The organism is Streptomyces sp. GD-15H, assembly GCF_045291515.1.
In the GTDB taxonomy this organism is placed as follows: Bacteria; Actinomycetota; Actinomycetes; order Streptomycetales; family Streptomycetaceae; genus Streptomyces.
On record NZ_CP149447.1, the window covers coordinates 1,083,645 to 1,314,330 of the forward strand.

The 230,686-nt window shown below is 70.6% G+C and carries 173 protein-coding genes and 42 pseudogenes (2 of these 215 only partly in view); 108 read left to right on the plus strand and 107 right to left on the minus strand.

Annotated features, from left to right (window positions below):
* The 11 genes and pseudogenes from hpnE to WJ438_RS05410 all read right to left on the minus strand — a co-directional run.
* Positions 1-367: pseudogene (gene hpnE, locus WJ438_RS05360) on the minus strand (hydroxysqualene dehydroxylase HpnE); its annotated part reaches 1,109 nt to the left of the window's first position; the annotation flags it as partial.
* Positions 358-498 carry a DUF6380 family protein gene (locus tag WJ438_RS05365; RefSeq protein WP_406724188.1) on the minus strand — a complete coding sequence of 47 codons (141 nt, stop codon included), beginning with the start codon at positions 496-498 and terminating at the stop codon, positions 358-360. The pseudogene hpnE and the gene WJ438_RS05365, both read right to left, overlap by 10 nt.
* Positions 498-1,448, minus strand: a complete 951-nt coding sequence (gene hpnD / locus WJ438_RS05370; protein ID WP_406724189.1) for a presqualene diphosphate synthase HpnD — start codon at positions 1,446-1,448, stop codon at positions 498-500. The genes WJ438_RS05365 and hpnD overlap by 1 nt, the downstream gene beginning before the upstream one ends.
* Positions 1,445-2,346 (minus strand): annotated as a pseudogene (hpnC, locus tag WJ438_RS05375) (squalene synthase HpnC). Before hpnC ends, hpnD begins: the two are co-directional and overlap by 4 nt.
* A 356-nt stretch (positions 2,347-2,702) precedes the next feature.
* A complete protein-coding gene (locus WJ438_RS05380) occupies positions 2,703-3,491 on the minus strand; it encodes an ABC transporter ATP-binding protein (RefSeq protein ID WP_406724190.1) in 789 nt (262 codons plus the stop codon).
* Positions 3,484-4,419, minus strand: a complete 936-nt coding sequence (locus WJ438_RS05385) for an ABC transporter permease (RefSeq protein ID WP_406724191.1) — start codon at positions 4,417-4,419, stop codon at positions 3,484-3,486. Before WJ438_RS05385 ends, WJ438_RS05380 begins: the two co-directional genes overlap by 8 nt.
* A 118-nt stretch (positions 4,420-4,537) precedes the next feature.
* Positions 4,538-5,371: pseudogene (locus WJ438_RS05390) on the minus strand (glycosyltransferase family 2 protein); the annotation flags it as partial.
* 44 nt (positions 5,372-5,415) lie between these two features.
* On the minus strand, positions 5,416-6,195 hold the full coding sequence (locus WJ438_RS05395; RefSeq protein ID WP_406724192.1) for a CDP-alcohol phosphatidyltransferase family protein: 780 nt from the start codon (positions 6,193-6,195) through the stop codon (positions 5,416-5,418).
* Complete coding sequence (locus tag WJ438_RS05400) at positions 6,173-7,234, minus strand: iron-containing alcohol dehydrogenase family protein (protein ID WP_406724193.1); 1,062 nt, start codon at positions 7,232-7,234, stop codon at positions 6,173-6,175. The genes WJ438_RS05395 and WJ438_RS05400 overlap by 23 nt, the downstream gene beginning before the upstream one ends.
* The gene (locus WJ438_RS05405; RefSeq protein ID WP_406724194.1) at positions 7,222-7,974 is read right to left on the minus strand and encodes a sugar phosphate nucleotidyltransferase; all 753 of its coding nucleotides are present in this window, start codon (positions 7,972-7,974) and stop codon (positions 7,222-7,224) included. Before WJ438_RS05405 ends, WJ438_RS05400 begins: the two co-directional genes overlap by 13 nt.
* Positions 7,971-9,834: pseudogene (locus tag WJ438_RS05410) on the minus strand (DUF5941 domain-containing protein). The gene WJ438_RS05405 and the pseudogene WJ438_RS05410 overlap by 4 nt, the downstream one beginning before the upstream one ends.
* Before the next feature lie 507 nt (positions 9,835-10,341).
* Between WJ438_RS05410 and WJ438_RS05415 the strand changes: the two are divergent.
* Positions 10,342-11,280: a cation diffusion facilitator family transporter gene (locus WJ438_RS05415; protein WP_406724195.1), complete on the plus strand. Its 939-nt coding sequence runs from the start codon at positions 10,342-10,344 to the stop codon at positions 11,278-11,280.
* 285 nt (positions 11,281-11,565) lie between these two features.
* Positions 11,566-12,159: an isopentenyl-diphosphate Delta-isomerase gene (idi, locus tag WJ438_RS05420; protein WP_406724196.1), complete on the plus strand. Its 594-nt coding sequence runs from the start codon at positions 11,566-11,568 to the stop codon at positions 12,157-12,159.
* A 29-nt stretch (positions 12,160-12,188) separates the two neighbouring features.
* On the opposite strand, the gene WJ438_RS05425 is transcribed toward idi, so the two are convergent.
* Both WJ438_RS05425 and WJ438_RS05430 read right to left on the minus strand, forming a co-directional pair.
* Positions 12,189-12,692, minus strand: coding sequence for an ATP-binding protein (locus WJ438_RS05425; protein ID WP_406729599.1), 504 nt, complete (start codon positions 12,690-12,692; stop codon positions 12,189-12,191).
* Between the two features lie 192 nt (positions 12,693-12,884).
* The gene (locus tag WJ438_RS05430; protein ID WP_406724197.1) at positions 12,885-13,505 is read right to left on the minus strand and encodes an HdeD family acid-resistance protein; all 621 of its coding nucleotides are present in this window, start codon (positions 13,503-13,505) and stop codon (positions 12,885-12,887) included.
* Between the two features lie 109 nt (positions 13,506-13,614).
* On the opposite strand from WJ438_RS05430, the gene WJ438_RS05435 reads away from it, so the two are divergent.
* The 3 genes from WJ438_RS05435 to WJ438_RS05445 all read left to right on the plus strand — a co-directional run bounded on the left by WJ438_RS05435 (position 13,615) and on the right by WJ438_RS05445 (position 17,129).
* Complete coding sequence (locus WJ438_RS05435) at positions 13,615-14,391, plus strand: enoyl-CoA hydratase/isomerase family protein (RefSeq protein WP_406724198.1); 777 nt, start codon at positions 13,615-13,617, stop codon at positions 14,389-14,391.
* Between the two features lie 95 nt (positions 14,392-14,486).
* Positions 14,487-14,618 (plus strand): LPFR motif small protein, encoded by a 132-nt coding sequence (locus WJ438_RS05440; RefSeq protein ID WP_363039958.1) that lies wholly within the window; start codon positions 14,487-14,489, stop codon positions 14,616-14,618.
* A 99-nt stretch (positions 14,619-14,717) separates the two neighbouring features.
* Positions 14,718-17,129: a Tex family protein gene (locus tag WJ438_RS05445; RefSeq protein ID WP_406724199.1), complete on the plus strand. Its 2,412-nt coding sequence runs from the start codon at positions 14,718-14,720 to the stop codon at positions 17,127-17,129.
* Between the two features lie 110 nt (positions 17,130-17,239).
* On the opposite strand, the pseudogene WJ438_RS05450 reads toward WJ438_RS05445, so the two are convergent.
* Positions 17,240-18,880: pseudogene (locus WJ438_RS05450) on the minus strand (ABC-F family ATP-binding cassette domain-containing protein).
* A gap of 93 nt (positions 18,881-18,973) precedes the next feature.
* Complete coding sequence (locus WJ438_RS05455; protein ID WP_406724200.1) at positions 18,974-20,005, minus strand: oxidoreductase; 1,032 nt, start codon at positions 20,003-20,005, stop codon at positions 18,974-18,976.
* Between the two features lie 66 nt (positions 20,006-20,071).
* On the opposite strand from WJ438_RS05455, the pseudogene WJ438_RS05460 reads away from it, so the two are divergent.
* A pseudogene (locus tag WJ438_RS05460) lies at positions 20,072-20,648 on the plus strand (hypothetical protein).
* 111 nt (positions 20,649-20,759) lie between these two features.
* On the opposite strand, the gene WJ438_RS05465 reads toward WJ438_RS05460, so the two are convergent.
* Both WJ438_RS05465 and WJ438_RS05470 read right to left on the minus strand, forming a co-directional pair.
* Complete coding sequence (locus WJ438_RS05465) at positions 20,760-22,466, minus strand: BCCT family transporter (RefSeq protein ID WP_406729600.1); 1,707 nt, start codon at positions 22,464-22,466, stop codon at positions 20,760-20,762.
* Positions 22,467-22,657: 191 nt separating this feature from the next.
* Positions 22,658-22,781 (minus strand): annotated as a pseudogene (locus WJ438_RS05470) (Appr-1-p processing protein); the annotation flags it as partial.
* A 156-nt stretch (positions 22,782-22,937) separates the two neighbouring features.
* Between WJ438_RS05470 and WJ438_RS05475 the strand changes: the two are divergent.
* Positions 22,938-23,636: a MerR family transcriptional regulator gene (locus WJ438_RS05475; protein WP_406724201.1), complete on the plus strand. Its 699-nt coding sequence runs from the start codon at positions 22,938-22,940 to the stop codon at positions 23,634-23,636.
* Between the two features lie 76 nt (positions 23,637-23,712).
* Here WJ438_RS05475 and WJ438_RS05480 read toward each other — a convergent pair whose 3' ends face one another.
* The 4 genes and pseudogenes from WJ438_RS05480 to WJ438_RS05495 form a co-directional block, all read right to left on the minus strand.
* Entirely contained in the window at positions 23,713-25,920 is a 2,208-nt protein-coding gene (locus WJ438_RS05480) for a 3-hydroxyacyl-CoA dehydrogenase NAD-binding domain-containing protein (RefSeq protein ID WP_406724202.1), read from the minus strand.
* 41 nt (positions 25,921-25,961) lie between these two features.
* The gene (locus tag WJ438_RS05485) at positions 25,962-27,176 is read right to left on the minus strand and encodes an acetyl-CoA C-acetyltransferase (RefSeq protein WP_406724203.1); all 1,215 of its coding nucleotides are present in this window, start codon (positions 27,174-27,176) and stop codon (positions 25,962-25,964) included.
* Positions 27,177-27,187: 11 nt separating this feature from the next.
* Complete coding sequence (locus WJ438_RS05490) at positions 27,188-28,387, minus strand: CaiB/BaiF CoA transferase family protein (protein ID WP_406724204.1); 1,200 nt, start codon at positions 28,385-28,387, stop codon at positions 27,188-27,190.
* 85 nt (positions 28,388-28,472) lie between these two features.
* Positions 28,473-28,918 (minus strand): annotated as a pseudogene (locus WJ438_RS05495) (MmcQ/YjbR family DNA-binding protein).
* A 122-nt stretch (positions 28,919-29,040) separates the two neighbouring features.
* Here WJ438_RS05495 and WJ438_RS05500 point away from each other — a divergent pair.
* Together WJ438_RS05500 and WJ438_RS05505 are read left to right on the plus strand one after the other, a co-directional pair.
* A pseudogene (locus WJ438_RS05500) lies at positions 29,041-30,236 on the plus strand (saccharopine dehydrogenase family protein).
* Between the two features lie 116 nt (positions 30,237-30,352).
* Positions 30,353-30,577, plus strand: coding sequence for a hypothetical protein (locus WJ438_RS05505; RefSeq protein ID WP_406724205.1), 225 nt, complete (start codon positions 30,353-30,355; stop codon positions 30,575-30,577).
* On the opposite strand, the gene WJ438_RS05510 is transcribed toward WJ438_RS05505, so the two are convergent.
* On the minus strand, positions 30,574-31,281 hold the full coding sequence (locus tag WJ438_RS05510) for an endonuclease V (RefSeq protein WP_406724206.1): 708 nt from the start codon (positions 31,279-31,281) through the stop codon (positions 30,574-30,576). The two genes, WJ438_RS05505 and WJ438_RS05510, sit on opposite strands and share 4 nt — an antisense overlap.
* 222 nt (positions 31,282-31,503) lie before the next feature.
* On the opposite strand from WJ438_RS05510, the gene WJ438_RS05515 reads away from it, so the two are divergent.
* The 5 genes from WJ438_RS05515 (at position 31,504) to WJ438_RS05535 (ending at position 37,292) form a co-directional block, all read left to right on the plus strand.
* A complete protein-coding gene (locus WJ438_RS05515; protein WP_406724207.1) occupies positions 31,504-31,920 on the plus strand; it encodes an SsgA family sporulation/cell division regulator in 417 nt (138 codons plus the stop codon).
* A gap of 79 nt (positions 31,921-31,999) precedes the next feature.
* Positions 32,000-33,214, plus strand: a complete 1,215-nt coding sequence (locus tag WJ438_RS05520) for a GDSL-type esterase/lipase family protein (protein ID WP_406724208.1) — start codon at positions 32,000-32,002, stop codon at positions 33,212-33,214.
* Between the two features lie 318 nt (positions 33,215-33,532).
* Positions 33,533-35,149, plus strand: coding sequence for an ABC-F family ATP-binding cassette domain-containing protein (locus WJ438_RS05525; RefSeq protein ID WP_406724209.1), 1,617 nt, complete (start codon positions 33,533-33,535; stop codon positions 35,147-35,149).
* Positions 35,150-35,361: 212 nt separating this feature from the next.
* The gene (gene ddaH / locus WJ438_RS05530) at positions 35,362-36,138 is read left to right on the plus strand and encodes a dimethylargininase (RefSeq protein ID WP_406724210.1); all 777 of its coding nucleotides are present in this window, start codon (positions 35,362-35,364) and stop codon (positions 36,136-36,138) included.
* 179 nt (positions 36,139-36,317) lie between these two features.
* The gene (locus WJ438_RS05535) at positions 36,318-37,292 is read left to right on the plus strand and encodes an acyl-ACP desaturase (protein WP_406724211.1); all 975 of its coding nucleotides are present in this window, start codon (positions 36,318-36,320) and stop codon (positions 37,290-37,292) included.
* Between the two features lie 91 nt (positions 37,293-37,383).
* Here WJ438_RS05535 and WJ438_RS05540 read toward each other — a convergent pair whose 3' ends face one another.
* The 3 genes and pseudogenes from WJ438_RS05540 to WJ438_RS05550 all read right to left on the minus strand — a co-directional run.
* Positions 37,384-37,629 (minus strand): WhiB family transcriptional regulator, encoded by a 246-nt coding sequence (locus WJ438_RS05540; protein ID WP_406724212.1) that lies wholly within the window; start codon positions 37,627-37,629, stop codon positions 37,384-37,386.
* A gap of 170 nt (positions 37,630-37,799) precedes the next feature.
* Positions 37,800-38,840, minus strand: a complete 1,041-nt coding sequence (locus WJ438_RS05545) for a LacI family DNA-binding transcriptional regulator (protein ID WP_406724213.1) — start codon at positions 38,838-38,840, stop codon at positions 37,800-37,802.
* A gap of 29 nt (positions 38,841-38,869) precedes the next feature.
* A pseudogene (locus WJ438_RS05550) lies at positions 38,870-39,055 on the minus strand (hypothetical protein); the annotation flags it as partial.
* Position 39,056: 1 nt separating this feature from the next.
* On the opposite strand from WJ438_RS05550, the pseudogene WJ438_RS05555 reads away from it, so the two are divergent.
* Positions 39,057-40,181, plus strand: a pseudogene (locus WJ438_RS05555) (OmpL47-type beta-barrel domain-containing protein); the annotation flags it as partial.
* Between the two features lie 79 nt (positions 40,182-40,260).
* Here the strand turns inward: WJ438_RS05555 and WJ438_RS05560 are convergent.
* On the minus strand, positions 40,261-41,451 hold the full coding sequence (locus tag WJ438_RS05560; protein WP_406724214.1) for a zinc-dependent alcohol dehydrogenase: 1,191 nt from the start codon (positions 41,449-41,451) through the stop codon (positions 40,261-40,263).
* Between the two features lie 223 nt (positions 41,452-41,674).
* Here WJ438_RS05560 and WJ438_RS05565 point away from each other — a divergent pair, with 223 nt between their 5' ends.
* Complete coding sequence (locus tag WJ438_RS05565; protein ID WP_406729601.1) at positions 41,675-42,685, plus strand: DUF3048 domain-containing protein; 1,011 nt, start codon at positions 41,675-41,677, stop codon at positions 42,683-42,685.
* 53 nt (positions 42,686-42,738) lie between these two features.
* On the opposite strand, the gene WJ438_RS05570 is transcribed toward WJ438_RS05565, so the two are convergent.
* Entirely contained in the window at positions 42,739-43,197 is a 459-nt protein-coding gene (locus tag WJ438_RS05570; RefSeq protein WP_406724215.1) for a MarR family winged helix-turn-helix transcriptional regulator, read from the minus strand.
* 347 nt (positions 43,198-43,544) lie between these two features.
* Between WJ438_RS05570 and pcaH the strand changes: the two genes are divergently transcribed.
* Genes pcaH through pcaD form a run of 4 tightly spaced genes read left to right on the plus strand, consistent with a single transcriptional unit; the run spans position 43,545 to position 47,417 of the window.
* Positions 43,545-44,324: a protocatechuate 3,4-dioxygenase subunit beta gene (gene pcaH, locus WJ438_RS05575; RefSeq protein WP_406724216.1), complete on the plus strand. Its 780-nt coding sequence runs from the start codon at positions 43,545-43,547 to the stop codon at positions 44,322-44,324.
* A gap of 5 nt (positions 44,325-44,329) precedes the next feature.
* On the plus strand, positions 44,330-44,935 hold the full coding sequence (gene pcaG, locus WJ438_RS05580) for a protocatechuate 3,4-dioxygenase subunit alpha (RefSeq protein WP_406724217.1): 606 nt from the start codon (positions 44,330-44,332) through the stop codon (positions 44,933-44,935).
* Positions 44,932-46,293, plus strand: coding sequence for a 3-carboxy-cis,cis-muconate cycloisomerase (pcaB, locus tag WJ438_RS05585; protein ID WP_406724218.1), 1,362 nt, complete (start codon positions 44,932-44,934; stop codon positions 46,291-46,293). The genes pcaG and pcaB overlap by 4 nt, the downstream gene beginning before the upstream one ends.
* Positions 46,290-47,417, plus strand: a complete 1,128-nt coding sequence (gene pcaD / locus WJ438_RS05590; protein WP_406724219.1) for a 3-oxoadipate enol-lactonase — start codon at positions 46,290-46,292, stop codon at positions 47,415-47,417. Before pcaB ends, pcaD begins: the two co-directional genes overlap by 4 nt.
* Before the next feature lie 81 nt (positions 47,418-47,498).
* On the opposite strand, the gene WJ438_RS05595 is transcribed toward pcaD, so the two are convergent.
* Positions 47,499-50,252, minus strand: a complete 2,754-nt coding sequence (locus WJ438_RS05595) for an ATP-binding protein (protein WP_406724220.1) — start codon at positions 50,250-50,252, stop codon at positions 47,499-47,501.
* 392 nt (positions 50,253-50,644) lie between these two features.
* On the opposite strand from WJ438_RS05595, the gene WJ438_RS05600 reads away from it, so the two are divergent.
* Positions 50,645-51,670: a DUF2510 domain-containing protein gene (locus WJ438_RS05600; protein WP_406724221.1), complete on the plus strand. Its 1,026-nt coding sequence runs from the start codon at positions 50,645-50,647 to the stop codon at positions 51,668-51,670.
* Between the two features lie 198 nt (positions 51,671-51,868).
* Here the strand turns inward: WJ438_RS05600 and WJ438_RS05605 are convergent, their stop codons facing one another.
* From WJ438_RS05605 to WJ438_RS05620, 4 genes are all read right to left on the minus strand, one after another.
* Positions 51,869-52,297 (minus strand): hypothetical protein, encoded by a 429-nt coding sequence (locus WJ438_RS05605; protein WP_406724222.1) that lies wholly within the window; start codon positions 52,295-52,297, stop codon positions 51,869-51,871.
* 18 nt (positions 52,298-52,315) lie between these two features.
* Positions 52,316-52,999 carry a helix-turn-helix transcriptional regulator gene (locus WJ438_RS05610; RefSeq protein ID WP_406724223.1) on the minus strand — a complete coding sequence of 228 codons (684 nt, stop codon included), beginning with the start codon at positions 52,997-52,999 and terminating at the stop codon, positions 52,316-52,318.
* Entirely contained in the window at positions 52,996-53,322 is a 327-nt protein-coding gene (fdxA, locus tag WJ438_RS05615) for a ferredoxin (protein WP_406724224.1), read from the minus strand. The genes WJ438_RS05610 and fdxA overlap by 4 nt, the downstream gene beginning before the upstream one ends.
* Before the next feature lie 162 nt (positions 53,323-53,484).
* Entirely contained in the window at positions 53,485-53,910 is a 426-nt protein-coding gene (locus tag WJ438_RS05620) for a hypothetical protein (RefSeq protein WP_406724225.1), read from the minus strand.
* A gap of 229 nt (positions 53,911-54,139) precedes the next feature.
* On the opposite strand from WJ438_RS05620, the gene WJ438_RS05625 reads away from it, so the two are divergent.
* The 3 genes and pseudogenes from WJ438_RS05625 to WJ438_RS05635 form a co-directional block, all read left to right on the plus strand.
* The gene (locus tag WJ438_RS05625; RefSeq protein WP_406724226.1) at positions 54,140-55,084 is read left to right on the plus strand and encodes a DUF5996 family protein; all 945 of its coding nucleotides are present in this window, start codon (positions 54,140-54,142) and stop codon (positions 55,082-55,084) included.
* Between the two features lie 106 nt (positions 55,085-55,190).
* A pseudogene (locus tag WJ438_RS05630) lies at positions 55,191-55,624 on the plus strand (Rieske 2Fe-2S domain-containing protein); the annotation flags it as partial.
* A pseudogene (locus WJ438_RS05635) lies at positions 55,615-56,253 on the plus strand (ABC transporter ATP-binding protein); the annotation flags it as partial. The pseudogenes WJ438_RS05630 and WJ438_RS05635, both read left to right, overlap by 10 nt.
* 121 nt (positions 56,254-56,374) lie before the next feature.
* Here the strand turns inward: WJ438_RS05635 and WJ438_RS05640 are convergent.
* Positions 56,375-57,037 carry a hypothetical protein gene (locus tag WJ438_RS05640; protein ID WP_406724227.1) on the minus strand — a complete coding sequence of 221 codons (663 nt, stop codon included), beginning with the start codon at positions 57,035-57,037 and terminating at the stop codon, positions 56,375-56,377.
* A gap of 222 nt (positions 57,038-57,259) precedes the next feature.
* Between WJ438_RS05640 and WJ438_RS05645 the strand changes: the two genes are divergently transcribed.
* Together WJ438_RS05645 and WJ438_RS05650 are read left to right on the plus strand one after the other, a co-directional pair.
* Complete coding sequence (locus WJ438_RS05645) at positions 57,260-57,916, plus strand: helix-turn-helix domain-containing protein (protein WP_406724228.1); 657 nt, start codon at positions 57,260-57,262, stop codon at positions 57,914-57,916.
* 149 nt (positions 57,917-58,065) lie between these two features.
* Entirely contained in the window at positions 58,066-58,302 is a 237-nt protein-coding gene (locus tag WJ438_RS05650; protein ID WP_406724229.1) for a hypothetical protein, read from the plus strand.
* A gap of 69 nt (positions 58,303-58,371) precedes the next feature.
* On the opposite strand, the gene WJ438_RS05655 is transcribed toward WJ438_RS05650, so the two are convergent.
* Complete coding sequence (locus WJ438_RS05655) at positions 58,372-59,049, minus strand: 4'-phosphopantetheinyl transferase (RefSeq protein ID WP_406724230.1); 678 nt, start codon at positions 59,047-59,049, stop codon at positions 58,372-58,374.
* Complete coding sequence (locus WJ438_RS05660) at positions 59,046-59,936, minus strand: metallophosphoesterase family protein (RefSeq protein WP_406724231.1); 891 nt, start codon at positions 59,934-59,936, stop codon at positions 59,046-59,048. Before WJ438_RS05660 ends, WJ438_RS05655 begins: the two co-directional genes overlap by 4 nt.
* A gap of 950 nt (positions 59,937-60,886) precedes the next feature.
* Between WJ438_RS05660 and WJ438_RS05665 the strand changes: the two are divergent.
* A pseudogene (locus WJ438_RS05665) lies at positions 60,887-61,437 on the plus strand (ATP-grasp domain-containing protein).
* Between the two features lie 238 nt (positions 61,438-61,675).
* On the opposite strand, the pseudogene WJ438_RS05670 reads toward WJ438_RS05665, so the two are convergent.
* Together WJ438_RS05670 and WJ438_RS05675 are read right to left on the minus strand one after the other, a co-directional pair.
* Positions 61,676-62,379: pseudogene (locus WJ438_RS05670) on the minus strand (glycosyl hydrolase-related protein).
* A gap of 20 nt (positions 62,380-62,399) precedes the next feature.
* Positions 62,400-63,746 carry a 6-phospho-beta-glucosidase gene (locus tag WJ438_RS05675; RefSeq protein ID WP_406724232.1) on the minus strand — a complete coding sequence of 449 codons (1,347 nt, stop codon included), beginning with the start codon at positions 63,744-63,746 and terminating at the stop codon, positions 62,400-62,402.
* A gap of 213 nt (positions 63,747-63,959) precedes the next feature.
* Between WJ438_RS05675 and WJ438_RS05680 the strand changes: the two are divergent.
* The 7 genes and pseudogenes from WJ438_RS05680 to WJ438_RS05710 form a co-directional block, all read left to right on the plus strand.
* A pseudogene (locus WJ438_RS05680) lies at positions 63,960-64,163 on the plus strand (helix-turn-helix domain-containing protein); the annotation flags it as partial.
* Positions 64,164-64,557: 394 nt separating this feature from the next.
* Positions 64,558-65,970 carry a glycoside hydrolase family 16 protein gene (locus WJ438_RS05685; RefSeq protein ID WP_406724233.1) on the plus strand — a complete coding sequence of 471 codons (1,413 nt, stop codon included), beginning with the start codon at positions 64,558-64,560 and terminating at the stop codon, positions 65,968-65,970.
* A 278-nt stretch (positions 65,971-66,248) separates the two neighbouring features.
* Positions 66,249-67,816 (plus strand): annotated as a pseudogene (gene zwf / locus WJ438_RS05690) (glucose-6-phosphate dehydrogenase).
* The gene (gene opcA, locus WJ438_RS05695; protein ID WP_406724234.1) at positions 67,813-68,748 is read left to right on the plus strand and encodes a glucose-6-phosphate dehydrogenase assembly protein OpcA; all 936 of its coding nucleotides are present in this window, start codon (positions 67,813-67,815) and stop codon (positions 68,746-68,748) included. Before zwf ends, opcA begins: the two are co-directional and overlap by 4 nt.
* 70 nt (positions 68,749-68,818) lie before the next feature.
* A complete protein-coding gene (gene gnd, locus WJ438_RS05700; protein WP_406724235.1) occupies positions 68,819-69,754 on the plus strand; it encodes a phosphogluconate dehydrogenase (NAD(+)-dependent, decarboxylating) in 936 nt (311 codons plus the stop codon).
* Positions 69,755-69,759: 5 nt separating this feature from the next.
* Positions 69,760-70,344, plus strand: a complete 585-nt coding sequence (locus WJ438_RS05705; RefSeq protein ID WP_406724236.1) for a histidine phosphatase family protein — start codon at positions 69,760-69,762, stop codon at positions 70,342-70,344.
* Positions 70,345-70,454: 110 nt separating this feature from the next.
* Positions 70,455-70,622 (plus strand): hypothetical protein, encoded by a 168-nt coding sequence (locus WJ438_RS05710; RefSeq protein WP_406729971.1) that lies wholly within the window; start codon positions 70,455-70,457, stop codon positions 70,620-70,622.
* A gap of 74 nt (positions 70,623-70,696) precedes the next feature.
* On the opposite strand, the gene WJ438_RS05715 is transcribed toward WJ438_RS05710, so the two are convergent.
* Together WJ438_RS05715 and WJ438_RS05720 are read right to left on the minus strand one after the other, a co-directional pair.
* Positions 70,697-71,107, minus strand: coding sequence for a VOC family protein (locus WJ438_RS05715; RefSeq protein WP_406724237.1), 411 nt, complete (start codon positions 71,105-71,107; stop codon positions 70,697-70,699).
* A 136-nt stretch (positions 71,108-71,243) separates the two neighbouring features.
* Positions 71,244-71,686: pseudogene (locus WJ438_RS05720) on the minus strand (TIGR03618 family F420-dependent PPOX class oxidoreductase).
* Positions 71,687-71,840: 154 nt separating this feature from the next.
* Here WJ438_RS05720 and WJ438_RS05725 point away from each other — a divergent pair.
* A pseudogene (locus tag WJ438_RS05725) lies at positions 71,841-73,069 on the plus strand (serine hydrolase domain-containing protein).
* A gap of 51 nt (positions 73,070-73,120) precedes the next feature.
* On the opposite strand, the gene ribA reads toward WJ438_RS05725, so the two are convergent.
* Entirely contained in the window at positions 73,121-73,780 is a 660-nt protein-coding gene (gene ribA, locus WJ438_RS05730; protein ID WP_406724238.1) for a GTP cyclohydrolase II, read from the minus strand.
* Positions 73,781-73,821: 41 nt separating this feature from the next.
* Between ribA and WJ438_RS05735 the strand changes: the two genes are divergently transcribed.
* Positions 73,822-74,652 (plus strand): creatininase family protein, encoded by an 831-nt coding sequence (locus WJ438_RS05735; RefSeq protein ID WP_406724239.1) that lies wholly within the window; start codon positions 73,822-73,824, stop codon positions 74,650-74,652.
* 194 nt (positions 74,653-74,846) lie between these two features.
* Here WJ438_RS05735 and WJ438_RS05740 read toward each other — a convergent pair.
* The 5 genes and pseudogenes from WJ438_RS05740 to WJ438_RS05760 form a co-directional block, all read right to left on the minus strand.
* Positions 74,847-75,821: pseudogene (locus tag WJ438_RS05740) on the minus strand (lysylphosphatidylglycerol synthase transmembrane domain-containing protein); the annotation flags it as partial.
* Positions 75,794-76,810, minus strand: a complete 1,017-nt coding sequence (locus WJ438_RS05745; RefSeq protein ID WP_406724240.1) for a class I SAM-dependent methyltransferase — start codon at positions 76,808-76,810, stop codon at positions 75,794-75,796. The gene WJ438_RS05745 and the pseudogene WJ438_RS05740, both read right to left, overlap by 28 nt.
* Complete coding sequence (locus tag WJ438_RS05750; RefSeq protein WP_406729602.1) at positions 76,807-77,988, minus strand: glycosyltransferase family 4 protein; 1,182 nt, start codon at positions 77,986-77,988, stop codon at positions 76,807-76,809. The genes WJ438_RS05745 and WJ438_RS05750 overlap by 4 nt, the downstream gene beginning before the upstream one ends.
* A 17-nt stretch (positions 77,989-78,005) precedes the next feature.
* Entirely contained in the window at positions 78,006-78,404 is a 399-nt protein-coding gene (locus WJ438_RS05755; protein ID WP_406724241.1) for a 6-pyruvoyl trahydropterin synthase family protein, read from the minus strand.
* 132 nt (positions 78,405-78,536) lie between these two features.
* Positions 78,537-79,520 carry a zinc-binding alcohol dehydrogenase gene (locus WJ438_RS05760; RefSeq protein ID WP_406724242.1) on the minus strand — a complete coding sequence of 328 codons (984 nt, stop codon included), beginning with the start codon at positions 79,518-79,520 and terminating at the stop codon, positions 78,537-78,539.
* A 108-nt stretch (positions 79,521-79,628) separates the two neighbouring features.
* On the opposite strand from WJ438_RS05760, the gene WJ438_RS05765 reads away from it, so the two are divergent.
* Positions 79,629-80,393 carry a CDP-alcohol phosphatidyltransferase family protein gene (locus tag WJ438_RS05765; RefSeq protein WP_406724243.1) on the plus strand — a complete coding sequence of 255 codons (765 nt, stop codon included), beginning with the start codon at positions 79,629-79,631 and terminating at the stop codon, positions 80,391-80,393.
* A gap of 118 nt (positions 80,394-80,511) precedes the next feature.
* Entirely contained in the window at positions 80,512-81,495 is a 984-nt protein-coding gene (locus tag WJ438_RS05770) for an ATP-binding protein (protein WP_406724244.1), read from the plus strand.
* Positions 81,496-81,511: 16 nt separating this feature from the next.
* On the opposite strand, the gene WJ438_RS05775 is transcribed toward WJ438_RS05770, so the two are convergent.
* The gene (locus tag WJ438_RS05775) at positions 81,512-82,051 is read right to left on the minus strand and encodes a hypothetical protein (protein WP_406724245.1); all 540 of its coding nucleotides are present in this window, start codon (positions 82,049-82,051) and stop codon (positions 81,512-81,514) included.
* 213 nt (positions 82,052-82,264) lie between these two features.
* On the opposite strand from WJ438_RS05775, the gene WJ438_RS05780 reads away from it, so the two are divergent.
* A complete protein-coding gene (locus WJ438_RS05780; protein ID WP_406724246.1) occupies positions 82,265-82,585 on the plus strand; it encodes a hypothetical protein in 321 nt (106 codons plus the stop codon).
* A gap of 11 nt (positions 82,586-82,596) precedes the next feature.
* Positions 82,597-82,842 (plus strand): hypothetical protein, encoded by a 246-nt coding sequence (locus WJ438_RS05785; protein WP_406724247.1) that lies wholly within the window; start codon positions 82,597-82,599, stop codon positions 82,840-82,842.
* Between the two features lie 191 nt (positions 82,843-83,033).
* On the opposite strand, the gene WJ438_RS05790 is transcribed toward WJ438_RS05785, so the two are convergent.
* The 4 genes from WJ438_RS05790 to WJ438_RS05805 form a co-directional block, all read right to left on the minus strand.
* Positions 83,034-85,184, minus strand: a complete 2,151-nt coding sequence (locus WJ438_RS05790; protein ID WP_406724248.1) for an Hsp70 family protein — start codon at positions 85,182-85,184, stop codon at positions 83,034-83,036.
* Positions 85,181-85,732 carry a hypothetical protein gene (locus tag WJ438_RS05795; RefSeq protein ID WP_406724249.1) on the minus strand — a complete coding sequence of 184 codons (552 nt, stop codon included), beginning with the start codon at positions 85,730-85,732 and terminating at the stop codon, positions 85,181-85,183. The genes WJ438_RS05790 and WJ438_RS05795 overlap by 4 nt, the downstream gene beginning before the upstream one ends.
* A 173-nt stretch (positions 85,733-85,905) precedes the next feature.
* A complete protein-coding gene (locus tag WJ438_RS05800) occupies positions 85,906-86,805 on the minus strand; it encodes a hypothetical protein (RefSeq protein WP_406724250.1) in 900 nt (299 codons plus the stop codon).
* 910 nt (positions 86,806-87,715) lie between these two features.
* Positions 87,716-88,312: a hypothetical protein gene (locus WJ438_RS05805; protein ID WP_406724251.1), complete on the minus strand. Its 597-nt coding sequence runs from the start codon at positions 88,310-88,312 to the stop codon at positions 87,716-87,718.
* Positions 88,313-88,682: 370 nt separating this feature from the next.
* Between WJ438_RS05805 and WJ438_RS05810 the strand changes: the two genes are divergently transcribed.
* The 3 genes and pseudogenes from WJ438_RS05810 to WJ438_RS05820 form a co-directional block, all read left to right on the plus strand.
* Positions 88,683-90,890, plus strand: a complete 2,208-nt coding sequence (locus WJ438_RS05810; protein ID WP_406724252.1) for an N-6 DNA methylase — start codon at positions 88,683-88,685, stop codon at positions 90,888-90,890.
* A 105-nt stretch (positions 90,891-90,995) separates the two neighbouring features.
* A pseudogene (locus tag WJ438_RS05815) lies at positions 90,996-91,552 on the plus strand (type I restriction-modification system subunit M N-terminal domain-containing protein); the annotation flags it as partial.
* A pseudogene (locus WJ438_RS05820) lies at positions 91,548-91,814 on the plus strand (hypothetical protein); the annotation flags it as partial. The pseudogenes WJ438_RS05815 and WJ438_RS05820, both read left to right, overlap by 5 nt.
* A 66-nt stretch (positions 91,815-91,880) precedes the next feature.
* Here WJ438_RS05820 and WJ438_RS05825 read toward each other — a convergent pair.
* Positions 91,881-92,114 carry a DUF397 domain-containing protein gene (locus WJ438_RS05825; protein WP_406724253.1) on the minus strand — a complete coding sequence of 78 codons (234 nt, stop codon included), beginning with the start codon at positions 92,112-92,114 and terminating at the stop codon, positions 91,881-91,883.
* A gap of 23 nt (positions 92,115-92,137) precedes the next feature.
* Complete coding sequence (locus WJ438_RS05830; RefSeq protein ID WP_406724254.1) at positions 92,138-93,037, minus strand: helix-turn-helix domain-containing protein; 900 nt, start codon at positions 93,035-93,037, stop codon at positions 92,138-92,140.
* A gap of 352 nt (positions 93,038-93,389) precedes the next feature.
* Between WJ438_RS05830 and WJ438_RS05835 the strand changes: the two are divergent.
* Positions 93,390-93,494: pseudogene (locus WJ438_RS05835) on the plus strand (putative ATP-grasp-modified RiPP); the annotation flags it as partial.
* 137 nt (positions 93,495-93,631) lie between these two features.
* Positions 93,632-94,756, plus strand: coding sequence for an ATP-grasp peptide maturase system methyltransferase (gene tgmC / locus WJ438_RS05840; protein WP_406724255.1), 1,125 nt, complete (start codon positions 93,632-93,634; stop codon positions 94,754-94,756).
* A 48-nt stretch (positions 94,757-94,804) separates the two neighbouring features.
* Here tgmC and WJ438_RS05845 read toward each other — a convergent pair whose 3' ends face one another.
* Together WJ438_RS05845 and WJ438_RS05850 are read right to left on the minus strand one after the other, a co-directional pair.
* Entirely contained in the window at positions 94,805-95,890 is a 1,086-nt protein-coding gene (locus tag WJ438_RS05845; RefSeq protein ID WP_406724256.1) for a tetratricopeptide repeat protein, read from the minus strand.
* Between the two features lie 241 nt (positions 95,891-96,131).
* On the minus strand, positions 96,132-97,679 hold the full coding sequence (locus WJ438_RS05850) for a CHAT domain-containing protein (protein WP_406724257.1): 1,548 nt from the start codon (positions 97,677-97,679) through the stop codon (positions 96,132-96,134).
* 175 nt (positions 97,680-97,854) lie between these two features.
* Between WJ438_RS05850 and WJ438_RS05855 the strand changes: the two genes are divergently transcribed.
* The 4 genes and pseudogenes from WJ438_RS05855 to WJ438_RS05870 all read left to right on the plus strand — a co-directional run.
* Positions 97,855-98,238, plus strand: coding sequence for a VOC family protein (locus WJ438_RS05855; protein WP_406724258.1), 384 nt, complete (start codon positions 97,855-97,857; stop codon positions 98,236-98,238).
* Between the two features lie 389 nt (positions 98,239-98,627).
* Positions 98,628-98,927 carry an ATP-binding protein gene (locus WJ438_RS05860; RefSeq protein WP_406729603.1) on the plus strand — a complete coding sequence of 100 codons (300 nt, stop codon included), beginning with the start codon at positions 98,628-98,630 and terminating at the stop codon, positions 98,925-98,927.
* Between the two features lie 181 nt (positions 98,928-99,108).
* Positions 99,109-100,239: pseudogene (locus tag WJ438_RS05865) on the plus strand (serine/threonine-protein kinase); the annotation flags it as partial.
* Positions 100,223-100,687 (plus strand): annotated as a pseudogene (locus WJ438_RS05870) (3'-5' exonuclease); the annotation flags it as partial. The pseudogenes WJ438_RS05865 and WJ438_RS05870, both read left to right, overlap by 17 nt.
* Before the next feature lie 252 nt (positions 100,688-100,939).
* Here WJ438_RS05870 and WJ438_RS05875 read toward each other — a convergent pair.
* Positions 100,940-101,296, minus strand: coding sequence for a hypothetical protein (locus tag WJ438_RS05875; protein WP_406724259.1), 357 nt, complete (start codon positions 101,294-101,296; stop codon positions 100,940-100,942).
* A 620-nt stretch (positions 101,297-101,916) separates the two neighbouring features.
* Here WJ438_RS05875 and WJ438_RS05880 point away from each other — a divergent pair.
* Positions 101,917-102,720 (plus strand): N-formylglutamate amidohydrolase, encoded by an 804-nt coding sequence (locus WJ438_RS05880; RefSeq protein WP_406724260.1) that lies wholly within the window; start codon positions 101,917-101,919, stop codon positions 102,718-102,720.
* Positions 102,721-103,057: 337 nt separating this feature from the next.
* Here WJ438_RS05880 and WJ438_RS05885 read toward each other — a convergent pair whose 3' ends face one another.
* Together WJ438_RS05885 and WJ438_RS05890 are read right to left on the minus strand one after the other, a co-directional pair.
* Positions 103,058-103,576: a GNAT family N-acetyltransferase gene (locus tag WJ438_RS05885; RefSeq protein ID WP_406724261.1), complete on the minus strand. Its 519-nt coding sequence runs from the start codon at positions 103,574-103,576 to the stop codon at positions 103,058-103,060.
* A pseudogene (locus WJ438_RS05890) lies at positions 103,573-103,983 on the minus strand (transposase); the annotation flags it as partial. The gene WJ438_RS05885 and the pseudogene WJ438_RS05890, both read right to left, overlap by 4 nt.
* A gap of 323 nt (positions 103,984-104,306) precedes the next feature.
* Between WJ438_RS05890 and WJ438_RS05895 the strand changes: the two are divergent.
* The 6 genes and pseudogenes from WJ438_RS05895 (at position 104,307) to WJ438_RS05920 (ending at position 112,728) form a co-directional block, all read left to right on the plus strand.
* Positions 104,307-104,924 carry a hypothetical protein gene (locus WJ438_RS05895; RefSeq protein ID WP_406724262.1) on the plus strand — a complete coding sequence of 206 codons (618 nt, stop codon included), beginning with the start codon at positions 104,307-104,309 and terminating at the stop codon, positions 104,922-104,924.
* A gap of 256 nt (positions 104,925-105,180) precedes the next feature.
* Positions 105,181-105,690: a hypothetical protein gene (locus WJ438_RS05900; RefSeq protein ID WP_406724263.1), complete on the plus strand. Its 510-nt coding sequence runs from the start codon at positions 105,181-105,183 to the stop codon at positions 105,688-105,690.
* Positions 105,691-106,117: 427 nt separating this feature from the next.
* Positions 106,118-106,540 carry a hypothetical protein gene (locus tag WJ438_RS05905; RefSeq protein ID WP_406724264.1) on the plus strand — a complete coding sequence of 141 codons (423 nt, stop codon included), beginning with the start codon at positions 106,118-106,120 and terminating at the stop codon, positions 106,538-106,540.
* The gene (locus tag WJ438_RS05910; RefSeq protein WP_406724265.1) at positions 106,530-107,195 is read left to right on the plus strand and encodes a hypothetical protein; all 666 of its coding nucleotides are present in this window, start codon (positions 106,530-106,532) and stop codon (positions 107,193-107,195) included. The genes WJ438_RS05905 and WJ438_RS05910 overlap by 11 nt, the downstream gene beginning before the upstream one ends.
* Before the next feature lie 2 nt (positions 107,196-107,197).
* Positions 107,198-111,962: pseudogene (locus tag WJ438_RS05915) on the plus strand (putative T7SS-secreted protein).
* Between the two features lie 13 nt (positions 111,963-111,975).
* Positions 111,976-112,728, plus strand: a complete 753-nt coding sequence (locus tag WJ438_RS05920; RefSeq protein ID WP_406724266.1) for a hypothetical protein — start codon at positions 111,976-111,978, stop codon at positions 112,726-112,728.
* A 402-nt stretch (positions 112,729-113,130) separates the two neighbouring features.
* Here WJ438_RS05920 and WJ438_RS05925 read toward each other — a convergent pair whose 3' ends face one another.
* Positions 113,131-114,495, minus strand: a complete 1,365-nt coding sequence (locus tag WJ438_RS05925; RefSeq protein ID WP_406724267.1) for a hypothetical protein — start codon at positions 114,493-114,495, stop codon at positions 113,131-113,133.
* A gap of 504 nt (positions 114,496-114,999) precedes the next feature.
* Positions 115,000-116,232: pseudogene (locus WJ438_RS05930) on the minus strand (glycoside hydrolase family 10 protein); the annotation flags it as partial.
* Positions 116,233-117,168: 936 nt separating this feature from the next.
* On the opposite strand from WJ438_RS05930, the gene WJ438_RS05935 reads away from it, so the two are divergent.
* The 4 genes and pseudogenes from WJ438_RS05935 to WJ438_RS05950 all read left to right on the plus strand — a co-directional run bounded on the left by WJ438_RS05935 (position 117,169) and on the right by WJ438_RS05950 (position 122,533).
* Positions 117,169-118,200: a UDP-glucuronic acid decarboxylase family protein gene (locus WJ438_RS05935; RefSeq protein ID WP_406724268.1), complete on the plus strand. Its 1,032-nt coding sequence runs from the start codon at positions 117,169-117,171 to the stop codon at positions 118,198-118,200.
* 1 nt (position 118,201) lies between these two features.
* Positions 118,202-120,055, plus strand: a complete 1,854-nt coding sequence (locus WJ438_RS05940; protein WP_406724269.1) for a glycosyltransferase family 2 protein — start codon at positions 118,202-118,204, stop codon at positions 120,053-120,055.
* A 36-nt stretch (positions 120,056-120,091) separates the two neighbouring features.
* A complete protein-coding gene (gene galE, locus WJ438_RS05945; protein ID WP_406724270.1) occupies positions 120,092-121,120 on the plus strand; it encodes a UDP-glucose 4-epimerase GalE in 1,029 nt (342 codons plus the stop codon).
* A gap of 43 nt (positions 121,121-121,163) precedes the next feature.
* Positions 121,164-122,533: pseudogene (locus tag WJ438_RS05950) on the plus strand (UDP-glucose dehydrogenase family protein).
* Here the strand turns inward: WJ438_RS05950 and WJ438_RS05955 are convergent.
* The 3 genes from WJ438_RS05955 to WJ438_RS05965 all read right to left on the minus strand — a co-directional run bounded on the left by WJ438_RS05955 (position 122,530) and on the right by WJ438_RS05965 (position 126,424).
* Positions 122,530-123,516, minus strand: a complete 987-nt coding sequence (locus tag WJ438_RS05955; protein ID WP_406724271.1) for a right-handed parallel beta-helix repeat-containing protein — start codon at positions 123,514-123,516, stop codon at positions 122,530-122,532. The pseudogene WJ438_RS05950 and the gene WJ438_RS05955 sit on opposite strands and share 4 nt — an antisense overlap.
* A 540-nt stretch (positions 123,517-124,056) precedes the next feature.
* On the minus strand, positions 124,057-124,653 hold the full coding sequence (locus WJ438_RS05960; RefSeq protein ID WP_406724272.1) for a hypothetical protein: 597 nt from the start codon (positions 124,651-124,653) through the stop codon (positions 124,057-124,059).
* Positions 124,654-124,807: 154 nt separating this feature from the next.
* Complete coding sequence (locus tag WJ438_RS05965; RefSeq protein WP_406723662.1) at positions 124,808-126,424, minus strand: IS1182 family transposase; 1,617 nt, start codon at positions 126,422-126,424, stop codon at positions 124,808-124,810.
* 338 nt (positions 126,425-126,762) lie between these two features.
* Here WJ438_RS05965 and WJ438_RS05970 point away from each other — a divergent pair.
* A pseudogene (locus WJ438_RS05970) lies at positions 126,763-127,859 on the plus strand (integrase).
* Between the two features lie 155 nt (positions 127,860-128,014).
* On the opposite strand, the gene WJ438_RS05975 reads toward WJ438_RS05970, so the two are convergent.
* Both WJ438_RS05975 and WJ438_RS05980 read right to left on the minus strand, forming a co-directional pair.
* On the minus strand, positions 128,015-128,740 hold the full coding sequence (locus tag WJ438_RS05975) for a LacI family DNA-binding transcriptional regulator (RefSeq protein ID WP_406729604.1): 726 nt from the start codon (positions 128,738-128,740) through the stop codon (positions 128,015-128,017).
* Positions 128,733-129,017, minus strand: a complete 285-nt coding sequence (locus tag WJ438_RS05980; protein WP_406724273.1) for a LacI family DNA-binding transcriptional regulator — start codon at positions 129,015-129,017, stop codon at positions 128,733-128,735. Before WJ438_RS05980 ends, WJ438_RS05975 begins: the two co-directional genes overlap by 8 nt.
* A 210-nt stretch (positions 129,018-129,227) precedes the next feature.
* Here WJ438_RS05980 and WJ438_RS05985 point away from each other — a divergent pair, with 210 nt between their 5' ends.
* From WJ438_RS05985 to add, 4 genes are read left to right on the plus strand one after another with little or no spacing between them, the layout of a single operon-like run.
* Entirely contained in the window at positions 129,228-129,770 is a 543-nt protein-coding gene (locus tag WJ438_RS05985; RefSeq protein ID WP_406724274.1) for a PfkB family carbohydrate kinase, read from the plus strand.
* 4 nt (positions 129,771-129,774) lie between these two features.
* On the plus strand, positions 129,775-129,981 hold the full coding sequence (locus WJ438_RS05990) for a PfkB family carbohydrate kinase (RefSeq protein ID WP_406729605.1): 207 nt from the start codon (positions 129,775-129,777) through the stop codon (positions 129,979-129,981).
* A gap of 40 nt (positions 129,982-130,021) precedes the next feature.
* Positions 130,022-131,008 carry a nucleoside hydrolase gene (locus WJ438_RS05995; RefSeq protein ID WP_406724275.1) on the plus strand — a complete coding sequence of 329 codons (987 nt, stop codon included), beginning with the start codon at positions 130,022-130,024 and terminating at the stop codon, positions 131,006-131,008.
* 14 nt (positions 131,009-131,022) lie between these two features.
* The gene (gene add / locus WJ438_RS06000) at positions 131,023-131,982 is read left to right on the plus strand and encodes an adenosine deaminase (RefSeq protein WP_406724276.1); all 960 of its coding nucleotides are present in this window, start codon (positions 131,023-131,025) and stop codon (positions 131,980-131,982) included.
* 18 nt (positions 131,983-132,000) lie between these two features.
* On the opposite strand, the gene WJ438_RS06005 is transcribed toward add, so the two are convergent.
* The 3 genes from WJ438_RS06005 to WJ438_RS06015 are packed head-to-tail and all read right to left on the minus strand — an operon-like array spanning position 132,001 to position 133,253.
* Complete coding sequence (locus WJ438_RS06005; RefSeq protein ID WP_406724277.1) at positions 132,001-132,300, minus strand: integrase core domain-containing protein; 300 nt, start codon at positions 132,298-132,300, stop codon at positions 132,001-132,003.
* Positions 132,228-132,881 (minus strand): IS3 family transposase, encoded by a 654-nt coding sequence (locus tag WJ438_RS06010; RefSeq protein WP_406724278.1) that lies wholly within the window; start codon positions 132,879-132,881, stop codon positions 132,228-132,230. The genes WJ438_RS06005 and WJ438_RS06010 overlap by 73 nt, the downstream gene beginning before the upstream one ends.
* Positions 132,882-132,935: 54 nt before the next feature.
* Positions 132,936-133,253: a transposase gene (locus WJ438_RS06015; protein ID WP_406724279.1), complete on the minus strand. Its 318-nt coding sequence runs from the start codon at positions 133,251-133,253 to the stop codon at positions 132,936-132,938.
* 680 nt (positions 133,254-133,933) lie between these two features.
* On the opposite strand from WJ438_RS06015, the gene WJ438_RS06020 reads away from it, so the two are divergent.
* Positions 133,934-134,974, plus strand: coding sequence for a vWA domain-containing protein (locus tag WJ438_RS06020; protein ID WP_406724280.1), 1,041 nt, complete (start codon positions 133,934-133,936; stop codon positions 134,972-134,974).
* Positions 134,975-136,173: 1,199 nt separating this feature from the next.
* On the opposite strand, the gene WJ438_RS06025 is transcribed toward WJ438_RS06020, so the two are convergent.
* The 4 genes and pseudogenes from WJ438_RS06025 to WJ438_RS06040 form a co-directional block, all read right to left on the minus strand.
* The gene (locus WJ438_RS06025) at positions 136,174-136,647 is read right to left on the minus strand and encodes an alpha/beta hydrolase (protein ID WP_406724281.1); all 474 of its coding nucleotides are present in this window, start codon (positions 136,645-136,647) and stop codon (positions 136,174-136,176) included.
* Positions 136,616-137,806 carry an alpha/beta fold hydrolase gene (locus WJ438_RS06030; RefSeq protein WP_406724282.1) on the minus strand — a complete coding sequence of 397 codons (1,191 nt, stop codon included), beginning with the start codon at positions 137,804-137,806 and terminating at the stop codon, positions 136,616-136,618. The genes WJ438_RS06025 and WJ438_RS06030 overlap by 32 nt, the downstream gene beginning before the upstream one ends.
* Before the next feature lie 436 nt (positions 137,807-138,242).
* Positions 138,243-138,727: pseudogene (locus WJ438_RS06035) on the minus strand (GNAT family N-acetyltransferase).
* A gap of 51 nt (positions 138,728-138,778) precedes the next feature.
* The gene (locus tag WJ438_RS06040) at positions 138,779-139,849 is read right to left on the minus strand and encodes an alpha/beta hydrolase (RefSeq protein WP_406724283.1); all 1,071 of its coding nucleotides are present in this window, start codon (positions 139,847-139,849) and stop codon (positions 138,779-138,781) included.
* A 215-nt stretch (positions 139,850-140,064) separates the two neighbouring features.
* On the opposite strand from WJ438_RS06040, the gene WJ438_RS06045 reads away from it, so the two are divergent.
* The 3 genes and pseudogenes from WJ438_RS06045 to WJ438_RS06055 form a co-directional block, all read left to right on the plus strand.
* Positions 140,065-141,009 (plus strand): DPP IV N-terminal domain-containing protein, encoded by a 945-nt coding sequence (locus WJ438_RS06045; protein ID WP_406724284.1) that lies wholly within the window; start codon positions 140,065-140,067, stop codon positions 141,007-141,009.
* Positions 141,010-141,346: 337 nt separating this feature from the next.
* Complete coding sequence (locus WJ438_RS06050) at positions 141,347-142,735, plus strand: IS1380 family transposase (RefSeq protein ID WP_406724285.1); 1,389 nt, start codon at positions 141,347-141,349, stop codon at positions 142,733-142,735.
* Positions 142,736-142,974: 239 nt separating this feature from the next.
* Positions 142,975-143,378, plus strand: a pseudogene (locus WJ438_RS06055) (3'-5' exonuclease); the annotation flags it as partial.
* Between the two features lie 10 nt (positions 143,379-143,388).
* On the opposite strand, the pseudogene WJ438_RS06060 reads toward WJ438_RS06055, so the two are convergent.
* The 3 genes and pseudogenes from WJ438_RS06060 to WJ438_RS06070 form a co-directional block, all read right to left on the minus strand.
* A pseudogene (locus WJ438_RS06060) lies at positions 143,389-143,701 on the minus strand (multiprotein-bridging factor 1 family protein); the annotation flags it as partial.
* A gap of 53 nt (positions 143,702-143,754) precedes the next feature.
* Complete coding sequence (locus WJ438_RS06065) at positions 143,755-144,159, minus strand: hypothetical protein (RefSeq protein ID WP_406723465.1); 405 nt, start codon at positions 144,157-144,159, stop codon at positions 143,755-143,757.
* Complete coding sequence (locus tag WJ438_RS06070) at positions 144,156-145,010, minus strand: IS5 family transposase (RefSeq protein ID WP_406723466.1); 855 nt, start codon at positions 145,008-145,010, stop codon at positions 144,156-144,158. The genes WJ438_RS06065 and WJ438_RS06070 overlap by 4 nt, the downstream gene beginning before the upstream one ends.
* Positions 145,011-145,922: 912 nt before the next feature.
* Between WJ438_RS06070 and WJ438_RS06075 the strand changes: the two genes are divergently transcribed.
* The 3 genes and pseudogenes from WJ438_RS06075 to WJ438_RS06085 all read left to right on the plus strand — a co-directional run bounded on the left by WJ438_RS06075 (position 145,923) and on the right by WJ438_RS06085 (position 148,092).
* Positions 145,923-146,417, plus strand: coding sequence for a hypothetical protein (locus WJ438_RS06075; protein WP_406724286.1), 495 nt, complete (start codon positions 145,923-145,925; stop codon positions 146,415-146,417).
* 48 nt (positions 146,418-146,465) lie between these two features.
* Positions 146,466-147,223: pseudogene (locus WJ438_RS06080) on the plus strand (DsbA family protein).
* A complete protein-coding gene (locus tag WJ438_RS06085) occupies positions 147,220-148,092 on the plus strand; it encodes a cytochrome c biogenesis CcdA family protein (RefSeq protein ID WP_406724287.1) in 873 nt (290 codons plus the stop codon). The pseudogene WJ438_RS06080 and the gene WJ438_RS06085 overlap by 4 nt, the downstream one beginning before the upstream one ends.
* Positions 148,093-148,342: 250 nt before the next feature.
* On the opposite strand, the gene WJ438_RS06090 is transcribed toward WJ438_RS06085, so the two are convergent.
* Together WJ438_RS06090 and WJ438_RS06095 are read right to left on the minus strand one after the other, a co-directional pair.
* Entirely contained in the window at positions 148,343-149,089 is a 747-nt protein-coding gene (locus tag WJ438_RS06090) for an NUDIX hydrolase (protein ID WP_406724288.1), read from the minus strand.
* A gap of 95 nt (positions 149,090-149,184) precedes the next feature.
* Positions 149,185-150,252 (minus strand): LLM class flavin-dependent oxidoreductase, encoded by a 1,068-nt coding sequence (locus tag WJ438_RS06095; RefSeq protein ID WP_406724289.1) that lies wholly within the window; start codon positions 150,250-150,252, stop codon positions 149,185-149,187.
* 96 nt (positions 150,253-150,348) lie between these two features.
* On the opposite strand from WJ438_RS06095, the pseudogene WJ438_RS06100 reads away from it, so the two are divergent.
* Positions 150,349-150,720: pseudogene (locus tag WJ438_RS06100) on the plus strand (ABATE domain-containing protein); the annotation flags it as partial.
* 113 nt (positions 150,721-150,833) lie between these two features.
* Entirely contained in the window at positions 150,834-150,938 is a 105-nt protein-coding gene (locus WJ438_RS06105) for a CGNR zinc finger domain-containing protein (protein WP_406729606.1), read from the plus strand.
* 576 nt (positions 150,939-151,514) lie between these two features.
* Here the strand turns inward: WJ438_RS06105 and WJ438_RS06110 are convergent.
* The gene (locus WJ438_RS06110; protein ID WP_406724290.1) at positions 151,515-152,522 is read right to left on the minus strand and encodes a GlxA family transcriptional regulator; all 1,008 of its coding nucleotides are present in this window, start codon (positions 152,520-152,522) and stop codon (positions 151,515-151,517) included.
* Between the two features lie 119 nt (positions 152,523-152,641).
* Here WJ438_RS06110 and WJ438_RS06115 point away from each other — a divergent pair, with 119 nt between their 5' ends.
* Positions 152,642-153,319: a cysteine hydrolase family protein gene (locus tag WJ438_RS06115; RefSeq protein WP_406724291.1), complete on the plus strand. Its 678-nt coding sequence runs from the start codon at positions 152,642-152,644 to the stop codon at positions 153,317-153,319.
* Positions 153,320-153,374: 55 nt separating this feature from the next.
* Positions 153,375-153,728 (plus strand): annotated as a pseudogene (locus tag WJ438_RS06120) (transposase family protein); the annotation flags it as partial.
* A gap of 115 nt (positions 153,729-153,843) precedes the next feature.
* On the opposite strand, the gene ltrA reads toward WJ438_RS06120, so the two are convergent.
* Positions 153,844-155,307, minus strand: a complete 1,464-nt coding sequence (gene ltrA, locus WJ438_RS06125) for a group II intron reverse transcriptase/maturase (RefSeq protein ID WP_406723623.1) — start codon at positions 155,305-155,307, stop codon at positions 153,844-153,846.
* Positions 155,308-155,759: 452 nt separating this feature from the next.
* On the opposite strand from ltrA, the pseudogene WJ438_RS06130 reads away from it, so the two are divergent.
* Positions 155,760-156,311, plus strand: a pseudogene (locus WJ438_RS06130) (transposase family protein); the annotation flags it as partial.
* Between the two features lie 112 nt (positions 156,312-156,423).
* On the opposite strand, the gene WJ438_RS06135 reads toward WJ438_RS06130, so the two are convergent.
* Both WJ438_RS06135 and WJ438_RS06140 read right to left on the minus strand, forming a co-directional pair.
* Positions 156,424-156,852, minus strand: coding sequence for a hypothetical protein (locus WJ438_RS06135; RefSeq protein WP_406724292.1), 429 nt, complete (start codon positions 156,850-156,852; stop codon positions 156,424-156,426).
* Positions 156,849-157,025: a hypothetical protein gene (locus WJ438_RS06140; RefSeq protein ID WP_406724293.1), complete on the minus strand. Its 177-nt coding sequence runs from the start codon at positions 157,023-157,025 to the stop codon at positions 156,849-156,851. The genes WJ438_RS06135 and WJ438_RS06140 overlap by 4 nt, the downstream gene beginning before the upstream one ends.
* Positions 157,026-157,306: 281 nt before the next feature.
* Here WJ438_RS06140 and WJ438_RS06145 point away from each other — a divergent pair, with 281 nt between their 5' ends.
* Complete coding sequence (locus WJ438_RS06145; protein WP_406724294.1) at positions 157,307-159,469, plus strand: recombinase family protein; 2,163 nt, start codon at positions 157,307-157,309, stop codon at positions 159,467-159,469.
* Positions 159,470-159,489: 20 nt separating this feature from the next.
* Here the strand turns inward: WJ438_RS06145 and WJ438_RS06150 are convergent.
* Positions 159,490-160,166, minus strand: a pseudogene (locus tag WJ438_RS06150) (IS5 family transposase); the annotation flags it as partial.
* A 291-nt stretch (positions 160,167-160,457) separates the two neighbouring features.
* Here WJ438_RS06150 and WJ438_RS06155 point away from each other — a divergent pair.
* Positions 160,458-162,182: an IS1182 family transposase gene (locus WJ438_RS06155; protein WP_406723496.1), complete on the plus strand. Its 1,725-nt coding sequence runs from the start codon at positions 160,458-160,460 to the stop codon at positions 162,180-162,182.
* 96 nt (positions 162,183-162,278) lie between these two features.
* Here WJ438_RS06155 and WJ438_RS06160 read toward each other — a convergent pair.
* Positions 162,279-163,564: pseudogene (locus WJ438_RS06160) on the minus strand (ATP-binding protein).
* 297 nt (positions 163,565-163,861) lie between these two features.
* Here WJ438_RS06160 and WJ438_RS06165 point away from each other — a divergent pair.
* Positions 163,862-164,383, plus strand: coding sequence for a hypothetical protein (locus tag WJ438_RS06165; RefSeq protein ID WP_406724295.1), 522 nt, complete (start codon positions 163,862-163,864; stop codon positions 164,381-164,383).
* A gap of 137 nt (positions 164,384-164,520) precedes the next feature.
* Here WJ438_RS06165 and WJ438_RS06170 read toward each other — a convergent pair.
* Together WJ438_RS06170 and WJ438_RS06175 are read right to left on the minus strand one after the other, a co-directional pair.
* Positions 164,521-164,696, minus strand: a pseudogene (locus tag WJ438_RS06170) (IS6 family transposase); the annotation flags it as partial.
* Between the two features lie 135 nt (positions 164,697-164,831).
* Positions 164,832-165,101, minus strand: a complete 270-nt coding sequence (locus WJ438_RS06175; protein ID WP_406724296.1) for an IS3 family transposase — start codon at positions 165,099-165,101, stop codon at positions 164,832-164,834.
* A gap of 77 nt (positions 165,102-165,178) precedes the next feature.
* On the opposite strand from WJ438_RS06175, the gene WJ438_RS06180 reads away from it, so the two are divergent.
* The 3 genes from WJ438_RS06180 (at position 165,179) to WJ438_RS06190 (ending at position 167,447) form a co-directional block, all read left to right on the plus strand.
* Entirely contained in the window at positions 165,179-165,700 is a 522-nt protein-coding gene (locus WJ438_RS06180) for a hypothetical protein (RefSeq protein ID WP_406724297.1), read from the plus strand.
* A 41-nt stretch (positions 165,701-165,741) separates the two neighbouring features.
* The gene (locus tag WJ438_RS06185; RefSeq protein WP_406724298.1) at positions 165,742-166,251 is read left to right on the plus strand and encodes a hypothetical protein; all 510 of its coding nucleotides are present in this window, start codon (positions 165,742-165,744) and stop codon (positions 166,249-166,251) included.
* Positions 166,252-166,418: 167 nt separating this feature from the next.
* A complete protein-coding gene (locus WJ438_RS06190; protein ID WP_406724299.1) occupies positions 166,419-167,447 on the plus strand; it encodes a hypothetical protein in 1,029 nt (342 codons plus the stop codon).
* Positions 167,448-167,574: 127 nt separating this feature from the next.
* Here the strand turns inward: WJ438_RS06190 and WJ438_RS06195 are convergent, their stop codons facing one another.
* The 4 genes and pseudogenes from WJ438_RS06195 to WJ438_RS06210 form a co-directional block, all read right to left on the minus strand.
* Complete coding sequence (locus WJ438_RS06195; RefSeq protein ID WP_406724300.1) at positions 167,575-168,963, minus strand: IS1380 family transposase; 1,389 nt, start codon at positions 168,961-168,963, stop codon at positions 167,575-167,577.
* 583 nt (positions 168,964-169,546) lie between these two features.
* Positions 169,547-171,220 carry a DUF262 domain-containing protein gene (locus tag WJ438_RS06200; RefSeq protein ID WP_406724301.1) on the minus strand — a complete coding sequence of 558 codons (1,674 nt, stop codon included), beginning with the start codon at positions 171,218-171,220 and terminating at the stop codon, positions 169,547-169,549.
* Positions 171,221-171,666: 446 nt separating this feature from the next.
* Positions 171,667-171,930, minus strand: coding sequence for a DUF397 domain-containing protein (locus WJ438_RS06205; RefSeq protein ID WP_406724302.1), 264 nt, complete (start codon positions 171,928-171,930; stop codon positions 171,667-171,669).
* Between the two features lie 5 nt (positions 171,931-171,935).
* A pseudogene (locus WJ438_RS06210) lies at positions 171,936-172,076 on the minus strand (transcriptional regulator); the annotation flags it as partial.
* Between WJ438_RS06210 and WJ438_RS06215 the strand changes: the two are divergent.
* Positions 172,053-172,607, plus strand: a complete 555-nt coding sequence (locus WJ438_RS06215) for a hypothetical protein (protein ID WP_406724303.1) — start codon at positions 172,053-172,055, stop codon at positions 172,605-172,607. The pseudogene WJ438_RS06210 and the gene WJ438_RS06215 sit on opposite strands and share 24 nt — an antisense overlap.
* Positions 172,589-172,969 carry a GNAT family N-acetyltransferase gene (locus WJ438_RS06220; protein ID WP_406724304.1) on the plus strand — a complete coding sequence of 127 codons (381 nt, stop codon included), beginning with the start codon at positions 172,589-172,591 and terminating at the stop codon, positions 172,967-172,969. The genes WJ438_RS06215 and WJ438_RS06220 overlap by 19 nt, the downstream gene beginning before the upstream one ends.
* Positions 172,970-173,340: 371 nt before the next feature.
* Here WJ438_RS06220 and WJ438_RS06225 read toward each other — a convergent pair whose 3' ends face one another.
* Positions 173,341-174,105, minus strand: a complete 765-nt coding sequence (locus WJ438_RS06225; protein ID WP_406724305.1) for a helix-turn-helix domain-containing protein — start codon at positions 174,103-174,105, stop codon at positions 173,341-173,343.
* 6 nt (positions 174,106-174,111) lie between these two features.
* On the opposite strand from WJ438_RS06225, the gene WJ438_RS06230 reads away from it, so the two are divergent.
* The 3 genes from WJ438_RS06230 (at position 174,112) to WJ438_RS06240 (ending at position 176,024) form a co-directional block, all read left to right on the plus strand.
* Positions 174,112-174,483, plus strand: a complete 372-nt coding sequence (locus tag WJ438_RS06230; protein WP_406724306.1) for a hypothetical protein — start codon at positions 174,112-174,114, stop codon at positions 174,481-174,483.
* A 38-nt stretch (positions 174,484-174,521) separates the two neighbouring features.
* Positions 174,522-174,698: a hypothetical protein gene (locus WJ438_RS06235; protein ID WP_406724307.1), complete on the plus strand. Its 177-nt coding sequence runs from the start codon at positions 174,522-174,524 to the stop codon at positions 174,696-174,698.
* A 114-nt stretch (positions 174,699-174,812) separates the two neighbouring features.
* On the plus strand, positions 174,813-176,024 hold the full coding sequence (locus WJ438_RS06240; protein WP_406724308.1) for a globin domain-containing protein: 1,212 nt from the start codon (positions 174,813-174,815) through the stop codon (positions 176,022-176,024).
* Positions 176,025-176,092: 68 nt separating this feature from the next.
* Here the strand turns inward: WJ438_RS06240 and WJ438_RS06245 are convergent, their stop codons facing one another.
* Positions 176,093-177,664 carry a phosphodiester glycosidase family protein gene (locus WJ438_RS06245; protein WP_406729607.1) on the minus strand — a complete coding sequence of 524 codons (1,572 nt, stop codon included), beginning with the start codon at positions 177,662-177,664 and terminating at the stop codon, positions 176,093-176,095.
* A gap of 318 nt (positions 177,665-177,982) precedes the next feature.
* On the opposite strand from WJ438_RS06245, the gene WJ438_RS06250 reads away from it, so the two are divergent.
* Positions 177,983-178,942 (plus strand): AAA domain-containing protein, encoded by a 960-nt coding sequence (locus WJ438_RS06250; protein WP_406724309.1) that lies wholly within the window; start codon positions 177,983-177,985, stop codon positions 178,940-178,942.
* 3 nt (positions 178,943-178,945) lie between these two features.
* On the plus strand, positions 178,946-179,503 hold the full coding sequence (locus tag WJ438_RS06255) for a DUF3320 domain-containing protein (protein WP_406724310.1): 558 nt from the start codon (positions 178,946-178,948) through the stop codon (positions 179,501-179,503).
* Between the two features lie 64 nt (positions 179,504-179,567).
* Here the strand turns inward: WJ438_RS06255 and WJ438_RS06260 are convergent, their stop codons facing one another.
* Positions 179,568-181,769 (minus strand): DEAD/DEAH box helicase, encoded by a 2,202-nt coding sequence (locus tag WJ438_RS06260; protein ID WP_406724311.1) that lies wholly within the window; start codon positions 181,767-181,769, stop codon positions 179,568-179,570.
* On the minus strand, positions 181,769-183,118 hold the full coding sequence (gene brxD, locus WJ438_RS06265; protein ID WP_406724312.1) for a BREX system ATP-binding protein BrxD: 1,350 nt from the start codon (positions 183,116-183,118) through the stop codon (positions 181,769-181,771). The genes WJ438_RS06260 and brxD overlap by 1 nt, the downstream gene beginning before the upstream one ends.
* Before the next feature lie 314 nt (positions 183,119-183,432).
* Between brxD and WJ438_RS06270 the strand changes: the two genes are divergently transcribed.
* The 3 genes from WJ438_RS06270 (at position 183,433) to WJ438_RS06280 (ending at position 187,515) form a co-directional block, all read left to right on the plus strand.
* The gene (locus tag WJ438_RS06270; RefSeq protein WP_406724313.1) at positions 183,433-184,266 is read left to right on the plus strand and encodes a DUF4839 domain-containing protein; all 834 of its coding nucleotides are present in this window, start codon (positions 183,433-183,435) and stop codon (positions 184,264-184,266) included.
* Positions 184,267-184,648: 382 nt separating this feature from the next.
* Positions 184,649-186,466 (plus strand): DUF262 domain-containing protein, encoded by a 1,818-nt coding sequence (locus WJ438_RS06275; protein ID WP_406724314.1) that lies wholly within the window; start codon positions 184,649-184,651, stop codon positions 186,464-186,466.
* Positions 186,463-187,515: a CBS domain-containing protein gene (locus WJ438_RS06280; protein WP_406724315.1), complete on the plus strand. Its 1,053-nt coding sequence runs from the start codon at positions 186,463-186,465 to the stop codon at positions 187,513-187,515. Before WJ438_RS06275 ends, WJ438_RS06280 begins: the two co-directional genes overlap by 4 nt.
* Before the next feature lie 22 nt (positions 187,516-187,537).
* On the opposite strand, the gene WJ438_RS06285 is transcribed toward WJ438_RS06280, so the two are convergent.
* The 6 genes from WJ438_RS06285 to WJ438_RS06310 all read right to left on the minus strand — a co-directional run bounded on the left by WJ438_RS06285 (position 187,538) and on the right by WJ438_RS06310 (position 197,358).
* Positions 187,538-187,882, minus strand: a complete 345-nt coding sequence (locus WJ438_RS06285) for an ATP-binding protein (protein WP_406724316.1) — start codon at positions 187,880-187,882, stop codon at positions 187,538-187,540.
* Between the two features lie 76 nt (positions 187,883-187,958).
* Positions 187,959-190,880, minus strand: a complete 2,922-nt coding sequence (gene pglZ / locus WJ438_RS06290) for a BREX-2 system phosphatase PglZ (RefSeq protein ID WP_406724317.1) — start codon at positions 190,878-190,880, stop codon at positions 187,959-187,961.
* Positions 190,877-194,764 carry a phage resistance protein gene (locus WJ438_RS06295; protein WP_406724318.1) on the minus strand — a complete coding sequence of 1,296 codons (3,888 nt, stop codon included), beginning with the start codon at positions 194,762-194,764 and terminating at the stop codon, positions 190,877-190,879. The genes pglZ and WJ438_RS06295 overlap by 4 nt, the downstream gene beginning before the upstream one ends.
* A 296-nt stretch (positions 194,765-195,060) precedes the next feature.
* Positions 195,061-196,131, minus strand: coding sequence for a tetratricopeptide repeat protein (locus tag WJ438_RS06300; RefSeq protein ID WP_406724319.1), 1,071 nt, complete (start codon positions 196,129-196,131; stop codon positions 195,061-195,063).
* Positions 196,128-196,784 (minus strand): class I SAM-dependent methyltransferase, encoded by a 657-nt coding sequence (locus WJ438_RS06305; RefSeq protein ID WP_406724320.1) that lies wholly within the window; start codon positions 196,782-196,784, stop codon positions 196,128-196,130. The genes WJ438_RS06300 and WJ438_RS06305 overlap by 4 nt, the downstream gene beginning before the upstream one ends.
* Before the next feature lie 73 nt (positions 196,785-196,857).
* Positions 196,858-197,358, minus strand: a complete 501-nt coding sequence (locus WJ438_RS06310) for a hypothetical protein (RefSeq protein ID WP_406724321.1) — start codon at positions 197,356-197,358, stop codon at positions 196,858-196,860.
* A 324-nt stretch (positions 197,359-197,682) separates the two neighbouring features.
* Between WJ438_RS06310 and WJ438_RS06315 the strand changes: the two genes are divergently transcribed.
* Positions 197,683-198,435, plus strand: coding sequence for a DUF6879 family protein (locus WJ438_RS06315; protein WP_406724322.1), 753 nt, complete (start codon positions 197,683-197,685; stop codon positions 198,433-198,435).
* A 10-nt stretch (positions 198,436-198,445) separates the two neighbouring features.
* Complete coding sequence (locus tag WJ438_RS06320; RefSeq protein ID WP_406724323.1) at positions 198,446-199,297, plus strand: helix-turn-helix domain-containing protein; 852 nt, start codon at positions 198,446-198,448, stop codon at positions 199,295-199,297.
* Between the two features lie 128 nt (positions 199,298-199,425).
* Here the strand turns inward: WJ438_RS06320 and WJ438_RS06325 are convergent, their stop codons facing one another.
* From WJ438_RS06325 to WJ438_RS06335, 3 genes are all read right to left on the minus strand, one after another.
* Positions 199,426-200,301, minus strand: a complete 876-nt coding sequence (locus tag WJ438_RS06325) for a hypothetical protein (protein WP_406724324.1) — start codon at positions 200,299-200,301, stop codon at positions 199,426-199,428.
* 310 nt (positions 200,302-200,611) lie between these two features.
* Positions 200,612-200,815 carry a DUF397 domain-containing protein gene (locus WJ438_RS06330; RefSeq protein ID WP_406724325.1) on the minus strand — a complete coding sequence of 68 codons (204 nt, stop codon included), beginning with the start codon at positions 200,813-200,815 and terminating at the stop codon, positions 200,612-200,614.
* Positions 200,812-201,642 (minus strand): helix-turn-helix domain-containing protein, encoded by an 831-nt coding sequence (locus WJ438_RS06335; protein ID WP_406724326.1) that lies wholly within the window; start codon positions 201,640-201,642, stop codon positions 200,812-200,814. The genes WJ438_RS06330 and WJ438_RS06335 overlap by 4 nt, the downstream gene beginning before the upstream one ends.
* Before the next feature lie 191 nt (positions 201,643-201,833).
* Between WJ438_RS06335 and WJ438_RS06340 the strand changes: the two genes are divergently transcribed.
* The gene (locus tag WJ438_RS06340) at positions 201,834-202,394 is read left to right on the plus strand and encodes an ATP-binding protein (RefSeq protein ID WP_406724327.1); all 561 of its coding nucleotides are present in this window, start codon (positions 201,834-201,836) and stop codon (positions 202,392-202,394) included.
* Here the strand turns inward: WJ438_RS06340 and pglX are convergent.
* Both pglX and pglW read right to left on the minus strand, forming a co-directional pair.
* Entirely contained in the window at positions 202,321-205,944 is a 3,624-nt protein-coding gene (gene pglX / locus WJ438_RS06345; RefSeq protein WP_406724328.1) for a BREX-2 system adenine-specific DNA-methyltransferase PglX, read from the minus strand. The two genes, WJ438_RS06340 and pglX, sit on opposite strands and share 74 nt — an antisense overlap.
* A pseudogene (pglW, locus tag WJ438_RS06350) lies at positions 205,941-210,613 on the minus strand (BREX system serine/threonine kinase PglW). Before pglW ends, pglX begins: the two are co-directional and overlap by 4 nt.
* A gap of 478 nt (positions 210,614-211,091) precedes the next feature.
* On the opposite strand from pglW, the gene WJ438_RS06355 reads away from it, so the two are divergent.
* Together WJ438_RS06355 and WJ438_RS06360 are read left to right on the plus strand one after the other, a co-directional pair.
* Entirely contained in the window at positions 211,092-212,381 is a 1,290-nt protein-coding gene (locus WJ438_RS06355; protein WP_406724329.1) for a PIN domain-containing protein, read from the plus strand.
* Between the two features lie 312 nt (positions 212,382-212,693).
* Positions 212,694-212,993, plus strand: a complete 300-nt coding sequence (locus tag WJ438_RS06360) for a DUF6408 family protein (RefSeq protein ID WP_406724330.1) — start codon at positions 212,694-212,696, stop codon at positions 212,991-212,993.
* A gap of 45 nt (positions 212,994-213,038) precedes the next feature.
* On the opposite strand, the gene WJ438_RS06365 is transcribed toward WJ438_RS06360, so the two are convergent.
* Positions 213,039-214,802 carry a LamG domain-containing protein gene (locus tag WJ438_RS06365; protein ID WP_406724331.1) on the minus strand — a complete coding sequence of 588 codons (1,764 nt, stop codon included), beginning with the start codon at positions 214,800-214,802 and terminating at the stop codon, positions 213,039-213,041.
* A 621-nt stretch (positions 214,803-215,423) separates the two neighbouring features.
* On the opposite strand from WJ438_RS06365, the gene WJ438_RS06370 reads away from it, so the two are divergent.
* Entirely contained in the window at positions 215,424-215,600 is a 177-nt protein-coding gene (locus WJ438_RS06370) for a hypothetical protein (protein WP_406724332.1), read from the plus strand.
* Positions 215,601-215,842: 242 nt separating this feature from the next.
* Here the strand turns inward: WJ438_RS06370 and WJ438_RS06375 are convergent, their stop codons facing one another.
* The 3 genes from WJ438_RS06375 to WJ438_RS06385 form a co-directional block, all read right to left on the minus strand.
* Positions 215,843-216,493, minus strand: coding sequence for a YceI family protein (locus WJ438_RS06375; protein ID WP_406724333.1), 651 nt, complete (start codon positions 216,491-216,493; stop codon positions 215,843-215,845).
* A gap of 283 nt (positions 216,494-216,776) precedes the next feature.
* Positions 216,777-217,685 carry a PfkB family carbohydrate kinase gene (locus WJ438_RS06380; RefSeq protein ID WP_406724334.1) on the minus strand — a complete coding sequence of 303 codons (909 nt, stop codon included), beginning with the start codon at positions 217,683-217,685 and terminating at the stop codon, positions 216,777-216,779.
* On the minus strand, positions 217,682-218,788 hold the full coding sequence (locus tag WJ438_RS06385) for a LacI family DNA-binding transcriptional regulator (protein WP_406724335.1): 1,107 nt from the start codon (positions 218,786-218,788) through the stop codon (positions 217,682-217,684). Before WJ438_RS06385 ends, WJ438_RS06380 begins: the two co-directional genes overlap by 4 nt.
* Positions 218,789-219,161: 373 nt before the next feature.
* Between WJ438_RS06385 and WJ438_RS06390 the strand changes: the two genes are divergently transcribed.
* From WJ438_RS06390 to WJ438_RS06430, 9 genes are all read left to right on the plus strand, one after another.
* Positions 219,162-220,109: a nucleoside hydrolase gene (locus tag WJ438_RS06390; protein ID WP_406724336.1), complete on the plus strand. Its 948-nt coding sequence runs from the start codon at positions 219,162-219,164 to the stop codon at positions 220,107-220,109.
* Positions 220,106-221,545, plus strand: coding sequence for an MFS transporter (locus WJ438_RS06395; RefSeq protein WP_406724337.1), 1,440 nt, complete (start codon positions 220,106-220,108; stop codon positions 221,543-221,545). The genes WJ438_RS06390 and WJ438_RS06395 overlap by 4 nt, the downstream gene beginning before the upstream one ends.
* A gap of 467 nt (positions 221,546-222,012) precedes the next feature.
* A complete protein-coding gene (locus tag WJ438_RS06400; RefSeq protein WP_406724338.1) occupies positions 222,013-223,437 on the plus strand; it encodes an MFS transporter in 1,425 nt (474 codons plus the stop codon).
* A gap of 320 nt (positions 223,438-223,757) precedes the next feature.
* Positions 223,758-223,979, plus strand: coding sequence for a hypothetical protein (locus WJ438_RS06405; RefSeq protein ID WP_406724339.1), 222 nt, complete (start codon positions 223,758-223,760; stop codon positions 223,977-223,979).
* Positions 223,980-224,156: 177 nt separating this feature from the next.
* Positions 224,157-225,587, plus strand: a complete 1,431-nt coding sequence (locus WJ438_RS06410; protein WP_406724340.1) for an MFS transporter — start codon at positions 224,157-224,159, stop codon at positions 225,585-225,587.
* A gap of 90 nt (positions 225,588-225,677) precedes the next feature.
* Positions 225,678-227,255: an FGGY family carbohydrate kinase gene (locus tag WJ438_RS06415; RefSeq protein ID WP_406724341.1), complete on the plus strand. Its 1,578-nt coding sequence runs from the start codon at positions 225,678-225,680 to the stop codon at positions 227,253-227,255.
* 36 nt (positions 227,256-227,291) lie between these two features.
* Positions 227,292-228,965 (plus strand): FAD-dependent oxidoreductase, encoded by a 1,674-nt coding sequence (locus WJ438_RS06420; RefSeq protein WP_406724342.1) that lies wholly within the window; start codon positions 227,292-227,294, stop codon positions 228,963-228,965.
* Entirely contained in the window at positions 228,962-230,515 is a 1,554-nt protein-coding gene (locus tag WJ438_RS06425; protein WP_406724343.1) for an FAD-binding oxidoreductase, read from the plus strand. Before WJ438_RS06420 ends, WJ438_RS06425 begins: the two co-directional genes overlap by 4 nt.
* 46 nt (positions 230,516-230,561) lie before the next feature.
* A protein-coding gene (locus WJ438_RS06430) for a glycerol-3-phosphate responsive antiterminator (RefSeq protein ID WP_406729608.1) crosses the window boundary here: on the plus strand, positions 230,562-230,686 show its start. Its footprint extends 535 nt past the window's final position; only the first 125 of its 660 coding nucleotides appear in the window; the start codon lies at positions 230,562-230,564; its stop codon lies off the right edge, out of view.

Genomic DNA, 230,686 nt, shown 5'->3' on the forward strand with positions numbered 1-230,686 from the left:
GGCGCAGCCGGCCGAGCCGGCGCCCCTCGGGCCGGTCGGCGTCGATCACGGGCACGTCGAGACGATTCTGCAGCGGTGCCAGGGCCGCCCCGTCGATCCGGTCGAGGAACCAGCGGTAGGCGGTGCAGCAGCGCAGGTACACGTGCTGGCCGTTGTCCACGGTCAGGTCGCCGCGCTGGAAGGAGAAGGCGAGCCCGCCGAGCCGCGGGCGGCCCTCGAGCAGGGTGACGCCCACTCCGGCGTCGGCGAGCGCGAGCGCGGCGGTGACTCCGGCGAGGCCGCCGCCGATCACGACGGCGTGCCGTCCGGCCGGTGCCCGATCGCCGGCGAGTGAGCCCTCGGGCCTGTTGACACGGGTCATGGTGCGCCCTCCCCTGCCCGGCCGCCGTACGGCCGGGACGGTGCGCGGACGGCCGTCTCAGTCTGGGACGCGGCGTCGCGGCGGAGGGTTGCCCGCCGCTTCCCGGCGGGGGCGCCGGCTGGGAGCGGTGTGTCCATCAGGCGCGCCTCCTGACGGTCCGCCGGGTCGCGTTCCGTGTGTCCAGGCCGGACAGGCCGCGCACCGCGACGTAGGCCTTCTCCCGTCCGGGCAGGGAGACCCGGCCGCGCAGCACGGCCTCGGGCTCGCGCTCGATGCGGTCGAGGAGGCGGCGGTAGATGCCGGCCATGGCGGCGACACAGGCACCACTTCGCCGGTCGAGCATGGGCAGCAGCCGGTAGCCCTCGGCGAACAGGGCGCGGGCCCTGCGTACTTCGAAGTGCACGAGGCCCGCGAAATCGGAGCCCTCCGGCGGGTTCGGCCCGTCGAACCCGGCCGCGCAGCCGAACTTGGCGAGGTCGTCGGCGGGCAGGTACGTGCGCCCGCCCTCGGCGTCCTCCCTGACGTCCCGGAGGATGTTGGTGAGCTGGAGCGCGAGCCCCAGGGTGTCGGCGTACTCGGGGGCGCGCTCGACGCCTCGCGCGCCAGGTTCCGTACCGAAGACGCCGAGGGAGACACGCCCGATGGCGCCTGCGACGCAGCGGCAGTAGACCTTCAGGTCGTCCCAGGTCTCGTAGGTCTCGCCGCGCACGTCCATCTGGACGCCGTCGAGGAGCTCGTCCAGGCCGCCGAGCGGGATCGGGAAGCGCTGTGCGGCGTGCGCGAGGGCGACGGCGACCGGGTCGGTGTCGTCCTCGTCGACCGCGCCGTCCCGGACCCGGGTGAGCAGCGCCCGGGTGTCCTCGAGCCTGGCGACCTTGACGTCGTCCGCCAGCGGGCCGTCGCCGATGTCGTCGATGCGCCGGGAGAGCGCGTACAGCGCGGACATCGCACGCCGCTTGGGCGTCGGCAGCAGCCGGATGCCGTAGGCGAAGTTGCGGGCCTGCTGTCCGGTGACGGCCTCGCAGTACCGGTATGCGGCGAGTACCGGTGCTGACGCGTGTGCTTCCGATTCCACGGTCCGGATCACCCCTTTCCTCGCAGCGTCACGCCCACCTCGCGCAACAGCCGGACCTTGCCGGGCCTGGGCGGGCCGGTGAGTACGTCGTGTTCGGCGGCGGCGATGGCGCCGAGGGCCGCCCTTCCCCCGCCACGAACCCCGCGAGCAGCAGCCGCAGCCTGCCGTGGACGCTGGCCACGAGGGGCGCGCCCTCCTCCAGGAGGTCCCGGGCACGTCGCGCCTGGAACGCGATCAGCGCGCGCACCGACGCGCCGGCGTGCGGCGCGGCGAGGTCCGCCTCCTGGACGTGAAAGCGCTTCATGTCCGTGGCGGGCAGGTAGACGCGGTCGCGGCCGAGGTCCTCGGCGACGTCCTGGAGGTGCTCGACGATCTGGAGGGCGGTGCAGACCGCGTCGGAGCGGCGGATCCGCTCGGGGGTCGCGGTCCCGGTCACGGCGAGGACGAGGTGGCCGACCGGGTTGGCCGACAGGGCGCAGTAGGCGAGCAGGTCGTCGTAGGTCTCGTAGCGGCTGACGATCTGGTCCTGGCGGTTGGCTGCGATCAGGCCGAGGAAGGGTTCGGGGGTCAGGGCGCGGCGGCGGACCGTCGGCTGGAGCCCGCGCAGCAGCGGATGGCGTGGGACCGCGTGGAACACCCGGTGCAGATCCGCCTCGACGGCATCCAGCAGCGCCGTCCGGTCACCGGCCTGTTCGGGGGCGACGCCGAGCAGTCGGGCGTCGGCTCCGCCGGGGGCCAGATCGCCGTCGCCGATGTCGTCGACGAGCCGGGCGTAGCCGTAGACCGCCATCAGGTCGTCGCGCCAGGCCCTGGGCAGGAAGAAGGGCGCCACCGGGAAGTTCTCGGCGGCGGCCTTGTCGAGGGTGGCGCGTTCGGGGGCGGCGCCGTGTGGCGTGCCGGTTCGCGTCATCGCGGTCTGCCCTGGGCGGGGACGGCACATGCTGCGTTCAGCAGGGGAGCCTCCGTAGCCATTGCCGTCACATCTCCCGTTCTACACTGCCTACCCAATGCACACTATTTCGGACACGCCGCCCGCACTTTCGGCCGACAGGACCATCGGGCGGTGTCGCGCATTATCGCCCTGATTGCCGTCTTTAGGCACCGCTACAGCTTACGTTGTGCGACGCGGCACCGACCGCCGGGGTGCCCCGCACCTCACAGCAACACACCGATTGGCGTCAAGGTTCCTACGTAGGGCAGGAGTTGACGCTTTCTTGGCAGACACCGGGGCTCGTCCGCCAGTTCCGGCGACCATGGCGCGCCGGGCTACTTCCCGGCGAACTTCTCGTACTCCTTGAGCACCTCGTCCGTCGGCCCGTCCAGGCGCAGCTCGCCGCGCTCCAGCCACAGGACGCGGTCGCAGGTGTCGCGGATCGACTTGTTGTTGTGGCTGACCAGGAACACCGTCCCGGCATGCTTGCGCAGCTCCCGGATGCGGCTCTCGGAGCGCTTCTGGAACTTGCGGTCGCCCGTGGCCAAGGCCTCGTCGATCATCAGGACGTCGTGGTCCTTGGCCGCCGCGATGGAGAAGCGCAGCCGGGCGGCCATGCCGGAGGAGTAGGTGCGCATCGGCAGGGTGATGAAGTCGCCCTTCTCGTTGATGCCGGAGAAGTCGACGATCTCCTGGTAACGCTCCCGGACCTGCTCGCGGGACATGCCCATGGCGAGCCCGCCCAGTATGACGTTGCGCTCGCCCGTCAGGTTGTTCATCAGGGCGGCGTTGACGCCGAGGAGGGAGGGCTGGCCGTCGGTGTAGACCTTGCCCTCCTCGGGAGGCAGCAGACCGGCGATGGCCCGCAGCAGGGTCGACTTGCCCGAGCCGTTGGAGCCGATGAGGCCGATGGCCTCACCCCGGTAGGCGACGAAGGAGACCCCGCGCACGGCGTGCACCGTGCGCACACCCCGCGCCGCGTCGTCCTTGCCCCGCCGTATCATGCGGCTCAGCGCCGCCGTGGCGCTGCCTTTGCCGCCCCTGGCCCCGTTGACGCGGTAGACGATGTGCAGGTCGTCCGCGATGACGGTGGGAACGCGCGGATCCGTGTTCACGTCAGCCACGGCCGTAGGTCTCCTCAGCCTTCCAGAAGTAGACGAAGCCGATCACACCGGCCAGCAGCGCCCAGCCGACCGCGCACGCCCATACGTGCGGGGGCAGGTACGAGGAGCCGTAGCCGTCGATCAGCGCGAAGCGGACCAGGTCCATGTAGACCGCGGCCGGGTTCCACTGCAGCACGTCGGTGAGCCAGCCGGGGACGTCCTTGTCGGCGAGCATCACCGGGATGCTGAACATGACGCCCGAGGCGTACATCCAGGTGCGCAGCACGAACGGCATCAGCTGGGCCAGGTCGGGCGTCCTGCTGCCCAGGCGCGCGAAGAGCAGCGCGAGTCCGGTGTTGAAGACGAACTGCAGCCCCAGCGCGGGGACCACCAGCAGCCAGGACAGGGCGGGCAGGCTGCCGAACGCCAGCACCACCACGACCAGGACCACCATCGAGAACAGCAGCTGCTGCAGCTGCTGCAGCGCGAAGGAGACGGGCAGCGCCGCCCGCGGGAAGTGCAGCGCCCGCACCAGGCCGAGGTTGCCGGAGATGGCGCGCACCCCGGCGAGCACCGAGCTCTGCGTGAAGGTGAACACGAACACGCCGGTCACCAGGAACGGGACGTAGATGTCGTGCGGGATGCCCCGGCGGGCGCCCAGCAGCAGACCGAAGATGAAGAAGTACACGGCCGCGTTCAGCAGCGGGGTGGCCACCTGCCACAGCTGGCCCAGCCTGGCCTGGCTGTACTGCGCGGTCAGCTTCGCCCGGGAGAAGGCGAGGATGAAGTGCCGGCGCGCCCAGAGCTGGCGGACGTACTCGGTGAGCGACGGCCGGGCGCCGCTGACCGTCAGTCCGTACTTGGCGGCGAGCTCGGCCGCCGTGAGGCCCTCGTCGGGCGGCACGGGAGCGCTGACCGCGACCGTGCCGTCGTGCGTTGTCTCACTCACTGGTGGAAGCTTTCCCTCTTCGAGATGCGCGGCCCCCGCGGGCCTGGCACGTGCCGGGGAGCCTGGGTGTGGCCCCATGGTTCCCGGATGGTCCCGGATACGAGCTTGTCAGATGACGGGGCCGGCCCAGCCGGGTCAGCCGCCACACCGTACGCCACTTCATGGGCCGACGGGGTCCGCACGGGGTGGTCCAGCCCTCCCGGAAGCCGCCGAACCAGGCCTTCAGGGCCGGGCGCGAGGGCCTTCGCACCAGCGTGAGCAGCATCCAGACGCCCAGATAGACGGGGACCAGGGGCGCGGGAAGATTGCGGCGGGCCAGCCAGACCCGGTTGCGGGCGACCATGCGGTGGTAGACCGCGTGCCGCGAGGGGGCGGTGGTCGGGTGGTACAGCACCATGTCGGACCGGTAGTCGATCATCCAGCCCGCGTCGAGGGCCCGCCAGGCCAGGTCGGTTTCCTCGTGGGCGTAGAAGAACGCGTCGGGCAGCCCGCCGACGTCGGCGAAGACCCGGGTGCGTACGGCGTTGGCACCGCCGAGGAAGGTCGTCACCCGGGAGGAGCGCATCGGGTCGGCGGCGCGCAGCCGGGGCACGTGGCGGCGCTGGGTGACCCCGGTGTCCGGGTCGGCGATGCGGAAGCTGATGATGCCGAGCCCCGGGTCGGCCGTGAACGCCTCGCGGCACAGCTCTGCGGTGTCGTGGCTCGCCAGGAGACCGTCGTCGTCGAGGAACAGCAGGATGTCGACGTCCCGGCCGTTCGGTCCGAAGGCCTCGATGCCGGTGTTGCGGCCACCGGGGATGCCGAGGTTCTCCGGCAGCTCGACGGTGCGCACACCCTCGGGTACGTCGGGGACGGGCGAACCGTTTCCCACCACGACCACCTGGACCGGGTCTCCGTCCTGTTTGGCGACGGAGTCGAGCAGGGCGCGCAGCTCGTCGGGGCGGTTGCCCATGGTGATGATCACCGCGCCGACCTTGAGGGAGGAGCCCACAGCGGTCACCTCAGCCTGTTGGAGGCAAGGATGGACACCAGGTGCAGGACCGTCTGCAGCAGGGCGATCCCGGCGAGTACGGCGGTGCCGAGCCGGGTGAAGAACAGGTCGCCCCGGGCGGCGTCCGCGACCGCGAGGAGCAGGATCAGCAGGGACGCCTCGATGCCGAGGATCAGCCGGTGGAACTTCAGGGCCCCGGCGGCCCGGCGGGCCAGTGCCATGCCGGAGGAGCGCGGCTCGGAGGCGGCCTCCTTGACCGGTGGCAGCCCGCCCTGGTGGCGGGCCACGCCGACCAGGTCGGTCTCGGCCTTGACCAGGATCGCGCCGAGGGCGGCCAGGGTGCCGAGGAAGGCCCAGAGCCAGTCGATGCGCCCGGGGCCCCACAGGTCGGCGGCGCGCAGGCCCAGTCCGACCAGGACGGCGGCGTCGCACAGGTAGGCGCCGACCCGGTCCAGGTAGACCCCGCCGAGCGAGAACTGCTGCTTCCAGCGGGCGACCTCACCGTCGACGCAGTCCAGCAGCAGATACAGCTGGACCATGACCACGCCGAGGACGGCCCCCGCGATCCCCGGCACCAGCAGGGCCGGGGCCGCGAGGACGCCGAAGGCGGTCATCAGGTACGTGAGCTGGTTGGGCGTGACCCTGGTGTTCACCAGGTAGCGGTCCACCCGCAGGGACACCTCACGCATGTAGAGGCGTCCCATCCAGTGCTCACCGCTGCGCCGGTCCTTCACCCCCGCGGGGTGCACGACCGGGCGGAGTTCAGCTACCGATGGCCTTGACATAGTCGGCGTAGACATCCTTGATCTGTTCGGTCTTCAGGTCGAGATGCTCGAGGATCGTGTAGCGGCCGGGCCGGGTCTCCGGGGCGAATTCGACGACCCGGACGAACTCCTCCGTCGTGAAGCCGATCTCCTGGGGCAGCACCGGCAGCCCGTGCCGGCGCAGCACCTCGGCCATGTACGCCGACTCCTCGTGCGCGCCGCGCAGGTACATCGCGAAGGCCGCGCCCAGTCCGCACTGCTCCCCGTGGGCGGCGGCCCGCTTGGGGAAGAGCAGGTCGAAGGCGTGGTTGATCTCGTGGCAGGCCCCGGAGGACGGCCGCGAGTCACCGGACACCGACATGGCGATGCCGCTGAGGACCAGCGCCTCGGCGAGCACCTGGAGGAAGTCGTTGTCGCCGATGCCCCCGGGGTGGCGCAGCACGGACTCGCCGGCCTGCCGGGCCATGGCCGCGGCGAGTCCGTCGATCCGCTCGCCCTTGACCCGGCACGCCAGTTCCCAGTCCGCGACGGCGGAGACGTTGGAGACGGCGTCGCCGATCCCGGCGCGTACGAAGCGCACCGGGGCGTCCCGGATGATGTCCAGGTCGATGACGACGGCGATCGGGTTGGGCACCCCATAGGAGCCGCGTCCCGCGTCGTTGTCGAGGGTGGCGACGGGCGAGCAGAGCCCGTCGTGCGCGAGGTTCGTCGGTACGGCGACCAGGGGGAGGCCGACACGTGCCGCGGCGAACTTGGCGCAGTCGATGATCTTGCCGCCGCCGAGTCCGACGATCGCGTCGTAGCGGCCGGCCTTTATGGCACCGGCCAGCCGGACCGCGTCGTCGAGGGTGCCGCCGCCGACCTCGTACCAGGTGGCGCCGGGCAGCGACGGGGAGAGCCGCTCGCGCAGCCCGGCGCCGGAGCCGCCGCTGACGGCGACGGCGAGGCGCCCGGACTGCGAGATGCGCTCGTCGGCGAGGACGCAGCCCAGGCTGTCGAGGGCGCCGGGGCGGATGTCGACGACGAGCGGGGAGGGGATCAGCCGGGTCAGTACTGGCATGTGATCTCCCGTCCACGGGCGAGATCGTCGTGGTTGTCGATCTCCACCCAGTCGATGTCGCCGATCGGCGCCACGTCGATCCGGAAGCCGCGGTTCACGAGCTCCTGGTAGCCGTGCTCGTAGAACTGCTGCGGGTCGGTCTCCCACACGGTCCTCAGCGCGTCGGCCAGCTCGGGGGCGGCGTCGCCCTCGATGAGGGTGACGCCGATGTACTCGCCGGTGGCCTCGGCGGGGTCCATCAGCTTGGTGATCCTCGTCATGCCCTTGCCGGGGTCGGCGACGACCTTCATCTCCTCGTCGGCGAGCTGCTTGACCGTGTCGAGGGCGAGGATGATCCGCTTGCCGTCGCCGCGGGCGGCGAGCAGCGTCTTCTCGACGGAGACGGGGTGCACGGTGTCGCCGTTGGCGAGGATCACGCCGTCCTTGAGCGCGTCACGGCCGCACCACAGGGAGTAGGCGTTGTTCCACTCCTCGGCCTTGTCGTTGTCGATGAGGGTGAGCTTGAGGCCGTACTTCCGCTCCAGGGCCGCCTTGCGCTCGTACACGGCCTCCTTCCGGTAGCCGACGATGACGGCTGCCTCGGTGAGGCCGATCTCGGCGAAGTTGCCGAGGGTGAGGTCGAGGACCGTTGGTTCGCCCTCTATGCCCGCGGGCCCCACCGGCACCAGTGCCTTGGGCAGGGTGTCGGTGTAGGGACGCAGACGCCGTCCGGCGCCGGCCGCCAGCACGAGGCCGATCATGCGGGTTCTCCTTCATCGTGTACGGCGGGCGCGCCACCCCGGTGGGCGGCCACCCAGAAGCGGATGCTCTCGACGAGCACCAGCAGGGCCACGGCCACAGCGAGCACCGTGAGTGCGACCGTGAACTGCGAGGCGGTGAGCAGGGCCGCCAGTACGGCGACGGCCAGTGTGCGGCCCTCGTGCCCCCCGATCGCCCGCACCAGCCAGGGCGGGGGCGCGCCCGCGTTGCCGCGGATGCGGTAGACCGTGTCGTAGTGATGGTAGGCGACCGCCGCCACCAGCCCGTAGGCCGCTGGTAGCGCTCCGTTCACCCCCGCGTGGGCCGCCAGCGCGAGAACCGTGCCGTACTCGGCGGCGCGGAAGAACGGCGGGACGAGCCAGTCGAGGGCGCCGCCCAGGGGGCGGGCGACGGCCAGGGCGGAGGTCAGGACGTACAGCAGGGCCGCGAGGACGGTCCACGGTCCGCCGAAGCCGGTCAGCGCGGCCGTGCCGACAACGGCGGCGCCGCCGAGCAGGGCGACGGCGGGGGCGGTGAAACCGGGCAGGCGTCGTGCGGTGTTCCTCAGCACAGCGGCGAGGCGCTCGGCGAGCGGTCCGGTGTCGGCGAGGTCGGCGAGGGCCCGGGTGGCGCGGTCGGTACTCCCCCGGGGCCGGGCGCCTGGGGGGACCCCCACGGCCTTGCCGCGGGTCAGCGAGCGCAGGACACGGCCCGCGGTGGTGTACGTCGCCGCGAAGGCGCAGCCGATCAGCAGGGCGTAGAAGGTGATGCGGGGGGTCGTGACGGCGGTGAGGACGGCGAGCATCGCCCAGCGCTCGCCGATCGGCAGGACGATCATGCGGCGCACCCAGACCGTCCAACCGACGCTGTCGAGGCGGTCGGAGAGGGCGGCGGTGGGGCTGGAGTTGGCGGTGGCGGCGGGATTCCCGGTGTTCGCCTCGTTGAAGGAGAAGTCCACCACGTGCCGACAGGTCTGCAGGACCATCGCACCCAGCGCCAGGGCCCACACCTCGTCACCGCCGCGGGCCGCGCCGAGGGCCAGGCCCGCGTAGTAGGCGTACTCCTTCGCACGGTCGAAGGTGGCGTCGAGCCAGGCGCCGAGGGTGGAGTACTGCAGGGAGTAGCGGGCGAGCTGGCCGTCGGTGCAGTCCAGGACGAAGGAGGCCAGCAGCAGGACGCTGGCGGCGACGAAGCCGCCGCGGGTTCCGGTGGCGGCGCAGCCCGCCGCTATGAGCGCGGTGAGCAGCGAGGCGGTGGTGACCTGGTTGGGGGTCAGACCGCGGCGGGCGCACCAGCGGGCGAGGTAGCGGGAGTACGGGCTGACGCAGTAGGTGGTGAAGAAGCCGTCGCGGGCCTTGACCGCCGACTTCAGTCGGACGGCCTCGTCGTCGACCGCGGCGACGGCCTGCCGGGCCTCGTTGCGGGCCTGCGGGTCGTCGGGGACGGTGGCGACGAGGCTGCCCAGTTCGGGGCGGTACACGTCGGTGCCGTCCGCGGAGTCGGCTTCGAGGACGGCGACGATGCGATCGGCGAGGCTGCCGGTGAGGGTGGTGCCGCCGGTCGCGGAGCTCTCGCGGGCCATCGCGCGGGTCAGTGCCTGGCGGCCGGCCGGTGGGCAGTGACGGCGCCGGGGATCGCGGCGAGCGGGAAACGGGGGTCGGTGAGGCCGAGGCGCAGCGCGTGCTCATGGCCCACGAACCGGGCGTCGACGACGGCGACCCTCCGTCCTGCGGGCACCTCGGCGAGCAGGGTCTCGGCCTCGGTGGTGTCGGACGCGATCCGCACGTCGAAGCCGAGGGAGCGCAGGTCCGTCTCGAGTGACGAACCGGGGCCGGCTGTCCGGTGAGGATGGCGGTCGACAACCGAATCTCACTCCCTGGAGTGTCGGCGCGTCCACGCCGGTCGTGTACTGGTGAGGGCGCCCGTGCGGGGCCTCCGGGCGGCATGTCGGCTGAGGCTATCGGATGTCCCGAACCCACGTTCACCGCGTGTTCGACGGTTGGATCGACGTGGTTCCACTCGCGTCCCTGCCGCGATCATCATCAGGGATGGCGGGGCCGACTCACAAACCACGTACCAGAAGGGGCATGGGGAGGGATACCCGGCATTACGGGCTGGAGGCGGACGCCGAGCGTGGCCCGGAGCGGCTTCACCCGATTCTCCGTCGGCGACCGCGTGCGGCGGTCCCGGTGTGGCCCTCCTCACGGAGGACGGCTGCGCCGCGGGTTCGAAGAATACCCGAACACTCCTGACCTGCGGTCGGTTTCCGCAGGTCAGGACACATGACAACGGTGTTCAATGCCGCTTTGCCTCATACCCCCCACCCGTAGTTCACTGTGCTCGGGACGAGCGACGAAGGGACGGTTCACATGGGGGCTGGGCACGATCACGGACACGCGCACCGTGCGCCCGCCGGCGGTACGGCGAGTGCGGCGTACCGCGGCAGGCTGCGGGTGGCGCTGACGATCACGCTCGGTGTCATGGTCGTCGAGATCGTCGGCGGTGTGCTGGCCGACTCGCTCGCTCTCGTCGCCGACGCCGCTCACATGGCGACCGACGCGCTGGGGCTCGGCATGGCCCTGCTGGCGATCCATTTCGCGAACCGTCCGCCGAGCGAGCGCCGCACCTTCGGGTACGCCCGCGCGGAGATCCTCGCCGCCCTGGCGAACTGTCTGCTGCTGCTCGGGGTGGGCGGCTATGTGCTGTTCGAGGCGGTCCAGCGGTTCGTCTCGCCGGCCGGCACCGAGGGCGGGCTGACCCTGGTGTTCGGCGCGATCGGCCTCGTCGCCAACCTGGTGTCGCTGACGCTGCTGATGCGCGGGCAGAAGGAGAGCCTGAACGTGCGGGGGGCGTTCCTGGAGGTGGCCGCCGACGCGCTCGGCTCGCTCGCGGTGATCGTCTCCGCTCTGGTCGTCATGGCCACCGGCTGGATGGCCGCCGACCCGATCGCCTCCCTCGTGATCGCCCTGATGATCGTGCCCCGCAGTTTCAAGCTGCTGCGCGAGACGTTGGACGTCCTGCTGGAGGCGGCGCCCAAGGGCGTGGACATGGCCCAGGTCCGCGCGCACATCCTGGCCACGGACGGCGTCGAGGACGTCCACGATCTGCACGCCTGGACGATCACCTCGGGCATGCCGGTGCTCTCCGCCCACGTGGTCGTCAGCACCGAGGTCCTCGACGCCCTCGGACACGAGAAGATGCTGCGCGAGCTCCAGGGCTGCCTGGGCGACCACTTCGACGTGGAGCACTGCACCTTCCAGTTGGAGCCGCGCGGCCACGCGGAGCACGAGGCACGGCTCTGCCACTGAGGCGGCGCCGAAGACGCGCCTGGAGCGTGGGGCCGGGGGCCGTGCGCCGGGGGAACGCGTCCCTTCGCCTCCGTTCCGGCGTCCGTTCCCCCATGCCGTCCCACTCCGGCCGGTTCTCCGGCAACCGGTCCGGGCACGCTCACTTACCGAGCCCTCTTCCGGTGACCGGCCGACGCCGCCGGCCGGTCGCGCCGTCCGCGGGACATGCGGAGGGGTCGGGGAGTGCCGGGGGTGCCGGATTCGTGCGGCAGACTTGGGGGCGCGAAGACCGAGTGAAGGATGGGTATGCCGATCACACCTGCCACCGCGACGCACAGTCCGTCGAGCGGTACCGCCGAGGCGATCTTGCTGGAGCTGGTCAACGACGAGGGCGTGACGATCGGCACCGCGGAGAAGCTGTCCGCCCATCAGCCCCCGGGGCAGCTGCACCGGGCGTTCTCGGTGTTCCTGTTCGACGAGCGCGGACGGCTGCTGATCCAGCAGCGGGCGCTGGGCAAGTACCACTCCCCCGGTGTGTGGTCCAACACCTGCTGCGGTCACCCCTACCCCGGTGAGGCGCCGTTCGCGGCGGCGGCCCGGCGGACCTTCGAGGAGCTGGGCCTGTCCCCGTCCCTGCTCGCCGAGGCGGGCACGGTCCGCTACAACCACCCGGACCCGACCTCCGGCCTGGTGGAACAGGAGTACAACCACCTGTTCGTCGGCATGGTGCAGGCATCGCTGCGGGTGGACCCGAAGGAGGTGGCGTCGACGGCGTTCGTGACCCCGGACGAGCTGGCCCGGCGGCACGCCGAGGGCACCTTCTCGGCCTGGTTCATGACCGTCCTGGACGCCGCCCGCCCGGCGGTCCGGGAGCTGACGGGACCGTCGGCGGGCTGGTGACCGTGCCGGTCATCTGCCGGTGACCGGTTTCAGAATCGCGCGGGTTTGTGCGGCAGGGCGGCCCAGATCACCTTGCCGCCGCTCGCGGTGTGCTCGACGTCGCACATGCCGCCCGCCTCGTGGGTGATCTCGCGCACCAGGAGCAGTCCACGGCCGCCGGTGCGGCCGTGGTCGGTCTCCAGGGCGGTCGGGCGGTAGGGATGGTTGTCCTCCACGGACACCCGGACCCACTCGGCACCGACGGCGACCTCGACGGCGAGCGTCGGGGAGAGCAGCGCCGCGTGCCGTACGGCGTTGGTGACCAGTTCCGAGACGATCAGCAGCAGTCCGTGGACCACCTCGTCGGCGACCGGCACCCCCTGGCGCAGCAGCAGGTCCCGTACGGCGTGGCGCGCCTGGGGGACCGAGGCGTCGACGGCGGGCGCGGTGAAGCGCCAGACGCCTTCGTACGGAAGCGGTGCCGCGGTGTCCGCCTCGACGGGTCTCTCCCCGCCTCCCGGGCGTGGGCCGGGGCCGCGCCCCTGGTCGTCCATCGTCAGGTCGCCGCCCTCACACTCGATTGTCACCACACGTCGAGTGTTGGTACCGATCCGTGCCTCTCCGAAGCGCTGAACAGAAGTCAGCAGATATCGAGTGTTCCTGATCGTTGACGTTTGCCGCCGTCAATTGCGGGATCGTTTCTGCCTGCCTGGTGCCGTGTCGGCGAACTATTCGGGTTGTACGGGCTATTCGGATCGGACGGGTTTGACGTCGGCCTCTCCCCCGTCTCCGACCAGCTGGTCGGAGACCATGTCCACGATCCTGCGCCCGCCGTAGCCGGTGGCGATCAGTCCGAGGCCGTCGAAGAGCAGGGTGAGCGAGAAGAAGGTGCCGATGACGTACTGGCTGCTGCTCGGCCAGGTGGCCAGCACCAGGATGCCGAGGAGGAGGCCGAAGGCACCCTGCAGGAGGGTCATACCGAACTGCGGCCCACGCACCACCAGGCTTCCCACCAGGCGGAACAGTCCGCCGGTGAGGAACAGCAGCGCGGCGAACATGGTCAGCGCCTCGGCCGCCGCGTCCGGTGTGCGCAGAATCACCACGCCGGCCGCGATGTTCAGCGCCGCGACGATCACGGCGAGCCAGAAGAAGTTGCTGTGCCGCGCCTGGGTCGCGTGCAGCAGACCGACCACGCCGCCGATCAGCAGCAGCCAGCCGAACAGGAGCATCGACGTCAGGGTGGCGACACCGGTGTGCACGAGGCCGACGAGGCCCGCGACGACCAGGATCACGCCGAGTGCGGCGAGCCAGGTGAAGCCGCGGTTCAGTTTGGCAGCCTCGCCCCGCGGCTTGGTGGACTTGGCCATGGCTGCCTCCTCGGATCCGTTCCTTCCCCTCCCATCGTCCGCTGTGTCGTCTCGTCGTGCACGCTCCCGCCGATCAGCGCCCCGACCGGGGCGGATAGCATCCGGCCCCATGGAGCCCCAGCTGCTGCACCGGGTCACCGACGCGGTCGCCACGGTCGTCATCCGCCATCCGGCGAAGCGCAACGCCATGACGACCGCGATGTGGCGCGCGCTGCCGCCGCTGCTCGACACGCTGGCGGGTGACCCCGGGGTACGGGCACTGGTGCTCACCGGCGAGGGCGGGACGTTCTGCGCCGGGGCCGACATCTCCACGCTCCGGGGGTCGCCGCAGGAGGCGCAGCGGCTCGCCGTGGCGGCCGAGGAGGCACTCGCCGCCTTCCCCAAGCCGACGCTGGCGGCGATCCGGGGGCACTGCGTCGGCGGCGGGGCACAACTGGCGGCGGCCTGCGATCTGCGGTTCGCCCAGGAGGGGGCGGTGTTCGGGGTGACACCGGCCAGGCTCGGGATCGTCTACCCGGCGTCCTCCACCCGGCGGCTGGTGTCGCTGGTGGGCCCGTCCGCCGCCAAGTACCTGCTGTTCTCGGGCGAGCTGATCGACACCGGGCGCGCCCTGCGCACGGGACTGGTCGACGAGGTGCTGCCCGAGGGCGAACTGGACGAGCGGGTCGCGGAGTTCACCCGGGTCCTGGCGTCCCGTTCGCAGTTGACGCAGGCCGCGGCGAAGGAGTTCGCGAACGGGCGCACCGACCGGGACGACCACTGGAGCGAGCGGGCGCACAGGAACGGTGACACCGCGGAGGGGGTCGCCGCGTTCCTGGAGCGCAGACCGCCCCGGTTCACCTGGAGCCTGTCGGGCCAACGACAGGACACCTCGGGACAGTGGTAAAGGCGCGGCGTGCATGGGGAAGCGTTGACGAGGTACACGAAGACCCACACAGTCCGTCCCGGCCGAACGTGGTCGGGAAACGAAAGGGGAAACACGTGTTCCGTGCCATCGCGGATGTCCTGCGCCAGATCGGCGGCGCCGTCGCCACCGTCGTGACGCTGCCGTTCCGGGCTCTGGCCCGCCTCTTCGGCGGCGCCTCGTCCGCCGGCCGCGGTCGGCGCGCCTGATCCGGCGCGCGCCGGGCGAGTCGCCGCCCTGATCCCCGATTGTCGGCGCCACCTGCCACAATTGCCGCGCAACCTCAGCGAAGAAGGCGGTACGGGATCGTGACGACACCCCTCACAGGGTCCATCGAAGGCAGGATCGCCGAGGAGCTCGGCGTACAGGAGCGGCAGGTCAGAGCCGCCGTGGAGCTGCTCGACGGCGGTTCGACGGTGCCCTTCATCGCCCGCTACCGCAAGGAAGCGACCGAAATGCTCGACGATGCGCAGCTGCGCACGCTCGAGGAGCGGCTGCGCTATCTGCGGGAGCTCGAGGAGCGTCGCACGGCGATCCTGGAGTCGGTGCGCGAGCAGGGCAAGCTCACCGAGGAGCTCGAGGAGCGGATCCGGGGCGCGGAGACCAAGGCGCGCCTGGAGGACGTCTACCTGCCGTACAAGCCCAAGCGGCGCACCAAGGCGCAGATCGCGCGTGAGGCGGGGCTGGAACCGCTGGCGGACGGGCTGCTCGGCGATCCGGGCGTCGAGCCCCTCGCCGCGGCCGCCGCGTTCGTGGACGCCGACAAGGGCGTCGCCGACCCGCAGGCCGCCCTGGACGGAGCGCGGGCCGTCCTCACCGAGCGGTTCTCGGAGGACGCCGACCTGATCGGCGAGCTGCGGGAGCGCATGTGGGTGCGCGGGCGGCTCGCCGCGAAGGTGCGCGACGGCAAGGAGGAGGCGGGCGCCAAGTTCGCCGACTACTTCGACTTCGCCGAGCCGTTCACCGAGCTGCCCTCGCACCGGATCCTGGCGATGCTGCGCGGGGAGAAGGAGGAGGTCCTCGACCTCGTCCTGGAGCCGGAGGAGGCGACGGACGGCCCGTCCTCGTACGAGGGCATGGTGGCCCACCGGTTCGGGATCGGCGACCGGGGGCGCCCCGGGGACAAGTGGTTGCTCGACACGGTCCGCTGGGCGTGGCGCACGCGCATTCTGGTGCATCTCGGCATCGACCTGCGGCTGAGGCTGCGTACGGCGGCCGAGGACGAGGCGGTGCGGGTGTTCGCGGCCAATCTCCGCGACCTGCTGCTCGCCGCTCCGGCCGGCACCCGCGCGACGCTCGGGCTCGACCCCGGGTTCCGTACGGGCGTGAAGGTCGCCGTGGTGGACGCGACCGGCAAGGTCGTCGCCACCGACGTGATCCACCCGCACGTCCCGGCGAATCGGTGGGACGAGGCGATCGCCAAGCTGGCCCGGCTCGCCCAGGAGCACGCGGTCGAGCTGATCGCGATCGGCAACGGCACCGCGTCCCGCGAGACCGACAAGCTCGCCGGCGACCTCATCACCCGGCACCCCGAGCTGAAGCTGACGAAGGTCATGGTGTCCGAGGCGGGCGCCTCCGTGTACTCGGCGTCCGCGTTCGCCTCGCAGGAACTGCCGGACATGGACGTGTCGCTGCGCGGCGCGGTGTCGATCGCGCGGCGGCTCCAGGACCCGCTGGCCGAGCTGGTGAAGATCGATCCGAAGTCGATCGGTGTCGGCCAGTACCAGCACGACCTGTCCGAGGTGAAGCTGTCGCGTTCGCTGGACGCGGTGGTGGAGGACTGTGTGAACGGCGTGGGTGTGGACGTCAACACGGCGTCGGCACCGCTGCTCGCCCGGGTCTCCGGCATCACGTCCGGGCTCGCCGAGAACATCGTGGCCCACCGGGACGGCAACGGGCCGTTCGGGTCCCGCAGGGAGCTGAAGAAAGTGCCGCGGCTCGGCCCCAAGGCGTTCGAGCAGTGCGCGGGCTTCCTCCGGATCCGCGGCGGCGACGACCCGCTGGACGCCTCCAGCGTGCACCCGGAGGCCTACCCGGTCGTGCGGCGCATGGTGCAGACCTCCGGCCAGGAGGTCGCCTCCCTGGTCGGCAACACCGCCGTGCTGCGCTCGCTGAGGCCGCAGGACTTCGTGGACGAGACGTTCGGTCTGCCGACCGTCGGGGACATCCTCCGGGAGCTGGAGAAGCCGGGACGCGACCCGCGGCCGGCGTTCAAGACCGCCGTCTTCAAGGAGGGCGTGGAGAAGATCACCGACCTGTCGTCCGGGATGATCCTGGAAGGCGTGGTGACGAACGTGGCGGCCTTCGGCGCGTTCGTCGACGTCGGCGTCCACCAGGACGGTCTGGTCCATGTCTCCGCCATGTCGAAGACGTTCGTCAAGGACCCGCGGGACGTGGTGAAGCCGGGCGACATCGTCAAGGTGAAGGTCCTCGATGTCGACATCCCGCGCAAGCGGATCTCGCTGACGCTGCGGCTGGACGACGAGGCCGCGGAGCAGGGAGAGGCCCCCGGCGGACGCCGGCAGCGCGGCGGGCGTCCGCCGCAGCAGCGCCAGGGGCAGGGCCAGGGACGACAGGGTCAGGGTCAGGGCCGCGGTGGGGGCGGTGGCGGTGGTCGTGGGAGCGGCGGCGCGCGTCAGGCGCCCGCTCCGGCGAACAGCGCGATGGCCGACGCCCTGCGCCGCGCGGGTCTGGCCGACCCGGCGAAGGGCAAGCGCTGACCCGCTGTTCCCGGGGCCCGGTCCCTCCGCTGTGCGGTGAGGGACCGGGTCCGGTCTGTTCCGCGGCGTCGGGGGCCCGCGGAGCGGAGCGGGCCCGAGGCGGTGCCCGGTCAGTATTCGGTGACCTTGCCGTCGGCCACTTCCAGGCGACGGGTGACGTGCACCGCGTCGAGCATGCGCCGGTCGTGGGTGACGAGCAGGAGGGTGCCCTCGTAGGAGTCCAGGGCCGACTCCAACTGCTCGATGGCGGGCAGGTCCAGGTGGTTGGTCGGCTCGTCGAGGACGAGGAGGTTGACGCCCCGGCCCTGGAGGAGGGCGAGGGCGGCGCGGGTGCGTTCCCCCGGGAGAGGGTGACGGCCGGCCGCGTCACCTGGTCCGCCTTGAGGCCGAACTTGGCCAGCAGGGTGCGGATCTCGGCCGGTTCGGTGTCCGGTACCCCGGCCCGGAAGGCGTCGAGCAGGGCGTCGGTGCCGTGGAACAGGGCGCGGGCCTGGTCGACCTCGCCGAGCAGGACGCCCGAGCCGAGGGCGGCGTGTCCGGCGTCGAGCGGGACACGGCCCAGCAGGGCGGCCAGCAGAGTGGACTTCCCGGCGCCGTTCGCGCCCGTGACGGCCACCCGGTCCGCCCAGTCGATCTGCAGCGAGACCGGCCCGAGCACGAAGTCGCCGCGCCGCACCTCGGCGTCCCGCAGCGTCGCCACCACCGCGCCGGAGCGCGGGGCCGCCGCGATCTCCATGCGCAGCTCCCACTCCTTGCGCGGCTCCTCGACCGCCTCCAGGCGCTCGATCATGCGCTGGGTCTGACGGGCCTTGGCGGCCTGCTTCTCACTGGCCTCGCTGCGGAACTTGCGACCGATCTTGTCGTTGTCGCCGCCCGCCTTGCGACGCGCGTTCTTCACGCCCTTGTCCATCCAGGACCGCTGCATCTGGGCGCGGTCCTGGAGCGCGGACCTCTTGTCGGCGTACTCCTCGTACTCGTCGCGGGCGTGCCAGGCGGGCCACCTCCCGTTCCTCCAGGTAGGCCGTGTAGCCGCCGCCGTAGAGGTTGATCCGCCGCTGGGCGAGGTCGAGTTCGAGGACCTTGGTGACGGTGCGGGTGAGGAACTCGCGGTCGTGGCTGACCACGACCGTCCCTGCGCGCAGCCCGCTCACGAAGCGTTCGAGGCGCTCCAGGCCGTCCAGGTCGAGGTCGTTGGTCGGTTCGTCGAGCAGGAAGACGTCGTAGCGGGACAGGAGGAGGGAGGCGAGGCCGGCGCGGGCCGCCTGGCCACCGGACAGGGCGGTCATCAGGTGGTCCGGGCCGACGGTCAGGCCGAGGGAGGCGGTGACCTCCTCGGTGCGCTCGTCGAGGTCGGCGCCGCCCAGGGACAGCCACCGCTCCAGGGCGTCGGCGTACGCGTCGTCGGCGCCGGGCGCCCCGTCGACCAGGGCCTGGGTCGCCCCGTCCATGGTCCGCTGGGCCTCGGCGACACCGGTACGGCGGGCCAGGAACTCCCGGACGGTCTCGCCGGGCCGGCGCTCCGGCTCCTGCGGGAGGTGCCCGACGGTCGCCGTGGGCGGGGAGAGGCGCAGCTCGCCCTGCTCCGGCGCGGTGAGGCCGGCGAGCAGGCGCAACAGCGTGGACTTGCCGGCGCCGTTGGCGCCGACCAGGCCGATCACGTCGCCGGGGGCGACGACGAGGTCGAGGCCGCTGAACAGGGAGCGGTCGCCATGGCCGGCGGAGAGGTTCTTGGCGACGAGGGTGGCAGTCATCAGACCGCCGATCCTAGCCTCCGGGCGCATCCGTCGGCGCGCCGGTTCCGACCGCCGCACGGACGTCGTTCCGCTTCCCCCGGGCCCTGGTCCTCACCGCCCCACCGGCGTCGTCCGTACCGTCCCGGCGGTGCGGGCCACCAGGTAGGACTCCCCCTTCACCGCCTTCGCGTCCAGGGGGATGCGGTGGAGTCCCGGTTCCAGGACGCCGTCGAAGAGTTCGTGGGTGCGGGGGCGGGAGAGGCGGTCGACGCGGTACGCGGTGAGCCGTACCCGGCAGGACGAGGTGATCTCGACCTCCGCCACGGCACCGGCCGCGGAGGCCGGGGCGGTCAGAGCGGTGAGGCGGCGCTGCTCGGGCGGGCTGCGGTCCAGGGCGTGTTCGGTCTGGGCGACGAGGAGGGGGACGACCGGGGCGAGGCCGTCGACGCAGGGCACGTCGACGCCGGCGGCGGCGAACGCGCCGCGTACGGCGTCCCGTTCGGCGGCGCCGGCCGACCGGCCGAAGACCACGGCGCTGTAGCCGCGCAGTTCGCCGGCGGGGACGCCGTCGGCGTCGTGGGCGATGTCGGCGCCGACGCCGAGGGTGCGCAGGGCCGCGGCGAGCCTGGCGAGCAGGGCGACGCGGGCGCCGATCAGCAGGACACGGCGGCGGGTGCCGCCGGCGCCGTCCAGCAGGGCGTCGAGGGCCGTGCGGTAGTCGGTGCCGCGGAAGCGGAACGGGCCCAGGCCGTGGTAGCCGTTGCGTTCCAGGTCAGCGTGCTCGTCGGTCTGCCAGGCGAAGTCCCGCCAGATGTAGTCCTCGCCGTCCCGTTCGATGGCGGCGGTCACCGCGCCGCAGGCGAGGTCCTCGCAGTCGGGGCAGCCGTAGACGATGTACCGGCCGGACGGCAGCGGGGGCTCGGTCTCCAGCAGCAGGCTGCGGACCTGGGCGGTGAAGATGGCGGACGGCACGTCGGAGGCGAGCGGGGAGACGGCGTCGAGGTCGGAGAGGCGGAACAGCAGCGGGCATCCGTCGACGACGAAGTCGACGAAGTCCCGGTGGACCTGATAGTCACCGCCGGAGAGGAGTTCACCGGCACGGATCGCCGGTGTCAGGCCGAAGGTCGCGTACTCGGCAGACATACGGTGAGTATTGCCGCAGTCGGACGGACATGAGCACGGCATGACATGTTCCGTTGACGCCCCTCCGTGAAAAACGAACCGGCCTTCGATGTCCGCGTGATCGGTGGCGGGCTCGTCCGGTTCACGACGGCCGTCGTCCTCACCGAGCGGGGCGCTCGGGTGCGGCCGTGGAGGCGGGAACCGGTCCGGCGGACCACCTCGGTGGTTGCCGCGGTGCTGTGGTGGCCGTACCGGATCGAGCTGCCGGCGCCGGTGCGCGCGTGGGCGCTGCGGTCGCTGGACGTGTGCAAGGAGCCGGCGGCGCGGCCGGAGGTCACCGGCGTACGGGTGGTCGAAGGGGTACTGGGCGAGACCGCGCTGGACGAGGCCGGCACCTGGGCCGCCGAGCGGCTGCCGGGGCTGCGCGGGGCCGGGGGCGCGCGCTCCTACCGGATCCGGCGGTGCGGCCGGTGCGGGGACAACCGGTCGTGGTGGAGAAACCGCACCGGGTGGGGCTGCGGTCCGCCCGGGGCGCCGTCCGCATCGCACGCGAACCGCTGCCGGGCGGACGGACCCTGGTGCACCACTACGGCCACGGCGGCGCGGGCGTCGCCGTGGCCTGGGATGCACGGAGGAGGCAGCGGGACCGGCTACCCCGAGGTGAGTCCCGGCGACCGGTCCCTGGCCGCCGTGACGCACCGGGCCGGCCGCCCCCGTGGAAGCGGGGTGGCCTGCCCGTCCGCTGACGCGGTGGCCGACGGAGCGGCGTCGACGGTCAGTGCTTGCCGATCGGGTCTCCCTCCACGTCCGTCCCCGCGCCGGGGCCGATACGGAGTTCGAAGTCGCCGTCGTACTTCGTGTGACCCGCGATGACAGCCATGTCGACCGCCTCGGAGGCCATCTCGCCCCGCACGATGAGCGGGTCGCGGCGCAGATCGCGCATGAGCGCCACGCACATCATGATCATCACGATGACGAACGGGGCCGCCGCGAGGATCGTGAGGTTCTGCAGGCCGGTCAGCGCGTCGCCCTGTCCGCTGCCCACCAGCAGCATGATCGCGGCGACGGCTCCGGTGACCATGCCCCAGAACACCACCACCAGGCGGCCCGGTTCGAGCGTCCCGTGCTGCGAGAGGGAGCCCATGACGACCGAGGCCGCATCCGCGCCCGAGACGAAGAAGATGCCTACGAGGATCATCACCAGGAGGCTCGCGGCCGTGGCGATGGGGTACTCCTGAAGCACCGCGAACAGCTGGCCCTCGGGGGTCGCCTGCTCACCGAGCCGGCCCTGCTCCTGGAGCCGCATCGCGGTACCGCCGAAGATCGCGAACCAGATCAGGCTGACCGTGCTGGGCACGAGGATGACTCCGCCGATGAACTGTCGTATCGTGCGGCCCCGGCTGATGCGGGCGATGAACATACCGACGAACGGCGTCCAGGAGATCCACCACGCCCAGTAGAAGACGGTCCAGCTGCCCAGCCAGTCCGCCACTCCCTCACCGGCGCTGACCTCCGTGCGGCCGGCCAGCTGGGGCAGGTCGCCCAGGTAGCCGAAGATGGAGGTGGGCACCAGGTCGAGGACGAGGATCGTCGGGCCGGCCGCGAACACGAACAGGGCGAGCACCAGTGCCAGCACCATGTTGGTGTTGGACAGCCACTGGATGCCCCTCTCCACGCCCGACACGGCGGAGGCGACGAACGCGACCGTGAGCACCGCGATGATGCCGACCAGCAGCCCCGTGCTCACCTTGTCCATCCACTCCAGTTCCCGCATGCCGGAGCCGATCTGCAGCGCGCCGAGGCCCAGGGAGGCAGCCGAGCCGAAGATGGTCGCCACGATCGCGAGGATGTCGATGACGCGGCCGACGGCTCCGTTGGCGTGCTTCGTCCCGATGAGCGGGGTGAAGACCGCGCTGATGGTCTGCCGGCGCCGCCTGCGGAAGGTGTTGTAGGCGATGGCCAGGCCGACCACGGCGTAGATCCCCCACGGGTGCAGCGTCCAGTGGAAGAGGGTGGTCGCCATGGCCAGTTCCATGCGCTCGCCCGAGTCGGCCGGGTCGGTGCCCGGCGGCGCGGTGATGTAATGCGCCAAGGGCTCGCTGACGCCGTAGAACATCAGGCCGATTCCCATACCCGCGCTGAACATCATCGCGACCCACGAGACCGTGCGGAACTCGGGTTCCTCACCCTCGGCGCCGAGATGGATCTTTCCGTAACGGCTGACCGCGAGCCAGAGGGCGAAGACCACGAAGCCGGAGGCGGCCAGCATGAACGCCCAGCCGCCGTTGTGCATCAGACCGGTGAGCGCGCTGCTCGAGACGTTCTTGAGCGAGTCGGTGGCTGTGGCGCCCCACACGACGAACGCGACGGTGAGCACGGCCGTGACACCGAACACCACCCGGTCGGTGCGAGGGTTTCCACGTCCGGTGAGTCCCGTTCCCGAAGCCGGCCCGGGCCTGCCGTATGGTCCTTGTCGCGGGATTGTTCCTGCGTCACAGGCGGCACCTTTCGTCGAGCCGATGGGCAGAGCTTCACTCCCCCAGACAAGCCCCTACCACGTGTGGCGTGAAATTCACCTCCGAGCAGTCATTGTCCTGTCGATCGACGGCCGGATCGTGATCGGAGGGTCCCTTCTCCGCACGCGTCGAGGGAACCGCGCCCGGAGCGCTCAGCCCCGTGGTCGTACGTCGTCACGGGCATCCCCTGCCGGACCAGCCGCTCGGTGATCAGCGGTTCGACGCGGCCACTTGCCCCCGGCCAGTCCGCAGCCGATGCGCGGCATGTGCACCGAGGCGCCGGATGATCTCGACGCCCTTCACCGACGGCGCGGTGGCGTCCCCCTGACCCATGTGATCCCCGACATGACGCCACCGTAGGCGCCGGCACTGACGGTCGGGGCGGGCGAGGGCGGGTGAGGTGTCGCACGGTTGGTGGGACAGTGATACTGCTGTACATGACGACCGACATCGAGGGGCCGGCCCTCACGATCGACGAGCTGGCGGCGAAGGCCGGGGTCACGGTGCGGACGGTCCGGTTCTACGGCAGCAGGGGGCTGCTGCCGCCACCGGTGATCGGGCCGCGTCGCGTCGGTCACTACGGGCAGGAGCACCTGGCCCGGCTGGCGCTGATCGAGGAGTTGCAGCGGCAGGGCATGACGCTGGCGGCCATCGAACGATATCTGGGGCAGTTGCCGCCGGATCTGAGCGTACGGGACCTGGCGATCCAGCGTGCGGTGGTGGCCTCCTGGGCGCCCGGCACGGTGGAGAGGGTGCCGCGCGAGGAGTTGGAGCGGCGGGCGGGGCGTGCGCTGGGCGAGGAGGATCTGCAGCGGCTGGCCGCGCTGAGCGTCGTCGAGCGGGACGGCGAGGACTTCCGGGTCGACGCCGGTCTGCTGCGGCTCGGCGTCGAACTGCTGGACGTACCGCTGTCGCACGAGACGATCCTCGAGGCCCGCGCGGCGCTCACCGAGCATGCGCGCGCGGCCGCCCAGGACCTGTCGCGGCTGTTGCGGGACGCGGTGGCGGAGCGGGACACGCGGGACGTGAAATCGCTGTCCGCCCATATGCATCCGCTCGTGGTGCAGGCGCTGCTCACGACGTTTCAGCGGTCGCTGCGCGAGGAGCTGCGGGGGTGGCTCGACGACGGAGAGTGAACGGGGGTGGGGCGGGAACGGGGGCGGGACGGGCCCGCGTTCCCGTCCCGCCCCCGTCAGGTCTTCCTCGGGCGCCTCAGCCGGCGTCCGTGAACCGCTCCCCCTTCTCCGCCTTGGCCACCAGCAGCGCCGGCGGCGCGAAGCGCTCGCCGTAGCGCTCGGCGAGTTCACGCGCGCGTGCCACGAATCCGGGCAGGCCCGCCGCTTCCCCGGCGCCGCCCTCGTAGCCGTTGATGTACTGCAGGACACCGCCGGTCCAGCCGGGGAAGCCGATGCCGAGAAGGGAGCCGATGTTGGCGTCGGCGACCGAGGTCAGCACGCCCTCCTCCAGCAGCCGGACCGTGTCCAGCGCCTCGGAGAACAGCATCCGCTCCTGCATGTCCCGGAACGGGATCTCGTACCCGGGCTTGGTGAAGTGTTCCCGCAGGCCGGGCCACAGGGCGTCGCGCCCGCCGTCCTTCTTGTACGTGTAGAAGCCGGCGCTGGCGGCACGGCCGGGGCGGTCGAACTCGTCGACCATGCGGTCGATGACGGCGTCGGCGGGGTGCTCGGTCCAGGTACCTCCGGCCTCCTCGACGGCCCGCCTGGACTCTGCCCGGATCCTGCGCAGCAGGGTGAGGGTCAGCTCGTCCACCAGGGACAGCACCTTGGCGGGGTAGCCCGCCTGGGCGGCGGCCTGTTCGACGGAGGCGGGCTCGACGCCCTCGCCGACCATGGCGACACCCTCGTTGATGAAATGGCCGATGACGCGCGAGGTGAAGAAGCCGCGCGAGTCGTTGACGACGATCGGCGTCTTCTTGATCTGCCGGACCAGGTCGAAGGCGCGGGCGAGCGCCTCGTCCCCCGTCCGCTCGCCCTTGATGATCTCGACGAGCGGCATCTTGTCGACGGGCGAGAAGAAGTGCAGCCCGATGAAGTCGCCCTGGCGTTCGACGCCTTCGGCGAGCGCGGTGATGGGGAGGGTGGAGGTGTTGGAGCACAGGAGCGCGTCGGGGGCGACGACGTTCTGGATCTCCTGGAACACCTTGTGCTTGAGGGCGGTGTCCTCGAAGACGGCCTCGATGACCGCGTCGCAGCCGGCCAGGTCCCGCACCTCGGCGGTGGGCGTGATCCGCGCGAGGAGCGCGTCGGCCTTCTCCTGGGTCGTCCGGCCCCGGGAGACGGCCTTGGCACACAGCTTCTCGGAGTACTGCCTGCCCTTGGCCGCCGCCTCCCGCGTGACGTCCTTCAGGACCACGTCGATGCCCGCGCGTGCGCACGAGTAGGCGATGCCGGCGCCCATCATCCCGGCGCCGAGCACGGCGACCTTACGGACCTGGCGGGGCTCGATGCCCTGGGGGCGGTTGGCGCCGGAGTTGACGGCCTGGAGATCGAAGAAGAACGCCTGGATCATGTTCTTCGACGTCTGTCCGGCGGCCAGCTCGACGAAGTAGCGGGCCTCGATGACCTGGGCGGTCTCGAAGTCGACCTGGGCGCCCTCGACGGCGGCGGCGAGGATGTTGCGCGGCGCCGGGTAGGGGGCGCCGTTCGTCTGCTTGCGCAGGTTGGCCGGGAAGGCGGGCAGGTTGGCGGCGAACTTGGGGTGGGCCGGGGTGCCGCCCGGGATGCGGTAGCCGGGCCGGTCCCAGGGCTGGGCGGACTCGGGGTGCGCGTCGATGAAGGCGCGGGCCTTGGCCAGCAGGTCGTCGCGGGTGTCGGCCACCTCGTCGACGAGGCCGTTCTCCAGGGCGCGTCGCGGGCTGTACTGGGTGCCCTGGAGCAGCACCTTCAGCAGGGCGTCGGCGATGCCGAGCAGTCGGACGGTGCGGACGACGCCGCCGCCCCCGGGGAGCAGGCCCAGGGTGACCTCGGGGCAGCCGATCTTGGAGTCGGGCGCGTCGAGGGCGACGCGGTGGTGGCAGGCGAGGGCGAGTTCGTAACCGCCGCCCAGGGCGGCGCCGTTGATCGCCGCGACGACCGGCTTGCCGAGTGTCTCGATGCGGCGCAGCTGCCGCTTGATCGCCAGGCCGCCGTCGAACAGGTCCTGCGCCGTGTCGGGGGTGACCCTGATCAGGTCGCGCAGGTCGCCGCCCGCGAAGAAGGTCTTCTTGGCGGAGGTGAGAATGATGCCGCGGAGGGAGTCCGGGTCGGCCTGGAGCTCCGCCTCCAGGCGGTCGGTGATCACGGCGAGCGAGTCGCGGAACGCCTGGTTCATGGTGTTCGCGGACTGGTGGGGGTCGTCGAGGACGAGGGTGACGACGCCGGTGTCGTCCTGTTCCCAGCGGATGGTGGTGCTCTCGGTCATGAGGGGGTCTCCGTAAGAAGTCGCGGGTGGGTCGCTGGGGTTCAGATGCGCTCGACGATGGTGGCGATGCCCATGCCGCCGCCCACGCACAGGGTGGCGAGGCCGTAGCGCTTGTCCTGGCGTTCGAGTTCGTCGACGAGGGTGCCGAGGATCATCGCGCCGGTGGCGCCGAGCGGGTGGCCGAGCGCGATGGCGCCGCCGTTCACGTTGACCCTGTCCAGCGACAGGCCCATGTCCTTGACGAAGCGGAGCACGACCGCCGCGAACGCCTCGTTGATCTCGACGAGGTCGATGTCGTCGATGGTCAGGCCCGCCCTGGCGAGTGCCTTGCGGGTGGCGGGGGCGGGGCCGGTGAGCATGATGGTGGGCTCGGAGCCGGACACGGCGGCGGAGACGACCCGCGCGCGGGGGGTGAGCCCGTAGCGCTCACCGACCTCCTTGGAGCCGATGGCGACAAGGGAGGCGCCGTCCACGATGCCGGAGGAGTTCCCCGCGTGGTGGACGTGGTCGATCCGCTCCACCCAGTGGTACTTCTGCAGCGCCACCGCGTCGAAGCCGCCCAGGTCGCCGATGTCCGCGAAGGACGGCTTGAGTCCCGCAAGCGAGTCGGCGGTGGTGCCGGGGCGCAGATGCTCGTCGTGGTCCAGGACGACGAGTCCGCTGCGGTCCTTCACGGGGACGACGGACCGCGCGAAGCGGTTCTCCTTCCACGCGGTGGCCGCCCGTTCCTGCGACAGGGCCGCGTACTCGTCGACGTCCCGGCGCGAGAAGCCCTCGATGGTGGCGATCAGGTCGGCGCCGATGCCCTGGGGGACGAAGTTCGTGGCGAGGTTGGTCATCGGGTCGTTGAACCAGGCGCCGCCGTCCGAGGCCATCGGCACCCGGGACATCGACTCCACGCCGCCGGCCAGCACGAGGTCCTCCCAGCCGGAACGCACCTTGGCGGCGGCCATGTTGACGGCCTCGAGGCCGGAGGCGCAGAAGCGGTTCTCCTGGACGCCGGCGACGGTGTCGGGCAGTCCGGCGGCGATGGCGGCGATCCGGGCGATGTCGGAGCCCTGGTCGCCGACGGGGCCGACGACACCGAGCACGATGTCGTCGACGGCGGCCGGGTCGAGGCCGGGGAAGCGGTCGCGGATCTCGTGGATGAGGCCGACGACCAGGTCGACGGGCTTGGTGCCGTGCAGGGCGCCGTTCGCCTTGCCGCGCCCGCGCGGGGTGCGGATCGCGTCGTACACGTACGCTTCGGTGCTCACGGGATGGCCTTTCACTGAGGGTTTCGGGGCGCGGACAGCAGTCGGGGTACATCCCAGTCGCGGGCCACGTCGTCGGTGTCGGCGCCCGGCCGGGCGGGCCCGGTGCGGACGGTGGTGGGGGTGGCGGAGAACCGCGGGGCCGGTGCGGGCTGGGTGATGCCGCCGTGGTGGGTGAAGGTGCCGCGGGCGGCGAGGTGCGGGTCGTGCGGGGCCTCGCGCAGCGACAGGACGGGGGCCACGCACGCGTCGGAGCCGTCGAAGACGGCGGTCCACTCGTCGCGGGTGCGGGTCTTGAAGCGGGCGGCGACGTGCTCGCGGAGCGCGGGCCACCGGGTGACGTCCCCGTGGGCTCCGGACCAGTCGCCCTCGCGGGCCCCGGAGCGGTCCGGTCCGTCCGCGCCGCTCGGTCCGTCCGTGCCGTCCTCGGTGCCGAGGAGCCGGAGGAACTCGGCGTAGAACTGCGGCTCCAGCGCGCCGACCGTCATGTACCCGCCGTCGGCCGTCCCGTAGGTGCCGTAGTACGGGCATCCGCCGTCGAGGAGGTTGGCGCCGCGCCGGTCCTGCCAGCCGCCGGCGGCGAGCATGCCGTGGATCATCGCGGACAGGTGGGCGGTGCCGTCCACGATGGCGGCGTCGACCACCTGCCCGGTGCCGCCCGCACGTACGTGGTGCAGCGCGGCGAGGACGCCGACGACGAGGTAGAGGGAGCCGCCCGCGTAGTCGCCGAGCAGGTTTGCCGGGACGGCCGGTGGCCGGTCGGGGCTGCCGACCATGCCGAGGGTGCCGGTGCGGGCGATGTACGCGATGTCGTGCCCCGCGCGGTCGGCGAGCGGGCCCTGCTGACCCCAGCCGGTCATCCGGCCGTAGACGAGGCGCGGGTTCCGGACGTGGCAGTCCCCGGGGCCGACGCCGAGGCGCTCGGCGACGCCGGGGCGGTAGCCCTCGAGGAGGACGTCGGCGCGTTCGACCAGGTCGAGGACGTGGTCGGCCCCGTCGGGAGCCTTCAGGTCGACGACCACGGAGCGCTTGTTTCGGTTGGTGACGTCGTACGCGGCATCGATCGCGAGCACCGGGGTGCCGGGGCGGTCCACTCGGACGACGTCGGCGCCCAGGTCGGCGAGGAGCATGGCGGCGAACGGGCCGGGGCCGATCCCGGCCAGCTCGACCACGCGCACGCCGGTGAGCGGCCCCTGCGTCGATACCTTCGTCATCGCACTCCCAGCTGTGACACAACTGATGTAACACCAGTGATGCTAAGAAGACGTTCCATCCGGCACAAGAGGGCCGAGCAAGCGCTCAGTCATGCGTTTCGGCCACTCTACGGTGCGCTCCTCGCCGCGTTCCCGCCCGGCTCAGCGTTTCCCCATGGTCGTCGAGTTCCGCCGCCAGGCGCTTCGGCGCGCTGGTGCGGCAGCTCTCCTCTCACCCAGTCGCAGAGCGGCCCGGCCGCGGACGCCCTGCGGCTCCAGCGGGACACTCACCCAGCCGGGCCTGCCCAGGCCGTAGCCGGCGGACTCGGCACCCGGGCAGCTCGGAGCGTGGGCGTGGGCCGTCTCGTCCCTGAGCTGCACGGTGATCCCGAGCGGGTGGCTGCCGTCGTCGACGCCGAGGAAGACGCACACCTTCTTGCCGACCTTCGCGACGGCCTCACCCCGGGAACGGTCCTCCGCGGCTCCCGGCAGACCCAGGGCGTACACGCGCGCTTTTTCCCACTTCTTCAGGGTGTTCCTGGGCACGGCCATCGGCTTCCTCCGGGCTCGTCGTCGGGCTCCGCACACCTCACGCTAGCCTCGGCCACCGAGAGCGGCACGATTGCGGAGCCAAGGGGCGTCACGATCACCGGGGCGCCACGACAAGGGGTGTCATGAACAGGCTGAACAGGACGGACGACCGTCCCTACGACATCGTGCTCTTCGGAGCCACAGGCTTCGTCGGGACGCTCACCGCCGAGTACCTCGCCGCCCACGCGCCCTCCGGTCTGCGCTGGGCGATCGCGGGCCGCTCCCCGAGAAGCTGGAACGCCTGAGGGAGCGGCTGGAACGGCTGTCCGGCGATCCGGAGATCGGACTGCTGCGGGCGGACGTGTACGACCCGGCCTCGTTGCACACGCTCGCCGAACACGCGCGCGTGGTGGCCACGACCGTGGGCCCCTACGTGACCTACGGCGAGGAACTCGTCGCCGCCTGCGCGGACACCGGCACCGACTACCTCGACCTCACCGGTGAACCGGAGTTCGTGGACCTGATGTACGTCCGCCACGACGCACGCGCGCGGGAGACCGGCGCGCGCCTGGTGCACGCCTGCGGCTTCGACTCGGTTCCGCACGACCTGGGCGCCTATTTCACCGTGCGGCAGCTGCCGGAGGGAGTGCCGCTGACGGTGGACGGTTTCGTGACCGCCGACGCCACCTTCTCGGGCGGGACCTTCGCCTCGGCGCTGGGCCAGTTCGCCCGGCACCGGCAGCTCCGCGCGGCGGCCCGGGACCGGCGGCGGCACGAGCCGCGGCTGGTGGGGCGCCGGGTGTCGGCACCGTCGGGCGGGCCGCGCTACGCCCCCGAGGTTGGCGCCTGGGCGCTGCCCCTGCCGACCATCGACGCGCGGATCGTGCGCCGGTCGGCGAAGGCGCTCGACCGGTACGGGCCCGACTTCCGCTACCGGCACTACGCGGCCGTCCGGCACCTGCCGTTCGCGGTGGGCGGGGTCGCGGCCGTGGCCGCGCTGGTCGCGGCGGCTCAACTGCCGCCCCTGCGGCGCCGCCTGTCCGACCGGCTGGCGCCCGGTGACGGGCCGGGGCCCGAGAAGCGCGCCAGGAGCTGGTTCACCGTCCGCTTCGTGGGCGAGGGCGGCGGACGGCGGGTCTTCACGGAGGTCGCGGGCGGTGACCCCGGCTACGACGAGACGGCGAAGATGCTCGCCGAGGCGGCGCTCTGCCTGGCCTTCGACGACCTCCCGCCGACGTCGGGACAGGTCACCACCGCGGTGTCGATGGGCGATCCGCTGATCGAGCGGCTGCGGGCCGCGGGCATCCGCTTCCGCGTCGTCGCGACCCGCCCGTCCTGAACCCGGCCGCACCCCGCGCCAACCCGGAGTTGAGACTTCTGGACGCTCACCCCCTGCGGCCCGTTCGTACCCGCTGCCCAAGTCTCAAAGGGGAGTTCGATGAAACAATTGAGGGCATGCGATTTCTTCTCGAAGTGAGCATGGACGACGAGGCGTTGGCCAAGGATCCCGCGGGTGAGCTGGGGCGGATCCTGCGGTACTGGGGCGGGAACCTGCGCCACTACCCGATGAAGCCCGGGGACGGGTCGGAGATCTACGACTCGGAGTACCGCCGGGTGGGGCGCTGGCGCATCGAGCCGGACGCGAGGGAGAAGCAGGACGAGCGGCAGGGAACCGCCTAGACGCCGGTGCCCGACGCCTTCCCCGCCTCCCGCAGGGCCCGGCGGCACAGGGCGTCCGCTCTGCGGGTGGTTTCCGGGAGGCGGTACGTGGGGGTCAGCGCGAGGGTGTGGACGCGGGCGTTGGCGAGGGTCACGCGGTGGCCGACCGAGACGAAGACCGGCTTGACGGCGTCCCGGGTGCGCAGGGCGAGGCCGACCTCCTCGACCCCGGCGAGCAGCGGAGCCGTGCTGCCGCGCGGGGTCGCCGGGGTCGTGAAAGTGAAGGTGAAGGGGTTCTTGGCGACGCCGATCGTCGGCAGACCGGTGAGCACCCCGAGATGGCTGGCGAGACCGAAGCGGCGGGGGTGGGCGAGTCCGTAGCCGTCGCAGACGACCAGTCCCGGCGGGCACGGCAGGGCGTCGAGGGCGGCGAGGACGGTGGGGATCTCCCGGAAGGCGAGCAGGCCCGGAACGTACGGGAAGGAGATCCGGCCGACGGCCGTGGCCTCGGCCACGACCTCCAGGCTGCCCGCGTCCAGGACCACGGCCGCCGCCGCGACGAGGTCCCGCTCGTCGTCGTACGCCACGTCCACCCCGGTGACGCGGCCCGTTCCGGGCGGCGGGCCGGGCTCGTCGAGCACCACCCGTCCGCGCAGTCCGTCCTGGACCGCGCGGGCCTGCTCCTCGGTCGTGGGCCAGTCCGCGGGGATGCGTACGCTCGTCATGGTGGCGACGAGCCTACGGGTCCGGGATCTTTTCGCGACGGGGCGGGGCCCCGCGCAAGCGGTGCGTACCACCCCCGGAAGACTCCGGCCACTCGGATGCATGAAGACGGTGACAGAGGTCACTCTGTTCTGGTGGGCACGGATTGGCTGATTCCGTCGTCTCTTTGAGTGGGCCGCCCTATCCGCCCGGAAGCCGTTGAGCCGTCACGAGGGAGCAAGGCGTTGTCCACCGTCATCGAGCAGCCCGTCGAGGCCCGGCTCGTCGCCGCCGCGCCGCGGATGCCGAGCATTCCCGCCACCCTGCACTACGACCGGAGCGACCCGTTCGCCGTTCATATGACCTTCCCGGCCCCCGCCACCCTGGAGGGCGTAGAGGTCTGCTGGACCTTCGCCCGCGAACTGCTCACCGCGGGGCTGCACGAGCCCGAGGGCCACGGCGACGTGCGGGTGCGGCCGTACGGCTACGACCGGACGGCGCTGGAGTTCCACGCGCCCGAGGGAACCGCCATCGTCCATGTCCGCTCGGGTGAGATCCGTGAATTCCTCGAGGCCACCAGCGCACTCGTGCCGGCCGGCCTGGAGCACCTTCAGCTCGACCTGGACCACGACCTCGCGGAACTGATCCGCGACGCCTGCTGAGCCACGGCTCCGGGCGAGCCGGGTGTCCGTGCCCGGAAAAACGTTTGCGGATCACCCATCCGGTTGACAGCCTGCGCTCATGAGTGCCCCCACCCCCCGCGGCCCCGGCTCCTCACCGACGCCCCCGGCAGAGGGCTGGATCACCACCCCGCTCACCGAAGAGCTGCTGCGCGGCGCGCTCGAGCTGGAGCGGACCGCCCGGGGAGTGCAGCCGCACCGGTTGCCCGCTCGGGCCCGCGCGCAGGTTCCCGACGATCAGCTGAAGACGGCGGAGGCGCAACCGTCCGGCGTCCGGCTGGTGTTCCGCACCCGGGCCACCGCCGTCGAGCTGGACGCGCTCCGTACCAAGATGGCCTACGAGGGCGCCCCGCCCCGTCCGGACGGCGTCTACGACCTGCTGATCGACGGCGAACCGGCCGGGCAGGCCGAGGTCACCGGTGGGAACGTCATGCTGGTGAACATGGCCACGGGCTCCGCCGACCTGCGGCCGGGCCCCGTCGGCACCGTCCGCTTCACCGGGCTCCCGGACCATGACAAGCGCGTCGAGATCTGGCTCCCGCACAACGAGATGACCCAGTTGGTCGCCCTGCGCACCGACGCTCCCGTGGAGCCGGTGGCCGGCGGGGACCGCAGGGTGTGGCTGCACCACGGCAGCTCGATCAGCCACGGGTCCGACGCCGCGAGCCCGACCACCACCTGGCCGGCGCTGGCCGCCTCCCTCGGCGGGGTGGACCTGGTCAACCTGGGGCTGAGCGGCAGCGCGCTGCTCGACCCGTTCACCGCGCGGGCGATGCGGGACACCCCCGCGGACCTGATCAGCGTCAAGATCGGGATCAACCTGGTCAACGCCGACCTATTGCGGTTGCGTGCCTTCGTCCCGGCGGTGCACGGCTTCCTCGACACCATCCGCGACGGCCATCCGACGACGCCCCTGCTGGTGGTCTCGCCGATCCTGTGCCCCCTTCACGAGGACACCCCGGGCCCGAGCGTCCCCGACTTCAGCACGATCGGCGAGGGCCGGCTCCGGTTCGTGGCCATGGGGAACCCCGAGGAACGGGCCGCCGGCAAGCTCACCCTCAACGTCGTACGGGAGGAGCTGGCCCGGCTGGTGAGACAGCGGGCTGCCGACGACCCGAACCTGTACCACCTGGACGGTCGCGAGCTCTACGGCGAGGCGGACCACGCCGAGCTGCCGCTGCCCGACGCGCTGCACCCGGACGCCGCCGCGCACCGTCGCATCGGCGAGCGCTTCGCGGGGCTGGCCTTCAGCGCCGGCGGGCCGTTCGCCGGCTGAGCCACCCGTCGGCCCCTTCGGCCCTCCGCCTGCCCACCCCGCCCCTCCGCGGAAAACGCGTTGACAGTGGATCGGGCCCCTCGTAGCGTGTACAGCGCTTCTGTTGCCGTCGATCGGAGAGGGACGTTGCTCGTCTGAGGTTCTGAGACACCGCGTCACACCTGTGTGGTGTGCACGCCGCGTGCGACCTCGGCGTACGAGCCGTCCTTGCGGAACAGGGCTTCTTTCCTGCCCGGACCCCCCGCTCGGCCTGTCGTCCCGCGGTGTCTCGATACGCGTTTGCACCCGACCGCATCACGCAACCGCGCGGAGGCCCGCATGTCCACATCCCTCACCTGTACCTCCCTGTCCTTCACCTGGCCCGACGGCACCCCCCTCTTCGAGGGCCTCAACGCCGCCTTCGGCCCCGGCCGGACCGGACTCATCGGCGCCAACGGGTCAGGGAAATCAACCCTGTTGAAACTCATCGCCGGTGAACTCCGGTCGGCCGACGGCACCGTACGCGTCGTCGGCGAGGTGGGATACCTGCCGCAGAACGTGACGCTCGACACCGCGCTGAGGGTCGACGACGCGCTCGGCATCGCCGCGCAGCGCGCCGCGCTGCACGCCATCGAGGCGGGCGACGTGGCCGAGGCGCACTTCGAGACCGTCGGCGACGACTGGGACGTGGAGGAGCGCGCCCTGGCCACCCTCGGTGAACTCGGCCTCACACACATCGGGTTGGACCGCACCATCGGCGAGGTCTCGGGCGGCGAGTCGGTGCTGCTGCGGCTGGCCGCGCTGCTGCTGCGCCGGCCCGACGTACTGCTGCTCGACGAACCCACCAACAATCTCGACCTGTACGCGCGCAGGCGGCTGTACACGGCCGTCGAGGACTGGCCGGGTGTCATGATCGTGGTCAGTCACGACCGCGAACTCCTGGAGCTGGTCGACCAGATCGCCGATCTGCGCTCCGGAGGGGTCACCTGGTACGGCGGCAACTACTCGGCCTACGAGGAGGCACTCGCGAGCGAACAGGAGGCGGCCGAACGCATGGTGCGGGTCGCCGAGTCGGATCTGCGCAAGCAGAAGCGCGAACTGGCGGACGCCCAGGTAAAACTGGCCCGCCGCAAGCGGTACGGGCAGAAGATGTGGGACAGCAAACGCGAACCGAAGATCGTGATGGGCGCCCGCAAGCGCGCGGCACAGGAGTCCGCGGGCAAGCACCGCGTCATGCACGAGGAGAAGCTCGCCGAAGCCAAGGAGCGGCTCGACGAGGCGGTGGAGGCCGTACGGGACGACGACGAGATCCGCGTCGACCTGCCGCACACGGCCGTACCACCGGGACGCACCGTCCTCACCCTCAGGGATCTGGAACTCGCGTACGGCACCCGGGCGGGCGGCGACTTCGAGCTGCGGGGCCCCGAGCGGGTCGCGCTGATCGGGCGCAACGGCGCGGGCAAGACGACGCTGCTGCGCACCGTCGCGGGCGAGCTTCCGCCGGTGTCCGGCGAGGCGACGGCACAGGTCCCGCTGCGGTTCCTGCCGCAACGGCTCGACGTCCTCGACGACGAGCTCAGCGTCGCCGAGAACGTGGCCCGCTTCGCGCCGGGTGCCACCAACAACCGGATCCGGGCGAGGCTCGCCCGCTTCCTGTTCCGGGGTGCCCGCGCCGACCAGAAGGCGCTGACGCTCTCCGGCGGCGAGCGTTTCCGGGCGGCACTGGCCGCGCTGATGCTGGCCGAGCCCGCGCCCCAGCTGCTGATGCTGGACGAGCCGACCAACAACCTCGACATCGCGAGCGTCCGCCGGCTCACCACTGCCCTGGAGTCCTACGAGGGGGCGCTGATCGTGGCCAGCCACGACCTGCCGTTCCTGGAGTCGGTCGGGATCACGCGATGGCTGCTGATGGAGGGGGGCGGACTGAGGGAAACCGCACCGGACGCCGTCGGCTGACCGGGCCCGACCCTCCACCGGTACGAACCGGGGCGGCATGGACCCGGGCGGTCCGGTTGGTTACCGGTGGTGGATCTCATCGCCGCCGGGGGTGGCCCGGACCGGGTTCTCCCTGCATGATGGCTGCGCCGCCACCCGCGGGAGACCGGCCGGCCCACCGGCGCCCTCGGCAACGATGCCAGACATGCCCCGTCCGATACGGAGTCACGCTCGTGTCCAGCAAGAAGGCCCTCGTCCGCCGTCCCAGCCCCCGACTGGCCGAAGGGCTGGTGACACACATCGAGCGGGAGGGCGTCGACGTCGATCGCGCGGTGGAGCAGTGGGAGGCGTACACCGGGGCGCTGCGCGGCCACGGCTGGGAGACGGTCGAGGTGGACCCGGCCGACGACTGCCCCGACTCCGTGTTCGTCGAGGACACGGTCGTCATGTACCGGAACGTGGCCCTGATCGCCCGGTCCGGTGCCGAGTCCCGGCGCGCGGAGACCGCCGGGGTCGAGGAGGCCGTGGCCGCTCTGGGCTGTTCGGTGAACTGGATCTGGGAGCCGGGCACACTGGACGGCGGAGACGTGCTCAAGGTCGGCGACACCGTGTACGTGGGCCGCGGTGGGCGCACCAACTCGGCCGGGATCCAACAGCTCCGGGCAACGTTCGAACCGCTGGGCGCCCGGGTCGTCGGCGTGCCCGTGAGCAAGGTGCTGCACCTGAAGTCGGCGGTGACGGCGCTGCCGGACGGGACGGTCGTCGGACACCTCCCGAACCTGGACGCGCCGTCGCTGTTCCCCCGCTTCCTGCCGGTGCCGGAGGAATCCGGGGCACACGTGGTGCTGCTCGGCGGGGACCGGCTGCTGATGGCGGCGAGCGCGCCGAAGACCGCGGAGCTGTTCGCGGACCTCGGCTACGCGCCGGTGCCGGTGGACATCGGGGAGTTCGAGAAGCTCGAAGGCTGCGTCACCTGCCTCTCGGTACGGCTGCGGGACCTGTACGCCTGACGGGTGACGCCCTTCCCCCGTACGGCCCTGGCCACCCGCGTGGACAACGCCGATCTGCGATTTTTACTGCACCCTTAACCTACGGTTTCGTAACCTACGGTTTCGTAGCCTACGATTCCGTAGGTTGCCGCCGCCGCTCGCCGGCGCCCCTGTCTGTCCCCGTCCCCCTGGAGTACCCCATGTCGCTCACTTCTCCCCACCTCGGCAGTCCGGCCGTGTGGACCGACGCCCGGCTGTTGTACGCGCTGGAGGAAGTGGTCGAGAAGGAGCTCAACCGGCACCTGAAGGTCACCAAGGACTGGATGCCGCACGAGTACGTGCCGTTCAGCGACGCCCGTAACTTCCCCGGCTTCTTCGAGGACGGCGAGGCATGGGAGAAGGAGCAGTCCAAGGTCACCGAGGTCGGCCGGATCGCCCTGGTGGTGAATCTGCTGACCGAGGACAACCTCCCGAGCTACCACCACGAGATCGCCACGCTGTTCGGCCGGGAGGGCGCCTGGGGCACCTGGGTGCACCGCTGGACCGCGGAGGAGGGCCGGCACGGCATCGTGATGCGGGACTACCTGCTCGCCTCGCGGGCGGTGGACCCGGACAAGCTCGAGCAGTTCCGCATGTCCCACATGAGCGAGGGCTTCGAGTCGGACAACCGCCACTCGATGCTGCACTCGATCGCCTACGTCGCGTTCCAGGAGCTGGCCACCCGTATCTCGCACCGCAACACCGGCCACCAGTCCGGTGACCCGGTCTGCGATCGGATGCTGGCCCGCATCGCGACCGACGAGAACCTTCACATGGTCTTCTACCGCAACCTGCTCAAGGCGGCCTTCGAGCTCGCCCCCGACCTCACCATGCAGGCGGTGCGGGATGTCGTCGTGAACTTCCGGATGCCGGGTCACGGCATCCCCGGCTTCGAGCGGGCGGCGGCGCAGATGGCGATCGGCGAGGTCTACAACCTGCGCATCCACCACGACGACGTGCTCCTCCCGGTGATCCGCCACCTGAAGGTCATGGAGATCGACGGGCTGGGTGCCGAGGGCCGCCAGGCCCAGGAGGAGCTCGGGATGTACCTCGGCGGTCTGGACTCCGAGGCGGCGAAGTTCGACGAGAAGCTCGCCGCCCGCAAGGCCCGGATGGCGGCGCGCGCGGCCGGCTGACCCGCTCACCGCAGACACCGGCGGGCCGCCCGGGCGAACGGGGCGGCCCGCCGTCCTGTCCCCGTCTCCCGGCACCGGCCCGCCGTTCCCTCTAGTGAGGCGTACGCCGTAGCTCCAGCCGTTCCTTCTCCGACAGCCCGCCCCAGACGCCGAAGCGCATGTCGTTGGTCAGGGCGTAGTCGAGGCAGGTGGCGCGGATGGGGCACATACCGCAGATCCGCTTGGCCTCACGTACCGAACTGCCGGGCTCGGGGAAGAAGAAGTCGCCTCCGGTCTGCGCGCACAGGGCCTCCTCCTGCCAGGCGAGTTCGGGCGACGCGATGGTGTCGATGTGCATGGCCGAAAGCGTGCCGAACGTCGAAAAACGTTTGCTCAACGCCGGATCAACGCGTCGCGCCGCGAACCGTCGCCCTCTACCGGCCACCGTCGGCCACCGTCGGCCACCGTCGGCCACCGCACGAACGATGCCCGCGCGGGCTCCGGAACGCACGGCGGCGCGGAAACATGTCACGCGGAGGCGCGGCGTACCAGCGTCGTCGGGAGGATCACGCTGGAGGGGTCGCCTCCCACGGTGTCGTGCGCGGGAGCGGTGCGGTCGAGGCCGCGCAGGAGGAGCCGGGCCATCAGCCGGCCCATCTCCACGATGTCCTGGCGGACCGTGGTCAGCGGGGGGTCGGTCTGCTCGGCGAACGGCAGCATGTCGTCGAAGCCGACCACCGCCACGTCGTCCGGCACCCGCCGCCCGTGCTCGCGCAGCACCCGCAGCGCGCCCGCCGCCGTGAGGTCGTTGGCGGCGAACACCGCGTCCAGGCCGGGGCGGCGCTCCAGGAGTTCCCGCATCGCCCGCTCGCCGCCGGTCACGGTGAAGTCACCTTCCACCACGAGCCGCGGGTCGGCGTCGACCATGACGTCCCGGAAGCCGTCCAGCCGGTCCACCGCCGAGGTCTGGTCCAGGGCGCCGGTGATGTGCGCGACCCGGCCGCGACCGAGGCCGAGCAGGTGCCGTACGGCGTCGCGGGCGCCGCCCCGGTTGTCGCTGTCGACGTACACGACGCCGCTCCTGCCACCGGACCAGCCGGGCCGGCCGCCGAACACCGTCGGGACACCCGCGCGCTGGATCAGTTCGGGCAGCGGGTCGTCGAGGTGGAGTGAGAACACCAGCGCACCGTCGACATGGCCGCCGGCCAGGTAGCGGGCGACGCGGGCGTGATCGTCACGGCCTTCGGTGAGCAGCAGCACGAGCTGGTTGTCGTGTGCCGTCAGCTCCTTGCTGATGCCGCGCAGCTGGTGGGCGAAGAAGGGGTCGGCGAAGACGCGGCTCTCCGGTTCGGCGACGATGACGGCGATGGCGTCGTGGCGATTGGTCACCAGGCTGCGGGCTGCCTGGTTGGGCACGTAGCCGAGTTCGTCCACCGCCTGCCGGACCCGCTCGGCCAGGGGTTCGGTGACGCCGTCGGCGCCGTTGACCACGCGGGAGACGGTGGCACGCGAGACCCCGGCCCGCGCGGCCACGGCCTCCAGAGTGGGGCGCGGCACTGTCTCGGTCACGTCGGCGGCTCCTCACCTGCGGCTGCCGATCAGGATAGCCCCGGTAGCCGCAGAGGTGAGAGCACTCTCGCAGGTGCCGCCCCGTCAGTGCTCGTGCGCCTCACTCTGCTCCGGAGCGGCCTCGTGGCGTGCGCGTGCGGGTCGTAGCCGGGGATCGTGCCGTCCGGCTTCCTCACCAGGAACAGTCCCACCATGCCCATGTCGGAATGGCTCTGGCGGAACGCCGGGGGCGCCTACGTAGGTGCGGCGAGTGTCGCCGTCACGGCGACCGACGAGGGCTCGGGTGTCGACCGGATCGAGTACGCGATCGGCGCCGACGGTGTCCGGCAGCCGTACACCGCGCCGGTCGTCGTCGACCAGGTCGGTACGCACACGGTGCGCTACCGCGCCCTGGACAGGGCGGGCAACGTCTCGGCGGAGCAGAGCGTCGAGTTCACCGTCGTCGCCCCGCCGACGGACGACACCACCGCACCGGAGACCTCGGCGACGGTGGACGGCGAGAAGAACGCCGACGGCGCGTACATCGACATGGCGACCGCCACCGCCTCCGACACGGGTTCCGGTGTCAACACCATCGAGTACGCGATCGGTTCCGGCGCCTGGCAGGCGTACAACGGGCCGGTGATGGTGCGTCAGGTCGGCACCCACACCGTGCGCTATCGCGCCACCGACAAGGCGGGCAACGCGGCGGCCGAGAAGAGCGTCGAGTTCACAGTCGTCTCCGCGCCCCCGCAGGACACCACCCCGCCGGTGACCGGCGTGACCGTCGAGGGTTCGAAGAACTCCGCAGGGGCGTACGTCGGCAGCGCGAAGGGGACCGTCAGCGCCACCGACACGCATGGTTCCGGCGTCGCCGGCATCGCGTACTCGCTCGACGGCGGACCCTACCTGGCGTACACGGAGCCCGTGGTCGCCAACCGGGTGGGCAGGCACACCCTGGCGTACCGGGCGAGCGGCAGGGCGGGCAACACCTCCGCTCCGCTCACGGTGAGCTTCACGGTCGTGTCGGGCCAGGTCCCCGCGCCCCCCTGCCCGGAGTACGACGAGCGGCTGACGGTGTTCGTCGGCGAGGTCGACCCGGGTGTGCCCGACCGGGTCACCGACAACCGGTGCCGGATCGGCGAGTTGATCGAGGACGAGAAGGAGTGGACGTCCCACGCGCTGTTCCTGAAGCATGTCGGGGGCGTGCTGGACAGGCTCGAGAAGGAAGGAGTCCTCGACCAGCGGGAGTACAGGGCGATCGACAAGGCGGCCCGCCAGTCCGGGATCGGCAAGCCGGGCCGGATCGAGGGCTACCGCACGATCCTCGACGGAAGTGCGGAGTCGTTCGGCAAGTGGCAGCCGGAGGAAGCGGTGCGCTACGACCTCGCGGAACTCCTGGGGCCGGTGAGCGGGAGCAGATCGCACAACTGCGTCGGGCTCACGGCCGCATGAGCACCTTGACCGCGCCGTCCCGCTTGCGCTGGAACATCTCGTAGGCCCGGGGCGCGTCCGACAGCGGCACGCGGTGGGTGGCGAAGTCCTCGACGCCGAGGGGGTCGTCGTCCGTGAGGTGGGGGATGATCTCGTCGCTCCAGTGGCGTACGTTCGCCTGCCCCATGCGCATCTGGATCTGCTTGTCGAACAGGGTGAGCATGGGCATCGGATCGGCCATGCCGCCGTAGACGCCGGTGATCGAGATGGTGCCGCCACGCCGCACGAGTTCGATCGCGGTGTGGAGGGCGGCGAGCCGGTCGACGCTGAAGCGTTCCGCCATGGGACCGCTCAGCTTGCGGGGCAGCAGCGCCGAGGCGTTCTGCACCATGCGGGCCGCCGCGCTGCCGTGCGCCTCGGTGCCGACGGCGTCGATCACGGCGTCGGGGCCGCGGCCGTCGGTCTGGTCGCGGATGGCGGTGACGAGTTCCTTCTCGTCGTCGAAGGACCGCAGGTCGAAGGTCTCCACGCCCCGCTCACGCGCCCGGCGCAGCCGTTCCGGTACCAGGTCCACGCCGAAGACCCGGCCGGCGCCCTTGAGCCGGGCGATCCGGCAGGCCATGTCGCCGATGGGGCCGAGGCCGAGCACGGCGATGCTGCCGCCCTCCGGGACATCTGCGTAGGCGACCGCCTGCCAGGCGGTGGGCAGGACGTCGGAGAGGTAGACGAACCGGTCGTCGGGCGGCCCCTCGGGAACCTTGATCGGGCCGTACTGGGCCTGCGGGACCCGCAGGTACTCGGCCTGGCCGCCCGGCACCGCGCCGTAGAGGCGGGTGTAGCCGAACAGGGCCGCGCCCATGCCCTCGGCGCTGACCTGAGTGGTCTCGCACTGGGTGGGCAGGCCGGTGAGGCACATCCAGCAGTTGCCGCAGGCGATCTGGAACGGCACCACGACCCGGTCGCCGGCCTGGAGGTCCGGCACGGCGGCGCCGACCTCCTCGACGATGCCCATCGGCTCGTGACCGAGGATGTCACCCGGGGTCATGAACGGGGTGAGCACCTCGTACAGATGCAGGTCGGAGCCGCACAGTCCGGTGGAGGTGACCCTGATGACGGCGTCCGTGGGTTCCTCGATCCGGGGATCGGGCACGTTCTCCACCCGGACGTCCCGCTTTCCCTGCCAGGTCACTGCCCTCATCGCCGCCCGCTCCCTTCGTGGTGGCCGGTGTGCCGTTCCCACTGTCCGTCTTCGTGCGGGGCCCGGGTACCCGCACGGTCAGTGCTGAACCGCGCGCCACTGGGCCGATCGGCGGGAGCCCCCGCGCGGGACCGCCACTGATCGGAGATGGCCACTGACAATCAGAAAAGCGCACAATCAAGGCAACTGATGATTCAGGGCAGGCAGGGTGGCGACGGTGGACATGGGACGAGGGGCGCGCACACGGCGTGCGGCACGCATACGGCGCACGGCAACGGCGAGAGCACTGCTGGCGGTGTTCCTGGCGGCCGGTCTGGCAGCCGGCTGCACGGCCTCGGACAGCCCGGTCGACGACGGGCGCGGAGAGCCCTGGCCGTCGCCGCACGAGCCGCGGCCGGACGGGGACGGCGGCCCTCCGGTGCTCGCCGTGAAGCTCGACAACGCCCGCGCCGCTCGGCCCCAGGCGGGCCTGGACGCGGCGGACGTGGTGTACGTCGAGCAGGTCGAGGGCGGGCTGAGCCGGCTGATGGCGGTCTACGCCACCCGGCTGCCCGAGTCCGTGGGGCCGGTACGCAGCGCCCGGGAGGCCGATCTGGAGCTGCTGCGCCAGTTCGACCAGCCGATCCTGGCGTTCTCCGGAGCACAGAGCAGGCTGCTGCCGCTGATCGACGAGGCTCCGCTGGAGGCCCTGACCCCCGGGGCACCCGGGTCGAAGGCGGGCGTCTACGTCCGGGGCACCGCCCGGCCCTCCCCGCACAACCTCTACCTCCACCCCCGGCGGCTCCTGGACGATCCACCCGGCCGGTCCGCGCTGACCACCGGCTTCCACCACGGCTCGCCGCCCCGGGGCGGCGAACCCGAGGCCACGCACACGGTGCGCTATCCGGCGGCCCGCTTCGCCTTCACCTGGTCCGACACCCGCGACCGCTGGCTGGTCTCGATGGACGGCGATCCCGCGGTCACCCCGCAGGGCGAGCGGCTGGCGCCCGCGACCGTCGTCGTGCAGTACGTGACCGTCCGCCCGTCCGACTACCGCGACTACCTCGGCAACAACACGCCGTACACCGAGACGGTGGGCTCCGGGGAGGCCACCGTGCTGCGCGACGGGCGCGCCCACGACGTCCGCTGGAGCCGCCCGGACGCCACGGACGGCACCTCGTTCACGACGAACGACGGCAGCCCGGTGAACTTCGCGCGGGGACAGGTGTGGGTGGTCTACGCGAAGGCCCCCTGATCAGCGGGGCCCACCCGGCGCCGCGCCCGCGCCACCGTGACGCCACGACCGCGTCACCGGTTCGACGGGGCGGCGGGACGGCGCAGCCCCTCGGCCGCGTCCGCCACCCGGCGGATCAGCTCGAAGAAGGCGGCCTGCTCGTCGTCGCCCAGCGGGGCCAGGAAGACCTGGTTCATCCGGGCGGTGCGCACCGCCAGCTTGCGGTGGGTGCGCAGACCGCCGTCCGTGAGCCGGAGCAGAAAGCGGCGGCCGTCCCGCGGATCACGGACCTTGTCGAGCAGTTCCCGCCGGAGGAGCCGGCCGATCACCTCGGCGATGGTGGACCGGTCCAGTCCCACCCGCTCCCCCACCGTGCGCTGGTCCAGGCCGGGCTCGGCGACGAGCGCGTTGAGGACCGCGAACTGCGGCGAGGTGATCTCCTCGGAGACCATCGTGTTCCACAGCAGGTGGTGCGCCTGCTGGAGTCGCCGGGCCAGGTGCCCGGGATGGCTGGTGAGATCCACCGCGCCCATGTACGCCCCCACTGTCCTACCGTTTTTTCGTTGGTGCACTGAACGATACCCGCGGGAGAGTGAACCTGTCCGCGACTCCCGGAGACATCGTCGCTGGACGGAAGAGGGTATTGACGCCTCCGCCCGGCGATGGCAACGTGAAGGACTGCTACGAAAATACTCAGTGCCCTGACTATCTCGGTACCGACGACATACGGCCGCGGACCGGTGCGCATCCGGCCGGCCTGGAAGGGATGGGGTTTCCTCATGGACAAGGTGTTGGCCTCTGCCGCGGAGGCAGTGGCGGAGGCGGCCGGGGAGATCACCGCCCGGACCGGAGCCGAATCGACCTTTGCGAAGGGCCTGTTGTGACGAACGTACTCACCCAGCACGACATCGACCAGGAGATCGTGGCCGAGCACGCCGCGTACGAGAAGCGGGTGGCGGGCGGCGCCCCGGTCGAGCACCATCCGCGTCGCGACTACGCCCCGTACCGCTCCTCGGTGCTGCGCCACCCCAGGCAGCCGGCGATCGCCGTCGACGTGTCCAAGGACCCGGAGCTGGTGGAGCTGTCCTCCCCCGCCTGGGGCGAGCGGGACATCACCGTGATCGACAACGACCTCACGCGGCACCACGACGGCGAGCCCGTCGGTGAGCGCATCACCGTCTCCGGCAGGCTGCTGGACCGCGACGGACGTCCCGTGCGCGGGCAGCTGGTGGAGATCTGGCAGGCCAACTCGGCCGGGCGGTACGCCCATCAGCGTGAGCAGCACGACGCCCCGCTGGACCCCCACTTCACCGGCGCCGGCCGCACCCTGACCGACGCCGAAGGCTTCTACCGCTTCACGACCATCCAGCCGGGCCCGTATCCGTGGCGCAACCACGTCAACGCGTGGCGCCCGGCGCACATCCACTTCTCCGTCTTCGGGTCGGCGTTCACCCAACGGCTGGTGACGCAGATGTACTTCCCCAACGACCCGCTCTTCCCGTACGACCCGATCCTGCAGTCGGTGACCGACGACGCGGCCCGCGAGCGGCTGGTGGCGACCTACGACCACAGCCTGTCGGTGCCGGAGTTCTCCCTCGGCTACCACTGGGACATCGTGCTCGACGGACCGCGGGCCACCTGGATGGAAGAAGGGCGCTGACCACCATGACGAAGATCGACACGAGCAGCCCGGAGAACGTGCTGCCCACCCCCTCGCACACCGTCGGCCCGTTCTACGGCTACGCGCTGCCCTTCCGCGGCGGCGAGGACATCGCGCCGCTCGGCCACCCGGAGACCGTCACCGTGCACGGGTACGTGTACGACGGTGAGGGCAAGCCGCTGCCGGACGCGTTGCTGGAGGTGTGGGGCCCGGACCCGGAGGGCAATCTGCCGACGACCGACGGCTCGATGCGGCGGGACCCGGCGAGCGGCGACTTCCTGGGCCGCAACGGGGTGGAGTTCACCGGCTTCGGCCGGATCCAGACCGACGCCGACGGCCACTGGTACGTGCGCACGCTGCGGCCGGGGGCGCGGGGACAGCACGCGCCGTACCTCAGTGTGTGCGTGTTCGCGCGGGGCCTGCTGATGCATCTGTTCACCCGGATCCACCTGCCCGGCGACGAGGCCGCGCTCGCGGCGGACCCGCTGCTGTCCCGGCTCGACGCGGACCGCCGCGACACGCTGATCGCGGTGGACGAGGGCCACGGGACGTACCGTTTCGACATCCGCCTTCAGGGCGAGGGCGAGACGGTCTTCCTGGAGTTCCAGTGACCTCACCCGATACCGGTACCGGCCTGCTCGCCCCCGGGTGGGCCGGTTCCCCGGCCGCCGCCGAGACCGGTGACGGCGCCGTCCTGCGGGCGCTGCTGGACGCCGAGGCCGCGCTGACCCGGGCCCAGGCGGCCGCGGGGCTCGTCCCGGCCGAGGCCGCGGCGGCGGTCACGGAGGCGGCCGCCGACCCCGGGCGCTTCGACCCCGCGTCCCTCGCCGAGCGCGCGCGGGGCGGCGGGAACCCGGTGATCGGGCTGGTCGCGGACCTGACCCGGGCGGTCGGCGAGGAGTACGGTGCCTCCGTGCACCGGGGTGCGACCAGCCAGGACATCATGGACACGGCGATGATGCTGGTCGCCCACCGCGCCCTCGGCCCGCTCCTCGACGACCTCGACCGCTGTCAGCGGGCGCTGGCCGGCCTCGCCGCCGAGCACCGTGGCACGGTGCTGCCGGGGCGTACGCTGACCCAGCACGCCGTGCCGACGACGTTCGGGCTGAAGGCCGCCGGGTGGCGGTCGCTGGTGCTCGACGCCCGTGACCGGGCGACGGCCGTACGTGCCTCACTGCCGGCCCAACTCGGCGGTGCGGCGGGAACCTTGGCGGCCTTCACCGCGTACGGGGCGACGGACGCGACCGCGCTCCCCGCGCTCTACGCCCAGGAGCTCGGACTGCGCCCGCCCGCTCTCCCCTGGCACACGCTGCGCACTCCGGTCGCCGATCTCGCCGGCGCCCTCGCCTTCACCGCCGGGGCGCTGGGCAAGCTCGCGACGGACGTGCTCACCTACTCCCGCACCGAGATCGCGGAGGTTTCCGAGGGCAGCGGTGGCGGCTCCTCGGCCATGCCGCACAAGGCCAACCCGGTGCGTTCCACGCTGATCGCGGCGGCGGCCCGACGCGCACCGCAGCTCGCGGCCACGCTGTACGGCTCACTGGTGGCCGAGGACGAGCGGCCGGCCGGGGCCTGGCACGCCGAGTGGGAACCGCTGCGGGACCTGCTCCGCCTGACCGGCGGAGCGGCCCGGGACGCCGCCGAGCTCACCGAGGGGCTGCGGGTGCACGCGGACGTGATGCGTGAACACCTCGGCCTCACCCACGGATTGATCATCTCCGAGCGGCTGTCCGTGGAGCTGGCGCCCGTACTCGGTCGGGGCCGGGCGAAGGAACTGCTCACCCGTCTGGCGCGGCGCGCCTACACCGAGGGCCGCGACCTCGGTGAACTCCTCGCCGAACAAACCGAGTCGGCCGAACTGCCGGAACTGAAGAACATCGACGTCACCGACCTCATCGCCGCGACCGACCCCGCCCGTTACACCGGCTCTGCCGGACCTCTCACCGACCGTGCACTGGAGCGCTCGTGACCGACACCGTCCTCAACCACCGCGCCGAGGGACCCAGTTCCGCTCCCCCGCTGTTGCTCGGCCCCTCGCTGGGCACGTCGTACGCCCTGTGGGACAAGGTGGCGCCCGAGCTGTCGATCACGCACCGGGTGGTCCGCTGGGATCTGCCGGGGCACGGCGGTTCGGCGGCCGGGCTGATCGGTCCCGGCGCGACCGTCGGGGATCTGGCGGATCTGGTGATCGGGCTCGCCGACACGCTCGGCATCGAGCGGTTCGCCTACGCGGGCGTGTCGCTGGGCGGAGCCGTGGGGCTGGAACTGGCCGTGCGTCATCCGGAGCGGGTGTCGTCGCTGGCCGTGATCTGTTCCTCGGCGCACTTCAGCGGCGCGAAGGCGTGGGAGGAGCGGGCGGCGCTGGTACGGAGCGAGGGTCTTTCGGGGCTCGCGGAGAGTGCGGACGCCCGCTGGTTCACGCCCGGTTTCACGGTGCCGGAGCTGGTCCGCGACCACCGGGACGCCGATCCCGAGGCGTATGCCGCCTGCTGTGACGCGCTTGCCGCGTTCGACCTGCGGGAACACCTCGCGGAGATCCGGGTGCCGACCCTGCTGGTGGCCGGCCGGGAGGACCCGGCGACGCCCCCGGCGCATCTGCGCGAGATCGCCGACGCGGTGCCGGGTGCGGGGCTCGTGGAGATCCCGGGTGCCTCTCATCTGGCACCGGCGGAGCGCCCCGAGGCGGTGCTGACGGCGCTGCGGGCCCACTTCGGCGGGGACGCGCTCAGCGGGATGCGGGTGCGGCGCGAGGTTCTCGGGGACGCGCATGTGGACCGGGCCCAGGCCCGGCAGACGCCGTTCACCGCGCGGTTCCAGGACTTCATCTCGCGCTATGCCTGGGGCGAGATCTGGACCGATCCGACGCTCACCCGTCGCGAACGCAGCATGATCACGCTCACCGCGCTGGTCGCGCACGGCCACTACGACGAGCTGGCCATGCACGTCCGCGCGGCACTGCGCAACGGGCTCACCCCCGAGGAGATCGGAGCAGTGCTGATGCAGACGGCGGTGTACTGCGGAGTACCGGCGGCCAACTCGGCCTTCGCGACAGCCCAGCGGGTACTGGCGGAGGAGACCGACGGGACGTCGTGACGGGCCCGGGCTCGGGTCCGGGGCCCGAGCCCGGGAGCCCGTGGCGGGCCCGAGCCCGAGAGCCCGTGGAGGGGCGGGGCGCTACGGCCGGTTGTCCGGGGCCCGCCCGATGGCCGGGGCCCGCCCGGTGGCCGGGGTCGGCATGGCGGTCGACGTCTGTCCGGTGACCGAGGCAAGTTCGGCCTGGGCCCGCGCGGCCAGCCCGTCCGCACGGCAGGACCGCGCGAGCGCCAGGCCGCGCTCCAGGTCGCTCTTCGAGCGGGCGAGGATGCCGTACTCGACGCGTGCGGTGGCATGTTCGTACTGGCAGGGCGAGGACTCCAGGTAGGCGACGGCCTGGGCGGCGAGCCGCACCGCCCGCTGGCCGGTCTCCAACGCGGCGGCACAGCGCAGGGCCTCCCCTATGGCGGTGTCCGTGCCGAAGTGTTCGGCCCGCCGGCGGTACTCGACGGCGAGCCGGGCGGCACGGGCCGGGTCCTCCCCGGCGAGGGCGCGGGCGAGGTCGGCGGCGCAGAAGACGTGGACGGGGTTGTGGTGGCCGCGGGAGACCGCCGCCTTCTCGGCGGCCTCCAGTTCGTTGACGCCGCCCTTGGTGCGGCCGACCGCGAGCAGTAGCCTGCCGCGCACCGAACGGAGGTCGGGAAGCACGATGGTGGACGGGTAGGGCGGCGCGAAGCCGTGCCGTTCGGCGACCTTCCAGGCCTCGTCCACCTGCCCGCGGGCGAGCAGGGTGTCGACCAGGTTGCAGGTCGCCGTCCAGTACAGGGGCAGACCGCGGCCGACGCGTTCGGCGAGGCGCAGGGACTCGCGCAACGACTTCTCCGCCGCCGCCAGGCGGCCCCGCCTGCGGTGCCCGAGACCGACGTAGGCGTGGGCGAGGGCCAGGTGGCCGCCGCTCCAGCCTGCCGTCTCGTAGGCGCGCAGGGCCTCGTTGTAGAGGCTCTCGGCACGGTCGAGGCGGTCGGTGTAGGCGTAGACACCGGCCAGCATCAGCAGCAGTTCGACGCCCCACTCGGAGTCGGTCCAGCCGAGGCCGGGCGCGAGGCGGCCGTTGACGAGGGCCCGGTCGCAGATCTCGGCGACCTCCTCGGCGTTCTCGCCGCGCATCATGGCGTCGAAGCCGCGCAGGATGAGCAGCGCGCGCTCGGAGTTGTCGCGGCCGGTGCAGGTGGCGGCGAGGGCCGCCAGACGTTCGCTACGGCCGGGTGTGGTGCTCTCGCCGGCGTGGATGCCCTCCCACATGAACTGCACGGCTTGCAGCCGCAGCCGGGTGGTTCCCGGCTCCAGCAGGGCGGCCTCCGCCTCGACGGTGCGGACGGCCTCCTCCATCTGGTTGTTGTGCAGCAGCGCCTGCGAGAGCCGGACCACGGCGTCCACCCGTGCGTCGCCCTCGAGGCCGGACATGCCGAGCGCGGTCCGCAGATGGCCGACGGTCCGGGCGGGAGCGGTGAGGAAGGTGGCGCAGCCCAGTTCGTAGAGCACGCGCGCGTGGACCTCGGGGCGGGGCGGTTCCTCCAGTGCGCGCTCCAGGCAGCGGCGGGCTGCGTCCGGGGCGCCGACGGCGAGGTGTTCGCGGGCGGCCTCACGCAGTTGCCACACGAGTTCCTCGTCGTCGTCCGGGTGCACCTCGAGGAGGTGTCGGGAGGCGGACGCGGCGCCGCGTCCGGAGTCGGTGACGATCCGGGCGGCGATGCCGTGCATGGCCCGGCGCAGGGCGTCGGGGATGGAGTTGTAGGCGGCGGAGGCGATGAGCGGGTGGACGAACTCGAGGTCGGCCGGTCCGGTACGGCCGGTGCCGGGGTCGGGGACGGTGAGGATGCGGGCGCTGCGCAGGAGTTCGGCGCAGCGGACGGCGTCGTCACGGTTCAGGGTGGCGAGCCGGGCCACCAGGTCGACGGTGATGTCGGTGCCGAGGATGGCGGCGGCCCAGGCGAACCGGGTGGCGTCTATGCCGAGTTGTTCCAGGCGGGCCACGAGTCCGCCGCCGCGGGCGGAGCGGTTCAGTGCGCGCAGTTCGCCCGCGTGGGTCTCGACGGGTTCGAGTTCGCTGTCCTGGACCTTGGCGAGGAGTTCGACGGTCTCGTAAGGGTTGCCGCCGGTGACGGCCCACACCTCGCGGCAGAACGCGGCGTCCGCGTTCTCGCCCAGGGTGGCGCGGGTGAGTCCGGCCGTGGCGAGCGGGGTGAGGACGCTGAGGACGGTAACGGGGTGATCGGCCGCCTCGGCGACGGCGTCCAGGTAGCGGGCGCTCACCCCGGAGATCTCGCCCGGCCGGCGGGCGACCACGACGAGGACGGGCACGTCCGCCAGGCGTTCGGCGAAGACGGCGAGCCAGTGCAGGGTCTCCTGGTCGGCCCAATGGGCGTCGTCGATGGTCAGCACCAGCGGCCAGTCCCGGCGGACCAGCCGGCGCACGGCGGCGACCAGCCCCTCGCTGACGCCCTGCGGGTTGATGTGCCGGCCGCCGGGCTCCGCGACGCCGAGGGCGGGGCCGGCGATGTCGTACCAGTCGCCGAGGTACTCGCGAGCCTCCTCCGGCAGCATCGACACCAGTGCCGGCTGGAGGAGTTGGCGCACGACGTTGAAGGGGACGGAGCGCAGGGTCTCGCCGCCGCGGGCCGACCAGACGGTGCAGCCGCGCTGTTCGGCGATGCGCCGCGTCTCGGCGAGCAGCGCGGTCTTGCCGAGCCCCGGCTCGCCCCGGAGCACCAGCAGGCCGCCGGGCGAGGACCGGTCCGCGCACAGGGTGTCGACCACTGCGGTGATGGCGGCGACCTCCTCGTCCCGCTCCCAGAGGGAGGGCGAGGCCGAGACCGTGGGCCGTACCTCCGTCATCCCTCTGCCTCCCCAAGTCGCCCGAATGACGTACAGGCGTCGAGCGTAGTCCTCCGACAGCCCTGAGGGAGTAGTACCGTGCCCGCTCTTGCCGTGACGGGTGACAGGCGGTACAGAGGTCGACGCGTCCCGCCTCTCACCAGGGGGTTCGAAGGCCAACACCTGTCCATGAGTGCGGTGGTGACGGTACGCCGGACCAGTTTCGCAGGGAGGCGCCGGGGAGGGGAAGGCCCGCGGCGAAGCGGCGGCACGCCGGCCGCACAGGGGGTGCGCCGGGAGTGTCCGGGGCCGGGGTGGCCGGTCGGACCGGGACCGGGGCAGGGTGCGGCCGATCACCGGAGGTGACGGACCTCTCTCATCCCGCTTTCACCGACGCCTCATACGGTGGGGGCATGACACAGGCGACTCCTCCCGGGTGGTATCCCGACCCCGGGCAGACGAATGACGGACCGGCCACCGAGCGCTGGTGGGACGGCACTGCCTGGACGGACCAGGTCCGACCGACGGGATCGGCACCCGCCTGGGTCCCTCCGGCACCGGGCACGGCGGCCGGGCCGGCGTACCCGGCCCATCCGGCGTACCCGGCCCACCCGGCGTACCCGGGGTATCCGGTGCACCCCGGGTATCCCGGGGTCGTGCAGTCCGGCTCGGGCTCCGGACGGCGGCGCGGGCTGTTGATCGGGATCGCCGCGGCCGCGGCCCTCGCGGTGCTGGTGAGCGTCGGGATCGGCATATACACGCTGATCGGCGACAGCGGCGGCGGTGACTCCGCGACCGCGCAGGGTCCGGGCGGACGGGGCGGTGGCCCGGGTGGTTCGGAAGGCGGTCCGGAGGGCGGTCCCGACGGGAAGGACTCCGGTCCGGACACCTCGGAGCCGCCGCGGGTCGAGAGCGGGTCGGTGACCGACGGGCTGAGCGGAATCAGCCTGCCCATCCCGGACGGCTGGTACGGCCAGGAGGGCCAGGTGGGCGCCCAGATCATGTCGAAGAACACGTACGACTGCCCCGGCAACACCTCCAGCACCTGCACCAAGGGCGGGGCGTACTCGGCGCCGGCACCGGCGCTCGGCACCCGCGGCTCCACCGCCGAGGAGGTCGCCAAGGCGGACATCGCCGCCAATGCCGAGGAGTCGTACGGCGGCGATTCCTACGGGAAGATCAGCTCGCACGAGGTCCTCGAGTCGAAGGCGGTGGACGTCGCCGGGCAGAAGGGCTACCTGGTGCGATGGAAGGCGGTCACCAGCAAGGGCTCCGACGGGTACGTCCAGTCGCTGGCCCTCCCCTCCCCCGCGCAGCCGAAACAGATCGTCGTGATCCGCTTCGGTCTGGACACCGACCAGAAGCAGTCCGTCCTCGACGACATCACCGAGGGCATCGAGGAGGCGGAGGGCCGCGGCGGCAACGGCCAGGACGTATGACCCGCTGACGCGACGGCCGAGCCGGGGCACGACGGCTGGGTGGCGCTCCCCTCGGCTCAGGAGGAACTCCACCCGGCCGGTGGTGCGCGCCGCCCCCGCCCCCACGGCGTAGCTGTCACTGCGAGCTCCTGAGGCCGCGGGAAGCCCGGCGGCCGGCCCGGTGTCAGCGGCTCAGGAGCGGAGCTCGGTGGGTGGGGCTCAAGCGGCGAGAAGCAGGATGCCGAGAACCAGGAGCGCCACCGTCTTGATGGCCTCGAACACCACGTAGTACCAGTGGGCGTGGGAGCGGGGCAGTCGCTCTCCGGCGAGCACCCGGTCGGATCGGCGGTTGAGCCGGGGCCGGATCACGGCGAGTTGACCTGCCAGCACCACGGCCACCACGACGGCGAGCACGGCCACCGAGGTGCTGGGTCCGCCGACTGCCAGGGCGACGGCGACAGTTGCCGCGAGAACGATCTCGACGAGATTGAGCGCCCGGAAGACGATGCGGCCGATACCGAGACCGAGGGGGATGGTCACCCCCGGCGCCCGGAACTTCAACGGCGCCTCCAGGAAGGAGATCGCCAGCACCATGCCGAGCCAGACGAAGACGGCGGCGCCCGCTATGGCGGCCGATACGGAGTTCACTGCCGGACTGCCCTTCCCCTACGCGGCGCGAGCATGGACGAAATGGGCGTGACAGACGTCGGGTTCGGCGAACGGCTCCAGCCGGTCGGCGGCGACGGGCGCGTCCAGTTCGGCCAACGCGCCTTTCATCAGGCCCAGATGGAGGGGGCAGACGATCTGCCGGTACTCCTCGGCGAGTTCGAGAAACGGACAGTGCCGCAGACGGATGACGTCGGGCACGTCATCGGACTCGTCGCTCACCGGGTCGAAGCCGAGGTCGGCGAGGAGCCCGACCAGCCGGTCGACCGCTTCACGGCCGGTCACGGTGTGGAAGGGCGGTGCCGGGTCGACCAGATGCCGCCCCCAGGCCCGGCCGGCCTCGACGGCCTCCGCCTCGGCGTCGGCGCCGGCCGACGCGAGCCGGCTGAGCAGCATCCGGGCCAGCAGTCGGTACTCACGCCGTCCTCCACGGTCCATTCCGCGACGCGGCGCATACACCCCGCGGGGGCGCCCCGGCCCGGACGGCGCCTCCAGTGTCCGCTCCACCGCTCCGCGCGTCACCAGCGACTCCAGGTGGAAACGTGCCGTGTTGGCGTGGACCCCCACCCGCTCCGCCACCTCGTTGACGCCGAGCGGCGCGCCGGCGGTGCGCAGCACCTCGAGCACGGTACGGCGGCGCGGGGCCACCGGATCGCTTCCCTCGGCACGTTCCCCGGAGGTCACTTCGCGCCGTCCTGCGGCGGCAGCGCGGCGATCAGCGGGTGGTCTCGCTCGATCAGCCCCAGCTTGCCGGCGCCGCCGGGTGAGCCGAGGTCGTCGAAGAACTCGACGTTCGCCTTGTAGTAGTCCTTCCACTCCTCGGGAGTGTCGTCCTCGTAGAAGATGGCCTCGACCGGGCAGACCGGTTCACAGGCGCCGCAGTCGACGCATTCGTCCGGGTGGATGTACAAGGACCGCCGGCCCTCGTAGATGCAGTCGACCGGGCACTCCTCGATGCACGCCTTGTCCTTCACGTGGACACAAGGCTGCGCGATGACGTAGGTCACGACGTCCTCCTCCCCGAATTTTTACGAATCCTCCATGGAAGAATAGTGCTTTCCGGCACCGGTCCGCCACCGGCGATGACCGGGGACCGCATGGAACAGGGCCCTGCCCGGTGGCGGGGCCCTGTTCGGGCGAAGCAGCCGATTCGTCTCGTGGCCGAACGGTCAGCGCCTGCCGCGCGTCATCTCATCCACGACGAATCCGAGAGCGATGCCGAGCATCCAGACGTCCTTGGCCAACACGATGCCCTCCTGGGTCGGCCGCAGACTGCCCTCCTGCCGCATCCCCGGAGTGCGCAGGTACAGACCCAGCAGCCCCGATGAGAACGCGGCGAGCCCGGCACCCGCCACCACCGTGGGCACGAACGGCAGGAGCAGGGCGGCTCCCAGCGTGATCTCCCCGGTGGACAGCAGTCGCGCGAAGGCCGCGGGCTGCATCCGGTCCAGGGCCGGGTAGGTGTTCTTGGCCATTCCGTGCAGCTGGGCCGCGGTCTCCTCGTCGACGCCACGCTTGGACAGGCCCGAGTTGAGGATGAACGCTCCCGTGGCCAGACGCGGCGCTACGTGCCTGAGCTCGATGGGCAGACGCATGGGAACTCCCGGTGGGGATGTGAAGCGCGATTGCGGTCAAGCCTAGGGCGCGCGGCGCTCACCGGCAGATCGAAGCGCTTTACCTTGCGCCGATCGTGCACGTCCGGCGAACCGCGAGCGGGCACACCGGGGCGCCCTCGCCTTTCGGTCTTCCCTGGAGAGGGATACCGTTCACACACAAGCAGACTCATATCCCGACATGCCCGCATACGGGCATCCTGGAGGAGCTGTGGAACTCTTTCCCTCGCTGCCCTACGCCGAATGGCGGGCGTCCAAGGAGACGCTGCACCGGTTCGCGCAGGTGGTCGGAAAGGTACGGCTCGCGGCGGCGCCGCGCCGCAACCACTGGTGGAACGTTCCCTACCACCTCACCGGACGCGGCATCACCACCCGCCCGATGGGACTGGACGACCAGGGCCGCTTCTTCTGCATCGACTTCGACTTCGTCGACCACAGGCTCCTCGTCACGACCGGTTCGGGTCGAGGGGTGTCGTTCCCCCTGCCCGGCCTCTCCGTGGCCGACTTCTACCGGCGGTTGCAGTCGGCGCTCACCGAACTCGACATCTCCGTGCGCATCAGGCAACCGCAGCCGTTCGACCTTCCGGATTCCGACCGTCCCTTCGACGAGGACACGGAGCACCGCTCCTACGACCCGGAGTCGGTGAACCGCTACTGGATCGTCCTGTCCCAGGTCAACCTGGTCCTGGAGGAGTACGCCGCCGAGTGGTCCGGAAAGACGAGTCCGGTGCACCACTTCTGGCACACCTTCGACATCGCGGTGACCAGGTTCTCCGACACCGCCGTCGTCCACTCCGACTCCGTCGATCCGGTCACCAGGGAGGCGTACTCCCGTGAGGTGATCAGTGCGGGCTTCTGGTTCGGCGACCCGACGTTCCCGGAGGCGGCGTTCTACTCCTACACCGCGCCCGAACCGACCGGCCTGGAACGCCGTCCGTTGCGACCCGCGGCTGCTTCGTGGGTCGAACGCGGCACCGGCAGCCATCTGGCGGTCCTCGAGTACGAGAGGGCCAGGACCACGCCCTCGCCGCGCGCCGACGTACTCGCCTTCCTGCAGAGCGCCTATCGGGCCGGCGCGGAGACGGCGGGCTGGGACATCGACCGGAACGCCTGCCCGGGCGGCGTGACCGATCCGTACGCCGCCCAGCGGGTCTGAGCCGGGGCCGGCCCCGAACCGTCTTCCGCGAGGCGGAAGGGCTGTTGCGGCCGTGTGACGCACCGCACGGCGATGCCGTCACGTTCAGAAGACGGGAGCCGCGGCCATGCCCCACATGACCGCTTTCGCCAGGAACCAGTGGTACGTCGCCGCCTACAGGCAGGAGGCGGGACGGGAGTCGCTCGGGCGGACGGTGCTCGGGGAGCCGCTGGTGTGGTACCGGATCGAGCGGGACGGCAGGGCGGTGGTGCTGAACGACCCCTGTGCACAACGGCGTTACCCCTTGTCCGAGGCGCCTGCGCGGCTCGGCGGGGACCGGATCGTGTGCGGGTACACGGGTTCACGTACGACACCACGGGCACGTGTGTGTCCGTGCCGGGGCAGAAACGGGTGTCGCGGACGGCGCGTGTCGCCTCCTCTCCGGTGGTCGAGCAGGACTCGCTGGTGCGGGTGGGGATCGGGGACCCGGCGCTGGCCGATCCGGGGAGCATCCCGCGTGCCCGGCACCTGGCCTCACCGGGGTGGGTGACCGTGCGGGGGACGGGCCGCCGCCCGGGATGGCGTTCGTCTTCCAGGAGTACGGGCGCAGCCTGTTCCCGTGGATGCGGGTCGGCGCGAACGTCGAACTCCCCCTGAGGCAGAAGGGCCTGAGTCCGGGCAGGCGCGGGGTGCTGGTGGCCGACGCCCTGGAGTCGGTGGGGCTCGCGGACGCCGCCGGGACGTATCCCTGGCAGTTGTCCGGCGGGATGCGGCAACGGGTGGCGCTCGCACGGGCGTTGGCGTACGAGCCCGAGGTGCTGCTGAGGGACGAGCCGTTCGCCGCCGTGGACGCGCAGACCCGGGCGGATCTGGAGGATCTGGTGCGCAGGCTGTGGCAGGAGCGTTCGATCACCGTCCTGTTCGTCACCCACGACATCTTCGTCACCCACGACATCGACGAGGCCGTGTATCTCGGGGAGCGGATCATCGTGCTGTCCGCCTCCCCCACGGTGGTGCGGGAGCAGTTGAAGGCCGATCTGCCGCAGGAGCGTGACCAGTTGAGCACACGGGCCGCCCCGCGCTTCACCGCGCTGCGGACCCACGTGTACGAGCAGATCCAGGCGGCGAAGCGCGGGGCGGCCGAGGCCGTGCGGAACGACGTCAGGAAGGACATGCCTCCACTTCACTGAACTGGGCCGCCGGCAGGCCGGTGTCGCCGGTGACGTGCAGCCGGAGGTGGCGCGGGTCAGTGCCGTCCGGCAGCGTCACGGTGACCGTGTTGCCGGTGGCCGGAGCGCACTCAAGCGGGAGTCAGTCGGCCGCCGACACGACGCTGAGGTGGGAGGCGGCGCGACGGTGCCCGCGGCGGCGGGACGGGGCGCGGCGCGTCTCGCGCAGGACCAGGGTGAGCCGGGTGCAGTCCATGCCCTCGAGGATCCTGGTCGTCTCCACGACGAGACGGCAGTCGGTGGCTCCCCAGCGCGGGTCGGGGTGGCGCAGCGGCCGTACCGCGCCGTCGTGTTCGGCGGCCTGTTCGCCGACGGCACGGAGCCAGTGCGGCAGCCCCTGCCGGTAGGCCGCCTCCATGATGGGGTCCTGGGCGATGTCCCGGCGGATGGCCTGCAGCCCGTGGTCGTGGCCGTCCCGCTCCACCGTCTTGGCGAAGTGGGCCAGCATCGGCAGGCACCAGCTCGACTCGTGTTCGCCCAGCACCGTGGGGGCGTCCGGATGGAAGAGGACGAACCGGAGGAAGTTGTCGCCGGGCATGGCCGTCGGATGCGGTTCGACATCCCGGAAAAGTGTCTGGAAAGCAGCATTGGCCAGCAGCACGTCCCAGCGGTGGTCGACCACCAGGGAAGGGAAGGGGACCGCGTTCAGGAACACGGCGTAGTCCTCCAGATAGGCCTGCGCCTCGGGAGTCTCGAAGACGGGCGGCCGCGGTGTCGGCCGCTGCCCTTCTGCCTGATGTGCCATCGGGAGGTCACCCCTCTTGCCTGTGCGGCCTTGACGCGGCGCCTCGATCCTGCTGCCCTGACGTGAGGCGTGTCAACTATCGTGGCATTCCATGTCGGTTGACGGCTGAAATTGGCCACAGTTGTGGCGAGACCTGGATGTGAGTTCGAGACACGGGCTAGTCTCCGTGAAGTCACGGCAAACGCTTGTGAGAAGCCTGTGAGAGACGTAGGAGATCTGTCGGTGACGGGTGGCTTCGAGGGTCCGGGCACCGCGCCGACGACCGCGCTGCCGGCCGTCGTCGCCCGCGTCACCGTACTCGCCGACCGGCTCGAGGTGCCGCACGCCGAGATCTTCGACGTCGGCCGGCTGTCCGCGGCGTCCGGCGTTCCGGAATCGGTGGTCAAGGCTCTGCTGAGCGGCAGGCCCGCGGGCGAGCCCGACGTGCAGACCCGGTTCTTGCAGCGCCTGGACCTGTTGCGCCGCACCCGGCTCAAGCCGAACGGCCGCAAGTACACGCAGCAGGAGATCGCGGACGGCGCGGGCATGTCCCGCCAGCAGGCCGGCGCCCTGATCAACGGCGACCGGCGTCCCACCATGGAGCACTGCGACGCCATCCAGCGGTTCTTCCGGGTGCACGCCGGATTCCTCACCGCCGAGGACCCCGAAGCGCTCGCCAACGCCCTTCAGCACACCGAGCAGGAACTGCTGCAGACCCTCGCGGACCGTGAGCGGCGGGCCGCCACGGCGGCCGACGACCCGCTGGAGCGGCTGCTGCGGGACCACGGCGTGCGCGGAATCGCGTGGCGGGCCGCCCAACTCCCCACCGACCAGCACCGCGACAAGGTCGCGGAGTGGCTGGACATGCTCCTGGAGAGCGTCCAGCGGCCCAACTCCTGACCTGGGAGCGCGGAGGGGACGCCGCTCCGGTGGGCGGGCGGACCGACGGGCGGCACAGCCCGATTGTCAGTGGTGGACGGCAAGCTGGAGGCGTGTCCGCACCGTGCGGGCCGTCTGATGCCGGATCACGATGTGGGGAGAGCCGAGCGATGCCCACCACCGTACTGACCGACCGGGAGCGCACCGCCGTCCAGGCCTACCTGCGGCTGCTGCACACGGTGCGCGCCGCCCACGACGCGGGGACCGGCCCGCCGGACACCCGCAGGCCCCCGGTCGTCGTGCCTTCGGTCCTCGCGGAGGCGGATACCGCCCTGACCCGAGCGGGGCTGACCGGCAACGAGGAGTCCTTCTTCCGGATGCTCCGCGCCTGGCCCCCGAAGCCGTGACGGGGAGAACCGGACCGGGCCGACGCCCGTACCGGTGCTGTGCGGTAGCGGGGCGCTGCGTCGTCCCCGTCAGCCGTGGGGTACGGCGACCGCCGTCGCGACCAGGCCGCTCTCGGCGGTCCAGCGGCCCGCGAAGTGGTCGAGGCGGCGGTCGCCCACCCATGGGCCGGGGACCAGGAGTGCCGCCCGGAAACCGCCGCGCGTCCGTTCCCCCGGGTCGGTGAACAGCTCGATGTCGGCCTCCATGAAGTCCAGCCACTTCCCCGTGAGCGGGAACCACGCCTTGTAGACGGCCTCCTTGGCGCTGAACAGCAGCCGGTCCCAGTGCACCTCGGGCCGCTCCACGGTCAGCCGGCCGATCCGCTCCGCCTCCCCGGGCAGGGCGACGGAGGACAGCACCCCCTCGGGCAGCGGCCCCTGGACCTCCGCGTCGATGCCGAGGGAGGCCAGGTCGTCGGCCCGGACGAGGGCGGCGGCGCAGTAGCCCGTGCAGTGGGTCATGCTGCCTGCCAGCCCGGCCGGCCAGCCCGGCGCACCGCGCTCGCCGGGCAGCACGGGCTGCGGAGGCACTCCGAGCTTCTCCATGGCCCGGCGGGCGCAGGAGCGCACCGCCCTGAACTCCCGGCGGCGCTTTTCGACCGCCCGCTCCATGAGCGCCGCCTCCTCCGGGTAGAGCGGAGCGTCGGCGCCCTCGTCGCCGCGGGCCTCCACGACGACGACCGTGTCCGGCAGCAGTTCCTCGATCATCGGGCCCCTCCCTCGGGCTCGCCCTTGCCCTCGTCCGCGTGCTCACCCGGCACGATCCGGCGCAGCCGTCCCGGTGGCGTCGCCCGCTTCCGCCATTCCCGGGGGTAGCCCACGGACACCTCCTCGAAGAGGACGCCGTCCTGCCGGGTGCTGCGCGGGATGTGGAGATGGCCGTAGACCATCGTGTGGACGTTGAACCTGCGGTGCCAGTCGTCGGTCAGCTCGGTGCCGCACCACATGGCGAACTCGGGGTACCACAGGACGTCCGTGGGATGCCGGTGCAGCGGGTAGTGGTTGACGAGGACGACGGGCAGGTCGTCCGGCAGTTCGGCGAGCCGGCGTTCGGTCTCCTCGACCCGGGCCCGGCACCAGGCCTCCCGGCTCGGGTACGGGTCGGGGTGCAGCAGGTGCTCGTCGGTGCAGACGATGCCGGTGCCGTGCGCGTACGCCAGTCCTTCGTCCTTGGTGGCGCAACCGGCGGGCAGGAACGTGTAGTCGTACAGGAGGAACAGCGGGGCCACTGCCACCGGACCGCCGGGGCCGTCCCAGACGGGGTAGGGGTCCTCGGGGGTGGTCACACCGAGTTCGCGGCACTGTTCGACGAGGTGGTCGTAGCGGGCGACGCCGCGCAGGGTGACGGTGTCCTTCGGGTGGGTCCACAGTTCGTGGTTGCCGGGCGCCCAGACGACCTTCCGGAAACGGCCGGCGAGCGTCTTGAGCACCCAGCGGATGTCGTCCACCGTCTCCGCGACGTCCCCGGCCACGAGGAGCCAGTCGTCGTCCGACCCGGGGTGCATCCGCTCGACCAGGGCCCGGTTCTCGTCATAACCGATGTGCAGGTCGCTGATGGCCCACACCTGTCCGTCGCCACCGGCCGTAGATGCCACTCGTCGCCTCCTGGACATGAACGAACAACCTGTAAGGACAGCATGTACTCCCCCGAGCTCCTCGAGCAGGGGGTCCAGCGGCCACGAACACCCTCAAGAGATCATATTCGCGTCGCCCGGACAAGGACGGTTCCCCTGGTCTTTCCCGGGGAACCGTGACACACCCGTGGTTCGGTCCTGGGCGTCGAAGCCGTATGATCGGCCCGACACCACCGCAGTGAAGAGCCCTTCGCACAGGGCGGTTCGGTGACCCTCCATACCCTCTGCCCGGGCACGGGCCGCTGAGGCCTGCCCGCAAACCGTGAAAGGCGGCCTGCATGGCCTCATGCGTACGAGTATGGCTCAACCGCACGTACGCGGAGAACGTGTTCTTCATCGATCAGGTGAGAAAGAATCCCAGCGACCGGGCCGTCGAGATCCATGCCACGCACGGCGACCCCGACTCCCCCGTACTGGCCGCGGCCGACACCGCCGAGCTGGAGCCCGAGAACCTGTCCCCGGCGGCATACGTCGAGTACGCGCTCGCCCAGTGCGCACGGCGCGGCATCGACGTGTTCGTGCCCCGGCTGCACCAGGGGGCGATCGTCGCGCACCGCGCGGAGTTCGAGGCGGCCGGCACGGCGCTGCTGGCGCCGCCGCCCGAGGCCGTGGCCGTCTTCCGCGACAAGGTGATCGCCTACGAGGCCGTGCAGGCGATCGGGGTGCCCGTGCCGCCGTGGTGGCGGGTGCGGTCGGCGGACGAGCTGGTCCGTGCCGTGGAGGAGTTGGAGGCGCTGGGGCACCGGGCGTGCTTCAAACCCGCGTCCGGCGCGGGCGGTGTGGGCTTCCGGGTGATCACCCGTACTCCCTTCGCCCTCGGGCAGCTGAGCGGTTTCCCCAGCCCGCAGGTGCCGCTCGATCTGGTGCTGGCGGCGGTGCGGCGGGCGGAGGAGCCGGTGGACTGGCTGGTGATGCCGGTGCTCGAGCAGCCGGAGGTGTCGGTGGACTGCCTCACCGGACCGGACAACCGGGTCCGGCTGGCCGTCGGCCGCACCAAGAACGGCCGCCGCAGGGGGTTCACCCTGCACGAGCGGTGGCTGGGCAGGCCCGGCGGATCGCGGAGGGTTTCGGCCTGCACCATCTGTCCAACATCCAGTTCCGGATGTTCGGCGAACGGCCGGTGCTGATGGACGTCAACACCCGCCCGGCCGGCGGCCTGCACCAGCTGTCGCTGTGCGGGGTGAACGCGCCGTGGGCCGCCGTGCGGCTGGCGCTCGGCGAGGACCCGGGGGAGATGTCCCCGCCGTTCCTGGGCCAGGACTATTCGGTGGTGTCCGGCCCGCGTCCGCTGCGTCCCGTGTCGGTGCCGCAGCGACGCCCTGACCTGCCCGCGGAGCTGCCCGCGCCCGCGCTGAGCGGTGTACCGGCCGCGGCGGTGGCCGCGGGCGACCCCGGCCAGGTGCGCGCCACCGCCGGGGACGCCGTGGCCGGTGGCCCGGCCTGGGGACCGCGCCACCGGTAGGGCCTGATCCGCCGGACAGGCCCTGAGGTCGGCGATTTTTTTCGGCGGATTCCCCCTGAGGGTGTATCAGGCGGCGGGTGTCGTGCTCTTAACGGTGAAGGATGACGGGGGAATCCGCAGGCGGACGGGGAAGCCCGCCGGCGGGACGGGAAAGACACGGGGGAACCGGGAGGCTCGGGTCGGTCGGCCGCTGTCACGGGGGCGACCGGCCGACCCGATGCGCACGGTGCGTGGGCGGTCAGTCCCGGCCCCGGCCCACCACCAGCCGCAGGGTCAGTACCTGGAACGGGCGCAGGACCACGGGCACGCTGTCGCCGTCGGCGGCCGCCGGTTCCAGCGGCCGCTCCGGAAGGCCGGTCACCTGGGCCCCGCCGAGGGGGAAGCCGGTGCGCAGGGTGCCGGTGGCACGTCCGCCGCGGGATTCGTAGAGGCGGACGACGACATCGCCGGAGGCGTCGTCGGCCAGCTTGACCGCCTCGACGGTCAGACCCTCGCCGTCCACCGACACGACCGGGTCCGGTGCGCCCACCGCCCGGGCCACGCGCAGCGGCAGGTTGAGCGCGTAACCCTCCGCGACGGCGTCCTCGATGCTCGCGCCGAGCAGCAGCGCGTAGGTGGTCAGGTGCACCAGGGCTTCAGCCTGGAAGCCCGGCCCGGCGCCGGTGAAGCCGAGGTCGATGACCGCCTCGACGCGCCTGGCCACGCGGCGGGGACCGGCCCGCGCATCCGGAACCAGGTGGTGCCCCAGGGCGGGCCCCACGGGGAGTTCCTGGCGAAGGGCTCGTAGGAGGCGGCGGCGGCCTGCGCGAAGGGGACCGGCTCGCCCGGCGCGTGCCGGGCCTCGACGGTGAGCGGGACGGTGGCGGCGTATACCGCGGGCTTGACGCGCTGGGCGTGGACGCACTCGACGCGGCCCTCGATCCGACGGCGTTCGTCATGCATGAAGTGCTCTCCTCACGAGGCTACTTGAGGTGGGCGAGGCCGGGGTGGACAGCGGTGTAGCCGTCGACGAGGCGGCGGGCCACGTTCACGGAGTCGACGAGCGGGTGCAGCGCGAAGGCCTTGACCGCCCGGCTGCGGGAGCCGGACTCGGCGGCATGGAGCACCTCGCGCTCGACCGCCTTGACCGCGCAGACCAGGCCGGTGGCGTGGCCCGGCAGCGGGTCGACGGAGACGGGGTGTGCGCCCCCGGCGTCGACGAGGCACGGGACTTCGATGACGGCTTCCGCGTCGAGTGCGGAAAGGGTGCTGCGGTTGCGGACGTTGAGGATCAGGGTGGTCCGTTCGTCGCGGGCGACGGCCCGCATCAGCGCGAGGGCCACCTTCTCGTAGCCGCCGGACAGGTCGTCCTCGTCGCGGTCGCCGGCGCCGGCCGTTTCGCGGTTCGCCGCCATGTAGGTGGCCTCGCGTTCGGCGCGGGTGCGGTCCCAGGTGGCCAGGGCGGGGGTGTCAGTGTCGTCAGGGTCGCCCACCTGCGCGTAGAAACGGGCCTGCTGGTCGTGGAGGAAGGCGCCGCGGGTCTTCTCCGCCCGCTGGTAGGCGCGTACGGTCTCCCGGTTGAAGTAGTAGTAGTGCAGGTACTCGTTGGGGATCGCGCCGAGGGTCTGGAGCCAGTCGGCGCCGAAGAGCCTGCCCTCCTCGAAGGAGCCGAGCAGGTGGCGATCGGCGAGCAGGCGCGGGAGTTCGTCACGGCCCTTGACCCGCAGGCCGCGCACCCAGCCGAGGTGGTTGAGGCCGACGTAGTCGATCCACGCCTCCCGCGGGTTCGCGCCGAGCACCCGGGCGATGCGGCGGCCGAGGCCGACCGGCGAGTCGCAGATGCCGATGACGCGGTCGCCGAGGTGGCGTGACATGGCCTCGGTGACCAGGCCCGCCGGGTTGGTGAAGTTGATGACCCAGGCGTCGGGGGCGAGGCGGGCCACCCGGCCGGCGATGTCGACGGCGACGGGGACGGTGCGCAGCCCGTAGGCGATGCCGCCCGCGCCGACCGTCTCCTGTCCGAGGACGCCCTCGGCGAGCGCGACTCTTTCGTCGTTCGCGCGGCCCTCGAGGCCGCCGACGCGGATCGCGGAGAAGACGAAGTCGGCGCCGCGCAGGGCGTCGTCCAGATCGGTGGTGGTGGTCACCTCGGGGGCGTCGGGCACGCCGGCCGCCTGGTCGGCCAGCACGCGGGCGATCGCATACAGTCGCCGATCGTCCACGTCGTGGAGAACGAGCCGGGTGACCCGCCCCTCGGCGTGATCCCCGAGGAGCGCGCCGTACACCAGCGGTACCCGAAATCCTCCGCCGCCCAGAATCGTCAGTTTCACGTCTGCACCTTTCCCGCCTCGACGCCGTCGACACCAGCATGTCCCGCTCCCCGGGACGCAGACCTTCGACGGGCACCGTCAGGCCACGAACCGGTCGCGCGGGTTGCGGCGGACCCGGTGGCCACGCGAGAGTCACGGCGGCCCGACTCTCCGTATCGGCGCCCGCCCTTGCGGTGTTCGTACCGACGCCCGCCCTTCCGCAAGACATCCGCCGTGACCAGCCGTTCCGCGCCCGACCGTCTGCTGTCCGTGCCCGCTGCCTTCGACCACGAGCACCCCGCGCTGCCCCTGACGGAGATCAGCCGCCGGGCCGGGCTCAGCCTGACCACCGCCCACCGGCTCGTGGGCGCGCTCACCCGCTGGGGCGCCCTGGAGCGGGACGCGTCGGGGCTCCACCACATCGGGCTGAGACTGTGGCGGCCGGACGAACCCGAGCGGGGCGGGGGCAGGAGCAAGCTCTGAGACACGGGCAATCCGTACACCGTCGACGTGGCGCTCACCTTCGCGGGTGCCGTTCGCGAAGTGTGGTCGAAGGGGAGGACGCGCACGGCGCCCGGCGGCAGGCCGGGCGCCGCGTCGTGCGTCCGGCCGTGGCGCGGTTGCACCCATTCGCGTCAATTCACGGGATGAACTCTCCTCACGCAGAAGGACTTTCTCGGTTACACCTCTTGACGGCCTTGGGGCCGCAGAGCACATTGGCGACACTCTGAGAGCGCTCTCAGAACCGTCGAGCCGGGCTCTCCGAGCACTCCCCGCACCCACCTGTGGACTCGAGTCCGTATCCGTTTCCGCATCCGAGAGGCAACCCCACATGAGTGACACCTCCGGCACCTCCCGCAGATCCCGGGCCCTTCGCAGACCCCGCCCGCTGCGGCGGGCGCTGCTCGCCGTCATCAGCACGCTCGGGCTCACCGCGGCCGCCGCCACGGCCGCCGTCCCGTCGGCGAGCGCCGCCGCCCCGCCCCCGCCGCCGGGCTGGAACCAGGTCTTCGTCGACGACTTCAACGGCCCCGCGGGCAGCGGCGTCAACGCTTCCCACTGGCAGTACGCGACCGGCAAGGGATACCCGGGCGGCCCCGCGAACTGGGGCACCGGTGAGATCGAGACGATGACGTCGAGCACGGAGAACGTCTCCCTCGACGGCAACGGCAACCTCCGCATCACCCCGCGTCGGGACGCCTCCGGCAACTGGACCTCGGGCCGCATCGAGACCCACCGTTCCGACTTCCAGCCGCCCGCCGGTGGCACACTGCGCGTCGAGAGCCGCATCCAGGTGCCGAACGTGACCGGTGCCGCCGCCAAGGGCTACTGGCCGGCGTTCTGGATGCTGGGCGCGCCGTACCGGGGCGACTACTGGAACTGGCCGGCCGTCGGCGAGCTGGACATCATGGAGAACACGCAGGGCATGAACACCGTGTTCGCCACGATGCACTGCGGCACCGCACCCGGCGGACCGTGCAACGAGAACAGCGGCATCGGCAGTTCGACCACCTGCCAGGGCACGACCTGTCAGGCCGGCTTCCACACGTACCGGTTGGAGTGGGACCGCTCGACGAGCGTGGAGGAGATCCGCTTCTCCCTCGACGGCAACGACTTCCACACCGTGCGGGAGAACCAGGTGGACGCCACGACCTGGTCCAACGCCACGGACCACGGCTTCTTCGTCATCCTCAACGTGGCGATGGGCGGTGGCTTCCCCGACGCCTTCGGCGGCGGCCCGGACGGCGGTACCCAGCCCGGCCACTCGATGCTCGTCGACTACGTCCAGGTGCTGAGCTCCGGTGGCGGCACCACGCCCCCGCCGACCGGCGACCGCGACGCCTACGGCACCCTTCAGGCCGAGTCCTACGACGCCCAGTCCGGCACGATGACGGAGACCACCTCGGACTCCGGCGGCGGCCAGAACGTGGGTGCGCTGGCCAACGGTGACTGGCTGCAGTACAAGGGCGTCGATTTCGGCTCCTCCGCGGCCCGGCAGTTCTCCGCCCGGGTGGCGAGCGGGGCGCCGACCGGGGTCAGCGGCCTGGTCGAGGTGCGTCTGGACAACCGCGGCAACGCGCCCCTCGGGAGTTTCGCGGTGGGCAACACGGGCGGCTGGCAGTCGTGGCGGACGATCCCGGCGGACATCACCTCCGTGACGGGCACGCACGACGTGTACCTCACCTTCAGCAGCGGCCAGCCGCAGGACTTCGTGAACGTCAACTGGTTCACCTTCGGCCGCTGACCACCCACTGTGAGGGGGCTCCACGCGCGCGTGGAGCCCCCTCACCCATGCGGGCCGCCACCGGGACCGGCACCTGGGGCCTCCTGCCGTTTGAAACGTCACGCCTTTACTACTGAAGGCGATACGGAAGTCGCCCCTTCGGATCGAAGATTCCTTGAAGGCAGCGGGCGAAAAGCACGGGCACGGGCCCCGCCGGGATTTTTCGGAGGTGAAGGTTCCCGTTTACCGGGACACCCTGTAGGTGGGAGAGCCCTCGACACCAAGGGAGCTGACGCGGAATGACCGAGGCCGAAGGTGAAGGCGAGAACGAGGCCGGAGCCGGGGACGGCTGGTCCAACCCCCTGCACGACCCCCGCGACCGTCGGCTCCCCCGGATCGCCGGCCCCTCCGGGCTCGTCATCTTCGGCGTCACGGGTGACCTCTCGCGCAAGAAGCTGATGCCGGCCGTGTACGACCTCGCCAACCGGGGTCTGCTGCCGCCGGGCTTCTCGCTGGTCGGGTTCGCCCGCCGCGAGTGGGCGCACGAGGACTTCGCGCAGGTGGTCCACGACGCGGTCAAGGAGCACGCCCGCACGCCGTTCCGCGAGGAGGTCTGGCAGCAGCTCATCCAGGGCATGCGCTTCGTCCAGGGCACCTTCGACGACGACGACGCCTTCGAGCGGCTGCGCGGCACCATCGAGGAGCTGGACAAGGCGCAGGGCACGGGCGGCAACTTCGCGTTCTACCTGTCGGTGCCGCCGCGGTCCTTCCCGGTGGTCATCCAGCAGCTGAAGAAGCACGGGCTGGCCGACCAGAGCAGCGGTTCCTGGCGGCGCGCGGTGATCGAGAAGCCCTTCGGCCACGACCTGACGTCGGCCGAGGAGCTCAACGCGATCGTCCACGAGGTGTTCGCCCCGGACCAGGTCTTCCGGATCGACCACTACCTGGGCAAGGAGACCGTCCAGAACATCCTGGCGCTCCGCTTCGCCAACCAGATGTTCGAGCCGGTGTGGAACCGGTCCTTCGTGGACCACGTGCAGATCACCATGGCCGAGGACATCGGCATCGGCGGCCGGCCGGCTACTACGACGGCATCGGCGCCGCCCGTGACGTCATCCAGAACCACCTGCTCCAGCTCATGGCGCTGACCGCCATGGAGGAGCCGGCCTCCTTCGACGCGGACGCGCTGGCCGCGGAGAAGACCAAGGTGCTCGGCGCCGTGCGGCTGCCCAGGGACCTGGGCCGGGACACCGTGCGCGGGCAGTACGCGGCGGGCTGGCAGGGCGGCGCGAAGGCGGTCGGGTATCTGGAGGAGGAGGGCATCGACGACTCCTCGAGGACCGACACGTACGCCGCGATCAAGCTGGGCGTCGACAACCGCCGCTGGGCGGGTGTGCCCTTCTACCTGCGCACCGGCAAGCGGCTGGGCCGCCGGGTCACCGAGATCGCGGTGGTGCTGCAGCGGGCACCGCACTCCCCCTTCGACTCCACCGCCACCGAGGAGCTCGGGCAGAACGCGATCGTCATCCGGGTGCAGCCGGACGAGGGCATGACGGTGCGGTTCGGCTCCAAGGTGCCGGGCACGTCCCTGCAGATCCGGGACGTGTCGATGGACTTCGCCTACGGCGAGTCGTTCACCGAGTCCAGCCCGGAGGCGTACGAGCGGCTCATCCTCGACGTCCTCCTGGGGGACGCCAACCTGTTCCCCCGCCCTCAGGAAGTGGAAGAGTCGTGGAGGATCCTCGACCCGATCGAGGAGTACTGGGCGTCCCACGGCAGACCCGCGCGGTACACCTCGGGCAGCTGGGGACCCGCGGAAGCCGACGAGATGCTCGCACGAGACGGACGGAGCTGGCGCAGGCCATGAAGATCGACCTCACCGACACCACGGCAAGCGATGTCAACAAGGCGCTGGTGCGGGGCCGCCGCGCCATCGGCACCCCCGCCGTGGGCATGGTCCTGACGATGGTGATCGTCACGGACGAGGAGAACGCCTACGACTCGATCAAGGCCGCCGAGAAGGCCTCGCACGAGCACCCCTCGCGCATGCTCGTCGTCATCAAGCGCCACGCCCGCACCCCGCGCGACCGCACCCACCCGCGCCTCGACGCCGAGGTGCGGGTGGGTGCGGAGGCCGGCACCGGCGAGACCGTCGTCCTGCGGACCTACGGTGAGGTGTCCGATCACGCCGACTCGGTGGTGCTGCCGCTGCTGCTGCCGGACGCCCCGGTGGTGGTCTGGTGGCCGGCGGACGCGCCCGAGCACCCGTCGAGGGACCCGCTGGGCGCGCTGGCCCAGCGCCGGATCACCGACCTGTACGCGGTCGAGGACCCCCTGAAGGTCCTGGCCGCCCGGATGCGCTGCTACGCGCCCGGCGACACCGACCTGGCCTGGACCAGGCTGACGCCGTGGCGGTCCATGCTGGCCGCCGCCCTGGACCAGGCCCGGCTGACGGTGACGTCGGCGGCCGTGGAGAGCGAGGCCGACAACCCGAGCGCGGAGCTGCTGGCGCGCTGGCTGGAGGCCCGGCTGAAGGTGCCGGTCGAGCGGGTGGAGACGGCCGGCCCGGTGGTCACCGGCGTGCGCCTGGGCACGGTGGACGGTGAGATCGCCATCGACCGCCCGGAGGGCCCGATGGCCACGCTGTCGCTGCCGGGGCAGCCGTCGCGGCGGCTCGCGCTGAAGGTACGCCCCCTCTCCGAGCTGATCGCGGAGGAGCTCAGGCGTCTCAACGCGGACGAGATGTACGCCGTCGCCCTGCGCGGCGAGGGCACCGAGGAGGTCCCCGCCCATGCCTGACGCCCCCTCCCCCGCACCGACCCGGCGCCTCCGCTGGGCCGTCCTACCCGGATCCAGGAAGTGAACTGACATGCAGATCGGCCTTGTTGGTCTCGGCAAGATGGGCGGCAGCATGCGTGAGCGCATCCGTGCCGCCGGACACACCGTCGTCGGCTACGACACCAACCCCGACCGCTCCGACGTCGGCCACCTGTCCGACCTCGTCGACCGGCTCGACGGGCCGCGCGCCGTCTGGGTGATGGTCCCGGCCGGCGCGGTCACCCAGCACGTCATCGATCAGCTGGGGAGCCTGCTCAAGCCCGGTGACACCGTCGTCGACGGCGGCAACTCCCGGTGGACGGACGACGAGAAGCACGCCAAGGAGCTGGGCGCCCGGGGCATCGGCTTCGTCGACGCGGGTGTCTCGGGCGGGGTGTGGGGGCTGGAGCACGGCTACGCCCTCATGGTCGGCGGCGACGAGGAGCACGTGGAGCGGCTCAAGCCGATCTTCGACGCGCTCAAGCCGGAGGGTCCGTACGGCTACGTCCACGCGGGCAAGGTCGGCGCCGGGCACTTCGCGAAGATGGTCCACAACGGCATCGAGTACGCCATGATGCAGGCCTACGCCGAGGGCTGGGAGCTGCTGGAGAAGGTCGACTCGGTGACCGACGTCCGCGAGGTGTTCCGCTCCTGGCAGGAGGGCACGGTCATCCGCTCCTGGCTGCTCGACCTGGCGGTCGACGCCCTCGACGAGGACGCCCACCTGGAGAAGCTGCGCGGCTACGCCGAGGACTCCGGCGAGGGCCGCTGGACCGTGGAGGCCGCCATCGACAACGCGGTGCCGCTCCCCGCGATCACCGCGTCCCTGTTCGCGCGGTTCGCCTCCCGGCAGGAGGACTCGCCGCAGATGAAGATGGTCGCGGCGCTGCGCAGCCAGTTCGGTGGCCACGCGGTCGAGTCCGCGGACCGTGACGGCCCGAATCAGGACCGGGGCCAGGAGCAGGAGCAGGAGCAGGACTGGGCGTAGCGACCGTGGGAGATCTCCTGCTGGCCCGGCACGGTGAGACGGAGTGGAGCAGGGCGGGACGGCACACCGGTGGTACCGATCTGCCCCTGACCGCGGGCGGCGAGGACCAGGCCAGGTCCCTGGCCCCGCTGCTCGCGGGCCGCGCCTTCGCGCTCGTGCTCACCAGTCCGCTGCTCCGCGCCCGGCGCACCGCCGAACTCGCGGGGCTGGCGGGGGCGGTGCCGGAGCCGGACCTGCGGGAGTGGGACTACGGCGGCTACGAGGGCGTCACCACCGCGGACATCCGACGCACCCGGCCCGGCTGGGATCTGTGGACCGACGGGGTGCCGTCCGGTCCTGAGTTTCCCGGCGAGTCCGCCGCGCAGGTCGGCGAGCGTGCCGACCGGGTGCTGTCCAGGGTGGCCGGGGCGCTCGACGCGGGTGAGGTGATGCTCGTGGCGCACGGCCACCTGCTGCGGGTGCTGACCGCACGCCGGCTGGGCCTGCCACCCTCGGGCGGACGGTTGTTCCGGCTGGAGACGGGGACGCTGAGCCGGCTGTCGCTGGAGCACGGCAGTCCGGTGCTCGCGGAGTGGAACACCCGGCCGTGAGATCGTGACGCCGACGCCCCGTCCTACGGCTGGGAGGTGAGGGCGGTCGACGTCCGGACGGCGTGCTGGGCGGCCAGCCGTACCGGTGCGTTGCGGGCGCCGTAGCCGCGGTGGCCGCCGTCCCGCTGGAGGAGTTCGAAGAACACCCGGCCGCCCTGTGCGTTCCGCCGGTGGTCGCGGCGCTCTCCGCGCGGGAGACCCACCGCGTCCCGACCGAACTGCTCGGCGAACGCGCGGCCGACGGCAGTGTGACCCAGCCGGAGAAAGTGACGGCCTGACCCCGCCCGTTCCGACCCCCGGAGCCGGTGTTCGGCTCCGGGGTCTCGCGTCGGCGCGGCCCCGCCCGTCCCGCCTATCGGTTGGACCACCCGCGCCGGCACAGCACCAGCCGGTAACCGTCGGGGTCCTCGAGGGTGACGCCCCACTCGTTCCAGTACGGATTGGGGGACGGGACCGCCGTGCCGCCGTGCTGCTCGAGCCGGCCGACCAGATCGTCCGGGACCGGGCCGTCGAGGTAGATCACCAGCAGATCCTCCTCGGTGGGCCGGGGCTCCACGGGCCGCCCGGAGTCATGCACGAGTTCGAGGTGCCAGTCGGCGTCCGGCCACCCCAGCATCAGCAGGTCGTGCCCGCCGGGCGGGGCACCGCCCCCGGTCCGCCACACCACGCTCAGTCCGAGCCCGCCGCACCAGAACCGCTCGGCCGCGGCGAGGTTCCGGGACGGACGGGCGATACGGATGTGGCTGCGACCGCCGACGGACATGATGGCCTCTCCCCTGGGACGTCCTCCTCGGCGCCGAAACCGCACGCCGATCCGCTCCGCAGCGTAGGCATCCCACGCTCACGCAACCATCGGTCGTCCGGCGGGGGCCCCGGGTCCTACGACCCGCCCCCGGGTCCTACGACTCGCCGCGCCGGGGAATCCCGTACGCGCGCTCCACCCGCAGCCGCAGCACGAGGCGGCGGTCGCGGACCATGGCGGCGCGGTAGTCGTCCCAGTCGGGGTGTTCGCCGTTGACGTCGCGGTAGAGCCGGATCAGTTCCCGCACCGTCTCGTCGTGCGGATCGGCGGCGACGGGGGACAGTTCGGCGGTGCCCTCGGCGACCGTGTACGCCCACCGGTCGGGGGTGGTCACGTGGTAGGACGCCCGGGGGTCCCGCCGCAGGTTGCGGGTCTTGGCCCGGTCGTCCGTGAGCGAGACACGGATCAACCGCTCGTCGGGGTAGTAGGCGTGGTTGACGTTCGACGGCTGGGCCGGCCGTCCTTTTTCAGCGTGACGAGCACGCCACCGTCGTAATCACCGAGCAGTGCGAGCAGTGCGGGCAGTGTGTCCTGTGTCATACCCAGTGCAACCGACCGTACCGGGCCCGTCATTCCCGGCGTCCTTGCCGTCCGTCCGGGTTCGCCGGTGCGTTCACCCGCCCTGACGAGGTCTGACCTTCTCCGAGCGGGGTATGCCGGACTCAGCTTGTGAGCACGGTCGAAGGAGTGCGCGATGGGACTGCTGCGGCAAGAGGCCGGCCCGGAGGAGACCGGCCTGGACGCGAAGGCGCTGGACCGGCTGGACCGGCACTTCGCGCACGAGGTCGACGAGGGGCGGCTGCCCGGCTTCCTCGTCGCCGTCGCGCGAGGCGGGCGGGTCGCGCACCTGACGGCGTACGGACGGCGGGACATCGCGGCCGGGCTGCCCGTGCGGAGCGACACGCTGTGGCGGATCTACTCCATGACCAAGCCGGTGACCTCCGTCGCCGCGCTGATCCTCATGGAGGAGGGCCGGCTGTCGCTGGACGATCCGGTCGGCCGTCACTTGCCGGCGTTCGCCGAACCGCGGGTGTACGAGAGCGGCTCCGGCGCCGGGACGCGGACGCGTCCCGCGGCCGGCCCCTGCTCGTACGGCACCTGATGACCCACACCGCCGGGCTGACGTTCGCCTTCTACCACGCCCATCCGGTGGACGCGCTGTACCGCGAGGCCGGACTGGACTCGTCGGTGGCACCGGGTGCGGACCTCGCCGGAACGGTCGACGTGTACGCCGGTCTGCCGCTGCAGTTCGATCCGGGTACCCAGTGGAACTACTCGGTCGCCTCCAACGTGCTGGGGCGGATCATCGAGGTGGTGTCCGGGCAGTCGCTCGACACCTTCTTCGCCGAGCGGATCTTCGGCCCGCTGGGGATGACGGACGCCGGTTTCCAGGTCACCGACGAGCAGGCGGGGCGGCTCGCGGAGCTGTACGGGGAGACGGACACCGGCGGCATCGAGCCCATCGCCGGGCTGCCGCTGCGGGGGCGGCCCCGGTTCCTGTCCGGCAGCGGGGGGATGGTGGCCTCCGCCCACGACATGCACCGCTTCATGGAACTGCTGCGCCGTCGGGGCGAACTGGACGGTGTCCGGCTGCTCGCCCCGGGCACGGTGGACCTGATGACCCGCAACCACCTCCCCGGCGGCGCCGATCTGCGCGCCTTCGGCAGCCGTCCGGCCCACGACGAGCCCGGCAACGAGGGCATCGGCTTCGGCCTCGGTGTGTCCGTCGTCGTCGACCCGTCCCGTACGCGGGCCCCGTCCGGCCTCGGCACCTACGGCTGGAGCGGGGTCGCCACCACCACGTTCTGGGTCGACCCGGGCCGCGACCTGACCGTGCAGTTCTACACGCAGGTGCGGCCCCGGTCCTCCCACTCGGTGTTCCCGGACCTCAGGCGGCTGGTGCACGAGGCCGTGACCGGCTGAACGCCGGCCGGCCGCCGGTTCGCCGCCGGGGGTGCCGGGTCCGGTGGGCCGTCAGGACCAGTGCGCCACCGCGTCCAGGTGGGGCAGGTGGTGGTCGAGGCGTTCCCGCTTGGTCCGCAGGTAGGTGATGTTGCTCTCGCACGGCGGTATCAACAGCGGCATCTGCTCGGCGACCTGGACACCGTGCCGTACCAACGCCTCGTGCTTGCGGGGATTGTTGGACATCAGCCGCACCGACCGCACGCCCAGGTCCTGGAGCATGCCGGCGGCGACACCGTAGTCGCGGGCGTCCACCGGCAGGCCGAGGGCGAGGTTCGCCTCGACGGTGTCCAGTCCCTCCGCCTGCAGGGCCATCGCGCGCAGCTTCGCCAGCAGGCCGATGCCGCGGCCCTCGTGTCCTCTCAAGTAGAGGACGACACCCGCCCCTTCGGCGGCCACCGCGCGCAGTGCGGCGGCGAGCTGGTCGCCGCACTCGCAGTGCTGGGAGCCGAACGCGTCGCCGGTCAGGCACTCCGAGTGCAGCCGGGTGAGGACCCGGTCCGCGCCGATGTCGCCGTGGACCAGGGCGACTTGTTCGTCACCGCGGTCGTGGTCGAGGTAGCCGACCACCTGGAACTTTCCGTACACGGTGGGCAGCGGCGCATTCACGACACGTTCCACGCCGGTCCGCTGCGGGGGCTTCTTGCCGAGTACGCCTATGTTTTCTGTCATGATTCCCGAGTTCCTAAGCAGAGACGAAAGGCCTTGAGGATATGGGTGGTTCACAAAAGCGGTCGGCGGCATACGGCCCGGTCCACGGTCTGTTGCCGGCGGATACTACAGAAGATGTACGGAAGCGGAGCGCCGACGTCTCACGGCAGATCGCAATCCTTCCCATCGGGAGTTTCGAGCAGCACGGTCCGTTCCTGCCGCTGGTGACCGACACGCTGGTGGCGTGTGCCGTCGCGGGGGAGATCGCCGACGCGTACCCGGTGCACCTCCTCCCTCCGGTGACGGTCTCCTGCTCGCACGAGCACGCGGCCTGGCCGGGGACCGTCTCCCTCTCCTCCGTGACCCTTCACGCGGTGATACGGGACATCGCCGACTCGCTGCGCCGGTCCGGCGTGGACACCCTGGTGCTGGTCAACGGACACGGGGGAAACTACGTACTCGGCAACGTCGTTCAGGAATCCTCCGCCCGCGGCGAGCGCATGTCACTGTTCCCGGCACCGGAGGACTGGGAGACCGCGCGCCGGCACGCCGGCGTGGTCACCTCGCTGCTCACCGACATGCACGCGGGGGAAATCGAGACCTCCATCCTTCTGCACACTCATCCCGAATTGCTCCGGACCGGTTATGAGACCTCCGATCACGTCGCCGACGACCGGCGCCAGTTGCTCACACTGGGAATGACCGCCTATACCGATTCAGGTGTCATCGGACGTCCTTCGCTGGGCTCCGCGGAAAAGGGCAGGGAACTTCTGGCGAGCCTCGTGGATTCCTTCGGCGCGTATTTCTCGATGCTCACCTCCGGAAGCACCGCGACGGATGCGGCAGGCGCGACCGGTTCGGCCCGCGCGGTGAGCGACGGCGACGGCGCGTAGGCCGCGTCGTCCTGCGCGGCGGGTGTGAGGACGGCGGCGAGTGCGGCTGCGGGTGCGGCGGTGGCCGTCCGGCGCCCTGTGCTCCGCCGCCCGGCGCGCAGTTCCGCGTACCAGCGGGCGACGAGCACGATCACTCCGGGCAGGCTCGCCACGAGGCTGAGCACCCCGTAGACCACGGCGACGGCCAGCCCCCGGCCCGCGCCCAGTCCCGCGGCGCCGAACGCCCAGGCGGCGACGCCCTCCCGGGGGCCCCAGCCGCCGACGTTCAGCGGCAGCACCATGGCGAACAGCGCCAGTACGCCCAGCGGCAGCAGCTCGGTCACCGCAGCGCCGACTCCGGCGACGCGGGCGGCGAGTACGAACATCGCCAGGTATCCGGCGAGCACGACGACGGAGGAGAGCAGCACACCCGGACCGTTGCGCCGGGACAGCAGCCCCTCGCGGGCCTCGGCGAATACCGGCCATGGCGCCCGGCCCCGGCGTGACGGCGCCGACCGGTTCATGCGCAGGGCGAGGACGACGGCGCAGGCGCCGAGTGCGGCGAGGCCCACGAGCGGGGCGGCCTGCCGCATCTCGTCCCGGACCGGGGACGGCATCGTCAGCAGCATCACGGCCCCGGCGGCGAACAGCGCCACCTGTCCGGCGGTCCGTTCCAGCACCACGGACCGCACCCCGCGGCCCAGGTCACCGGCGCTCCGCCCGTGCCGCACCGCGCGGTGGACGTCGCCGAGGACGCCACCGGGCAGGGCCGCGTTCAGGAACAGGGCGCGGTAGTAGTCGGCGACGGCCAAGGCGAGCGGCAGCCGGATTCTCAGACCCCGGGCCACCAGGGCCCAGCGCCAGGCGCTGAACACCGTGGTCACCAGCCCGATCCCGAGCGCCGCCAGCACGGAGAGCCCGTCGATCCGGCGCAGCCCGTCGACGAAGACTCCGGTGCCCAGGCGCCACAGCAGCACGGCGAGGATGACGACACCGGCGACGCTGCCGAGGCGGGTGCGCACGGCGGGGGTGTTGAGCCGGGCGAGGAGAGCGCGCGAGGCGCTGCCGGTGCGCGGTGTCGGGGCGTCGGGAGGCAGACTGTCGAGGACCGGGGTGTCGGGAACCGGGGCGTCCAGGACCGGTGTTTCCACCGTCCGGACACTCACGCGGCGGCGCCCGACGGCCCGCACAGGGCGAGCAGGTCGCTGTGGTGGACGACGACCCGCAGTTCGCCCGCCGCGCAGGCCTCCAGGCGCTCGGTCAGGTAACGACCCGCGGGCTCCGCCAGTTCGGGGCGTTCCTCGACCGCCGCGCCGACCCAGCCCCGCAGCCACTGCGCGGTCAGTTCGGCCTGCTCGGGTCCGAGCCGCCAGGGGCTCGGGTTGAGCCGTACGGTCGCGCCGTGTTCGGCGAAGGCCTGCGCGGCGACGGTGGCCGCGTCCGGGCCGAGCAGTCCGTCCCGGCGCTGGTGGGCGTTGAACGCCTCGGTGATCTCCTGGTCCAGCGGGTGCGGCGCGGTCAGTTCGACGCGTCCGGCCACCGAGAGCGTGAGCAGGGCCGGGCAGCCGGCTCCGGCACAGGCGGCGGCGAGGGCGTCGACGTCCTCGCGGGTGAGGACGTCCAGCAGTGCGGACGCCGTCACCAGGGAGGCGCCGGCCAGGGCGTCCGGGGTGAGCCGGGCGACGTCGCCGCGCCGGGTCTCCACGCTGACGCGGCTGCCGTCGGCGGCGGACCGCGGGGAGGCGACGGCGGCGAAGTGGAGGAGGTAGGGGTCCCGGTCGTGCAGGATCCAGTGCTGGGCACCGTCCAGCCGGGGCGCGAGCCAGCGGCCCATGGAGCCGGTCCCGCAGCCGATGTCGTGGACGAGGAAACCGTCGGCCCGCTGCGGCAGGTTGGCGAGCCGGATGCGCAGCGGGTCGAGCAGGTCGTGGGCGCGTGCGCAGGCGTCGGCGGGCTCACGCAGTTGGAGCCACTCGGGCGCGTACCGGGCGGGTTCCTCGGCGTCGGACTCCCGCAGCCGGAGGGTGGCCCGCTCGCCGGGACGGAGCGCGGGACCGGCCCCGGGGATGACGGACTGCCGGGCGGCAGGGGCGCCCGGTCCCACCTGTACCGCCGTCTGCGTTGTCTGCGTCTGCGTTGTCTGCGTCTGCGTTGTCTGCGTTGCTGACGGGGTGGTCATGCGGCCTTCCGGGGTTCGGTCGGCAGTCGGCGCAGTACCTCCGCCAGGCTCTGTGCGGTGCTCGCCCAGCCGCCGAGCGCGGCACGCCGGCCGCGCGCGGCCGCCTTCAACCGGCGGCGGACGTCCGCCTCGCCGAACCAGCCGCGGAGCTCGACGGCGAGGGCGGCGGGGTTCTCCGGCGGGACGAGGATGCCGGGCACCCCGCCGTCGGGGGCGCGGCCGACCGCCTCGGGCAGGCCCCCGACATCGGTGGCCAGCACCGGGATGCCACGCGCCAGTGCCTCGGTGACCGCCATGCCGTACGTCTCGGCGTACGAGGTGAGGACCATCAGGTCGGCGGCGGCGTAACTGGCGTCGAGTTCGGCGCCGGATCTCGGCCCCGTCAGCTCCAGCCGGTCCTGGAGGCCGTACTCGGCGATCAGGGAGCGCAGTTGGGCGACGTACTCGGGGTCGTGGCCGAGCCCGCCGACCAGCGCGCAGCTCCACGGCAGGTCGGACACCGCCGCCAGCGCCTCCACCAGCCGGTGCTGACCCTTGCGCGGGGTGACCGCGGCGACGCACAGCAGTCGGGAGACGCCGTCGGTGCCGGAGGCGAGGGGCGCGATGTCGGCGCCGGGCGCGGCGGCGTGGACGCGCTCGGGCGCGAGACCGTGGTGGGAGACGAGGCGGCGTACCGCCCAGTCGCTGGTGCCGATGACGGCCGGCACCGCGCGCAGGACCGTACGCTCACGGGCGTCCAGGTCGGCGGCGACCGACGGGGCGAGCCCGGTCTCGTCGCCGAGCGGGAGATGGACGAGGACGGCCATCCGCAGCCGTTCCGCCTCCGGGACGATGATCTCGGGGACCCCGCAGGCGACCAGCCCGTCCAGCAGGACGACGGCGCCGTCGGGCAGTTCGCGCAGGGTGCGGGCGAGCACGGTGCGGGCGGCGGCGTCCGGGCGGGGCCAGTCACCGGCCACGGCGTGCCGCTGCACCTGCCAGCCGAATCCGGGCAGGTCCAGGCAGACGCGCCGGTCGTAGGCGTTGCCGCCGCTCGGTGCGGCCGGGTCGTCGACGCCGCCCGGCATCAGGAAGTGCACGGAGCGCAGGGACATGGGGATGATCCCTCCGTTCCCCGGGAAGGAGGCCTGCTGGGGAACATAGTCCAGGCGGGCCCGCTGGGGGGCGGTGCCGGTCATGGTGGCGGTGGCGTCGTTCACAGCTCACGCTCGTAACTCGCCCAGGCGATGTGCGACTCGTGCAGGGTGACCGCGAGTCCCGCGATGCCCTTGGCGCCCTCGCCCAGCGCGCCCTTGTGGATGCGCTCGGCGAGCCGGTCGGCGATGACCTTGGCCAGGAACTCCGTCGAGGTGTTGATCCCCGCGAAGTCGGGTTCGTTGTCGAGGTTGCGGTAGTTCAGCTCGCCGACGACGGCCCCGAGTTCCTGCGTCGCGAGGCCGATGTCGACGACGAGGTTGTCCTCGTCCAACTGTTCGCGCCGGAATGTGGCGTCCACGAGGAACGTGGCCCCGTGCAGGCGCTGGGCCGGTCCGAAGACCTCGCCGTGGAAGCTGTGGGCGATCATGATGTGATCGCGGACGGTGATGCTGAACAACGGACGACCCTCCAGGTGCGGCGCGTCTGCCCCCGGCCGATCGCCGCCGGGGATGCCGTGTAGTACGGCTGTTCGCCGTCCGGCGTTCAGCCTCCGGTGTGTCTTTTCTCAGGTCAGACGGTGGCTCTCCGATCAGGGCGTGGCCCGGTCGTAGTGGATGAGGTGGCACAGGGCCGGGATCTCGCCGGAGGCGAGGCGAGGCATGACGTCGGGCAGCTCCTCGAACGCGGACTCGCCGGTGATCAGCGCGTCGAGCGCGGGGTCGGCCAGCAGGTCGAGGGCGAGGGCGAGCCGGTCGGCGTAACTGCGGCCGGGGCGGGCCGGGGAGACCGTGCCGACCTGGCTGCTGCGGATGGCGAGCCGCCGGGAGTGGAAGGCCTCGCCCAGCGGGAGGCTCACCTTCCGGTCGCCGTACCAGCTCAGTTCGATCACCGTGCCCTCGGCGCCGAGCAGTTCGAGCGACCGGGTGAGTCCCTGCTCGGTGGCGCTGGCGTGCACGACCAGGTCGCAGTCGCCGAGGGCGTCCCCGGGCAGCGCGAATCCGACGCCGAGGGCCTCGGCGGTCTCGGCGCGCGCGGGGTCGGCGTCGACGAGCTGGACGCGTACGCCGGGGAAACGGGCCAGCAGCGCGGCCACCGAGCTGCCGACCATGCCGCCGCCGACGACGGCGATCCGGTCACCGATCAGCGGCGCCGCGTCCCACAGGGCGTTGACGGCGGTCTCCACGGTGCCGGCCAGCACGGCCCGGCCGGCGGGCACGTCGTCGGGCACGGGTGTCACGGCGCTCGCCGGGACGACGTAGCGGGTCTGGTGCGGGTAGAGGCAGAAGACCGTGCGCCCGACGAGTACCGCCGGCCCCTCCTCCACCACGCCCACATTGAGGTAGCCGTACTTCACCGGCCCCGGGAAGTCGCCCTCCTGGAACGGCGCGCGCATCGCCGTGTGCTGGCTCTCGGGCACCCCGCCGCGGAAGACGAGGGTCTCCGTACCGCGGCTCACCCCGGAGTACAGCGAGCGCACCAGCACCTCGTCCTCACCGGGGGTGGGCAGGGCGGTCTCACGGATCTCTCCTCGGCCGGGTGAGCCGAGCCAGAAGGCACGAGCGGTGTGGTTCATCGAATTCCTCCTGAACGAACGGCAAGTTGCACCCGTACCGAGTGGTGCACGGGCCGCGCACAAGGCAGCGGCGTTGATCGACTCTGTCACACGGCCGGAGGGTGTTCGGTGGCCCTGAACAACAGTTACGACGCGAGGCTCGTACAGCAGGAGACCGCCGTGGGGGCGGGCGTGCAGGTCCTGCTGCTGGCGCTTCTCGGTACGGCGATCGGCATGGGCCCGGCGGGCTGGCTGACCGGCCTCGCGTTCGCGATCGCCACCTGGGCGGTGCTCTCCCGGGCCCTGCACCGGTCCCGGCTGCGCTCGTTCGGCCCGGCCAACCGGGTGACGCTCGGCCGGGCGATCCTGGTGGGCGGGGTGACCGCGCTGGTCGCCGACTCCTTCCGGGACACTCCGCCCGTCGCCCTCTTCGTCGGCCTGACCGCCGCGGCCCTCGTCCTCGACGGGGTGGACGGCAAGGTGGCCCGCAGGACCGGAACGTCGACCGCGCTGGGTGCCCGTTTCGACATGGAGGTCGACGCGTTCCTCATCCTGGTGCTCAGTGTGTACGTGTCGATGGCGATGGGGCCCTGGGTGCTGCTGATCGGCGGTATGCGGTACGTCTTCGTCGCCGCGGCCCGGGTGTGGCCGTGGCTGAACGCCGCCCTCCCGCCGAGTACCGCCCGCAAGACGGTGGCCGCGCTGCAGGGCGTCCTCCTGCTGGTGGCGGGCGCGGACCTGCTGCCGCACCTGGTCAACGTCGGGGTGGTGGCGCTGGCCCTGGGCCTGCTGTTGTGGTCGTTCGGCCGCGACGTCCTGTGGCTGTGGCGCACCTCGCGGGTACGGCCCTCCGCCCACCCCGAACAGCCGGTGCGGGAACTCGTCGCGGGGTGACACCCCCTCGGCCCGTAAGCATGAAGTGGCGCCGACACGCCCCGAAGTGTTTGACACCGTCCCAGCCCCCCTCTAAACCTACCGACATGACATTCGTTTTCAAGACGGTGGAGTGCCGATGAGGATCGCGTTCGTCGGCAAGGGCGGCAGTGGCAAGACGACGATGTCCGCCCTCTTCTCCCGTCACCTGGCGAGCACCGGCGCCCCGGTGCTCGCCATCGACGGCGACATCAACCAGCACCTGGCCGAGGCCCTCGCCCCCGCCGAGGGCACCCCGGTGACACCCCCTCCCCTGGGTCCGCGCCTGCACGACATCAAGGCGTACCTGCGCGGCACCAACCCCCGCATCACCTCCACCGAGTCGATGATCAAGACGACTCCGCCCGGCCGCGGCTCACGCCTCCTGCGTCTGCTGGGCGACGACGAACTGCACGCGCGGCACGTCGTCCGGGCCGGCGGCGTCCCGCTGATGGCGACGGGCCAGTTCGACGACAGCGACCTGGGTGTGGCCTGCTACCACTCCAAGCTGGGCGCGGTGGAGCTGTACCTGGGCCACCTGGTCGACGGCCCAGGCGAGTACGTGGTGGTCGACATGACCGCGGGCGCCGACGCCTTCGCCTCCGGCCTGTTCACCCGCTTCGACCTCACCTTCCTGGTCGCCGAACCCACCCGCAAGGGCGTCTCCGTCTACCGCCAGTACCGCGACCACGCCCGCGAGTTCGGCATCCGTATCGCGGTCATCGGCAACAAGGTGACCTGCGAGGACGACCTCCTCTTCCTCAAGAACCAGGTGGGTGACGACCTCCTGACCCACCTCGTGCACTCGGACTGGGTGCGGGCGGCGGAACAGGGCAGGGCCGCACCGGCCGGCCCCGACACCCCGGACGCCCTGGGCACCCTGGAACCGCACAACCACCACGCCCTGACCGTCCTGCGCGAGGCCGTCGACTCCCAGCCCCGGGACTGGGACCGCCTCCACCGCCACGCCGTGGAGTTCCACCTCCGCAACGCCCGCGCCTGGGCCGACGCCCGCACCGGCGAGGACCTGTCGGCCCAGGTCGATCCGGACTTCGTCCCCGGCCCGGCGACCCTTCTGCCCTGACCCCGGGCTTGCCCGGCTACTCGATGCCGGTCGAATCGAGGAGCCGGACCAGGTCCTTGCGCCCGTACCCGAGCAGCCGGGCACGATGGGTGCCGGCCAGCAACAGGTGTGCGGCGATCACCGCCGCACACCCGTCCCTGTCATCACCGAGCCACTCCTGCGGCTTCTCGACACCCAGACTGTTCATCACCAGCCCGTGTTCGCGCCGTACTTCCGCGACGGTGCCGACGACCGCGTCCAGCAGCGTCTTCCCCGGCCGCTCGCACTCCAGGGCAAGGTGCCCCCGGTCGACCGGCACACAGCCCTCCGGCGGCCGCTCCCGCAACCCCGCATACCGCTCGTCCCCGAACCCGACCGCGCCGAACTCCTCGTGCACCAGGGAGAACCGATGCAACCCGGCCGGGAGGGGAGGCGGCGGAGGCGAGTACTCCCACCCGGCATCCTCGTACAGCAGCCTCTTCGCCTCCTCCTCGTCGGCGTGTGTCACGGTGAACCCACTGGCGTCGTTGCGCCCGGTGGTCGTGCCGTCGGGGTTGCGATGAAAGCAGAGACCCATGTGTACCCCCGTGGTCTGCGATGAGAAGGACGAGAAGCCCTCGTCACGGGATCAAACGGACCGCGACCCCCACCCGTGCCCGCTCCCCGAACGATCACCCGATCGCGTGATCCCGCACTGCGGGCTGACGCCGGCCAACGCAACTCTGCGGCCTCACCCCGGGGATCACCACAATCCCCCGCGCGTTCACGTCCACTGAACTACCGTGCCGCCATGACCACGAAGCCTCTTCCCCACCTCACCCCGACCGGCACCTGCTGGTGCGGCTGCGCCAAGAAGGTCGGCGCGGGTTCCTTCTTCGCCCCGGGCCACGACAAGGTGGCCGAGGCGGCCCTGCTGGCAGCCGAATACGGTTCCTCCATCGCCCAGTTGCTGCACGCCCACGGATACGGCCCCGGACACTCGGTGAGCGCCCGTGCCGTCACCGAGGGCGTATGGCGGAAGTGCCCCTCGTGCGCCTACGTCGGCGCCCCCGCGAGCATCGTCAACCACGCGAAGCGCGCACACGCGTCCGCCACTACCGAACAGGCGTGAGGACCAACACGATGACCGAACCGCCCACAGGCACATCCACCCAACGCGCCGACCTCGAGAAGGCGGTACGCACCTACGGCGGCCACTGGGACACCGACCGCGGCCTACGCGCCCTACGCGACGCGGGCCACGACCCCCAGGAGAAGAACACCCGCCACATCCTCCGCGACCTCGCGCGCCAGGGCCTGTTGGTGAAGGTGGAGGACTGGCCCGTGCGGTACACCACCGCGGAGAATGAATCCGACGGTGGTCACTGAAGGTGATCCCGCCGCTGGACCGACCGCAGGCTCCCGGCACCCGGCCTCTCGTGCACGGTCATACCGGCGGCGACACACCGCCGCCGGTATTCAACTGGTACCCGCGACCCGCACGGCGGTCCTCGAACCACGGCACATCAACACGTCAACTACGGCACCTCTCGTCGGCGCCCGGCCCGGGACGAACGCCGTCAGTGGCGCCGCCGTGCCGGCGCGGCGGCGTTGGGAGTACGCGGGTTGAAGACCCAGAGCCCTTGGGAGTGAGTGGCTCCCAGCACCCGATTGTTCTCCAAAAGCCAGGGGTTGGCCTTCTGGAAGGGGGCGAAGTTGTCGTTGGAGACGATCACCCCGCCGATCTCGTCCGCGATGCTGATGACCAGCGCGTCGCCACGGCCCTCGGTGCCGGCGGGCGGCTGCACCACGGTGCCGTCGGCGATGGCCTGTTCCACCAGCGGCCGCTCCTCCGCTGCGACGTCGTGGCGGAGCGTGGCGTCCACGACGACGTGGATGTCCCTGTCCGGGTTCTTGAACTGCAGTGACCTGATGGCCGCTTGCAGGGCGAGGAAGCTGGGCCGCCCTCCTGCCGAGCGGGGCGGACGGCCGTTCCAGGCCAGGTTGGACCCGTCGACGACCAGCGCGGCGGGCTTCTGCCCGGTCACCGGAGCAGACTTGCCGACCGAGGACGCCGACGAGGCCAGGGGCGCCCGGGTGGAGGCCTTCGCCGCCAGGAAGGTCGGCGACGGCGGCCCGGCGTTCTTTGCCGAGGACCCGTTGTCGGGTCGTCCACCGGACTGCGCGGCGGCGGGGCCCCGCTGGGGGTGGGTCGGCCGGGGTGCTGTGCGCTCGGACGCGCTCAGGGTGAACAGCCTGGTGAGTTCCTCCTCGATGTCCGGGGGCGCCGTGCGGTCGCCGAAGACCCTGACCTCGTCGTCGAGTACGGTCTCGCCGGTCCGCTGGAGGGTCGCCTTCACCGTCAGCAGGCCTTCCTTGCTGTACGTGTACTCCAGGTCGAACGCGCCGTCCTCCGCCTGGGAGCGCTGCGGGTAGGCCAGGACGAGCTCGGTCAGCTTGACGTTGTCGGGGTGGTCGACGGGCTGGTCCGGGTCCCCTTCCCACACTTCCACGGTCAGTCGGCGCACTCCGTCCTTGGACGGCTGGTACGACTTGGACCGCTGCTGGGGCAGCCGCTGGTTGCGGTCGATAAGGGCACTGAAGGCCCTTTTGCCGTCACGGTCCTTGGTCACCGTGCCCAGCGCGTGGGTGTTGACGACCCGGATGATGCTCTTCAGCTCACCGTCCATGGCCGCCGCGCTGATGGCGGCTCCCTGGGCGACCGCGGTCATCGGGTCGCACAGCTCCGGACCGACCAGTTCGCAGTCCAGTGCTTCGGCCACGGCCTCGCGCACCGCGGGAATCTGGCTGCTTCCGCCGATCATCAGTACGGCCGTGAGGTCGCGCGGGTCGATACGGGCCTGTTCGAGGCACTCTTCGACCGGGTCGAGGGCGTGGCTGATCAGGTCCTGGATCTCGGCGGAGAACTCCTCCTGGCCGATCTCGACGACGTTTCCGTCCGGGGTCGCGATGCGTACGGACTCCTGGGACGACAGCAGGATCTTGTTGCGTTCCAGCTCGAGACCGAACTGCCGCTGCTCGGACTCGGACCACTGCCTGCGCGCGGGCGCCCGGTTCAGGACCATGCGCCGCAGCCGGGCGTCGATCTCCAGGCCGCCCAGCTGGTTGACGCCTCGGCTGGCCTTCTCGTCGAAGAAGCCGTCCTCGTGCAGCAGCAGGGTGGCGTCCATGGTGCCACCGCCCCAGTCGAAGACGAGGAACTCTCCGTCCTCCTCCACGGCGTGGGCGTAGGAGATGGCGGCGGCCGTGGGCTCGTTGAGGAGGGTCTTGACCGTGATGCCCGCCGCCCGTGCCGCTTCCCGGGTGCGGAAGCGGGCCGCGCCGGTGGCGTTGGCGGGGACGGTGATCACGGCTTCCGCAATCTCGGTCGCGGCCTCCTCCTCGGCGGCCGTGGCCATGGACCGGAAGACTCCGGCGGCGGCGGTGGTGGCGGCGAACCTCCGCCCTCCGATCGTCACGAGGGGCTCGTCGCGCAGCATGCGCTTGCATGCTTCGACCGCTTGCTCGGAGCGGAGCTTGGCCTCCCAGCCGAACAGCGCTCCCGTCCTGAGCGAGCTGGTGCCCACCACCGACGGATAGAGCAGTTCGAAGCCGGGGCGCTTCCAGTCGGCGTCGAGTCCCTGTGCGCCGAGTTCCAGGACTTCGACGTATTCGCCGTTCCACTGGGCGGCCACCGAGTTGGTGGTGCCGAAGTCGATACCGGTGGTCACGCTTCTCCCCCCTCTGCGCTGTCGCGCGCGGAAACCCTCCGAAGGTGTCCGGCCAGAACCACCTTTCCGGTCACCTCGTCCACGTAGGCCGGACGCAGCACCTCGAGGTTCTCGCCCTCGCCTTCCGTGACGACGAACCGGTCGCTCTCCTCCGGTTCGGTGATCCTGAGCAGGCGCAGGTGCCGCAGGTGGTCCAGCAGGGTGCCGCTGACGAGCTCACCGCCGTGGTCCGTGCTCGTCCAGAGCAGGGCGTCGATCTCGGCGAGCCGGCCCACGAACTGTGCGCGGGTCCGGAACTCGTCCAGAACGGCCTTGCGCACGGCCACGTTCAGCCCGGCGGACGGGGCGGCGGCGTTACCGTCGGCGGCCGTGACGGCCTCCAGAGCGGAGGGGATCCGTTCGACGACCCCCTGGATGATCGTCTTGGCGTCGATGGGCTCCGGCGCCGGCACGACGACCTGCCGCTCCCCGTCGGCGGACCGCTCGTCCGGCTGTTCCCGCTTCGCGCGACGGGCCCTCAGCCCTCCGGGCTTGTGCGGCGCATCCATCCGGTCCTGGCCCGGCTGTATCTGCCCGCAGTGCGGGCAGGGACGATGGGGGCGCTGGTTCTTGTGGATCCTCTGCACGCCACGGCTTGCCGCGGTTTTCCTTTTCTGGGCCATGGACTGGTCGCGCCTCACTCACCGTCGTGCGTCGTCGTGGTCGTGGTAGGGGTGGGCCGTCAGCGGCTGTGGCCGTGCCGGTCGAGGTGGGGTGCGGTGCTCCGGAAGTCGTCGAGCAGTTCGACGGCTGCGCGAGCACGCATGATCTCCAGTTCCGCACCGCTGGTGAACGTGGTGCGGCGGGCCAGTGGCTCCAACGGTGGTACCAGTTGCCGGGGGACGGCGTCCGGCAACTCGTAGCGGGCCTCGGCGAGCGGCAGCCGGAAGAACACGTCGAGACCGGAGTCATGGCGCAGGGCCTCTTCGATGCGGCCCTGTGCCCGGTTGACCCGGGACTGGCTCGTCTGGTCCCCTGCTTGCGCGTACTGGCGGAAGAGGTCCCGGCAGTGCCGGTCCCATCCTTCGGCCCCGTGGTCCAGGCCGAGTTCCAGGAACGGGTTCGTCATCGGCTCCCGCTGGTTCCTGGGAGTCTCTCTCCATGTGCGGACGAGGGCGAGGTTGCGTTCGGCGACGGCACCGCCCACCTCTGTCGCCTTCCGTGCGTGTTCCTCCGCGAGGGCGAGCTTCTCGCTTCCGCCCGCGCCGACCGCCGTGGCCACGGCCACGTAGGCCGCGACGGTGTACGCCTCGGACATCATTTCGGCGGGGAGCGACGTGACGGCGCGGCTGCGCAGGAAGGCGTCCACCTGGTTGTCCGCCGCGTCCAGCTCTCCGGACCTGGTGAGGTCGTAGGCACGCCTGAGCGCGACCAGCGCATGGAAGCCGCTGCGTGTCGGATCGACGGTCTCCGTCGGCTGCCACAGGGCGGCCATCAGCTTCCAGAGTCCTTCGTCGCGAACCGTTTCCATGGCCCACTGCCCATTGAGGGCGCCGGACTTGAGGTTGCGCAATTCGATCTGCTGGGCTCGCGGCAGGGCGGTGTCCAGTGCGTCGAGGGACGACAGCTGGGCCTCGCCCACGACGTTCGAGCAGCAGGTCCCAGACGTCGTCGGGTTCCCTGCGGGTGACCGTCTCGCCGTCCAGGAACGCGCGGCGGCGCAGGAAGTCGTCCCAGTCGAGGCGCGCGGCTTCGCTCCGGGCGACGGACGAGGGGATCAGACGGGCGCGCAGATAGAGCGCGTCGTCCTCACCTCGCTCCGTCCAGGGCTGGTCCTCCGCCATCAGGCCGCCGTGGTCCACGAGGTCGTCGAGCACGGACAGCGGCGCGCGGGACAGGGCGTACGGCAGGTGGGCGTTCGGAACAGGGACCGCGCCACGGGTCGCCGCTGTGACGAAGAGGGAGAAGGCGGGCCCTCCCGAGACGGCCCGGGACCGCACGTTGACGAGTTCGAGCCCCGGGGCGGTGGAGCACAGGATCTGGCACCGCCGCGTGCCGGGTTCGTTGAGCCACCGCACCTCGACGGCCCAGAGGGACCTCAAGTGTCCGAGAACTTCGTCCGGCTCCAGGGTCGCGAGACCGGCCCGGACCGCAGGAAGCAGTTCCTCGCGGTCCGGTGCACCGGCCACGGCCCGGCTCAGTGTGTCCCGCTGCCCGTCCGTCAGGGTCGGCGCCTCGACGATGTCCCTCAGAACGGCCAGCACGGCGTCGACGGCCTCACCTCCGTTGACGCCGAGCCAGCGCCACTTCCGCTGGGCGAAGCCGTTCGCGCCGGCCGGTTCGCGGCTCGACCGGCGCTCGCGCGCCCTCGCCAGGCGCTCCTTCTCAGCGGCTATCGCCGCGCGTCGTGCGGCAACCGGGTCCGTCATGTCGTACACGCCGACAGGGTAACCGCGCACGGATCCATCGCCTACTCCCCCTGAACCACAGGAATCCTCAGGTAACTCGCCTGCCGGACGCTTGCGGCAGTTGCGGCGATTCCATGCCCGGCCTCAGCCGACCCTCTTCCACTCCTGGCACCGGTTGGTCTTGAAGTACTCGCCGGTGTTGAGCGTCACCCGGCCCGGGCCCTTCAGGTTGTTGTTGGCGATGATGGAGCCGAACTCGCCGCTGGCGTCCTTGGCCCGCTCCCAGTAGCAGCCGAAACCGCCGTCCGCTCCGGCCGTCTTGTACGTGCCGGCCTCGATGTCCTCGCCGACGACGTACTCGCCCTCTCCCGAGAAGCTGGTCGCCGGGCCCGGCTCCTTCGTCTTCTTCGGCTTGGCGGTCACCGTCTCGGTCTTGGTGACGGTGGGCGCGGGCTTGGCGTCGCCGTCGGCGGACTTGGCGGTTTCGGTGACGGTGGCCGTCGGTCTCGGCCCTGACTTGGTGTCGGCTGCCGCCTTCTCCGACGCCGCCGAGCCGTCGCCGCTGCTTCCGATGCCGACTCCGATGAACAGGGACACCAGGGCGACCGCCCCGTACTTCAGCCACCGGCCGCGCTGCTTCGGGGGCCGTACCGGACCGGTGGGCGCGCCGAGGCCGAAGGGGCCCTGCGCGCCGGGGGCGGGCTGCGGGGAGGGGGAAAACTGCTGGAAGGACATGGTCATGCTCCGTTTCCGTGAAATGCGATGCGTGCAATGCGATGCGGGGTGAGAGGTGAGGGGCGCGTGGGCGCTCGTCCGGGTTCAGCAGCCCCGGATCCTGCGGCCCGCCTCGATCGCCGGGTAGAGGATCGCGTCGGCGACCCGGCCGCCCGAATCCTTCACCCCGCGGCTGAAGTTGGGTTGAGCCAGGTTCCTTCGACGACGCCGGTCGGCATGGTCAGGCGCATGGGACTCCCCCCGGAGTTCAAAAGCTTCCACTCGGAAGCAACACAAGAGAAGCACAGCAACGAAAGCGTCGTCAAACACGTTGACAGATTTGACGAGCGCTGTAGGTTGTTGACTGTTCACTCCAGAGAGGCCCAGGACCCCCACCATGCCCCAGTCATCCGCGCAGGTGACCGCCGCCGAGATCTCCCGCATCGCGGGGGTCACACGCGCCACGGTCAGCAACTGGCGCCGCCGGCACGAGGACTTCCCCGCGCCGTCCGGCGGCACGGACAGCAGTCCGCTGTACGACCTGGAGGCCGTGCGTGCCTGGCTCGCCTCGCGCGGTCACGCCTCGGCGGCGACCCCGTCGGAGGAGCTCCGTACGACCCTGCGCCTGCACGCGCAGAGCGGCGGCGGCACGTCGGAGGACCTGCTGCTCCTCGTCCTCGCGACGGCGGGCCGCTCACCGGAGGAGCTGACGGCCGCCACCCGGCTGCCGGACGCGGACCTCGTCGCCCGCGCGCAGCGCGACGCGGCGGACGCGGCCGACGCCGTACCGGCCGCGGGCCCCGTGGACGCCGTCCGCTTCGGGACGGGCGACGCGGACGTGCTGCGCGCGCTGTACGCGTGCGTACGCGACGAGGGCGGCCAGGCCGCGCTGGCCGTGCTGGCGGAGCGGGAGTTGGAGGACAGCGCCGCGTCCGGCGCGTACCAGACGCCCGTGCCCCTCGCCGACCTGCTCGCCGGCCTGGTCCCCGGCTCCCCGGCCCGCGTCCTCGACCCGGCCTGCGGCAGCGGCACGCTCCTGGCGGCCGCCGCCCGCCGGGGCGCACGCGAGCTGTACGGCCAGGACATGCTTCCCGTGCAGGCCCGGCGCAGCGCCGTGAGCCTGATGCTGACGGCCCCGGAGGCCGCGGTCACCGTGCGCGTCGGCGACAGCCTCCGCGCGGACGCGTTCCCCGGTCTGGTCGCCGACGCGGTGCTGTGCACTCCGCCGTACGGCATCCGGGACTGGGGGCATGACGAGCTCGCCTACGACCCCCGCTGGGCGTACGGGGTCCCGGCCCGCGCCGAGTCGGAGCTGGCCTGGGTGCAGCACGCGCTCGCCCATCTGGCACCCGGCGGCCACGCGGCACTGCTCCTGCCGCCGGCCATGGCCGGGCGCGCGTCGGGGCGGCGCGTACGGGCGGAGCTGGTACGCAGCGGGGCGCTGCGCGCGGTGATCGCGCTGCCGGTCGGCGCGGCGGTGCCGTTGCACGTCGGGCTGCAGATCTGGGTGCTGCAACGGCCCGAACCGGGTGGTCCGGAGCGCAAGTCGGTGCTGTTCGTGGACACGGCGGCGGAAGCGTCCTCGTCGGCGGCGGGGGCGGCGGCCGGGCGCGGTGGTACGGCGTCGAGCGGCCGTACGCGGGGCGCGAGCCGGTCCGCCTCCCTGGACTGGCCGGGCGTCACGGCGCGGGCCCTTGGGGCGTGGCGGGCGTTCGCGGAGAGTCCGGACGCGTTCGAGGGCGAACCCGGTGTCGCGCACGCGGTCGGCGTGGTGGATCTGCTGGACGACGTGGTGGACCTGACCCCGGCCCGGCTCGTACGGGCGTCACGGTCCGAGGTCGATCCGGCGGAACTGTCGGCGGAGGTCGACGCCACGCGCCAAAACCTCGTCAAGGCCGCGAAGTCCCTCGCGCGGGCGGCCGGTCACGAGGACTGGAGCGCCGCCGGTGCCGCGGCACGGGAGTGGCGGACGGCGACGGCGTCCGACCTCGCGCGCGGTGGGGCGCTCACCTTGCTGCGGACTCTGCCTGAGGGTGCGCGGGGCCGCGCGGAGGGCGGGAGCGGGGAGCCGCAGGAAGCCAGGGCGGTACTCACCGGCTCGGACATCTCACGCGGTTCGGGTCCCACGGGCGACCCGGCGGAGCTGCGCAGCGACACGGCACCCGTGATCGCCGTCGGGGACGTCCTCGTACGGGCGGTCGCGAGCGTGGACGGCTCGATGGCCCGGGTCGCGGGCGAGGAGGACGCCGGTGCGCTGCTCGGCCTCCACGTCCACCTCTTCCGGCCGGACCCGAAGCGCCTGGACGCCTGGTTCCTCGCCGGGTTCCTGGGCGCGGAGGAGAACATCGCGGGCGCGTCGACCGGCAGCACGGTCCTGACGGTCAGCCCGGGCCGGCTGCGCGTGCCGCTGCTGCCGCTGGAGGAGCAGCGGCGGTACGGAGAGGCGTTCCGGCACGTGCACGAACTCCGGGCGGAGGCGCAGCAGGCGACGCGTCTGGCGGAGGAGACGGCACGGTTGCTGTCGGGTGGGCTCACGGGCGGGCAGCTGCTGCCGTCGCGGGAGGCGGCGAAGGGCCGCGGCCAGGGTGGCGATTCGTCCCATTAGGCACGCCGAACCTCACACATAGACCACACTTGTCGGACCGCCCCGGTCGACTGATGGGCTCGGGCGGTGGGGTTGGGACATTTCGGAAGGAATCCGGGGATCCAGTTGAACAGCAGTAAGCACACGGAGTTGGCGAACCACGCGTGGTCCGTCGCCGACCTCCTGCGGGGGACTACAAGCAGTCCGACTACGGCAAGGTCATTCTGCCGCTCACGGTGCTGCGGCGCCTGGAGTGCGTGCTGGAGCCGACCCGCGAGAAGGTCGCGGAGATCGCGGAACAGCACAAGGACAGCGGGATCGACCCGGACCGCTTCCTGCGCCGGGCCTCGGGCCACTCCTTCTACAACAAGTCCGGCCTGACACTGAAGAAGATCGCGGCGGACCCGCAGAACGCGGCGCAGAACCTCCAGGTGTACGTGGGCGCCTTCTCCGACAACGCGCGGGGCGTGCTGGAGCGCTTCGACTTCGCGCAGTAGATCAAGCGGCTGGACGGCGCGGGGCTGCTCTACAAGGTCATCGGCAAGTTCACGGACCTGGACCTGCGTCCCGAGATCGTGCCCAACCACAACATGGGTTACATTTTCGAGGAGTTGATCCGCCGCTTCTCCGAGCAGTCCAACGAGACGGCCGGTGAGCACTTCACGCCGCGCGAGGTCATCCAGCGGCGCCAAGGACGACGAGAAGTCACTGCTGTCCGAGCTGATCGAGAAGTTCAACTCCAAGTTCGGCACGGAGTTCACCGAAGAAGACGTCCTCCCGGCCTTCAACGCCACCAAGAAGGACCCGAAGGTCCGGGCCGCCGCCGTCGTCAACGACGAGGCCAACTTCGGCACGGACCGCGACTTCAAGTCCAACCTCGACCGCAGCGCTCGCCGCGCGGCCTGGCGGATGATCCGCCGGGAGGAAGGCCTGGACGACCTCTGAGACGTGAGACGAAGGAAGGGGCTCTGCGTGTACGCCGGGCCCCTTCCTTCGTGCATCCGCAGCGGGTCAGCGCCCGGCAGCCATCCGTACGAAGCCGACCCAGGCGTCGGCGCCGACCGCAAGGCGGGCCGCCGCAGGCTGCTTCGAGTCCCGGATGAGGACGGCTCCAGGGGTTGCGGCGACCTCGACGCATTCACCACCGCCACCAGTGCTGTAGCTGCTCCTAGCCCAGGCCACTTCTACGCATTCACCGCCGTTGCCCGTGCTGTAGCTGCTCTTGAACCAAGCGGCCTCAGGCACAGCCGCGTTGGCGTGCTGCACGCTCATGTGTCTCCCATCAGTTGCTCGATGAACGCCATCGACTCGCTCGGTGACAGCGCTTGTGATCGGAGGATGCCATAGCGCGCTTCGAGTGTGCGTACGTATGCGGCGTCGATGTACAGACGGCTGTGATCCTGCACTTCCGCGTACGCAACACGCTGCCCCTTGTCGGTGTCGATCAACGTGAAGGGACCGCCCAAGGCGGCATTGTCCTCGCGCGCCATCGGCATGACCTGTACCTCTACGTTCCTAGACTGACCCGTGACGAGGATTTGTTCCAGCGTCTCGCGCATGACTCTTGGGCCACCAACCGGCCTACGGAGGACCGCCTCCTCGATCACAAAGCTCATCAGGGCAGCAGGGCGTCGACCGAAAATCTCCTGTCGGACCATTCGTGCCTCAAGCCGCTGCTCAATGACCTCAGCCTCCAGTAGCGGCCGCTGCATGTGGAACACAGCTCGCGCATACTCCTCCGTCTGCAACAGACCCGGCACCGCATACACCGCGTACAGGTTCAGAGCCGTAGCCCTGGCCTCCAGACGCGCCATGTCCCGGAAGAACGCCGGATACTGAGCCTTCCCCACCTCCTCCTTCAGCGCCGTGAGCAATCCCCCAGCCCCCAACACCTCATCCGCCTTCTCGATGAACCGCGCCTGCGGAATCCGCCGCCCCTGCTCGATGGAGGCCACCGTCTCGGGCGAGTAACCCATCCGCTTGCCGAACTCCGGTCGCTCCAGGCCCGCCCGGATGCGCAGCAGCTTCAACTGCCGTCCGAACGCGGTGATGACTCCCGCCCCCGGCTCGTCCCCGGGCCTCCGGCTCCCCTGCCCCTGGCCACCCTGCGGCGGTACCGGTACCGCCGCCTGTCCCTGACCAGTCTCTTCGTCCCGCACGCTCGTCATGTCCCGCGCCTCTCCCCGTACCGTTCCCGGCCGCTCCGTACCGCTCAGTGCACCGTCGCGTGCCGCCGCGTGCGAAGGACCCGCGTCGGCGCGTCACCACTGGTCACGCTAGGCCACGGCACGCCACCGTGAGTACGCGATCGCAGCACAACCACCCCTGATGGTGAACGGTTCACGATGCGGCTGAGCCGGGGCCGCGCCTCAGGCCAGCAGCCGGCAACCGGCAACCGGAAGAACCCACCCCATTCCCGCCCACAAGGAGGCACCGATGTGCGCCCACTCCGACCGGCTCCCCACCGGGATGCCACTGCCCGACGGCATCAGCACGCCCGCGCCATGGGGGCTGCGCCGCATGGCGCCGTACCCGGCCCTCGCCCCCTCGTACGCTCACGTCGAGCTGGACCCGGCCACCCAGACCGGCCGCTACTTCGACGCCGCCGGACAGGTCATGGAGATGCCCGGCCACGGAACCAGCACGGGCACCAAACCCGCGACCAACACCGGCAATCCCTCCGGGCAATGGGCATGGCTGGAACCGGAGACCGGGCTGCCGATGGTGGCGGCGATGGCGGACCTCCTGGAGAGGAAGACGGCATGAACGACAAGGAGCTGAGGGCACGGCTCGTCGAGCGACTGACCGCCAGCGGACAGCTGCGAACCGAGCCCTGGCGGGAGGCCGTGTCCGCCGTTCCGCGCCACGAGTTCCTGCACGGTGGCTTTTTCCGAGAGGTCGGCGGCTCAACGCCCACCGCCTGGACCCCGGTCATGCGGGACGATCCGCGGTGGCTGGAGGGCTGCTACGACGATGCCTCCCTGGTGACGCAGGTCGCCGGAACCGTCGTGCCCGGGGACGTCCGCGGGGAGATCATGCGCGCCCCCACCTCGTCCAGCACCATGCCCGGCCTGGTCGTGCGCATGCTCGAGGACCTCCAGGTCGGCGCCGGCCACCGTGTCCTCGAGATCGGCACGGGCACCGGCTACTCCACGGGCCTGATGTGTCACCGGCTCGGTGACGACTCGGTAACCTCCGTCGAGGTCGACGAGAGCGTGTCCACTCGCGCCCGCACCGCGCTGGGTCGTTGCGGGTTCGCACCGGACCTGATCGTCGGCGACGGCCTCGCCGGGTACGAGGACGGGGCTCCCTACGACCGGGTGATCGCCACCTGCGGGCTCCTCACCGTCCCCCGCGCGCTGATCGAGCAGACCCGTCCCGGTGGGATCGTGCTCGTCGCCCTCTGCGGTTGGCTGTACTCCTCCGAACTGGCCCGGCTCACGGTCCACGAGGACGGCACGGCATCAGGTCGCTTCCTCGGCGGGCAGATCTCCTTCCTGCTCGCCAGGCCACCCCTGCCGCCGCCGCTGGGGCTGCTCCCCGATCTCGACGAGGGCGACGAACGACAGGCGGTCCTCGGCGCCGACGTGATGAACGACTGGAACACCCGGTTCGTCGCCCAGCTCGCCGCGCCACGCGCTCAGCACGTCGGCCTCACCCGCGAAGGCCGCACGGAGCACCTGTTCCTCGACGTCGACACCGGCGCCTGGGCAGTGCTCCGGGAGGACGGCGGTCAGTGGACGGTCCGGCAGAACGGGCCGTCCCGCGTCCGGGACGCCATCGAGGCGCACCTCACCCGGTGGCGCGGCGCCGGGGCTCCGCCGCTGGAGCAGTGCGAGATCACCCTCACTTCCGACCAACCGGTGATCACCTGGCCGGGCCGCTGACCTGTGTCTCACGCATGCGTACCCTTCCGTACGCGGTGGCCGGTCCGATCATGAGGCGATCGTCCCCCGCCGGGTGATCAGCGAGGGGCCGGGCCTTCGCGCAGCCAGGTCAGCTTCTCGTCGGCGGCCCGCAGAAGGGGGTGTCCGGGGCCGTAAATGCGGTGGTAGTCGCGTACGCAGCGGTCGAGCAGCTCGGCGGCCTCGGCGTGCCAGGCCCACGTCGATCAGCACGTTGGCGAGGTTGTCCCGGGTGGCGACCATCGTCGGGTGCTCGTCGCCGTGGAGTGCGACGCGTCCGCCCAGGATCGCGCGCAGGATGGGCACGGCGTCCTCGTAGCGCTGCATGGCGTGCAGGACGGCGGCGAGGTTGTTGCGCGCGGTGAAGGTGGACTCGTGGTGCGGCCCCACCGTCGCCTCCAGCGACTGCACGACGGCGCGGATGTGCTGTTCCGCCTCGGCGTGGCGGTCCAGTCGGACCAGGACGGCGCCGTGGTTGCTCCGGGCCGCGATCGTGGCCTCGTGGTCGCGCCCGTACCGGTCCTCCAGCCGGGGCACGAGGGCGCGTAAGGCGCGCTCGGCCTCCTCGTGCCGGCCGCACTTGAGCAGCGAGGCGGCGTGGGCGTTGGTGGAGGACAGGACATCGGGGTGGTCACGGCCGAGCAGCCGGACACGGCGTTCCAGGACGTCCCGCAGGAGCGGCTCGGCTTCGGGGGCGCGGCCGAGGTCCTCCAGAACCGCGGCGAGTCCGGTGGCGCTGCGCAGCGCGTCGGGGTGGTCGCGGCCGAGCGTGTCCGCCTGGGCGCGGAAGGTGTCGCGCCACGCTTGCTCGGAGAGGCGTAACTGACCGGTGGCGTGGAGGGCGCGGGCCAGCTCGACGGAGGTACGCAGGGTTTCCTCGTGGCGGTCGCCGAGCACGGTCCACTGGGTGCGTACCACGTGCTGGTAGAGCTCGACGGCTTCCTCGCCCCGTCCCGGGATCGATCCCAGGACCCGGGCGAGTTCGCGCATGGCGGTGAGGGCGTCCGGGTGCTCGGGGCCCAGCCTGTCGATGGCGGACCGGGCTCGCATGGCGTGGACTTGTTCGGAGGAGAGCTCGACGCGGGCGATCTCCTGCTCCGGCCAGCCCTCCGTCACCTCCGTGATGGTGATGTGTCCCCCGACCAGTCGCCGCGTGTTCCCGGATCCCACTGCGGGCTCCGGCGCGTGCGAGCCCGTCCGGGATTGCCCGTCCGTGCGTTCCCGATGCTCCTGCCCCCGGCCCTCCTGTTCCTGTCGAGGCTGCGGCGGCTGTGCGCCGGTGCCCTGGCCGTCTCCCGCGGCTCGTCTCCGCCACCATCGGGTCATCGTGACCGCCTCCTCGTTGCTGCTGGTGTCGTCAGGCGCCCGCGTGCACGTGTGCCGCCCACAGGCTGGGACTGGCCGTGAAGGCGGCGCGGCACCGCAGGACCGCCTGGTGCAGGGCGTCGGCCGTCCTCGTGTCGTCCAACTCCGGGCCGATGCCGGCTCCTTCGGTGCACAGCTCCCGGTAGAGGAGACGCGTGACGCGGACGGCCACCGCGTCGTGCACCGGCCAGAGCGTTCCGACGGCGTTGGGGTATCCCGCGAGCTGGAAGGCGGAGGTGATGTGGATCGCCTCGTCGGCCAGTTCCCCGCCGCCCCGCGCCGTCTCGCAGGCGGACATCACCGCGAGCCGCGCCGCCGGCAGTTCCAGGCGGGAGATCTCACGGACCGTCAGCGGACGGGTCGCATGGTCGTGCACCAGGAGCCGGCCGTTCGAGGGGTCGGCGGGCTCGCTGACCCCGTGGCAGGCGAAGTGCACGCACGGGTGACGAGGCAGGGCGTTCATCACATGTTCGAAGGTGGCCTGCTCCTCGTACAGCACCTCGGTCGGCAGGAGGCTCCGCAGTACCTCCACCTCGCGCCGCGCGCCGCCGAGCGGTCGGGCACCGGGAGTGTCGGGGAGCGCCACGGCGAGCAGCGGGCGGGGGGCGGCGGCCCGGGCCCGGGCGTACCGGAGAGCTCCGATGGTCGGCGTGTAGGAGGAGACCACCCGGTCCAGTACCGTCCGTGGTCCCGGCACGGCCGCCGCCGGGACGGATACGGTTCCGGCGTCCGGTGCCGCGTCCGGTGCCGCGTCCGGTGCCTCGCCGTGGTGACCGGCCGCGTGCAGCGGCAGAGAGGCCAGCGCACCCCCCGGTGACCACCACAACCGGTGCCACTCACCCTCGAGCGTGGGCCCGTGCAACCCGAGCCGGTCGAGCACCGGCCCGGTGACGTGGTCCCAGGTCCAGGCCAGTACCTCGCTGACAGTCTGCTGGGCTGCCCGGTCGCGGGCGGGGTCGGCCGCGTCGGCGAGCGCCCGCTCGAGGCGGTCCGCCTGTTCGCCGACGGCCCGCGGGGTGGCATGCGGCAGTGGCACGAGGAGGACTTCGCCGTCCCGCAGCACCAGGGCGTCACTGCGGTACGCGCTGCAGTAGGCGAGCACCACCGGGCCCCTGTCGGCGCGGGCCAGCAGTGCTTCGATGGTCGGCACGCCGAGGAAGTCGGAGAAGCCGGGCTGCTCGCGGATGTCGGCGACCAGGTGCTCCAGGTCGGCCGCGAGGGTGTGCCGCTGGTCAGTGGTGTCGGCCGGCAGCCGGCCCTGGGCGGTGTCCGCGGCGTCGGCGGCCTCGAGCGCGTCGAGCCGTTCCCGCAGGCGGGCGAAGCGCTCGGCGAGAGCGGGGTGGGCGCCGCGCAGCCGTCCGAGCCCGTCGCGGGTGGCCATGGTCCGGCCCAGCAGGACACCCCGGCCCTGTTCCAGCAGCAGTACCGCGCGCTCCGGCTGCCCGGCGTTGACCGCGCACGCGGCGGCTTCGGCGGCCAGGCCCCGCACCCGGGACAGGCCGCGTTCCTGGTCACTACCGAGGCCCTGGCCGACCTCCACATGCGCGACTTGGCGGCCGCGCTGGGCCTCGAGTGCGAGGGGGGTGTCGACCGGGTGCTCGGCGAACGCCTCACACGGGTGCTGCGGAAGGAGACGGAAGCCGCGTAGGGCGGTTCCTGGCGCGCGTGCCGTATTCCGGTGGCGGGCGGGACGTCACTCGGACATGATCGCGCACATGATCTCAGCCGTGACGAACATAGCCATCGACTGTGCGAACGCATACCAACTGGCGCGGTTCTGGAGCGAGGTGACCGGACACCCGCTGGATCCCGAAGACGAACCGGGTGACGACGAAACCGAGATCATGCTGCCCGGCGGCCCGGCCCTGCACTTCAACGAGGTGCCGGAGCCGAAGTCGGCCAAGAACAGGCTCCATTTGTGCCTGCGCCCCGATATCTCGAGGGACGCGGAAGTCGAGCGGCTCCTGGGGCTGGGCGCCTCCCTGGTCGCCGATCGTCGCAAGCCCGATGGCTGGGGCTGGGTGGTTCTCGCCAACCCGGAGGGCAACGAGTTCTGCGTACTGCTGGCCGAATCCGAGCGGGCCGCGTTGTCCTCGTGAACTCAGCCCCTGCCTCGCTCCCTGCGTCAGCCCCGCAACAAGTGCCGCTGGAGTACCGACCCGGTCCCGGTGGTGACCGCCGTGAAATGCGGAACGGCCACCGCGGGGAAAGCGCCCTCGGGTACCGCCCCGTACAACGTCCGCGCCCACCCCGTACGAAACCCCGGAAGCAGCGCGTCACCGTTGGTCACGTTGCGCCACGACGCGCCACCGTAAGCGCATGACCGCAACACAACCACCCCTCACGGCACACCGGTTCACGATGCGCTTCAGCTCCACCCCGCACAGGCGCCCGCCTGGCCCGGCGCCTGTGCGGGCACCGCCTCAACGCCTGGGGCATCCCGTACGGCAGTGACGCACACGACGTCGTCACGCTCGTCGCGGCGGAGCTGTGCGCCAACGCCGTCCGGCACGGGCACGTCGCCGGACGGGACTTCCACGTCCTCCTCACCGCCGACCCGGCCATCCGCACCGTACGGATCGAGGTCAGCGACACCCGGGGTGAACACCTCCCCCGCCTCCCCGACCTCCCCACCGCCCCACCGGAGGACGGCGACGGCACTCCCGGGGACAGTGGACGCGGCCTGCTGCTCGTCGCGGCGCTGGCCGACCGCTGGGGCTGTTCACCCCGTGCCGGGGGCGGGCCCGGAAAGACCGTCTGGGCGGAGTGCACCGCCCACCCCGCCTGACCTGATCACGCAACCAGGACCCGCCCTGGTCGGACGCGCGAGTCCCCACCCGGAAGACTGATCCCCGACCACATCGCAGACCTCTTCGGGCACTCGACGTGAGCGGGGGCGGGACCAGGTGCCGGACATACGGCGGATCGCGGAACGCTACGAACTGCTGGAGCAGTTCGGCCAGGGCGGGATGGGCGACGTGTGGCGCGGTTACGACACCGTGCTGGACCGGCCGGTCGCCGTGAAGCTGATCCGTCCGCAGGCCGTGACGTCCCCGCACCTGGCGGAGGAGTTCGAGAAACGGTTCCGGCGCGAGGCGCGGGTCACCGCGCGGATCCAGCACCCGGGTGTGCCGCAGGTGTACGACGCGGTGCTGGACGAGTCGTACGAGCAGCTTTTCCTGGTGATGGAGCTGGTCGACGGCGTTCCGCTGACCGCGTACGTGCACCCCGACCGGCCGCCACTCCCCGTCAGCTGGGCTGTGGCGGTGGCGGCGCAGGTGGCGACCGTGCTGTCGTACGCGCACGACGTGCCCGTGGTGCACCGCGGCCTGAAGCCGGGCAACGTCCTCGTCACCCGGGACGGCACGGTGAAGGTGCTGGACTTCGGCATCGCGGCGATCCTGCGGACCGACGTCACCAAGCTGTCCGCGACGGGCAGTCCGATCGGGACGCATCAGTACATGGCGCCGGAGCAGGTGCGCGGCGGGCGGATCACGCCGCGCACCGACCTGTACGCACTGGGGTGCCTGCTGCACGAACTGCTCTGCGGGCGGCCGCTGTTCGCCGGGGACAGCGAGTGGCAGCTGATGATGCAGCACGTCAACGCCGCACCGCCGCCGCTGCGGCAACTGCGTGCCGACGTACCGGCGGGCCTGGAGGAGCTGGTCCTGCACCTGCTCCGCAAGGCGCCCGAGGCGCGGCCCGCGGACGTGCAGGAGGTGTACGAGCGGCTGCGGCCGTTCCTGCCGGCGCCCGGGGACGAGTCCGCGCCGGAGGAGGCGGGGCCCGCCGGGGCGCCCGGCCCGACCGGCGTCTTCCGCCGCCCCTACGCGCCCCGCTCGCGCGTCGGTGCCGCGGGCGCGCGGCCCGCCGCACCCGCCGTCGGGCCGGACGCGTCGCCCGCCGTTCCCGCGGCCGAGCGGGAGGCGTTGCGGGAGCAGATCCGCGAGGTCTACGCGCACTATCTCGCTCTGATGGAGGAGGAACGGTACGCGCAGGCCACCGAAGTGGTGGACGAGATGATCGAACCGGCCGCACGCGCCCTGGGCTCGGAGAGCAAGGCGGTCCTGCGACTGCGTACGTGGCGGGCGGTCGGCCGCACTGGATCTGCTCGTCGCCCAGGTGCGGGCGTGGAGGGACGCGGGTGTCGGCGCCGGGGAGATCGGGGTGAGCGCCCGGTTCAACAAGACGTGCGCGAAGGCGGTGGCGCACCTGAAGGACTCCGGCATCCCCGCGGTGACGCTGCGCACCGCCTCCGGCGAGTCCGCGGCGGTCGAGGCGACGGCCGTGCGGGTCGGGACGATGCACTCGTTCAAGGGGCTGGAGTTCCGCTGCGTCGCGGTCATCGGCGTCAACGACGAGGCCCTGCCGTTCCCGAAGGCGGTCACGCCGCCCGAGGTGGACGCCAAGCAGCACGAGACGGACCTGATGTCCGAACGCTGTCTGCTGTTCGTCGCCTGCACGCGGGCCCGGGACAGCCTCTCGGTCTCCTGGTCGGGCGAACCGAGCACCTTCCTGACCGAGGCGGGCGTCACCGGCGCCGCCTGAGCCGCCTCAGCCAGGCCGGCCTCCGGCAGCGGGCCCGTGTGGCAGCCTCCGGCTTCTCCGGAGTGCCGTGGCGACCCCGCGGTGCCCGCCCGGGTGTGTCAGGGATGTTTCCATGTCGTTGCCCCACCTGGTGCTTACGGACTCACAGGCCCGCCTGCTGGCGGAGCTGGTACTCGCGCCCCTCCCGGTCCGGGAGGGCGGTGACGTCGCCGCGGGGGTCAGTGAGGAGGAGGTGGCGGCGCGGGGCCTGGATCACGAGGTGACGCCGGCGGACCTGCGCCGACTCGTCCTTCTCGGGCTTGTCGTGCGAGAGGCAGGGTGCGCGCGGGTCACCGATCTCGGGGCGCCGACCTGCCGACCGCCACGGAAGAGCCACCACTCCGTGCCGTTCGAGTACAGCAGGTTGGGCAGGTCCCGGAGCTTGTCCCACTGCTCCCGGTTGCCACGGCCGAAGGCGCCCGGATCGACGGGCAGCCCCGGGCGCTTGAGTTCGACATAGCCGCTGATCCCCCCGTCCACGCTCACCGCGTAGTCGGGCCGGCCACCGAGATCCGGCAGCGGATACTCGTCGCGCCAGCTCACCCGGTGCTGTTCGTGGTGCTCGCTCACCGCTCGGAACAGGACTTCCAGCGGTCCGCGGATCGCGGCCTCCTGGCCGCCGCCCCGGCCGGCTTGTCCTTGCGCATTCCACCGAACCGCGACACGGCAGCACGAAGCCACCCGCACTGATCCCCACCCATGGCCCCCAAGGAAACGATCACTGACACCGGCGCACGGTCCCCGGGGCCCCCACCGCGTCCATGCGGGCAAGGACATGGCGGCGCGTCAGTCCTCTGAACGACGCTCCCGGTGGTGTACGCACTCAACAAGGAGCGCCCCCTGCGATGACACGCCCCGCTCACACTCCAGCTCGCGCACCCGACAGGAGCGGGTCCCGTTCACAACGGAACCCCACCGACCCGCCGAAAGTCACCCCAGGCAAGCAGACCTTGAAACCATCGTCAATCAATGAATCACAGTTGACCCGCGTTGCACTTCACTGAGCACCTGTGACTGACGCGCCACTTTTCACGTGAAAGCGTTGGTTACCGGCTTGACGCGTGAGAGGTGCAGTATATGATCGGCCTCTCCGGTCGGCGGCGCGGCAACCACGCCCCCTCGGACAGGCGGGGGGCGCGCTTTGCCTCTCGACGCACGATCCACACCAACTCACTGCGAGGCAATCCGAGATGATCGACGCTTCCTCCCCCTACCGGCTCCTGCCGGGCTCCCCCGACTCCCCCGTGATCCTGCACGTCCCGCACTCCTCGCGGGCCGTGCCAGCGGACGTGCGGCGCGGGATCACGCTCGACGACTCCGCGCTGGAAAGGGAGTTGGACCACATGACCGACTCGCACACGGCGGAGATCGCGGCGAGGGCCGCTGCCCGGGCCTCCTCCGGCGTGCCCTGGCGGTTCGTGAACCAGCTCTCCCGCCTGGTGGTCGACCCCGAGCGGTTCCCGGACGAGCGGGAGGAGATGCTGGCCGTCGGCATGGGGGCGGTGTACACGGGGACTTCGCACCGGGGTGAGCTGCGGCCGGGCGACTACGACGGGCGTCCGCTCGTCGAGCGGTACTTCCACCCGTACGCCGAGGCCATGACCGACGCGGTCGGTGCGCGGCTGGACGCGGTGGGCCGGGCGGTCGTCATCGACGTGCACTCGTACCCGACCGAGCCCCTGCCGTACGAACTCCACGGCACCGGCCCCCGCCCACCGGTCTGCCTGGGCACGGACCCCTTCCACACCCCCGCCGAGCTGCTCGCCCACGCGGAGAAGGCCTTCGCGGACTTCGGCGGGACCGGAACGAACAGCCCCTTCTCAGGGGCGTACGTCCCGCTCGAGTACCACGAGAAGGACCCTCGGGTCAGCGCCCTGATGATCGAGATCCGCCGGGATGTGTACATGGACGAGCCGGGCGGCCCTGCGGGACCGGGACTGGACGCGCTGGCGGAGGCGCTGGCGGAGCTGGTCCGGCTGGCCCACGCGAAGTAGGCGCCCCAGGTCGCCCTTCGAGTCCGCCGCCGACCCGTCCGGCCGACGCCAACCACGGAACCATCGCGCTTCCACCCTTGACGCATCAACTGCCAACTTTCTGCCGATCACGCATCAATCCGGACGGGTCGGGCCGCAGGCTCGGCATTACGCATCACGACGGCACCCGATGTCACATCCCAGCCGTTGCTTCCCCTCGGGTCGACAACTTGAGGCAGTTACCTGTGCGCAAGCAGGACGTCGTCGAGGGAGTTGACTTCCAGGGCCTGGAGGTGACCGAGGCTGCCTCAGTGGGCGGCGCGAGGGAGTAACGGTCAAGACCTGTGGAGGGGTGAAGTTATCGCCTGAGGCTCCGGTGCCATCGGATCTCGCCTTCGTGCCATGCGTCGGTGGGTGTGAGCCCGGCGGCAGTGGCGACGGCAGCGGATGCCCGATGGTCGGGGTGGATGTGGGCGAGGACGGTGTGCACCGGCTGCCGGCCGAGCCAGGCGACGAGTCCTCGGGCTGCTTCGGTGGCGATGCCCCTTCCCTGCCACGGGGTCCCCACCACCCAGGCGATCTCGGCGAGGGGGCCGTGGCCGGAGGGGCCGATCGTTGCCTGGACGGCGCCCGTCAGGCAGGCCTCGTCACGGAGCCGGATCACCCAGTTCAACCAGGACACGGTCGGATCGGGAGAGCCTGTGGTCATGCGCTGATAGCGCGAGCGCAGGGCTTGCGGGGTGTCCGGGGTGCCACCGATGAAGGAGTGCAGGGCCGGATCGGACAGCACCGCGGCCATCTCCTCGGCGTGCTCGAGGTGCAGCGGCAGCAGGTCCAGCCGCCTGGTGCTGACCGTCAGGGCTGCGAGGGTGCTCACGCCGCGACCGCCGCGGGGCGTTCGACGAGCCGGCCGCGTGCGAAGCGGGCCCCGGCACGGACGAGGGCGACGAGGTGGGGTGCGTTCACGGCCCGCCACCGCTGCTGGGCGGACTCGACGAGTTCGAAGACCATGGCCAGGGCGGCGGTGCGGGAATCGGCGCCGCGGGTGGCCTTGGTCCGCAGCCGGACGGTGGAGAAGGTCGACTCCATCGGATTCGTGGTCCGTAGGTGGATCCACTGCTCGGCCGGAAAGTGGTGGAGCACCGGCAGTTGGTCCTGGTCATCGGTGATCTTTTTGACCCCCTTGGGGAATTTCGCGCCGTAGAGCTGGGCGAACGTCTTGATCACCGCCCCGGCGCGGTCGTGGTCCTCGGCGCCTGTGATGTCCTGGATGGCCTTCTTCGCGCTGTCGCCGGAAATGCACCCCAATGGCCCCCCTCCTGGCCCTCTGTTGAGCACGTCGTCCTCACTGCCATTAGCGTGGCCGCCAGACGGAGCGACCGTCATGAATGAATTCGGACGAAATTCGTCACGACCAGAGTGAACATGACGAACTCTCCCCGTAACGCCGCGGGTCTTCTCGTACGTTCTCGCCCACGGTCCCCAGATCCACTCGGGTGCCTTGCCTTCTGTGAACCGACCCGACACGCCGCCGTCCGGCGGCATCGGCGTCGGACAAAGCCTGGGCGGCCCTGACTCTGTTCCTTCCCACACACACGGAGGCGACCGTGAGCTTCGCTGGCCGGTCCTTCACATTCCTCGCCGTTGCGGTTCTCGGCGGCTCTGCCGGGCTCGCTCTCATCGGATCCGCGTCGGCCGACGTGGTCCCGCAGAAGACGGCCGGGGCTGCGGCAACCCACCCTGCCGACGGCTCCTCGGCGAAAAGCCGCACCCTCCGTGTGGGGGCCCGGCTGCAAGTCGGCGAAGAGCTGGATCTGGGTGCGACGGGCCGCAGCGTCGGCGACCAGTTCGTCTTCAGCGGGAATCTGGTGTCGGCCGAGGGACCGGAAGAACGCTTCGTCGGACGCTTCGGCGGGTTCTGCGTCCTCACCGACCTCGAACGCAACGCGGGACAGTGCTCGTCGACCGCGGTGCTGCCGGAAGGACAGATCACCGTCCAGGGCGAGCAAGCCGGAATTCCGGTACCGGGCCCGGTCGTCAACGCGATCACCGGAGGTACCGGGGAGTTCCGTAAGGCGCGTGGCCAGGTGACACAGCGGGTGTTGACGCCGGCGACCTGGCAACTCACCTTCGAAGTTTTCGACGTGCAGCCTCATCGGACCGGGGACGGTCACAGTCCGTCCGAGGCGCCGATGCCCACGCCTCCGTCCTCCCCTGGCAAGTAGCCGCGTCAGACGGTATCGACGCCGCCCGGGACGCGGTGGCGGGAGCAGCGGTTCCCGCCCGCGCCAGGCATCGGACAGTCCCTGTCACAGGCCCGTCCCGGTCATCGAGCGCAGGGCCTTCAGCGCCACACCAGGCGGAGGTGCGCCATTTCGGCTCAATGTCGAGAGAGCCGCCAACCGGCCGTGAGATCCGAGAAGTCGGGGACAACGCGAGGCGCCTCCGCGACCCGCACCGATCACCACACAGGGAGACGTCGTGAGCAAGAACTTCCGCACACTCATCAGCTGGGGCGTCGCCCTGGCCACCGCCACGGCCGCCACCGTCACGATCGGCGCAACCACCGGTGGCCCGCCGAACCCGCTGCCGGCCGACCCGCAGACCCGCCCGACGGCCGGTCAGGGGAAGGAACCACGGACTGAGCCTCAGGCGACAGAGCGCCGACGGATCGCCGCATCGGTCCTGGACAGCGACTTCACGTTCACACTCACCGCGCTGAGGTCGCAGACCGATCCGCTCGCGGCATCCGTGCGCCTCCAGGTCTTCACCTTCAAGGACGGTGCGTGGAGAGAATCGGACCGCGCTCTGGTCGGCGAGGCGGACGCCTGGTTCTGGTTCCCGCTGACCGGCCGCCACGCGGTGTGCGAGTTCTCCACCGCCGGCACGGAGCCCGCACCGGTCGCCGTCAGCCTGCTGGTCACGCCATCGATCGGCTGCTCGCCGACCGAGAACTTCCAGATCGAGAACGGGCGGATCATCCCCGCCTGACAGCGGCCGGTGGCTGCGGTGCCGACCGCCGCTCGTCAAGTTCTTGCATGTCCCGGGAAGTCGAAGCACCCGGCTGCACTCCAAGGGGGCACTGTTCGACACCGTGACGGCCGGTATCGGCGGGCCCCGCCCCGGGATGCGGCTACAAGCACCGCCGATATTTATCCCGTCTCCCCACCGTCACTGCCGACTTAGCCACTCCCGCCCCGCCTGCCGCTTCATCACACCCTTGCGAAGGCCGCGGAAGTCGAACCCTCGCAAAAGCGGACTGATCACGGCCAGGGCTGGGTTGGCAGTGCCCCACGGGACGCTGACGTCATGACGAACCGTTCCGGGTGAGTCTCCACGAGAACCACCGGCCCCTTCACCCGCGTCGTGTTCTACGGTGCCATCAGTCACCGCTGACACCGGGACGGGGGAGGGGTCCGTGGAGCAGCCCAGGACGACACTGGCCGAGCGAATAGCCGAGCAGCGGGCGGGGCTTGGCGATCCTCGGGCGCTGGTCGGTGAGATGCGACGGTCGGTTCTTCTGGTTCCGTCCGTCGACGGCCGCCTGTGGAGCGCGCATTCGGGTGGGGTGCGGTGGGTGTGCGCCTTCACCGACGAGACGGCGCTGGCCCGCTTCGCCCTGCACCACGGGCCGGGTGACCGGCCGATGGAGTACGCCGCGCTGCTGGGTGCCCGCATCGTGGACGAGGTCGTGCCGGGTCTGGCCGAGCCCGCCGGTCTCGCGGTGGACATCGCCAGCGAGGACGGGTCGATGTTCTTCCCGCCGGTCACCGGGATCGTTCCCGACGGTGTCGCCGTCGACACCGAGACGGCCGGGGAGGGGCGCGGCCGTGGGCGCTGACGGAGTGGACCTGAACTTCGACAAGGCGTCGGTCGCGAAGTTCACCAAGGGTGTGGGCGCCACCATCGACGGGCTGGGCGACCTGGGCGGCGCCACCGGTTCGGTGATGGGCAAGGGGTTCTCCGCGCTGTCGATGACCGGGATGGAGTCCGGGCACCACGGTCTGTCGGTCGACTTCGAGGACTTCTGCGAGCGCTGGGAGTGGGGCGTGCGCGCCCTGGTGAACGACGCCGGCCAGATCGCGAATCGTCTCGGTCTGGCGGCGGGCACCCAGTGGGAGCACGACCAGTACGTCGCGGGATCGCTGAAGGCGGGGGTCAACGCCTTGATGGGCGGCAACCCGCACGCCTCCGAGGAGGAGATCACCCAGCAGGGCTGGGGTGAGGTGTTCACGCCGGACTACCTGGACCCGGACTGGAGCGCCGAGTCGTTCGAGCGGGCCGGCCAGGACATCGAGCAGACCTGGAAGGACACCGGCCGGACGGTGCTCACGGAGGGGGAGGGCGGCCGGCAGTCGGAGCGGCTCAAAGAGGAGCTGGGCATCGACGAGGGCGAGTGGAACCGGGCGCTGGACGAGACGTTCGGCCCGTCGCCCGAGGAGCGTGCCCAACAGGCCCAGCAGCAGGCCGGGCAGGGCGATGGTGGGGGTAACTGAGGGTGGGTATCGGCGACTTCATCAAGGACATCACGCCGGACTCGGTGGAGGACGCGGTCGAGGACGGTGTCGAGTGGCTCGGCGACCGGGTCGAGGGCGCGGGGAACTGGACCGCGGACCGGCTGGACGACGTCGGCTGGGAGTCGGGCGCGGACTGGGTGCGCGAGCAGTCGCGTTCGGTCGCGAACCGGATGGGCGCCGAGGTCGACGAGATGGACCTCGGAGAGACCGAGGACAAGACCAAACTGGTCTACGGCAGCCCGGCGAAGCTCCGTTCCACCGCCGAGAAACTCCGCGCCTTCCAGAAGGCGTTCGACGATGCCGGCGAGGGGCTGAAGGGTCTGGACTCCTCGCAGCTCAAGGGTGAGGCCGCGGAGGCACTGCGCAAGGCGGTGAGCACCCAGCCGCCGAAGTGGTTCACCGGTGCCGACGCCTGCGAGAAGGCGGCCGCCGCGCTGGAGGCGTTCGCCGACACCGTGACGTGGGCGCAGGGGCAGGCGCAGACGGCGATCGAGAAGTGGAAGGACGGGGTCGAGGCGTCCGAGGACGCCGCCGGCGCCCACCGCAAGAAGGTCGACGACTACAACAAGGCCGTCGACCGCTACAACGCCCGGCCCGCCGACCGTCGGGACCCGTCCACGCTCCCGCCGTGTCCGGCGCCGACGTTCGACGACCCGGGCAAGAAGCTGATGCAGGAGGCGCAGGACATCCTCGCCGAGGCCCGCAAGCAGCGGAACACCGCCGCGGAGACCGCCCGCAGTGCGGTCCGCGCGGCGCGGGACATGGCCCCTCAGAAGCCGTCGTACGCGCAGCAGGTCGGTGACGGCCTGCAGGAGCTGCAGATCATGGGTGACCACGTCGGCGGTGGGCTCATCAAGGGCACGGCGGGACTGCTGAACTTCGTGCGGGGGATCAACCCGCTGGACCCGTACAACCTCACCCACCCCGCCGAGTACGGCACGAACCTCAACAACCTGGCCGCCGGCCTGGTGCTGGCCGCCAACGACCCGGTGGGCACCGGCAAGCAGATGGTCAGCGACTTCATGAAGGACCCCTACGAGGGCTTCGGCCGGCTGCTGCCCGACGCCGCGCTGACCGTCGCCACCGGTGGGGGCGGCGCCGCGGTCAAGGGCGTGCGCATCGCCGTGGACGCGGCCGACGCCGCGCGGGTCCGCAGACTGGTCGACGACGCCCCCGACGGCGCCCACAACCGCCCCGACGGCGACCGCACCACCGACGGCACCGACCCCGTCGACCTGGCCTCCGGCCGCATGTTCCTGCCCCAGACCGACGTGGAGATCCCCGGCATCCTGCCACTGGTCTTCACCCGGCGCACCGAGTCCGGCTGCACGGCCGGCCGTTTCCTGGGCCGGCCTGGACGTCCACCGTCGACGAGCGCCTGGAGATCGACCCGGTCGGCGTCGTCCACGTCACCGCCGACGGCCTCCTGATCACCTATCCGCACCCCGTCCCCGGCGCCCCCACCCGCCCCGAGTCCGGCACCGTCCGCACCCTGCTGGCCCGTGACGGAAACGGCGACTACACGGTCACCGACCCCGACACCGGCCTGGTCCGCCACTTCGCCGCCCCGCCCGGTGGCGAGCCCGGTGGCGACGGCGACGCCTGGCTGATATCCGTCACCGAACGCAACGGCCACACCGTCACCGTCGACCGCGCCGACGACGGCCTGCCGCTGGCCCTGGCCCACTCGGCCGGCCTCCGGGTGAAGCTGACCACTGTCGAGGGCCGGATCACCGCCCTTTCCCTGGCCGGCGCGGGCGACAACAGCGCCGGCCTGCCACTGATGGCGTACGGCTACCAGGACGGCGACCTCACCACCGTCACCAAACCCTCCGGCGCCACCACCACCTTCGTCTACGACGACCGCCACCGGGTCACCGCCTGGATCGACTCCAACGACAGCCGCTACGACTACGCCTACGACGCCCGCGACCGCGTCATCGCCGAAGGCGGCGAAGCCGGCCACGTCCAGATCACCCTCACCTACACCGAACCCGACCCCGAGACCGGCCACCGCACCACCACGCTGACCACCGCCGACGGCCGCACCACCCGCCACCGCATCGACCACCGCTGCCGGGTGACCGCCACCACCGACCCGCTCGGCCACACCACCCGCTTCGGCTACGACACCCGCGGCAACCTGCTCACCCGCACCGATCCGCTCGGCGCCACCACCGCCTACACCTACGACGAGAACGGCAGACTGGGCGGTGCGGTCCGCCCGGACGGCTCCGAACTGCGCATCGCACGCGGCCCGCTCGGGCTGCCGACGGACGTCGTGGGGCCGGACGGCGCCCGCACGGCCTACGCGTACGACGAGCACGGCAACCGAACCGCGGTCACCGACCCGGCCGGGAAGACGACCCGTTCGGCCTACGACGACGCCTGCCGGCTCACCTCCGTCACCGACGCCCTCGGGGATACGGCCCGTGTGGTGTGCGACGCGGCGGGGCTGGTCGTGGCGGTGACCGACCCGTCCGGCGCCACCACCCGCACCGAGCGGGACGGGCTGGGCCGCCCGGCCCGCGTCACCAACCCAAGGGGCGGGGTCACCCGACTGGAATGGAATGCGGACGGACAACTCGCCCGCCGCACCGCCCCGGACGGCGCCACCGAGTCATGGACCTACGACGGCGAGGGCAACTGCCTGACCCACACCGACGCCGCCGGCGGCGTCTCGCGCTACGCCTACACCCACTTCGACCTCCCGCTCGCCAGCACCCGACCCGACGGCGGCCGCTACGAATTCGAGCACGACAACGACCTGCGCCTCACCCGGGTCACCAACCCGCAGGGGCTGACCTGGACCTACGAGTACGACGCGGTCGGCAACATCGTGTCCGAGACCGACTTCGACGGACGCACCCTGACCTACCGCATGGACGCCGCGGGCCGGCTGCACCGAGCGGATCGACGCCCTCGGCGGGACCATCTCCTTCGAACGCGACCACCTCGGCCAGGTGCTCCGCAAGAACGTCGACGGGCGGGTGACGACCTATGCCTACGACAAGGCCGGCCGCCTCCTGGAGGCGATCGGACCGGAGAGCGAACTCCGCTACCAGTACGACCGCCGCGGGCAGGTCAAGACGGAGTTGGTGGACGGCCGCCCGCTCCTGTACTCCTACGACGGCCTGGGGCGGCGCATCCGCCGGACCACGCCCACCGGTCATGTCACGTCCTATGCCTACGACTCCGACGGGCTTCCCCTGCGGCTCACCACGAGGCCGGCGGGTCGACTTCACCCACGACGCCGTCGGCCGCGAACTGGCCCGTGCCTACGGGGACGCGATCACCATGACCTCGGCCTGGGACGAGGCCGGACGGCTCGCCGAACAGCACACCACCGCCGGAGTCAGAGCCGTCACCAGCCGCGCCTACGCCTACCGCGCCGACGGCCACCTGGTCTCCGTCGCGGACCGGCTGTCGGGCACCCGTACCTTCGATCTCGACCGGGCGGGCCGGGTCACCGCCGTCCACGCACAAGGCTGGACGGAGCGGTACGCCTACGACGCCGTCGGTAACCAGACCTCGGCGACCTGGCCGGACCGACATCCGGGCGGTGAGGCGACCGGGGAGCGGACCTACAGCGGCACCCGCATCACCCGCGCCGGAGACGTCCGCTTCGAGCACGACGCTCTCGGCCGAGTCACCCTGCGGCAGAAGACCCGTCTGTCCCGCAAGCCCGACACCTGGCGCTACGAGTGGGACACGGAGAACCGCCTCACCTCCGTCACCACCCCCGACGGGACCCGGTGGCGTTACCGTTACGACCCGCTGGGCCGCCGCACCACCAAACAGCGCCTGGCGGCCGACGGCGAGGGCGTGGTCGAGGAGGTCCGCTTCACCTGGGACGGTCTCACCCTGTGCGAACAGACCAGTCACCGGCCGGACGTCCCGAACACGGTCGTCCTCACCTGGGACCACCGGGACGTCGTGCCCCTGGCCCAGACCGAGCGCATCCTCACGGCCGACAGCGGTCAGGAGGAGATCGACCGGCGGTTCTTCGCCATCGCCACCGATGTCGTCGGCACGCCGACCGAACTCATCGACGAGTCCGGCGACATCGCCTGGCGCACCCGGAGCACGCTCTGGGGCACCACCGCCTGGGCCCGCGACAGCAGCACCTACACCCCGCTGCGCTTCCCCGGCCAGTACTACGACCCCGAGACCGGCCTCCACTACAACTGCTTCCGCCACTACGACCCCGAGACCGGCCGCTACACCTCCCCGGACCCGCTGGGCCTCGCTCCCGCGCCGAATCCCGTGGGCTATGTCGACAACCCGTACACGGGCTGCGACCCGCTGGGCCTGATGCCCAAGTACACGAAGGAGGAGAAGGCCAGGCAGCGGAGCATCAAGACCGCGGACGGGGTCATCGAGAGGGCGCAGGACGGCACGTTCCGGAAGCACCCCAAGTACCACGGGGACGAGATGCACGACTTCACCGACGAACGGGTCCTGGAGATCCTGAAGAACCCGGACGCGGTGTACCAATCGACTGGCTCGGCCGGAAAGCTCGTCTTCCGGCAGGGCGAGGACGTCGTCGTGACCCATGGGCCCGGCTCCGAAGCCGGCCAGGCCATCACGGCGTACGGGCCGTCGGGTACCAAGGGCGAATCTGGAGCGACGGCACTGGGCGGCAAGTCGACCGACCCGGGTGCGCCGATTACCCACCAAGACATCGTGGAGGGGAAGATCCCGGGCAAGGACGGATTCATGCCCCCCGCCGTACAGATCAAATGAGGCAGCACTGACCATGAGACTGACCCTCGGCAATGACTGGCGCGCGACGGTGACGGACGATCCCCTGCCCTTCACTCCTCGCTTCGCGGGCACCTTCGTGGCCGTCGCGCCTTACGCGGACGTGAAGGAACGTGTGCGGTTCCTCGCGGACACCTTCGGCAGCCAGGAATGGCTGTGGGACACCCCGGACACGCTCGGGTTCGACCCGGCGAGCCGGGAGCTGGTCGGCGCCGAGTTCCAGTTGCCCCACGAGTCCGCCTCCACCGGGGACTGCGCCCGCCTCCCCTCCGTGCCCCCCGTCCTCCCCGGCGGACTGCGCGCGGACGAGGAGCGGAACTGCCGCCTCGAGATGGCCTCGGTGCTGTGCCGTGCGCCCGGGGACACGGTACTGACCTGTCTGCGCGACCTCGACGTCCTCGACGAATCGCTGGAGGCCCGCATCGGCATCGCTCCGGACACGGCGCTCCTGATCCAGCACGGCACCGTCGTCGGCTGGAGCCTCACCGATCCCGTGCGCTATCTGACGACCACCTACGCCTCCCCCGATCCCGCCCCGCCGTCCCCGGCCACCCGCCGGCTGCTCAGTGCCTGTTTGGACCTGATCACTGATCCGCTGCTCGAAGAGGTGCAGGACCGCGAGCCGGCCGCCCTGGCCCGGCTCCGGGAGATCCACCAGGCCCTACGCGCCCAGCGCGAGGACCGGCACCGCGTCGATGCCCTGCTCTCGCTCATCGGCAACCTGGTGGAGGATTACGGGGACCGGTGACGGTCGGCCGAGGAAGCTGAACCGCACCTGGTCGTCCTGGTCGACACGGCCTCGGCGGACATGGCCGCAGCCCCGTCGGACCACCCGGATGTGACGGCCGTACGGCACCTACTGAGCTGTTTCCGACCCGACAGGACCGCCACACCGCGGCGTTGGAACAGTGCCGGCTGCAGGTGTCGCCGACGTCATCCCGGTCCCCGGTGATCACGAGATGTCATGCCTGCACCCAACTGTCCCTTCGCGTCATGCAGTTCAGAACAGCGGCCACAGGATCACCCTGCTCGGACCTCCCGTCACGCCACAGGCGGGCGGGCCCATCACGGGGGCTGCCTCTCCCACTCGCGCCTGCTACGGCGGGCGGCTCGGAGAAACGCCCTGGTCGGTCGGCGGCAGGGCAGGCCGTCACTCCACCGAGCGCGACCTGTCCGGTGCTCCGTCCAAGCCGCTGAAGTCCTCGATCGGACAGTCCGCCGGAGTACGTTCGCCGGTCGTCGCGGTCGTGGCGGCCCGTTCAGCGAGGGCCTCCGGATAGCCTCCGCGCTCGGCCAGGAAACGGACCCAGTCCGGGAAGAGGGCATGTGCCGACGCGGTGACGGGGTGGTCGGGCCTCCAGTCGTGGATCAAGGCATACTGGTGCTGCACCCGGTGGGGGGACGGCTGCAGTTCAGTGCCCGGCAGAGCGCCCTCCAGCCATTCCTCGGCGAGCGCGGCCGCTCCCTCCGCCTCGGGGCGCCGACCGCCGTTCCGCTCGGCGTACCACTCACCGAACGCTTCCTCGGCCCACTGCGTCTCGACGTCCGCGTACAGCGACCGGCGGAGCGGAAGCGCCTGCCCGCGCTTGCGCAGGGCGCGGTCCAGGTCGTACCGGCGGCGGTCGGCGCGGTACCACTCGTCCAGCTGACCGCGGTTCTCCGTGCCCCGCAGCATCTCCTCGCCGAGATCCAGCTGGACGAGGCACTGCAGATCCGCCTGATCGGGTACGTGCGGCGGGCACTGTCCGGCCGTGTCGCCGACGGCCGACCGCCAGGCCGCAGCCGCCTGCGCGAAGTCCTCATGGGTGCCACCACCGGCCAGGCACGGGACCTCGCAGGCATCGACATCCCACAGATAGACATGGCGGTCGACCCCACCGGGGTAGGCGAACTCCGCCAGCACTCCGATCCGCGGCAGACAGGGGTCCCTCAGCAGCCGAACCTCGCCCGTCGCGGTCGGCTTGGGCAGCAACCGCAACCAGTCGGGCGGTCGCACCGCCCTGCGGACCTGTTTCTGCACGCCGTTCCTCACCCGAAGGGCCACCGCGCACAGGTCGGGAGTTCCGATCGACGCCATACCGTGCAGCAGCCGCCAGGGCGCCTCCCACGCGCCGCCGCCCCCCTCCAGGCCGGCCCGGACCTGTTCGGCCGTGGCCTGCGCAAGCTGCTCGAACCAGGCAGCGAACCACAGACCACCGACATCGCCGTGCACGCGCTCATGGAGTCGGGCCCCCAGCAGCGCAGCCGTCGCGTCCTCCAACTCGCGTGGTCCATCGGCCCCGAGAAGCACTCCCGCCCCGTCAAGCACGCGAGCGCTCGACTCGGCGTACCAGTCGGCCTCCTTCTGGTCATGACCGAGGCTCTGGGCGAGTGCGGCCAGGGCCGACCGCTTCCCGGGCAGCAGAGCGCCACCGAACAGCTGGTCCGCGCTGCGGGACACGGCGGCCCCGCCCGCGCCGCCCCTCTTCGAGCGCTCGGCCTTCTTCGACTTGCGTGGACGTGATACCGGTGACATGCACCGCACTTTAGGGAGCCACCCCGCAGGTTGCCCACCTCGGGCCAGAACCTCACCCGGACCGGGTCTCTCCGAGAGGGACGGGATGTCGTTCCCACAGAGGAATCGGACGGCTGTCGGCGGCGGCGCGGTGGCTGCCGCGGGTTCTGCGCCTCCTGGCTCCGTCGGCCGGGTGGAGCCAGGAGGGTCGGGCCGGATGCGACGTCAGTGTGTGCGCAGCCGTGCGGTGACGGGGTCGCTTTCGCGGTGGGCACGGTCCACCGAGGTGACCGCGTACGCCGAGCCCTCCGGTGCCGCCGGTCCCGCCCACTCGGTGCTGCGGGCGCCCGGGAGTACCGCCACGAGCTCGTCGCCGCCGGCGGCGCCGCGCAGCCGGACCGCGTACAGCGCGGGGACGTGGTTGCCGCGGGAGCGCACCTCGATCCGGATCCCGCCGCCGGCCGTCCGGGTCGCCGACGCGAGCGGGGGCAGTGGCGCGGGACCGCCGGCGAGCCTCGGCAGGACGGGAGGCAGCGCGGGCCGCTGCCAGTGGTCGCCGGCCAGCCTGCTGATCGCGCCGATCGGATCGGCGGCCACGTCCGTGGCGCTGAACAGGATCTCGCCGTTGATCTCCGGCAGCCCCTGGTCCATCGTCAGGTGCCGGGAGAGTTCGGCCGGGTCCTGCCAGGCGGCCGGTTGGGCGGGGTCGCCCACCTTGTACACGGCCTGGCCGATCCACAGCTGCACGTCGGTGCCGCGCACCGCGTCCGCCCACCACGGGGCGAGGACGGCGTAGTCGGCCACGGGGAGACCGATGTTCCAGTACAGCTGCGGGGCGATGTAGTCGAGCCAGCCGTTGCGCACCCAGCCCAGGGTGTCGGCGTTCAGCGCGTCGTAGGACTGGGTGCCGCCGGTGGCCGAGCCCCGCGGGTCGCTGGAGGCGTTGCGCCAGATGCCGAAGGGGCTGATGCCGAACGCCGCCTCGGGCCGGACCTCGCGTACCCGGTCGTGCACCTCCCGCACCAGCAGGTCCACGTTGTGCCGGCGCCAGGCGGCCCGGTCGGTGAAGCCCGCGCCGTACGCGGCGAAGGCGTCGTCGTCGGGGAAGTCCTGGCCGCCCACCGGGTAGGGGTAGAAGTAGTCGTCGAAGTGGACGCCGTCGATCTCGTAGCGCTCCACCGCGTCCATGACGGCGTCCTCGACGAAGGCGCGGGCGGCCGGGACGCCGGGGTTGTAGTACAGCCGGCCGCCGTAGGAGACGGTCCATTCCGGGTGCAGCCGCGCCGGGTGGCCGGGCACGAGCTTGGTGACGTCGGACTGCATCGAGACGCGGTACGGATTGAACCACGCGTGCAGGGCCAGCCCGCGAGCGTGCGCGGCCTCGACCATGAAGCCCAGTGGGTCGTAACCGGGATCCTGCCCCTGAGTGCCGGTCAGGTACTGCGACCACGGCTCGAACCGGGAGGGCCAGAACGCGTCGGCCGCCGGGCGGACCTGAGCGAACACCGCGTTGAGCCCGATCGATCCGGCGTGGTCGAGCAGCGCGACGAACTCCGTCTGCTGTTCGGCGGGGCTCAGGCCGGGCCGCGAGGGCCAGTCGATGTTGGCGACGGTGGCGATCCACTCACCGCGCAGTTCACGGTCTTCGGCTCCGGTCGCCGTGCCGTCCTCGGCGGCCGGCAGCAGGGCCGGTTCCGTCTCGGAGGGGGCAGCTGCACCAGCGGGGGTGGGGAGACCGGCCACGGTGAGACCGGCCATCAGTCCGGCGGTGCGCAGCAGTCCACGGCGGGTGGGACGGCGTGCGGCAGAGCCGGGGTCGGGGGTGTCGGTCACAACGACTCCTGAGGAGAGACGGAAGGCAGACCGGCTCACCCTGCCCAATCCGGCATGTCCAGGTCAACCATCGGGCTGGATGGTCACCAGACGACTGGAGTTCGAGTGACCGACATGCGGACCTCACCACCGTTCGTCCTCAGGGTTGTTGGCCTTCGGGTGCCGCGGCGGAGGAGGTCTCGGGACCCTCGTGGCAGATCAGCCGGACGAACCGGTCGCGCTTCCGGTCCCTCCGGGCCCGCCGATCCCGAAGCCCCACTGCGGGCGCAGCGCCACGAACTCGTGGAGGCGTAGCCGTGCGCGATGCTTCGTCGCACGCGTCGCGACCACGACGGCGAGGAGCCGCGACCCGCTCGGCGCAGCTCTCCGGCTGTGAGCACGGCGCAGGCAGCCCCGACGAAGAGCAGGCCGGAGAGCTGCGCCGGGTGTGGTAGCGGGTGGCCCAGCGGAAGACGGCGAGCCTGCAGGCTCGTGGTCCGTCCCAGCGCTTGGCGCCCTGCAGGGTTTCTCGTTTCGGCGAGACTGGAGCAAGTCCCGCAGACCGCTTGATCACACGATCGCGGACTCCACGAAACTCGGGGCAGCTCACCCGACGCGCCCGGGCGGCAGACGCCGGGAGTTCACACGCGCAGGTGAATTCGTGATGGTGCCGCGTACTGCGCGTTCCCCGAGAAGCCCTTGAACCAGGGCGGACACGGTACGCACCCCCACGGTCCGCGCAACACGCGATAGACCGAACAGCCTTCAATGCGATCAATTGACCCAAGTTTCCTCTACTCGATTTTCCTACCTTTTCGGGAAGTCGGCCGTGGGCCGTCTTGTGCGCGGGTCAATTCGTAGGTGGTCGACCAGGGAGAAGACATGCACGTTGTGGTGACCGGCGGTGGAGGCTTTCTGGGGTCGCATCTATGCGAAGCCCTCCTTGCCCGAGGCGACTCCGTCACCTGTCTGGATGATTTCTCCACCGGCAGTCCGGACAACATCGCCCACCTGTACAGCAGAGAGCGGTTCGCCTTCCGCCTCACCGACGTCAGCGCAGGCATCGACATGGCCGGACCCGTGGACGCCGTGGACGCCGTGGTGCACCTGGCCAGCCCCGCGTCCCCCGCCGACTACTACCGGCTGCCCCTGGAGACCCTCGCGGTCGGCAGCCGCGGCACCGAGCACGCGCTCGAGCTCGCGCAGCGGCACGGGGCCAGATTCGTACTCGCCTCCACCAGCGAGGTGTACGGCGACCCCCACGTCCATCCCCAGCCCGAGGACTACTTGGGCAACGTCAACCCTGTCGGCCCGCGCAGCGTCTACGACGAGGCCAAGCGGTACGCCGAGGCCCTCTCATGTGCTTACGCCCGCACCCACGGTGCCAACGTGGGGATCATCCGCATCTTCAACACCTACGGGCCGCGCCTGCGACCCCACGACGGCCGGGTCGTCTCCAGTTTCATCCGGCAGGCGCTCGCGGGGGAGCCGCTGACCCTCTACGGCAGCGGCGACCAGACCCGCAGCTTCTGCTACGTCGACGACCTGGTCCGCGGCATCGTCGCCATGATCGACTCCCGCGAGCTGGGCCCCATCAACCTCGGCAACCCGGATGAGCGCAGCATCGCACAGCTCGCCGGGCTCGTCCTGGAGATCACCGGCTCCGACTCCGGGACTGAATTCCTCCCCCTTCCTGCCGATGATCCGGTACGCCGCTGCCCCGTCATCATCCGGGCCACCGAGCGACTCGGATGGAAGCCGGAGATCTCGCTGGAGGACGGCGTACAGCGGACGGTCGCCTGGTTCCGCTCGCAGACCCGTGTGACACCGCCTCGGGAGGCACCGTCCGCCGAACGCGCCAACGACTCGACGTCCGCCGTCCAGGGTCGGCCCCACCCACTCGAAACTGGTTGAGATGTCCCGTGCAAAGTCCGTCCTGCCCCGCCCGGAGAGCAAAGGCCCCGACGACCCGGCCCTTGTCATCGCCGACGTACGGGCGCTGTCCCGCGGCAAGGTCGCCCGGGTGACCAACGACGGCCCCGAGTTCGCCCTGCCTCCCGAGAGCCGCCGCGTCCGCCCCGACACCTTCCGGCACGCTCTCTCGCCCGGCACCCGCTTGCTGGCCGCCCTGCTGGCGGCCGGCTGGGTGGGGTGTGCGGGCCTGTTCTGGTTCTGGTGGTTGCAGCCCGAGCACCGGGCCGGCACGGCCGCGTTGATCGTGAACAGCTCGCTGCTGCTGTACCTGGCGATGCTCCCGCTGCCGCTTGTGGTGGCGATCTTCCGGCTCCGCCGCGTCAACCCTGCGTTGGAGGTGCCTCGGCTCGCGGTCGCGTTCGTCGTCACCAAGGCGCCGTCCGAGCCGTGGCGGCTGGCCCGCACGAACCTCGAGGCGATGCTGGCCCAGGAGTTCCCGTATCCGTACGACGTGTGGCTGTGCGACGAGGACCCTACCCCCGAGACCGAGGAGTGGTGCGAGGCGCACGGCGTCCGGATCTCCAGCCGCCGCGGGGTCGACGGCTACCACCGTCCGGCCTGGCCGCGCCGCACCCGCTGCAAGGAAGGCAACCTCGCCTGGTTCTACGACTGCCACGGGTACACCGAATACGACGTCGTCGCCCAGCTCGACTGCGACCACGTCCCACACCCCACCTATCTGCGGGAGATGGTGCGCCCCTTCGCCGACCCGGCCATCGGTTACGTGGCCGCGCCCAGCCAGTGCGACTCCAACGCCGAGCTGTCCTGGTCCGCCAGGGGCCGGCTGCACCGCGAAGCGACCTTTCACGGCGTGGTCCAGCTCGGCCACTCCGACGGTCTCGCCCCGATCTGCATCGGCTCCCACTACGCCGTGCGGACGCAGGCGCTGCGCGACATCGGTGGGATCGGTCCCGAGCTGGCCGAGGACTTCACCACGTCGTTCCTGTTGAACTCGGCTGGCTGGAACGGTGCGTTCGCGATCGACGCCGAGGCACATGGCGAGGGTCCCCTCACCTTCGGCGCCATGGTTACGCAGGAGTTCCAGTGGTCGCGCAGTCTGGTCACGGCATTGATCGGCATGTTCCCCAAGCACCTGCGGCGGCTGCCGATGGCGCTGCGGCTCCGCTTCGGGTACGCGTTGTTCTTCTACCCGCTGATGGCGGGGACCACGGCCGCCGCCCTCATGCTGCCGCCTCTCGCCGCTGTCACCGGTGAGCCGTGGATGAACGTCAACTACTTCGAGTTCCTCGGCCACTTCTGGTCCATGTCGGTCTGGCTGATCGCGCTCGCCTGGCTGATGCGCCGCCGAGGGCTGCTGCGCCCCCGCCAGTCGCCGCTGCTCAGCTGGGAGAGTGCCCTGTTCGCGCTGGCTCGCTGGCCGTTCGTGGCCTGGGGCGTGCTGGCTGCGGTGATGGACCGGCTGCGCCCACGCTCCCTGACCTTCAAAGTCACTCCCAAGTCGCGCGATTCACTTGCGCCGTTGCCACTCCGGCTGGTGATGCCCTACCAGGTCATCACGGTCGTGCTGGCGTCCGCAGCCGTGGTGGGCGAGCTGACCGGGCCCGCGTACGGCTATGTGTTCCTGTGCATCCTCGGCGCCGGCGCGTACACCGTGGTGACGGTCGCGGTGTGTTGTCTGCACGCCTTCGAGGCCGCCAAGGCGGTCGGTGTCGACCGGGTCAGTGCCCTGGTCACCGTGCGGGTGCCGCTGGCCATCACGATGGTGACCACGACGCCGCTCGCTTTCGCCATGGGCCTCTACCCGCGCTACCTGCTCGGCTTCCTCCAGCTCTGACCCACCGACAGTCCCGAACCCTCGGAAAGGTGAACCATGTCCCTGCCCTGGACGATCCTGGTGACCGGTGGCGCCGGCTTCATCGGCAGTCACACCTGCGTCGAGCTCCTCGACTACGGCTACGAGGTCGTCGTCGTCGACAACCACGCCAACAGCTCCCCGGAAGCGCTCGCCCGCGTCCAGAAGGTCGCCGGCCGTCCGCTCGCCGCCGTGTACACCATCGACGTGCGTGACCGTGCCGCTCTCACGGAGGTTTTCGAACGCCACCCGGTCGATGCCGTCATCCATTTCGCCGCCCACAAGGCGGTCGGCGAGTCGGTCGAACTTCCCATCGATTACTACGACAACAACGTCGGTGGGACGACGGCGCTGCTCGCCGTCATGAACGCCCACGGCGTACACCGCCTTGTCTTCTCCTCCTCCTGCTCCCTCTACGGGAACGCCGAACGCATCCCGATCACCGAGCAGAGCCCGGCCGCGCCCACCAACCCGTACGCGAGCACCAAGTGGATGTGCGAACAGGTGCTCACTGACGTGTGCCGGCACCGGCCGGACTTGCAGGCGTTCTCCCTGCGGTACTTCAACCCCGTCGGCGCCCACCCCTCCGCCCTGCTCGGCGAGGACCCCCTTGGCATCCCCAGCAACGTGATGCCCTACCTCGCCCAGGTCGCGATCGGTCGGCGCGAGAAGATCTCCGTGTTCGGGGACGACTGGCCCACTCACGACGGCACCGGGGTCCGCGACTACATCCACGTCATGGACGTCGCGGAAGGTCACCGGATCGCCCTCGAGCACCTGGACGAGGTCCGCGGTGTGCGGGCCCTCAACCTGGCCACCGGGGTGGGCACGTCGGTCCTCGAACTCGTCGCGGCCTTCCGGCGAGCCTCGGGCCGGCCCATCCCGTATGAGATCACCGCGCGCCGCCCGGGCGACGTGGCCCGGCTGATCGCCGACCCCGGTGAGATCGAGCGTGCCTGGGGGTGGCGTGCCACCCGCACCCTCGACCAGATGTGCGGCGACGTGTGGCGCTTCCAGCTCGATAACCCCGTCGGCTACCAGGCCTGACCGACACCGGCACGCCCCACCTCATCGCTCACAGGAGTCACACATGCGGTTGACCGTCATCGGAACCGGCTATCTGGGCGCCGTGCACGCCGCGTGCATGGCCGACATCGGCCACGACGTACTCGGTGCGGACGTCGACCGGCCCAAGATCGAGGCACTCGCGGAAGGCAGAACACCGTTCTACGAGCCCGGCCTGCGCGAGGTCCTCCACCGGGGACTCTCCTCCGGTCGGCTGCGCTTCACCACCTCCACCGCCGAGGCCGCGGACTTCGGTGACGTGCACTTCGTCTGCGTCGGCACTCCGCAGCAGCCTGGCTCCCAGGCCGCCGATCTGCGGTACGTGGAGGCAGCGGTCGACGCGCTCGCCCCACACCTGCGTCGGGGCGCCCTGGTCGTCGGCAAGTCCACCGTACCGGTCGGCACCGCGGCCCGCCTGGCCGACCGGATCACCGCCGCACTGCCCGCCGGCTCCCCGGTACCGGACGTGGCCTGGAACCCGGAGTTCCTGCGCGAAGGGTACGCCGTGCAGGACACCCTCCGGCCCGACCGGCTGGTCGTCGGCACCTCCACCGAGCGGGCCGAGGCCCTGCTCCGACAGGCGTACGCGCCCATGCTCGAGGAGGGCGTGCCGTACATCGTCACCGACCTGGCCACCGCAGAACTCGTCAAGATGGCCGCCAACTCCTTCCTCGCCACGAAGATCTCCTTCATCAACGCCATGGCCGAGGTATGCGACGCCGCCGGAGCCGACGTGGTCACCCTCGCCGACGCCATCGGCCACGACAGCCGCATCGGACGCCGGTTCCTCAACGCCGGCCTCGGCTTCGGCGGCGGATGCCTGCCCAAGGACATCCGTGCCTTCCAGGCGCGGGCGCGAGAACTTGGCGTACACCGGGCGCTCGACTTCCTCACCGAGGTCGACCGGATCAACCTGGACCAGCGCCGCCGCACCGTCGCCCTCGCCGCCGACCTCGTCGGCGGAAGCCTGGCCGGCCGCGCAGTCGCCGTGCTCGGCGCCGCCTTCAAACCCTGCAGCGACGACATCCGCGACTCGCGGCCCTCGCCGTCGCCACCGCCCTGCACGCGGCGGGCGCACGGGTTCGGGTGCACGACCCCAAGGCCCTGGAGAACGCGCGCGCGGCTCACCCCGAGCTGGATTACACATTCGAGATCGACAAGGCGTGCGAGGGCGCCGACGTGGTGTTGCACCTGACCGAGTGGCCGGAGTATCGCGACATCAGCCCGGAGGACCTGGTCGCCGTGGCCCGCCGCCCCCGTCTCCTCGACGCGCGCAACACCCTGGACGCCGCACGGTGGCGGGCGGCCGGCTGGGAGGTCGTGGGGCTTGGCCGTCTCAGTCTCGGCGTCCCCGGGCAGGAGGCCCTCGCGCAGGCCTCGCTGTCCGTCGGTTAGTCGCCGCAGACCTGGACCGGGTACTTGCCGTCGCAGACGAACAGATTTTCCCTGACCGTCACCCCGGCGGGCCCCTGGCTCAGCTTCAGCGCGGGCGCCCCGACGTCCCGGCCGCCTCCCCGATCCAGCACGGTGTTCTGGTAGATCTGCACGTCCCGCACATACCCGCCGACGTGGATTCCGCCGTAGAAGCCCGTCTTCCCTGCGTCCTGGCAGCTGAGATTGAAGCGGACCACATTGCCGGAATTCATCCGCTCCCCGCGATCCGCGTAAATGAGGTAACCAGCGCCGTCGTTGCCGTAGGACAGGTTGTACTGGAGGACGGAGTCGGTGACGTTGACGTCCAAGCCGAAGCCGTCGCCGTCCGCGGGCCCGCCGGTGCGGTTGCGGTACGAGACGTTGTGCTCGATCACGACCTTGGTGGAATCGTAGGCCCAGATGCCCTCGGGCCCCTCCGTCGCCTCGGGTGAGGAGAAGGCGCCGTTGTCGTGGGCGGAGCAGCCGGTGATCTGCCCGCCGTGCACTGATCCCAAAATGATGCCGCTCCCGGTGTTGCGGGCGCTGTTCGCGGGATCGCCCGCGTTGTGGTGGGCCTCGACGCCGGCGACGGTCACGTCCGCGTGCGCGTACACCGGCTTGTCGGCAGTGAACTGGGTGCCGTACGTGATCAGCCCGGCATCCTGGTTGTGGTGCACCGCGCTGCACTCGATCCGCACCTGCCGGAACCCCGACCAGCCCGTACCACCGACAGAGATGCCGTTCCGGAAGCCCGAGACCTCGACGCCGGAGACGACGACATGGTCCAGCTTCCGGCCGTCGGGAAGGTCATTGAAAAACTTGATGCCGTCTCCGCTGGAAGCCGCTGCTCCCTCATTGCGTACGGCGAGGTTCCGGATCTCAACTCCAGCGGTGTCGTAGACGACGATGCCGTCAGTCCCGTCGACCGTGATGGTCGCCCTCCCCTCGCCGTACGAGTCGATCACGACCGGAGCCGACGCATCGCCGGCGTCGCCGTACAACAGGGATACCGGACCGCGAAAGCATGCACCGCCGCGCAGCCGCAGCCGGTCGCCGGGGCGGAGGCGCAGGAATTCTGTGTGCTGCGGGGTCCTCCACGCCGTCGCCGGTGACCGGCCATCGGCGCTGTCGTCGCCACAGGGACTGACGAAGAAGGTCCGCCCGGTGAACGGTCCAGGCACCGGGCCGGGCAGAGGGCACGGTTCGCGCTGCTGTTGGCCGCCATGCATCAGTTCCGCTTCCACAAGACTCCTGACCGTCGGTCATGTAATCCGACGGCCCAGGGTGTCAGCCGCAGACCGCTCGTCCGATCCCGACACGACGGCATGCAGTCAAGTTCGCCCTGGGCTCGCCCGAGTCACTGAGCGCGTTTCAACCTGAAGTTGCAAGTCACGGGGCTGGCGTGGGTCGCGGTTGGGATGCTCGTGCCGGTCGGGGCTGTGATCGGCAGGAGGTGATCGTCCGTCAGCGGTGGACCTCGGCGTTCAATGCCAGAAAGTTATGGTTCATGCTGGTTTGTCAAGCAGTCCTGCTGGTCGGCGTGTCGTGGCGGCGAGCGGCTTGGCGGGGGCGTCTGTCACTGGCTGTTGGGGGAGTCGGTAGGTTGCGGGCGCGGTCTTGACCAGCAGGTTCTTGCGTGCCCAGGTGCTGAGGTGGAGTGCGAGGGTGCTCTGTTTGACGGTGTTCAGCGCGGCGGTGATCTCACGGGCGTGCCAGGGGCGGTGAGGATCGGTGGCCATGACCGCGAGGACGTCTTCACGGCGGACGGCGACCTTGGAGGGCCGCGGCGGTCCGTCCGGGATCTTGAAGGTGGCCGGCCCGGCCTTGATGAGGATCTGGCGTCTGGCCCACCGGATCAGCTCACCGGTCAGGTCACTGCGGTCCAGCCGTAGCAGGGTGGCCAGTTCGATGGCACGCCACTCACGCTCCGGGGCGGCGTCCATCGCGGCGAGCACATCCTCGAGCCTGCTCGTGTGCATCAGGGCTGCGGCGGGCGGGTGCTCGCCGGTACCGGCGGCGGGCGGGGCCTGCCACGGGGCCGGGATCCGACCGGGTCGGTCGGGAGGAGCAGGCGCCGGGACGGGGGCGAGGGCATCGTCCACGGGAGCGTGGACGATGATGTCGATGGCTGTGACCGGGGTGCTGACGGCAGGCCGGTCCTCGTCGGGCGGGCGGTGTCCGCAGCGGGCGGAGACGCCTTTGACGGTGCGTGCGCTGATCCGCGCCCTGCCCGATCTTGGTGGTTAACCCCAATAGTCATGCGGCGAGGCGGAGTTGGAGTCTGGCGAGGTGGCTGTGGTTGGTGCGGTCGAGGGGGTGGCCGTTCCACCAGGCGTTGAGTCGGATGAGGTTGAGGGCGGTGGCGCTGGTGGTGTGGTCGAGGTGGGTCTTCGCGAGGCCGCGGTAGCGGGTTCGGCGCAGGCCGGTGGTGTGGGTGGCCTGGCGGATGGTGCCCTCGATACCGGCGCGGAGCGCATAGTCGCGCTGCCAGGTTCCGTCCTGTTGCCGGGCGCGGGCGGTGCGGATGGCCTCGGTGAGCTCACGGGGGTAGAGGCTGAGCCGGCGGCCCTTTCGTGAGCTGGTGCACTGCTCCTTGGCCGGGCAGGGGATACAGTCCAGGGCGGCGAAGGCAACAACGGTCTTGGCCACGCCCTCCTGGACGACGTCGTTCCAGGTGGCGCTGATCTTTCCGGCCGGACAGACGGCTCGCTTGCGATCCCAGTCGATGGTGAAGTCGTGTGCCGCGAAGCCCTGTTGGGCCTTGGCTTGGTGGGAGGTGTCGAGGAGGACTGGGGTGATCAGGGCGAGGCCGTAGGTTCTGGCGGAGGAGACGATGAGTTCGGCGCTGGGGTAGCCGGAGTCGAGGTAGTGCCGGGCGGGCAGCAGTCCGCGGTGTTGAAGGGATTGGTGGATCGGCTCCAAGGCCTTGGTGTCAGGCAGGGTGGAGGCGGTGGTGGCCACGTTGGTGATGATGTTCGGGCGGGCGGGCCGGTCTCCGTCGGCCTGTGGGTGACAGGTCTCCGAGACGTGGAGTTTGTAGCCGTTCCAGAATGTCTCGCGTTTGGCGGACCACCGGGTGTCGGTGTCGTAGGGGGAGGCAAGGCGTATCGGGGCGGGTGGCAGGCCGTCGCCGTTGTCCTCGGCGCGCTCGCGGCGCCGGATCCGTAGTCTGCCGTTCCGGTCCGGGGTGCGGATGTAATTCTGCAGCAGCACGATCCGTAGGGTCTGGACCGCGGGCAGTTCGCGCAGCCATGCCGGGGACGAGGGTGCATACACGGCCTGCAGCAGGGTGTAACCGTCGGTGGCGTAGTGCAGGGCGAGTTCGTGCTGCTTGGTCTTGGAGGCGGGCAGCCGCCAGTTGTCGATCCGGTCCGCGTAGCGGTGGCTCCAGTCCTCCACCACCAGCACCTGATCGACCCATTCGGGGCATGCGGCGGCCAGCGCGTTCAGGGCGGCGCGGACGCTCTCGCCGACCAACTCGAGGCGGTTCAGATCTCGCACCGCGGCAACGATGTGGGTGGAGTCGGTGCGCTGGCTGCCGCCCGCCTGCACCAGTTCCAGGGTCTGCAGGCGCTCCAGCAGCAGGTCCAGCACACGTTCCTCCAGGCCGTGGGCGACGACGCGGGAGCGGAACTCTGACAGCACGCTGTGGTCGAAGCCCGGGTCCTCCAGGTCCAGGCCGAGTGCGTATTTCCAGGCGAGGTTCTCGCGAACCTCGTCAGCAGCCTGCCGATCGGTCAGGTTCGCGGCCTTCTGCAGCACCGTGACCAGCGCCAGACGCCCCGGCGACCAGCCCGGCTTGCCCACCTGGCCGAACGCGTCAGCAAAGGCCGTGTCCGGGAACAGCTCCCCGAGCCGGTCACGAACCTGCACCGCCAGCGGCGCCTCCCGCCGGCCCGATACATCGCCCGGATCGCCGCCGCGACCTGCGGATCCGGCTCAGGCCAGGACTGCGGCTGCATCGACACGACACACTCCGATCCCCAAGGAACCACGACAAGATCAACGATCAGCATGATCCCATCCGCCGGAGCCGTCGTTCCTCAGCGATAACTCCGACTCACAGAAGGTGAATTGGAATTAGCCACCAAGATCCTGCCCTTGCCGAATACCTCATCCATACAGGTGGGAGCGGGTTTCGGGGTGCCGGCCGTGACCGATCGAGTCGCCACTATCGCGCGGCGGCGGTGGGCGCGGCATGATGATCGGTCGTGCTGCTGAGACTGGCGTACCCGGGCGTGACGAACGCGTGCGCGATGCTGCGACTGCTACCAACGAGCGACCGTGAGAAGGACATCGAGATCTTGACCCTGCGCCATCAGATCGCCGTCTTGGAGCGGCAGCTGAACGGGCAGCGAGTCCGGATGCACGCGAGCGACCGGACTTTCCTGGCGTGGCTGCTCCACGGTCTGCCAAGGGAAGTGCTGTGCCGGATGCGGCTGCTGGTGCGGCCGGACACGGTACTGCGCCGGCGCCGCAACCTCACCGCCGGCCGGCACGCCGCCCGGTCCCGGCCCGAAGCGCGGGGCCGGCCCCGCACCGTGCACTCATCCGAGCACTCGTACTGCGCCTGGCCAGGGAAACTCCAAGTTGGGACTACCGGCGCCTGCACGGTGAACTGCTCGTGCTCGGCGTGAAGGTGGCGGCATCCACGGTCTGGGAAATCTTGAAGGAGGCCGGCATCGAGCCGACGCCCGAGCGGGCCTCGAGCACGTGGGCGGGCTTCCCGCGTTCCCAGGCCGACGCGCTCCTGGCGTGCGACTTCTTCGAAACCGTCACCCTGTCCGGGGCCCGCTTGTACGTGTTCGCCGCGATCGAGCACGCGAACCGCCGGATCCGGATCCTGGGCGCGACCGCGCATCCGCGCAACCGACCGCGTCCCGGGTGGTCCAGGCCGCGAAGAATCTTGTCATGGACCTCGAGGACGCGGGCTGCCGGGCGCGCTGTCTGATCAGGGCCCGGGACGGGAAGGTCCCGCGGCTGTTCGACGCCGTCCTCAAGGACGCGGGCATCGAGGTGGTGCTCAGCGGCGTCCGGATACCGCGGATGAACTCGAGCATGGAGCGGTGGGTGCAGACCTGCAGGCGGGAGCTGCTGGGCCGCACATTGATCTGGGATCAGCGCCATCTCCTGTACGCCCTGCGCGAGTTCGAGACGTTCTGCAACGAGCACAGGCCGCACCAGGGCCTGGCGAGCGCCCGCCCCCTCCACCCGCTCCGATCGAGGATCCGGACCGGATCGCCCGTCTGGAGGTACGACGGCGAGCGCGGCTCGGCGGCACCCTCACGAGTACCAGCATGCGGCCTGACCAGCACGGATGAGGTATTCGGCAAGCGCAGGGTCGCGCCGTACGGGAGAGGCCGCCAGGAGTCCGGCCTGGCGCGGCGACGCTGGGAAATGCCGACCCGCCGGTAAGGCAGCGCCCCGCGTCGCCGCGCCCGGCGGTTCGTGCAGTCGTACGACTCAGAGGCCAGTGGGTTCGCACCCGCAGCTGGACCGGACGACGAGGGGGGCTACGGCGGGCGGCACCGCGGTCTCACCGCCGAGGAGCAGGTCGACGGCCTGGGCCGCCATCGCCTCCAGGGGTTGCTGGGTGACCGTGAGGGCGGGAGCGGTGTAGGCGCTGTCAGGGGTCCCGTCGAGGCTGATGACGGCCAGCCGCTTGGGGACGGCCAGTCCGTGAGCCCGGGCTCCGGCAAGGACGCCGATGGCTTGTTCGTCGGTGGCGGTGATGAGCGCGGCGGGCATGGTGCCCTCGCTGATGAGCTGTTCGGTCAGGGCCGCTGCCGCGGCGCGGGAGTACTCGCAGCGCAGCAGGGGGGCGCCGGTGCCGGCGATGGCCGTCTCCCACGTGGCGTGGCGTCGGCCGACCGGTCCGGCGTCGCGTGGTCCGGCGAGGAAGGCGATGCGGGTGTGTCCGTGGCTGCACAGGTGGGCGACGGCCTGCTGGACGGCATCTTCGTTGTCGGCGCTCACTGCCGGGGCCTGCCCGTCCTCGGGCTGGTTGTGGACGTATACGGAGGGGACGCCGGCGCGTTTGACCTGGGTGTCGACGTCGGCGCCGCCGTCGGCGGAGACGATGATGAGCCCGTCGACCTGGGCGGCGAGGAACTTGTCCGCGAGATGCTCCTGCCGGTCCGGGGAGTATCCGGCGTTCCCGGTCAGGGTGAGCTTTCCGCGCTTATCCAGTGCCTGCTCGAACGTGCCGGGCCAGCGCGCCGAAGTAGGGGTTGGATGCGTCGGCGAGGATCAGGCCGACCACGCCGGTGGTCCGCGAGCGCAGAGCCCGGGCGATGCGGTTGGGCCGGTAGTCCAGTTCTGCCGCGGCGGCCAGGACCCGCTCGCGGGTCGCGGCCGCGACCGGCCGGGGGCCGTTGTTCATCACGTAGCTGACTACCGCTGTCGAGGTCCCGGCCGCGCGGGCCACGTCCGTCAGCGTCGGGGCCTTGCCTGTTCGCTTCGCCATAACTCTTGCATCCTCTCATCTAAACGATTAGACATGGAGTATGAACGGATTCTTGGCAGGTCGGGTGGTGGCTGTGGGCTCGGTGAACATCGACCGGATCATGCGCTGTCCCGTCCTTCCCTCCCCGAGTGAGACGGTGCTGGTGACCTCCGTGAAGGAGGGTTTCGGCGGGAAGGGCGGCAATCGGGCCGTGGCCTGGCCGCCGCCACCATGGGAGCCGCTACTCACTTGGTGGCCAAGGTCGGCGGGGATGCCGATGGACTCAAGACCCTCGCCAACCTGCGCGGTGCCTCGGTCGGCGTGGACACAGTGATCACCGAGGTGTCCACGCCGACCGGACAGGCGCTGGTCGTGGTGGACCCGGACGGCGAGAACAGCATCGCCGTCATCAGCGGCGCCAACGCCCTGCTGTCCGCCCAGGACGTCACCGACGCTCTGACGGCGCTCCGGCCGCTGGCCGCGGATGTGATCCTCACCAGCGGTGAGGTCCCCCTGCCCTGTCTTCAGGCTGTCGCAGGTTTTCTTGCGCCGGGGACACGGTGGGTGCACAACCCGGCTCCGGCCGGGATCCTGCCCGCGTGGCCCCAGGACAACCGGCCACTGCTGGTGGTCAACGAGGTCGAAGCCCGGCAGCTCACCGGAGCCGCTGACGCCCGGGCCGCCGCCGCCGAGATCCTGGCAGAGGCGGCCTCCGGTGCGGTGAGTCACCCTGGGCGGCGACGGTGCCCTGGTTGCCCAGGAGGGGCGATGTGAGCACATCCCCGCGCCTGCCGTGACCGTCGTCGACACCACCGGCGCCGGGGATGTCTTCTGCGGCGTGCTCGCCGCCGAACTCGCCCACGGCCACCCCCTCACCCGGGCGGCAGCCACTGCCACAACCGCTGGTGCCTTCGCCGTCACCGCGCTCGGAGCCCGAGGGGCCCTGCCCCGCCCGAACGACCTCGTCCGCCCGCGGGCTCACTGAACCCGCGATCCCGCACGACTCGCACGAATGGAGCACGGCCATGCCGGCCCTTCCCCTGATCATTGACACCGACACCGGATCCGACGACGCGGTCGCCCTCCTGCTCGCCGCCGCCAGCGGACTCGGCGACATCCGGGCGGTGACCACCGTGGCGGGCAACGTGCCCGTCGAGACCGGCACCCGCAACGCGCTGATCTCCCTCGAGACCGCAGGCCGCACCGACATACCCGTCCACCCCGGCTGCGCCCGCCCGATGACGCGAACCCTTTCCAGCGCGCAGCACGTACACGGCGAGGACGGCATGGGCGACATCGGCCTGCCCGACCCGGCCACCGCCTGCCAACACACCCACGCGGTCGAGACGCTGCTGTCCTACCCCCGCCGGCATCCGGGAGAGCTGACACTGGTCACGCTCGCCCCGCTCACCAACATCGCCGCCGCCCTGCTGCGCGACCCTGAGCTGTTCACCCGCTACCGGCATGTGTACTGCATGGCCGGCGCCGCCGACCTGCGCGGCAACATCTCACCCACCGCAGAGTTCAACGTCTGGGCCGATCCCGAGGCCGCCCGGATCGTCACCCAGGCCGCCACCCCCGAGAAGGTCACCTGGATCGGGTGGGACGTCTCCCGCAAGGACGCCGTCATGACCCCGTCCGACCAGCAGCGCCTGGAACGACTCGGCACCCCGATGGCCACATTCGCACACCGCATCAACCGCACCGTGGCCGACTGGGCCCGCGATGTGACCGGACTGGCCGGCTACGACCTGCCCGACCCCGTGGCCATGGCCGTGGCACTCAAGCCTGGCCTGATCACCGAACAGGAAGAGGTCCACGTCGACATCTCCGTCACCGACGACACCCGCGGACAGATGATCATCGACCGGCGCCTGTCCGCTCCCGCCCCCAACATCACCCTGGTCCGCCGCGTCGACGAGACCGGCTTCAAGAAGCTTCTCTTCGACACCGTCACCACATCCCTCCCCGTCGGCTCGCCGCTCACCGACGCGACTGCCCCCGCCCTCTGACCTGGACCGACTTCATGAGTACTGCCACCACGCGGATCCCGCGCTACGAACTGCACTGTCACCTCGACGGCTCCGTCCGCCCCGATACCGTCGCCGACCTTGCCCGCGAACAGGGCATCCCCCTGGAACGGCCCGCCCGGGACCTGGTCGTGGCCCCGGCCCACTGCGGCAGCCTGACCACCTTCCTGACCTACATCGACCTCCCCTTGCAGGTCCTGCAGACTCCGGACGCACTCACCCGCACCGCCCGGGAACTGGTCGAGGACTGGAAAGCCGACGGCGTCGTCTACGGAGAAGTACGCTTCGCCCCGCAACTGCACGGCTGCCACGGAATGACCCCCGACGAAGCCGTCCAAGCAGTCGCCGAAGGACTGGCCCAGGGCCGGGCCACCACCGGCGTGGGCACCGGGCTGCTCCTGTGCTGCCTGCGCCACCAGAGCCCGGACGAAAGCCTCGCCGTCGCCGAGACCGCCCTGCGACACCGGAACATCGTCGCCGGCCTCGACCTCGCCGGCGACGAAACCCTGTACACCGCCCAGCCCCACCGGGCCGCCTTCGACCTCGCCCACAGCGCCGGCATGCCCTGCACCGTCCACGCCGGAGAAGCCGCAGGCCCCGAAAGCATGTGGGAGGCGATCGACGTCCTCGGCGCCCGCCGCATCGGCCACGGTGTGCGCTGCACCTCCGACACCGCACTCCTGAACCGGCTCCGCACCGACAGAATCGCCCTGGAAATGTGCCCCACCAGCAACGTGCAGACCGGCGCCGTCCCCAGCATCACCGCCCACCCCGCCACCCCCCTCCTGGCCGCCGGACTGCCCGTCACCATCAGTACCGACACCCGCACCACCTCCGACACCACCCTGCAAAGCGAATTCGACGCACTACGGCACACCAACGGATGGACCAGCGAGCACGAGGCCCTCGCACAGGAGAACGCAGCCCAAGCGTCCTTCAGCACCCGAAGCGAGTAGTACAGGCGGGCGCGACGGCTACGTGACGTGCTCTGCTGTCAAGCCCCGGGTTTCGTGGAGACTGAGTGAGCTGGTTGTCCGGAGTGACGCAGGGGGTCCGGCCGCGCGGTAGGGGGCGGCCTCGTGCTCGGCGGGCGTGACGTGGCCGAGCTCGCCGTGGAGGCAGCGCCGGTTGAACCAGTCGATGTACTCGACGCCCGCGACCTCGAGGTCGCCGATGCCGGTCCCCGGCCCCCTGGCGCGGATCAGCTCGGCCTTGAACAGGCTGTTGAACGCCTCGGCCAGGGCGTTGTCATACGAGTCCCCGACCGAGGCCACGGCGCCTCCTGTTCGAGGCGTTCGGTGGGGCGCAGAGCTCGGTAGGGGACTCCGCGGCCCGGGTGGTGCGTGAGGCCGGCGCCGGTGTGCCGGCGGCGCCGGAGCGCCCTCTCCGGCGCGTCGAGGGCGAGGCCGGTGCGGAGGGAGGTGGCGACCCGCCGGCCGACGACCATGCGGGAGAAGACGTCGCCGACGAAGGCGGCCCACACCCGGCCGGAGAAGGTTCTGACACGGGTGAGGTCCGCGGCCCACAGCTGGTCCGGCGCACTCGCGGTGAGCTGCCGCTCCAGCGGATCGGCGGGCCGGTCGGTCTCGGGGGACGGCCGGGTGGTGCGTGGGCTCTTGGCCCGGATCACTCCGCGCAGACCGGCCGCGCGCATGAGGCGCTCGACCGTGCGGCGGGCCACCTCGAATCCCTCGCGCAGGAGGGCGGCGTGGACCTTGCGGGCCCCGTAGACGGCCTGGTCGGCCTGGTGGATCCGGGGTATCTCCGCGGTGATCTCCTCGTCTCGCGGGCCGCGGGCGGGCGGTTGCGGGCGGCGCAGCAGGTGCTCTCGGCGCGTCCGTCTCGGCGAGGACATCGCAGATCGGCTGGACGCCGAACGTCTCCCTGTACTGGCCGATGTGGACGACCTTCATCGCAGTGGACGGTCCAGCTCCGCGGCGAAGAAAGCCGAGGCGAACTTCAATATCGCGTTCGTCCGCCGCAGTTTTTTCACCTCCCGCTCCAGCTCCATGATCCGGGCGGCATCGGTGCTGCTGGTGCCGGGAACGATGCCCTCGTCGGTCTCGGCGCGCCTGACCCAGCCGCGCAGGGCCTCGGGGTGTACGTCCGGCTGATCGGCGATCCGCTTGATCGCACCGGCCCGGCCGGCCGGATCCCTGCGGGCCTCGACCGCCAACCGCGTCGCACGCTCGCGCAGTTCGTCGGGGTACTTACGGGGAGCAGCCATGGTCGGCATCCTTCCGGGTCTTCGATGTCTCCATCAAACCCGGGGCGGTTCGGATCGCGTCCAGCATCTGCCGGTGGCAGTAGCCTTCGGGCTGCCCGCCCGCCCCTGAAGCCAGGTCGGCACCGGCGACAGCGGCCGGACGGCCGCCCACTCCGCGTCCGTCATGGCCGACGGATACCGGCGCACCCGATCGGGTTGATCAGCCGCGTTGCCGTACACGTGCGCGAGGCAATCACACGATGGAGCAGCCGAGTTGAACTGGACGGGCTCGGACGCGTGCAACAACGACACCAGTGCCTCCCGGCATCGCTCGGTTCGATTCGCACCCCCGAGCCACTGCGAGGCCCGGCCTTCACGCGCGCACAACGGGAAGATCACCCCGGCGGGAAGCCTGTGCGAACTGCGCGTTCCATGATCGGTTGAGATACCGCTTCAACCGGACAACGCGCTGCGGGAGCTGGGCATGGAATGGGCATAGGCCACGACCGGCCGGCCGATGAACCTGCCGGACACACCAGTGCACAGGGAGACCCCGGGCTGTCACGAGCGGGGTCCCGTGCTGTCCGCCACCGGGGGCGCCCCTGGTCGGGTGGGCTCTTCGTCCGGTCCGGGAGCCAAGATCGATTGTCAGTGGTGGGTGAGACAGTAGGAGCATCGAGTCGGAAAGAGGGGGAGCTGTCATGTCCGGAAACCAGAACTACATCAACCACGTCGCCCTTGTGCTGGATGCCAGTTCGTCCATGTCGCACCTGAGCCGCAAGGTCGTCGAAGTCGCCGACCAGCAGATTGCCTATCTGGCCCGACGCTCGCAGGAACTGGATCAGGAAACCCGCGTCACGGTGTACGTCTTCGCGGACAAGGTGGAGTGCGTCATCTACGACAAAGACGTGCTGCGGATGCCGTCGCTGAAGCAGTTGTACCGGGTCGGTGGAATGACGGCGCTGCTGGCGGCCACGCTCAAATCGCAGCGGGAGCTGGCGCAGACAGCTCAACTGTACGGCGACCACAGCTTCCTGACGTTCGTACTCACCGACGGGCAGGAGAACGCAAGTCATCGCTGCCCGGATGCCCCTACCAGGGATCGACGTGAACTGGTTGAGGCCGTGGCCGAGATGATCGAGATACAGAAGGACAACTGGACGCTGGCCGTCCTTGTGCCGGACCAGATGGGCAAGCGCGAGGCCATGCAGTGCGGGTTCCCGAGGGACAACATCGCCATCTGGGACGCCACGAGCACACAGGGCCTGGAGGAGGCCGGGCAGGTCATCCAGCAGGCCACCGAGAAGTTCATGATGGGCCGCGCCCAGGGCATCCGGGGATCGCGGGCGGTGTTCTCCACGGGTGCGGAGGCGGTCAACAAGGACACCATCAAGGCGGCCGACCTCACCCCGGTGAATCCGTCGGAGTACCAGCTGATCCCGGTGGCCCGTGACGCGGCGATCCGGGAATGGGTCGTCGAATGCGGGCACACCTACCGTACCGGTGGTGCGTTCTACCAGCTGAGCAAGTCGGAGAAGATCCAGGCGCAGAAGCAGATTGCGGTGCTGGAGAAGAAGACGGACCGGGTGTACACGGGGCCCGAGGCCCGCGCCCTGCTCGGCCTGCCGGACGTGGAAGTTCGCATCAAGCCGGACCACAACGACGACTTCACGATCTTCGTGCAGAGCACCAGCGTGAACCGGAAGCTCGTACCGAACACGCGGCTCCTGCTCATGCTCTGACGCCTTGGAGCCCCTTCGGGTCCCGAGGCTTGTCGTCCCGGCACCCCACCAGCAACAGAGTCGGCAGAGAAGCGGCCTCCGACGACGTCTGACTGCACCTCTGCAGCAGCGGGCTGACGCAAGGACGTGCCGGGACCGCACCAGCGCACTGATCGAGGACTTCGTCGGACGGGCCGGTGTCCTGCTGGGAGCGCTGGAGCGGTAGCTGAAGGCCGGAGGCCGTGTCGGTGTCAGGCGGGGAGGTCGGGCGGCTCACCGTTCGCGCGGCCGCCCGCTCCAAGGGTCCGCCGCGGGCTCGCGGACGTCGCCGGGTGGGCCCCGAGCACTCCACGGGCCCGCAGCTCGTCAAGGTTGGGGAGACGGGCCCCGGGGAGTTCGTCGAGAAGTTCGGCCTGGGCGGCGCGGATGCTGTGCGCGGGAGCCTGGGGCCGGTGCCAAGGGCGCGGCGGACGGTCACGCCGATCATCGTACGGGCGGTGCGCCGGACACGAGGAGGCCCGCACCCAACGAGGTCACGTCTGCACCCCTCCGCACCCACCTGGGGTGGGCTGCCGTCGCTGCCGTAGCTGTCGTTGACCGAGGATCGCGGCACCGCCAGCGTGTGCAGCATCCCGCGAGTTCGCCGTGCCCCTCGGTTCCTCGGCATGGGGCCTGACCAGGCACCTCGTCGCCCTCGGCCTGTGCGTCCGTGCGTCTGTGCGTCTGTGCGTCTGTGCGTCTGTGCGTCTGTGCAGGAAGCATGATGGTTCTTCAGGGATCCCGAGGGCCCATCATGTTCTGTGCGGATCCGTCGCTCCCGTCTGCCGGGCTGACCTGCGACAACGGGAGAGGAAAGCCAGGACGAACCCGCGGGATGCCGCATGAACCACGTCGGGATGCCGCCCCCGTACACACCATCGTTTGCGGCATCCGAGGGGCGGCGAGGACACGGTCGCCTGGGATGTGTACGGGACGCTCGGCTTGCAGCGGCGGTCACCCCACGGGTGACGATGAGCAGGGTGACCCACTCGGCCAGGGCATGCGGCGGGTCGGGACGACGGCATTCGCGGTCACGCACCACCCGCGAGCAGGGGGTGCCTGCACGGGCCCCGGACCGACCGCGGTCCGGGGCCCGTTGCCGAGCGGCTCGGCATGGAGGCGGTGAGCGAGCCGGAGTGCGCTCGCGTCGGCCCGTGTCCAGGCCGGGGGTCATGGCCGGCTCAGGAGACCGTGCCGGCCGTCCCGCCGCCGCCGGTGGCGACGCCACCGATCGGCTTGGGTGCGGAGAAGGGAGGCGTGTCCTGTCGGCACGTCGTTCCGACCGGCGGGAGGGTGCCGTCGATGAGGTAGCGGCTCTCGTGTGCCTTGACGCAGCTGCTGGGGTTGATCAATGCGGTGTGCCCGTAGCCGTCGTTGGTGAGCAGGCGGGCGTTGGCCAGTTCTTCGGCCATGGCTTGCGCGTTCGAGTAGGGAGTGGCGGGGTCGTAGGTGGTACCGACCACCAGGACGGGGTGTGCCGTCGGCTTGTTCCACGGACCGCGGTAGCGGTCGGCGGCGACCGCGGGCCAGGTGGCGCACCCCGCGGCGGCCCAGGTCCAGAAGCGTCCGGCGTCGCCCGCACGAGCGGCACTGGCCTCCTCCATGGCGTGGTAGGCACCGGGGTCACGCGGGTTGGGGCTGTCGCCGCAGAGCACCGCGGCGCCCTGTTCCTCGCCCAGGTACGGGTTCGGGTTCGGGACCACCGGTGGGGGCGGGAGCGGGGCCGGCTCCGGCACGCGGCCCCGCCACAGGTCCTGCAGCCGGCCAGGCGAGGTCCGTCCACCCTGGGTGGACGACGTAGAGGCTGTTCACCACGCCGGCGACCGTGCCGGCGTAGGTCCACGCGCCCACGGGCTGCTTCCGGAGCCGCTGCATCAGCTGGTCGAACTTGGCCCGGGTCGCTTTCGGACCGCCGGCGGAGAAGGCGCAGCGGGCGGTGGTGGTGGACCCGCACAGGGCGAGGAACCTGTCCAGGGTCGCTGCCGCGCTGCGGTCCGAGCCCATGCGCAGGAACGTCGTGAGCCGGGGGTCGTCGCCGGACGCGTGATTCGTCCAGGCCTGCGGGTCGATGTTGCTGTCGAGGACCATGGCGCGGACCTTGCCGGGGAAGAGGTTGGCGTAGGTGGCGCCCAGGATCGTGCCGTAGGAGATCCCCTGGTAGGTGAGTTGTGACTCCCCCACCGCCTGACGAAGCAGGTCGAGGTCGCGGGCGGTGTCGGTGGTCGACACATGGCGCAGCAGCTCGGGGTCACGCTGCTCACAGCGCCGGGCCAGGTCCTTGTACGCGGCGATGAAGGCCGTCCGCTCCTTTTCGCCCACCGGGAAGCCCGTCGGTTTGCTCGCGTTCCATTCGGCGGCTTCCTCGGGACCGGCGAAGCAGTTCACCGCGGTGCTGCTGCCGATTCCCCGGGGGGCCCAGCTGACGATGTCGAACCGCTCCCGCACCTCGCGCGGGAACTTCTCGTAGTTCTGCGGCATCTGCACCGTTCCGGGACCGCCGGGGCCGCCGGGGTTGAAGAAGAGGGTGCCGATGCGCCGACCGGGGCCGGTCGCCTTCCGTTTGACGACCGCCAGCTCGAGGGTGCGACCACCCGGTCTGTTGTGGTCCAGCGGCACCTTCGCGGTCGCGCAGTCGAACTCGCCGCCTTGGACGCAGGGGCTCCAGTCCAGCTGCGGGACGGGTACCGAAGGTGTGGGCGTACCGCCGGCCGCGGCGAGGTCCTGGCCGGTCAGTACGGTCGAGCAGGTCACCAGCGCGGCGAGGAACGCGGCATGGCGTCTGCGGACCGCTGTGAATCGGCGTATGAGGGGCATGGGCATACTCCGTTCGTGGTTCTCCGTGGCTGAGCGCCCGGGCCACCGATGCCCTGGCCGCGGTGCGCGTCCGGGTCAACCACACAGCGGTCCGGCGGTGCGCGCGAGGCAATGCAGCCGAATGGCCCAGCCCCCGCGCTCCGGCCCGGCGCGCGGTGATAACCAGCACCACCCACCTGGGCCGGCGGCCCACCCGCCGGGTGCGGAACGGTGGGCCGCTCACTGAGGACCGCCCGGGCGCGGCGCGGCCCACCTCCTCACCGGTGAGCGGCTCACCGTCGCCCAGCGGCGGCCGGCCGTGTGGGAGGAGGCCGCACAGGCCGGGCCGGCGGGAACGTCATGCCTGGCGGCGTCGTCGGCCGGACCAGCCGACGAGATTCCGCTGACGTCTAATGGGTCAAGGCGCCCACCAAGGGCTTCCGGTCGTCCTGGGCGGTCAGGCGGCGGCCGATCCGCCGCTCAGCGCGGCCACGACCTCCTCGCTCTCGGACTCTCCGGTGGGCATGAAGCCGAGCGACGCGTACAGGCGAGCGGCGGGGATGTTCTCCGGGTGGTAGGAGAGCCGGATCTCACGGCAGGACGGCAGTGCGGCGAGGCGTCGCATCAGGACGCGCATCGTGGCGCGGCCCACGCCCTTGCCCTGCTCGGCGGCGTTGACGACCATGCCGCCGCTCCAGTGGGTGCCGTCCTCCTCGTCGTACGCCCACATGACATGGCCCACGACCTCGTCACCGGCCCGGACCGCGAGGGAGTTCCAGGTTCCGCCCCGCAGGGAGAGCAGCAGACAGCGTGCGCCGAGGGCAGCCACGAACCGGCGCTGGTCGTCGGCGGGGCCACATCGGCGACGTCGCGCCGGTTCTCGTCCGTGATCTCCTCGAGCACCACGCACCGGCCCTGGCGGTCGGTGTCCTCCTTCGTCATCAACCCTGTTCTTTCGCTCGATCCGGGTAGGACGGCCCCGAGCGGACCTGGTCAGTCGTCGACGTGGTCGGCTCGTAGGGCGCCGAGCAACATCGGGAGCGACGCCTGCAGTTCGCGTTCCCAGTATGCCCAACCGTGGGTGCCCGGTCCGTAGAAGTGAGTGGTGAGGTGCTTCGCGCCGACGCGTTCCAACTCGGCGGCGAGGGCGTGGTTCTGTCGGTTGAAGTCGGCCTCGAGCGCGCTCGTGCGGCCCGGCGGGTCCAGCGGGCCGGTGGTGCCGTCGCCGCACGACAGGTACACGGGGATCGACCGGAGCCGCTCGGCCAGGTGGAACGGGTCGTGGGCCTGCCAGATGCGGCGTTGCGCGACCGGGTCGCCCCAGACCCGCAGCGGGTCGTCGCCCTGGCCGGCGAAGAAGCCCATGATGCGGTCGACCGACTCGTCGTTCAGGAGTGGGTGGGCCGAACCGGAGTACGCGGCGGTCGCCTTGAACATGCCGGGGTTCCGTGCGGCGTACTGCAGAGCGCCCTGGCCTCCCATCGACAGGCCCGCCACGACGCGGTCGGCGCCGGCGCCCCAGTCACGCTCCAGGAGGTGGCGCAGCTCCACGGTGTGGAACGTCTCCCAGGCCGGGTCGCCGCCCCGGCCGTGGTTCCACCAGTCGCTGTACCAGCCGTTCCAGCCCGCCTCCGGCATCACCACGAGCACGTCGCGCAGGCTGTCGGTCTGCGCGACGTCGGTCATCGCGGTCCACGAGGTGTAGTCGCCGCAGCAACCGTGCAGCAGCCAGAGGGCCGGCCAGTGCTGCCGGCGTCGCGCGTCCGGGTTCCAGCCGTCGGGGGTGAGCAGGCGGACCTTGACCGTTCGGCCACCCAGGGCCTGCGATCTCACCGACAGGTCGACCTGCCGGTCCGCGACCTGGGTGACCGCGACGACCTCGGCGCCTCGTGGCGACCCGGAACGCGACGTGTCGGTCGCCGCCTGGACACCGGTGGCGGGAGATCCCGGCGGTGGGACGGCGGCGAGTGCCGGTGCGGTGGGGACGAGGGTGAGCAGCAGCACGGCGAGGATGAGGTGAACGCGGGCTCGAAGGCTCAGGACGGCGGTCACGGTCGCGGTCACGGCGGCTCCCTGCGGGGTCGGTTCGTCGTTGACGGCCCATCGGCGCACGCTGCATGAATATCGGCGGGCTCCGCCTCCACGTCAAGGTCCGCGAGCGGAAGCGTGCCCTGCACGCCCGCCCTGCCCCACATGCGCCGTGTGACATTCCTTGATCACGTCGCGCTCTTGTTCTGGGGGCCGGGAACGTCGGTTCCCGGTCTTTCAGGAGGTTTCAAGTGCTGCTCAGACGTGCCGTATTGACCGTGGGGATCGTCGTCGCCGCCGGTCTGCCGACGACAGGGACCGCTGCGGCGGGGCAGGGTCCGGCGCCGGACGGCCGGATCACCGCCACCGACTACTCATCCAGCTCTCCCGCTCTCGTCTCACTCGACCCCGTGAGCGGCGACATCATCGGGACCTTCGCGCAGAACGCCGAGGAAGGCGTCCTCGCTCCCAAGGGCTCCACCGTCGCGTACATCCAGCGCGACGACACCTGCATCCCCCAGACTGAGGGCTGCATGTACGCCCGGAACCTGGTGCTCGCCCAGGCCGACGGCAGTGACCAGCACGTTCTGGTCCAGGGTGTCGCGCCCGAGACCAACGAGGCCCCGTACGTCGGGCACCCCGACTGGTCCCCGGACGGCAAGCGCATCGTCTACCACAGCCCGCGCGGCCTGGAGTGGATCAACAGCGACGGCACCGGGCACGAGGTGCTGACAACGACCGGTGGCGCGGGCACCTTCTCGCCCGACGGCAAGAGCATCGCCTTCATCAGGACCACCGAGTACGAGACTGCCGACGGCTGGGAGTACGGCGGGGACGTCTGGGTCATGGACACCACCACCCGGCAGGTACGCCAGATCAGCACCGTCCGCGACGCGCTGTCCACGCCCGTCGACTGGTCCCCCGACGGCCACCGCATCGTCTACGTCACCGAGAACGGCCTGAATGTCGTCGACGTGGCGACCGGCGCCGTCACCGAGCTGCAGAGCGGCTGGACATCCCCGCTCAGCGGCATCCGGGGCCCCGTCTTCTCGCCCGCCGGCACCCAGATCGCCTTCTCCGCCATGGACGACTTCGACTACACCCTCAGCACCTACGTCGTCGACGCCGCCGACGGACGGAACCGCCAGATGCTCACGGGCCCGTCCGTGATCCCCACCGACTGGCTGAGGAGGTAGTAGTCGACCCACTGGCCGCGGCCACGGGGAACGCCCTCGGTCGCGGCCGTTCGCCCTGTGGCCGTCCGTCAGGACGCTCACTGGACACAGGAAGCGAACATGGCCCCCCTACAGATCTGTCGAGTTGACGAGCGGTAGCGCGATGCCCGCGTTTCCTGTGATTGCTGCCGGTGTCGGCGCCATGGCCGACTTGACCGGCTGGGCTGTCCGTTAAGCCTGAATCCACCGACCTGATGGCTGTGGATGACTCTTCGAGAAACGAGGAAGTGCCTTGTGACCTGCGATGATGGGAGTTCTTGAGGCTTCCAGTACGCACGATCGGCAAGGCACTTCCGAGATGCAAGTTTCCCATACCCCAGCGGCGGTCTCCGCTGCGTTCGATGACCCGAACCTGGTCGCGCAGGCCGGGCTGGTTCCGGTGCTGCGGCTGGCCGAGCGGTGCGGGCTGTCGCGGCTGGTGGCGGAGAGGGTGAAGCTGACCGGGGCGAAGAACGGGGCGGGTGCCGCGGCGGACGCCAAGGTCAGCAGCATCGTGGCCGGCATGGCCGCCGGTGCGAACAGCATTGACGACCTCCACACCCTGCGGCACGGCGCGCTGCCGGCCCTGTTCCAAGGGGTCCGTGCGCCGTCCACGCTGGGCACGTTCCTGCGCGCGTTCACCCACGGTCACGCCCTCCAACTCCACGCCGTGCACCGCAGGTTCCTCGGTCAACTGGCCGCGCACACCCCGCTGCTTCCCGGCTCCGGCGAGAAGGCGTTCATCGACGTCGACTCCACCCACAAGCGGGTCTACGGCCGGGCCAAGCAGGGCGCCGAGTACGGCCGGTTCAGGGGCATCCGCACCCTGCACCCCCTGCTCGCCACGGTCTGCACCCCGCATTCCCGGCCGGTGATCGCCGGAGTGCGGATGCGCCGGGGCAAGGCGGCCGATTCCCGTGGGGCCCCGAAGTTCGTCAGTGAGGCCCTGGCCACCGCCGTCGAGGCGGGCTGCACCGGCACCCGGATCCTGCGCGCGGACTCGCAGTTCTACAACGCCGGGGTGATCGCCGCCTGCCGCCGGGCCGGCGCCCACTTCTCGATCACCACCGGCATGAACCCCTCCGTCAAGCGGGCCGTCCTCGGCATCCCCGACCAGGCCTGGCAGCCGATCACGTACCCGACCGCGGTGCCCGATCCCGAGACCGGTGACCTCATCTCGGACGCCGAGGTCGCCGAGATACCCGCCTACACCGCGTTCGCCGGCCGCAGGAAAGCGGAGCGGGTCACCGCGCGGCTGATCGTGCGTCGGGTCCGTGACCTGGCCAAACCCGCCGTCGTGGGTGCGCAGGGCGAGTTGTTTCCCGTATGGCGCTACCACCCCTTCTTCACCGACCAGCCCGCACAAACCCTCCAGGCCGAGCGGGAACACCGCCACCACGCGGTCATCGAGCAGGTCATCGCGGACAGCAAGGCCGGGGCACTGGCCCACCTGCCGTCCGGGCACTTCCATGCCAACGCCGCCTGGCTCACCCTGTGGGCGATGACCTACAACCTGCTGCGGGCCACCGGTTCCTTGGCCTCCGCGTTCCACGCCAGGGCCACCACCGCCACGATCCGTACCCACCTGGTCCACGTTCCGGCCCGGATCGCCCGCTCCGCCCGCCGCATCACCCTGCACCTGCCGCACAACTGGCCCTGGCAGCCCGCCTGGACACACCTGTTCTCCACCGCCCACGGGCCTGGCTGATACGAACAGTCCCTGTCCGCCCCGTCCGCAAGGGCCCGACCGGAACCGAACCGTGGAAATGCTGGGCAGACCAGCGGATACCACCTGCCCGCACCCAGCCACCGGCCCGGAGACCCACCAGAAGATCAACTTCAGACTACGTCGGTGGATCGAGGTTAAGCGCCCGCGGCCGGCTGACGTGCAGGAGGTGTACGAGCGGCTGCGGTCCTTCCTGCCGTTGCCCGACGAGGAGCCCGCGCCGGGCGTGGCTGGACTCAGGTGTCGGCGTCGGGGAGATCGGGATCAGCGCGCGCTTCAACAAGACGTGCGCGAAGGCGGCGGGCACGCCTGAAGGACGCAGGCGTGCCCGCCGCCACGCTGCGCGCCGCCGACGCCGCCAGCGAGGAGGCGAGACCGTGCGCGTAGGGACCATGCACTCCTTCAGAGGACTGGAGTTCCGCTGCGTCGCGGTCATCGGCGTCAACGAGGAGGCACTGCCGTTCCCGAAGGCGGCCACACCGCCCGAAGTGGACCCCGAGTAGCACGAACGGGCACGATGTCGGAACGCTGCCTGCTGTTCGTCGCCTGCACGAGGGCCCGCGGCAGCCTGTACGCGTCCTGGTCCGGCAAGCCCAGCCCGTTCCTTGTGGAGGCGGGCGTGTGAGGCTGAACCGCCCCGGCACCAGCCGGCACTCATACGTACCAAGACTCACCACCGTGCGCTCCAGCCTCGCCCACCGCCGGAACCACGCCGCCAGCCCCGCCTCCCCCCGCGTCAGAAACCGCGCCGAGTGCCGCAGCTCCCCGGTGTTTCCCAACGCCTCCTCCGCCCGCTCGACGAAGGAGGCGTCCGGCATCCGCCGCCCCCTCCACCGACTCCACCGTGTGCTTGGAGAAACGGACGCTTTCCGCGAACTGCACCCGGCTCAGCCTCGCGTGCTCCCGCAGCGCCTGCACGACCGCCCCGAACGTCCGCAGGCTGTCCATTCGAGGCCCACCTCCAGGTACTCACACGCCAAGTCCCTATCCCTGAGAGGGCGTTAAGTCCGTTTCTGGTAGCGGCCCCGTCCGGGCTGGGTGAGGAAGCCTTGGCGGGTGAGGCGCCCGAGGCGGCTGCGGGTGACGTTCATGCATGGGTCGTCGGTGGGCATGCCGAGGAGTTCGTGCAGTTCGCGGACCCGGAATGCCTGGTCGGGGTGCTGGTTGAAGGCGTTCACGATGGCCTGGTAGGCGGTGGTCGACTCGGACGGACCGGCCTCGTCTCCGTCTCTGGTCGGCGTGAGTTCGACGATGACCTTCCGGGTGGTGGCCAGGTCCATGAGACGCGCTTCGGTCTCGGCGAGCACGGCGGTCAGGTGCTCGATCTGGCCGCGGAGTTCACCGGCCCGGGCGGTGGCCTCGTCCTGCTGGGCCTGGAGATCCGTCAGGAACTCGGTGATGTTCACGCGGCCGCCCGGACGGTGTCGCGCCAGGCCGGTGTGGGTGTGGTGAGGCGGCGGGCCATGTTCGCGGTGGCGGCCCAGTAGACGCGCGAGGCGGCGTTGTCGGGACGGTGGTCGTACTCGCGGGCCAGGCGCCGGTGCAGCATCAACGTGCCGTTGACCTGCTCGACCACCCACCGTTTCGGCTGTGGGACAAAGCCCTTGCCCTTCTCGTCCGGGTTGCGGCGGACGGTCTCGACGGTGATGTCCAGCAGGGCGCCGTGGATGATGACCTCGTCCTTGAATCCCTGGTCCACCAGGGCCTTCTCCAGGCGCATCCCGCACCGCTCGGCCACCTGGTCGAGCAGGGCCACCCCGGCGGCGTTGTCGTGCGCCGACGCGGCGAGCACGACGACCCCGATGATCAGTCCCAGCACGTCGACGGCCAGGCCCCGCTTGCGCCCCGGCGTCCGCTTGCTGGCGTCCAGCCCCGTCGTGGTCTTCGGGACTCCCGCGGCCGCGCGCACGGACTGGGTGTCGATGACCACGAGGGACGGGTCCTCTAATCGGCGGGCCTTCTCCCGCACCTGGCAGCGCAGGAGTTCCTGGATCCGCTGGTCGAGCCCGTCCTTGCGCCACAGCGTGAAGTAGTAGAACACCGCCGACCAGGCGGGCAGGTCATGGGGCAGGTAGCGCCACTGGCAGCCCGTCCGGTTCTGGTAGAAGATCGCGTTCACGACCTCCCGGAGATCACAGGTCCCGGGATCCTTGGTCGCCGACCGCGCCACCCGGTCCTGCTTCCAGGACGTGATCATCGGCTCGATCAACGCCCACTGCTCGTCCGATAAGTCGCTCGGATACGGCTCACGCTCCATGCCGATATCCGAGCATGCACATGCCCAACCGCTGCCCCGAACGGCAACCAGTCACACGAACGAGCGATCGCGAACCCAGAGAGATGGGACTTAACGCCCTCTGAGAACGCCCAGAGTGGCCAAAACGAATGCGCACAACCCACCAAACGTGCTCGTACGCTGACGCGGCGTACGGACCGAGCGCCCAGTGACTCATCCTGGGCGCCCACCGGCAGGCACCAGGGGACGGCCGAACGCCATGTCATCGCCGCCTGGGCTACCACCGGGCACACACGGAAGCGCAGCACCATTGCCATTCGCGACTTTCCCGATCGCCCCGGTCGCGCACATTCCCATGTGAGGAACTGGCCAAGGTTTCCCCGCTGCTGCCGACCGGGGTGGAACTGGGGATGCAACTGAGCCGGCTCGGCTGGCTTATGGTGGCTGTGCTCGTGCGACCTGTGGATGGGTGATGATGAGGCGATCGGCAGCAGGCGGACCGGCGCTCGCCGGTTTCCGCGCCCTGCTGGGCCTGCTCGTTGCCGTGGTGGCACTGTTGTGCGTGTCCCGTCAGGCGGAGCCGGCAGAGCGCAGTGCCATGCCCACGTCGGCTGGGGTTTCTGTCGACGTCGAGCAGCTACAGCCTCAGGAGCAGGTCTCACTCGTCGCGGAAGATGACGTTTCCGCGCCGCAGTGCGGCAAGAAGGCAGTCCTCGAGCAGAGCGCCCCCCGCGCTGACAGCCATTCCCTCGTGGCTGTCCCGTCATGCCTGTCCGCTCAGGAGCCGGCATCCACGCCGAGTTCTGCCTCCGGTTCCCGGGCCCCACCCGCAGGGCCCGCACCACCTCGCCCGTTTGCGCTTCTGTCCGTTCTGCGGATCTAGGCCGACCGCTGCGTCGTGTCCCTGGATCCCGCAGAACGGAGTAACTGAACATGTCCTCTTCCCCGCGCTCACTGAGCCGGGCGGGTATGGCGCTACGCGGTTGGCGGCCCCGGCAGTGGGCCACGGCCGGCGTCGGCGCACTGATGACCGCGGTAGTGATCGGCGTGCCGACCGATGTGGTCCCCAGCCCGCTGTTCTCCCGGTCGGTTCCCGTGCAGTGGTGGAACTATCCGGCACTTGCCGTCACCGCCGTCCTGGCCGGCCTCGTGCTGAACACCTATGTGCGCCTGCCCTCCATGGCCGGAACGGAGCAATCCCCGCGCGGCAACCGCCTGGGATGGCTGGGCGGTCTGCTGTCGTTCCTGGCGGTCGGCTGCCCGGTCTGCAACAAAGTCGTCCTGCTGCTGCTCGGTGCCTCCGGGGCGCTCAGCTACTGGGCGCCTCTGCAGCCGCTGGTGGCCCTCGTCTCCGCTGCCCTGCTCGCCGAAGCCGCGCTGCGCCGCTTGTCGGCACAGGCTGCGTGCCCCGTGCCGGTTTCCGCCTGAAGTCAGGCGCCCCCTTTCGCTCTTCCTCCGCATCAGGAGAGGTATGTCATGCCCATCAACAGCGCCCCGCGTTCACTCCGCAAAGGCCGTCGGCGGACCGTTCTGGCCTCCGCTGCCCTCGTCGTAGCGGCGGCAACCGCAGCTTTCGCCCTCACTCTGGACAGCACGAGCAGGAGTGGCGGTACGCAGGCCGAGCAGCCTCCGGCCGTCGTGAGCGAGCCCGGCCAGACGCCGCCGGTCGATGACGGCCTGCTGGCCCTGGCGCGTCGTGAGCCGTCGGACGCTCTGGCGATCGGCCGGGCCGACGCTCCGGTCGTGATGATCGAGTACTCCGACTTCCAGTGTCCGTTCTGCGGGAAGTTCGCCCGGGAGACCAAGCCCGAACTGCTGCGCTCGTACGTCGACAAGGGCGTTCTGCGTATCGAGTGGCGCAGCTTTCCCGTCTTCGGCGAGGAATCGGAGCAGGCTGCCCTGGCGGGCTGGGCTGCCGCCGGCAGCAGAAGTTCTGGGAGTTCCACGACGTGGCGTACAGCAAGTCCCGTGCGCGAAACGCCAGCGAGTTCAGCCAGGACCGGCTCGTCGGCATGGCCCGGGAGGCAGGCATCGCCGACATCGGCCGGTTCCGGGCGGACATGGCGTCCGCGGAAGCCCGTAAGGCCGTGCAGCGCGATCAGGAAGAGGGCTACGCACTGGGGGTCGCCAGCACCCCGGCGTTCCTGGTGAACGGCCGGCCGATTCTGGGCGCGCAGCCCACGGACACCTTCAAGAAGACCATCGACGCGGCGGCGGAAGCGGCCGGGCGATGAGCGAGGTGGGGCTGCTGGTGGCGTTCGGCGGCGGGCTGCTTGCTCTGCTCAGTCCGTGCAGCGCCCTGCTGTTGCCTGCGTTCTTCGCCTACTCCTTCAGTAATCGCACCAAACTGGTGGCCCGCACGGCGCTGTTCTACGCGGGACTGTGCACCACGCTGGTGCCGCTGGGAGTCGCCGGGTCTTTCGCCAGCCGCCTGTTCTACGGGCACCGCGACGTGCTGGTCACCGCCGGCGGCTGGACCATCATCGCGCTGGGAACCGCCCAGATCCTTGGTCTGGGGTTCGGCTCACGCCGGCTCCAGCAGGCCGCCGGGACGCGCCGCTCGGGATCGGCGGTATCCGTCGTGGCGCTGGGCGCGGTGTACGGGCTGGCCGGATTCTGCGCCGGGCCGATCCTCGGCGGAATCCTCACGGTCGCTGCCGTGGACGGGGACCCCGCACACGGTGGACTGCTGCTCGCCGTCTACGCGCTCGGGATGGCCCTGCCGATGTTCGTGCTGGCCTGCTTGTGGGACCGCTTCGACCTCGGCAGGAGACGGTGGCTGCGCGGGAGGACGCTGACCGTGGGGCGTTTGTCACTGCACAGCACGTCTCTGGTCGGCGGCATGCTGTTCATCGTCCTGGGAGCCGCGTTCCTGGTGTTCGACGGAACGTCGGCGCTGCCGTCGCTGCTGAGCGTGGACAGCGAGTTCGCCCTGGAGGAGTGGTTGTCGGGTGTCGGCGGCGCGGTCTCCGACCGCGTCGTGCTGCTCGTCCTCGCGGGGATCGGTGCTCTGGCAGCTCTGCTTGTTCTGGTGCGGCCGGACCGCACACGTGCGAAGGACGAAACCGGCGAGCCTGCCTCCGATCCGGTGGCAGGCGACTGACGCGGTTTCCGTTCACTCGAGCGGTCGCACAGACAGTGACCCCGGGATGCTCCCCGGGGTCACTGTCGTTGAAGACGCGGTGACGGTGCCGTGGTTCAGCGGTTGCGCAGGGCGGCAGGAGTGGCTGCTGCCTGCGGGCCTGGAAGACCCACGGAGGCCGCTCTGGTCCGACGCGGCGCTCCCGTCGATCCCGCCACCGTCCTGTGCCGGTGGCGGCTGCCTCGGCTGGACCACGCGAGTGGGGACGGCCTCAGAAGCGGGCCTGACCTGGCCGCGGGGGACCACCGAGGCGGTCGCCTGGCGTGTGGCCGATGCCGGGTGCTGTTGCAGAGTGAGGGCATGGGTCAGTCCTCTGCGATTCTGTGCCGACAGGACGTGTCCCAGGGCTACTCCATTCGAGTTCGTCGAGCAGCCAGTCCAGGACATGGGCGGTGAAGCCCCAGATGTATGCGCCGTCGAGCAGGAACCCCGGCCCCGCCCAGTGCTTCCCGTACGTCACGGTGGTGCGATTTTCCGGGTCCACGAGGTGGCTGCGGGGCACCCAGTGCGTCGACTGGGTCTCGCGGTCGTGCCAGTGCTGTGTCGGGCGGTCTCGGAGATCGTCTCCGGCCCAGGCCAGCACCGGGGTGACGACATTCGCGCTCGCCTCCAGCGCCAGCGCGGGCAATGCGCCGAGTATGTGCCTCTGGCTGAGGACCCCTCCTGTTTCCTCGTGGCATTCTCGGATCGCGGCCGTGACGGGGGTCTCGTCCGGGTCGATGCCGCCGCCGGGAAAAGCGAACTCGCCCGGGTGGTGGCGCAGTGCCCGGGAGCGTCGCACGAGCAGGAAGGCGACATCGTCGGCGACCGGTGTGGCCACCACCACGGCGCTCGCGCGTTGCGTGCGATGGTGCTCCGGCGTGGCACGCGGCAGTCCGGCCCGGCCCCACTGGCGCCTTCCGACCCGTCCGATGAGATCGGACAGTTGCTCCTGGGCGCTGATCGTCGCCTCCGTCATCCTGCCTCCAGCTCCCGCGTCGGGGTCCTCGGTGTGCGCGCCGGCGCGGCCGCCACGGCTCTCGGCTGCACCACCGGTGTCGTGAGGCCCGGAACTCACTGTGAGGGGAGCGCGTAGTGGTCGGCGATGAGCTCGACCGTGCGTGCCTGAGCCTGGCGTGAGTGCCCCATGACCACCAGCATCACTTCGTCGACCCCGGTCCGGGCATGGAGTCGTTCGAGGGCTGCGGCCACCTCCGGGCCGGTGCCGTTGAGGAACCGGTGGGTGTACGTCTCGAGGATCTGCTGTTCCTGGAGGCCTGCGGGGTAGGCCTCTACTTCCTCCGGGGGGAGCAGGCTGTAGGGCTTGCGCTGGAACATCCGCAGCATGGCCATCGCCGACGAGGCCGCCTGGCGTCGGGCCTCGGCGGGATCGTCGTGGGCGATCGCGCCGACACTGACGAGGGTGTACGGCTCGGTCAGGACGTCCGAGGGACGGAAGTTCTCCCGGTACAGCCGCATGGCCGAGGCCACGTCGGCGTCGCCGAACTGCAAGGCGAAGGCGTAAGGGCGGCCGAGCTCGGCCGCGAGGCGCGCCGAGTACGGCGACGAGCCCAGGATCCAGGTCTCCGGCGCGGTCTCGGGACGGGGCACGCGGTTCTGGTCGGCCTGCCACGGGCCCGGGACCGCGTGGACGTTCCGGTAGGGGTGGCCGTCCGGGAAGTCGTCGCCGAGGAACCCGAGCAGTTCCAGCACCTGCTGCGGGAACCCGTCGTTGGCGTCGTGATGCCGGCGCAGCGCCGCGGCGGTCGGCAGGTCCGTGCCGGGCGCGCGCCCCAGTCCCAGATCGATCCGTCCCGGGGCGAGGGCCTCCAGCATGCCGAACTGCTCGGCGATCACCAGCGGCGCGTGGTTGGGCAGCATCACGCCGCCCGCGCCGAGCCGGATGCGGTCCGTCTCGCCGGTCAGGCGCGCCAGCATCAGCTGCGGCGAGGAGGTCGCCGCCCCGGGCATCGCGTGGTGCTCGGACATCCAGAACCGGTGATACCCCCGCCGCTCCGCCGACTGGGCCAGCGCGATGACCTCGCCGAAGGCTTCCTCGACGGTCTGCCCGACGGCGGTGTGCGCGTTGTCGAGCACCGACAGGGCGAACGGTGCAGTGCCCGAAGGCGGTGCGGGGATCACGGGACTCCTCGATTATCACGGAAAACATTGCTGTTCATCGTGAGGTTCACGGTAGCAGGAGTCTCACGGAAGACTGAAACTGATACCATGAGGACGATGTCGAGAATCCCACTTCCACCCGCCCCTGGAGCCGACGAGCACATCAGCCTCGCGCTGGCCAACGGCACGGTCACCCTTCCCGGAGGACATCGGGCAGACGAACTGGGCAGCCCCGAGGAGGCCACCGACTGGCTCATCAGCCACGGCCTCGTTCCCGATCAGACCGCTCTGCTGACGTACTGCCAGAGCCAGCTCACGGGCCTGCGGGACGACCTGCGCTTCCTCTTCACGGCACACGTGGAAGGCACAGCTCCCCCACAGCAAGCCCTGGACGGCATCAACCGGGCCCTCACGAGGGTTCCCAGCGCGCCGTTGCTGCGCCACGCCCCGGACGAAGGATTCCACCGGGCGCCGGAGCACCCCGTGACACAACTCGTCGAGCACGCGATGGCAGTGATCGCCGAGGACGCCGCCACCCTGCTCACCGGTAGTCGGGCCTCTCAGCTCGCGCGCTGCGAAGCACCCCCTGCGACCGGTTCCTCTTGCGCACCCACGGGCGCCGACACTGGTGCTCCACCCGCTGTGGAGACCGCGTCCGAGCAGCCCGTGCCTACGCCCGCAAGCAAAGCCGAGCTTTCACCAAATAGTCCAGGGGGATGTCCGGGCGGGCCGCCAGTGGGCCCTGACCTCGCGACCTGGATGGGGGGCCATGTGGCTGGGCTGCAGGTCGGCAGTGAGGGTGACCAGGGCGCGGTGGGCGTATGCGGACGGCGCGATGCCAAGTCCACATGCGAGGCCGTCTGTCGGCGCTCGAAGGAGCGGCCTCCGACCGGTTCTGCTGCTCGTGCCGGCCGCGTTTACGCCATTGATCGCAGCGTCCGTACCGGTACGGAGCACCGGGCAGCGGGCATGGAGTGAGAACGGGGCACTGGAGCAGCAGACGGTTGCCGGCGACTGACCGTACGTGTGGGAGCGATGCCCGCCCGAGCCCCTGTTCCGTGCGTATCTCTGGTGTCGGCGGTCGCGCGGGGCGGGCGGCCAGGGCGGGGTCGAGACCGGCGGTGCGGGCCCCGGTCGTACGAGATCACGGCTGACCATGCGGTAGGTAGGGGTGAGGGCTGAGGAGACCAGTCGGCGACGATCCCGCAGGCAGCAGCTACAGAGGCAAGTGACGAGGATCCCGAGGAGCGGCTCCGGGCTTCATGCATCGGCAACGGACGTGGCTATGCCGACCCTCCTCCGCCCAGGGAGGTAGCGGGGAGCTCTGTTGCAAAGCCTTTCATCCTGGTGTGGTTGGTGAAGCGGTATCGGTAGGACGTCGGCGTGGTCGCGTATTGCGCCGTGAAATTCTGCCGGAATGTCACGGCGCTGGCGAAGCCACAAGCTGCGGAGATGCGGGTGATGCTCCAGGTGGTCGTCTCCAGCAGTCTGCGTGCTTCGTCGAGTCTGCGGGTGAGGATCCACCTGGCCGGGCTCATGCCGGTCGTCTCCTGGAAGCGGCGGGAGAAGTTGCGTGTGCTCATGTGTGCGTGGGCGGCGAGTTCGGTGACGGACAATCGCTGATCGAGGTTGGCCAAGGCCCAGGTGATCGTGTCGCCGATGGGTCCCGCGGTGTCGTCGGGCATGGGCCGATCGATGTATTGGGCCTGGTCGCCCTCCCTGTGGGGTGCGACGACGAGATGGCGAGCGATGGTCGCGGCCGCCGCGGACCCCAGTCGGGTGCGGACGACGTGAAGGCAGGCATCGAGCGCGGAGGCTGTGCCGGCCGAGGTGAGCACGTCACCGTGGTCCAGGTAGAGGGCGTCCGCGTGTACGTCCACGGCGGGGTACCGTTCGGCCAGTTTCGCCGCTGCGGCCCAGTGGGTTGCAGCGGCGCGCCCATCGAGCACGCCACTGCCTGCCACGGGGAACGCACCGAGGCAGAGCCCGGCGATCCCCGCTCCGCGACCGTGCATGCCCCGGATCAGGGCGACGAGCTCGCCGTCCGGCTCCGGGAAATCGGCGGGCCAGGAAGGGAAGACGACCAGGTCGGCCGAGTCCACTTCAGCGGGCCCTGCAAGGTCATCGATCACGATGCCCTCCGAGGTGCGGATCGGGTGCGCGTCCGTGCTCCACACAGTGGTGGTCCACCCCGTGGCCAGACCTTGACGGGCTACTTCGCCGAACACGAGCAGAGGCGCGGCGAGGTGAAACGTGGTGATCCCGTCGAAGGCGTGAACGGCGATACGCATGCCTGTCCTGATCTCATCGATTATCTGCTTCTATGCCACTCACTGTAGCGCCCGCGGCCCTACGAGGATGGAGCCGACGGCGCCACCCGCGCCGCACCCGCCAGACACCGGAGAGAACGTTGAACGCCCCACGCCGAGCCCTTGTCCTCATCGACGTGCAGCAGGAGTACTTCGACGGGCCGCTGAGCATTCAGTACCCGCCCCGCGACGAATCGCTGACGAACATCCTGCGCGCCCTGGACGTTGCCGCGCAGGCGGACATGCCCGTCGTCGCCGTCCAGCACGAATACCCTCAAGGGGCCCCGGTCTTCGTGGCCGGTTCGGCCGGCTGGGAACTCCACCCCGAGGTAGAAAGCCGCATCAACTCGACGACCAAGCGAGTGGTCAAGAACTTCTCCGACATCTTCGCCTCCACCGGCCTCGCCGAATGGTTCCGGGAGAACGAGATCGGCACCCTGACCTTGGTCGGCTACATGACGAACAACTGCGTCCTCTCCACCGCCGCCGCGGCCGAACCCCTCGGTTTCACGATCGAGGTACTCTCCGACGCGACCGGAGCCGTCCACCTCGCCAACGAGGCCGGGACCGCCTCCGCACAGCAGGTCCACGAAACCCTGATGACGCTGCTGCACTCGAACTGGGCCGCAGTCACCACCACCGACACGTGGGCATTGGCCATCTCCAACGATGACCGGCTCACGAAGAACGATCTCGTCACCTCAGCCACGCAAGGCCGAGCCACTGAGCCCTTTCCAACCTGCCTCTCGAGCACGGAGGTTGGGCTGACAACGTGGTGAAGCCCCTGGTAGATGGGTTTTCGACCAAGAGAACCGTCTCCACCAGAGGCTTCACGTGCTTGTCTACCCGTCCGGGCTGGACGTGTCCAGCTCTGCCCTCCGCTTCCTCACGCAGCAGCTGCGGCGGCACCGCCGTGCGATCGGCTCCCGTTGGCGGCGCCTGAGCGCCGGCCGCCAGGCTTTGCTGACACTCGCCCACTTGCGGGTAGGCCACACCTATGCCCAGCTCGCGGCCGGATTCGGCGTCGGAACCACGACCGCCTACCGCTATGTCACCGAGGCCGTCGAGCTCCTGGCCGCTCTCGCTCCCAGCCTGGCCGACGCCGTCCGGGCCGCGTCGGTGAAGGCGTATCTGCTCCTGGACGGCACGCTGCTGCCGATCGACCGCATTGCCGCAGACCGGCCGTTCTGTTGAGTCGGCACGGAGCGCGGTGCCGATGTTGCCATCGGTCCGTTTCTCCGTGCCGCTCGCCGAACCCGGCGTGCGGCTCTCACCGCACCGGGCTCTCCACGGTCTCTGTCGTTCAGGCGTGGTTGAGGGTCCAGGGGTTGGGGATTGTGTTGCCCCGGTAGCGATAGCGGGTGACCGCGATCGAGACCATGGGGAACAGTTCGATCCCGTCCGCCGAGAGCTTGTGCCACCGGCCGTTGCGGTCGGTGAAGCGTCGGCGGACGTCCTTCCACCTCCAGCGATGCAGCACCATCCACCAGCTGGTCACCCGTCGCCATACGAAGTGGTCCAGGGCTTTCAGCGTGGTCTTGCATACCGCGTGCTTGAAGTAGTTGACCCAGCCGCGCAGAATCGAGTTGATCCTCTTCAGCACGGTCCCCGGGTCCTGCTGCGACGTTCTGTTCGTCAGGGCACGGATCTTGTCCTTCAGCTGCCGGATGGGCCGGTCGGCGATGAAGGTGTAGACGTACCACTTGTTCGAGCCTCGCTTGCGGCGCCACTGGATGTGGAACCCCAGGAAGTCGAACCCGTCCGACATGTGCACGATCTGGGTCTTGGCCGGTGACAGCCGCAGCCCGAGAGGGTGCAGTACGTCGGCGATGTCCTCGCGCAGGCGGGCGACGTCGTCACGACTGCCGTCGACCAGGACGACGAAGTCGTCCGCGTAGCGGACGATGCGCCAGTTCGCGCGGCCGTGGTGGCGATGGTGTGCCCGCCTGCCTCTGGTGGACATCCGCCCGCCCGGCTCCCACGGCTCCATCACGTGCTCGTCGAGCGCGGACAGGGCGATGTTCGCCAGCAGCGGGGAGAGGATGCCGCCCTGCGGGGTGCCGGTGAAGGTCTCCTCGCGACCGCCGCCCTCAGTCAGGACACCGGCCTTGAGGAACGCCTTGACCAGCCGCAGCACGCGCTTGTCCTTGACCCTTGCGCGCACCCGGTCCATCAGGGCCGTGTGGTCGATGGAGTCGAAGCACGCCTCGATGTCCGCGTCCAGCACCCAGCGATAGCCGTGGGTGCCGTAGCGGTGGATCTCGGCGATCGCGTCGTGTGCGCGCCGCAGGGGCCGGAAGCCGTAGGAGACCGGCAGGAAGTCGGCCTCGAAGATCGGTTCCAGCACCAGCTTGAGGGCCGCCTGGACCACCCGGTCGGAGACGGTCGGGATGCCGAGCCTGCGCACCTTCCCGCTCCCGCCGGGCTTGGGGATCTTGCGTTCGCGTACCGGCAACGGGCGGAATTCACCCGTCTTCAGTACGCGTCGCAGGTCCTCCAGGTAGCCCGGGAGGCCGAGTTCCTGCTCGACGTTGACGACGGTGAGGCCGTCCGCGCCCGGCGTTCGGGCTCCCTTGTTGCCCGCGACCCGTTCGAACGCCACGAGCAGCGTCGCCGGATCGCATACGAGGTTGAACAGATCGTCGAACCTGCGGCCACGGTCGGCCGCCGCCCAACGGTGAAGCTTGGCCTGCATCCCCGATACCCGCTGGTGAGACCCCCGCGGGGCCTCAGGAGCACTGCTGTTCAGCAGCGCGTCTTTCGGCATTGCAGCCTCCTTCCCTTCTCGAAACCGCTGCCGCCCTTCCCCATGTGCCAGGCTCTCCCCGGCTCGGAGTACTACGGTGGCTCCGCCCCGCCCCGGCCCGGTCGGCCGACGGTGGACCCAGCCCTCCCGCCGTGCTGGACACGCGGCAGGAGGGCGGGACCGGGACGGTTCCCGTGTTCGCTCGTTGTTCGATCGTCGGAGTAGGAGCCCGGCTATGCCCCCGCGGCCTCGCCACGGCTACCCCGCAGCACTTCACCGTGGCCTCCCCGCGCGACCGAAGTAGACCGCGCGGAAAGTTCCCCGCCGGCCGAATATCCAGCGGGGACGCACCGCATCCAGCCCTCATCCACCAGGTTCGAGCTGGCGTGCCTTAAGGAGGCGTAGACGCCGGTTCCTCGCGTACTCCTCTCCGTCTCGCTTGCCGAACCCGCCCCATCTGGCAGTACTGGCACGTCCCGGCTTTGTCAGGGCTGCTTCCCGCCCTCCCCGGCACCTCCCGGGTCAGGCTGCCCTCAGCTTCAACCGTCCTGCTGCGACAGGACGGCGGCGGCGGTCTTTCACCTCCACTCGAACAACAAGCGCCTCACGGCGCACACTCCGGCAAACACAAGAGACACGGGATGAACGTGCAGGTCATCGCCGATCCCTTCGGCCTGCTGCTGTGGGCCTCACCGGCCCTGCCCGGGGCCGGCCACGACGTCCGTGCGGCCCGCGAACACGGCATCGTCGACGCCCTCGCCGAGGCCGGCATCCAGTGCTGGGCGGACAAGGGCTACCGGGGCGCCGGCGGCACGGTCCGCATCCCGTGCTGGGGACGGTGGGAGATCCTCTCCGCAGGCCAGAAGGCGGTGAACCGGTCCCACGCAAAGATCCGGGCCCTGGTCGAGCAGGCCGTCGCCACCCTCAAGTCCTGGCGGCTCCTCCGCAAACTGCGGTGCTCGACCACCCGGATCACCAGCCTCGTCCAGGCGGTCCTCTGCCTGCATCTGACCAGCTCAGAATGAAGATGGAAAAGGCTCACTCACTGACGTTTTCTCAGAGGGAGGTACGTGAGCTGATGTCCGTTTCGGGGTTGCGGTTGGGTGAGGTGTGCTGGTCGTAGCCCCGGGGTGGTCGTCAGGGGCGGGGCTGGGCGAACAGGCCGGGTTCGGATTCGATGAGGATGCCGCGGCTGACCAGGCGTTTCAGCTTCGAACGGATACCTTCGGTGTTCTTCGCGGTGATCGGCAGGTCGAGGGCCTGGCAGAGGTCCCGGGCCCGTAGCGGCCGGTCGGCGTCGGCGAAGACCGCCAGGATCTGCCGGTAGGCGGGGTGGTCCGGGACCCGGGCGACGGGCTGCGGAGCCGGTTCGGGGGCGAGGTCGTCAGCGAGGCCGATAAGGGTCTTGCGGGTGATCCGGAGGTGGTCGAGTTCCTCGTCGAGTTCGTGCAGTCGCGCGGTCAGGTCATCGATCCGGGCCCGAGTCTGCTCGGCCTCGCCGGTCAGGTTCCGCTCGCGGTTCTCGATCTGCTCCGGGAACGGGCGGGCCGCGTCGTGTCCGGTCACGCGTCGCGCCAGGTGGGGGCGATGGTGCCGGTCAGTCGGCGGGTTATCACGTCGCTCATCGCCCAGGACACCCGTGACTTCGAGGAGGCGGGGCGGTGTTCGTAGTCGCGGACGAGACGGCGGTGCAGCAGGAGGATGCCGTAGGTCTGCTCCATCGCCCAGTCACACTGCACATATGGACGGTCTGGACAGTGAGCGGGCGCCGATAATCGGTCGTGAGGGCCTGCTGCGGCTGGCCGCGGTGGCCAAGCGGCTGCGGGACCGTGACGAGGGAGATGAGTCGCCATGCGCGACGACAGTGACGTCGGCCCCAGAGAACGATTCCGGCAGTGCCGGACGGGCAGGTGTGGGCAGCACTGCCGGAGGTGAACCGACGGGCGGTGGTGGGGCAGTTGGTGCGGCTGGCGAGCCGCGCGTTGCCGGTTGCAGCAATGGCAAGTGAGCGGGACCGACGATGACCTCGGTGATGCCGTGGGAGCGGCCCGGCAGCAAGATCGACGACCGTCACCTGCAGCGGCTCGCGGTGGTCTATGTCCGCCAGTCCACCCGCCGGCAGCTCGTCGACCACCAGGAGTCGACCCGGTTGCAGTACGCCCTGGCGGACCGGGCGGTCGCGCTCGGCTGGCCGGCGGACCGGATCCTGGTGATCGACGAGGACCTGGGCAGGTCGGCATCGAGTGCGGTCGCCCGCACCGGCTTCCAGCGTCTGGTCACCGAGATCGGGCTGGACCACGTCGGTCTCGTGCTGGGCATCGAGATGTCCCGCCTGGCCCGCTCCGGCAAGGACTGGTACCAGCTGATCGAGCTGTGCGCCCTGTCGGGTGCGGTACTGGCGGACCCCGACGGGGTCTACGACCCGGCCGAGTACAACGACCGGCTGCTGCTGGGGCTCAAGGGCACGATGAGCGAGGCCGAACTGCACCTGATCAAGCAACGGATGTGGAGCGGGCGCCTGAACAAGGCCCGCCGCGGCGAGCTGACCTTCCCCCTGCCCAGCGGCTATGTCCGCCGCCCGTCCGGGGAGGCCGCCCTGGACCCGGACGAACAGGTGCAGACCGTGATCCGCCTGATCTTCGCGCAGTTCGAGCGGCTCGGCACCTTGCACGGCGTGCTGCGCTATCTCGTGGACCACGACATCCAGTTGGGCATCCGGCTGCGGGAGGGGCCGGACAAGGGCACCCTGGAGTGGCGAAGGCCGAACCGGATGACACTGCAGACCCTGCTGCACAATCCCGCCTATGCCGGCATCTACGCCTACGGGCGGCGCCGGGTCGACCCGCGCCGCCAGGACCCGGCCCGGCCGAGCACCGGACGGGTCGTCCGCTCCCGGGACGGATGGCATGTGATGATCCCGAATGCCCTGCCCGCCTACATCACCGTCGCCCGGTTCGAGGCGAACGAGGCGAAACTGGCGGCCAACCGCGCCCGCGCCGAAGCCATGGGCGCGGTGCGAGGCGGCCGGGCGCTCACGGCCGGGCTGGTGCACTGCGGACGCTGCAACCGGCGCATGAGCGTGCGCTACCACACCCAGCACAGCAAGGCACTGCCCGAGTACGTGTGCGCCCGGGACATGACCAACTACGGCGCGCACAAGAGCTGCCAGCTGCTCAACTCCGCCTGCGTGGACGCCTTCGTCGAGCAGCAGGTCCTCGCGGCACTGACGCCCGCCGCCGTCGAGGTGTCCCTGCGCGCGGCCGACCAGGTCCTGGCCGAGCGGGCCGAGCTGGAACGGCTGTGGTCGAGGCGGTTGGAACGCGCCGCGCAGGACGCCGACCGGGCCCGCCGCAGCCACCACCTCGCCGAACCGGAGAACCGCCTGGTCGTGCGCCAGCTGGAGAAGGAGTGGGAGGACGCACTCGCCGCCCAGCAGCGGCTTTGCGAGGAGTACGACCGCTTCACCCGCAGCAGTCCGCGCATCCTCACTTTGGCCGAGCGGCAGACCATCACGGCCCTGGCCGGCGACATCGAGGGTTTGTGGCGCGCGCGCAGCACCACAAGGGCGGACCGCAAGGAGATCGTCCGCGCGGTCGTCGACAAGGTCGTCGTCACCGTGCTCGGCACCAGCGAGCGGGTGAAGGTCACCATCGTCTGGGCAGGCGGGACCACGACGGCGGGAGAGGTCATCCGCCCGGTCCAGCGGTTGGAACAGCTCAGCTGCTACCCGCAACTGACCGATCGGATCCGCGAACTCGCAGGCCAGGGCATAGGAGCCAGCGGAATCGCCGACCGCCTGGAAGCCGAGGGCTTCCGGCCCGCGAAGGGCGGCAAACGGATCTCCGCAGCCACCGTCCGCGACCTCATGCGCCGCCTGGCCTGTCCCGCAGGCCGCGTCCACCGGCACCGCCCCGCACCACCCGGCGAGGAGCCCGGCCCCAACGAGTGGTGGCTGGGGCACCTGGCCGCCGAGCTGGACATGACCACCTCCACTCTCTATGCCTGGATCAACCGCGGCTGGATCACCACCCGCCGGGAAAGCTGCTGGCCCCACCGGCTCATCGCCCACGCCGACCAGCGAGAACTCGCCGAACTCCGCGAACGCCGCACCCGCCCGCCCGGCTGGTACAGCCGCCGCATCTGGACCGAGACCGCCGAGACGGCAGAGCAACAGACTCCATGAGTGCGCTGTGCTTGACAGATCTCCACCACCCACCGCTTGGGCTGGGGTACGAACCCCTTGTTGGACGGGTTGCGCTCGACGATCTCCACGTCGACGCCCAGGGCGGCGCCGTGCCCGACGACTGCGTTCTTGAAACCCTGGTCGACCAGCGCCTTCTTCACGGTGTCGGTGTCGGCGGTCACCTTGTCCAGCAGGGCGATGCCCGCGGCGTTCTCGTGCGCCGAGGCGGCCAGTACCACCACCGCGATCACCAGCCCCAGCACGTCCACGGCGAGCCCCCGCTTGCGGCCCGGCACCCGCTTGGCCGGATCACGGCCGGTCGTGGTGGCCGGCACTCCCGCCGCGGCGTGCACGCTCTGCGTGTCCGGCACCACCAGGCTCGAGTCGGCTAATCGCTTCTTCTTCTCCCGCACCTGCCAGCGCAACAGGTCATGGATGGTCTGATCGGTTCCATCGTCGCGCCACTTTGCGAAGTAGTAGTACACCGCGCCGCGAGGCGGCAGGTCGTGCGGCAGGTAGTCCCACTGGCACCCGGCCCGGGACTGGTAGAGGATCGCGTTCACGATCTCCCGCATCTCGTACCGGCCTTCGTGCCCGGAGACCGACCGGTGCCCGGCCTTCCACGCGGAGATCACGGGCTCGATCGGGGCCACCGCTCATCGGATAAGTCGCTCTTGGAGGGCTTGCGCTCACTCACCCCGCCACCCCAACACGGCCAAGTCCGTCGACCGGCCCGGATGCCGCACACCCACACGATCAGGCGACCACGAACCGGGACATCAGCTCACATACCGCCCTCCCAGAACTTTTGACAGGGCGCTCCGTCCTCCGCTCCCTAAGCTACGGCGAGGTGACAAGTAGCTGAGGTGATGCTCTGGGCTTTGGTCCCCTGGGTGACTCTGCTGCGCAATTCGGCTCGTGGAGCCCTGCGGGTACGGGATGATCGTCCGTGCGGTCTTGTCCTGTCGTGCGGCCGCGGGGGTGGTGGATGTCGTTGCAGCCGAAGGGGTTGCCGAAGATCCCGGAACAGACCGCGGTCGTGGCCCGCGCCGCGTTCCCGAAGGGCAGTCTGGCGATCCGGGTTCGGGATCATCTGGCCGAGGTCTTCGCAGACGAGCCGTTTGCCGACGCGTTCGGGGTGCGCGGGGCGCCCGGCCTGTCGCCTGCGGTGCTGTCGCTGGTCACCGTGTTGCAGTTCGCCGAGGACCTGACCGACCGGCAGGCCGCCGCGATGGCCGTGCGGGCGATCGACTGGAAGTACGCGATCGGGGCGGAACTCACTGATACCGGCTTCGATGCGAGCGTGCTGAGCCGGTTCCGTGCCCGGCTGGCCGACCAGGGCCTGGAGCGCGTTGTCTTCGACCGGCTCCTTGAGCACTGCAAGGATGCCGGGCTGGTCGGTGCCGGAGGCAAGCAGCGCACCGACTCCACCCATGTGATCAGCGCGGTGCGGGAGTTGAACCGCCTGGAGCTGGCCGGGGAGAGTATCCGCGCGGCACTGGAGGCCCTCGCGGTGGCGGCCCCGGCCTGGCTGGCCGAGACAATCGACGTCGCGGAATTCGCCCACCGCTACGGGCTCCGCGTGAACGGCTGGACGATGCCGGTGTCGAAGACCAAGCGCGACCGGCTCGCGCTCGTATTCGCCCAGGACGGCTACACGCTGTGCCGGGCCGCCTGGGCCGCCGACACCCCCGCGTGGATCCGCGAGATCGAGGCCGTGCAGATCCTGCGGCAGGTCCTCGTGCAGACCTACTACCTGCGCACCGACACCCGGGGGCGGGAGGTGATCTGCAAGCGGGAGGCCGACGACGAGGGCGTCCCGCCTGGCCAACTGCGCCTGGCCTCGCCGTATGACACCGATGCCCGCTGGGCGGCCAAGGGCGAGGCCCTGTACTGGATGGGCTACAAGGTCCACCTCACGGAGACCACCTGCCACACTCCCGCCGAAGCCGAAGCCGAAGCCGAAGCCGGGAGGAAGGCCGTCCCATCACCGAACCTGATCACGGACGTGGCCACCACCGACGCCACGGTGCCGGATGTGAAGGCGACCGCCACCATCCAGCAGCGCCTGGCCGCACGCGGCCTGAAACCCGCCGAGCACTACCTAGATGCCGGTTATCCCTCCGCCGACCTGATCACCGCTGCCCGCGCGCAGGGCATCACCATGGTCACCCCGGTCCTGCTCAACCACTCCGCCCAGGCCCGCGCCGCCGCCGGCTTCGACAAGAGCGCCTTCACCATCGACTGGAAGACCCGCCAGGTCCGCTGCCCCGCCGGCCGCATCAACCTCAACTGGAACCCCGTCAAGCAGCACGGCCAGGACGCGATCGTGATCACCTTCAGCGTGCTGACCTGCCGCCCCTGCCCCTTCCGGGCACAGTGCACCACCTCCAAGATCGGCCGCCGGATGCTCACCCTGCAGCCGAGAGAACCCCACGAGGCCCTCGTCCGAGCCCGCGCCGAGCAGAAGACCGACACCTGGAGGGACAAGTACGCCCTGCGCGCCGGCATCGAGGGCACGATCAACCAGGCTCTCGACGTCACCGGGATGCGCCGGGCCCGCTACCGCGGCCTGCCGAAAGTCCGTCTCCAGCACGCCTTCTCCGCCACCGCGATCAACATCATCCGGCTCGACGCCCACTGGAGTGATCACCCACTCCGCCGCACCCGTACCAGCCAGCTCGAGCGCCTCAGCTACCGACTCACCGCCTGACGGAATTGAGCAGCAGAGTCCTGGGTGGGCCTGGTCCCGGTAGCGTGCCGCCGACTAGGCGATGTGAAGGGCGGGTCCGCGGTGTGTGCCGTGGTGTCACATGCGTACGTACTCCTCGGTGTCCTCGGCGAAGTCCGTCAGTGCCTGGTCGGTGAGTGTGGGACGGGTCTGTGCGACGGCCTGCAGGTAGTCCTCCGTGCCGGCCGGGGCGCCTTCCCCCTGGGCGACTTCGCGTTCGAAGGCGGTCTGGGCGCCCTTGCGAGCGGCGAACTCGATATCGGCCGGCGTGAACATTGCGCTTGCCTCCACCAGACGGCGGAGATCGACATGGGTGGCGGCGGCCCCGAGGTAGCGCCGCCAGACCGCCGAACGGGCCTGCGGATCGGGCGGGCCGACCGGGATGACGTAGTCGAAGCGGCCGGGCCGAAGGAACGCAGGGTCGAGGAAGCGGACGGAGTTCGTGGCGCAGATCAAGAGGCGGTCGTCGTGGTCGCGGAAGCCGGGGATCAGCTTGAGCAGTTCGTTGGTGACTCCATGACTGGGGTCGACAGCCGTACCGGACCGGGCAGAAGCGATCTCCTCGACCTCGTCGATGAAGAGAACCACCGTCTCCAGCTCGGCCAGCTCGGTGAACGCCTCCCGCAGCGAGGCCGCCAGTCCCCCCTCCCGAAACGACGCAAGCCGGGACGGGAAGAGTTCCACGAAGGGCCACCCCAGCCGCGAGGCGACCGCTCGGGCGAAGCTGGTCTTGCCGGTGCCCGGCGGCCCGAAGAGGATGACCCCCTTCGGCGGCCTCACCCCATACCGCTCGGCCAGCGCGGGCCGGGCCAGCGGCAGCACGATCCGCCGCTCGATGGCCTCCTTCACCTCTTCCATCCCCGCAAGGCCGTCCCACAGATCCCCGGGAAGCATCCTTCCCCCAACTCCGCCAGGAGGCCGGCATCGCTCGCGCCGAGCTGCTCGACCTTCTCGTGGAAGACGAGCCCGGTCCGGGACCGGTAGCCTGAATTTTCCAAGGCAACGGCTCCCGTCGCCCCCGGGGCCAGGAGCGCGCCGATCCGGCGGACTCCCTGGGACCGCAAGCGCCGCTCAAGCTCGGCGATCAAGGAGCTTTCGATGCCGCGGCTGCGCCACGTCCCGGCCAGGGCCACCAGGATGATCCAGCCCCTCTCGCCGGAGACCTGCGCCACGCCGACGCCCACCAGCTCGTCGCCGACCACCGCCACCACGGCCGGTCCTGCGGCCCTGGCTGCGGCCACGACCTCCGATACCGGGAAAACGGCAGGAGCCTCGTCCACCTGCTGGTTCTGGTCCCAGATCTGGATGGCGCGGTCCAGATCATCGTCGTGGAAGTCCCGAAATCGCCACGCCGGCATCGTCATCACCCTCGAGAGGGGGCCACCGCCGCTCCCCGGCTCAGGTAGTGCCCCGCCACGGACCCTTGCTTCATTCTCCCCAGGTGCGCCTCCCGGGCGCGCGTCTGTCCTGTCGCGTTGAGTTTATCTGCGGATCCTGTGCCGAGCTGCGGAGTTGCCGGGTCGAGTGAGAACACCCGGCGCGGGAATCTCAGGGCATCTGGCTTCTGCGGAATCCGGGGCTGCGAGCCGAGTCGTCGCCGGACCGTCAGGAGGAACCCGCCCTGGACCTGGAGCAACGTAGGCTCACGGGCTGTGAGCCACATGGATGAGGTCGGGAAGACGCGCTACCTGGTCCTTCATGACTATGGGATGGGAGGCCTGTGGTGGTGGGTGCGGGCGGGATCTGCCGAGGAGATCGTCAGTGCCTGCGCCGAAGTCGAGGTGATCGCGGACCCGGACGCGGTGAGACGTGCCGAGACGTGGGGCTTGGAGGAGGTCCACCTTGACGCTCCGGATCCGAATCCGCTGTCCAGCCTCCGAGCACAGAGGGATGCCCAGCGTGGTCAGCCTGGATTCGGTGTCCTGGCGGGACGGGACCGTGTCTACGTGCGCTGGCCGGAGGGCGATGAAGGAGAGGTCTTCCTGATGGAACTCGGGCCGGACGGACGGCGGGTGCGGCAGGTTGAGATCAGCCGGCACGGTGGTTCGGTCAAGACGGGCATTGAGGACTGGCCGTTCAACCCGCCGTTCGACCTTCATGATCCGCAATATGCGTCCATGGAGATCGGACCTGGTGACTTTGAGGAAGCGTGGCAGCGAGCTCGTCACGAGTCCGAAGACTGATCAGCCGGGTTCCCTGGCTGTGAGGTCGGCAGAAGCGCTGGTAGAGCGGGCCCTGACGGCCGCGGGGTGTAGATCCGCGCGAACCGTCGGCTCAGCTCGGCTTTTGTCGCCAGGTAGAGCCACTACGCCCCCGGCCGGGGCCGCCGGCGGCGTAGTGCGCCTGCGTAGACCTGCCCGAACTTGGCGCACCACCGCCGGACCGTCTCGTGGGAGACGACCACGCCGCGCCCGGCATCAGCTCCTCGACCTCGCGGAACGACAGCGGGAAGCGGTGGTACAGCCACACACAGTGGGAGATGATCTCGACCGGGTACCGGCGCCCTGGTACGACGGCGGCGCGCTGTCCACGAACGACCCCTCCCAGCGAGTGAGGTTCCCCTCGTAGCGTGGAGTCCGTGATTGCAGGGGAAGTTGGGATTGTCAAGCCCCGGGTTTGGTGGACGGTGGGTTAGCTGGTTTTCAAGGTGAGTTCTGATGCGGGTGATGCAGTATGGAGGGCCTCGTACTCGGCGGGCGGGAGGTGCCCGAGCTCGCCGTGGAGGCGTCGCCGGTTGAACCAGTCGATGTACTCGGCGACCGCGATCTCGACGTCGTCGATGCCGGTCCACGGCCCCTTGTTGCGGATCAGCTCGGCCTTGAACAGGCTGTTGAACGCCTCGACCGCCATCCGCGTCGCACGCTCACGTAGTTCGTCGGAGTACTTCTTGGGCGCAGCCATGATCGGCATCCTTCCGGGTCTTCGATGTCTCCATCAAACCCGGGGCGATTCAACCCCCGACTACCAACCCCCACCCAATGGGCCAGCACCAACGCGTCGCCGCCCTGCAACGGGTCCTCGCCGACGGCAGCACCGCGCTGCGAGTTCGGGTCGCCGCCTGTCTGGTCCTGCTGTTCGCCCAGCCGGTCAGCCGGATCGTCCGCATGACGGCCGACGACGTTCTCCGCGACGGCTCGCACGTCGCGCTCCGGCTCGGCGACCCGCCCACTCCGGGGCCCGAGCCGGTGGCCGACCTCCTGCTCGACTACCTCCAGGCCCTGCCCGCCTGCACCCCCGCCATCAGCCAGAACTCGCCCTGGCTCTTCCCCGGCCGCCGGGTGAGCCAGCCCATGAACCCCGCCACCCTGCGCGACGCACTTCGCGAACTCGGCATCCCTGTCGAGAAGGGCCGGACCTCCGCCATCCGCCAGCTCGTCCTCCAGGCCCCGGCCCCCGTCATTGCCCAGGCACTGGGCTACCACGACAAGAGCACCACCCGCATCGCCACCGAAGCCGGAGCCCCCTGGAAAAACTACGCACCCGGCAACCGCAACCGATGAAACGATCCGCGCAGAACCTCACCGGAGGAGACAACAGCCCGATGTCCGCCAAACGCTCACTCACGTGCGCACTCACCGAGTTCGCGCGGCTTTTGGGAAGCCGCGATGGCCAGAGGCCACGTCCGCTTGACCTCTTCCTTTTGGAAGGCACCGCCCCCGAAACAGCGCGGACAGTGGTGGAAGAGGTGATCCGGGAGGTGGCACCTGACGCGGCTTCGACGGACATTGATCTTATTTCCGACCTCCCCTGGCCTTCGGATGCCCAGGCCGCCCTCACCGCCATCGCCGGCGCGACGGGGGCTCGGGAAGGGGAGACCGCCGTCGTCCTGGACCTGACGGACGAACGGCAGTACGAATGCTTCATCATCCTCGTGTCGCACACCATCTCCGCAGAGATCTGGGGGCCGACGGGATCAGGAGTCTCCTTCTCCGCGAGTGACACCGGATCGGTGATCGGGTGGCAGTTGCCCGCTGAGCGGTGGGAGAGGGTCCGCGCGCGGCTACGGCACCAAGGCGTCGATCCCGACACCGCAGCACAAAGTGCTACCTGAGGCCGCCACTGACAGATACTCACAGTAACCGGAGGCAGCGCCAGCCTTCGATTACAAGCCACTTGATCACCGACTCCTACCAGTACCGAGGCCGGCCCCCTGCCGGAACGTTGCCGCTGGCATTCGCTGTGATGAGCAGCGCATACCACCCACCGAAAGGACCAACCGTGTCGGATGCCGCACATGACGCCAGCCAGAGTGACGACCTTACGGAGGACGAATGGGACTGGGAGGACGAGGAAGAGGAACTCGACGAGGTGGACGAGGACGCGCAACGCGTCCGGGAGGCAGCAGAACTGGCCGACACGGCCCCTGAACGCGGAATCCCCGCGCTGCTGGCACTGATCGCAGACACCGACCTCGGCACCGTAGATGACCTCGAATACCGCGCAGCCGCACTCGACCATCTGCTGAGCAGGGGCGGAAGCGCGGCAAGCGCGGCATGGTGGGTGATCAACACCTCGGACCCCTGGCGTGAGATGCAACGGGTCTACTGGGTGTCAAACCACCGCAAAGGCCCCGCGCAGCCGGAGCTGACCGAGGACGAACAGCGGCAGGAATATCTCGCCGCTCTCCGGCACCTCGTCGCGGCCTCTGACTTGCAGGACGACCTCCGCTGGCCAGCCATCGGCGAGCTGATCAACAAGGAGGGCCAAAAGGGATATGAGGCCGCCAAAAGCCTCGCTCCCGATGTCAACATCGCACACCTCGCGACCGGAGCCTACGGCGTGGACGACGACCACGCCTACAGCATCGCCCGCTGGGTTGCAGGTGACCAGGCCCAGCCGGCCGAGGTGCGCGCCGAAGCGGCAGAGTGGCTGCTTGATGAGGAGGCGTGGTGCGCCGACGACGCGGTGGCGGACGCGCTGCGCGGAATGCCCATCGGCGCTTACGGACGCAGGAAGCTGCTGGTCAGGCTGCTGAAGATCGAAAACGCACACCTGGAAACAACCGACCCTGACAGGTTCGAACGGCAACAGGACCAGGACCGCGCCAAAAGCTTTCCCGGCGCCATCCGCCTTGCCATGGAGGAAGCCGGACGCAATCACTATGCCGGGCCGTTGGACAATCTGCTCCAATCCTGGGTCGATGCGGCACTTGGAGACCGGTGGGAAGAACGCTGGCCGAACACCTACCGGGTAGTAGACGACGCCGCCAAGCAGCTACTGAGCCTGGATCCACCGCATGAATTTTGATCGCGCGGTGTGACCCGTCTTCGGGCGGGTTTTCCGGTTTCGGGCAGGGCTGTGTGCCGGATGGCCGTTCCGGTGGCGGGTTCTCCAAGGTCCACGGGCGGTAGGCGGGCAGGTCGGGGCAGCGAGTTCAGGTGCGCAGGCGCTGTCCGGTGGCGGTCCACAGGTCGGTGAAGTCGTCTTCCCACCGCCAGCGTTGAGGGAGGTGGAACGTGATCGTCCGGGCCTTGGCGGCGATCCGGGCCGGAACGTGGATCAGGTGGCGGCGGATGGTGCCGGTCCTTGCCCTGGCGTGGAAGGCGGAGGCGAGGTGGCCGGCGGCCCGGGTGAGGTTGTAGGCGGTGGCGGCCAGGGTCAGCCAGGCGGCATTCGCGGTGAACTTCCCCGAGGGCAGATGGCCGAGCGCGGAGTTCTCCAGGTCGGCGAAGACCTGCTCGACGACGGCGTGTTCGCGGTGCATCGGCTCGGCCTGGACCAGCTCGAAGCGGCTGTCGGTGAAGATGGCGTGGTGGCGCCAAACGCCGAACAACTCGGCCTGCCCTTCCGGGACCGTCTTCGGGTTCAGGCGTTTCACGCGGCGCACGATGAGCCGGGCCGTGGTGTGGAACTGCTTCTTCTTGCTGGTGAACGCGGTGAACGGGACCTCAGCGATCTCCGCGTCGGAAACCCAGCGTTCCTCCTCGTCATCCCAGACGGCGTCGGTGTACTCGATCGGTGTCCAGGCGTCCTCGGCGATGGGCGCGATCGCTTCGCGGATCTTCTTCCCGACCGCGACCGCCAGCGAGAACCGGGCCCCGGCCTTCCTGCAGGCGTCGACGACCTTGTGGGAGAAGAACGCCGAGTCGGCGCGCACGATGATCTGCGCGGTGATCCCCATGGCCCGCACCGTGGCCAGGGCCTCGCGCAGCAGACTCGCCGCCCCCTTGCCGGAGCCTGCCGAGCCCCTGCGCAGTCTGGTGGCGACGATGACCGGCGCGCAGGTGGGCGTCTTGACCGTGACGATCTGGAAGTGCAGGCCGCGGACCTTGGTGTAGCCGAAGGAGGCGCCCTGCTTGGCCGGCCCGTAGACCTGCTTGACCTTGGAGTCGATGTCCACGAACACCACCTCGTCGCCCTTCGGCACCAGCCCGGTATGCGCGGCCAGGTTGCAGGTGAACGCACGTGTCGCCGACTGGAGTTGGCGCACATGCCCCCAGGTGAAAGCGCGCAGGAAGCTGCCCAGCGTGGACGGAGCCCGCACCCCGCCGAACAGGCGGGGCAGGCCACCGTGCCGCAGCACATCCAGGTCGTCGATGCTGTCCGCGCCGGCGACCATCCCGGCCACGACGGACAGGGCCTTTGCGTCCGCCGCCGTGCCCGCGCCGTTCTTCGCGCCGGTCAGCTTCACCTTCTCGGCGACCAGACGCGGCAGGTCGCACCGCTCGGCCAGCCGGACGGCCGGGACCAGCCCGGCATGCGCGATCAGATTCGGTTCGTCGAACGCGGCGAACACCGCCGCCGGACTGTGGGAGGATTTCACTTACGAGGTGCCTTGCTGGTTGCAGCGGATGGAAGCGTGAGAACTCCCATCATCGCAGGTCAGCAGGCACCTCTTCTCGTTCCGCCTTCCGCAGCCCAGCCGTCATGCGGTGGATCCAGGCTGAGCATCGCGTTTCACCATCAGGAGCTTCGCAAGCGCCTAGCCGTCGACCTCGCCTCCAAAAGCCCTGACACGGACTGGCATCCACTGCTGGTACGTAGAGTCCATCCCCGACCTGAGCAAGAAAGCCTCTTCCGGTCCATAGCAGAGGATGGGTACTTCGCCTTCAAGGCAACGCCTGAGTGCCAGTTCGCACTGTGCAGGGCCGCTAGGGACACTTCCCACCCTACTGACTGGGAACTGACGGTTTTCCAGGGCCGCGCGGCGTCAGCCACGAGCTTCTCCGGACGCTTGCTCGTCCAAGGCAAGCAGACGTTCATACACTTCCCCAACGAGTTGAACGCCCACCCCGACTGGTCTGCCCAGCTCATCGCCGGCTTGTCCGCCATTTCCCGAGCCGAGCTTCCTGGATGAGCGAGCAGCCTGCAGACACATGAGCCCTGCAGGCTGCTGTCGCTGACTCTTACAGATCCCACTCGTCGGCCAGCAGCCCCAGGAGCCGCCGCTGCCGCTTCTGCAGCAGTTCCGGCACCCACTCCTGGTGCTGCAGCACCTGGCTGGTCAGGGCGAACGTGGAGACGCCGTGCCTGCCGGTGAAGTACTTGGTCTTCTTCTCGGTGAAGTCGTAGTTCTGGGCGTAGGCGTTCTTCGTCCGGTTGAGCAGGACGAGGTTGCCCAACCGGTGCGTCCACTCACTGCGCTGCTCGTCGGTGAAGTGCCGCAGCCACTTCGACCCCTGCTTCGGGTTCTGCGGTAGCACGTGCTCGACGGTAATCAGGGCGTGGTCGTACGAGACCCCGGGCTTTCCGGCCAGCATCTCGTCCAGACGCAGCAGGATGTACTTGCGGGTCCTGGTGACGAGGTAGATGTCGCCGTCCAGGCGCGCGAGTGTCTCGGCCTTCTCCGCATCCGTCAGGGCAAAGGACGTCGCGTCCAGGCCCTTGCCTGCGTCGAGTTCGCGCAGTAGGTCGGCGTAACGCATGACGCGGGGAGTGGTGTAGACGCGACGGATGAACATGCTGGCCGCCAGCCGCTCCAGTGCGCCGAAGAACTCGTCGAGCCAGGCAGGGTCGTCACCGTGGTTACGCAGCGCCCACAGGGCCGCGGGCCGCCAGTCGTTGTTGTCGACCTGCTGAAGGCGTTTGAACCAGGCGTTGACCTGTTCCGCCCCAGAGGACGCCGAGTAGCTGGCGTCGCGGATCTGCACGTAGGCGTCCGCGTACGGCACGACGACGTCATTGACGAACGACTCGGCCTTGCCGGGCAGGTAGTGGCTGAGCACCTGCCCGGGAAACTCTTTGAGTAGTTCCCGCTCTGCCCGCTTCATGGCGAACACCATGCGCAGGTGGAGGAAGAGGTCGGCGAAGTCGTCTCGGCCCAGAGCCTCCTCCGCGTCTTCCCACTTGCGGGCGCACTCCTCCGAGGTCTTCTCGTCCAGAGCACCGATGATGTGCGACTTGAAGATGTCCGTGGGCGAGAGGTCCATGCCCCGGGAGTTCATGACGCTGAAGATGCGGTGCGCGCTGTCCAGATCGGGGGTGCTGACGATGACCAGGAAGGTGCGCTCGCCAAGCATCTGCACGAGATCCAGCCGGCGCTCCTCCGACCAGCCGACGAGTATCGCGTGCAGCGCCTTCGCGTTGCGCAGGACGGCCTTCTGCGCGTCCGTCGGCAGCGTCTCCTCCTTCAGGGTCCGCAGTGCCTCGGTGGCTTCCTTCGTCTGGACGTACTGCTGGAAGAAGCCGGCGTCGCGGATCCGCAGGGTGACCCTGGGCTTGGGAGCGAGCCGGCGGACCTTGTTGCCGGGCTCCGTGACCAATTTGTCGAGATCACTGCGCAGGTCGGGGTCCTCCGTCAAATCGCGAAGGAGGGCGAGCAGGATGGTCAGGGTGGTGAGACGCTGCTGGCCGTCGATGACCTCGGCGGGCGCGTTGCCCTTCGCCTTGACGAGCACGATGGAGCCGAGGAAGTACGGCTCGTCCGTCCCCCTGTCCAGCGACTCCTCCAAGTCGGTGAGCAGTTGGACGGCCTGCTCGACGTCCCAGGCGTACGGCCGCTGGTAGTCCGGGATCCTGAAGTCGTAGTCGCTGCTGAACACCTTGTGCAGGGACACTTCCTGCGCCTCGAGTTGCTGCATGTCCCAATGATGTAGGAGCCGTTGACGCTGTGTCCCAGGAGTCCTGCGAGCTTGGCTTGGGACCCGGGGGGCGCTTCGGGTCGTCTCCTGCAGGTCGGTCGGGCCTTCTTGTCGAGGACCGGTACCGGCCGCGCAGCGGGCACCGGATGGCCGAGGACACGAGGAGCACCTCGGAGCGGACGGACCGGGTCCGGAGAACGGCTGCAGCAGTGTGGTCACGCATGGCCGGACTTCCCTCACGGTCTCGAACGCGCGACCCCACATCGAGGCAGCGCCTGCTCGTTGCCGAGTGTAGGGAGGGGTGAGCGGGCGGAGCCACGGCTTTTTCACGGAGGATGAGGCCGATGTCCGGCCCGCGTTCGAGAGAGCGGGACTACCTGGCCTACGGCCCGCATGATCAGAATCGGGGACTCCGGATCACGCGGGCCGATGGCGGCACAGACCGTTCAGCCCCCCGCACATCCGAGGAAATCACCCCAGACGGAAGGGGAGACCGTGAACCGGGGACCGTCCTGCTGCTTGGAGTCGCGCACGTGCACGGCTCCGGGGGCGTGCGCGACCTCCACGCAGTCGTCGCCCTCGGATCCGCTGTAGCTGCTCTTGAACCAGTCCAGCTCGTTGACGGTGTTCCTGGCGCTCCTCGCGTCCTCTGCGACAACTCCACCGACTCCACCGGGGACAGTGCCTGCGAGCGCAGCTTGGCACAGCACATCCGCATCACGCTCACCGCTTCTCGGCCGGACACCGACTGCCCGGTCTTCTGACCCTCCGCGTACCCGAGCCACTGGCGTTCCGGGGCCTCCAGGAGGCGCATCGGTCCGTCCGTGCCCGCGTGGTACGGCTGCCGCTGCGGCATGATCTGCAGCTCCACGTTCCACGGTTCCGTGCACAGGAACGGGAGTTCGTCCTCGACCTCCTGATGGAGATCGCGGACGAGCACCCTGTTTCCCTGCGATTCTGGTCGCTACTCGCGGACGCCGCCCGCCAGATGATGCTGGAGCACAGCGCCGACTGGTGCGAGTGGCGGGCCTGGGAGACGCAGCACGGCACCCTCCGGGCCAGGCTGAGCCTGCTGAGCACGGAGGAGGGCGGACGTCGGACCGCGTTCTCCGGGCAGGGGCAGCTGCGGCCGCTCTGGGACATCGGCAACCGGGCGCCCGACGGCGGGCAGGCAGTGAACGTTGCGCGACTGTGGGTGGAGGGTGCGCCCGGCCTGGCCCCGGGAGAAGGCGCGACGGTCCCTTTGGCGCCACTCAGCCCCGAACAGTGGCGCCGTGTGCAGCCCGGCGATGTGATCACCATGCACGAGGGCAGGCCGGTTGTCGGCATGGCCACGATCATCGAGGCCGCACCGCCTTCCGTCACTGAGTGCGAGGAAGATCTGTAGGCGCGATCCGCCTCGACGCCCATGTGCGCCGCACTGTCGCCACATCCGTGCTGGAGGCGGCCGCCCAGGAAGAGCTGGACCATGTGCGCTGGTTGCCGAGCCCGCGCGGGTGGTGTCGCCCGGCCTACGACTCCGCCGGGGAACTCGTCGGCCTGAGCGTCCCCGGCCGCCACTACGGAGACCCTCTCATCGGCTACATCGGCGTGGTGCCCGAGCACCGCGGCCACGGATACGCCTATGACCTGCTCGTCGAGGCCACACACAAGCTCGCCGACGAGAGCGTGGACCGTGTCGTGGCCGGGACGGACCAGACCAACGTACTGATGGCCGCCCACTTCGCGAGGGCCGGTTACCGGCAGTAGCTGTTCTCGAACTCCGGCCATCCTGAGGAGGACACCGGAAGACGTACCGTGCTGCCGTGAAGAGGCGACGCTGGTGGTCTGTGATCTGCCTGTGGGCTATGTGGTGGGCAGCTGTCACCGCTGTTTTCTGGCTCTTGGACAAGATGCTCGGTCAGTCAGCGAGCCTTGCGGGGTGCGCGGCGAGTGCTGCGCTGGTGATCGTCGTGGGTGAGATCGGTGACCGAATGCGGCGCTGCTTCTTTTCTCGCCGCGAGGTGGGCTGATCAGACGGCCGGTACAAGCCCGTCGGATCGGGGAGCCGGCAGTCGACCCGGACGATGGTGATCGCCGATCGTCCGGGGGCATGGCAGAGGAAATGACACGTCCCGAGATCAGCAGTGGCGTGCGGCGGGTGCCGCGCGGCGAATGGACGCCGGAGTGCGTCCGAGCAAGTTGCTGGATGTCCGGGTCAGATGGGCCTGATCGGCGAAGCCCGCATCGGCCGCGGCCCCGGCCACTGATGTGTGGGGCAGGTGGGCGATCGCGTGCCGCAGCCGTCCCCATCGGCGCAACCGGGCGAGTGGGACTCCCACCGACTCGCGGGCCAGGGCGCGCAGCCGCGACGGCGACAGCCCGACGTCGGCGGCGATCGCGTGAAGGGAGGTGCGGGGACCCGGGCGCATGATCTCCCGCAAGGCGTGAGCCACCCTCGCATCGAGCACGGGCGCGGCCCCGAGGAGAGTGACGAGCTCGCTGTAGGCCGCGGCCAGGTCGGGCGCAGAGCTTGGTCCGTCGATGCCGACGGGGCCGAGGGCTGCGATCAGGCGCCGTACTGTGGAGACGTCAAGCCGTACCAGCCCCACGTCGGCCCGTACGAGCCAGGGATCGACGAACAGGGCGGCATAGGAGGACGTCGCCGCACAGGTGTGGGCGAGCTGTGGGGGCACGATCAGCCCGGCCGCTGTGCGGGAGTGCCCGCCGTCCTGCCCGATCTTCGCGTGGCCACCGATCGGCAGCACCACTTTCCAGGCCGGGTGCTGATGACGGGCGACGCCGGAGGCACCGGACTCGGCGAACATCGTTGCCCGGGCACCGGTGGCGAAGACGAGTCGTCGATCGTTTTGTTCAAGCGTCCATGCGCGGAATGCGTCGATCATCGCGCCATGGACTCTATCGCTGCCGTCGCCCTGGCGGTATTCATCCTGCTGGCGGGCTGCTCGCATTTCGTGTTCCCGGGGTACTTCCGGTCCCTGGTGCCGTCCTGGCTCGGTCGTGCCGACCTGCTCGTGGCAGCCAGTGGAGCTGCGGAGCTCCTCGTGGGCGCACTCATCCTGGCGCCCACGAGCCGATCGGTCGGCGCCTGGTCGGCCGCCTGTCTCATCACCGTCTACCTCGTCTCGCACCTCGATGCGCTGCGGCACGCACACCGCCGTCACCCCAGCGTGCTGTGGCGGCCGGTCGGCGTGGCGGCGCGGCTGGCGGTCAACCTCGGCTACCTCGGCTGGGCGGTCGCGGTCGCGCTGGCCGCAGCCTGACGCAGAGTCCCGCTCCTGCACCGTGACGCCGTCCGGCAGTGGGTGGAGGACCCGACAACCCGCGCCGAGAGGCCGAGCCGGACGCGCTCGCCACCCGGGTGCGAGCGTGGCTGGAGACCGTCGGCATCCCCACCGCGAAGCTGCGCGCCGCCGACGCCGCGCCGGCGGAGATGCCCACCGTGCGGGTCGGCACCCTCACTCGTTCAAGGGGCTGACGCTGATCATGCAGCCCGTGGGGACTGTCCGACTGCCGGCAGGCCGTGTCGCGCAGGAGGGGGCGGGTACCTGGAGCGGGCCAGGAGTCCCCGCCCGTTCCGGAGGGAAGGCACATGCTCTCCGACACGTCCCGTCCCGTCATCACCACCACGCTCCCCGTGGTCGCCGACCACATCGGTGAGATCGCCCAGCGCTTCTACCGGCATATGTTCTCCGCACACCCCGAACTCCTCGACGGCGTCTTCAACCGCGGCAACCAGGCGCACGGCCACCAGCAGCAGGCCCTGGCCGGCTCGGTGGCCGCGTTCGCGACGACCCTGGTGGAGACACCGGAGCGGGTGCCGGAGCAACTACTGCGCCGGATCGCCCACAAGCACGCCTCGCTCGGTATCCGCCCGGACCAGTACCAGGTCGTCCACGACCACCTGATGTGGGCGATCGGCGACGTCCTGGGCGACGCGGTCACCGAGGAGGTCGCCGCGGCCTGGGACGAGGTGTACTGGCTGATGGCCAACGCCCTGATCAACCAGGAGCGCGGCCTCTACAGCGCCCGCGGGGTCCGGCCGGAGACGGTCTGGCGGGACTGGCGGGTGGAGCGGAAGATCAAGGAGACCGACGAGGTGGTCACCTTCGTGGTCAAGCGGAACGACGACCGCCTGGTGAAGACCTCACTGCCGGGCCAGTACGTCACCGTCCGGATGCGGATGCCCGACGGGAAGCTCCAGCCCCGCCAGTACAGCCTGACCCGCGCCGACGACGGCGAGCACCGCCAGTTCTCGGTGAAGCGGGTGCGTGGCGAGGGCGGCGACCCCGACGGCGAGATGTCGGCGCTGCTGCACGACTCCGTCGGGGTGGGCGACGTCCTGACGCTGTCGCTGCCGTACGGCGACGTGGTGCTCGACGACTCGGGACGGCCGGTGGTGTTCGCCAGCGCGGGCATCGGCATCTCCCCCATGGCGGGAATGCTGTCCCACCTGGTCGCGGCCGACTCCGGGCTGTCGATCACCCTTCTCCACGCCGACCTCGACGAGGCGTCCTTCCCGCTGCGGCGGCAAGTAATCAACGACGTGCTGGCGTTGCGGGACGCACGGATGTACCTCTGGTACGAAAAGGACACGCACAGCCTCGAACCGGTGAACGGCGTCTTCGAGGGACAGATGGACCTGTCCGCCGTCGACGTCCCCGGCGACGCCCTCTACTACCTGTGCGGGCCTCTGCCCTTCATGCAGGCCGTACGAAGCCGGCTGATCGAGCAGGGGGTCGCCCCGCGCGACATCCAGTACGAGGTCTTCGGCCCCGACCTGTGGCAGGCCGACCTGGACTGACCGTCACGGCTGTCCCGACTCCACGCGACTCGGGACAGGTCCCGGACCTCCACCGGACCCGGGGCGGTTCAGTCCCTGCGGGGCAGGACCAACAAGGCCTCTCCGACCGGGCGTTCGCCGGCGGCGTCGGACGGGTCGTTGATGACATGGCCGTCGGCCACCATCGTGGTCGAGCCGCCGCCGTCGAGGTTGGCCGCGTCGCGCAGTCCGAGTGCCTTGGCGACCTCGGCGCTCTCGCCGATGCTGAGCCCGAGGGCGTCGGTGCCGCGTCCGTCGGCGGTGACGAGCACGGTACGGCCGGCGGCGTCCACTCCGGCCAGGGTGCGCGGGTTGCGCTTGTGCACCCAGCCGTAGTACCAGCTCGGGTCGCCCGGGTGCACCATGCCGTCGGTGGCGGGTGTGACGTGGAGCCGTCCGTCGCGGACCAGTTCGGGGCCGGCGTTCAGGATGTCGGTACGGGGTGAGGGAGCGACCGGGTGTCCGCGTTCGTCCAGCAGGGTCGCCTTGACGCGCAGGCGGTCGCCGACGCGCGCGAGTCCGGTCAGCTCGGCGACGTGTCGGCCGGTTGCCTGGACGGAGCTGCCGCCGTCCGGGAGCGGCCCACCGCGGGGTGAGCGCAGCTCGACGACTCGGTCCCGGGCGTCCAGTACGGCCTCGAGTCCCTCGCCCTGCGGCGTGCGTCGACCGTAGTCCGGTGTGAAGGCGACGAGTTCGTCGGGGTTGGTGCAGGTGACGTCGTGCAGGGGCAGCGAGGTCGGAAGGTCGCCTTCGGTGCCGCCGCAGTTCCTGATCAGGCCGGGGACGCGGTTGACGCCGTTCAGGCGCAGGGAGGAGTCATGACCGATGACCTGTCCTCGCCAGGTGAGCCGGGTGATCTCCGTCCGTCGGCCGTTGTCGTGGACCACCAGGCCGGGGCGTCCACTCACCGGTTCGCTCAACAGGCGTCCGTCGTAGACGCCCACGCCGGCCGGATCGCCCGGCGCGCCCGCTTTCGGGTCGAGGACGAAGAACCCGGCGTTGACCGCCGCGGTCGCGCCGGCCGCCTTCGCCAGTTCGCTGGTGGTCTCGCGGTTCTCCAGGTCCGGGCCGTACGAGGCCGCCAAGTCGCCGCGGAACGTGCGCGGGTCGATGGTGAGCACGTCGACGCGCCAGGGGCCGCGGTCCGTGGCGGCGCCGTCCCAGCCGGTGTACACGGCGGCTCCCGTGTGACCGGCCGCCCTCAGCCGCGCGCGTTCGGACGTCGCCGCGGACTGCGAGGCGAAGGAGCCGATGCGGACCCGCCACCCGAGCGTGCCGCCGGCGTAGTCGGCCACCTTCGCCGTCGTCACCTCCTCGACCCGGGCGGCGAAACCGTCCCGCTCGAGTGCGGCGGCCAGTTCGTCGGCACTCGCCCTGTCCTTCAGGGCGGTCGGTGGCGCGTCGGGGTCCGGTGAGGTGTCACCGGCGGGGATGGAGACCTCGACCGTCCAGTGCAGCGCCGGGTCGTCGTCACCGCGCACGATGCGGGTGAGGGTGACACCCGGCTGCAGGGTGGTCGTGGTACGGGTCTCGGTCAGATCGGACGGGCCCAGGGGCAGGGCGGCGTGGTGACGCTGCTGCGGGTCCAGGGGCGACGCCGGCGACGCCAGCACGCCCACCATGACGAGGACGCCGAGAACGGCACCCGCGCCGGACAGTCTCTTCTTCATCGGCACCGCCTGGAAGGATGGCATGAGGAGGGGACCGCGGTTCGTCAGTGCTCAGCCCAGAAGTCGCACTGCTGGTGGACTGGTGGACCGCAGACTGGGTTCGAACGCGCACCATTCCCCCCGCCTCGTGCCGACACTGCTATGGACAGCTGACTGCGCGTGCTGCACCAGTATCGACTGGTTCCGGCTCACGTCAAGATCCTCGAGAGCGGGACCATGGCACCGCACATCCGTGTGAGAGCCTGCGTTGGGGCGGAGGCGGCAACGGTCGTGGCATTGGACGGGCCCGACAACGGGCCGCGAGTCCTGCGCCGTCAGGTGAAGCTCCAGCGGCGGCACAAGCCGGTGCGACTGCTTCTGGACGAGACGCGGGACGTCGTGCAGCGACTCAAGCCGTGCTTCATGCGGCCCGACCTCGACGAGTACTTCACCGAGGACCGTCTGGGCGGCTTCTTCGTGAAGAACCTGGAGACGGTGCAGGGTGACGAACGCGACGTGATCATCCTGTCGATCGGCTACGGCCCCAACGCGCAGGGCAAGCTGCGCGCCCAGTTCGGTCCGATCAACCGCGAGGGCGGCTGGCGGCGGCTGAACGTGGCCGTGACCCGGGCGCGGCACCGGATGGAGGTCGTGGCGTCCTTCCACGGCGGGGACCTGCCGGACAGCGCGAACAAGAGCGTCCAGCACCTCAAGCGTTATCTGCAGTACGCGGAGCAGGGCCCGGCGATCCTGGCCACGGCGGCGCCCGACGCGGACGCGGCGCCGGAGAGTCCCTTCGAGGAGGACGTGCTCGCCACCTTGCGTGACTGGGGCTACGACGTACAGCCCCAGGTGGGTGTCGCCGGTTTCCGCATCGACATGGCGGTCCGGCATCCGGGAGCTCCCGGGTCGTACGCGCTCGGGATCGAGTGCGACGGCGCGACGTACCACTCCTCGCGTGCCGCACGCGACCGTGACCGGCTGCGGAAGGAGATCCTGCGTGGCCTGGGGCGGAACCTCCACCGCATCTGGGGAACCGACCGGTACCGCAATCGCAAGGACGCACAGCGGCGGTTGCGCGAGGCGGTCGAAGCGGCGTGCGCGGTCGATCCGTACGCGCCGGCCGCGGAACCGGAAACGGCGGTCGTGTCCGAGCCGGTGACGGCGGAGGTCGAGATCGTTCCCGTCGAGGAGTCGGACCGCTCGCGCTGGAGCACGCCCTACCGCGCCACGCGTCTCGCGGAGCTGTAAGAGTTGCGGCGCGCCCTGGGCAGGTGGACGGGCCTCGGCAGCATCGATCTGCGTGAGGCCGAGGCGGTCGATCTGGTCGCGGACGTGGCCCCTCACATCATCTCGGTCGAGGGTCCCATCGAAGAGGACGTACTGATCGGCAGGATGAGGGAGGCTTGGGACCTCGATCGTGCGGGCCGGATCGTGCAGGCCAGCGTCCGCAAGGCGCTGAAGCGGCTGGCCGGCAGAGAGTCCGCGGTGCGGACGGGAACGGCGTGGGACCTGCCCGGTCGTGAGGTGGCGACGGCCCGTACGCCCAGTGCGGACTTCGACCGCAAGAAGGTCTCACATGTTCCGCCGACCGAGCGTCAGGTGGCCCTGCTGGGCGTCCTTTCCGAGCCTCCATGCCTGCGCCGCGAGGAACTCGCCAGGCAAGCGGCCCGGTTCTTCGGCTGGCTGCGGTTGGGGGCCGACATCCGGGCCGCCTTCGACAAGGACATCGACGCGCTCATCGCCAGGAACGCGGTCGAGGAAGGCCCGGCAGGTCTGGTGTCCGTGGAGGACGGCTCCCTCAGCGGCTGAGGGCGGCCGACGGGCGGGCGTCCGGACCAAAGGAAACCTTGGTCCGACGCCCACCTGCGGACCGTCAGTCGTCGTGCTGGAACCGTACCGACTCCCCGAGCACCGCACGGGCGCCGTCGAAGTCGGCCATGCGTGCCGCGACCGTGGCGACGGCGAGGCGTTCCGGCAGAGCGGTGGAGAACTTGAGACCGCGTACGGCCCGGGGGTCCACGTCGGGCAGGACGAGGCTCTCACCGACGTTCTCGCGGGCCGTGCGCCAGTCGGCCGGAGTGAGGTCCTCACGCAGGCGGACCCAGCTGTCGGTGGGGCGCTGCAACGGATCACTGACCGACTGGAGGGTGGCCGCGAGGGTGGCGTTGGCGCGGTAGCCGGCCCAGGTCCACCAGCGCACGTCGCTGCCGACGCGCGTGATCAGCGTGCCGCCCGGGAGCACGGTGTCGGGTGCGTCGGTCTCGCGCTGTTCGGCCATGCATGCCTCAGCGCGCCGGGTGAGGGTCACCGGAGGGGCCGCCCCCAGTAGGACCTCGCGCATGGCGCGTGTCAGGGCGTACGACAGTCCGGCGATGCCGCCGTTCATCCACTTGGCGACGCCGCCGCTGTCGGCGGGTTCGACGAAGACGCGTTTGCGCAGCCAGTCGATGTACGTGACCTGCCAGCTCCGTCCGCCGAGCAGCAGACGACGAGGGCCGGGCCGTTCCTCGGTGAGCACGCTCGGGTCGGTGCGGCCGATCTCTGTACGCCCGGACAGGACGGTGAACTGCGGCGGTGCGGTGAAGGACGCCGTGAGTTCGATGAAGTGCCGCTTGCCGAAACGGCGTTCCGCCTCCGGGCCGACGAACAGGAGGCCGCCGTCGGTGTCGAGGAATCCTTCCTCGGTGAGGTGGCGCAGGATGGGCGCCGCCGACCGGTCGAAGGGTGCGAGGCCGTTCCATTGCCGGTCCCACAACTGGTCGCCCAGCTTGTGCTGTTGCAGGGTGACGGCGAGGAGCTGCTGTGCCACGAGGTGACGCGGCTCGGGCGGCGGGAGGACGGGTTCCACCCACCCGCGCGACCACAGCAGCAGCAGACCCGCCGCCTGCAGCAGCGAGTCCTTGCGGGTGGTGAGGAACAGGCAGTTGCGCACCGTGCCCGCACGCCGCCCGGTGCGGCCGACGCGCTGCAGGAACGAGGCGACGGAGGCCGGTGAGTCGATCTGGATGACGCGGTCCAGGTCGCCGACGTCGATGCCGAGTTCGAGGGTGGACGTGGAGACGATGACGCAGTCGCGGGCTTCGGCGAAGGCCTGCTCGGAACGGTTGCGTTCGTCGACGGAGAGGGAGGCGTGGGAGAGGAACACGGTCACCTCGCGGGCCCGCAGTGCTGCACCCAGCTGCTCGACCTGCGCCCGCGAGTCACAGAAGACGAGCCGTTTCTCTCCCCGGTGCAGCGCCGCGATGAGTTTCGCGGCATTGTCCAGGGACCCCACGTAGTCCAGCTCCACGTCACCCGCCGGTCTGGAGGTCTGCTCCGCGGCGGTCGCGTCGCCGTCGTCGCCCGCCCCGTCGGACGCCGGGAAGCGAACCCCTGGGGCCACGACCTGCCCGGTACGGCTCCCCGCGCCCGCGCCCTGCAGCCAGTGCAGTAGGTGGGCGGGGTTGCCGACGGTTGCCGAGAGGCCGATCCGCTGGATGGGACGGCCGGTGACCCGTTCCAGCCGTTCGAGCACGGCGAGCAGGTGCCAGCCCCGGTCGTCGCCCGCGAAGGCGTGCACCTCGTCGACCACGACGGCCCGTACGCTCCCCAGCAAGCGGGCGTGATCGGTCTTGACCCCGATCAGCATCGCCTCAAGCGACTCGGGCGTGGTGAGCAGGATGTCCGGCGATTCGGTGCGGATGCGCTGCCGCTGCGACTCCTTGGTGTCGCCGTGCCAGAGCGCCGCGCGTCGTCCCAGCCACTGGGCGTAGGTGTCGATGCGGCCGACCAGGTTGTTCAGGAGCGCCTTGAGTGGGCACAGGTACAGCACCGAGGTTCCGGTCCACCGGTGTTCAGCCATCGCCGACAGCAGCGGGAAGCAGGCCGCCTCGGTCTTGCCGCCGGCCGTCGGTGCCAGCAGGACGGCGTCCTCGCCGTCCATGAGCGGGGTGATCGCCGCCCGCTGGAGGGGGCGCAGGTCTGGCCAGCCGAGCGTGTTGACGATGTGGTGCAGGACGACGGGGTCAAGCCGGTCGAGGACGTCGGCTTCTCCACCGGTCGGTTCCGCCCCGGCCGGGCTGTCGGCGTCCGCCATCACAGCTCCAGGTCGATGTCGTCGGCGGACGCGGAACCGCCGACGACCGTGGCGGCCAGGTTCCGCTCCACGTCGGTGAGCTCGCTGCTCGCGACGGTCAGCTTGTAGTGCTGCCGGGGGTCGAAGTCGTCGAATTGGTCCACGCGGTCGAGGACGTCCCCGACGAGCTTCTTCAGGAACAGTCGGGGCGCCACGCCTACCTTCCCGCCCAGTGCCCCGCCGACGGCCCGCGCGAGGTCGGCGACGTAGGCGTCGTCGACGACCGTCCGCACGCGTTCGGGGGATGTGGCGGCGTCCGCGTAGAGGTCTCGGATGGTGACGCCGAGGCCGACCAGAGACTCCTGGGTGAAGCCGGGCAGTCGGATCTGTACCGCCCGGGGGTTGTCGAAGCGCGGGTCGGTGGTGAAGTCGGTGGCGAGTCGCTGGGCGAGCGGGGCCAGGCGCTGGACGCCCTGCTGTCCGTCGTAGAAGGCGGGTGTCCCGGTGATCACGAGGTACAGGCCGGGGAAGCGGCCGGAGTGGACCTCGTCGATGAGCTGCCGCAGGGCGTTGAGCGCCTTGTCCCGGGCGTCGGACCGGACCCTCTGCAACGTCTCCACCTCGTCGAGGACGACGAAAAGCCCGGTGTGCCCGGAGTCGCGCAGCACGGTGAGCAGGCCCTGCAGGAAGCCGAGGGCGCCGAAGTGGTCGAGGTCGCCGCGCACCCCGGCGGACCTGCGGGCGGAGGCCGCGACGTGCGGCTGGCCACCGAGCCACGCCAGGACGGCCGCGGCGGTCGCCTCGTCGCCGTCGGCGAGGGCGGTCCGATAGCCACGCAGGGCGGTGGCGAAGGACGGGGCGTGCCGGGACACCTCGGCGAGCCGCGCGACGAGCAGCTTCTCCACCTCGCCGGGCAGCTCCTCCTCGGTCGCGCCGGCCGCGAGTGCGTCTTCCTCCAGGGCGTAGAACCAGGCATCGACGACCGGGCGCAGGGCGCTGGGCGGGAAGCTGGAGGTGGTGAGGCGCTCGGTGAGCCGCCGGTAGACCGTCTCCAGCTTGTGCAGCGGCGTCTCGTTCTCGGAGACCTGAATTTCGGCCACGGCGAAGTTGCGGCGCTTGGCCCGCTCCCCCAGCCAACGAGTGAAGAAGGTCTTGCCGGAGCCGTACTCACCGCGCACGGCCTTGAACACGGACCCGCCGGACGCGACGGCGTCCAGTTCCGCGTCGAGGGCCGCCTCGAACCGGTCGAGCCCGGTGGCGAGCAGGTCGAGCCCGCTCTCGGGCACGGCCCCGCGGCGCAGGGCGTCGATGACGGTACGGCGGCGGGCGGCGCTGACCTGTGCGGGGCGCATGGATCCGGTGGTGCTCACGGGGTCCAGTGTTCCATCTCCCTGTGCACCAGTACCTCGGCGAAGGATCACGATGTCCGGTTCGTAGGCAAAGGGTGCGCCTCTCGACGTTCCGCGCCGCTTCGTGGTGCGCCTGTCCCGCCTGCTGGCGGGACACCGGCGGCGGATTTGCGCTCCTGCGGATATCGAGATGGCCACCAGCGCCCAGGCATGGATCGCATCCGGTTGAGTGGCAAGTACGGGATCGACGGTGTCCTGCGCCACAACCGTCACAGAGTAGCGTTCGACCTGGCGAGCCGGCTCGCCACGGTTGAGTGCCCGTTGGTCCGAATTCCGTGCTTGAGGCCGATGGTGACGTCGGCGATGTCGGGGTTCCCGCCGAAGTCCCCTATGCTCGCGAGGCAGTTGGTATGAACAGTGCATTTGGGGGCGCGGAGCACATGGCCGACGAGATCAAGTACGAGTACAAGACCGTGCAGACCGTTCGCGGCACCGACGGCTTGGTGATCTCGAGGATGCAGAAGGACGGCTGGGAGTTCGTGGAACAGACCCAGGGCACGCTTCGCTCCACCCTCGACTTCCGTCGGCCGAAGAAGCCTCAACCGTGGCTCCTGATCGGTGCGGCGGCCGCCGTGCTCGTGATCCTGACCATCGTCATCGGCACTGCCTCCGCCCTCAGCGACGGAGGCGAGAAGAAGGACGAGTCAGCCAAGCCGACGGCCGCTGCGAGCGAGAAGCCTTCCGCTACGCCGACTCCGACCGCGGCCGAGTCGGCTGCCGCTGAGGTGATCACGCCTGAGAACAACCCGGAGTTCGCGGCGCTGCTGAAGACGGCGGACACCTGCGACGGCGCGAACGTGGACTTCGCGACCAGGTATGAGGGCCAGACAATCGCGTTCAACGGTTCGATCGTTCACATGGCGCCCCACGGTGACTACGACACCCGCTACGACTTCCTCCTGGGCCCTGGCGACAAGGGGCCGAACACGACGGTCGGCCCGGCCTTCAAGTTCGAGGACGTCAACGTCTTTGAATTGAAACTGACCAGCAAGGAGATCCCCGCCACCGTCGGTGTAGCCGACAAGTTCCGCTTCGTCGCCGAGGTGGGCGAATTCAACGCGGTCCAGTGCCTCTTCTACCTCGACCCGATCTCGACGGAAACCCGGTAGTCAAGAGGGGCAGCCGCGTCATCACGGACCAGCGTGCCCGGCTATCTTCTCAGCGGTGATCATCTCCAGATTCCATTGAGGACAAGGGCGGCACGGGCGATGTCGCTGATCCTGCTGGGGTTGAGGGTGACGTGCTGCAGGGCGCGTGGGCGTTGCTTGAGTTCCGCAGCGGCGCGTTCGCCGAGTGCGCGGATGCTTCTGATCAGGTCGTTTGTGGTTCGCGTGTCCACGTGCAGGGCCTGACCGAACTGACACATGGGGTGCCGAACCGGGACGTGGGTCCTGATCCCGGCACCTGACTCTGTGAACCGGCTTGACCGTCACCACAGAGCGCTGCTGGAATCACTCTCTGTACAAGCAACAGGGCGGGAAGTGGAGTCACATGGCGGCGCTCGACAACGTGAAGCTCAAGGACGTACTGGCGGACGTCGCCTCGGGCTCCTTACAACTGCCCGACTTCCAGAGGAACTGGAAGTGGGACGACGATCGGATCCGGGCGATCATCGCGACGGTCACGCTGGACTATCCGCTCGGCGTCGTGATGACGCTGCAGACCGGCGGCGCCACCCGGTTCCGCTCCCGGACCCTCACCGGTGCACGGCCGGACGGGGATCCGGCGGCCGACCTCCTGCTGCTGGACGGGCAGCAACGTCTCACCTCCCTCTTCCAGTCCCTGTGGCAGGACGCCCCGGTGGAGACGGCGGACGCCCGGGGCAAGCCCATCCAGCGGTGGTACTACGTCGACATCGCGAAGGCCGTGGGGCAGGCTGCGGACCGCGACGAGGCCATCGTGTCCGTCCCGGCCGACAAGGTGCTCCGGACGGACTTCAACCGCACCGTGGTGCTGGATCTGAGCACCACCGAGGCCGAGTGCGCGGCCGGCCTCTTCCCCCTCCACTTCGTCTTCGACGCCCAGCGCGTCAACGAGTGGAAGAAGGCGTACATCAAGGCCGACGAGGACCGGAACTGGGACCTATGGGGCCAGTTCGACGAGGCGGTCCTCCAGCAGGTCCGCGCCTTCCAGGTGCCGATGATCCGGCTGGCCGCCTCCACCTCCATGGACGCCGTCTGCGCGGTGTTCGAGCGAGTCAACACGGGCGGCGTGCCGCTGAACGTCTTCGAACTGCTCACCGCCACGTACGCCGGGGACCGCGACTACGTGGAGCGGACCGGGGACTACTACCAGCTTCCGGTGGTGTGGCAGGAAATCAAGCAGGCCCTGGCGAGCAAGTACCCGGTCTTCGGCCGCGTCGACAGCGGCCTGGAGAACGGGCTGAGCAGTATCGACTTCCTGCAGGCCATCGCGCTGGTACGCACCTGGGAGCGGAAGCAGGAGCGCGTCGGGACCACGGTCTCCTGCAAGCGCCGCGACCTGCTAGACCTGCCCCTTGCCGACTTCGTCCGCCTGGCGCCCAAGCTCGCCGACGCCTTCGCGTGGGTAGCCGACTTCCTGGAGCGGCAGTGCATCGTCCGCCCGGCCGACCTGCCGTACAAGACGCAGCTCGTCCCGCTCGCGGCCGTCCGCGCCATCCTCGACACGGGGACCGACGGTCCGGGGGCGGAGGAGAAGATCGAGCAGTGGTACTGGTGCGGGGTGCTCGGTGAGATGTACGGCGGCTCCACGGAGACGCGCTTCACCAAGGACGTCGAACAGCTCGTCCCCTGGATCGCACAGGACGAGAGGGCGCCCGAGACGGTCACGGAGGCGTTCTTCTTCGCCGAGCGCCTCGACACCCTCAGCACCCGCAACAGTGCCGCCTACAAGGGGATCTACGCCCTGCTGATCAAGCAGGGGGCGGTGGACTGGCACCACACGGACGCTCCGCTCAGCCCCGGAAGGCTGGACGAGTACGGCGTGGACATCCGGCAGATCTTCCCCAAGACGTGGTTCCGGCGGGGCAACAGCGAGGGCCTGCCCACGGGTTCGATCGTGAACAAGACCCCCTTGTCCTATCGTGCGGCGATGGACATGACGGGGGCGCCGTCGTCGTACCTGTCCACGATGATCGCCGCGTCCGACATGCGTCCCGAGTGGTTCGACGACGTCCTGTCCACCCATCTGATCGATCCGGACGCGTTGCGCGAGAACGACTACGAGCGCTTCTACCGCGACCGCTCCAAGCAGTTGCAGGACCTGGTGCACTCCGCCATGGGCAAGAAGACGATGCTCCGCGACCTGCCGGAGGCGGACGTCCGATGACGACCAGGTCTCACGAGCGGGACGTCGCCTCACTCAAGGGCAGGACCGTGTCCGTGCAGGAGATCCTCGACCTGTTCCAGGTCAGGGTCCGCGACCACCGGACGGTGCACCGCATCTCGCAGGCGTTCACGGACGCCGGGCTGACCACGCTGCCGGACTTCGCCGTCTGCGGTCTGCGCAGCAGCGTCGACGTCGTGCCGCTGGCGTCTGTTCCCGCACAGCGGGCGCCGGCCGGTGCGGGCGACGAGGCCGACGCGACGGACGACGCCCTGCCCTCGCACGCCCTGCCGCAGCGGTTGCTGCTCGGCGACATCCCGTCGGCACGACGCGGCGTGGTGTCCGTGGGCCCCGGCACGCCCCTGTCCCAGACGACCTTCCTGATGCGCACGAAGGGCCTCTCCCAAGTGCCGGTGACCACCGGCATGGCGCAGGTCCACGGGGTCGTCACCTGGGGGTCCGTGGCCAAGATGTACGAGGCCGGGAAGCCGGCCACCCTGGACAACGCGATGGAGAAGGACTCCCTGCCCGTCGCCGACGCCCGCCAGGAGTTCTTCACCGCCCTCCCGGTCGTCCGCGAGCACGGCTACCTGCTCGTCCGCGGCGACGACGGCTGCCTCTCGGGCACCGTCACCGCCGCGGACGTCACGGAACGCTTCGAGGGGGCGGCGCGGCCCTTCTTCATCGTGGGCGAGATCGAGTCGCTGCTGCGCCGCTGCCTGGGCGCGGCACTGGACACGGAGGCCATCAAGGCGGTCCAGACGAACAAGAAACCGGAGCATCGCACCGGCCAGGTGTCGGACCTCATGTTCGGCGACTACCTGAGGCTCCTGGACGGCGACCAGACGAAGCAGTCGTTCGCCGAGCGGGCCGACCGCAACTGGGAGGCGTTGAAATGGCCGAACATGCCCCGGGAGCAGTTCGTCGGCCTGCTGAAGCGGGTGAAGGACATCCGTAACCGGATCGCCCACTTCGACGAGAAGCCGCTTCCGCAGGAGATGATCGACGAGCTGACGACCTTCGCGAAGGTGCTGCGGGCGTTCGCGTCGTGAGGTAGCGGGGCGGGACTGCTCCTCAGTACGGGCACGCGATCTCGGCCCACACCGTCTTCGTGCAGGTGTCCCGTACCTCGCAGCCCCAGCGTTCGGCGTACGCCGCCACCAGGAGCAGTCCCCGTCCCGAGTCCGCTTCGAGTGAGCGGACCTCGGCGGCGGGGACTGTCGGCAGTAGCCGTTCGGGGCGCGCGTCAGTCACCTCGACACGAACATGCCCCGGGAGCCGCAGCAGGGAGAACCTGAAGTCCCGCCCCGGCAGTCGGCCGTGGGTGACGGCGTTGGCGACCAGTTCCGCCGTGACGACGGCGACGGTGTGGGACACCTCGCTGTCGTACGGGACTCTCCAGACCGCGAGCTGTTGCACGGCGAGACGGCGGGCGAGGCACGCCCCGCGTCCGGTGCCTCCGAGACAAGCTCTGGAGGCACCCGGAGCCGTGTCCTCAGCCCGCTCCGAGGGCGAACTGCTCACGCAGCAGCGCCTCGTGGAGTCGCAGCGTGCGGCCGTCCGGCAGGGTCTCCAGGACCTGTACGCCGTCGTAGTTGAGGAGTTGCCGCAGGACGGCGGCGAAGCCGTCGCCCCGGGTGACGGGCATGCCTGCGCGCTGGGCGAGCGCGGTCACGGGCAGGGTGCCGCCCGCGTCCAGCAGGGCGGCGAGCGCCTTGTGGACCTGCTCCTGCTGCGGCTTGCGGGCCAGTCCGCCGAGCTGCGCCTGGTACGTCTCCGAGTCGAGCAGTGCCGTCACCAGCGTTTCGGTCCGGGAGACGACGGTCGGGGTGAGGAGGGCGTCGTCTCCCCCGGCCGCCAGCGCCACGTCGAAGAGCGCCTCGTGCATCCGGGCGACCTCTGCCTGCTCCTTCTTGGCCTTGCCCGTCGGCTTCTTGGGAGCGGGAGCCGTTGCGGCCACCGGCCGGGCGGCGCGCTCGTTCGGCAGCGGGGCCTTGCCGGCCTCCTCCGGGGCCCACCAGGTCGGCCGCTGGTCGCCCAGTTCCCGCCATCCCTTGGGCGGCTCCGCGCCGAACGGCAGGAAGGCCAGCACCGGGATGGTGACCTCGGCGAGGGATGCGCCTCCGTGGTAACCGGCTTTGAGGGCGGTGTACCGGGAGTCGGCGTCCCACAGGGCGACGACGGACGCGCCGGGTTCGGGCCAGACCACGCGCGGCCCGGACAGTGCGATCTCGCGTTCCGCGAGCGGGCCGCCGCCGGGCAGGCGGTGGCGGGCGGAGGCGGGGTCGGCGGCGGTGTCGACCTTCGTGCCGTGCCGGTCGACGACGTGGCCGTGGTCGCTGGTGACGACGACCGCCATGCCCTGGGTGGCCGCCACCCGCAGCAGGTCGCGCAGGCCGGGCACGTCGTCGATCCGCCAGGCGCCGTCGCCGAGCTTCTGCTCCTTGGCGAGCCGATCGTCGATGGCGTTGAGGACGACGGCGACGTGGGTCCTTCCGTCGGCCAGTGCCTCCGTGAGCGCCGGGCCGAAGGTGTCGCCCGCGGTCTCGGTGCGCAGGTCGTCCTTGTGGAACACGGCGGCCGGGGCCCCGCCCCACAGCTTCAGTGCGGGGAAGAGCCGCTTCTCGTCGGCCTGGGTGCCCTTCATCAGCGTGCCCGCGAAGAGCGAGGTGCGGGACACGGCCGTCACCGTGGGCAGGGCGGCGGCCATCGCCCGGCGGCGCGGGGCATTGCCCTCGGGCAACGGATCGAACTCTGCCCAGGAGCGACGCAGTTCCTCCCCGAGTTCGTTCGCGATGGCCGCGCTCATGCCGTCGAGCACGAGCAGCAGCACCCGCCGCTCCTCCCCGCGCCGCACGGCCGGGCCGACCACGCGGTCGAGGAAGGTCTCGACGGTGAACATGGAGCCGGGCTGGGTGCCGGCCTGCGTCCAGACGGCCAGGGAGCGTGCGAAGGACGCGTCGATCTGTCGCCGTCGGTCCCTGACGCGCGTGCCGAGGGTGTCGTAGGCGGCCTTGAGGACGGGGTCCGGGTCGCCGCCGGCTTCGATGTGCTCCAGGGCGAGGTCCGCCCAGCCGGTCTCGGCGATGTGCCGCTGTATGGCGTCGGCGACGGTGGGGGCGTCGGCGGGCGGGTCGGTGGCCAGCCAGCGGGCGAGGCGCTGACCCATGCGGGCGCGTTCGATACGGGCGGACTCTTCCGACTCGGCGGCGAGCCGGTGGTCCTCCAGGCGGCGGACGGCGTCCGTCACCGCGGCCGTGTCGCCCGCCGCCAGGGCTTGGCCGACGGCGGTGAACCGGGCCTCGAGTCCGCCGCGCAGGACGGGGCTCGCGGCCATGGCCTCCTCCGCGCCGAACTGGCGGGCCAGCGCGGACGCCCGGTCGAGCACGATGCCGGTGGTGCGGCGTGCCTCACGGGCCTGGTCGGCGTCGGTGCCTCCGATGCGGTGTCCGGCCGCCAGCAGCGTGGCCACGTACTCCTCGGCGGCCCGCCCGAAGACGGTCACCAGGACGTCGAGCTGGTCACCGACCGCCGGGGGTTGGTCACCGAGGTAGCGTTCGGCGCGGCCCCGGGCCCGGTAGGTCTCGGGGGCGGGCTCGGCGTGCTGCCACAGGGCCGCGCACACGAGGCCGAAGGCGGCGGCGTCCGCGCCGCGTTCGGCGTCGACGAGGGCGAGCAGGGCGCGGCCGGCGAGTCCCGCCTGGTCCTCCTCACCGAGGAAAGCGGCCAGTCCGGCGCGTTCGGGGCCGCGCAGGGCCAGGAGCCGTTCGGGGGCGCCGGGCCGGGTCGACCAGTGCAGCAGGGCCTGGGCGTCGAGCCGGTCGTCACCGGGGCGGCGCTGGCCGCCCTCAGTGTCGTAGCGACCCAGCCGCAGACGACGCTGGGCGAGCGAGGTGAGGGCGTACTGGCGGGATAGCCAGCCGCCGGGCACGGCCGACCAGCCGCCGGGCGGGGTGGCGTCGAGGAGTGCCTCGGCGGCCCAGTTGACGTCCTTAAGCCGGGGGTCTATCTGCCGGGCGCCGAACGCCTCGCGGACGACGTCCCAGCTGTCGACCGTGTCGATGCGCAGCTTGTGGACGCGGGCGAGGATCGCCGGGTCGAGTTCGTGCTGCTCCCGGTCGGTGAGGACGACCAGGACGGCGGGGCCGGGACGGCGGCCCGCAAGGTGGTCGAGGACGAGTTCGTGGACGGCGAGCGGCGACGGCGCGACCGCGACGCCGGCCGTGCGGCCCTCGCCCCAGACGGGTTCGGCGGGGCCGTCCCACTGGGGTGCGGACCGCAGTAGCACGACCCGGCGCCGCCCCTGCTCCTCCCCCGCCAGGGAGGAGGCCAGGTGCGTCTGGGAGGACAGGTACTGGGTGACGGTCGCGGTGTTCAGTCGGACTGCGCCTGGTGCGGCGGTGGCGGTGTCCGTCATTCGATGACCTGCCAGGTGATCTCGATGGCCGCGTTCGGGTGGCGGTCGGCCAGTTCGGCCAGCTCAGCGCCGAGGTCGGCGGCAGCCTGGGACACAGTCGTACTGCGGCGCCCGGACTTCCGCGCCGTACCGCCGCCGCTCGCCGAGGAGGGCGTCTCCTGAGTCTGGGTGTAGGAGATGCGGGGGTCGCTGGACGGGGTGTTCAGAGGCAGGTCGTCGGCCCGGTCCTGTGGTGTGACGGGTGCGGGCGGCGGGGTGGCGGCGGCCTGGCTGCGCTTGATCAGGGCGACGACCTCGCGCTGGGTGCGGGCGAGCGTGTCGCGCAGATCGGTGGTGCGCTGGTCGTCGCGGGCCACGTTGCGCAGCGAGTCGAGCAGCGCCTCGCCCTCGGGGCCGAGTCCGGCGGCGAGCTCCAGGGTGCTCCAGGGGGCGGATGCGACGGCCTCCGCGACCGCGCGGGCCTTCTTGATGGAGGTGCCGTACCGGTCGGCGCTGGTCTCGCCCAGGTCGAAGGAGGCGAGGGCCTCCACGGTCTTCTTCGCCCCGGCCGCGCCCTTGCCGGCCTCCGCCGTCAGCGCGTCCAGCAGTTCCAGGGAGCGTCGGGCGAGGGCGAGTCGTCCTGTGTCGGCGGTCTGGTCGAGGCCGAGGAAGGAGGCGTGGGCCTCCAACTGGTGCACCAGGTCGGCCGCGTGGTCCCGGTGGCCGCGGGCGGCCTCGATGATCTGGCGGGCGAACTGGTTGACCATCCGGCCGCGCCGCAGCGCGGGTGGCTTCGCCCCGAAGATCGTTTCGAAGCGCTGCCGTGCGGTGTCCCAGTCGGTCTCGGCGGGCAGCGGCTGGCTGCGCAGCGCGTCGTGGTCCTTGATCGCGGACACTTCGGGCGCGGGGTCGAGGACGGTTCCACCGCGCACCCACACCCGGTCGTCCATCTCGGCGAAGGCGGCGACGACGAGCCGGGCGAGGAAGTCGGGCAGGCCGCGCGGGTCGGGCTGGTCGGTCCAGTCGGTGAGCGTGATCAGGGACAGGTCCCCGGTGACGCCCTGGGAGCGGGCGAGCTGCCGGAAGTGGTCGGGCCAGTAGCGGGACAGCTCGAAGTACGCCTCCTTCTGCTGCCCGAGGCGCAGCGGTCCGGCGATGCGCTGCATGAGCTTGCGGTCGGCGGCCGGGACCTCCACCCGCCCGTCGCGCGCCTCGGCGGCGGCCCGGACATGGGTGAACACCTTCTTGGTGTCGGCGGGCCTGACGGCGATGCCGGTGGCGTCGGGGTCGAGGTCGGGGTGGGCCGGGTACTGGTGGACGAGCAGCTTCCCCGCGACGTGCCGGATGCCGTCGCGCAGGCTCTGCCCGAAGGAGAGGGTGAGCCCGTCGACGTCGGGCAGTGCGACGAGGTGGTCGTCGAAGTCGGGCACGACGTCGGCGGCCTGCTTCTGGGCGAGTCCGTACGCCTGCTTGAAGGCGCCCTTGACCTGCTTGAGCAGGGCCTCGCGCTGGGTTTCGAGGAGGCCCTTGGCGCGGCTGCGGTTGTCGGCGTTGAGGTGGCCGGCGTACTGGGTGTCGAAGCGGTGCTCGTCGGCGAGGGCCTTGTCGATGACGACGAGGCGCCGGAAGTCCTGGAAGCGCTGCGCGGACAGGTGCGCGGGCAGCCAGGCGATAGTGCGGGACCGCTCACCCTGCTGGCGCTCGCGCAGCCGCTGGATGCGGTTGACGTCCTCGACCGGGCCCCACTCGCCCTCGTCGAAGGGGAGATCTATGGCGATCCGCCAGCGGCCCTCCTCCTGCGGCATCAGGTCGTGGTCGGGCAGCTCGTCCTCGTCGGCGACGTTCCCAAAGACGATCTCGGCGGTGCGGGCGGTGCCGCGCCAGGTGAAATTGAGCTGGTCGCTCAACTGACCGTGCTCGACGCCCAGTTCCTCGGACAGCAGGCGGCGGGCGAGCGCGACCCGGTTGCCGGGGTTGTCGTTGACCTGGGCGTTGGCGATGACGGAGTCCACGTCGACGCCGGAGAGTTCGAGGCGGACGCCGGGATTGGCGTCGGTGCCGGTCTCCTTGATCTCGGGGAACCTGGCCGCCCACTCGGCGACCTTGTTCTTGATGATGCCGACCTCGGCGCCCGGGATGGGAGCGAGGACCGACCCGTGGTTGAGCGCCCCGAGCCGCCGGATGGTCAGTTCGGACAGCGCGGGCACGCTGGGCGCGAGCGCGGACAGCAGCAGCGTGCACACGAGCCGGTTGTCGCCGACGAACATCCGGCAGCCGCCCAGCCGCTTCGGGTCGGTGAGGGACTCGGGCCGGTTGCGGTACTGCTCGACGTCGTCCTCGGTGATGTCGTACGAGCTGAGCAGGTAGGGCCGCAGCTTGGTCTTGTAGAGCTTGTCGGCGGCCTCGAAGACGACCTTCAGGCTGTCGGTGAACGGCTTGTCGCCGCCCTTGGCGATCACCGGGTAGAGGTCGCCGACGGGGACGAGCTGGCCGAGGCGGATCTCGTCGCGGTGGTCGGCGAGGAGTTCGCCCATCAGCTTCAGACCGGTGCGGGAGCGCTGCAACGCGGACGAGATGTGGACGAGGGTGTCCATGAACGCCGGAGAGAACGGGTACGTCAGCCGGAACGACTCCGCGTCCGCGCCGGTCGTGCCCTTCTCCGAGCCGAGCAGGGTGTCCCAGACCTGCGGGCCCACCCGCCTGGTCTGCTCGAAGGCGGCGTCGACCTGCTGGGCCGCCTCGGCGTCCTTGGGCTTGAGGAGGCGGGCGTGGGCGATCTGCGGGAGGTTGCGGTCCTCCAGGGTGATCTTGTCGAACCGTCCGGAAGCCAGGTTCAGGGTGTCCTGGATGGAGGACTCGGCCGCACCGGACACCTCCTCGCCGACCAGCTCGCGCAGGTCCCGCTGGCGGGCGATGAACGACACGACGGGGATGGCGCGGCGGGCGTCGCCGCCCTCCACGAAGTTCGTGATCTTGCTGGCCTCGCGCGCCACGAACTTCTGGTCGTGGATGAGGGTGGCCAGCCACAGGATCAGCTCGTCCATGAACAGGATCAGGCCGTCGTAGCCGAGCGACTTGGCGTGCTCGGCGATGACGGACAGACCGGCGTCCAGGGAGACGAAGCCGTGCTCGTCCTCGGCGGCGTTCCGGGTGAAGCCGGGGAGGAGGTTGGTGCCGGCGTCGTTGACCAACTTGGCGCGCAGCTCGGCCGGGGTGGAGGGGTTGGTGAGGTTGAGCGGGACGCCCGCCTCGTGGTTCTCCTCGGCGGCGAGCGCGGTGTCCAGGAGCTGCGGGGTCCAGGCGAAGCCCTCGCCCCACTCGTCCTCCTCCCCGCCGTCCGCGTCGCTGCCGCCCAGGCCGCGGATGACCGCCTCGTCGCCCGTGCTGGCGCGCAGCGCGCGGATGTCGGCGAAAAGGGAGTCGGTCCGGTACACCTGCGGGGTCGGGGCCTCCGGGTGCAGCTTCTTGACGTGGTGCACGTACCCGCCGAGCACCCGCTGCTCCAGGGCCTTCGCGCCGAGCATGTGGTACGGCACGAGCAGGAACCTCTTGCCGTCCGTGGTCAGCCACTCGTGCTTGGTCAGCACCGGGTCGAACTCGGTACGGGCACGGGCCGCCGGGTCGCCGCTGAGCAGCGCGTACAGCACGGCCATGAAGTGCGACTTACCGGAACCGAACGAGCCGTGCAGGTAGGCCGCCTTGGAGCGGTGCCCGTCGAGCGAGGACTTGATAAGCGCCAGCGCCTCGTCGAAGTTCTCCAGCAGCCGCTCGGTGACGACGTAGTCCTTGAGCGCGTGCTGGGCGCCCTCGGGCGTCGTCGCCTCGGCGAGGGACAGCACGAAGTCCGAGGTGGAGATGGACTCCTTGATGTCGATGACATCGCGGAGGAGGGGCGGCTGGGCCATTGCGGGTCTCGCTCTCCCTGACGGTGGTCGGTGCTGCTGCTCGTATGCGGTGTCGTACGGGGTCCGCCGCCCGGGCCCGAGGCCGGTCCGAGCGGTGGGGCGGGGATCAGGGGTACGGATGACCGGTGCGGCGGACCGGCCGTCCTGGCCGGTGGCGAGGACGGAACCGGTCACGCGGTGACCGGACGGGAACGGCGCTCACGGCATCGGCCGGGTCAGGTGGGACGGGTTCGCGTCGTCTGCACTCTTCGTCCCCCTCGCACTGAACGTCACCCGTACGGCCTGCGCACAGCACCCTACATCGGTACCCCCCATCGGCCCCGTGCCGTATGTCCTCGCGCACCGTCCGTGCGGGCCGCTCCCGTTCCGCCGTCAGCACTACGGCCGCCATCGCCCCGACCGGTAGGCGTCCAGCAGGTCCGGCTCGCGACCGTGAAGGGGTGTTCGGGGCCCAGGCCGCGTTCCCGCCGCTCGACGACGTCGGTCATCAGCGCGATCCCCTCCTCCACGTGTCCGAGCGCGGCCCGGGTCCGGGAGAGGAGTTGCCGGGCGGCGAGCACGATCGGGTACTCGGGCCCGAAGCGCCGCACATACGTCCCGGCGACCCGCCGGATCTCACGGTCGGCCTCGTCGAAGCGGCCCAGGAGGTACAGCGCCCACGCGTGGTTGTGCCGGGCGCCGAGTGCCACGGTGTGGTCGGGGCCGAGGAGCCGATCGCATTCCGACGGCAGCGTGAGCAGTGCGCCGCCTTCCTCGGTGACCACTTCGGCGGCGGGCAGCATCTCCAGCAGGCCGGCGCGGGCCCGCAGGGTCAGCGGATGCGCGGGGCCCAGCGCCGAGCGCCGCCCGGCGACGGTGTCGCGGAGCAGCGCGACGGATTCCTCACGTCTGCCGAGGTTCGCCAGCACGAGCTGGAGCCCGTAGCCGCTGTCCGCGGTGTCGGGGTCGTCGGCGCCGAACAGTCCCTCCTGGGCGTCCCGGACCGCGCGGAGCGCCGTCTCGGCTTCGGCGTACCTGCCCAGCCGGAACAGTGCCCGCCCTGCCCTGGAGCGGGCGGCGAGGACCGTACGGTGGTCCGCGCCGAGGTGTCGCTGTGCGAGGTCCGCCGTGGTGCGGGCGGTCTCCTGGGCGGAGAGGTAGTCACCGGTCCGGTGCAGGGCGACCGACAGGCGCGTCGCGACGGCCAGGGCGTCCGCGGCGGACGGTCCGCCGACGTGCCTCAGCAGGGCCAGCGCGTGAGGTACCAGCAGGCGCAGTCGCGGATCGTGCGGCCCCGCGTCGGGTACGCCGGGCACGGCCGCGTCGAGCAGGCGGACGGCTGTCGCGTCGAGGGTCAGCTGCCCGGTCGGGCCGAGCGGGTCCGTCACGGGGCGACCGCACGTACGAGGAGCGTCCCGATGTGCCCCGGCTGAGGCGCGTCGAGCACCCACGCGGCGGCCGTGGCGAACCCGGCTCGGGTGAGCAGGCGCTCCCAGACGGCCGGCCGGTAGCTGTAGCGGTAGGTGAACATCGCCTTTCCGGCGAAGCCTCCCTTGTACATGCCCTGCGGCCCGTACGCGCCGGGGATGGCCGGCGGCTGCGAGAACACGAAGACACCGCTGGGCCTGAGCCTCTGGCGGACAAGGGGGAAGAGACGGCTCGGGTCGGTGAACCAGGCGGCTCCGAAGATCGAGTAGACCGCGTCGTACACCTCTTCGTGCTCGCTCAGGTACTCCAGCACCTCGGAGCGCACGAACTCCGCGCCGGTGCCGTCCCATTTCGTAGTGGTCTTCTCCACCATGACGGGAGACAGGTCGACGCCCCGAGCGACGATGCCGCGCTCGGCAAGGTGGGCGAGGGCGCGGCCTGTGCCGCAGCCGATCTCCAGCACGCGGCGCGGGTCGCCCAGCAGCTCCGGTCCGGGTCCGTGACCGGCGTACTGGGTCCAGCAGAAGCTCGGCTCCGCGTCTTCCTTGAAGGCGGAAGCGGCGAACGTGTCCCACAGCTCCGTCTCGACGGCGATGTCGTGTTGTGCGGGCAAGGCGATTCCTCTTCGCAGGGGCCGGCCCCTGTCCTCCCGGGGGAACTGACGACAGGGGCCAGGGTAGGGCCGTTCAGTGGCTGTCGGGGACCTTGTTGTCACACGGTGAGCAGTCCGTGCCGTCGATCGCCCACAGCTCCTCGTCGATGTCGAAACCGATTGACTTCAGGAAGTCCGCCGAGCGCAGGCACAGGCCGTCACGACGGCGCTCGATGAACGGGGCGTGGTGCTTGTAGCGGCCCTCGTTGTACGCGTCACAGAGGGCCCACCACACAGGCGTGTCAAGGATGAGCTGGTGCACGCCGATGTCGACGAGCTTGCCGACCCCGAGATGAACCTCCGGGTGCTCCATGCAGCCGATGGTGTACATGACGGCGTTGCCGAGGATGCGTTCGGCCATGTCGCGGACCATCGTGTGGTCGCGCAGCAGCAGGGCCACCTCGCGGTCCCAGAGGGTCATGCCGCCATCCAGCACGTTGATCGTGAGGTGCCTGATCCAGGGCTGAACGGCGTTGAGGAGTTCCTTCGGGTCCCGCGTGCGGGTGCTCAGGGGTCGGTCGAGGGTGACGGTCATGGACTGCTCCTTCGTGGGATGGTCGTGCCGAGCCGCTGCGAGCCCGTCCCGCCTGTCAATCCCCGACTGGACGGACGGCACGGGCGCCTGATGGATCCCGCTTCAGCGAGGACTACCGACTGACCTGGATGAAGCGGGTGACTTGCCCATGAGCAGGACGCTAAAAGCGGAGCACCGACTGGCGGTACACTGTTTTCTCGAATTTGCTCGCCGTGGGCGCGAGATTGTCGGCGTTTTCTGCTGAACCCTGCCTGACTCTGTAGTGCCGGGCCGGACCACCGACCATGCTGAGGGAATCAACACCCCGCGAAAGGGAGAGCGTCCATGGTTCGTCGGTTGCGCTTCACCGGCACGGACAGCAAGGTCGACGGTTGCCCCGCCCTGCACACGGACGAAGGCACCGGCGAAATCATCGTTCAAGGCACGCCCGTCACGGACCCCGAAGACCTCGCACAGCTGCAGCACTTCGGAGTCGGCGAGGCAGCGGTGGCCGTGCCGCGCGAGCTGCTCGTGAACTGGGGACCGAAGGAGATGGAGCGGGTGCCGGAACTCGTGGACCGGTCCACCTTCCGCCTCCTGTTCGAGACCTTCGAGCACACCGCCTGGCGGCTGGAGACGCGGCGCGGCTACGCGTCGGACCGACAGGACCCCGACTTTCAGGCGTTCCTGACCAGCGGCTCGTCGCCCTGCGACCCCGACGAACCCTGGTTCGTCACCATCAAGGCCCAGACGGACGCCGGTAAGACGGTCGGCCGTGTGCGCATCGCCGATGACCCGCCCACCACAGAACAGCTGTTCCTGCTCGATTACGCCCGGCACAACGCCGCCTTCGGCGAGGACATCCGGTATCTGTGGCGCGAGGACGCCGCGCGAGCCGGCCTGCCCGCCGAGGACTTCTGGATCTTCGATTCACGGCTGGTCGCCCTGCTGCACTTCGGTGACGAGGACAACCTGCTCGACATCGAGCTGATCACCGAACCGGCTGAGGTCGTGCGGTACGCCATGGTGCGCGACGCGGCGATGCACCACGCCGTCCCGCGCGACCGGTTCGCCGCGCAGGTGGCCACGACCGAATAGCGCTTGACCGGTGAGCACTGACTATCAGCAGGCACGGGCGGCACTGGGTGCGCGGCTGCGCGAGCTCCGTTTCACGTGCCCCGGTGGTCGGCTCACCGGTCAGCAGCTCGCGCAGCGGCTCGGCTGGCCGGGCTCCAAGGTCAGCAAGCTGGAGAACGGCAAGCAGACGGCCACCCCCGAGGACCTGCGGGCGTGGGCCGACGCGACCGAGCAGCCGGGGGTGTACCCCGAACTCGCTGCCAGACTCGCCGGATTCGAGTCGCACATCAGGTCATGGCGCCGAGCGCTGGCGAACGGCTTCAAGCCCCTTCACGAGGGGCTGAGCGCCGAGATCGACCGCACCTCCGACCTGTGGATCTGGGAAGAGTCGGTGATCGCCGGATTGATGCAGACGCCGGAGTACGCCCGACATGTCATCCAGCGGTACTCGGAGCTGCTGGGCGGAGCCGACGACATCGAGGCAGCCGTCCGCTCCCGGGTGCAGCGCCAGCAATGGCTGTACCGGTCCGGGCGCAAGCTGCACGTGTTGATGTGGGAGGCCGCGCTACGGTCGCTGATCTGTCCACCCTCGGTGCTGGCGAGCCAACTCGACCGCCTCAACGGCATGATCGGTATGGACACGGTCGAGTTGGGTGTCATCCCCTTCACGGCGTCCGTCAAGATCGTGCCTGCCAACGGCTTCTGGGTGCTCGACGACCGACTGGTCGTCGCCGAGGACTGGCACGCCGAACTGTGGCTGGACGACGCCGACAACATCGCCTTGTACAAGAAGGTCTGGAAGACCCTCAACGAGTCGGCGGTGTACGGAGCCGACGCCCACAACCTCATCAACTCGGCCCGCCGATCCCTGAACCCACAGTGATGGCGTTGCGGGCGTGCGTCCGGGACAAAACGCATCACGAGCAGGCGTAGCGCCGGCGAACCCGGGCCCGCCCCTCAGCCGAAGACGGAAGGCCGCTCCCTGGGGCAGCCAGGAGGGCACTCGCGGCGTCAGGACCTGGGGTCCTCCAGCTTGACGGCAGCGGTGTCCGCGCCGTGCTGTTCAGCGTGTACTGAGGCGAAAGACTCGTGGTCTTCCACGACTTCGCCGTCCACGATCTCCCCCTCCACCACTCGGTGCGACGGTTCCGCCAGTGGCAGGCCGGCGAGGTGCTTCTTGAGCCTCTTGGCCATGGGAAGGTAGGTCGCAAAAGTGAGCCCGCCAGAGACGACCGCCCCGACGACAGGGATGGCCTTCGAGACGCTCTTCGCAAAGGACTGCTTCGTCATCTGGACGCCGAGGTAAGCCGCGACCTTCTTCACTATCGGGTAGACGACACCCTTGGTGAGTGCCTTCTGGGGCAGCTTCTTGGCGACCTGCTTCGACATCATCCCGGCGACCTTCCCCACGGCGGCGTTCGCCGACTGGGTGCCGAACATCACGCCGAAGAACAGCGTGAGCACCCCCATGGTCGCGTCATCGACGTCATCGCCCTCGTCGGAGAACAGATCGGGCCAGCTGTAGAGGTACGCGAGTTTCTGCGCGATACGCACCATGTGACCGAAGTACTGGGCCACGTCGGCGGGCACAGTGGCGGGGAGAGCGAAGATGCCGGGTATCCCGGCAGCGGCGGAGAGAGCGCTGACCTTGCCGGTTTCGAAGCGGATGGAGTCGTTGGCCGCCTTGTCGAGAACCTCGACAGGGATGCCCGCCGCAGCGGGGGTCTCTTCTATCGCTCTTCGGATGTCGTCCTCGGAGCAGTGGCGAGCCAGCGCACTTCGGAGATACGTCTCCCTGTTGATACGCACACCTGGAAGCTTGGCTGCCGCCAGCAGCACCGCGGAGAAGCGCGACTCGGGGGGCTCGATCTCTTTACCCTGTTTCATGGCAGGAACTTACAGTAGCTCCGCGCTCCAAGGGACAGCATCTATCAGCTCCGTTGGGACCTCGTTATGTGAGTGACGGTGGCGTGAGGGCTGGCTCCCTTCACGATGTCGATCGTCATCCGGGAAGGCGACCTCCGCCGAGAACCGGCCCCCTCCTCTGACCGGACGTTGACCGTCATGCCAGCCAGCGTCGGCGCGGCACCCGGCGAGCAGGGCGCGAGGGCTGCTGAAGGCGCTGCGGAGGCGGACACGCGCAGAGCCCTCGGCAAGCACATGCCCACCGAAGGCCCTGCCATCAGTGCCACCTCTGTCAGAGCGCCGCGAACTCGATGAACGCGGCCCACGCCGTGGGCTCTACGGCGAGTACGGCACGGGTTGTGTCCTTCGAGTCGCGGACGTGAACCCTGGCTGGGGCAGCGGCAACTTCGACACACTGACCGCCCTCAGCGCCGCTGTAGCTGCTCTTGACCCAGACAAGCGCAGGCGCGGGACCGCGCTTTGATTCAGCGTTCATCTCTCTCCCAACAGCTTCTCGATGAAGGCCAGGGACTCACTCGGGGTGAGGGCCTGCGCTCGGATGATCCCATAGCGCGCGGACAGCGCATGGACCGCATCTCGCTCCGTGACCAGTGTGCTCCGGCCTTGAGCCTCCATGTAACCGACCTGTTGCCCCTGCCTTGGCGTCAGCAAGGTGAACGCGCCATCCACACCAGCATTGTCCTGACGGTCGAGCGGCATCATCTGAAGCTCGACGTTCCGCTTTTGGCCAATCAAAAGCAACTGCTCAAGCTGTCCGCGCCATACCTGCTCACCGCCGAGAGGTCGCCGTGCAACCGGCTCTTCCATGACGAAGCTCAACAACGGGGCGGGCCACCTGTCAAAGACCTCCTGCCGTGCGAGCCGCGCTGCAACGCGCTGCTCGATGGTCGCCTCGTCCAGCAGTGGACGCCGCATCCCCAGCAGAGCCCGCGTGTACTCCTCTGTCTGCAACAGGCCGTTGACCACGTGGGTGTCGTACACGAAAAGCTCGACCGCCTCGGCCTCCAACTTGGCCGCATCCCGGAAGAACGCCGGATACTGAGCCCGAGCCACCTCCTCCTTGCTGGCGCTCAACACCCCACCCGCCTCCAGCACTTCATCGGCTCTGTCGATGAACTTCGGCGGCGGGATACGCCTTGCCTGCTCGAACGACGCGATCGTCGAGGCCGAGTACCCGGTCAGCGACCCGAGCCTCGCGCGGTCCAGACCCGCCCGCTCCCGAAACAGCTTCAACTGCCGCCCGAACACGCACAGCATGCCCGTCCCGACTTCGTACTCCGGCTGTTGAACCTCGTCGCCCACGCCGCAGCTCCTCTCGTACAACCGCCCAGTCAGCCAACTCGGGGCCCGGGAACCGGTCACGCCCAACACCATGTACAAGCGCACCGCCCGCGTGTACAGCCCATACCCGTCAGCGCATCACTCCTGTTCAACGCTACGCAGAGTCCGCAACTGTTGACCCTATGAAGTCAGCAAGTCCCCCGAACGGGCATATGCCACAGCACCCCGCACACGAACGCGAGTTCACCATGCGCTTCACCTCAACGCCGCGCGGTGCCCGCCTGGCTCGTCGACTCGTCTCGCACCGCCTGAACGACTGGGGCCACCCGTACACGACCCCGGTCAACGAGACGCTCACGCTCATCACGGCGGAACTCAGCGCCAACGCCGTACGCCACGGCCACGTCCCCGGCCGGGACTTCCACGTCCAACTCACCCTGGCCGAGGACACCTTTCGCATCGAGGTGACCGACACCCGCGCCGAGAAACGGCCTCCGGCCAGTCCCCCGGCGACCGGCTCTCTTTCCGAATCCGGCCGAGGCCTGCTTCTCGTCGCCGCCCTCGCGGACGACTGGGGCGTCAGCCCTCGCAGGGGCGCCCCGGGCAAGACCGTGTGGGCGGAGCTGCACGTGCAGCCCCAGGGCCACCCGCTCACGCACCGGGTGGCCCTTGAACCGACGGACCTCGATTTACTCCTGACTACTGCTTCACTGCTGCGCGACGACCTCGGGTCGCGGCCGGAGGACGCCAGCCACGGAGGTCATCGTCAGTGAGCCCGTGCTCGCCCTGCTTCTGATGGCGGTAACCGGCGAAGAAGTCCGCCGGGGAGCCGCTGTAGAGCATGTCGAACTCGTTGTGCCACTGGGACAGCCACGGCTGGAGTTCCAGCAGGCCGGCGAGGAACGGGGTGATCTCCTCGGTGGTCAGCGCGGTGTTAGTGAAGTACGTCGCCAGCGCCTGCGCCTGCTCCTTGTGGTCCCAGCCGGCCCAGCCATACAGCTCGGGGGTGGCGGCGTTGGTCTGCCCGTAGGAGATGAACCGCTCCTTGGGCACGTCCAGCTTGCCGCGCGCCTTCCAGCAGGAGGGGCGCAGGAAGTCGGCCGAGGTGTACTTCGGCGGCACGGGGATGGAGTCCCGGATCTTGCGCTTGGACTGCTCGTCGGGCGCGGCGTCCTCCGTGCGCTGGAGGTCCCAGACCTCTTCCCAGTCGGCGCGCTTCTTCAGCCCGGAGGGCTTGTAGCGCAAGGCGGAGAGGAACGGCACGTGCTCGTCGGTGATCAGCTCGGCAACGACCTTCGCCAGTTCCTTGCGGGGTGCGTAGAGCTTGGCGACGGAGACGAAGTCTTCGTCGCGGGAGAGGGCGTCGGTGAGACGGGCCAGGGTGAGGATGGCGGGCTGGCCGTTCTCGTCGAACCAGAGCTCGCGCTTCTCCATGCGATCGAGCAGCCAGGAGCGGAGGGCCTTCTCCTGGAGCGCGTCCCAGCCCTTGGTAGCCCAGCGGCGCTTGTACTCGGGCCGCTCGACCATGCCGATGGCCCGGTTGGACTCGATGGCGTCGATGCGCTTCTGGACGACCTCGCGGTAGGGGGCGGGCCAGTGGGCGGGGATCTCGGTGATGGGGGTGGAGTTGTGCCGCTTGAACCACTCGTCGCTGGCCTCGCCTGCAGCTACGCGGCGCGCAAGGACGATTTCGAAGGCGCGCTCACCGAGGGCCAGTTCGGGAATGTTGGGGTCGTCGGGGTCCTTGGAGACACGGAGGTCTTCGGAGTGGAGGTTGTAAAGGGAGTAGACCTGCCAGTCCAGCTCCTCTTGAAGGGCGATCATGCGAGCTCGAATGGACGCCCAGCGAGAAGCAACCTCGCGCATAGCGCTCGCGGCGGGAATCGACTCAGCAGCCATCGCCGCAGGCCCCGCCGAAACTAGTTGACGAGCTAGGTTACCGAGAGTGATTCCGAGTGAAGTTGGCCTTTTCTCAGGAAGCGGAAATTCTGCAACCTTTGTGCTGGTATATTCATAACGCTCGGACCAAGGATGAACACTGACTCGTGCCCCATCAGCACCAACCGGGTCACCACCCTTGGGATAGCACACCATTTTCAACCAAAAACAGGAAATAGAACTGCTGAGCAGTCCCAGCAGTTCTAGATAGGCTTCCTCCTCCACATCTTCCGACAGCTTGATGATCGGCGCAGTCTGCTTGAAAACCTTTCCACCACGATCGAGCACAAAGTGGTTATGGCTACCAACAAAGGGAAATGCAATCGAGAGGGTAGACTTATGCCGATCCGGGAAAAACATACCCAAATCAAACCAGCGCAGACCTCTTTCTTCGGGGACTTTACCGAAGTACAGGCGCCTACTCAGGTTGGTGCGGAAGAGCCACAGGTGAGCCATAGAGGGATCCGTCAACGATCTCCTCTTCCCATCCCATTCGACAGGCATGATGACACACTGTGGATCGTCGATGATGAAGTCGCGAATTTCGTCACCGCTCACCAAGAAGACACAGTCCTCCCTGAACCCCCGACGCTGAGCAACTCTACTCGGCACCAGGAATGCTTCATCTTCCAGCGTTAGCGCAGTCATTCCGATCGAGGAAGAGATCTGAGCCAGCGAAGCCGTCGAGGTCTCCGCGAATTTATCAATCATCTCGAGGCCACCATCAGCGAGGACCCAAGGCTGCTTCGCGAAGTACTTCTCGCGATCCAGATCGTCCACGGACACCCACTGACTCACCGAACCAGGCTTGTCAATCTGCTCCACAATGGCCCGCCAGACGAACCCCTTCTCAGCATTGTCCGGCGCTGACGGCTCACCCTGTACGCTGCGCACGGTCCGGATGACCGGCGATCGTCCATTACCACCCCGCTGCCTACCCACGAGAATGACCGTCGGAGTCCCGTGCCCCGGAATGTAGGCACCCGAGGTGTCGATGACTTCGGTCAGCTCAACTGCGTGCCTGAAGTAGCCCTCGATGAGCTGAGTCCCGAACTCCCGTTTCATGAATGAGTTCGCAGTAATTTGACCGACCGAGCCATAGCCGCGCCCCTCAGAATCCCCACGCCTGGCTAGTTCGAAGAACCGCTGGGCGAATGGAACTGACAGTGCATATTTACCTGAACACGCTGAATAAAGCTTCCGGTAAAGGGCATTGAGGGTCTTGTCCTTGACAGCGATATACGGCGGGTTCCCCACGACCACGTGATACCGCCCCGGCCGCAGGATATCCGGGTACTCATGCACGTCCTCCGTGGCGTACTTGAACTCAGCCAACTCGTCCACGAAATCTTCGGTAACTCCGCCGAACAGGTTTCCCTGCTGAGAGCGCCGTGCCTTGATGAGCGAGTCTCCGACTGCCAGGTTGATCGACCACTCATACTTCGCGGCCCCCACGAGTGTCCGCACGCCGCTCGCCGCCATAGCCGCGACCAGCAGCCGGAACCGGGCAATAGCCACCGCGAACGGGTTGATGTCCACGCCGTGCACTGAGTCCAACGCTTCCCGCACCCGCTCGTGCGCATCGCGCCCCGGCTGGCCCTCAGCCCACAACCGCACCAGCCGCCGGAACGCCCCCAGCACGAAGTGCCCCGACCCGCACGTGGGGTCGATCATCTTCAGGCCCTCGTAGCCGAACTCCCGTACCGCCGGGTTCATCGTCCGGTCGAGGATGAACTCTTCCACGAACTCCGGCGTCTGGAGCAGCGCATACGTCTTCCGCGCTGCCTCGCTCAGGTCCTGGTACAGGTCACCCAGGAACCGCGTGTCCCAGCCCTCCGTACCGTCCTCGTTCAGCGGATCGGTGAAGTCGTGGACGAGGACGCCCGCCTCGTCCCGTTGGCGCCAGAACTCGACCAGCTCGCGCGCACCGTCGTGCGAGAGCGGGATCTGGTACAGCGGGTTGTGCCGCTTGTCGAAGAGCAGGCGGCCGGCCTGGCCCTGGCCCAGCTCGTCGAATGCCTTCTCCAGCCAGCCGCGGTAGGTCGGGTTGTCGTCCGACTCCACGTACGCGTCGTACCGTGACTCCGCCAGCTCGCGCCGGTCGCCGTCCGGCCCGGTCAGGTACGGCTCCGGGATCAGCCGGTTGTCCTCGCAGAACCGCACGAAGACCGTGCCCAGCACCCACGCCACCGCGACCTGCGTGACCCGCTCGTCCAGCCACGAGGTCCACGTCGCCGCCGTACGCCCCAGCTTGCGCGCCTGGTCGTACTCGGCCCTCAGCCGCGCACCGACCTCATCCAGCGCCTTCACCTGCTTGCCGAGGTCGGCCTCGACCGCCTTGACCTGCTGCTTCAGGTCGTTCAACAGAGCCTTGCGGTCGATCACTTCGCGTCTCCCTCGACACCACTTGCCACAACCGGACCGGACCCGCGATGGGCGTTACCCACCCACGTGTCCGGAAGCTGGATCCACTCCCCCAGGCCGGCCTGGTACGGCACGGCCACCTGCCCGAGCCGGGGCTCGCGCGAGGGGTCGTTCTGCGGGACCAGGAGCCACAGCCCCCGCCCGCCTCGCCGGGCCGCCGACGCCAGCCGGTCCAGGACGCCCATCGCGTCGTACCGGGCGAACACCCCGGCCTCCGTCAGCAGGACCGGACCCGCACCGCCGCCACCGTTGCCCAGCAGCTCGACGATCCGGGGCTCGACCGAGCCCCAGGCCGTCCGCGCGTACTCCGCGAACCGCACCGCGCCCTTCGAGCCCGGCTCGGCGGCGTCCGCCTTGAGCAGGGTCTCCCAGGTCGGCTTGGTACCCGGCGTGACCTGCCCGTGCAAGGCTTCCAGGAACAGCTCGGTCACCGACAGGGCCTGTGCGCCCAGCCGTTCGGCGCCCAGTTCCCGCACCGCGTCCCGCACGCGCTGCTGCCGTACGGTCAGCACCCGGTACCCGTCCCGGCGGGCCGAGGCGAGCAGCCGTTCCTCCGCGCGCACCGCGCCCGCGAGCTGCGGGTCGTCCGCGTACCGCGTCACCGCACCCGTACGCGTCGACTGCCGCCACGCGCCCATCGTGAGGTAGCTGGACGCCTCGTCCACCCGCGTCGGCAGGTAGCGCAGCGTGCCCGTGTCCTCGCGCATGCTCAACGACAGCTCGAAGCCCGCGTCGCGCAGCGCCTTGGTGAGCGGGCCGCCGGTCGGCAGGTCGTGGGTCGTGCCGCCGCGCCCGTCCGGGACAACCAGTTCGGGGAAGCGGACGCGGACCCGCTCGTGCACGTCCTCGCCGGTCAGGCCGGGCTGCCGCCCTTCCGGAACGCCCGGGATCCAGCGGACGAGTCCGGCCTGGGTGAGGCGCAGTGCCCGGACGAGCGACAGGTCGCGCGGGTAGATCTCCAGGCGCGGGGTGGCAGCGGCGTTCACGGACGCGGCGGCGGCCAGCTCCACCATGCGCCGCTCGTCCCAGTCGACGGCGCCGGGCGGGACCGTCAGCGCGCCCAGTTCGGCCAGGACGGTCGCCGCCGTCGGCAGGGTGTCCAGCCTGGCGAGCCGGTCGGCCGTCTTGCCGAGGCGGGTCGCGTAGTCGAGCAGGCCGGGCGCGGTCGGGGTGTCCGGGGCGTCGGTCTCACGCACGTCGAGGGCGAGCAGGCCGGCGCCCAGCGACTCGTCGGTCGCCTTGCGGTTCGGCTGGTGCTGGAACTCGGCTTCCTGCGGCACCAGTTGCTCGGCCTCGACGACGGCCCGTACCGCCGCCAGGGCCATCGCGCGCCGCTGCTCGCGTCCGGCGAGGTGCGTGCCGCGCCGGACGGCGAGGGCGTCGGCGATCTCCACGGCGGAGGCAACGCGCCCCATGCTCACCAGCAGGTCGATGATCTCGTCCCGCAGTGCCCGGACTGCGGGCTCCGCCTTCCAGCGCTTGCGCTCGTCCTTGAGCATCTGCGGGATGCGGCCGTGGCTGAGGCCGAGCGCGTCGGCGACGTCCTTCTGCTTCGGCCAGACGCCGATGCCGGGCAGGACGCCGTGTTCGTCGGGCAGGCGCAGCAGCAGCCGGACCATCTCCGCCTTGTTGCGGTTGGAGCCGTTGTTGTTGACGGCCGGCACGAAGACGGTGGCGAGGGTGTCGAGGCTGACCGAGCGCAGGGTGCGGGCGGACAGCGCGCCCGCCGACTCGCCCGTCGCGAGCTGCCCGACGAGGGCGGACTCGGCGGCGGTGAGCTGCTCCAGCTCCTCCTTCGCCTCCGCCCGGCCCTTCGGCGTGAGCGGGGAGACGGGGGCCTCGCGCAGCCGCTCGCCCCATTCCCGCTGCCGCTGCTGGACCTCGTTGCGGGTCTTGGCGCCTAGGCCGGGGGCGTTGACGAGCTTGCGGCGGCTGTGGTCGAGGAGTTCGCCGACCGTCGTGAGGCCCAGGCCGTAGAGGAAGGACTGGGCGGCGGGCGTGAGGCCGGAGACGGTCAGCGGGGTGTCGCGGGTGACCTCGGCGGCGAGGCGGTCGCGCTGCTGCTCGGCGGTCTCCGGCTCGGCGTCCGCGATGCCCGCAGCGGCGCCCTCGGCGGGTGCGGTCCCCTCGGCCGGGGCCGCGGGGCGGGTGCGGTGGCTGGAGGGGACGGTCTGCGAGGCGTCGAGGAAGACCTTGCGCCAGGCGTCCCGCATCGGCTTCAGCTCGGGGAACCGCTTGCCCGCGTCGCGGTGCAGTGCCTTCTGGAAGAAGGCGACGAGCCCGTCCCGCACGGCCGGGTCGAAGGCCTCGGCCGCGATCGTCGGGTGCGGCCACTCCTTCGGGTCGGTCATGCGGGGCAGGACGCTGCCGTCGCCCCACTTCGGCAGTTCGCCGGAGGCCATCTGGTGCAGGGTGACGGCGACGGAGTACCGCTCGGCGTGCGAGTCGTAGGAGCCGCGCGTGATGACCTCGACGAAGGGGTCGAGGTAGCCGTCGGTGCCCGCGTCGGTGCTCTTCGCCGGGTAGCCGGCCAGCGAGAAGTCGATGAGGACCAGCTCGCGGGTGCGGTTGGGGCGGACGCGGACGGCGATGTTGTCGGGCTTGATGTCGCGGTGCCAGACGCCCTCGCCCTCCAGGAAGTCGACGGCGCCGAAGAGGTAGTCACCGTACGCCTCAAGCTGGTCGACCGGGAGGCGGCCGTGCTCGCGGAGCTGGCGGGCGACGGTCTCCTCGCGGCGGCGCGGGCGGGACGTGCCTTCGGCGCCCTGGCCGCCGTCGTCGCGCTCGTCGCCGACGTACTCCAGCGCCAGGACGGTGCGGCCGCCGATGTGCAGCGGCTCGGGTTCGACGAGGCGGATGATGCCGGAGTGGGGGCGCAGGCGGTGCATGGCCTCGGCCTCGCGGACGAGGATCTCGCCGCGGCTGTCGGAGAGGGCGACCTTCAGCACGGCCAGCGGGCGCGTCCTGCGGGTCTCCGCCTCCAGGTCGCGGACGAGGAAGGCACGGCTGGTGGAGCCGGTGCCGAGGCGGCGGCGGACCTCCCACCGGCCGGCGAGCACGTCGCCGACGACGACCTCCAGCGGGTCCTTGTCGGCGGGCGCCCCGGTCTCCTCCTCGGCGTGCCCGTCGAGGGCCGCGGCGGGGGCGGTGAGGGAGTCCTCGACGACCTCCAGCAGTTCCAGGAACTCGTCGACGCTGGAGAGGCGCTGTCCGGGGCGGTAGGCGGTGGCGGCCTGCACCAGCTCGTCCACGTCCTCGGACAGGCCGTCGACCAGGGAGCTGGGGCGCAGGCCCTCCCCGCTTCCAGGCGGGCCAGCAGCTCGGCCTGGCTGGCGGCCGGGGCCTTGCCGGTGACCAGCAGGTAGGTGAGGACGCCGAGCCCGTACACGTCGAGGTAGACCGGGTCGGGGCTGAGGGCGGTGAGTTCCGGTGCGAGGTAGGCGTCGGCGTCGTCGGACAGGTGCAGGACGGACAGGGCGGTCGGCGCGAACCGGGTCATGCCCTGGCCCTGGGAGGAGTCGCCGCTGCGCTGGGTGGCGATCTGCCAGTCGGAGACCTGCAGTTGCGGGGTGAGCCAGGCGGCCTCCTCCCCGACGGCCCGGCCCTTCCCGCCGCGCGGGCGGGGGACGACGAGCACGGAGCGGGCGGCGAGCGCCCGGTGGTGGATGCGGCTGGCGTGCGCGGAGCGGATGGTCTCGGCGAGCTGGCGCACCAGCGCCATCCGGCCGAGGATGTCCAGCTTCTCGCCGTACTGGACCAGGTACTCGTCCAGCTTCAGGGTGTTCGGGTGGTAGTCGAAGATCAGCGCGGGTCCGGCGGCGTGGCCGGAGGGGAAGTACTGCTTGAGCTGGACGGCGCCGGGGTGCTTGAAGCGGCCGAGGACGGCGGCCTCGCGCCGGGCGGCGTTCTCGACGGACTGGCGCAGGGATGCCTCGGAGCCGCGCTCGCTGAGGTAGATCCGCACGCGGGCGGCCTCGGGCAGGTCGCTGTGGCGGGCGAGGTAGTCCGCCCAGGTGGGCCCGGAGTCGAAGGACTTCCGCTCCAGCTCGTAGGGGCCGACCTTGTACTGGGCGTCGCTCTTGCGGATGCCGATCTTCTTCAGGGCTCCCGCGATCTCGCGCGAGCCGATCGCGGTGATGCGGCGGCGCTCGTCGGGCGGGGGCCGCTCGAGCATCTCGACCAGCTCGTCGACGGTGTACACGCCGTTCTGGTCGTGGGCGGGCAGCCGTACGCGCAGGCCGTTGTCGGTGAAGCAGACGGCCTCGGCGACCCAGACCCGCTTGCCACCGGTCTGGGCGAGCAGGCCGGCCAGTTCCTTGGCCTTGCGGTTGACCAGGTGCAGCGGGTTGCCGTGGGTGCGGCGGTGGCCGCCGGGGGTGGTCTGGACCCAGGTGCCGTTCTCGGAGGTGACCGAGCCGTGCCAGTCCTTCAGCTCGATCATGCAGACGCCGCCGGGGGCGACGACCAGGAGGTCGACCTCGCGGACGTGGCCGGTGTTGGCGGTGAAGGTGAAGTTCGACCAGGCCCGCCAGGGGTCGCCGTCCGGCAGCTTCTGGCGGATCGCCTCCAGGCCTCGGCGTTCGTGCTCGAACTCGGACTCGGTGACCGTGGCCCACCGGCCTTCCCGCATGCCTGTTCCCCGCTCCTCGTGTCCTTCAAGGGCCACCGTTCCCCATGGTCAGGCCCTCGGGCAGATCCTAGTGGTTGCCTGCGACATGAAAAGGGGCGGTGAAGGACGGGACTATGAGGACATACAGCCCGCATGATCACAAGGGGATGCCGCGCTTCATGCAGCCGTACGACAGTGACAGCGGACCAGTTCTCCGCATACCGGATGAAATCGCCCTGGGCTGACCTGACCGCGTGAGCCGAGAACCATCCTGCTCCCCACTGTCGTGCATGGGCGCGACTCAAAGAGCGTGCGCGACCTCCACACACTCGTTACTCCTGAGCCCGTGGCAGACGCCCTTGCACCACGGAAACCCGTCGGCGCCCCGACGTGTACGAGTTCCGCCATCCGCCCTTCTTCTCCACTCGGGAAACACTAGGGTCGCCGTCAGGCACATCGGCAAGGAGAGCCGACGTGGGCAGCGCCGACGGGGGGAACAATGGCGAACACCACCAAGATCGACGTGAATGTCCGCGGACTGTTCGACGACTTCGGGGCCTTCCGCACGCCGACGACCTCGGACTTCGGCTCGGTGCTGACGAACGGCCTCGTCACCCCCGACGCCAACGTTCTGCTCAATCTCTATCGCTACACCGAACAGGCGCGTGCCGACCTCCTGGCAGCGCTCGGCGCCCTGGGTGATCGCTTATGGATTCCGCATCAGGTGTTGGTGGAGTTCTGGCGGAACCGGGAGACCACGATCTCCGACGCGCGGTCGACCAGCGCCAAGGCCGCGCAGGAGATGAGCGGTCACTCGGTGCAGGCGGTGCAGACACTGCGTACCTGGGCCAACCGGGTCGCCTTGGGCGACGACGACCTCGATGACCTCCGCGATCGGTTGAGCGAGGTCTTCGAGGAAGTCCGAAAGAAGATCAACGAGGTCGGCGAGGGCGAGTGGCAGCACATCGGGCATGACACGAGCACCGATCCGGTGATCGCGAAGCTGGAGCCGGCGCTGACCGGCAGGGTGGGGGCACCTTTCTCCGCAGAAGACCGTGCCACGTTGACCGCCTTGGGGCAGAAGCGTGTCGCCCAGCGGGTTCCACCCGGTTACATGGACGCCAAGAAGGACGGCGACGGAGCGGTCGGTGACTTCTTCGTGTGGGAACAACTGCTGCGCGAGGCATCCCGTCGTCAGTGCGACGTCCTGTTCGTGACCGCGGACGCCAAAGAGGACTGGTGGCGCAAGGAGCGCGGCCACAATCGCGGCCCACGACCGGAATTGACGGCGGAACTCCGGGCCCGCGGCGGAGGCCGGCTCTTCCTTCTGTCACCGAAGCAGTTCCTGGAAGTCGCCGCGCCCGTTCTGCGGCTCAGTCTTCAGGCCGGTTCCGTCGAGGACATCGAGCGGGTCGAGCGCATCGAAGCAGACGCCGCATACGGTGGGTGGACCGCCGAGGCCCTTGAGGACCTCTTCCGGGGGCTGGCGTACGAGGGTTACGTCAACCGCGTCGACGTCATCCGCCACGCGGCGGAGATGGACGGGCATGTGGAGGCCGTCTCGGTCTACGACATCTGCGGCTACGACGACGGCCGGACCCTGAAGGGCTTCACCAAACCGATCACGCGGATCAGTCGCAACCTGCAGGAGCAGGGGCTGATTCCGGACTCGGCGGTGCCGGTGCTCACGGCTGAGTACAGGAACGGCCCGGGCCCTGCCTCCGGTTTCAGAGTCCACCCGCTCCTCGTTCCCCTCATCAACGACGCCGGAGACGACGAGGATTCGTGACGCGACGCCGGCGCTCGGCGTGCGCATGCCGTCACGTGTGCCCGTTCAAGCCTCGTCTTGGCTGCAGCCGGACCGAGGGCCGCACCCGAACGCACTCCGGCGGTGGCTGGAAAGCATGAGCACGAAACAGCGGGGCACTACCGTTACTCCTGCTGCGCACCTTCCCGGAGGGTACGTCTGCGGTGTTCCGATGCCGGTTCCCGGCTGTGACTGACGAGTGGTTTCCGCTGCGTGCTGCGCGCGCGGCGTGAGTGCGGATGCCCGGTAGGGCGATCCCTGCCATTCCCAGCTCACGCCAAGGAGTGGACATCCATGAACCCCGTTGAGTACAAGCCCGCACGTCGTCACCGGCTTCGCGAGATCCTGGTCGACGTCGCCGCGGGTGTCGCCACCCAGCTTGCGGTGGCGGCCTTGGCGGCGGCAGCGCGCCTGCTCTTGGGTGCCGAAGGGCCGCCATGCTATTGGCGGGCTCGGACCTCCGTGCCGGCCCTGGGACCGGCCTCCACTGCGACGTCTTCCGCCACCACGACCCGGAAACCGGGCACCGCATGGCTCCCGGCCCACTCGGCATCTGGTCGCACTGCCAAGTGGTCCGGGGCCTGGGGGACATAGGAGAGGAGCCAGGTCGGGAACAGTTGGAGGATGCTCCCGCGGACCTCAGTAGAGGTAGGCGAACGATCTCACCTGGGACGCGGTGAGGGCTCCGTTGAAGACGCGGACGGTGTCCGCCCCGCCGTGGAAGTGCTCGCCCCAGCCGCCGTCGGCGGTGTGGCCGCGGCCGATCTGAAGCGGGCCGGGGGCGCTCCAGGAGGCGTTGAACTCCGTGGTGGCCACGGCCTCGCCCCTGACGTACAAGGTGATGTGGCCCTCGGAGTCGTCGTACACGACGACCACTTCGTCGGTGTGGGACGTGGGAGCGCCGGGCCCGGCGACAACGGTCTCCGCGGCGCCCGGTTCGCTGCCGCGGGTGACGACCAGCTGCCACTCGGACGCGGCCGGGTCGTAGCGGACCTTGAAGGCGTCGCTGTCGGCGTCGCCCTGGGACAGGAGGGTCATCGGCCGGTCGGGGGTGGTGTCGGCGAAGCGGACCCGCAGGCCGACGCTGTAGCTGTCGGCGGTGTCGACGACGGGGCCATCGGTGGCGGCGTAGTCGTCCGTGCCGTCCAGGGCCAGGTGGTCGTTGCCGTCGAGGGCGTCCGCCGGGAACTCGACGCACTCGGGGTCTTCGAAGCAGGCGTCGTAGTCGGGGGTGTAGAAGCCGGCGCCGCCGTGCAGGGTGAGCGGCTTGTCGCCGTCCCGGTCGGGGATCACACCGTCGTCGGTGCGCTCGATGTCCCAGGCGGCGACCAGTTCGGCGGGGCGGGAACCCAGCCTCTCGATCTCCTTGCGGGGCACGACCCGGTCCCAGACACGGACGTCGCCGATCTCGCCCTGCCAACGCGCACCGCCGTCGCCGCGGGCGCGGCCGATCTGGAAGGCGCCGGGGGCGGCCACCGGGGCGACGCCGGTCTCGGAAGCGACCTCCTTGCCGTTGACGTAGAGGCGCAGGGTGTCGTCCTCGGTGTCGTACAGGCCGGTCAGGTGGGCCCAGCCGCCGGCGGAGGCGCTGCCGCCGGTGAGGGTGGTGGCACCGTAGCGGAAGGCCCAGGTGGCCGGGGAGTCCGCGGTCGGGCGCAGGCCGAGGGTGAAGGCTGAGGTGCCGTCGGCGGCATCCTGGCTGGCCACCGTCATCGGGGAGTCGGTGGCGGCGGGGCGGACCCATGCGGAGAGGGCGAAGGTCCTGGCGGTGTCCGTCGCGGGGGCGTCCGGGGTGAGATAGCTGTTGCCCCGGCCGTTGAGGGTGACGGTGGAGGTGAGGTCGGTGCGGGAGGGTGCGGGGGCGCCGAAGACGACGCCGTCCTCGGCGCGGGCCACAGGGCCGGCCTCGGCGGCGGCGTTGTCGGCTCCGGCCGGATCGGCGAGCTTCCAGCGGGCGACGGGGGCGCGGCCGGTGGCGACGCGCGTCCAGTAAGTCGTCTGGGAGCTGGACCGCCCGGCCCGGTCGACGGCGCGGACCTGCACGTGGTAGGGCCCGCTGTCCTCCGGCATCCACCGGATGGTGACCGGTCCGCCCGGTTCCTCGGGCCGGACCCGCTTGGGGGCGGAGCCGAGGACGGAGTAGACATACTCGACGACGTCCTCGGACGGGGAGTCGAACGTGAAGCTGCCGTAGACGCCGACGCCGTCGTGCCAGCCGCTGTCGTCGTCCGGATACTGCTCCGAGACGATCGTCGCCGGCTGGGGTTGACCGTGTCGATGACGAACCGGCAGGTGATGCCGGGGGCCTCGTCGCTCCAGGCGGAGGTCGCGCCCTCGCGGTCGACGGCCCGGACGTGCCAGGAGACGATGGTGTCGGCCGGGAGGTCGGAGGGGGTCCGCCACAACTGGGTGATCGGAGAGTGCACGATGCCGGAGGTGTGGCTGCGGCGCTGCGTGGTTCCGTCAGCGTCGGTCCACCAGGCCTCGAACTCGGCCCCGGCCCCGTTGGTCTCCCCCTCCTGGTTGTCCTCCGTCGTGTCCTCGACGACGGCCCGGAGTTCGGGCGCGTTGGGGACGTGGACGGGTTCGGCGGAGCAAGCTTTGCTCCAGTTGGCAGTGAGGGTGTCGATGCTCGGCTGAAGCGGCGGAAGGTTCTCCCCGGCCGCCGTGGCGATGCCCGGGGTGGCGGCCAGCAGCACGGCTGCCAGTCCCGTGGCCGCGGCGGCGGTTCTGGCGCGCCGACCGGAATGCGTGTTCATGCGGTGGGGTCCCCCCTGTTTCGGTTGTCCGGTCCCGCGCGGGACGGTTCGCCGCCCTTCGGCTCGCGCAAGGACCACACAGAGACCAGCAGCTGTCATGCTCACCACCAGTCTCGGATTGCACGACTATAGAACGCTCTTCGAACGCGTTCAGAACAATTTCCCGGCTGACGCGGAACCGTGACGACTCTGGGCCACCACGGGCCCGTCCCCGCAACCCGCTGCGCGCGGCCGGGCCCGTCGCCGGGGCTCGGAGGAACCGGCCGTGTCCTTCGCCCGCGAGGCCGCGGCCAGGGCGCGGCTGCGCAGCCGGCTCACCGCGCTGCCGCTGATCGCCTGGTACGAACACCACGGCGGCGAGGCGCAGGCGGCCGACATCCGTGCGCCGCACCGTCCCCGGCGACCCACCGGCTGCTCGATGCCTGCCTGGACTGATCACTGATCCGCTGTTCGAGGAGATGCAGGACCGGGGCCGGCCACCCCAGCCCGGCTCCCGGAGATCCACCGGACCCTGCGCGCCCAGCGCGAGGACCGGCACCGCGCCGATGCCCTGCTCTCGCTTGTCGGCAACCTGATGGAGGACTACGGGGGCTGGTGACGTCGGCCGAGGAGGCTGAGCCCACATCCGATGCCCCGGGGCGATCTCCCGGCGCTGGTCGGCGCACGGTGATCCGCCGGGCGCGGTCAGGGCGCCCGGACCGCCGAGATGTCGAACTCGAGCTCGATCTCCTCGCTGACCATCAGGCCACCGGTCTCCAGCACCGCGTTCCAGGTGAGGTCCCACTGGCTGCGGTTGACAATGGCTGTGCCGTCGAAACCGATCCGCTCGACGCCGAAGGCGTCGACCACCAAGCCCGTGTAGAGGAGGTCGATGGTGACCGGATGCGTGCGGTCCTTGATGGTGAGGGCGCCCGTCATCCGGAAGCGGTCCTCACCGACCTGCTCGGTGTGGGTGCTGCTGAAGGTGATGGTCGGGTAGCGCTCGACGTCGAGGAAGTCGGCGCTGCAGAGGTGACGGTCGCGCTGCGCGACGCGGGTGTCGATGGTGGCCGTCCGAACGACCACCCCGACTCCGGAGCGTTCCGGTCGTTCACCGTCCAGGCGAAGCCAGCCGTCGAAGTCGGTGAAGCTCCCCCGGACCCGGGTGACCAGAGCGTGCCGGGCGGCGAACCCGATGGTGCTGTGCGACTGGTCGAACAGCCACTCCCCGGAGAGCCAGGCCCGGGAGGGGTCGGCATTGAACGTCCGGGCGCCCGCGCCCGCCGGCGGGGCCGGCGACGGTGCCGGCTCGGTGTCGACGGACCGTGCGGTGCGGAAGAGAGAGCGGAAGTCCATCAGATCTCCCGGTGAGGGTGCTTGACATCCGCATGTGCGGCTTCAGGAGACCGCCATTCAACAGGTGCAGGGCGCATCAAAACGATCTTGGCCGGATTCTTTCTCAAGTTGAGACCTTCGTCATGGGCCGGGACCGGCGGCGTGCCCGGTGCCACGACTTCGGCGCTCCGCCGTGAGCGGCGCCGTGGCACCGGGCACGGACCCGGTGCGGGTCCCCACGCGGGCGGACCTGGGCCCGTGCCACGGCGACGGTCTCCCCGGCGCCTCCCGCCGGAACGGCGTTTCAGCTGTTCCCGGTGTTCCCGGCCAGGAAGGCCTCGACCTCGTCGCGACGGGCGAGGGAGGGCTGGGCTCCCGCTCGGGTGGTGCTGATCGCCGCGGCGGCGCAGGCCCAGCGGGCGGACTGCTCGAGGGTGCGGCCCTCCGCGAGGGCGACGGCCAGTGCACCGCAGAAGGAGTCACCGGCGGCCGTGGTGTCCACGGGCCGGACGGAGAAGGCCGGGACGTGCAGGTGTGAGGTGCCCTCAAGGAGGAGCACGCCGTCACCGCCGAGCGTGACGATCACCGCGTCGACCCCGGTCAGCTTGCGTGCCGCGGCGACGACCTCGTCGATCGTCTCCGGTACGGGCGTGCCGGTGAGGGCCGCCAGTTCCGTGCGGTTGGGGACCAGCACGTCGACATGGGGCGGCGGGACGGCGCCGGCGACGGCGGGGGCCGGATTGTGCAGCACGATGCCGCCGGCCAGCCGTGCGGCGGCGTGGTTGGCCTCGTCCGGGACCTCCTGCTGGAGGACGGTCACGGCCGCCCCGCGCAGCAGGCCCGCGGCGGCCTCGCAGTCGGCGGCGCCCAGGAGGGCGTTGGCACCGGGGCTGACGATGATGGTGTTCTCGCCCGCCGGGTCGACGGCGATCAGGGCGCGGCCGGTCGCCGTGTCCGGGGTGCGGGTGATGTGCGTGGTGTCCACGCCTTCCTGCCGGACGGCGTCGAGCATGACGTCGGCCGCGTCGTCCTCGCCGACCCGGCCGACGAAGGCGACGTTCCCGCCGAGCCGGGCGGCGGCGGCCGCCTGGTTGGCGCCCTTGCCGCCGGGGTGCTGGGCGATGCCACCGCCGAGGACCGTCTCGCCCGGCACCGGATGCCGGGGAACCAGTACGCCGGGATTCGGGGTGAGGCTTCCGGCGACTGCGCTCACCGGTCTTCCTCTGCGGGGTGGGTACTGCCGGTGTCCTGGGCCGAGGCGGTGCGGGGTGCGCTGGAGGCGCGTACGACGAGTTCGGGGGCGAGCCGGACCGACCGTCGCGGCCCGTCCGGCTGCCCGTTCTGCTGCCCGGCCAGCCGGTGGCCGAGCAGGTGCGCGGCCTCGGCGGCCAGTGCGCGCACGGGCTGGCGGACGGTGGTCAGGGCTGGTTCGGCGAGGTCCGCCACGGGGATGTCGTCGAAACCGGTGACGGCGACCTCACCCGGGACGTCCACGCCGAGTTGCCGCAGCCGTCGCAGCGCGCCGACCGCGATGAGGTCGTTGGCGCAGACGATGGCGTCCGGCCGGGAGGGCAGGATCCGGTCCACCGCGGCCCGCCCCCACTCCAGCGAGAAGTCGCCGAGTTCGACGCGGCCGCGGGCTTCCGGGTCCACGGCGCCGGCCCCCGCCTCGTACGCCGCGAGCCGCTCGACCGCCGCCGAGTCGGTTCCGGCCGCGCCCACGAAGCACAGGCGACGGCGGCCGGTGGCGGCCAGATGGTCCAGGACGAGCGCCATGCCGGCGGTGTTGTCGGTCGCGACCGAGTCGGCGACGCCGGGACCGCAGCCGCGGTCCAGCAGCACCAGCGGCACGCGGGCCGCCGCCCTCGCCACCGCCTCCCTACTGTGCGTCTCGTCGACGGGAATGACCAGCAGGGCGTCGACCTGCCGGTCCAGCAGCGCGGTGATCCTGGCCGCCTCGGTCTCCGGGTCGTCGTCGCAGTCGGCGAACAGCACGGCGCGGCCCTCGGCATGCAGCGCGTGCTCCACCTCCCGCACGAGGGAGGGGAAGAAGGGGTTGGTGATCTGCGGCAGGACGAGGCCGATGGTGCCGGTGGAGCGGCTGCGCAGGGCGCGGGCGACCTGGTTGGGCCGGTAACCGAGACGGTCGGCCGCCTCCTTGACCCGGCGGGCGATCTCGGGCCCGACCGGACGGGTTCCGCCCAGCACCCGGGACACCGTGGCAACGGAACAACCCGATGCGCGAGCCACGTCCTTCAGTGTGACCTCGGACACTGTCGAGCCCCCTCCACTCGGTACGACTCCGCTTCTTCTCACCGGTTCTCACCAGGCGGGAAGCGGTCTCCCGGGATCATTTCGGCAAACGTTATCACCAGGCAACCGTCAGGATTCGGTGCATCCATGCCGCATCATGAGATATCAGTCATTGACAACGTCGGGCCCCGTAAGGAATTTTTTTGGAGAACGTTTTCCCGAACTGTTTCCAAGGAGGTGCGCAGTGTTCACCCCGATCGCCGGCGGCAGCCCATCGCCCCGGGCCGCTGCCGTGCCTCCGGTGACGGTGACGGAGACGGCCACCACCACCGGCGCCGGGTGTACGAGCCGGCCCGCCCTCCGGTAGCAGCCCTCCTTCGGCGCTCCAGAGATCCACTTCACCACCCGTTCCGCCTTGAGCAAGGGGGCTCACCCGATGGCCAAAAAGATCATCCTCGACTGCGACCCCGGACACGACGACGCCATCGCCATGCTGTTGGCGCACGGCAACCCCGACATCGAACTGGTCGCCGTCACGACCGTGGTCGGCAACCAGACGCTGGAGAAGGTGACCCGCAACGCCCTGTCCGTGGCGCGCATCGCCGGGATCACCGGCGTGCCCTTCGCCGCCGGCTGCCTGCGGCCGCTGGTGCGGGCCATCGAGACGGCACCGGACATCCACGGCGAGACCGGTCTGGACGGACCCGTACTGCCCGAGCCGACCCTCGAGCTGGACCGCCGGCACGCCGTCGACCTCATCATCGACACGGTGATGTCGCACGAGCCCGGCGAGATCACCCTCGTCCCGACGGCGGGCCTGACCAACATCGCCCTCGCCGCGCGCAAGGAGCCCCGCATCGTCGAGCGGGTCCGCGAGGTCGTCCTGATGGGCGGCGGCTACCACGAGGGCAACTGGAGCGCGGTCGCCGAGTTCAACATCATCATCGACCCCGAGGCCGCCCACATCGTCTTCAACGAGAGCTGGCCGGTCACCATGGTCGGTCTCGACCTGACGCACCAGGCGCTGGCGACGCCCGAGGTCGCCGAGAAGATCGCCGCGGTCGGCACCAAGCCCGCCAAGTTCGTCGGCGAACTGCTGGACTTCTTCGGCGCCACCTACAAGGAGGCGCAGGGCTTCGAGCACCCGCCCGTGCACGACCCGTGCGCGGTCGCGTACGTGATCGACCCCTCCGTCATGACGGTGCGCAAGGCTCCCGTGGACGTCGAGCTCAGCGGCGGTCTGACCCTGGGCATGACCGTGACGGACTTCCGCGCCCCGGCCCCGGCCGACTGCCACACCCAGGTCGCGGTCGAGCTCGACCGCGAGCGGTTCTGGGACCTCGTGGTGGACGCCCTCGAGCGGATCGGTGACGTCGAGGCATGAGCGCACCCACCACTCTGAACCGGCCCGGCGACGAGATGTCGGGCCGTCGCACCACCCGCGTGGGTGTGCTGATGGCCGCGCTCCTCGCCGCCTGTTTCGCCTTCCAGCTCAACGCGAGCATGCTCAGCCCCGCACTGAAGAACATCGAGGAGAGCTTCGGGGCCAGCTCGGCCGAGATCGGGCTCACCCAGACCGCGTTCTTCACCTCGGCGGCCCTGTTCTCACTCTTCCTGCCGAGGCTGGGCGACGTCATCGGCCGACGCAAGGTCCTGGCCGGCATGCTGGCCCTCATGGCCGTCGGCTGCGTCGTCGCCGCACTGGCGCCGAGCGTGCCCGTGCTGTTCGTCGGCCGCATCATCCAGGGTGTGTCCGGCCCGGTCGTCCCCCTCTGCCTGATCATGCTGCGGCAGGAGGTGAGCGAACCGAAGAAGTACGGCACCCTGCTGGGCGTGATCACCGCCGTCAACGGCGGCATCGCCGGTGTCGACGCCCTCGCCGGGGGCTACCTCGCCGACAACTACGGCTTCCGGTCGGTCTTCTGGACGATGGCCGTCGTGGCGGTCCTCGCCGCCGTGCTGGTCGCCACCCTGACCCCCGAGACCAAGGCGCCCGCCGCGGACCGGATGGACTGGCCGGGTGTCGCGCTCCTCGTCGTGTCCGTCGGCGCACTGCTCACCGCGCTGAACGAGGCCGGCAAGCTCGCCGACGCCAACTGGCTCCTCGTCGCCGTCCTCATCGCCGTCGGCGCGGTCGCCTTCGCCCTGTTCTGGCGGACCGAGGACCGCAGTGCGCATCCGCTGGTCGCCACCCGGCACCTGAAGCAGCGCGCGACCTGGGCGACCCTGCTGACCACCCTGCTCACCATGACGGGCGTGTTCGCCGTCATGAACGGACTGATCCCGGCACTCGCCCAGGACGGGAACGCCGGGCTCGGCATGGGCGCCGAGCAGTCCGCGTGGTGGACCCTCACGCCGTACGCCCTGGCCGGCCTGGCCATGGGGCCCCTCGCCTGGCTCGCCGCCACCTTCGGGTACGGCCGCATCCTGCGGCTGGGGCTGATCGGGGCCGTGGCGGGCGTGCTCCTGATGATCCTCACGGTCGACTCCCAGTCCCGCCCCATGCTGCTGCTGACCTCGGTCCTGGTCGGCATCGCCTACGCGGGCGTGGCGAACATCGTGCTCAACGGGCTCGGCATCGTCCTGTCCCCCAAGGAGAATCCGGGATTCCTGCCCGGCCTGAACGCGGGGGCGTTCAACCTCGGCGCCGGTCTCAGCTTCGCGCTGCTGTACGCGGTCAAGACGGCGGCCCTGCCGGACGATCCCACGTCGCCCGCCGACTACACCGCCGGCATGGTCGCCGGAGTGGTCATCCTGGCCGCCGCCTTCGCGACGTCCTTCATGATCCCGAAGCCGGTGGAGGCCGAGACCCGCGACTGATCCGGGCCATCCGGCACCGCCGCGATCCGGCGGCACTCCGGTGCGGCGACATGACGACGGCCTGTGGCACGGGCCCCGGGAGGAATCCCGGGGCCCGTGCCACAGGCCGTCCGCCGTTCGCCCGCCGGCTGCTCCGGATCCGCCCCGGCGCGCTCACCCGGGCCCATAAGCGCCAACTGGGTCGGCCGTACGCACCCGCACGGAGGCGCTCTCGACCATCGTCCAGGCCATCGACGTGGGGAAAGGGGGGCCGGCTCCGCGGTCCGCCCGTGCGCCCAGGGCACCCGACCTCTTGATTTCATCCCATATTTCGAGACGGGCTGACTGGCACGTGAGATGTTTGAGAGCCTTGAGATGCCTGTACCGTACACGCAGCCTTTCTCTCGGGGAAGGCGCCCGCTGTCGGGCGGGCCGTCGGCGGCACACCGCCGGCGCCTGTTCTCCGCCCTCGTGCGAAAGACCGAGAAATGCCCGCACCCACCACCAGCCCAGCCCCGGCACCCGTGAACTCGCGGTCCCGTGTCCTCGTCGCGAGCCTCATCGGCACGACGATCGAGTTCTACGACTTCTACATCTACGCGACCGCCGCCGTCCTGGTCTTCCCCGCGCTCTTCTTCCCGAACAGCGACCCGACCACCGCGCTGCTGTCGTCCTTCGCGGTGTTCGGCGCCGCCATGGTCGCCCGCCCGATCGGCGCCGTCGTCTTCGGACACCTCGGCGACCGGCTCGGCCGCAAGGGCACCCTGGTGGCCTCGCTGCTCACCATGGGCATCGCCACCTTCCTCATCGGCGTGCTGCCCACCTACGAGCAGGCCGGCTGGATCGCCACCGCGCTGCTGGTGCTGATGCGGCTCGCGCAGGGCTTCGCGCTGGGCGGTGAGTGGAGCGGCGCCGCACTGGTCGCCACGGAGAACGCCCCGAAGAACAAGCGCGCCCTCTACGGCACGTTCCCGCAGCTGGGCGCCCCGCTCGGCTTCATCATCGGCAACGGTCTCTTCCTGATCATCGGCGCGCTGCTGCCGTCCGCCGCGGGCGCCGACCCGTCGCAGCCCTCCGAGGCCTTCCTGAGCTGGGGCTGGCGCATCCCGTTCCTGTTCTCGGCCGTGATGGTCGTGATCGGCCTGTGGGTGCGGATGCGCCTGGTCGAGGCACCGGTCTTCTCCAAGACCCGGGAGGCCGGGCTGGTGCGGAAGCTGCCGCTGGCCACCGTCTTCCGCAGCCACTGGCGGCAGCTGGTCCTCGGCACCTTCTTCATGCTGGCCACGTACGTGCTCTTCTACCTGATGACCACGTTCTCGCTGAGCTACGGCCGTACCCCGACGGACGCCGCCGTGCCCGGCCTGGGGTACAGCTACACCACCTTCGTCCTGATGATGATCTTCGGGGTGCTGTTCTTCGCCGCGTTCACCCTGATCTCCGGCCCGCTCGCCGACAAGTACGGCCGCCGCGCCACCCTGATCTGGGTCACCGCCGCGATCCTGGTCTTCGGTCTGGTGTGGGTGCCGCTGATCGGCCTCGGCACGCTCGGTGTGGTGCTGTGGCTGGTGCTCGGCTTCACGCTGATGGGCATGACCTTCGGCCCGATGGGCGCGCTCCTGCCGGAGCTGTTCCCGACGAGCGTGCGCTACACCGGCTCCGGCATCTCGTACAACGTCAGCTCGATCCTGGGTGCGGCCGTCGCCCCGTTCATCGCGGTGGCGCTGTGGGAGGCAGCCGACGGCTCGCCCTGGCTGGTCGGCGTCTACCTCTCCGCGATGGCCCTGGTGACCCTGGTCTCGCTGCTGATCGGCAAGGAGACGAAGGACACCGCCCTCGACGAGGGCGAGGCCCCCGCCACCGCCGACGCCACCGTCGGCCGGGACGAGTCCTCCGCCACCACCGTGGCTCCCTGAACCGTCCGGCGTCCCACCGCGGCCCCCTTTCCCGGGACAAGGGGAAGAGGGCCGCGGTGTCTTCCCCAGCACCGCCGTGTGCGAACCGCTCGCAAGCATCGCCTCGCCGCTTGGGTCGACGCCGCCGAGGGGCACCTGCACCGACGCCGAAACCGACCGGTGGACCGCCCTGGCCCCGCTCTCCCCGTACAGCCGCCACCCCTCCACCGCAGCGCGGGCATGCCCTGCCGTACCGCCCCGAGTTGCCTGCTGAGCAGCCGCACACGGGCCGGTCCCTCCTACCGGAGCACTTTGCTTTCCTGTGCCCGACCGTCGAGCGCGTGGTTCGCTCCGCGCCCCAGGACGCGGCATCGCTCGCCGCGACGGTCAAGGAGTTCCGAGAGGCCGGAGCCGAGCAACTGGCCTTCCTCCCCACCGGCTCCGGCGTCGACCGGCTGGAGCGACTCCTCGCCGGGTTGACACCGGGCGGCCTCCGGCCCGGGCACCAGCGTCCACCGCGGGAGACCCATCACATTTCGGCAACCTGGCTGAAACCCCCTTGACGTTTCTCCGGCCTCGCCCTTAACTGCACTAAGTAGTTGGTAGTTACAGCAGTTCACGTGCTGCGGCGCTTTCCGCAGTGTTTTGACAGGCATAGACATAGACCACCTGTCGGTGGCTTCGTCATGCCTGTTTTGTGCTCCCCGTGCCGCCGACGGGTCCTCCTCTAAGGCGGATTCATGGCACAACGTTCGAGCGTCAAGGGTGTCGCCGACGTCGTTGCGCTCATCGACGGGCTGGGAAAGATCACCGGCCGGGCGCAGATCATCTGGCTTCTCGTATTCGGTGGGCTGTTCCTCGACGCCTACTCGAACGCGGCGCTGAGCGCCGGTCTGGGGCCGATGACGTCCCAGATGGAACTCACCAGCACCCAGGTGTCGATCCTCACGGCCACCGCTCCGGCCCTGGCGATCATCTTCAACCCGGTCGGTGGCTGGCTCGCCACCCGCATCGGTCGCGTCACCCCGCTGCTCATCGCCAAGGTGTTCGCGATCGCGGGCGCCCTGCTCGCCGCGTTCGCCGACGACTTCAGCGTCGTCTGGCTCGGCCGGGTCCTGGTGGGTATCGCATACGGCATCGACTTCGCGGTCGCCATGGCGCTGCTCGCCGAGTACACGCCCGCGAAGCTGAGCGGTCGGCTGAATCTGTGGCAGGCCGTCTGGTACGTCGCCACCACCAGCAACCTCGCGCTGGCCCTGGTCTTCTTCAACCTGGACGTCGGCGCCGACATCTGGCGCTGGTCGGTCGGCTCGGCCGCCGTCATCGCCGCCGTACTGCTCTTGGGCCAAGCCCTGATGCTCAAGGAGAGCCCGACCTGGCTGGCCAGCAAGGGCCGGTTGGAGGAGGCGGTGACCAACCTGGACAGGATCTACGGGATCAAGGCCGTCGCCGGCACGCCCGACGAAGCGACCCGTACCGCCGCCGAAGCACCCGCCATCGGGTTCCGCCAGGCCGGGCTCCTGTTCAAGGGCGAGTACCTGCCGCGCACGATCCTCTCCTCGGTGATCTCGCTCGGACAGTCGATGCAGTACTTCGCGGTTGGCTGGTACCTGCCGCTGATCAGCCTGACGATCTTCGGCCAGAGCTTCGAGAAGGCCACCATCGGCTCGATGGTCTTCAACGCCGTCGGTATCGCGGGCGGACTGCTGTCCGCGTACTTCGGTCGCCGACTCGGACTGCGGCTCAGCTCCGCCGCCGGTTTCGCCGGGGTCTTCGTGGCCCTGGTGGCGATGGGGCTGACCTTCGAGAAGGTGCCCACGGCCGTGGCGTTCCTGCTGCCGGTGCTGTTCATCCTCTGCCACTCGACGGGCCCCGGCGCCAACGGCAAGTCCATCGCAGCGCTCTCCTACAGCAGCGACATCCGCGCCCTGGGCACCGGTGTCACCGGGATGGTCGGCAGCTTCGGCAGTGTGGTCGGGCTGTACCTGTTCCCGCAGGTCAGGGACTCGCTCGGACTCGCCAACACCTTCCTGGTGCTCTCCGCCGTGCCGCTGCTCGGGCTGATCACCTGCCTGGTGATCAAGTGGGACCCGATGAAGGCCGCTTCGCCCGACGAGGTAGCCGGACAGAACCGCAACACCGCCGCGGAACCCTCCGTGACCGTGCGCTGACCCGCCACACCACACGATGGTCCCCTCCCCTCCGTTTCCCTCCATCCCTCCGTACGGCTCGCTCGCGAAGCTCGCACTGAAAGGGCTGCAATGACGCAGACGTTCTTCGGCGCCGCCCCACGGCGCGGTGTGCTGTCCATCGACGAGGGCACCACGGGCACCCGGGCCGGAGTCGTCCTCGACTCGGGCGCCGTCCACGAGGTGTTCTACCAATCGATCGAGGTCAGCCATCCGGACAACCTCTCGGTCGAGCAGGACCCGATGGAGATCTGGACGGCCACCGTCGAGGTGGCGCGCCGGGCCGTCGGCCGGGCCGAGGAGGAGGGCATCGAGATCGCGGCGGTCGCGGTGTCCACACAGCGGGCGACGGCGATGTTGTGGGACCGGGTCACGGGACGGCCACTGCTGCCGGCCGTGGTGTGGCAGGACCGGCGGTTCGCACACGAACTCACCGCGTACGAGGCGGAGTGGGACGCCGCCCTGCTGGCCCGTCAGGGCCGGCCGGTAGGCGCCCGCGCCCCGTTCCTCTGGGCCGCCCGGCAGATCGCCACGCACCCGGAGGTCGCCGAGGCGCACCGGGCAGGACGGCTGCTCTTCGGCACCGTCGACACCTGGCTGATCTGGCGCCTCACCGGTGGCGCCGTGCACGCCACCACCCCGACCAACGCCGCGTCCACCGGTGGCTACCTGCTGGAGCGGCACGCCTGGGACGAGGAATGGATCGGCCACCTGGGCTTCCCCCTCGACCTGCTGCCGGAGCTCCGCTCCGACGACGCCGGATTCGGCACGACCGACCCGGCCGCCCTCGGCATCGCCGTCCCGCTGGCCGCCTCCATGGGCGACCAGCAATCCGCGCTCGTCGCACTCGGCGGTATCGCCGTCGGGCAGGGCATGTGCATGTACGGGACCGGCGCGTTCGTCGACGCGGCGACCGGTACCCGGCCGGCCCTGCCCCGGCCGGACATCTCCGGCGTGGTCGCCCAGCCCGGTCGGCGGCAGGGCGGCATCAGCCACTACAGCCTGGAGGCGTACACCTCCACCGCGGGTTCGGCACTGCGCTGGCTCTGCGACGACCTGGGGCTGTTCGCATCGCCGCAGGAGCTCGGCGAGGAGGCGGGCCGCGTCGCCACCAGGCCGGGCCGCACGCCGCACTTCGTCCCGGCGCTGGCCGGGGTCCGTACGCCGGTCTGGCACCCGGATGCCACCGCTTCCCTCACCGGGCTCACCCTCGCCACTACCCGGGCCGATCTCGCGCGCGCCGTGCTCGACGGGATCGCGCACTCGGTGTGCGATCTGATCGACGGGGTCGCCGACACCATGGGCACCCCGTTCACGCGGCTCCGGGTCGGCGGCGGCGTCTCCGGCAGCGACCCGCTGATGCGGATCCAGGCCGACCTGGCCGGCCTGCCGCTGGAACGGGTCTCCGACTCCGCCACCGCCAGCCTGCGCGGCACCTCCTATCTGGCCGGGGTCGCCCAGGGTCTGTGGTCCTCACTCGAAGAGGTCGTCGAGGCGCAGCCGCACGGCCGGGTTTTCGAGCCGTCGATCACGGCGGCCGAGCGGACCGAGCAGCGGGCCGCCTGGCGCGACGTGCTGATCGCCCACCTGAACGACCCCGCGCTGCTCCCCCTGCGGGAGGGCGCACCCGAACCTCACACCCCCCACTGACGGCCCCGCCGCATCAGAACACCAGGAGTTGATGTTGTGATCACCATGCCCGCCCGGAAACCGCGGCGCAACGCCGCGGCGACCCGCCGGACGCCCCTGCTCCTAGACCGGGTGGCCCTCAAGCGCCGGCTGGCCGACGACACGTACGACGTGCTCGTCATCGGTGGTGGCATCACCGGGGCGTACGCCGTGCTCGACGCCGCTTCGCGCGGTCTGCGCGCGGCCCTGATCGAGAAGGACGACTTCGCCTCCGGCACCTCGTCGAAGTCGTCGAAGATGGTGCACGGCGGCCTGCGCTACATCGAGCAGGGCAACGTCAACCTGGTCCGCCACTCGCTCCTGGAGCGCCACCGCTTCCGCAAGAACGCCCCGCACCTGGTGCACCGGCTGCCGTTCCTCTTCCCGATCCTGGAGAAGGAGGGCATCTTCGACGCCCGCCTGGCCAAGGGCTTCGAGGGTCTGCTGTGGACATACGACCTGGTCGGCGGATGGCGGATCGGCAAGCTCCACCAGCGGCTCACCGTTCCCGAGGTCCTCGCCCAGGCGCCGACGTTGCGCGCCGAGAACCTCAAGGGCGGGCTGATGTACTTCGACGCCCGCGCCGACGACGCCCGCCTCGTCCTCACCATCGTCCGCACTGCCGCCGCGCTCGGGGCGACGGTCCTCAACGGAGCCAAGGCCGAGGGCCTGTTGATGCAGACGGGCAAGGTGTCCGGTGCCCGGGTCTCGGCGGACGGCGACACCATCGACATCCGCGCCCGAGCCGTGGTCAACGCCACCGGGGTGTGGACCGACGAGCTGGACGTGAAGGCGGACGACGGCCACAAGCCGCAGGTCCGGCCCGCTAAGGGTGTCCACATCGTGGTTCCTTGGGACAAGGTACGGATCAACTGCACGGTCACCGTGCCGATCCCCGGCCGGGCCCGCCGCGCGACCTGCACCCGCTGGGGCAACACCGTCGTGCTGGGCACCACCGACGAGGACTACCAGGGTTCCCCGGACGACGTGCACTGCACCCGCGAGGAGATGGACTTCCTGCTGGAGGGCGCCAACACCGCCTTCGAGGGGAAGCTCACCCCGGACGACGTGGTCGGCTCCATCGGCGGTCTGCGCCCGCTGGTCGGCGGCAAGGAGGGGGCCACCCTCGACATGCGCCGCGACCACCACATCACCATCGGCCGTACCGGCATGGTGACGGTGACCGGTGGCAAGCTCACCACCAGCCGGCACATGGGCGAACTCGTCATCGACAAGGTGATGACGGTCCTCGGCCGCAAGGGGAAGAGCCGCACCACCAACCTCCCGCTCCTCGGCGGCGCCGGTTACGACTCCGAGGCCGTCGCCGCGTCCGGTGGCATCGCCGCGCACCTGGGCGAGCGCTTCGGCACCGAGGCCCGCTTCGTCGGCGACCTCATCCAGGACGACCCGTCGCTGGCCGAGCCGATCGTGGCGGGGCTCCCGTACACCAAGGCCGAGGTAGTGTACGCGGCCCACGCCGAGCTGGCCCGGTCGGTCGACGACGTCCTCTCCCGCCGCACGCGTGCCCGGCTGTTCGCCCGGGACGCCTCCGTCGACGCCGCCGAGACCGTCGGCGCGATCCTCGGCCGGGAACTGAACCTCACGGAGGCGGAGGTCGAGCGCTCGGTCGCCGAGTACCTCGCAGCCGTCCGTCACGAAAAGTCCGTACTCCTCGAAGGGGCAGCAGCATGATCAGCCATCAGACCATCACCCACCCGTTCAACCGGGGCAACTACACCGTCGGTGCCCCCAGCTTCGCCAAGTGGGCGCAGAACACCCCGATCGGTGACGGCGAGGCCGCGCTCCAGGTGGATCCGGTCGAGGTACCCGAGACCGTGGTCGAGGCGCTGCGCGAGGCCGCGCACGCGGTGCACACCTCCCGCGACGAGGTCGTCACTCGGACCCGTGACTGGTGGGCCGGTTCGATGATCGGCGAGACCGAGGGCCGCCCCGCGACCCCGAACGCCGTGATCGTCGAGGCCGCCGACGCCGACCAGGTCGCGGCCGTGCTGCGGATCTGCCACGAGGCCGGCATCCCGGTCACCCCGTCCGCAGGCCGCTCCAACGTCATCGGTGCCGCGCTTCCCGTCTTCGGCGGCGTCGTCCTGGACGTGTGCGGCCTGAACCGGATCATCGGCTTCGACGCCGAGTCGAACATCGTGGACGTCCAGGCCGGCATGTTCGGCGACCTCTTCGAGAAGCAGCTCCAGGAGGAGTACGGCGTCACCACCGGCCACTGGCCGTCCGCGTTCGCCATCTCCACCGTCGGCGGCTGGATCGCCTGCCGCGGCGCCGGCCAGCTCTCCACCCGGTACGGAAAGATCGAGGACATGGTCGTCGGCGTCGACGTCGTGCACGCCGACGGCACGCGGGCCACGTACGGCGACTACGCCCGCGCCGCGGTCGGCCCGGACCTGCGCCAGCTGTTCGTCGGCTCCGAGGGCACCCTCGGCGTCATCGTCTCGGCCCGGCTGCGGGTCCACCCGCTGCCGGAGTACGCCTCCGCAGTCGCGTACGGCTTCAAGACCTTCGCGGAGGGCCTGGACGCCTGCCGCAGGATCATGCAGCGCGGCGCCACCCCGGCCGTCCTGCGCCTGTACGACAAGCTGGAGTCGGGCACCCACTTCGGCCACCCGGAGACCAACCTCCTGCTCATCGCCGACGAGGGCGACCCGGCCATCGTCGACGCCTCGATCAAGGTGGCGAAGGAGGTCTGCGAGGAGTACGGCCCCGAACTGGACAGCCAGGCCGTCTTCGAGCGCTGGCTGGACGAGCGGATGCTGGTCGGCAAGTCCGCCGATGGCTTCAAGCCCGGCCCGGGCTTCGTCGCCGACACCCTGGAGATGGCCGCGTCCTGGACCGACCTCCCGGTGATCTACGACGAGGTGGTCGCCGCGATCCAGGCGGTGGACGGCACCCTGGCCGCGTCGGCCCACCAGTCCCACGCGTACACCGACGGCGCCTGCGTCTACTTCTCGCTCCGCGGGAACGTGGCGCCCGAGTCGCGCCGCGACTGGTACCGCGCGGTGTGGGACGCGGCCAACGCCGTGCTCGTCAAGCACGCCGCGGCGCTCAGCCACCACCACGGCTGCGGTCTGCTGCGCGGCCCCTACCTGGAAGAATCCCTCGGGGCGGGCTTCGCGACGTTCGTCGCGGTGAAGAAGGCCCTGGACCCGGCCGGGATTCTCAACCCTGGCAAACTGGGCCTCCCCAGCCGATTCGGTACGTCTCCGCTGAGCTGACCTCAGCAGCCACGACCCCTTCCTCTCCAGGCAGGCCCTTGCCATGATCCCTTCCTCGTCCCGGTCCGGTGCCGCACTCGACCCCCGGCTCGCTTCCGCGTTCGCCGAGGTCCCGGTCGTCGCGTCGGTCGTGGGCACCCAGCCGGTGCGGCAGTTCCTGACCGCACCGGC

What these genes read in the sequence shown, in the direction of transcription:
- WJ438_RS05365 (WP_406724188.1), bottom strand. Translation starts at nt 498, where the DNA reads ATGGACACACCGCTCCCAGCCGGCGCCCCCGCCGGGAAGCGGCGGGCA.
- WJ438_RS05395 (WP_406724192.1), bottom strand. Translation starts at nt 6,195, where the DNA reads ATGTCAAGGCCATCGGTAGCTGAACTCCGCCCGGTCGTGCACCCCGCG.
- WJ438_RS05400 (WP_406724193.1), bottom strand. Translation starts at nt 7,234, where the DNA reads ATGCCAGTACTGACCCGGCTGATCCCCTCCCCGCTCGTCGTCGACATC.
- WJ438_RS05405 (WP_406724194.1), bottom strand. Translation starts at nt 7,974, where the DNA reads ATGATCGGCCTCGTGCTGGCGGCCGGCGCCGGACGGCGTCTGCGTCCC.
- WJ438_RS05415 (WP_406724195.1), top strand. Translation starts at nt 10,342, where the DNA reads ATGGGGGCTGGGCACGATCACGGACACGCGCACCGTGCGCCCGCCGGC.
- idi (WP_406724196.1), top strand. Translation starts at nt 11,566, where the DNA reads ATGCCGATCACACCTGCCACCGCGACGCACAGTCCGTCGAGCGGTACC.
- WJ438_RS05425 (WP_406729599.1), bottom strand. Translation starts at nt 12,692, where the DNA reads ATGGACGACCAGGGGCGCGGCCCCGGCCCACGCCCGGGAGGCGGGGAG.
- WJ438_RS05430 (WP_406724197.1), bottom strand. Translation starts at nt 13,505, where the DNA reads ATGGCCAAGTCCACCAAGCCGCGGGGCGAGGCTGCCAAACTGAACCGC.
- WJ438_RS05435 (WP_406724198.1), top strand. Translation starts at nt 13,615, where the DNA reads ATGGAGCCCCAGCTGCTGCACCGGGTCACCGACGCGGTCGCCACGGTC.
- WJ438_RS05455 (WP_406724200.1), bottom strand. Translation starts at nt 20,005, where the DNA reads ATGTCTGCCGAGTACGCGACCTTCGGCCTGACACCGGCGATCCGTGCC.
- WJ438_RS05475 (WP_406724201.1), top strand. Translation starts at nt 22,938, where the DNA reads ATGACGACCGACATCGAGGGGCCGGCCCTCACGATCGACGAGCTGGCG.
- WJ438_RS05480 (WP_406724202.1), bottom strand. Translation starts at nt 25,920, where the DNA reads ATGACCGAGAGCACCACCATCCGCTGGGAACAGGACGACACCGGCGTC.
- WJ438_RS05490 (WP_406724204.1), bottom strand. Translation starts at nt 28,387, where the DNA reads ATGACGAAGGTATCGACGCAGGGGCCGCTCACCGGCGTGCGCGTGGTC.
- WJ438_RS05505 (WP_406724205.1), top strand. Translation starts at nt 30,353, where the DNA reads ATGCGATTTCTTCTCGAAGTGAGCATGGACGACGAGGCGTTGGCCAAG.
- WJ438_RS05510 (WP_406724206.1), bottom strand. Translation starts at nt 31,281, where the DNA reads ATGACGAGCGTACGCATCCCCGCGGACTGGCCCACGACCGAGGAGCAG.
- WJ438_RS05520 (WP_406724208.1), top strand. Translation starts at nt 32,000, where the DNA reads ATGAGTGCCCCCACCCCCCGCGGCCCCGGCTCCTCACCGACGCCCCCG.
- WJ438_RS05525 (WP_406724209.1), top strand. Translation starts at nt 33,533, where the DNA reads ATGTCCACATCCCTCACCTGTACCTCCCTGTCCTTCACCTGGCCCGAC.
- WJ438_RS05535 (WP_406724211.1), top strand. Translation starts at nt 36,318, where the DNA reads ATGTCGCTCACTTCTCCCCACCTCGGCAGTCCGGCCGTGTGGACCGAC.
- WJ438_RS05540 (WP_406724212.1), bottom strand. Translation starts at nt 37,629, where the DNA reads ATGCACATCGACACCATCGCGTCGCCCGAACTCGCCTGGCAGGAGGAG.
- WJ438_RS05560 (WP_406724214.1), bottom strand. Translation starts at nt 41,451, where the DNA reads ATGAGGGCAGTGACCTGGCAGGGAAAGCGGGACGTCCGGGTGGAGAAC.
- WJ438_RS05565 (WP_406729601.1), top strand. Translation starts at nt 41,675, where the DNA reads ATGGGACGAGGGGCGCGCACACGGCGTGCGGCACGCATACGGCGCACG.
- WJ438_RS05570 (WP_406724215.1), bottom strand. Translation starts at nt 43,197, where the DNA reads ATGGGCGCGGTGGATCTCACCAGCCATCCCGGGCACCTGGCCCGGCGA.
- pcaG (WP_406724217.1), top strand. Translation starts at nt 44,330, where the DNA reads ATGACGAAGATCGACACGAGCAGCCCGGAGAACGTGCTGCCCACCCCC.
- WJ438_RS05595 (WP_406724220.1), bottom strand. Translation starts at nt 50,252, where the DNA reads ATGACGGAGGTACGGCCCACGGTCTCGGCCTCGCCCTCCCTCTGGGAG.
- WJ438_RS05600 (WP_406724221.1), top strand. Translation starts at nt 50,645, where the DNA reads ATGACACAGGCGACTCCTCCCGGGTGGTATCCCGACCCCGGGCAGACG.
- WJ438_RS05620 (WP_406724225.1), bottom strand. Translation starts at nt 53,910, where the DNA reads ATGCGTCTGCCCATCGAGCTCAGGCACGTAGCGCCGCGTCTGGCCACG.
- WJ438_RS05640 (WP_406724227.1), bottom strand. Translation starts at nt 57,037, where the DNA reads ATGGCACATCAGGCAGAAGGGCAGCGGCCGACACCGCGGCCGCCCGTC.
- WJ438_RS05650 (WP_406724229.1), top strand. Translation starts at nt 58,066, where the DNA reads ATGCCCACCACCGTACTGACCGACCGGGAGCGCACCGCCGTCCAGGCC.
- WJ438_RS05655 (WP_406724230.1), bottom strand. Translation starts at nt 59,049, where the DNA reads ATGATCGAGGAACTGCTGCCGGACACGGTCGTCGTCGTGGAGGCCCGC.
- WJ438_RS05685 (WP_406724233.1), top strand. Translation starts at nt 64,558, where the DNA reads ATGAGTGACACCTCCGGCACCTCCCGCAGATCCCGGGCCCTTCGCAGA.
- opcA (WP_406724234.1), top strand. Translation starts at nt 67,813, where the DNA reads ATGAAGATCGACCTCACCGACACCACGGCAAGCGATGTCAACAAGGCG.
- gnd (WP_406724235.1), top strand. Translation starts at nt 68,819, where the DNA reads ATGCAGATCGGCCTTGTTGGTCTCGGCAAGATGGGCGGCAGCATGCGT.
- WJ438_RS05715 (WP_406724237.1), bottom strand. Translation starts at nt 71,107, where the DNA reads ATGTCCGTCGGCGGTCGCAGCCACATCCGTATCGCCCGTCCGTCCCGG.
- ribA (WP_406724238.1), bottom strand. Translation starts at nt 73,780, where the DNA reads ATGACAGAAAACATAGGCGTACTCGGCAAGAAGCCCCCGCAGCGGACC.
- WJ438_RS05735 (WP_406724239.1), top strand. Translation starts at nt 73,822, where the DNA reads ATGGGTGGTTCACAAAAGCGGTCGGCGGCATACGGCCCGGTCCACGGT.
- WJ438_RS05745 (WP_406724240.1), bottom strand. Translation starts at nt 76,810, where the DNA reads ATGACCACCCCGTCAGCAACGCAGACAACGCAGACGCAGACAACGCAG.
- WJ438_RS05750 (WP_406729602.1), bottom strand. Translation starts at nt 77,988, where the DNA reads ATGACCGGCACCGCCCCCCAGCGGGCCCGCCTGGACTATGTTCCCCAG.
- WJ438_RS05760 (WP_406724242.1), bottom strand. Translation starts at nt 79,520, where the DNA reads ATGAACCACACCGCTCGTGCCTTCTGGCTCGGCTCACCCGGCCGAGGA.
- WJ438_RS05770 (WP_406724244.1), top strand. Translation starts at nt 80,512, where the DNA reads ATGAGGATCGCGTTCGTCGGCAAGGGCGGCAGTGGCAAGACGACGATG.
- WJ438_RS05775 (WP_406724245.1), bottom strand. Translation starts at nt 82,051, where the DNA reads ATGGGTCTCTGCTTTCATCGCAACCCCGACGGCACGACCACCGGGCGC.
- WJ438_RS05780 (WP_406724246.1), top strand. Translation starts at nt 82,265, where the DNA reads ATGACCACGAAGCCTCTTCCCCACCTCACCCCGACCGGCACCTGCTGG.
- WJ438_RS05785 (WP_406724247.1), top strand. Translation starts at nt 82,597, where the DNA reads ATGACCGAACCGCCCACAGGCACATCCACCCAACGCGCCGACCTCGAG.
- WJ438_RS05795 (WP_406724249.1), bottom strand. Translation starts at nt 85,732, where the DNA reads ATGGATGCGCCGCACAAGCCCGGAGGGCTGAGGGCCCGTCGCGCGAAG.
- WJ438_RS05805 (WP_406724251.1), bottom strand. Translation starts at nt 88,312, where the DNA reads ATGACCATGTCCTTCCAGCAGTTTTCCCCCTCCCCGCAGCCCGCCCCC.
- WJ438_RS05810 (WP_406724252.1), top strand. Translation starts at nt 88,683, where the DNA reads ATGCCCCAGTCATCCGCGCAGGTGACCGCCGCCGAGATCTCCCGCATC.
- WJ438_RS05830 (WP_406724254.1), bottom strand. Translation starts at nt 93,037, where the DNA reads ATGACGAGCGTGCGGGACGAAGAGACTGGTCAGGGACAGGCGGCGGTA.
- tgmC (WP_406724255.1), top strand. Translation starts at nt 93,632, where the DNA reads ATGAACGACAAGGAGCTGAGGGCACGGCTCGTCGAGCGACTGACCGCC.
- WJ438_RS05855 (WP_406724258.1), top strand. Translation starts at nt 97,855, where the DNA reads ATGATCTCAGCCGTGACGAACATAGCCATCGACTGTGCGAACGCATAC.
- WJ438_RS05880 (WP_406724260.1), top strand. Translation starts at nt 101,917, where the DNA reads ATGATCGACGCTTCCTCCCCCTACCGGCTCCTGCCGGGCTCCCCCGAC.
- WJ438_RS05920 (WP_406724266.1), top strand. Translation starts at nt 111,976, where the DNA reads ATGAGACTGACCCTCGGCAATGACTGGCGCGCGACGGTGACGGACGAT.
- WJ438_RS05925 (WP_406724267.1), bottom strand. Translation starts at nt 114,495, where the DNA reads ATGTCACCGGTATCACGTCCACGCAAGTCGAAGAAGGCCGAGCGCTCG.
- WJ438_RS05935 (WP_406724268.1), top strand. Translation starts at nt 117,169, where the DNA reads ATGCACGTTGTGGTGACCGGCGGTGGAGGCTTTCTGGGGTCGCATCTA.
- WJ438_RS05940 (WP_406724269.1), top strand. Translation starts at nt 118,202, where the DNA reads ATGTCCCGTGCAAAGTCCGTCCTGCCCCGCCCGGAGAGCAAAGGCCCC.
- galE (WP_406724270.1), top strand. Translation starts at nt 120,092, where the DNA reads ATGTCCCTGCCCTGGACGATCCTGGTGACCGGTGGCGCCGGCTTCATC.
- WJ438_RS05980 (WP_406724273.1), bottom strand. Translation starts at nt 129,017, where the DNA reads ATGGCGAAGCGAACAGGCAAGGCCCCGACGCTGACGGACGTGGCCCGC.
- WJ438_RS05985 (WP_406724274.1), top strand. Translation starts at nt 129,228, where the DNA reads ATGGGAGCCGCTACTCACTTGGTGGCCAAGGTCGGCGGGGATGCCGAT.
- WJ438_RS05995 (WP_406724275.1), top strand. Translation starts at nt 130,022, where the DNA reads ATGCCGGCCCTTCCCCTGATCATTGACACCGACACCGGATCCGACGAC.
- add (WP_406724276.1), top strand. Translation starts at nt 131,023, where the DNA reads ATGAGTACTGCCACCACGCGGATCCCGCGCTACGAACTGCACTGTCAC.
- WJ438_RS06010 (WP_406724278.1), bottom strand. Translation starts at nt 132,881, where the DNA reads ATGTCCTCGCCGAGACGGACGCGCCGAGAGCACCTGCTGCGCCGCCCG.
- WJ438_RS06015 (WP_406724279.1), bottom strand. Translation starts at nt 133,253, where the DNA reads ATGGCTGCTCCCCGTAAGTACCCCGACGAACTGCGCGAGCGTGCGACG.
- WJ438_RS06020 (WP_406724280.1), top strand. Translation starts at nt 133,934, where the DNA reads ATGTCCGGAAACCAGAACTACATCAACCACGTCGCCCTTGTGCTGGAT.
- WJ438_RS06030 (WP_406724282.1), bottom strand. Translation starts at nt 137,806, where the DNA reads ATGCCCCTCATACGCCGATTCACAGCGGTCCGCAGACGCCATGCCGCG.
- WJ438_RS06050 (WP_406724285.1), top strand. Translation starts at nt 141,347, where the DNA reads ATGCAAGTTTCCCATACCCCAGCGGCGGTCTCCGCTGCGTTCGATGAC.
- WJ438_RS06070 (WP_406723466.1), bottom strand. Translation starts at nt 145,010, where the DNA reads ATGGAGCGTGAGCCGTATCCGAGCGACTTATCGGACGAGCAGTGGGCG.
- WJ438_RS06075 (WP_406724286.1), top strand. Translation starts at nt 145,923, where the DNA reads ATGTCCTCTTCCCCGCGCTCACTGAGCCGGGCGGGTATGGCGCTACGC.
- WJ438_RS06085 (WP_406724287.1), top strand. Translation starts at nt 147,220, where the DNA reads ATGAGCGAGGTGGGGCTGCTGGTGGCGTTCGGCGGCGGGCTGCTTGCT.
- WJ438_RS06090 (WP_406724288.1), bottom strand. Translation starts at nt 149,089, where the DNA reads ATGACGGAGGCGACGATCAGCGCCCAGGAGCAACTGTCCGATCTCATC.
- WJ438_RS06110 (WP_406724290.1), bottom strand. Translation starts at nt 152,522, where the DNA reads ATGCGTATCGCCGTTCACGCCTTCGACGGGATCACCACGTTTCACCTC.
- ltrA (WP_406723623.1), bottom strand. Translation starts at nt 155,307, where the DNA reads ATGCCGAAAGACGCGCTGCTGAACAGCAGTGCTCCTGAGGCCCCGCGG.
- WJ438_RS06145 (WP_406724294.1), top strand. Translation starts at nt 157,307, where the DNA reads ATGACCTCGGTGATGCCGTGGGAGCGGCCCGGCAGCAAGATCGACGAC.
- WJ438_RS06155 (WP_406723496.1), top strand. Translation starts at nt 160,458, where the DNA reads ATGTCGTTGCAGCCGAAGGGGTTGCCGAAGATCCCGGAACAGACCGCG.
- WJ438_RS06165 (WP_406724295.1), top strand. Translation starts at nt 163,862, where the DNA reads ATGGATGAGGTCGGGAAGACGCGCTACCTGGTCCTTCATGACTATGGG.
- WJ438_RS06175 (WP_406724296.1), bottom strand. Translation starts at nt 165,101, where the DNA reads ATGGCTGCGCCCAAGAAGTACTCCGACGAACTACGTGAGCGTGCGACG.
- WJ438_RS06180 (WP_406724297.1), top strand. Translation starts at nt 165,179, where the DNA reads ATGGGCCAGCACCAACGCGTCGCCGCCCTGCAACGGGTCCTCGCCGAC.
- WJ438_RS06185 (WP_406724298.1), top strand. Translation starts at nt 165,742, where the DNA reads ATGTCCGCCAAACGCTCACTCACGTGCGCACTCACCGAGTTCGCGCGG.
- WJ438_RS06200 (WP_406724301.1), bottom strand. Translation starts at nt 171,220, where the DNA reads ATGCAGCAACTCGAGGCGCAGGAAGTGTCCCTGCACAAGGTGTTCAGC.
- WJ438_RS06225 (WP_406724305.1), bottom strand. Translation starts at nt 174,105, where the DNA reads ATGATCGACGCATTCCGCGCATGGACGCTTGAACAAAACGATCGACGA.
- WJ438_RS06230 (WP_406724306.1), top strand. Translation starts at nt 174,112, where the DNA reads ATGGACTCTATCGCTGCCGTCGCCCTGGCGGTATTCATCCTGCTGGCG.
- WJ438_RS06240 (WP_406724308.1), top strand. Translation starts at nt 174,813, where the DNA reads ATGCTCTCCGACACGTCCCGTCCCGTCATCACCACCACGCTCCCCGTG.
- WJ438_RS06245 (WP_406729607.1), bottom strand. Translation starts at nt 177,664, where the DNA reads ATGGTGGGCGTGCTGGCGTCGCCGGCGTCGCCCCTGGACCCGCAGCAG.
- WJ438_RS06260 (WP_406724311.1), bottom strand. Translation starts at nt 181,769, where the DNA reads ATGGCGGACGCCGACAGCCCGGCCGGGGCGGAACCGACCGGTGGAGAA.
- WJ438_RS06275 (WP_406724314.1), top strand. Translation starts at nt 184,649, where the DNA reads ATGGCGGCGCTCGACAACGTGAAGCTCAAGGACGTACTGGCGGACGTC.
- WJ438_RS06280 (WP_406724315.1), top strand. Translation starts at nt 186,463, where the DNA reads ATGACGACCAGGTCTCACGAGCGGGACGTCGCCTCACTCAAGGGCAGG.
- pglZ (WP_406724317.1), bottom strand. Translation starts at nt 190,880, where the DNA reads ATGACGGACACCGCCACCGCCGCACCAGGCGCAGTCCGACTGAACACC.
- WJ438_RS06295 (WP_406724318.1), bottom strand. Translation starts at nt 194,764, where the DNA reads ATGGCCCAGCCGCCCCTCCTCCGCGATGTCATCGACATCAAGGAGTCC.
- WJ438_RS06310 (WP_406724321.1), bottom strand. Translation starts at nt 197,358, where the DNA reads ATGACCGTCACCCTCGACCGACCCCTGAGCACCCGCACGCGGGACCCG.
- WJ438_RS06315 (WP_406724322.1), top strand. Translation starts at nt 197,683, where the DNA reads ATGGTTCGTCGGTTGCGCTTCACCGGCACGGACAGCAAGGTCGACGGT.
- WJ438_RS06325 (WP_406724324.1), bottom strand. Translation starts at nt 200,301, where the DNA reads ATGAAACAGGGTAAAGAGATCGAGCCCCCCGAGTCGCGCTTCTCCGCG.
- WJ438_RS06330 (WP_406724325.1), bottom strand. Translation starts at nt 200,815, where the DNA reads ATGAACGCTGAATCAAAGCGCGGTCCCGCGCCTGCGCTTGTCTGGGTC.
- WJ438_RS06340 (WP_406724327.1), top strand. Translation starts at nt 201,834, where the DNA reads ATGCCACAGCACCCCGCACACGAACGCGAGTTCACCATGCGCTTCACC.
- WJ438_RS06355 (WP_406724329.1), top strand. Translation starts at nt 211,092, where the DNA reads ATGGCGAACACCACCAAGATCGACGTGAATGTCCGCGGACTGTTCGAC.
- WJ438_RS06360 (WP_406724330.1), top strand. Translation starts at nt 212,694, where the DNA reads ATGAACCCCGTTGAGTACAAGCCCGCACGTCGTCACCGGCTTCGCGAG.
- WJ438_RS06375 (WP_406724333.1), bottom strand. Translation starts at nt 216,493, where the DNA reads ATGGACTTCCGCTCTCTCTTCCGCACCGCACGGTCCGTCGACACCGAG.
- WJ438_RS06390 (WP_406724336.1), top strand. Translation starts at nt 219,162, where the DNA reads ATGGCCAAAAAGATCATCCTCGACTGCGACCCCGGACACGACGACGCC.
- WJ438_RS06395 (WP_406724337.1), top strand. Translation starts at nt 220,106, where the DNA reads ATGAGCGCACCCACCACTCTGAACCGGCCCGGCGACGAGATGTCGGGC.
- WJ438_RS06400 (WP_406724338.1), top strand. Translation starts at nt 222,013, where the DNA reads ATGCCCGCACCCACCACCAGCCCAGCCCCGGCACCCGTGAACTCGCGG.
- WJ438_RS06410 (WP_406724340.1), top strand. Translation starts at nt 224,157, where the DNA reads ATGGCACAACGTTCGAGCGTCAAGGGTGTCGCCGACGTCGTTGCGCTC.
- WJ438_RS06415 (WP_406724341.1), top strand. Translation starts at nt 225,678, where the DNA reads ATGACGCAGACGTTCTTCGGCGCCGCCCCACGGCGCGGTGTGCTGTCC.
- WJ438_RS06425 (WP_406724343.1), top strand. Translation starts at nt 228,962, where the DNA reads ATGATCAGCCATCAGACCATCACCCACCCGTTCAACCGGGGCAACTAC.